General features: G+C 53.6%; 195 protein-coding genes, 6 tRNA genes, 2 other RNA genes and 5 pseudogenes (2 of these 208 running past the window's edge). 78 read left to right on the top strand and 130 right to left on the bottom strand.

The features are described 5' to 3' along the window. The 6 genes from AC534G_RS07550 to AC534G_RS07525 form a co-directional block, all read left to right on the top strand. Positions 1–479: the 3' portion of an urease accessory protein UreE gene (locus AC534G_RS07550; protein ID WP_110497273.1), read on the top strand. The gene continues 85 nt to the left of window position 1, outside the view; the window shows 479 of its 564 coding nt (coding positions 86–564); its start codon lies off the left edge, out of view; its stop codon occupies positions 477–479. A gap of 19 nt (positions 480–498) precedes the next feature. Beyond that, positions 499–1,200: an urease accessory protein UreF gene (locus tag AC534G_RS07545; RefSeq protein WP_110498801.1), complete on the top strand. Its 702-nt coding sequence runs from the start codon at positions 499–501 to the stop codon at positions 1,198–1,200. Positions 1,201–1,212: 12 nt separating this feature from the next. Next, entirely contained in the window at positions 1,213–1,872 is a 660-nt protein-coding gene (ureG, locus tag AC534G_RS07540; RefSeq protein ID WP_069325413.1) for an urease accessory protein UreG, read from the top strand. Continuing rightward, entirely contained in the window at positions 1,847–2,797 is a 951-nt protein-coding gene (locus AC534G_RS07535; RefSeq protein ID WP_110497271.1) for an urease accessory protein UreD, read from the top strand. Before ureG ends, AC534G_RS07535 begins: the two co-directional genes overlap by 26 nt. Before the next feature lie 31 nt (positions 2,798–2,828). Beyond that, complete coding sequence (gene yut / locus AC534G_RS07530; protein WP_110497269.1) at positions 2,829–3,818, top strand: urea transporter; 990 nt, start codon at positions 2,829–2,831, stop codon at positions 3,816–3,818. Between the two features lie 85 nt (positions 3,819–3,903). Beyond that, complete coding sequence (locus tag AC534G_RS07525) at positions 3,904–4,554, top strand: MgtC/SapB family protein (RefSeq protein WP_110497268.1); 651 nt, start codon at positions 3,904–3,906, stop codon at positions 4,552–4,554. A 192-nt stretch (positions 4,555–4,746) separates the two neighbouring features. On the opposite strand, the gene AC534G_RS07520 is transcribed toward AC534G_RS07525, so the two are convergent. Then, positions 4,747–5,274 carry a helix-turn-helix domain-containing protein gene (locus AC534G_RS07520; protein ID WP_069325416.1) on the bottom strand — a complete coding sequence of 176 codons (528 nt, stop codon included), beginning with the start codon at positions 5,272–5,274 and terminating at the stop codon, positions 4,747–4,749. A 112-nt stretch (positions 5,275–5,386) separates the two neighbouring features. Here AC534G_RS07520 and AC534G_RS07515 point away from each other — a divergent pair. The 3 genes and pseudogenes from AC534G_RS07515 to AC534G_RS07505 form a co-directional block, all read left to right on the top strand. Further along, positions 5,387–5,841, top strand: a pseudogene (locus AC534G_RS07515) (cupin domain-containing protein); the annotation flags it as partial. Beyond that, positions 5,827–6,276: a helix-turn-helix domain-containing protein gene (locus tag AC534G_RS07510; RefSeq protein WP_496594603.1), complete on the top strand. Its 450-nt coding sequence runs from the start codon at positions 5,827–5,829 to the stop codon at positions 6,274–6,276. The pseudogene AC534G_RS07515 and the gene AC534G_RS07510, both read left to right, overlap by 15 nt. Positions 6,277–6,387: 111 nt before the next feature. Continuing rightward, positions 6,388–6,927 (top strand): DUF2058 domain-containing protein, encoded by a 540-nt coding sequence (locus AC534G_RS07505; RefSeq protein WP_038642407.1) that lies wholly within the window; start codon positions 6,388–6,390, stop codon positions 6,925–6,927. A 100-nt stretch (positions 6,928–7,027) separates the two neighbouring features. Here the strand turns inward: AC534G_RS07505 and pgtA are convergent, their stop codons facing one another. The 3 genes from pgtA to pgtC are packed head-to-tail and all read right to left on the bottom strand — an operon-like array spanning position 7,028 to position 11,461. Then, entirely contained in the window at positions 7,028–8,275 is a 1,248-nt protein-coding gene (gene pgtA / locus AC534G_RS07500; RefSeq protein WP_038642409.1) for a two-component system response regulator PgtA, read from the bottom strand. Continuing rightward, on the bottom strand, positions 8,265–10,256 hold the full coding sequence (gene pgtB, locus AC534G_RS07495; RefSeq protein ID WP_170973253.1) for a two-component system sensor histidine kinase PgtB: 1,992 nt from the start codon (positions 10,254–10,256) through the stop codon (positions 8,265–8,267). Before pgtB ends, pgtA begins: the two co-directional genes overlap by 11 nt. Positions 10,257–10,267: 11 nt before the next feature. After that, positions 10,268–11,461, bottom strand: a complete 1,194-nt coding sequence (pgtC, locus tag AC534G_RS07490; protein ID WP_199981248.1) for a phosphoglycerate transport regulator PgtC — start codon at positions 11,459–11,461, stop codon at positions 10,268–10,270. A gap of 421 nt (positions 11,462–11,882) precedes the next feature. Between pgtC and pgtP the strand changes: the two genes are divergently transcribed. After that, a complete protein-coding gene (gene pgtP, locus AC534G_RS07485) occupies positions 11,883–13,274 on the top strand; it encodes a phosphoglycerate transporter PgtP (RefSeq protein WP_110497264.1) in 1,392 nt (463 codons plus the stop codon). A gap of 108 nt (positions 13,275–13,382) precedes the next feature. Here the strand turns inward: pgtP and AC534G_RS07480 are convergent, their stop codons facing one another. Beyond that, positions 13,383–13,625, bottom strand: coding sequence for a DUF2545 family protein (locus AC534G_RS07480; RefSeq protein ID WP_038642414.1), 243 nt, complete (start codon positions 13,623–13,625; stop codon positions 13,383–13,385). Positions 13,626–14,065: 440 nt separating this feature from the next. On the opposite strand from AC534G_RS07480, the gene lpxP reads away from it, so the two are divergent. Beyond that, positions 14,066–14,986, top strand: a complete 921-nt coding sequence (lpxP, locus tag AC534G_RS07475) for a kdo(2)-lipid IV(A) palmitoleoyltransferase (protein ID WP_038642416.1) — start codon at positions 14,066–14,068, stop codon at positions 14,984–14,986. Between the two features lie 41 nt (positions 14,987–15,027). Here the strand turns inward: lpxP and AC534G_RS07470 are convergent, their stop codons facing one another. Next, positions 15,028–15,642: a lysozyme inhibitor LprI family protein gene (locus tag AC534G_RS07470; RefSeq protein ID WP_069324515.1), complete on the bottom strand. Its 615-nt coding sequence runs from the start codon at positions 15,640–15,642 to the stop codon at positions 15,028–15,030. Between the two features lie 342 nt (positions 15,643–15,984). Between AC534G_RS07470 and ypdK the strand changes: the two genes are divergently transcribed. After that, complete coding sequence (gene ypdK, locus AC534G_RS07465; RefSeq protein WP_010723117.1) at positions 15,985–16,056, top strand: membrane protein YpdK; 72 nt, start codon at positions 15,985–15,987, stop codon at positions 16,054–16,056. 65 nt (positions 16,057–16,121) lie between these two features. Here the strand turns inward: ypdK and alaC are convergent, their stop codons facing one another. Next, on the bottom strand, positions 16,122–17,360 hold the full coding sequence (alaC, locus tag AC534G_RS07460; protein ID WP_038642420.1) for an alanine transaminase: 1,239 nt from the start codon (positions 17,358–17,360) through the stop codon (positions 16,122–16,124). A gap of 386 nt (positions 17,361–17,746) precedes the next feature. Between alaC and AC534G_RS07455 the strand changes: the two genes are divergently transcribed. The 4 genes from AC534G_RS07455 (at position 17,747) to AC534G_RS07440 (ending at position 21,362) form a co-directional block, all read left to right on the top strand. Continuing rightward, positions 17,747–19,444 carry a sensor histidine kinase gene (locus tag AC534G_RS07455; protein ID WP_071888159.1) on the top strand — a complete coding sequence of 566 codons (1,698 nt, stop codon included), beginning with the start codon at positions 17,747–17,749 and terminating at the stop codon, positions 19,442–19,444. Positions 19,445–19,458: 14 nt separating this feature from the next. Continuing rightward, entirely contained in the window at positions 19,459–20,193 is a 735-nt protein-coding gene (ypdB, locus tag AC534G_RS07450) for a two-component system response regulator YpdB (protein ID WP_038642424.1), read from the top strand. Between the two features lie 15 nt (positions 20,194–20,208). Next, a complete protein-coding gene (locus tag AC534G_RS07445; protein WP_038642425.1) occupies positions 20,209–21,072 on the top strand; it encodes an AraC family transcriptional regulator in 864 nt (287 codons plus the stop codon). Between the two features lie 101 nt (positions 21,073–21,173). Beyond that, positions 21,174–21,362 carry a hypothetical protein gene (locus AC534G_RS07440; RefSeq protein ID WP_071888160.1) on the top strand — a complete coding sequence of 63 codons (189 nt, stop codon included), beginning with the start codon at positions 21,174–21,176 and terminating at the stop codon, positions 21,360–21,362. 77 nt (positions 21,363–21,439) lie between these two features. On the opposite strand, the gene ptsP is transcribed toward AC534G_RS07440, so the two are convergent. From ptsP to glk, 6 genes are all read right to left on the bottom strand, one after another. Next, positions 21,440–23,935: a phosphoenolpyruvate--protein phosphotransferase gene (gene ptsP / locus AC534G_RS07435; protein WP_110497262.1), complete on the bottom strand. Its 2,496-nt coding sequence runs from the start codon at positions 23,933–23,935 to the stop codon at positions 21,440–21,442. Between the two features lie 23 nt (positions 23,936–23,958). Next, positions 23,959–24,999, bottom strand: a complete 1,041-nt coding sequence (ypdE, locus tag AC534G_RS07430; RefSeq protein WP_110497260.1) for an aminopeptidase — start codon at positions 24,997–24,999, stop codon at positions 23,959–23,961. Further along, positions 24,999–26,084, bottom strand: coding sequence for an aminopeptidase (ypdF, locus tag AC534G_RS07425; RefSeq protein ID WP_110497258.1), 1,086 nt, complete (start codon positions 26,082–26,084; stop codon positions 24,999–25,001). Before ypdF ends, ypdE begins: the two co-directional genes overlap by 1 nt. Before the next feature lie 17 nt (positions 26,085–26,101). Then, positions 26,102–27,349, bottom strand: a complete 1,248-nt coding sequence (locus tag AC534G_RS07420) for a PTS fructose transporter subunit IIC (protein ID WP_110497256.1) — start codon at positions 27,347–27,349, stop codon at positions 26,102–26,104. Positions 27,350–27,369: 20 nt separating this feature from the next. Beyond that, entirely contained in the window at positions 27,370–27,696 is a 327-nt protein-coding gene (locus tag AC534G_RS07415; RefSeq protein WP_003028254.1) for a PTS fructose transporter subunit IIB, read from the bottom strand. Positions 27,697–28,650: 954 nt separating this feature from the next. Further along, complete coding sequence (glk, locus tag AC534G_RS07410; protein WP_042306971.1) at positions 28,651–29,616, bottom strand: glucokinase; 966 nt, start codon at positions 29,614–29,616, stop codon at positions 28,651–28,653. Between the two features lie 204 nt (positions 29,617–29,820). On the opposite strand from glk, the gene AC534G_RS07405 reads away from it, so the two are divergent. After that, entirely contained in the window at positions 29,821–31,056 is a 1,236-nt protein-coding gene (locus AC534G_RS07405) for an ion channel protein (protein WP_069324510.1), read from the top strand. Here AC534G_RS07405 and AC534G_RS07400 read toward each other — a convergent pair. Next, positions 31,057–32,710, bottom strand: a pseudogene (locus tag AC534G_RS07400) (alpha-keto acid decarboxylase family protein). Between the two features lie 184 nt (positions 32,711–32,894). On the opposite strand from AC534G_RS07400, the gene mgrA reads away from it, so the two are divergent. Next, complete coding sequence (mgrA, locus tag AC534G_RS07395) at positions 32,895–33,884, top strand: L-glyceraldehyde 3-phosphate reductase (protein ID WP_110497254.1); 990 nt, start codon at positions 32,895–32,897, stop codon at positions 33,882–33,884. Between the two features lie 137 nt (positions 33,885–34,021). After that, on the top strand, positions 34,022–34,348 hold the full coding sequence (gene ypeC / locus AC534G_RS07390; RefSeq protein ID WP_003834889.1) for a DUF2502 domain-containing protein YpeC: 327 nt from the start codon (positions 34,022–34,024) through the stop codon (positions 34,346–34,348). A gap of 32 nt (positions 34,349–34,380) precedes the next feature. On the opposite strand, the gene AC534G_RS07385 is transcribed toward ypeC, so the two are convergent. Both AC534G_RS07385 and AC534G_RS07380 read right to left on the bottom strand, forming a co-directional pair. After that, on the bottom strand, positions 34,381–35,619 hold the full coding sequence (locus AC534G_RS07385; RefSeq protein ID WP_038642443.1) for an Nramp family divalent metal transporter: 1,239 nt from the start codon (positions 35,617–35,619) through the stop codon (positions 34,381–34,383). Beyond that, positions 35,616–35,690: a hypothetical protein gene (locus AC534G_RS07380; RefSeq protein ID WP_419866972.1), complete on the bottom strand. Its 75-nt coding sequence runs from the start codon at positions 35,688–35,690 to the stop codon at positions 35,616–35,618. Before AC534G_RS07380 ends, AC534G_RS07385 begins: the two co-directional genes overlap by 4 nt. Positions 35,691–35,963: 273 nt before the next feature. On the opposite strand from AC534G_RS07380, the gene nupC reads away from it, so the two are divergent. Then, entirely contained in the window at positions 35,964–37,166 is a 1,203-nt protein-coding gene (gene nupC, locus AC534G_RS07375; RefSeq protein WP_038642445.1) for a nucleoside permease NupC, read from the top strand. 150 nt (positions 37,167–37,316) lie between these two features. Here nupC and AC534G_RS07370 read toward each other — a convergent pair. Together AC534G_RS07370 and AC534G_RS07365 are read right to left on the bottom strand one after the other, a co-directional pair. Further along, positions 37,317–37,392, bottom strand: a tRNA-Ala gene (locus AC534G_RS07370). Between the two features lie 42 nt (positions 37,393–37,434). Beyond that, positions 37,435–37,510: transfer RNA gene (locus AC534G_RS07365), tRNA-Ala, on the bottom strand. Positions 37,511–37,731: 221 nt separating this feature from the next. Here AC534G_RS07365 and AC534G_RS07360 point away from each other — a divergent pair. After that, on the top strand, positions 37,732–38,094 hold the full coding sequence (locus AC534G_RS07360; RefSeq protein ID WP_006683575.1) for a YfeC-like transcriptional regulator: 363 nt from the start codon (positions 37,732–37,734) through the stop codon (positions 38,092–38,094). Position 38,095: 1 nt separating this feature from the next. Then, the gene (locus AC534G_RS07355) at positions 38,096–38,488 is read left to right on the top strand and encodes a MerR family transcriptional regulator (protein WP_110497252.1); all 393 of its coding nucleotides are present in this window, start codon (positions 38,096–38,098) and stop codon (positions 38,486–38,488) included. Positions 38,489–38,543: 55 nt separating this feature from the next. On the opposite strand, the gene gltX is transcribed toward AC534G_RS07355, so the two are convergent. Next, positions 38,544–39,959, bottom strand: a complete 1,416-nt coding sequence (gltX, locus tag AC534G_RS07350; RefSeq protein WP_038642458.1) for a glutamate--tRNA ligase — start codon at positions 39,957–39,959, stop codon at positions 38,544–38,546. A gap of 258 nt (positions 39,960–40,217) precedes the next feature. Here gltX and AC534G_RS07345 point away from each other — a divergent pair. The 6 genes from AC534G_RS07345 (at position 40,218) to AC534G_RS07320 (ending at position 40,929) form a co-directional block, all read left to right on the top strand. Then, a tRNA-Val gene (locus AC534G_RS07345) sits at positions 40,218–40,293 on the top strand. Positions 40,294–40,339: 46 nt separating this feature from the next. After that, positions 40,340–40,415, top strand: a tRNA-Val gene (locus AC534G_RS07340). Between the two features lie 46 nt (positions 40,416–40,461). Beyond that, positions 40,462–40,537, top strand: a tRNA-Val gene (locus tag AC534G_RS07335). Positions 40,538–40,541: 4 nt separating this feature from the next. Then, positions 40,542–40,617: transfer RNA gene (locus AC534G_RS07330), tRNA-Lys, on the top strand. A 24-nt stretch (positions 40,618–40,641) separates the two neighbouring features. After that, a non-coding RNA gene (locus AC534G_RS07325) (RtT sRNA) lies at positions 40,642–40,773 on the top strand. Positions 40,774–40,802: 29 nt separating this feature from the next. Continuing rightward, positions 40,803–40,929: non-coding RNA, RtT sRNA (locus AC534G_RS07320), on the top strand. 150 nt (positions 40,930–41,079) lie between these two features. Here the strand turns inward: AC534G_RS07320 and AC534G_RS07315 are convergent. The 4 genes from AC534G_RS07315 to AC534G_RS07300 form a co-directional block, all read right to left on the bottom strand. Further along, positions 41,080–41,964: a LysR family transcriptional regulator gene (locus AC534G_RS07315; RefSeq protein WP_110497250.1), complete on the bottom strand. Its 885-nt coding sequence runs from the start codon at positions 41,962–41,964 to the stop codon at positions 41,080–41,082. A gap of 89 nt (positions 41,965–42,053) precedes the next feature. Next, complete coding sequence (locus tag AC534G_RS07310; RefSeq protein ID WP_496594526.1) at positions 42,054–43,310, bottom strand: nucleoside permease; 1,257 nt, start codon at positions 43,308–43,310, stop codon at positions 42,054–42,056. A 57-nt stretch (positions 43,311–43,367) separates the two neighbouring features. Continuing rightward, entirely contained in the window at positions 43,368–44,201 is an 834-nt protein-coding gene (gene xapA / locus AC534G_RS07305; RefSeq protein ID WP_038642464.1) for a xanthosine phosphorylase, read from the bottom strand. Positions 44,202–44,382: 181 nt separating this feature from the next. Then, positions 44,383–45,309, bottom strand: a complete 927-nt coding sequence (locus AC534G_RS07300; RefSeq protein WP_069324504.1) for a LysR family transcriptional regulator — start codon at positions 45,307–45,309, stop codon at positions 44,383–44,385. Positions 45,310–45,398: 89 nt separating this feature from the next. Between AC534G_RS07300 and AC534G_RS07295 the strand changes: the two genes are divergently transcribed. Beyond that, entirely contained in the window at positions 45,399–46,397 is a 999-nt protein-coding gene (locus AC534G_RS07295) for a bile acid:sodium symporter family protein (RefSeq protein WP_110497246.1), read from the top strand. On the opposite strand, the gene AC534G_RS07290 is transcribed toward AC534G_RS07295, so the two are convergent. The 3 genes from AC534G_RS07290 to zipA form a co-directional block, all read right to left on the bottom strand. Next, positions 46,394–46,612: a DUF3820 family protein gene (locus tag AC534G_RS07290; RefSeq protein WP_032944144.1), complete on the bottom strand. Its 219-nt coding sequence runs from the start codon at positions 46,610–46,612 to the stop codon at positions 46,394–46,396. The two genes, AC534G_RS07295 and AC534G_RS07290, sit on opposite strands and share 4 nt — an antisense overlap. A gap of 1 nt (position 46,613) precedes the next feature. Then, on the bottom strand, positions 46,614–48,629 hold the full coding sequence (gene ligA / locus AC534G_RS07285; protein ID WP_110497244.1) for an NAD-dependent DNA ligase LigA: 2,016 nt from the start codon (positions 48,627–48,629) through the stop codon (positions 46,614–46,616). Positions 48,630–48,700: 71 nt separating this feature from the next. Then, a complete protein-coding gene (gene zipA / locus AC534G_RS07280) occupies positions 48,701–49,633 on the bottom strand; it encodes a cell division protein ZipA (RefSeq protein ID WP_496594525.1) in 933 nt (310 codons plus the stop codon). A gap of 230 nt (positions 49,634–49,863) precedes the next feature. Here zipA and cysZ point away from each other — a divergent pair, with 230 nt between their 5' ends. The 5 genes from cysZ to crr all read left to right on the top strand — a co-directional run bounded on the left by cysZ (position 49,864) and on the right by crr (position 54,724). Further along, positions 49,864–50,625 carry a sulfate transporter CysZ gene (cysZ, locus tag AC534G_RS07275; RefSeq protein WP_069324501.1) on the top strand — a complete coding sequence of 254 codons (762 nt, stop codon included), beginning with the start codon at positions 49,864–49,866 and terminating at the stop codon, positions 50,623–50,625. A 163-nt stretch (positions 50,626–50,788) separates the two neighbouring features. After that, on the top strand, positions 50,789–51,760 hold the full coding sequence (gene cysK / locus AC534G_RS07270; protein WP_038642476.1) for a cysteine synthase A: 972 nt from the start codon (positions 50,789–50,791) through the stop codon (positions 51,758–51,760). 383 nt (positions 51,761–52,143) lie between these two features. Further along, complete coding sequence (gene ptsH / locus AC534G_RS07265) at positions 52,144–52,401, top strand: phosphocarrier protein Hpr (RefSeq protein WP_002913505.1); 258 nt, start codon at positions 52,144–52,146, stop codon at positions 52,399–52,401. A 45-nt stretch (positions 52,402–52,446) separates the two neighbouring features. Further along, a complete protein-coding gene (gene ptsI, locus AC534G_RS07260) occupies positions 52,447–54,174 on the top strand; it encodes a phosphoenolpyruvate-protein phosphotransferase PtsI (protein ID WP_003038080.1) in 1,728 nt (575 codons plus the stop codon). 40 nt (positions 54,175–54,214) lie between these two features. Beyond that, positions 54,215–54,724: a PTS glucose transporter subunit IIA gene (gene crr, locus AC534G_RS07255; protein WP_000522253.1), complete on the top strand. Its 510-nt coding sequence runs from the start codon at positions 54,215–54,217 to the stop codon at positions 54,722–54,724. 62 nt (positions 54,725–54,786) lie between these two features. Here crr and AC534G_RS07250 read toward each other — a convergent pair whose 3' ends face one another. Next, positions 54,787–55,026: a hypothetical protein gene (locus AC534G_RS07250; protein WP_038642483.1), complete on the bottom strand. Its 240-nt coding sequence runs from the start codon at positions 55,024–55,026 to the stop codon at positions 54,787–54,789. Then, positions 55,023–55,889, bottom strand: coding sequence for a pyridoxine/pyridoxal/pyridoxamine kinase (pdxK, locus tag AC534G_RS07245; RefSeq protein ID WP_110497240.1), 867 nt, complete (start codon positions 55,887–55,889; stop codon positions 55,023–55,025). Before pdxK ends, AC534G_RS07250 begins: the two co-directional genes overlap by 4 nt. Positions 55,890–55,971: 82 nt before the next feature. On the opposite strand from pdxK, the gene ptsJ reads away from it, so the two are divergent. Beyond that, entirely contained in the window at positions 55,972–57,264 is a 1,293-nt protein-coding gene (gene ptsJ / locus AC534G_RS07240; RefSeq protein WP_110497238.1) for a MocR-like B6 salvage transcription factor PtsJ, read from the top strand. Positions 57,265–57,277: 13 nt separating this feature from the next. Further along, entirely contained in the window at positions 57,278–57,994 is a 717-nt protein-coding gene (locus AC534G_RS07235) for a type 1 glutamine amidotransferase (protein ID WP_110497236.1), read from the top strand. A gap of 81 nt (positions 57,995–58,075) precedes the next feature. Here the strand turns inward: AC534G_RS07235 and cysM are convergent, their stop codons facing one another. The 16 genes from cysM to AC534G_RS07155 form a co-directional block, all read right to left on the bottom strand. Continuing rightward, positions 58,076–58,987 carry a cysteine synthase CysM gene (cysM, locus tag AC534G_RS07230; RefSeq protein WP_069324496.1) on the bottom strand — a complete coding sequence of 304 codons (912 nt, stop codon included), beginning with the start codon at positions 58,985–58,987 and terminating at the stop codon, positions 58,076–58,078. A 67-nt stretch (positions 58,988–59,054) separates the two neighbouring features. Further along, on the bottom strand, positions 59,055–60,152 hold the full coding sequence (gene cysA / locus AC534G_RS07225; protein WP_085049690.1) for a sulfate/thiosulfate ABC transporter ATP-binding protein CysA: 1,098 nt from the start codon (positions 60,150–60,152) through the stop codon (positions 59,055–59,057). Further along, entirely contained in the window at positions 60,142–61,017 is an 876-nt protein-coding gene (gene cysW / locus AC534G_RS07220) for a sulfate/thiosulfate ABC transporter permease CysW (protein ID WP_069324494.1), read from the bottom strand. The genes cysA and cysW overlap by 11 nt, the downstream gene beginning before the upstream one ends. Next, complete coding sequence (cysT, locus tag AC534G_RS07215; protein ID WP_038642497.1) at positions 61,017–61,850, bottom strand: sulfate/thiosulfate ABC transporter permease CysT; 834 nt, start codon at positions 61,848–61,850, stop codon at positions 61,017–61,019. The genes cysW and cysT overlap by 1 nt, the downstream gene beginning before the upstream one ends. Beyond that, on the bottom strand, positions 61,851–62,867 hold the full coding sequence (locus tag AC534G_RS07210; RefSeq protein ID WP_069324493.1) for a sulfate ABC transporter substrate-binding protein: 1,017 nt from the start codon (positions 62,865–62,867) through the stop codon (positions 61,851–61,853). Positions 62,868–63,024: 157 nt separating this feature from the next. Continuing rightward, positions 63,025–63,816: an SDR family oxidoreductase UcpA gene (gene ucpA / locus AC534G_RS07205; protein WP_038642502.1), complete on the bottom strand. Its 792-nt coding sequence runs from the start codon at positions 63,814–63,816 to the stop codon at positions 63,025–63,027. Positions 63,817–63,933: 117 nt separating this feature from the next. Then, complete coding sequence (locus AC534G_RS07200) at positions 63,934–66,087, bottom strand: peptidase domain-containing ABC transporter (RefSeq protein WP_069324492.1); 2,154 nt, start codon at positions 66,085–66,087, stop codon at positions 63,934–63,936. 34 nt (positions 66,088–66,121) lie between these two features. Beyond that, positions 66,122–85,615: an Ig-like domain-containing protein gene (locus AC534G_RS07195; protein ID WP_496594524.1), complete on the bottom strand. Its 19,494-nt coding sequence runs from the start codon at positions 85,613–85,615 to the stop codon at positions 66,122–66,124. Positions 85,616–85,629: 14 nt separating this feature from the next. Further along, the gene (locus AC534G_RS07190) at positions 85,630–86,871 is read right to left on the bottom strand and encodes an HlyD family type I secretion periplasmic adaptor subunit (protein WP_051594533.1); all 1,242 of its coding nucleotides are present in this window, start codon (positions 86,869–86,871) and stop codon (positions 85,630–85,632) included. Between the two features lie 23 nt (positions 86,872–86,894). After that, positions 86,895–88,235: a TolC family protein gene (locus AC534G_RS07185; RefSeq protein WP_162620716.1), complete on the bottom strand. Its 1,341-nt coding sequence runs from the start codon at positions 88,233–88,235 to the stop codon at positions 86,895–86,897. Continuing rightward, complete coding sequence (locus tag AC534G_RS07180) at positions 88,228–89,679, bottom strand: MotA/TolQ/ExbB proton channel family protein (RefSeq protein ID WP_069324489.1); 1,452 nt, start codon at positions 89,677–89,679, stop codon at positions 88,228–88,230. The genes AC534G_RS07185 and AC534G_RS07180 overlap by 8 nt, the downstream gene beginning before the upstream one ends. Positions 89,680–89,685: 6 nt before the next feature. Continuing rightward, complete coding sequence (locus AC534G_RS07175) at positions 89,686–90,579, bottom strand: hypothetical protein (RefSeq protein ID WP_199981207.1); 894 nt, start codon at positions 90,577–90,579, stop codon at positions 89,686–89,688. Positions 90,580–91,002: 423 nt separating this feature from the next. Next, a complete protein-coding gene (gene yfeX / locus AC534G_RS07170; protein WP_110497230.1) occupies positions 91,003–91,902 on the bottom strand; it encodes a porphyrinogen peroxidase in 900 nt (299 codons plus the stop codon). Between the two features lie 93 nt (positions 91,903–91,995). Next, positions 91,996–92,571, bottom strand: a complete 576-nt coding sequence (locus AC534G_RS07165; RefSeq protein ID WP_038642508.1) for an RpoE-regulated lipoprotein — start codon at positions 92,569–92,571, stop codon at positions 91,996–91,998. A gap of 59 nt (positions 92,572–92,630) precedes the next feature. Then, positions 92,631–93,080, bottom strand: coding sequence for a DUF2919 domain-containing protein (locus AC534G_RS07160; RefSeq protein WP_038642510.1), 450 nt, complete (start codon positions 93,078–93,080; stop codon positions 92,631–92,633). Continuing rightward, positions 93,067–93,492, bottom strand: a complete 426-nt coding sequence (locus AC534G_RS07155; RefSeq protein ID WP_006683546.1) for a GNAT family acetyltransferase — start codon at positions 93,490–93,492, stop codon at positions 93,067–93,069. The genes AC534G_RS07160 and AC534G_RS07155 overlap by 14 nt, the downstream gene beginning before the upstream one ends. Before the next feature lie 211 nt (positions 93,493–93,703). On the opposite strand from AC534G_RS07155, the gene amiA reads away from it, so the two are divergent. Both amiA and hemF read left to right on the top strand, forming a co-directional pair. Beyond that, the gene (amiA, locus tag AC534G_RS07150) at positions 93,704–94,573 is read left to right on the top strand and encodes an N-acetylmuramoyl-L-alanine amidase AmiA (RefSeq protein WP_038642512.1); all 870 of its coding nucleotides are present in this window, start codon (positions 93,704–93,706) and stop codon (positions 94,571–94,573) included. Between the two features lie 2 nt (positions 94,574–94,575). Continuing rightward, a complete protein-coding gene (hemF, locus tag AC534G_RS07145; protein ID WP_110497228.1) occupies positions 94,576–95,475 on the top strand; it encodes an oxygen-dependent coproporphyrinogen oxidase in 900 nt (299 codons plus the stop codon). An 84-nt stretch (positions 95,476–95,559) separates the two neighbouring features. Here the strand turns inward: hemF and eutR are convergent, their stop codons facing one another. From eutR to maeB, 18 genes are all read right to left on the bottom strand, one after another. After that, on the bottom strand, positions 95,560–96,612 hold the full coding sequence (gene eutR / locus AC534G_RS07140) for an HTH-type transcriptional regulator EutR (protein ID WP_038642516.1): 1,053 nt from the start codon (positions 96,610–96,612) through the stop codon (positions 95,560–95,562). 48 nt (positions 96,613–96,660) lie between these two features. Next, positions 96,661–97,191: an ethanolamine utilization microcompartment protein EutK gene (gene eutK, locus AC534G_RS07135; RefSeq protein ID WP_110497226.1), complete on the bottom strand. Its 531-nt coding sequence runs from the start codon at positions 97,189–97,191 to the stop codon at positions 96,661–96,663. An 11-nt stretch (positions 97,192–97,202) separates the two neighbouring features. Next, a complete protein-coding gene (gene eutL / locus AC534G_RS07130; protein ID WP_003838537.1) occupies positions 97,203–97,862 on the bottom strand; it encodes an ethanolamine utilization microcompartment protein EutL in 660 nt (219 codons plus the stop codon). A gap of 9 nt (positions 97,863–97,871) precedes the next feature. Further along, positions 97,872–98,768, bottom strand: coding sequence for an ethanolamine ammonia-lyase subunit EutC (eutC, locus tag AC534G_RS07125; RefSeq protein WP_038642522.1), 897 nt, complete (start codon positions 98,766–98,768; stop codon positions 97,872–97,874). Positions 98,769–98,788: 20 nt separating this feature from the next. Next, positions 98,789–100,150 carry an ethanolamine ammonia-lyase subunit alpha gene (gene eutB, locus AC534G_RS07120; RefSeq protein WP_003038029.1) on the bottom strand — a complete coding sequence of 454 codons (1,362 nt, stop codon included), beginning with the start codon at positions 100,148–100,150 and terminating at the stop codon, positions 98,789–98,791. 11 nt (positions 100,151–100,161) lie between these two features. Further along, positions 100,162–101,565 carry an ethanolamine ammonia-lyase reactivating factor EutA gene (gene eutA / locus AC534G_RS07115; RefSeq protein ID WP_110497224.1) on the bottom strand — a complete coding sequence of 468 codons (1,404 nt, stop codon included), beginning with the start codon at positions 101,563–101,565 and terminating at the stop codon, positions 100,162–100,164. After that, the gene (eutH, locus tag AC534G_RS07110; RefSeq protein ID WP_038642526.1) at positions 101,562–102,794 is read right to left on the bottom strand and encodes an ethanolamine utilization protein EutH; all 1,233 of its coding nucleotides are present in this window, start codon (positions 102,792–102,794) and stop codon (positions 101,562–101,564) included. Before eutH ends, eutA begins: the two co-directional genes overlap by 4 nt. Before the next feature lie 119 nt (positions 102,795–102,913). Then, positions 102,914–104,101 carry an ethanolamine utilization ethanol dehydrogenase EutG gene (gene eutG / locus AC534G_RS07105; RefSeq protein ID WP_110497222.1) on the bottom strand — a complete coding sequence of 396 codons (1,188 nt, stop codon included), beginning with the start codon at positions 104,099–104,101 and terminating at the stop codon, positions 102,914–102,916. Next, positions 104,091–104,930: an ethanolamine utilization protein EutJ gene (gene eutJ, locus AC534G_RS07100; RefSeq protein ID WP_110497220.1), complete on the bottom strand. Its 840-nt coding sequence runs from the start codon at positions 104,928–104,930 to the stop codon at positions 104,091–104,093. Before eutJ ends, eutG begins: the two co-directional genes overlap by 11 nt. Before the next feature lie 12 nt (positions 104,931–104,942). Then, positions 104,943–106,346: an aldehyde dehydrogenase family protein gene (locus AC534G_RS07095; protein ID WP_110497218.1), complete on the bottom strand. Its 1,404-nt coding sequence runs from the start codon at positions 106,344–106,346 to the stop codon at positions 104,943–104,945. A gap of 11 nt (positions 106,347–106,357) precedes the next feature. After that, the gene (eutN, locus tag AC534G_RS07090) at positions 106,358–106,645 is read right to left on the bottom strand and encodes an ethanolamine utilization microcompartment protein EutN (protein WP_003038011.1); all 288 of its coding nucleotides are present in this window, start codon (positions 106,643–106,645) and stop codon (positions 106,358–106,360) included. Between the two features lie 114 nt (positions 106,646–106,759). Beyond that, entirely contained in the window at positions 106,760–107,053 is a 294-nt protein-coding gene (gene eutM, locus AC534G_RS07085) for an ethanolamine utilization microcompartment protein EutM (RefSeq protein ID WP_003835054.1), read from the bottom strand. Positions 107,054–107,093: 40 nt separating this feature from the next. Continuing rightward, entirely contained in the window at positions 107,094–108,110 is a 1,017-nt protein-coding gene (pta, locus tag AC534G_RS07080; protein ID WP_110497216.1) for a phosphate acetyltransferase, read from the bottom strand. Next, entirely contained in the window at positions 108,107–108,910 is an 804-nt protein-coding gene (eutT, locus tag AC534G_RS07075; RefSeq protein WP_110497214.1) for an ethanolamine utilization cob(I)yrinic acid a,c-diamide adenosyltransferase EutT, read from the bottom strand. The genes pta and eutT overlap by 4 nt, the downstream gene beginning before the upstream one ends. Before the next feature lie 9 nt (positions 108,911–108,919). Then, complete coding sequence (gene eutQ, locus AC534G_RS07070; RefSeq protein ID WP_110497212.1) at positions 108,920–109,621, bottom strand: ethanolamine utilization acetate kinase EutQ; 702 nt, start codon at positions 109,619–109,621, stop codon at positions 108,920–108,922. Next, complete coding sequence (gene eutP / locus AC534G_RS07065; RefSeq protein WP_003037998.1) at positions 109,599–110,078, bottom strand: ethanolamine utilization acetate kinase EutP; 480 nt, start codon at positions 110,076–110,078, stop codon at positions 109,599–109,601. Before eutP ends, eutQ begins: the two co-directional genes overlap by 23 nt. Positions 110,079–110,090: 12 nt before the next feature. Next, on the bottom strand, positions 110,091–110,426 hold the full coding sequence (gene eutS / locus AC534G_RS07060; protein WP_003037995.1) for an ethanolamine utilization microcompartment protein EutS: 336 nt from the start codon (positions 110,424–110,426) through the stop codon (positions 110,091–110,093). Positions 110,427–110,585: 159 nt separating this feature from the next. Next, a complete protein-coding gene (maeB, locus tag AC534G_RS07055) occupies positions 110,586–112,865 on the bottom strand; it encodes an NADP-dependent oxaloacetate-decarboxylating malate dehydrogenase (RefSeq protein ID WP_110497209.1) in 2,280 nt (759 codons plus the stop codon). 279 nt (positions 112,866–113,144) lie between these two features. On the opposite strand from maeB, the gene tkt reads away from it, so the two are divergent. Next, positions 113,145–115,139 carry a transketolase gene (gene tkt, locus AC534G_RS07050; protein ID WP_069324480.1) on the top strand — a complete coding sequence of 665 codons (1,995 nt, stop codon included), beginning with the start codon at positions 113,145–113,147 and terminating at the stop codon, positions 115,137–115,139. Here tkt and AC534G_RS07045 read toward each other — a convergent pair. The 3 genes from AC534G_RS07045 to aegA all read right to left on the bottom strand — a co-directional run bounded on the left by AC534G_RS07045 (position 115,129) and on the right by aegA (position 118,918). After that, entirely contained in the window at positions 115,129–116,172 is a 1,044-nt protein-coding gene (locus AC534G_RS07045) for a DUF1176 domain-containing protein (protein ID WP_069324479.1), read from the bottom strand. The genes tkt and AC534G_RS07045 overlap by 11 nt on opposite strands. A 123-nt stretch (positions 116,173–116,295) precedes the next feature. After that, entirely contained in the window at positions 116,296–116,871 is a 576-nt protein-coding gene (nudK, locus tag AC534G_RS07040; protein ID WP_110497207.1) for a GDP-mannose pyrophosphatase NudK, read from the bottom strand. 67 nt (positions 116,872–116,938) lie between these two features. After that, a complete protein-coding gene (aegA, locus tag AC534G_RS07035) occupies positions 116,939–118,918 on the bottom strand; it encodes a formate-dependent uric acid utilization protein AegA (RefSeq protein ID WP_110497206.1) in 1,980 nt (659 codons plus the stop codon). Between the two features lie 263 nt (positions 118,919–119,181). Here aegA and narQ point away from each other — a divergent pair, with 263 nt between their 5' ends. Both narQ and acrD read left to right on the top strand, forming a co-directional pair. Next, positions 119,182–120,879, top strand: coding sequence for a nitrate/nitrite two-component system sensor histidine kinase NarQ (gene narQ / locus AC534G_RS07030; RefSeq protein ID WP_087856429.1), 1,698 nt, complete (start codon positions 119,182–119,184; stop codon positions 120,877–120,879). Positions 120,880–121,063: 184 nt separating this feature from the next. Beyond that, complete coding sequence (gene acrD, locus AC534G_RS07025) at positions 121,064–124,177, top strand: multidrug efflux RND transporter permease AcrD (RefSeq protein ID WP_069324476.1); 3,114 nt, start codon at positions 121,064–121,066, stop codon at positions 124,175–124,177. Positions 124,178–124,252: 75 nt separating this feature from the next. Here acrD and ypfM read toward each other — a convergent pair whose 3' ends face one another. After that, entirely contained in the window at positions 124,253–124,312 is a 60-nt protein-coding gene (ypfM, locus tag AC534G_RS07020; protein ID WP_001386977.1) for a protein YpfM, read from the bottom strand. Positions 124,313–124,700: 388 nt separating this feature from the next. On the opposite strand from ypfM, the gene AC534G_RS07015 reads away from it, so the two are divergent. From AC534G_RS07015 to AC534G_RS07005, 3 genes are read left to right on the top strand one after another with little or no spacing between them, the layout of a single operon-like run. After that, a complete protein-coding gene (locus AC534G_RS07015) occupies positions 124,701–125,057 on the top strand; it encodes an ArsC family reductase (RefSeq protein WP_110497204.1) in 357 nt (118 codons plus the stop codon). A gap of 3 nt (positions 125,058–125,060) precedes the next feature. Next, positions 125,061–126,188 carry a succinyl-diaminopimelate desuccinylase gene (gene dapE / locus AC534G_RS07010; RefSeq protein ID WP_038642554.1) on the top strand — a complete coding sequence of 376 codons (1,128 nt, stop codon included), beginning with the start codon at positions 125,061–125,063 and terminating at the stop codon, positions 126,186–126,188. A 27-nt stretch (positions 126,189–126,215) separates the two neighbouring features. Continuing rightward, positions 126,216–126,413 carry a hypothetical protein gene (locus AC534G_RS07005; RefSeq protein ID WP_069324474.1) on the top strand — a complete coding sequence of 66 codons (198 nt, stop codon included), beginning with the start codon at positions 126,216–126,218 and terminating at the stop codon, positions 126,411–126,413. A 103-nt stretch (positions 126,414–126,516) separates the two neighbouring features. Here the strand turns inward: AC534G_RS07005 and ypfH are convergent, their stop codons facing one another. From ypfH to dapA, 6 genes are all read right to left on the bottom strand, one after another. Next, on the bottom strand, positions 126,517–127,215 hold the full coding sequence (ypfH, locus tag AC534G_RS07000; RefSeq protein WP_110497202.1) for an esterase: 699 nt from the start codon (positions 127,213–127,215) through the stop codon (positions 126,517–126,519). Positions 127,216–127,288: 73 nt separating this feature from the next. After that, positions 127,289–129,304, bottom strand: a complete 2,016-nt coding sequence (locus AC534G_RS06995) for a tRNA(Met) cytidine acetyltransferase TmcA (RefSeq protein ID WP_110497200.1) — start codon at positions 129,302–129,304, stop codon at positions 127,289–127,291. 15 nt (positions 129,305–129,319) lie between these two features. Further along, positions 129,320–130,183, bottom strand: a complete 864-nt coding sequence (ypfJ, locus tag AC534G_RS06990; RefSeq protein ID WP_085049253.1) for a KPN_02809 family neutral zinc metallopeptidase — start codon at positions 130,181–130,183, stop codon at positions 129,320–129,322. 128 nt (positions 130,184–130,311) lie between these two features. Next, a complete protein-coding gene (purC, locus tag AC534G_RS06985) occupies positions 130,312–131,025 on the bottom strand; it encodes a phosphoribosylaminoimidazolesuccinocarboxamide synthase (protein WP_003835086.1) in 714 nt (237 codons plus the stop codon). 111 nt (positions 131,026–131,136) lie between these two features. Then, positions 131,137–132,171 carry an outer membrane protein assembly factor BamC gene (gene bamC, locus AC534G_RS06980; protein WP_038642564.1) on the bottom strand — a complete coding sequence of 345 codons (1,035 nt, stop codon included), beginning with the start codon at positions 132,169–132,171 and terminating at the stop codon, positions 131,137–131,139. A gap of 16 nt (positions 132,172–132,187) precedes the next feature. Then, entirely contained in the window at positions 132,188–133,066 is an 879-nt protein-coding gene (dapA, locus tag AC534G_RS06975) for a 4-hydroxy-tetrahydrodipicolinate synthase (RefSeq protein WP_006683510.1), read from the bottom strand. A gap of 145 nt (positions 133,067–133,211) precedes the next feature. Between dapA and AC534G_RS06970 the strand changes: the two genes are divergently transcribed. From AC534G_RS06970 to AC534G_RS06960, 3 genes and pseudogenes are all read left to right on the top strand, one after another. Further along, on the top strand, positions 133,212–133,784 hold the full coding sequence (locus AC534G_RS06970) for a glycine cleavage system transcriptional repressor (protein WP_038642566.1): 573 nt from the start codon (positions 133,212–133,214) through the stop codon (positions 133,782–133,784). Continuing rightward, positions 133,784–134,254, top strand: coding sequence for a thioredoxin-dependent thiol peroxidase (gene bcp, locus AC534G_RS06965; protein WP_038642568.1), 471 nt, complete (start codon positions 133,784–133,786; stop codon positions 134,252–134,254). Before AC534G_RS06970 ends, bcp begins: the two co-directional genes overlap by 1 nt. Positions 134,255–134,275: 21 nt before the next feature. Next, positions 134,276–134,434, top strand: a pseudogene (locus AC534G_RS06960) (hypothetical protein); the annotation flags it as partial. Here AC534G_RS06960 and iadA read toward each other — a convergent pair. The 4 genes from iadA to AC534G_RS06940 form a co-directional block, all read right to left on the bottom strand. Further along, positions 134,365–135,528 carry a beta-aspartyl-peptidase gene (gene iadA / locus AC534G_RS06955; protein WP_110497198.1) on the bottom strand — a complete coding sequence of 388 codons (1,164 nt, stop codon included), beginning with the start codon at positions 135,526–135,528 and terminating at the stop codon, positions 134,365–134,367. The pseudogene AC534G_RS06960 and the gene iadA overlap by 70 nt on opposite strands. Positions 135,529–135,539: 11 nt before the next feature. After that, complete coding sequence (locus AC534G_RS06950; protein WP_003037948.1) at positions 135,540–136,001, bottom strand: YjiG family protein; 462 nt, start codon at positions 135,999–136,001, stop codon at positions 135,540–135,542. 1 nt (position 136,002) lies between these two features. After that, positions 136,003–136,662, bottom strand: coding sequence for a nucleoside recognition domain-containing protein (locus tag AC534G_RS06945; protein ID WP_038642572.1), 660 nt, complete (start codon positions 136,660–136,662; stop codon positions 136,003–136,005). 166 nt (positions 136,663–136,828) lie between these two features. Beyond that, a complete protein-coding gene (locus tag AC534G_RS06940; protein WP_006683504.1) occupies positions 136,829–137,893 on the bottom strand; it encodes an AI-2E family transporter in 1,065 nt (354 codons plus the stop codon). A 226-nt stretch (positions 137,894–138,119) separates the two neighbouring features. On the opposite strand from AC534G_RS06940, the gene bepA reads away from it, so the two are divergent. Together bepA and arsC are read left to right on the top strand one after the other, a co-directional pair. Beyond that, positions 138,120–139,583, top strand: a complete 1,464-nt coding sequence (gene bepA, locus AC534G_RS06935; RefSeq protein ID WP_038642574.1) for a beta-barrel assembly-enhancing protease — start codon at positions 138,120–138,122, stop codon at positions 139,581–139,583. 71 nt (positions 139,584–139,654) lie between these two features. Continuing rightward, on the top strand, positions 139,655–140,014 hold the full coding sequence (arsC, locus tag AC534G_RS06930; protein WP_038642576.1) for an arsenate reductase (glutaredoxin): 360 nt from the start codon (positions 139,655–139,657) through the stop codon (positions 140,012–140,014). A gap of 34 nt (positions 140,015–140,048) precedes the next feature. On the opposite strand, the gene AC534G_RS06925 is transcribed toward arsC, so the two are convergent. From AC534G_RS06925 to AC534G_RS06910, 4 genes are all read right to left on the bottom strand, one after another. Continuing rightward, complete coding sequence (locus AC534G_RS06925; RefSeq protein ID WP_211924219.1) at positions 140,049–140,750, bottom strand: DnaA inactivator Hda; 702 nt, start codon at positions 140,748–140,750, stop codon at positions 140,049–140,051. Between the two features lie 95 nt (positions 140,751–140,845). Next, positions 140,846–142,135, bottom strand: a complete 1,290-nt coding sequence (gene uraA, locus AC534G_RS06920) for a uracil permease (RefSeq protein ID WP_110497196.1) — start codon at positions 142,133–142,135, stop codon at positions 140,846–140,848. Positions 142,136–142,231: 96 nt separating this feature from the next. Continuing rightward, complete coding sequence (gene upp / locus AC534G_RS06915) at positions 142,232–142,858, bottom strand: uracil phosphoribosyltransferase (protein WP_038642580.1); 627 nt, start codon at positions 142,856–142,858, stop codon at positions 142,232–142,234. A 183-nt stretch (positions 142,859–143,041) separates the two neighbouring features. Then, positions 143,042–144,472 (bottom strand): 6-phospho-beta-glucosidase, encoded by a 1,431-nt coding sequence (locus AC534G_RS06910; RefSeq protein ID WP_110497194.1) that lies wholly within the window; start codon positions 144,470–144,472, stop codon positions 143,042–143,044. Positions 144,473–144,767: 295 nt separating this feature from the next. Between AC534G_RS06910 and purM the strand changes: the two genes are divergently transcribed. From purM to ppx, 4 genes are all read left to right on the top strand, one after another. Next, positions 144,768–145,805, top strand: a complete 1,038-nt coding sequence (gene purM / locus AC534G_RS06905; protein ID WP_069324467.1) for a phosphoribosylformylglycinamidine cyclo-ligase — start codon at positions 144,768–144,770, stop codon at positions 145,803–145,805. Then, positions 145,802–146,443: a phosphoribosylglycinamide formyltransferase gene (gene purN / locus AC534G_RS06900; RefSeq protein WP_199981204.1), complete on the top strand. Its 642-nt coding sequence runs from the start codon at positions 145,802–145,804 to the stop codon at positions 146,441–146,443. Before purM ends, purN begins: the two co-directional genes overlap by 4 nt. A gap of 179 nt (positions 146,444–146,622) precedes the next feature. After that, complete coding sequence (gene ppk1, locus AC534G_RS06895) at positions 146,623–148,689, top strand: polyphosphate kinase 1 (protein ID WP_069324466.1); 2,067 nt, start codon at positions 146,623–146,625, stop codon at positions 148,687–148,689. A 4-nt stretch (positions 148,690–148,693) separates the two neighbouring features. Next, positions 148,694–150,235: an exopolyphosphatase gene (gene ppx / locus AC534G_RS06890; protein ID WP_038642590.1), complete on the top strand. Its 1,542-nt coding sequence runs from the start codon at positions 148,694–148,696 to the stop codon at positions 150,233–150,235. On the opposite strand, the gene AC534G_RS06885 is transcribed toward ppx, so the two are convergent. Next, on the bottom strand, positions 150,215–152,485 hold the full coding sequence (locus tag AC534G_RS06885) for a bifunctional diguanylate cyclase/phosphodiesterase (protein WP_110497192.1): 2,271 nt from the start codon (positions 152,483–152,485) through the stop codon (positions 150,215–150,217). The two genes, ppx and AC534G_RS06885, sit on opposite strands and share 21 nt — an antisense overlap. 347 nt (positions 152,486–152,832) lie before the next feature. Here AC534G_RS06885 and AC534G_RS06880 point away from each other — a divergent pair, with 347 nt between their 5' ends. The 8 genes and pseudogenes from AC534G_RS06880 (at position 152,833) to AC534G_RS06845 (ending at position 159,603) form a co-directional block, all read left to right on the top strand. After that, positions 152,833–153,036 carry a YfgG family protein gene (locus tag AC534G_RS06880; RefSeq protein WP_071888163.1) on the top strand — a complete coding sequence of 68 codons (204 nt, stop codon included), beginning with the start codon at positions 152,833–152,835 and terminating at the stop codon, positions 153,034–153,036. A 434-nt stretch (positions 153,037–153,470) separates the two neighbouring features. Further along, positions 153,471–153,719, top strand: a pseudogene (locus AC534G_RS06875) (mechanosensitive ion channel domain-containing protein); the annotation flags it as partial. A gap of 215 nt (positions 153,720–153,934) precedes the next feature. Next, positions 153,935–154,624 carry a YaaW family protein gene (locus AC534G_RS06870; protein WP_227409224.1) on the top strand — a complete coding sequence of 230 codons (690 nt, stop codon included), beginning with the start codon at positions 153,935–153,937 and terminating at the stop codon, positions 154,622–154,624. A gap of 33 nt (positions 154,625–154,657) precedes the next feature. After that, entirely contained in the window at positions 154,658–155,812 is a 1,155-nt protein-coding gene (locus AC534G_RS06865) for a hypothetical protein (RefSeq protein WP_110497190.1), read from the top strand. 736 nt (positions 155,813–156,548) lie between these two features. Continuing rightward, positions 156,549–157,400, top strand: coding sequence for a sulfonamide-resistant dihydropteroate synthase Sul2 (sul2, locus tag AC534G_RS06860; RefSeq protein ID WP_011270145.1), 852 nt, complete (start codon positions 156,549–156,551; stop codon positions 157,398–157,400). Continuing rightward, complete coding sequence (gene aph(3'')-Ib, locus AC534G_RS06855) at positions 157,387–158,190, top strand: aminoglycoside O-phosphotransferase APH(3'')-Ib (RefSeq protein ID WP_001082319.1); 804 nt, start codon at positions 157,387–157,389, stop codon at positions 158,188–158,190. Before sul2 ends, aph(3'')-Ib begins: the two co-directional genes overlap by 14 nt. Positions 158,191–158,212: 22 nt before the next feature. After that, a complete protein-coding gene (gene dfrA1 / locus AC534G_RS06850; protein WP_000777554.1) occupies positions 158,213–158,686 on the top strand; it encodes a trimethoprim-resistant dihydrofolate reductase DfrA1 in 474 nt (157 codons plus the stop codon). Between the two features lie 86 nt (positions 158,687–158,772). Next, positions 158,773–159,603 carry an APH(6)-I family aminoglycoside O-phosphotransferase gene (locus tag AC534G_RS06845; protein WP_001391758.1) on the top strand — a complete coding sequence of 277 codons (831 nt, stop codon included), beginning with the start codon at positions 158,773–158,775 and terminating at the stop codon, positions 159,601–159,603. Positions 159,604–160,182: 579 nt separating this feature from the next. On the opposite strand, the gene tetR(A) is transcribed toward AC534G_RS06845, so the two are convergent. After that, the gene (tetR(A), locus tag AC534G_RS06840) at positions 160,183–160,833 is read right to left on the bottom strand and encodes a tetracycline resistance transcriptional repressor TetR(A) (RefSeq protein ID WP_000164043.1); all 651 of its coding nucleotides are present in this window, start codon (positions 160,831–160,833) and stop codon (positions 160,183–160,185) included. A gap of 105 nt (positions 160,834–160,938) precedes the next feature. On the opposite strand from tetR(A), the gene tet(A) reads away from it, so the two are divergent. Next, entirely contained in the window at positions 160,939–162,138 is a 1,200-nt protein-coding gene (gene tet(A), locus AC534G_RS06835; RefSeq protein ID WP_000804063.1) for a tetracycline efflux MFS transporter Tet(A), read from the top strand. Here tet(A) and AC534G_RS06830 read toward each other — a convergent pair. The 7 genes and pseudogenes from AC534G_RS06830 to AC534G_RS06800 all read right to left on the bottom strand — a co-directional run. Next, positions 162,084–162,293, bottom strand: a pseudogene (locus AC534G_RS06830) (IS91 family transposase); the annotation flags it as partial. The gene tet(A) and the pseudogene AC534G_RS06830 overlap by 55 nt on opposite strands. A gap of 111 nt (positions 162,294–162,404) precedes the next feature. Further along, positions 162,405–162,710: a LysR family transcriptional regulator gene (locus AC534G_RS06825; protein WP_001255015.1), complete on the bottom strand. Its 306-nt coding sequence runs from the start codon at positions 162,708–162,710 to the stop codon at positions 162,405–162,407. A gap of 27 nt (positions 162,711–162,737) precedes the next feature. Then, positions 162,738–163,952, bottom strand: a complete 1,215-nt coding sequence (floR, locus tag AC534G_RS06820) for a chloramphenicol/florfenicol efflux MFS transporter FloR (RefSeq protein WP_000214121.1) — start codon at positions 163,950–163,952, stop codon at positions 162,738–162,740. A 216-nt stretch (positions 163,953–164,168) separates the two neighbouring features. Beyond that, positions 164,169–165,053, bottom strand: coding sequence for a DUF3363 domain-containing protein (locus AC534G_RS06815; protein WP_001447541.1), 885 nt, complete (start codon positions 165,051–165,053; stop codon positions 164,169–164,171). Between the two features lie 30 nt (positions 165,054–165,083). Continuing rightward, positions 165,084–166,577 carry an IS91-like element ISCR2 family transposase gene (locus AC534G_RS06810; RefSeq protein ID WP_001120888.1) on the bottom strand — a complete coding sequence of 498 codons (1,494 nt, stop codon included), beginning with the start codon at positions 166,575–166,577 and terminating at the stop codon, positions 165,084–165,086. Positions 166,578–166,787: 210 nt separating this feature from the next. After that, positions 166,788–167,012: a hypothetical protein gene (locus AC534G_RS06805; RefSeq protein WP_000743213.1), complete on the bottom strand. Its 225-nt coding sequence runs from the start codon at positions 167,010–167,012 to the stop codon at positions 166,788–166,790. Beyond that, positions 167,009–167,746, bottom strand: a complete 738-nt coding sequence (locus AC534G_RS06800; protein WP_001366550.1) for a recombinase family protein — start codon at positions 167,744–167,746, stop codon at positions 167,009–167,011. Before AC534G_RS06800 ends, AC534G_RS06805 begins: the two co-directional genes overlap by 4 nt. 147 nt (positions 167,747–167,893) lie before the next feature. Between AC534G_RS06800 and AC534G_RS06795 the strand changes: the two genes are divergently transcribed. The 5 genes from AC534G_RS06795 (at position 167,894) to AC534G_RS06775 (ending at position 170,875) form a co-directional block, all read left to right on the top strand. Beyond that, positions 167,894–168,226 carry an ArsR/SmtB family transcription factor gene (locus tag AC534G_RS06795; protein ID WP_000447876.1) on the top strand — a complete coding sequence of 111 codons (333 nt, stop codon included), beginning with the start codon at positions 167,894–167,896 and terminating at the stop codon, positions 168,224–168,226. Then, a complete protein-coding gene (gene arsH / locus AC534G_RS06790) occupies positions 168,223–168,990 on the top strand; it encodes an arsenical resistance protein ArsH (protein WP_001239389.1) in 768 nt (255 codons plus the stop codon). The genes AC534G_RS06795 and arsH overlap by 4 nt, the downstream gene beginning before the upstream one ends. Beyond that, positions 168,987–169,493 carry an arsenate reductase ArsC gene (locus AC534G_RS06785; RefSeq protein WP_000140066.1) on the top strand — a complete coding sequence of 169 codons (507 nt, stop codon included), beginning with the start codon at positions 168,987–168,989 and terminating at the stop codon, positions 169,491–169,493. The genes arsH and AC534G_RS06785 overlap by 4 nt, the downstream gene beginning before the upstream one ends. Then, the gene (arsB, locus tag AC534G_RS06780; protein WP_001272375.1) at positions 169,490–170,557 is read left to right on the top strand and encodes an ACR3 family arsenite efflux transporter; all 1,068 of its coding nucleotides are present in this window, start codon (positions 169,490–169,492) and stop codon (positions 170,555–170,557) included. The genes AC534G_RS06785 and arsB overlap by 4 nt, the downstream gene beginning before the upstream one ends. Before the next feature lie 189 nt (positions 170,558–170,746). Further along, positions 170,747–170,875, top strand: a complete 129-nt coding sequence (locus AC534G_RS06775) for a hypothetical protein (protein ID WP_001346185.1) — start codon at positions 170,747–170,749, stop codon at positions 170,873–170,875. Between the two features lie 36 nt (positions 170,876–170,911). Here the strand turns inward: AC534G_RS06775 and AC534G_RS06770 are convergent, their stop codons facing one another. The 12 genes from AC534G_RS06770 to guaB form a co-directional block, all read right to left on the bottom strand. Then, on the bottom strand, positions 170,912–171,136 hold the full coding sequence (locus AC534G_RS06770; RefSeq protein WP_000211355.1) for a type I toxin-antitoxin system ptaRNA1 family toxin: 225 nt from the start codon (positions 171,134–171,136) through the stop codon (positions 170,912–170,914). A 63-nt stretch (positions 171,137–171,199) separates the two neighbouring features. Continuing rightward, a complete protein-coding gene (locus AC534G_RS06765) occupies positions 171,200–171,448 on the bottom strand; it encodes a hypothetical protein (RefSeq protein WP_000213809.1) in 249 nt (82 codons plus the stop codon). Between the two features lie 4 nt (positions 171,449–171,452). Next, the gene (gene trbL / locus AC534G_RS06760; protein ID WP_001405816.1) at positions 171,453–172,880 is read right to left on the bottom strand and encodes a P-type conjugative transfer protein TrbL; all 1,428 of its coding nucleotides are present in this window, start codon (positions 172,878–172,880) and stop codon (positions 171,453–171,455) included. Positions 172,881–172,890: 10 nt separating this feature from the next. Continuing rightward, a complete protein-coding gene (trbK, locus tag AC534G_RS06755) occupies positions 172,891–173,127 on the bottom strand; it encodes an entry exclusion lipoprotein TrbK (RefSeq protein ID WP_000718002.1) in 237 nt (78 codons plus the stop codon). Positions 173,128–173,139: 12 nt separating this feature from the next. Next, positions 173,140–173,919, bottom strand: coding sequence for a P-type conjugative transfer protein TrbJ (trbJ, locus tag AC534G_RS06750; protein ID WP_000836966.1), 780 nt, complete (start codon positions 173,917–173,919; stop codon positions 173,140–173,142). A gap of 140 nt (positions 173,920–174,059) precedes the next feature. Further along, positions 174,060–174,248: a FitA-like ribbon-helix-helix domain-containing protein gene (locus AC534G_RS06745; protein WP_000024442.1), complete on the bottom strand. Its 189-nt coding sequence runs from the start codon at positions 174,246–174,248 to the stop codon at positions 174,060–174,062. A gap of 1,032 nt (positions 174,249–175,280) precedes the next feature. After that, complete coding sequence (gene repC / locus AC534G_RS06740) at positions 175,281–176,162, bottom strand: replication protein C, IncQ-type (RefSeq protein WP_000743064.1); 882 nt, start codon at positions 176,160–176,162, stop codon at positions 175,281–175,283. Beyond that, positions 176,149–176,961: a helicase RepA family protein gene (locus AC534G_RS06735; protein ID WP_001346140.1), complete on the bottom strand. Its 813-nt coding sequence runs from the start codon at positions 176,959–176,961 to the stop codon at positions 176,149–176,151. The genes repC and AC534G_RS06735 overlap by 14 nt, the downstream gene beginning before the upstream one ends. A 19-nt stretch (positions 176,962–176,980) precedes the next feature. Next, positions 176,981–177,202 (bottom strand): helix-turn-helix transcriptional regulator, encoded by a 222-nt coding sequence (locus tag AC534G_RS06730; protein ID WP_001179606.1) that lies wholly within the window; start codon positions 177,200–177,202, stop codon positions 176,981–176,983. Between the two features lie 147 nt (positions 177,203–177,349). Beyond that, complete coding sequence (locus AC534G_RS06725; RefSeq protein ID WP_000954590.1) at positions 177,350–178,552, bottom strand: tyrosine-type recombinase/integrase; 1,203 nt, start codon at positions 178,550–178,552, stop codon at positions 177,350–177,352. 304 nt (positions 178,553–178,856) lie between these two features. Continuing rightward, a complete protein-coding gene (guaA, locus tag AC534G_RS06720) occupies positions 178,857–180,434 on the bottom strand; it encodes a glutamine-hydrolyzing GMP synthase (protein ID WP_038642595.1) in 1,578 nt (525 codons plus the stop codon). 69 nt (positions 180,435–180,503) lie between these two features. Next, positions 180,504–181,970, bottom strand: a complete 1,467-nt coding sequence (guaB, locus tag AC534G_RS06715; protein WP_038642597.1) for an IMP dehydrogenase — start codon at positions 181,968–181,970, stop codon at positions 180,504–180,506. A 160-nt stretch (positions 181,971–182,130) separates the two neighbouring features. Between guaB and xseA the strand changes: the two genes are divergently transcribed. Continuing rightward, complete coding sequence (gene xseA / locus AC534G_RS06710; RefSeq protein ID WP_110497185.1) at positions 182,131–183,504, top strand: exodeoxyribonuclease VII large subunit; 1,374 nt, start codon at positions 182,131–182,133, stop codon at positions 183,502–183,504. On the opposite strand, the gene AC534G_RS06705 is transcribed toward xseA, so the two are convergent. From AC534G_RS06705 to AC534G_RS06650, 12 genes are all read right to left on the bottom strand, one after another. After that, the gene (locus AC534G_RS06705; RefSeq protein ID WP_074458516.1) at positions 183,501–183,716 is read right to left on the bottom strand and encodes a zinc ribbon domain-containing protein; all 216 of its coding nucleotides are present in this window, start codon (positions 183,714–183,716) and stop codon (positions 183,501–183,503) included. The genes xseA and AC534G_RS06705 overlap by 4 nt on opposite strands. A gap of 139 nt (positions 183,717–183,855) precedes the next feature. Then, positions 183,856–185,397 carry a peptide MFS transporter gene (locus AC534G_RS06700; RefSeq protein ID WP_069324461.1) on the bottom strand — a complete coding sequence of 514 codons (1,542 nt, stop codon included), beginning with the start codon at positions 185,395–185,397 and terminating at the stop codon, positions 183,856–183,858. 299 nt (positions 185,398–185,696) lie between these two features. Further along, positions 185,697–187,169, bottom strand: coding sequence for a ribosome biogenesis GTPase Der (gene der / locus AC534G_RS06695; RefSeq protein ID WP_038642605.1), 1,473 nt, complete (start codon positions 187,167–187,169; stop codon positions 185,697–185,699). 117 nt (positions 187,170–187,286) lie between these two features. Continuing rightward, on the bottom strand, positions 187,287–188,465 hold the full coding sequence (gene bamB / locus AC534G_RS06690; protein ID WP_496594523.1) for an outer membrane protein assembly factor BamB: 1,179 nt from the start codon (positions 188,463–188,465) through the stop codon (positions 187,287–187,289). 10 nt (positions 188,466–188,475) lie between these two features. Next, positions 188,476–189,096 carry a YfgM family protein gene (locus AC534G_RS06685; RefSeq protein ID WP_038642608.1) on the bottom strand — a complete coding sequence of 207 codons (621 nt, stop codon included), beginning with the start codon at positions 189,094–189,096 and terminating at the stop codon, positions 188,476–188,478. 13 nt (positions 189,097–189,109) lie between these two features. Then, the gene (gene hisS, locus AC534G_RS06680) at positions 189,110–190,384 is read right to left on the bottom strand and encodes a histidine--tRNA ligase (protein WP_069324459.1); all 1,275 of its coding nucleotides are present in this window, start codon (positions 190,382–190,384) and stop codon (positions 189,110–189,112) included. 110 nt (positions 190,385–190,494) lie between these two features. Next, positions 190,495–191,613, bottom strand: coding sequence for a flavodoxin-dependent (E)-4-hydroxy-3-methylbut-2-enyl-diphosphate synthase (gene ispG, locus AC534G_RS06675; RefSeq protein ID WP_016154000.1), 1,119 nt, complete (start codon positions 191,611–191,613; stop codon positions 190,495–190,497). Positions 191,614–191,639: 26 nt separating this feature from the next. Then, positions 191,640–192,638, bottom strand: coding sequence for a cytoskeleton protein RodZ (gene rodZ, locus AC534G_RS06670; protein WP_110497171.1), 999 nt, complete (start codon positions 192,636–192,638; stop codon positions 191,640–191,642). A 285-nt stretch (positions 192,639–192,923) separates the two neighbouring features. Continuing rightward, the gene (rlmN, locus tag AC534G_RS06665) at positions 192,924–194,090 is read right to left on the bottom strand and encodes a dual-specificity RNA methyltransferase RlmN (protein ID WP_003037713.1); all 1,167 of its coding nucleotides are present in this window, start codon (positions 194,088–194,090) and stop codon (positions 192,924–192,926) included. Positions 194,091–194,340: 250 nt separating this feature from the next. Next, positions 194,341–194,772 (bottom strand): nucleoside-diphosphate kinase, encoded by a 432-nt coding sequence (gene ndk, locus AC534G_RS06660; RefSeq protein ID WP_003037710.1) that lies wholly within the window; start codon positions 194,770–194,772, stop codon positions 194,341–194,343. 149 nt (positions 194,773–194,921) lie between these two features. Next, entirely contained in the window at positions 194,922–197,234 is a 2,313-nt protein-coding gene (gene pbpC / locus AC534G_RS06655; protein ID WP_110497169.1) for a peptidoglycan glycosyltransferase PbpC, read from the bottom strand. After that, on the bottom strand, positions 197,235–202,169 hold the full coding sequence (locus tag AC534G_RS06650; protein ID WP_110497167.1) for an alpha-2-macroglobulin family protein: 4,935 nt from the start codon (positions 202,167–202,169) through the stop codon (positions 197,235–197,237). 206 nt (positions 202,170–202,375) lie between these two features. On the opposite strand from AC534G_RS06650, the gene sseA reads away from it, so the two are divergent. Both sseA and timP read left to right on the top strand, forming a co-directional pair. Next, the gene (gene sseA, locus AC534G_RS06645) at positions 202,376–203,227 is read left to right on the top strand and encodes a 3-mercaptopyruvate sulfurtransferase (RefSeq protein WP_038642619.1); all 852 of its coding nucleotides are present in this window, start codon (positions 202,376–202,378) and stop codon (positions 203,225–203,227) included. A gap of 339 nt (positions 203,228–203,566) precedes the next feature. After that, positions 203,567–203,695 carry a small toxic inner membrane protein TimP gene (timP, locus tag AC534G_RS06640; RefSeq protein WP_306669585.1) on the top strand — a complete coding sequence of 43 codons (129 nt, stop codon included), beginning with the start codon at positions 203,567–203,569 and terminating at the stop codon, positions 203,693–203,695. A 36-nt stretch (positions 203,696–203,731) separates the two neighbouring features. On the opposite strand, the gene sseB is transcribed toward timP, so the two are convergent. From sseB to trmJ, 11 genes are all read right to left on the bottom strand, one after another. Continuing rightward, positions 203,732–204,508 carry an enhanced serine sensitivity protein SseB gene (gene sseB, locus AC534G_RS06635; RefSeq protein WP_110497165.1) on the bottom strand — a complete coding sequence of 259 codons (777 nt, stop codon included), beginning with the start codon at positions 204,506–204,508 and terminating at the stop codon, positions 203,732–203,734. Positions 204,509–204,578: 70 nt separating this feature from the next. Then, on the bottom strand, positions 204,579–205,862 hold the full coding sequence (gene pepB / locus AC534G_RS06630) for an aminopeptidase PepB (protein ID WP_038642620.1): 1,284 nt from the start codon (positions 205,860–205,862) through the stop codon (positions 204,579–204,581). 61 nt (positions 205,863–205,923) lie between these two features. Further along, positions 205,924–206,124 carry a Fe-S cluster assembly protein IscX gene (gene iscX, locus AC534G_RS06625; protein ID WP_038642622.1) on the bottom strand — a complete coding sequence of 67 codons (201 nt, stop codon included), beginning with the start codon at positions 206,122–206,124 and terminating at the stop codon, positions 205,924–205,926. A gap of 11 nt (positions 206,125–206,135) precedes the next feature. Continuing rightward, entirely contained in the window at positions 206,136–206,471 is a 336-nt protein-coding gene (fdx, locus tag AC534G_RS06620) for an ISC system 2Fe-2S type ferredoxin (RefSeq protein ID WP_003037690.1), read from the bottom strand. A 1-nt stretch (position 206,472) separates the two neighbouring features. Further along, complete coding sequence (hscA, locus tag AC534G_RS06615; RefSeq protein WP_110497163.1) at positions 206,473–208,323, bottom strand: Fe-S protein assembly chaperone HscA; 1,851 nt, start codon at positions 208,321–208,323, stop codon at positions 206,473–206,475. A 15-nt stretch (positions 208,324–208,338) separates the two neighbouring features. Continuing rightward, the gene (gene hscB / locus AC534G_RS06610; RefSeq protein WP_038642626.1) at positions 208,339–208,854 is read right to left on the bottom strand and encodes a co-chaperone HscB; all 516 of its coding nucleotides are present in this window, start codon (positions 208,852–208,854) and stop codon (positions 208,339–208,341) included. 74 nt (positions 208,855–208,928) lie between these two features. Then, a complete protein-coding gene (gene iscA / locus AC534G_RS06605) occupies positions 208,929–209,252 on the bottom strand; it encodes an iron-sulfur cluster assembly protein IscA (RefSeq protein ID WP_110497162.1) in 324 nt (107 codons plus the stop codon). Positions 209,253–209,272: 20 nt separating this feature from the next. Then, positions 209,273–209,659: a Fe-S cluster assembly scaffold IscU gene (iscU, locus tag AC534G_RS06600; RefSeq protein ID WP_002913991.1), complete on the bottom strand. Its 387-nt coding sequence runs from the start codon at positions 209,657–209,659 to the stop codon at positions 209,273–209,275. Between the two features lie 26 nt (positions 209,660–209,685). Beyond that, positions 209,686–210,900 (bottom strand): cysteine desulfurase, encoded by a 1,215-nt coding sequence (iscS, locus tag AC534G_RS06595; protein WP_038642631.1) that lies wholly within the window; start codon positions 210,898–210,900, stop codon positions 209,686–209,688. Between the two features lie 112 nt (positions 210,901–211,012). Beyond that, the gene (gene iscR / locus AC534G_RS06590; protein ID WP_003037674.1) at positions 211,013–211,504 is read right to left on the bottom strand and encodes a Fe-S cluster assembly transcriptional regulator IscR; all 492 of its coding nucleotides are present in this window, start codon (positions 211,502–211,504) and stop codon (positions 211,013–211,015) included. Between the two features lie 173 nt (positions 211,505–211,677). Beyond that, positions 211,678–212,409: a tRNA (cytosine(32)/uridine(32)-2'-O)-methyltransferase TrmJ gene (trmJ, locus tag AC534G_RS06585; RefSeq protein ID WP_069324453.1), complete on the bottom strand. Its 732-nt coding sequence runs from the start codon at positions 212,407–212,409 to the stop codon at positions 211,678–211,680. 118 nt (positions 212,410–212,527) lie between these two features. Between trmJ and suhB the strand changes: the two genes are divergently transcribed. Further along, the gene (gene suhB, locus AC534G_RS06580; protein WP_003835237.1) at positions 212,528–213,331 is read left to right on the top strand and encodes an inositol-1-monophosphatase; all 804 of its coding nucleotides are present in this window, start codon (positions 212,528–212,530) and stop codon (positions 213,329–213,331) included. A gap of 104 nt (positions 213,332–213,435) precedes the next feature. Here suhB and AC534G_RS06575 read toward each other — a convergent pair whose 3' ends face one another. Both AC534G_RS06575 and AC534G_RS06570 read right to left on the bottom strand, forming a co-directional pair. Next, positions 213,436–214,416: a nickel/cobalt transporter gene (locus AC534G_RS06575; RefSeq protein ID WP_110497160.1), complete on the bottom strand. Its 981-nt coding sequence runs from the start codon at positions 214,414–214,416 to the stop codon at positions 213,436–213,438. Continuing rightward, positions 214,407–215,045, bottom strand: coding sequence for a DUF1007 family protein (locus AC534G_RS06570; protein WP_110498800.1), 639 nt, complete (start codon positions 215,043–215,045; stop codon positions 214,407–214,409). Before AC534G_RS06570 ends, AC534G_RS06575 begins: the two co-directional genes overlap by 10 nt. A gap of 417 nt (positions 215,046–215,462) precedes the next feature. Between AC534G_RS06570 and AC534G_RS06565 the strand changes: the two genes are divergently transcribed. The 7 genes from AC534G_RS06565 (at position 215,463) to csiE (ending at position 224,155) form a co-directional block, all read left to right on the top strand. Further along, complete coding sequence (locus AC534G_RS06565; RefSeq protein ID WP_038642638.1) at positions 215,463–216,446, top strand: autoinducer 2 ABC transporter substrate-binding protein; 984 nt, start codon at positions 215,463–215,465, stop codon at positions 216,444–216,446. A 103-nt stretch (positions 216,447–216,549) separates the two neighbouring features. Further along, positions 216,550–218,058, top strand: coding sequence for a sugar ABC transporter ATP-binding protein (locus AC534G_RS06560; protein ID WP_110497158.1), 1,509 nt, complete (start codon positions 216,550–216,552; stop codon positions 218,056–218,058). Further along, positions 218,051–219,040, top strand: coding sequence for an ABC transporter permease (locus tag AC534G_RS06555; protein WP_038642642.1), 990 nt, complete (start codon positions 218,051–218,053; stop codon positions 219,038–219,040). The genes AC534G_RS06560 and AC534G_RS06555 overlap by 8 nt, the downstream gene beginning before the upstream one ends. Position 219,041: 1 nt before the next feature. Next, the gene (locus tag AC534G_RS06550) at positions 219,042–219,995 is read left to right on the top strand and encodes an ABC transporter permease (RefSeq protein ID WP_038642644.1); all 954 of its coding nucleotides are present in this window, start codon (positions 219,042–219,044) and stop codon (positions 219,993–219,995) included. Positions 219,996–220,012: 17 nt separating this feature from the next. Beyond that, positions 220,013–221,650: an FGGY-family carbohydrate kinase gene (locus AC534G_RS06545; protein ID WP_038642646.1), complete on the top strand. Its 1,638-nt coding sequence runs from the start codon at positions 220,013–220,015 to the stop codon at positions 221,648–221,650. Continuing rightward, on the top strand, positions 221,647–222,246 hold the full coding sequence (locus AC534G_RS06540; protein WP_496594522.1) for an SIS domain-containing protein: 600 nt from the start codon (positions 221,647–221,649) through the stop codon (positions 222,244–222,246). The genes AC534G_RS06545 and AC534G_RS06540 overlap by 4 nt, the downstream gene beginning before the upstream one ends. Positions 222,247–222,877: 631 nt before the next feature. Next, positions 222,878–224,155: a stationary phase inducible protein CsiE gene (gene csiE, locus AC534G_RS06535; protein WP_110497154.1), complete on the top strand. Its 1,278-nt coding sequence runs from the start codon at positions 222,878–222,880 to the stop codon at positions 224,153–224,155. On the opposite strand, the gene AC534G_RS06530 is transcribed toward csiE, so the two are convergent. From AC534G_RS06530 to AC534G_RS06515, 4 genes are all read right to left on the bottom strand, one after another. Continuing rightward, positions 224,150–225,298 (bottom strand): 3-phenylpropionate MFS transporter, encoded by a 1,149-nt coding sequence (locus tag AC534G_RS06530; protein WP_496594521.1) that lies wholly within the window; start codon positions 225,296–225,298, stop codon positions 224,150–224,152. The genes csiE and AC534G_RS06530 overlap by 6 nt on opposite strands. Before the next feature lie 88 nt (positions 225,299–225,386). Next, positions 225,387–226,229 (bottom strand): aldose 1-epimerase, encoded by an 843-nt coding sequence (locus AC534G_RS06525; protein WP_110497152.1) that lies wholly within the window; start codon positions 226,227–226,229, stop codon positions 225,387–225,389. Beyond that, on the bottom strand, positions 226,229–227,668 hold the full coding sequence (locus AC534G_RS06520) for a sugar porter family MFS transporter (protein WP_110497150.1): 1,440 nt from the start codon (positions 227,666–227,668) through the stop codon (positions 226,229–226,231). The genes AC534G_RS06525 and AC534G_RS06520 overlap by 1 nt, the downstream gene beginning before the upstream one ends. Before the next feature lie 72 nt (positions 227,669–227,740). Beyond that, a protein-coding gene (locus AC534G_RS06515; protein WP_110497148.1) for a DUF5107 domain-containing protein crosses the window boundary here: on the bottom strand, positions 227,741–230,686 show its 3' portion. Its footprint extends 321 nt past the window's final position; only the last 2,946 of its 3,267 coding nucleotides appear in the window; its start codon lies beyond the right edge, outside the window; the stop codon is at positions 227,741–227,743.

The following is a 230,686-nucleotide window of genomic DNA, read 5'->3' as shown; positions in this document are numbered from 1 at the left end:
TGGTACTCGAACAATGGGAAGCACAAAAAAGTCGTTGCCGAAAAAAAAGTCAACTCGGCTACGATATCGGTTTATCTCTGGACCGTCATCTCCGTCTTAATGATGGCGACATTCTTTTATATGACAAAAATAACCGTTATTTACTTACTGTAAAAATACAGCTCCGACGCGTGATGATTGTCGACCTGGGATTATTTGGCGTAGAGAAAATTACCGACCTTCTCACCCGTGCTTTTGAATTAGGTCATGCTCTAGGGAATCAGCACTGGAAGGCCGTCATAAAAGGATACTGCGTTTTTATTCCTATTGTTGTTGCTGATAAAATGTTGGCTTCGGTAATGAAATCTCATGGGTATACAGAAGGTCAATATTACTTCACTGAAGGTGAAAAAGTCATTCCACTCTTAACCCCATCTGAGTCAAGACTTCTGTTTGGCGGTACTGAAGAAGCGCATACACATGTACACATTGATCACTAACGTAATAGGATTGCCGAATATGCCAGATAGTTCATACAGATTACTGAACATTGCACGAATACTGCAGTTTGGAGATTCGGTCCTTCCTGTCGGGGCATTTACTTTTTCCTGCGGGGTTGAGTCTGCAATTTCATGCGGAATTGTCTATGACGACAAGACCCTCAAACAATATGTCTGTACAGCACTTTTGCAGGCTGCAAAATGTGATGCTGTCGCGCAAATACAAAGCATGCGCGCCTGCCGCAATAACAAGTTAAGTGAGCTTATCTCTATTGATAATGATGTAATCAGTAGAAAACTATCACCTGAATCCCGATTAATGACCCAAAGAATGGGTAAAAAATTAACTGAGCTTGCAGCGGCTATTTACCATGAGCGGGTATTTGACTGGTGGCTTGAACAAATTCGTCAAGGCCGTGTTAATGGCACTTATCCTGTCTCTCATGCTTTGTTGATGCATCGTTTAGAGCTTGATGAAGAAGCTATGCTGGTCATGCATTTTTATGGTGTAGCGATGACTATTCTAAGTGCGGCGCAAAGATTGATGAGGATTACGCATCTGGATAGCCAAAAAATCCTGGCTGAGGCCACGTTACTTTTTCCTGATTATGCTGAAATGGCGCATAACACCCGTCCGGAAGAGATGTCTTCATTTTCTCCGGTAGTCGATATTCTGGCGGCTATCCACGTCGATGCCCATGTACGTTTATTTATGAATTAACTGAGGTTTGTAATGAAGAAAATTACCCGGATTGGTATTGGTGGTCCCGTAGGTTCAGGAAAAACGGCTATTATTGAAGTTATTACTCCTGTTCTTATTCATCGGGGATATAAACCCCTGATCGTAACCAATGATGTTGTTACAACAGAAGATGCAAAGCAGGTCAAAAGGACATTAAAAGGAATATTAGAAGAAGAAAAAATCATTGGTGTTGAAACAGGGGCATGCCCACATACCGCAGTACGTGAAGATCCCAGTATGAATATTGCTGCCGTTGAAGAAATGGAAGACAAATTTCCAGATAGCGATTTAATAATGATTGAAAGCGGTGGTGATAATCTCACCCTCACCTTCAGCCCTGCATTAGCAGACTTTTATATTTATGTCATTGACGTAGCAGAAGGGGAAAAAATCCCACGTAAAAATGGTCCAGGCCTGGTACAGGCGGATATTTTGGTTATCAATAAAATTGATTTAGCACCATATGTCGGTGCCAGTCTTGAGGTAATGGAATCGGATACCCGTCATGTCAGAAATAGTCGCCCTTATATTTTAACTAACTGTAAAACGGGTGAAGGTATTGAGCAGCTTGTCGACATGATTGAGCGTGATTTTTTATTTGGCCACACGATTAAAGGAAAGCTGGATGACTCACCCACAGAATTTGAATAACCTGGTGGAAAAGGCCCGGATGTGTTGGGAGAAGCAGATCCCTGTAGAATATCGTCAGCAGCCCGAGCAAATGCCCAGCGGAGCGATCGGGAAGGATGGTTTTTTATATCTCAGCTTTACCCGTTCCGGGAGAAAAAGCATTCTTCATCGTATGGAAAAACGAACACCATTGTTTGCACAAAAGGCCTTGTATCATGACGAAGCGCTGCCCGCTCTTCCCTGCGTGACCGTGATCTCAACTTCAGGCTGTGTGCTACAAGGGGATCGCATGGTGTTATCCATTAATGTGGGTGAAAATGCTTTCGCCAGCGTCAGTACCCAATCAGCCACCAAAGTGCATTCCATGGATAAAAACTATGGGGCACAGCTTCAAATTATTCAGCTGAACGAAAATGCTTATCTGGAATATCTACCCGACCCTTTAATCCTGCACCGCAACGCAAGATTTATTAACGATACCGTGATTGAATATAAAAGAAGCGCAACACTTATTTATTCAGAAATCATTATACCTGGTCGTCGTTATCACCATGAAAATGAGCTGAACGGTTTTGACTATTATTCATCAAATGTAACTGCAAAAGATGAGTCCGGACACGTTGTTTTTAAGGAGCAAATTGCGCTAAAACCCAGAGAACATCCAATGACAGAGATCGGAGTTATGGGAGATTTTCAGGTTCTCGGCACCATTTTCATATTAACCCCTACAGAAAATATATCATCCATTCTGGCAGCTTTCCCTGCGCATTATGGTAAGGATTGTTGCTATGGTATGTCAACACTACCAGCGGAATCTGGTCTTGTATTTAAGATACTCGCTAATGACAGTGCCGTTATAAAAGAACATCTTCGCAAGGTTTGGGCTATGGTAAGAAAAATCGTTCTGAATGCAGAATTACCGCCACCGTTTATCTGGAAACAATAATATCCTTTACAATCTCTACTGGTACATAATGATGACAATACACCCCATTTCGGTATTATGGAAGAATAATACGGATAAGCATTATTCTCTCAAAATTATTGATATATCATTACGTGGTTGTGCTCAGGTAATGTTCCAAAATAATCCCATCACAGGGTTACTTTTTTTTATTGCTATATTTATTGCCGCTTATAACAATAACAACCCTTTAGCAGCATGGGGGTGTATAGTCGGAACTGTCCTGGCTTCGATAACAGGGGCAATAGCCCATGATGTTAAAAGTTGGCGGGATGGTCTCTATAGCTATAATGGCTGTCTGGTCGGCATTGCTATTCCTGTATTTATAACTGCGACACCAATAATGTGGCTATGCCTGGTCGTTGGTAGTGTTGTATCGGTTATTGCTACGGTATGCATTGCGGATATACTAAAAACATGGAAAGTCGCTGCGCTAACTGCCCCATTCGTGCTGACAACCTGGGTAATTCTACTTGCCAGCTATGCTTTTCATAATATCTATGGCTCTGGTCTTCCTGCCCCTGAATTGTCACAACATTACATAGCAGCGTCTCAAAACCATTACTCAATTAGCTTTTTTATCGACGGTACACTACATGGGGTCTCACAAGTGTTTTTATTCCCTGGGATCCTTGCTAGTTTGTTCTTCATTGCTGGTCTGGCGGTAGAATCTGTCGTATGTGCCTGTTATGCCATCATTGGCTCTTTTATTGCGACACTCCTTGCTTGTTATCTGGGAGCCAATCCTCACGAGATTGAGGCAGGATTGTATGCCTTTAGCGCCGTTCTCACATCAGTTGCACTGGGCACAGTCTTTAATCACCCTGGCTGGCAAGTCTTTATTTACACCGTTTCAGGAATTATCTTTACGGTCTTTATCCAGGCAGCAATGAATGTGCTTTTAATGCCTTTTGGCCTGCCGACCTTAACCATGCCGTTTGTTATTTCATCATGGTTATTCTTAGTTCCAAATAAAGAATTAATGCCAGAACATCGTCATTAATTAAATAATACGGTTGAGGTGAGAATATTTTAATTATTTCTGCATGTGTGATTTTCGTTTTAACTGCAGCACAGAGAGAATCATTATGATTGAAGAGTTTCTTTTACGGCTCATGTTAGCCAGTTTCTTAGGTGGCGTAATTGGTCTGGAACGTCAAATACGCGCCAAAGAAGCAGGAGTACGGACTCATATATTGATTGGTATTGGCAGTGCCATGTTCATGATTGTTTCTAAGTACGGTTTCTATGATGTTATTGGGCATGAACATATTGGATTAGACCCCAGCAGAATCGCAGCTCAGGTTGTCACAGGTGTTGGTTTTCTGGGCGCGGGGAATATTTTGGTCCAAAAACAAACCATTAGAGGTTTAACGACAGCAGCGGATGTGTGGGTCACTGCAGCAATAGGTCTGGTTATCGGCAGTGGAATGTATGAAGTCGGCATCGCTGGTACGATTATGGCACTCATCGTGCTGGAGTTCTTCCGTCAGCTTACCTATCGCTTTTTAAATCATCACTTGCAACTACGCATACGTATTGCAGCCGGTGCAGCACAATCTGTTCTGGCCTGGATTACTGACCAGGGTTATCGCATACAAGTGCGTTCACTGGCTAAAGATACGGTTGAATGTTATGTACTTACGGCAAATTTAGAGTGCACAAAAGAAATCGATGTATTTCAGGTAATTTCTATGCTTAATAAAAACCCTGCTATTAAAGAGGTCTCTGTGGTGTAATGTAATAAATATTATGCCACATACAATAATAACTTGCTTAATTATTGTATGTGGTGCTTATTTTTGAGAATAGGATTAAACTATCATTTTAAAATGATACAGGCATGGTAAGCTGTGCTATACAATACTTGCCATTTCTGCACTTTAACAATTTAATCCTAATCTCGAAACACGAGATCCTGCATCTGGTTACTATAGATAACATGATATTTGATGTCGTACTAAATCACTCATTTTCCTGAGTTTCAGCAACAACATGATATTATACTTATGGCAATAGTAGGTCTTTAATGAGATATGCATTTCCTCAGCAATTGAGTAACATGATTTTTGCTGCAAAATGTAGGTAAGAATTTGATGCTGGCGACGAGAAAACGATAACTCTGGAGAGATATCAAGATTTTCATCGCAATTCAGCAAAGTAATGAAAGCATGCAGCGAAACGTTTCGATTGATAAAAACAACAGGGATATCTCCGAAACATCTTTTGATTCTAAATGGCGCAAGTATGAAAACCTTAGCTGGTTGTATCCTCTCCAGTTGATAATCTATACTGGTATAGAAAATGTTGTTGTTAAACGTATCAATTATCACTTTTACATTACGCTCTTCTATAGTGCAAAAGTCTTCAGCATGCTGAATATGGACAATAACGTCTGTTTTGATAAGGTGATAAATAGCCTGTAGCAACATAATATCTTTAGTAAATACCAGAAACACTACCCTCTCCTGCAATACATAACTTGATTAACAAATCTTATAGTTACTTAACGAAACTATCTATACAACATCGTTTCAAAATCATTTTATTACTGACAATATTGGGGAATACATGAATACTTCAGGCTGGCTACTTAAAGGAGGTGAAGCAAGTACATCCGTCTTCCACCTCGGCAGATATTGTAGCGAATGGAAAGCATCAACATACCCCTATGGAGAACCGAGCTTTCATATCGTTCTGGGCGGGGAATGCTGGCTGGATTTGTTAAACCAACAACCGCGTATCATGCTGGAACAAGGAGATATTCTGTTTTTTTTAATAACTTCCCATTTTTTCTTACCTCCTCACCAGATACAAATATTGTTGACTTACCCCGCAGAAAGATGATTAAAATTGAAGATTCATCTTCTAATTCCACCGATCTGCTGTGTGGTTTCATCCAACCTAACTCTATCGCCAGTCAATTGCTGTTTGCCTTACTACCGGATATATATCTTATTAAGAAAAAAGATGACGTCAGTAACAAAATACACTCTCTATTTGAGTTATTAATGACAGAAGTTAATGCTTCTGCCGATGAAAATAATTGCATTATTGCCCATTTAACTGACGCTATTTTGCACTATGTGGTTAGTGAATCTACTTCCTTATATGACATTGATATAAATATACTGAATGCTGCTAATGATGAACCGTTAGCAAAATTAATTATTGCTATACTAGATAATCCTGAGCATTCATGGACACTGGACGATATGGCTCGCTTCACTTATATGTCACGCTCAACATTTATTCGCCGCATATTAAAAGCGACAAGCTATACACCGAACCTGGTATTGAGCAAACTAAGAATTTATGTGTCATTAAACATGCTCAGAAGGGGTATGAAAACAGAGGATATTTACAGCCACGTCGGGTATGAGTCATTGTCTGGATTCTACCAGGCATTCAAACGCGTTATGGGAACTGCACCCGGGGATTATCTATCTTCCTTCAAATAAAACGACCAGCGGGATGAATGTCAGGGGCTCGAGAAAAGCTCCGCATTCTGGCTTCCCACCGAACCTTAAGGTTATAATCCTTACAACGATTTTATTGGATTAGAAGCGACGATGACAAAACTTACCCTACAGGAACAGATGCTTAAGGCCGGTCTGGTCAGCAGCAAAAAAATGGCAAAAGTGCAGAGAACGGCGAAAAAATCGCGCGTTCAGGCTCGTGAAGCCAGAGAGGCGGTGGAAGAGAATAAAAAAGCACAGGCCGAGCGTGATAAACAGCTCAGCGAGCAGCAAAAGCAGGCTGCGCTGTCTAAAGAGTATAAAGCGCAGATCAAACAACTTATTGAAATGAATAAAATCACCATTTCTCGTGGCGATATTGGTTACAACTTCACTGATAATAACCTAATCAAAAAAGTCTATGTTGATAAAGTGACCCAGTCGCAGTTAATCAAGGGCCGTCTGGCCATTGCGCGTCTGACGGCTGAAAGCAGCAGCGATAGCGAATATGCCATCATTCCGGCTGTCGTCGCCGATAAAATTGCCCAGCGCGATGCAAGCTATATTGTATTAAATTGCGAGCTTAGCCAGGAAGCGAAGGACGAAGACGATCCGTATGCTGATTTTGTCGTCCCTGATGATTTGATGTGGTAAGAAAAACAAACAGATAATTCAGACTTCCGTCGCGTATTTCGGTGAGCGCTCGCGCCGCCACCGAAATACTGTCAACGTCTCTTCTTCTGGAACCTCGCCACTAAAACTTATAGTGTTCTTTGCTCAGCCCGTATTTTCTCATGCGTAAATACAGTTTTTTACGCGGAATTTGTAAATACTCCGCCACTTCATTAATGCGTCCCTGATGAATATTTAACGCCTCGGTAATAATCTGCCGCTCGTACTCCTCCACCCGGCGATCGAGCGGCGTCGGTTCAGGCATATGCAGCTGCGGATTTGCGGTTTCAGCCAGCGGAAGTAGCCCAACGGCAAAAAGCTCAGCGGCGTTCGCCAGCTCCCGAACATTACTTAACCACACGCGGCGCCGCATGCCTTTCAGGAGTTCCCCGTCAACGTCAGGTACCGGATGATTCAGGCGCAGACAGGCTTTCTGCAGATAATGACGAAACAGGGGCTCAATATCATCGGGACGCTGTGATAACGGCTGACAAGCGATTTGCGTCATCGCGAAACAGTAATAGAGTTCTGCCACAATCTGGTTAGTTGCCGCCAGTTCCACCAGCGATGTGGCGCCAATGCCGATTAAGCGAAAAGGACGCCGCTCCTGGCTTTGCAGGTGCACCAGTTGGTGCTGCTGTTCGCGCGTCAGGCATTCAATATGGCTCAGGACCAGCGTACCGCCTTGCGCCTGGGCAATAAGGTCATTGAGTTGTCCCGCATTGCCTGGCGTCAATTCACCGCGGATAAACGGTTCCTCGGTGCTGCGCCCAAGCTGATGCAAATAACGGGCTCCCGTCATACGCCCCGTTCCCGCCTCGCCATAAAACCAGACGGCAATATCCGTTTCCGCCAGCTGCTGCAGACGCTGGCGGTACTGATTGACCCATTCGCTGTAACCGATCAGCTCAACCTGCAGCTTTTGCTGACAATAGTGGCGACGCGCAATCACCGATTTTCGCTGACGCAGCGCATCTTCTACCAACAACAGCAGTTTGCCGGGGTCGACCGGTTTTTGCAGAAAATCCCAGGCCCCTTTTTTCACCGCTTCCACGGCCATCGGGACGTCGCCATGGCCGGTGATCAACAGGATCGGCAGCTGATTATCATCCTGATGAAACAACGTCATGAGATCAATTCCATTGCAGCCAGGCATACACACGTCGCTCAGGACAATCCCCGGCCAGTCGGCCTGTAGCCAATTTCGGGCGTCAAAAGGGTTACTGCATGCGTATACACGATAACCCTCCTGTTCAAGCAACAGCGTGTAAGCGTCGAGAACATCGGCATCGTCATCAATCAGCAAAACAGCATATTCATCACACAACATCGTTTACATCCGTCAGATTAAATTGCAGCACGACGCAGGCATTGCGCCCCGGCGTCGAGGCCAGGCGCAGCTCGCCGTTCATTTGCGTCATTAACGATACACAAATTGATAAACCAATACCGAGCCCCACATCCTTACTGGTGGTAAACGGCTTTAATAGTGATGGCAACAACGCGCCTGGCCAGCCGGGGCCGTTATCACAGACTAAGACACACAATCGGTGGCCTTCAGCCTGCCAGTGAACCTCTATTTCCGCGGCAGCCGGACAGGCATCCAGCGCATTTGCCAGTATGTTTACCAGTACCTGCTGAATACGCACTTCATCACCTGCCACCCACACACTGTGAGCAGGAAGCGTCAGCGTACCCTGCTGCTTATGGCGCATAGCCAGCAGTTCCCAGGCAGCAGTAAACGTTTGTCGTAGATCGACCGGATGTAAAGGCGCGCCCGGCTCAGCCCGACGCGCAAACTGACGCAGCGAACGGATAATGGCATCGATGCGGGTAATCAGCCCCTCCGCTTTGGTTAACGTGCTTCTGGCCTGAGCGGATTGCCCCTGCTCAATTGCCCTTCCCGCCGTAAACAGGTACATCGACAGCGCATTCAGCGGTTGATTAATTTCGTGCGCCAGAGTGGTCATGGTCTGGCCGACCACCGCCAGTTTAGCCGTCTGGATCAGCTCATCCTGCGTTGCCCGGAGATCGGACTCAATCTCCTTACGCTCCGCCACTTCCTGCTCAAGCTGATTTTTTTGCGCATTCAACTGGCCCAGAGTATGGCGCAGCAGGCCCGCGATACGCCCCAATTCATCGCGCCCGTAAACCGGGATAGTGGCGTCCGTTCGCCCCAGACCGATTTGCACCACAGCCTGGTTGAGCGCGGTAAAACGCTTCACCAGCCGGGAACGAATGAAGTAGTGGTTAAGTCCCCAGGCGAGAAGGAGCGCCAGCAGCGTCGCCAACAGAATAAGTCCGCCGCTGACGCGAACAATTTGTTCCAGCCGCTGGTTAAACATCTGCATTTGCTGATGGCTACTTCCCAATTGCGCTTCAAGCAGTGTTCGAAAGCGCCCGAGCGTTGCCTCTCTGGCGTGGTTGGCATCAATGAGCGCTTTTTGCGCAGCGACATAATCGCGCATCGTATCGGGCATTTTATTTTTCATCATCCCGATTTCCAGCAGTTCATCAATGGTTTGCCGCAGGGTGATGGTACTGGGCCAGTCATCGAGGGTACGGATGTTTTCATCGGCGGTTTTCTTCAGATTCTCCAGGTAGCGGATATGGTTCTCCACCAGCATCCCGTCGTCGCTGCCCGATTTCAGTTCATTAAGCCTGTCGCGTAAATCATCGACGATCTGATTTTCAATTCTTGCCAGGGTGTAAACCTGCTGCTGCTCGTTTTGCACCTCTCTGGCACGTTTGAGATACAGCGCCGCATCGCCACTTTTTGCCTCGATTTGATCCAACAACGTCCCCTGCTGCCAGGTAAAATCCTGCACCAGTGAATTCAGCTCGGTGTTAAAATCATCGTGTAGCCAGTCGATGCGTGCGGAGAGTTCACTCACTTTTTCACGCACGAGGAACATGTTGTAGAGCACCCGGTCCAGTTCCGCCATCAGCGCCCGGCTGTCCTGCAAAATCACCGCCAGCTGCTGTTGTTCTGCGGGTTGTAGCCCCCGGCTCAGTGTCTCGATTTTATCCAGATGCGAAATTATCTGATTGCGCAGTTGCAGCCTCACCGTCGTGTTGGGGGCCAGCAGGAATTCATTAAGCTGATCCACAACCAGGTTAAGATTCCCTTCAATCAAAAAAGCGGAATGCACGCGCGGGAAGTAATCATCAAGCGAATAGCGTATCTGCGAGCTCTGCTCATGCCATGAGTACAAACTGACGCAGCTTACGCTCAACGTCAGTAGTGCGCCCGTCAGAAAGGCTCCCCGCAGGCTGCTGCTGATGTTGAGCTGCCGCAGGCGTTGCAGTATCGATCCACCTTTCATTTTAATTCTTCCAGTTTTGCTATCGCCTGACGTTGATTTTTAAGAAACCACAGCTGCCATTCCATCATCTGCTGTTCGGCAAAGCTTTTGTTATCGAACTGAGCAAGCCAGGCCTCATCTTCACTACGCCTGGCATCTATCGGGACGCTGGTCAGTAAGGCTCTGATTTCGGGTAACGGGCGTTTCAGGCGCGCTTCCGCACTGTATAGCGCTCGCCAGGCATCTTTCAGTTGTGCGAGACGAAAACTGATGGCGGTATCAAACATCCGTTGCACCAGCCGCTGCCGCTTAAGGATCAGCCGATAATTAAGCGCAGGCTGATTCATCAACATAGCCTGTTGAGCGGCCCGTGGGTTATCTGGCGCGAGCTGGGTAACCGGATATTTTCCCGTATTCGCATCCGCAAGGATCCGCTGTCCTTCCGGACTTAATAAGTAGCGGATAAAACGACGCGCTTCACTGGCGTGCTGGCTGTTCTTGAGAACGGCGACATAGGTTGGCGACACTGCGGAGCGAGGAAAATAGGTAAAGGCCAGATGCGGATCGTTGAGCAACAGGTTGGCATAGTTATCAATGACCGGTCCGGCAACGCCAAGACCGCTCTTAATTTTGTCGGCGACGCCAAAACTGCGTGATGAAATCGTCACCAGATTACCCGCGCTCGCTAACAGCGTCGCCCAGCCCTCTTCCCACCCTTTTTGCTGCAACAGCGACTCAACCATCAGATGATTGGTATCGGAACGTGACGGACTACTCATCAACAACGCATTCTGATATTTAGGCTGCGTTAAATCCGCCCAGTCAGCAGGAGGAGAAAGGTGTCGCGCCGCCAGCGCGGAACGGTTAATTAGCAGGCCAAAACCGGATATCGCCACCGCCACAGAGGTAGAACGAATAGACTCAGGCACCAGCCTCTGGCTTTCCGGCAGCGCATTATCAAAGGGCGCCAGCTTCTGATGCTCCTGAAGATGCTGTAACAGCATGGGCGATGAGGTCAAAATGAGATCAACATTTTCCGCATTCGCGGTATCAAGCAGTTGTTCCAGCGAGCTGCTGGTCCGGTTTAACGTGCGAATCATCACCGATCCCTGCTGCGTCTGCCAGCGCTGGATAATCCAGGCCGTGGCGCCGGGAGAAAAGGTTGTGGCCATCACCAGCTCTTTACTCAACGCCTGGCGACTCGCCAACAGCGACATGAAACAGAGCAAGATTGCCCAAAAACGCCGCCAACAGAAAAGTCTGTTTGTGATCCCGTTCATAAATACCAACATGTGCAAAAAATAATATTGAGACAAAACTTACCCGTTTATCACTACAGCTGAGAGGAATAAGGTTATTCGCAAGTTTACCAAACGGAAAGTGACTACATCAGCAAAGAATACCCGAAAATACAGTATGAATTTGTTAATATCCGCACATGCCAGCAATAAAAGTCCGCGCAAAAGAACAGAAATAAAATATCATTATTTAAAAAGAGTCAAAATCCGCCGCACTACCCGCAAAATGGGTCAATAATGACACATTTCATCGACTTGAGTTTCTCTCCTGCCTATTTCACTCTTCACCACGAAAACTCCTGATATTCACATCAATATAAATTTAGGTGATGATATGTTATCAATATTTAAGGCAGGGCCTGCGGCAAATAAAGTCCCGGCGGAGAAAGTCCAGGAAACTTATGGCCGCTATCGCATTCAGGCATTACTCAGCGTATTCCTGGGCTATCTTGCGTACTATATTGTGCGTAATAACTTCACGCTCTCAACGCCTTATCTGAAGGAGCATCTGGATCTCAGCGCCACGCAGATCGGTTTACTCAGCAGTTGTATGCTTATCGCCTATGGGATCAGTAAAGGCATTATGAGCAGCCTGGCAGACAAAGCCAGCCCCAAAGTCTTTATGGCATGCGGTTTGATTCTGTGCGCCATCGTCAACGTAGGTTTAGGATTCAGTACCGGATTCTGGATTTTTGCCGCGCTGGTTGTCTTCAACGGCTTGTTCCAGGGGATGGGCGTCGGCCCTTCATTTATTACTATCGCCAACTGGTTTCCGCGTAAAGAACGTGGACGCGTTGGCGCATTCTGGAATATCTCACACAATGTCGGTGGTGGTATTGTTGCCCCGATCGTTGGTGCCGCCTTTGCCATTTTGGGAAGTGAACACTGGCAAAGCGCCAGCTATATTGTTCCGGCCGGCGTTGCCGTCCTGTTTGCATTTATCGTGCTGATGCTGGGGAAAGGTTCACCACGCCAGGAAGGTTTACCGGCTCTGGAACAAATGATGCCGGAAGAAAAAATTGTATTAAATGCCCGACACGCTGTCCAGGCGCCAGAAAATATGAGCGCCTTCCAGATCTTCTGCACTTATGTCCTGCGTAATAAAAATGCCTGGTATGTTTCACTGGTAGATGTTTTTGTCTATATGGTACGTTTTGGCATGATTAGCTGGTTGCCAATTTATCTGTTAACCGAAAAACATTTCTCGAAAGAGGAAATGAGCGTCGCTTTTTTATTTTTCGAATGGGCGGCAATCCCTTCCACATTACTGGCGGGTTGGCTTACCGATAAACTGTTTAAAGGCCGTCGCATGCCATTGGCCATGATTTGTATGGCACTGATTTTCGTCTGTCTGATCGGCTACTGGAAAAGCGAATCGCTGTTGATGGTGACTATTTTTGCCGCCATCGTTGGCTGCCTGATTTATGTTCCTCAGTTCCTGGCATCCGTTCAGACCATGGAAATCGTACCCAGCTTCGCAGTGGGTTCCGCAGTAGGATTGCGCGGATTTATGAGCTACATTTTTGGCGCGTCATTGGGCACCAGCCTGTTTGGCGTAATGGTCGACAAAATGGGATGGCATGGCGGTTTCTATCTGCTGATGGGGGGAATTGTCTGTTGCATCCTGTTCTGCTACCTCTCTCATCGCGGGGCGCTGGAACTTGAGCAACAGCGGAAAAATGCTCAGCAAGAAGAAGCATCACTCCAGTTGGCTGACGCCCGTTAATCGAGTTCAGTCTCGCAAAAAGTGCCAGCGCAGCTGGCACTTCCCTACTCTCAGCTAAATAAAAAACAGCTAAACGTGAAAATTCATTTCCAATCGTAACACGCCGGATTATTGCCTACCGTCCCCCACCATAAAGCGAATGATCAAACCGCATGTTGGGGCAAGAAAAAGGAATAATCCGGTTACCATTTCGTTACCATTAGTCAACCGCATAGTAAAAACGTAAATTAAGGCGGTGAGTATGACCATGCCGATAAAAGCGCTTATTGACGCCGCAGCGCCCATTACCTGCCAGATGTAGCAACTGACGCTCAGAATACTCAATGCGAGAAAGGTCCAAAAATAGAGCATAGCGATACCTCCTGTTTGCCATAAAACTTTACGTAAGTCCTTACACTCCCTTGTTTTTATATTCTAAGATAATTTCCATCAGTTCGCAATTTAAGCAACATTTACGTTACAAAAATCACTCATCTGCTTACTATTTAGATATACACCTGGAGTTTATTTATTCATCATAAAAACAATGAATTATAAATAGTCTTTTTTTTGTTCTTAATCGCCCCCAAAATATTTACGAAACTTGAGTAATTATTTCTGGCTGACATTAATCTTCGGGTGTACATTGTGCGTCCGATCATTCATGCCCCTCGTGGTTTTGTCCTGACTCAGTTTTACACTCTTTGCAGGAACCAATGTCGTTTATGGCGGCCTAACGATCTGTGCAGAGTGTAACGCGCCAGACCCAGCGTCTTCGCGATACATCTATTTCGTATCAACAACAGGTGCTTATGTTTCCCCAATGTAAATTTTCACGCGCGTTTTTACATCCGCGCTATTGGCTCACGTGGTTTGGCGTCGGTGTGCTCTGGTTACTGGTACAACTTCCCTATCCCGTATTATGTTTTCTTGGTACCCGTACAGGAACACTGGCTCGTCCATTTTTAAAGCGCCGTGAATCTATTGCACGTAAAAACCTCGAACTCTGTTTCCCCAATCTGTCGCAGGAAGAGAGAGACAAACTGGTCGATGAGAACTTCCGTTCACTCGGCATGGGACTGCTTGAAACAGGTATGGCCTGGTTCTGGCCGGATCACCGCGTTCGCAAATGGTTTGATGTAGAAGGGTTGGACAACCTGAAACGCGCCCAGATGGAAGACCGTGGCGTGATGGTCGTAGGCGTACACTTTATGTCGCTCGAATTAGGTGGCCGCGTAATGGGGCTGTGCCAGCCGATGATGGCAACCTATCGCCCGCACAACAATAAGTTGATGGAGTGGATCCAAACCCGCGGTCGTATGCGTTCCAACAAAGCCATGATCGGCAGAAATAATCTGCGTGGCATTGTCGGCGCCCTGAAAAAAGGGGAAGCGGTATGGTTTGCTCCCGATCAGGACTACGGCCGTAAAGGAAGCTCGTTCGCGCCTTTCTTCGCCGTTAAAAACGTGGCAACCACCAATGGTACTTACGTGCTGTCACGCCTGTCGGGCGCAGCGATGCTGACCGTAACCATGGTGAGAAAAGCAGATAACTCAGGTTACCGCCTGTTTATCACACCACAAATGGAAGGTTACCCGGCAGATGAAAGCCAGGCTGCGGCTTATATGAATAAAATTATCGAAAAAGAGATCATGCGCGCGCCCGAGCAGTATCTCTGGATCCACCGTCGCTTCAAAACCCGCCCCATGGGTGAAGCCTCGTTATATATCTAAAATGAAAGGCCTTACGGCCTTTCTTTTTGTCTGTGGCTGAATTACTTAACGCCCCACTCGTTCTGTAGTTCAGCCATGCGCTCATTGTAGTTACGAGCAATACAGGCTGGTTTATCCTGCTCTTTCCAGCACTCGTTTCGTCCTTTAACCCAGCCGCGCTGCTCCGCTTTCAGCGTTGGGTTATTTTTCGATTTAACCAACGCCTGTTTGTAGACCCCGTTCAACTTAACATCCAGCTCGGAGAGTGATGGACTCTGGCAAATAACTTCTTCAATACTTCCCTTTGCCACCGCTGAGCAGGAGAAAGAAGGACCGCTGTGGGGCGATTTTTCCCCCGGGGCGTAGTCAATATTGTCTTCAGGCTGACAAATTCCGTGCTTACGATTTGGCCCTGACCATGAAACTTCCGGGTTGCCGTCATCTTTACGGGAGATGGAAAGCGTATTTTTGCCGCTTTTGGCTTCCCAGTAGTTTTCATTGAAGCTCTTTACGGTCGCCTTGGCACCGTCAATCCAAACGTTACCTTTACCATCACTATTCACACCACCAATACTTGCGCAGCTGAAATTAAACGCCAACGGTGAGGCCGCCATCGACGTCACTGGCGTAAGAACGAGTGCTAACATCATTAATCTGGTCATTTTTAACCTTTTCATTATTGAATTCCGCGAAAAATTAACCACATTCATACTATGGTGATATGAGAATTCTCCGACTAATCATTACGTCGCTCAATAGCAATTTATTACCGGCAGAAATTAAACTGTCGCCGAATCACGACACTTGTAAGTTATTAAAATTAAATAGAAAAATGCCTCTTGTCTCACCTCATTTTTAGGCGTACATTAGCGCCGTCTGGAGCACTAAAGCTCAGAATTCTGAGGTGATGCCGCCAGGCAAACGAGGGATATTCTCCATTTCGTTTGCGCGTGCATCAGCTCTCTGTCAGGTAAGCATATGTTCATTCAGACGTACCCAGGTACGCGGAGAGATGAAAAGTGAAATATTTCTTTATGGGCATTTCTTTTATGGTCATCGTTTGGGCCGGTACGTTCGCCCTGATGATCTAAATAAAAGACGCAGCAAAAACAGGAGCCATCAGGCTCCTGTTTGCTTTTGGAGATCTCACGATCGGTTAGTCGGTACTTTCAATAGCCGATTTCGCACTGGCAGGCAGTAAGCCATCTGCGCGGAACATCGCTTTGATGCCGCGGATCGCCTGGCGGGTACGGTCACGGTTTTCAATTAAGGCAAAACGCACGTGCGTATCGCCATAATCACCAAAGCCAATCCCCGGCGAAACACATACTTTCGCTTCGTTCAGCAGTTTCTTGGCAAACTCAAGTGACCCCATCGCGGCATATTGCTCAGGAATTTTCGCCCAAACGTACATTGAGGCCTTTGGCATCTCAACCATCCAACCGGCCTCATGCAGTCCTTTAACCAGCACATCACGACGGCGTTTATACTGCTCGGCAATATCCCGTACGCATTGCTGATCGCCTTCCAGCGCCGCGATTGCCGCAACCTGCAACGGTGTAAACGTCCCGTAATCGTGATAACTCTTGATGCGTGCCAGCGCGTTGACCAGCGTTTTATTGCCAACCATAAAACCGATACGCCAGCCCGCCATGTTGTAGCTTTTCGACAGGGTGAAAAATTCAACCGCGACATCACGAGCGCCAGGTACTTGCATAATCGATGGCGCTTTCCAGCCATCGTAAACGATATCGGCATAGGCGAGATCGTGAACCACCAGCACGTCATAGCGTTTAGCCAGCGCGACGACTTTTTCGAAAAACTCCAGCTCGACGCACTGTGCTGTCGGGTTGGACGGGAAACCTAAGATCATCATCTTCGGTTTCGGGTAGCTTTCACGGATCGCGCGCTCCAGCTCATTAAAGAAATCGACACCTTCAACCAGCGGCACTGACCGTACCTGCGCCCCGGCAATCACCGCGCCATAAATATGGATCGGATAGCTCGGGTTGGGTACGAGAACCGTATCACCATGATCGAGCGTTGCCAGCATCAGGTGCGCCAGTCCCTCCTTGGAACCAATAGTCACAATCGCTTCGGATTCGGGATCAATCTCAACGTCATAGCGTTCCTGATACCAGCGGGAAATCGCCCGACGCAGACGCGGAATGCCGCGAGACGTGGAATAGCCATGCGTGTCCGGGCGCTGCGCCACGGTACACAGTTTTTCAACAATGTGAGGAGGCGTGGCCCCATCCGGGTTCCCCATACTGAAATCGATAATATCTTCGCCGCGCCGACGCGCAGCCATCTTCAGTTCAGCGGTAATGTTAAAAACGTAAGGGGGAAGGCGATCAATACGCGTAAAGCGACGTTCAGGGCGGGTGTCAGCCATAATATCCTCAGATTAACGTTAGCGCCCGGACCGTCCGAGCGACGCTGCCACGATGGTGGCACGTTTAGAAAATAGCCTGAATAATTTCCTTCTGTCGAGAGGCAAAACAAAATATTTTTTTCGACACAAATGAGGAACAGGCAAACAAAATGAGGAAATATTCATTTTCACACACAGCTAAAAATTACCATCATTTAACATTTTATTGTTGAAAACATTACCTTGATCTTTGCGCTTAGAAGACAGGTATTGTAAATACAACAACAATGCAACAATCCCCTTTTAATATTAAGGTTTTTCCTCATTAGCCGCAGGCTGCGCGGGCGCTGGTCATCCAGACTCAGGTTGCCTATCATAGAGGTTTAACCCCTGCGCAAGAGTCACCCGTGCACGAAATATTTAATATGCTGCTGGCGGTATTTGACCGGGCAGCGCTGATGCTGTTTTGTCTGTTTTTCCTGATTCGTATCCGCCTGTTTCGCGAACTGTTGCACAAGTCAGCTCACTCCCCGAAAGAGTTGCTCGCCGTCACCGCGATTTTCTCGATGTTTGCCCTGTTCAGTACCTGGTCCGGCGTACCGGTTGAAGGCTCACTGGTAAACGTACGTATTATCGCGGTCATGTCAGGGGGAATTTTGTTCGGTCCGTGGGTCGGCATCATTACGGGACTCATCGCCGGCACCCACCGCTACCTGATTGATATTGGCGGCGTAACCGCCCTACCCTGCTTTATTACCAGTATTCTGGCAGGCTGCATTGCCGGGTGGATCAACCGTAAGATCCCCAAAGCGCAACACTGGCGCGCAGGTATTTTAGGCGGAATGCTGTGCGAATCCCTGACCATGATCCTCGTCGTTGCCTGGGCGCCTACGACCGCGCTGGGGCTGGATATCGTCTCGAAAATCGGTATCCCGATGATCCTGGGCAGCGTCTGTATTGGTTTTATCGTCATGCTGGTTCAAAGCGTGGAGGGCGAGAAAGAAGCCAGCGCCGCGAAACAGGCCAAGCTGGCACTGGATATCGCCAACAAAACCCTGCCGCTTTTCCGTCACGTCAACAGCGAGTCGCTCCGCCAGGTGTGTGAAATTATTCGCCATGACATCCATGCAGACGCCGTCGCGATTACCAATACCCAGCACGTTCTGGCCTACGTTGGCGTGGGTGAACTGAATTACCGCGATAACGATGACTTCGTCAGCCCGACCACGCGACAGGCGATCAATTACGGAAAAATCATCATCAAAAACAATGATGAAGCACATCGGACACCGGAAATACACTCCATGCTGGTGATCCCGCTTTGGGAGAAAGGCGTTGTCACCGGCACGCTGAAGATCTACTACTGTCACGCTCACCAGATCACCTCCTCGCTACAGGAAATGGCCATCGGCCTGTCGCAAATTATCTCGACTCAGCTTGAGGTTTCTCGGGCGGAACAGCTACGCGAAATGGCAAATAAGGCAGAACTGCGGGCACTGCAGAGTAAAATAAATCCCCATTTCCTGTTTAACGCCCTGAACGCTATTTCGTCGTCGGTGCGACTTAACCCGGACACCGCGCGCCAGCTCATTTTTAATTTGTCGCGTTATCTTCGCTATAATATTGAATTAAAAGATGATGAGCAGATCGACATCAAGAAAGAGCTGTACCAAATCAAGGATTACATCGCCATCGAACAGGCCCGTTTTGGCGACAAGCTGACGGTTATTTATGATATTGATGAAGAGGTAAGCTGTTATATTCCCAGCCTGCTGATTCAGCCGCTTGTCGAGAACGCCATTGTTCATGGTATTCAACCCTGCAAAGGAAAAGGCGTGGTGACCATCAGCGTTGCAGAGTGCGGAAATCGGGTACGAATTGCCGTGCGGGACACCGGTCATGGGATCGATCCGAAAGTGATTGAGCGGGTCGAATCCAATGAAATGCCGGGTAATAAAATTGGCCTGTTGAATGTCCATCATCGCGTTAAGCTGCTCTATGGCGAAGGATTACTGATCCGCCGTCTGGAGCCGGGCACAGAGATTGCCTTTTATGTGCCTAATCAGCACTCGCCCGCAGCCGCACCGGCCACATTATTGCTTTAACCAGGAGTGAAGTCGTGAAAGTCATCATTGTCGAAGATGAATTCCTGGCCCAACAGGAACTAAGCTGGCTGATAAAAGAGCACAGCCAGATGGAGATTGTCGGCACATTTGACGACGGTCTTGACGTGCTGAAATATCTCCAGCACAACCGCGTTGACGCTATTTTTCTGGATATCAATATTCCCTCGCTGGATGGTGTACTGTTGGCGCAAAACATCAGCCAGTTCGCGCATAAGCCCTTTATTGTGTTTATTACCGCGTGGAAAGAGCACGCTGTTGAAGCTTTCGAGCTGGAAGCTTTTGACTATATTCTGAAACCGTATCAGGAATCGCGCATTGTCGGCATGCTGCAAAAGCTGGAGACCGCCTGGCAACAGCAGCAAGCGGGAACCTCGCCAGCCAGCCCGGTGATCCGGGAAAACGATACGATCAACCTGATCAAAGATGAGCGGATCATCGTAACCCCGATCAACGACATCTACTACGCTGAAGCCCATGAAAAGATGACCTTCGTCTATACCCGGCGCGAGTCGTATGTGATGCCAATGAACATCACCGAATTTTGCAGCAAACTGCCTGCTTCGCATTTCTTCCGCTGCCACCGCTCATTCTGTGTCAATTTGAATAAAATTCGCGAGATCGAACCCTGGTTTAACAACACCTACATTCTGCGCTTAAAAGACCTGGAATTTGAAATCCCGGTGAGTCGGAGTAAAGTGAAAGAGTTCAGACAGTTAATGCACTTATAGCGCAGAGAAAGAGCAATGAAAGAGCCAGGCCTGCCCGCCGACCAACAGTTTTTTGCCGATCTGTTCAGCGGCCTGGTGTTAAATCCGCAGCGTCTGGGGCGCGTATGGTTCGCTACCCCGCGAACCACATTACCGACCGGCAGTTTATGTATTGACCTGCCCCGCCTGGATATCGTGCTGCGCGGAGAGTACAGCAACCAACTGGAAAAGCAGCAGCACAGTCTGGCGGAAGGCGACATGTTGTTCATCCCGGCGAAAGCGGCGAATTTACCAGGCAACGATAAACCGGTGATGCTCTTGAGCCTGGTATTTTCTCCAGCCTGGCTGGGCCTCTCTTTTTACGACAACCGAACCGCATCGCTGTTGCGTCCCGTACGTCGCATTGAGTTACCACATCCGCAGCGCGGTGAAGGCGAGGCGATGCTTACCGCATTGACCCATTTAAGCCGCTCACCTCAGGCCCAGGATATTATTCAACCGCTGGTGCTGAGTCTGCTGCACCTGTGCCGCAGCGTGGTAAACACCCGGCCTGATATAGCGCGCCCGCGCTCTGAATTTCTCTATCACAGCATATGTAATTGGGTCCAGGACAACTATGCCCAATCGCTGAGCCGGGAAAACGTAGCGCAGTTTTTTAATATCACGCCGAATCACTTATCTAAAATATTTACCCAGCATGGCACCATGGGATTTGTCGAGTACGTGCGGTGGGTGAGAATGGCGAAGGCGCGCATCATCTTACAGAAATATCATCTGTCGATTAGCGAAGTCGCACAGCGTTGCGGGTATCAGGACAGTGATTATTTTTGTCGCCTGTTCCGCCGTCAGTTTGGCCTGACGCCGGGCGAGTACGGCGCGCGTTTCCAGTCAGCACGTTGATTGAAACAACACCAACGCGTTAGTCATATCCACTTATATCGTTGTAGAATAATGCCCCTACGCACATAACGTGCAGGCTGACTCAACAAAGTGAATATTCGATGAAAAACAGACGTGCACTTTCCCTGATGTGTCTTCAGATGCTGGAATCAGGTGCGGATCGTCGGACCGTGAAAAGAGCGCTCACCGCCCGACGCGTAAAAGGTCGCCAGGCGGTAGTACTGCTCTGCAAACAAGAGATGACGTTATTAAGGGCCGGGAAACTGCCGATTCAACACACCATAAATTAATAATTTCTCTATCAGAAGCCTTTACGCAGCCTGCAAGCGCCTCGCCGCAGGCTGGAAAGCGTTCCTCTCTGTAGAATTTAAAACGTCAGTTCCGCCTCCAGCAGCGCCAGAATGCTTTCGGCATCGGTAGCGGCAAACAACGACTGGCGGAACTGCTTGTTCACCAGCTTACGCGCAAGCTGCGAGAAGACCTTCACGTGGTTAATGCCTTCATCGGCGCCCAGCGTCAGCATGATCACCAGTTCAACGTCGCCCATCTCGGACTGCCAGTCTATCGGCTGAGCAAGCCGGGCAATACTGATACTGGAATGGTTGATCCACTGGGATTTAGTATGTGGGATAGCAACCCCGAAACCTACGGCGGTAGTGACTATCTCTTCACGCTGCCAGACATCTTCCTCCAGCTCAAACGGATGTTCGGTGCGTCCATTTACCCCAAGATTGCCACATAAGAACTGGATCGCCTGCTCTTTGTTGGTAAGGGGCTCACTAACAAAAATATTCTCCAGCGCCAGTAGCGGCCGCACCTCTTTCTGTGGCGCAAACTGGTTCAGCAGATCTTCAATCTCCTGAGCGCAGCGACACTCGCAGGCCTGCATAGCGAGTTCGCGACACGCCTGGCTGTCCAGTTGACGAAGCTGGCTTTTCACTGCCGGAATCCGTGGGCTGCTCATACTTAGTTCGTCAAGCCCTAAGCCCAACAGCAGCGGCAAGTAACGTCCTTCGCCGCCCAATTCTCCGCAAATGCCCACCCATTTACCACGTTCGTGCGCCACGCGAACAATCTGCTGCAACATCCGCAAGAACGAGGGCGTAATCGGGTTGTACAGTGGCGACACGCGAGGATTATTGCGATCGACAGCGTACAGATACTGGGTCATGTCATTGGAACCAATGCTGAAGAAATCCACCTCATCGCAGAAGTGGTCGATGATGTAACACACCGAAGGTACTTCAACCATAATGCCCAATGAAATTGTCGGTGCATGACGTAAACCCTCTGCTTTCAGCTCTACCAGTGCTTTTTGCAATTCGCTTTTTACCCATAAAATCTGGTCGAGGCTGTGCACCATCGGGATCATCAACTGCGCATTACCGAAGGTTGCAGCGCGTAAAATGGCGCGCAACTGCGTGCGAAACAGCCCGGCAAACTCTGGATAAATCCGCACTGCGCGATAGCCCAGGAATGGGTTCTCTTCTTGCGGAATATTGAGATAGCGGATGTTCTTATCGCCACCAATATCCATCGTGCGAAAGATAACCGGCTTGTCGCCCGCAGCCAACAACACCTGCTGGTAGGCCTCAAACTGTTCCTGCTCGTCAGGAGCGCTGTCGCGATCCATAAACAGCATTTCTGTGCGAAACAACCCAATCCCTTCCGCGCCATTGGCAAACGCCCCCGGCGCTTCCAGCGCGGTGCCAATATTCGCTGCGACGTCAATTCGTTGATTATCTTTGGTTAACGCGGGCTGGGCGGCGTCAAGCGCTTGCCGACGCTGGCATTCGTCGGCAAGCTTCTGCGCAATCGCGTAGTAGCCGCGAACCGCCTCGTCTGGATTAATGGCCAGGACTCCACATCGGGCATCCAGGACTGCGGGTTGCCCGGCATAGCGGCTAATCGCTGCCAGCGGCAAGCCGCTAAGCACCGGAATCGCCGACGCCCGAGCGAGGATCAGCGTATGCGAGGTGCGCCCTGTTTTCTCAAGGATCATGCCTGACAGATGCTGCAAATCGAGACTCAAAAACTGACTGGGCGTCAGATCTTCAGCCACCAGAATCGTTGGTTTTTCCAGCACCAGCGCATGGCGCGGCCGCTTTTCAGGCCACGTAATATGTAGCAATTGTTCGCTGATATCACGGATGTCGCTGACGCGTTCACGCAGGTAATCGCTGCCGGAAGCCGACAGCTTGTCGCATACTTGCTCCATATTGGTAATAATCGCCGCCCCCAGCCCCAGATGCTGCTCCAGCATTAAGCGGCGAATATTCCCGGCAAACTCGTCGTCCTGAATCAGAGACAGATGCGCGCTGAGAATGGTTTTACTCTCACCATCGCGCTCACGCAGTTGCTGATTGAGCAGTTCCGCCAGCGTTGCCAGACTGTGCTCCAGCCTGGCGTTGTCTTCCGCACTCGCCGCAATCGCGCGATAGCTCTCCAGATTATCACTCTGCCACAGCGTGAGCTGACCTGCCCCCACGCCGCCTGCCAGCACAGTGCCATACAGCAAATCCGGGTTGAGCCGAATCAGCGAACGCGGCAACGGATGCGCCGCCAGTTCCGCCGCCCCTGGCTGAACGCTGTCGCTGTCGATAAACCGCTGCTGAATGTACTCCTCCAGCACCCGCCTGGCCTGCTCTTCATCCTGACCGGTGATGGTTAAGCTACAGCTGTCATTAAACAGCGTCCCGGTGCCAATCAGCGCCAGCGAGCTTTTCGCATCCGCTTTGGCGTTTTGACGATGGTTGAAAAACATCACCTCACTTTGCCACTGGCTGCACTGCTCTTTCAGCTCCCATGCTGGACGCGCATGCAGTCCATTGGGTAACGGGCAAAGAAATTGAATCGTTAGCATAACAACTCCTGATTAGCGCGAAATCAGCACCTGAAGTCCGTCAGATGAGCCACGGTTTCGCACGTAAGATGTGAAATAAGCGCCGACAACAACTGCTGCGTCTGGATGATGTCACGACAGTCGGCAATTGATGCCGCACAGTGCCCATACCGCGTAGCTGGCCCCATAACAACCGTCGGGATCCCCGTTCCGCTGACGTGTACGGCCCCGCCGTCTGTGCCGCCATTACTGAACATATCGAGCTGTAACGGGATGCCCGCATCAGTGGCTACACTTTCAATCCATGCCGTCAGCTTTGGCGGCGCAATCAGCGATTTATCGCTCAGCACCAGCATCGGGCCTTTGCCGAGCTGTCGGTGGTTGGCCGCGCCATAATCAAAATTTTTCGCCCAGCAGGCTGTATCCAGCACGATCGCCACATCGGGCGCAACCGCACGCGCTGCCGTTTGCCCTCCGCGCAGTCCCACTTCTTCACTGGAACTGGCCACCAGCCACACCTCGCAAGGAAGGATGGCGTTATGCCATTCGCGCAGCAACGCTACCAGCAAATAACATCCAAGTCGGTCATCAAAGGCTTTGCCCATGACGCGTTGGTGCGGCAAAACCTGAAAAGTCGTGTCAAAGGTAACGCGATCGCCTGGACACACGCCGGCCTGAAGTACTTCGTCATAAGACCGCGCGCCAATATCCACCCGCAGCGCATTCACCTCGTTGCCACTGCGATCTCCGTCGAGCAGCCCCGGGATTTTGCTCTCTTCGCGGGTGGTAATCCGCACTGGCTGCAACTGTCTGGCCGCCATACGCACATTTCCCACCGGCAAGACATCGATCGCCCCTTCCTTGGAAATACTGCGCACAATAAATCCCACTTCATCCATATGCGCGCAGATCATTACCTTCGGACCGGTTGATTCATTCAGGCGGATCAACACCGATCCCAACCCATCGAAGCGCACTTCTTTGTGCAGACGATCTGCTTCTTCGAGCAAGATCTGTCGCACCTCCTGTTCTGAGGAGGCGATCGCATCAGCCTCGCTCAGCGCCTTCAGTAGCGATAAGTCCATCACGCCTCTCCCGTGTGTAACAATGTTTTCGCCATGGTGTAGAGCACCTCGCCGCCGTCTGGCGTAACCAGCACCACGTCCTCGATACGCACTCCGCCCTGCCCCGGCAGATAAATACCTGGCTCAACGGTGAGCAGCATTCCCGCCGCCAGAGGCGTCCCATCGGTAGGGGAAAAACGTGGGTTCTCATGGACTTCAATGCCGATAGCGTGTCCGGTATTGTGACCAAACGCATTACCATAGCCCGCCTGTGTAATAACTTGCCTGGCTGCGGCGTCCACCTCATTGCAACGCGCGCCAGGTCGAATTGCCGCTACCGCCGCCAGTTGCGCTTCCAGGACAACCTGATAAATCGAAAATAGCGCACTGTCTTCTGCAGGTTGGTTGGCGTCAGGTATGCGAAACGTTCGCGTCATATCCGAACAATACCCCTGATACTGTGCGCCAAAATCCAGCGTAATGAATTCACCTGCTGCAACCCGTTTATCGCTGGCTTTGCCATGCGGCAAAGCCCCGCGCCAGCCGCTGGCGACAATGGTGTCAAAAGAAGCTTTGTCTGCGCCAAGCGTGCGCATAAACCACTCCAGTTCGGCGGCAATCTCGCGCTCACTCAGACCGGGTTGAATAAACCGCCGTATATGTTCAGCGCTGAGGTCGGCAATCCGGCAGGCTTCACGGATACAGGCTATTTCCTGGGCCGTTTTCACCTGCCGAAGCACGTCCGGCACGGCGCTGACCAGCCGTCCATGCAGTTTGCCTGCCCAGGCCTGTGCCGTTTCCCAGCTTACCTGCTCGCCTTCGAACCCCACCGTCTGCAGCTTCTCGTCAGCAATGATGTGATTCACCCGCGAATACAACGTCTGTGTGCCATCGAGGAGATGGATCTGGTAGCCTTGGGTACGCGTAGCGACATCGGTGTAATAACGGGCATCGACCAGGATATGCGCGCTGTCATGGCTGATAAACACATACCCTGAACTGCTGGAGATCCCCATATGCGGCTGTTTATTCTGCCGCGATGACAGCAGCATCGCATCGAGATGTTGCGCCGTTAACCAGTCACGCAGCGAGGCAAGTAAGCTCATGGTTACAATCCTTTTGATCAGAGGCTTTCAATCAGCAATTTGCCTTTGCGGTACATCAGATGGCGCAGGAACACCACCATCAGCGCCGTAATCACCGCACCTAACAGGATCCCTGCCATATAGACACCGAGATTGGTCACCAGCGGCCATGCCCAGATAGCCGACTCAGGGAACCATTGCACCGCACCCAGCCAGACGGCAGCCGTCGATCCGACAATGGCGCCAACCATGTAAGAGGGAATTGCCGTGATGGGGCTTTCCAGCGCAAACGGGATAGCCCCTTCGCTGATGCCCATAAATGCGAGGAACATTGCCGTTTTTCCCTGCGGGTAGAGCTGGGCGCTGAACAGACGTTTCCCCGTTAAGCGGCGGTCAAGCAGCGTTGCCAGCCCGAGACCAATCGGCGGAATCACAATCGCAATAGAGCGCGCGGTGACCGGCAGAACGTGATCGGTGGTAAAGCTGAAGGCGACAAATCCAGCAGCTTTATTAATCGGCCCCCCGAGGTCGATGGCCGTTGCCGCGGAAATCCCCATCGCATACATCAGCGTCCCTTTCTCTCCTGCTGCGGTCAGCAGAGTACGAATTCCACCGTTGATCCAGCCGCCAAACGGCGTGATTACGTAATACATCGCCAGCATGACGAAAATGGCGGAAAGAATGGGTAGCAAAAAGGTGGTTTTGAACGCCAGCAGGAAATCAGGGAGCTGAATTTTTTGGTTCATCCACTTCACCAGATACCCGGCAACGATCGAGATAATGAGCGCGCCAATAAAGGTGGAAGGCACGGGAGCACTGGTTACCCATTGCAGCGTCGATGGGTCAAAATTCAGCAGCTGGGTAGGCTGAGTAGACATCAGCCCACCGATGAACCCCGCCGGAAACGCCAGTTTGCCGCCAATCGAATTGGCAACGAACGCGGCAAACATCGGAATAGCAAAACCAAACAGCACGCCGCCAAAAGATTGCGACAGCCAGGCAAACTTCAGTAATGAGAGATTAAAACCGGTAAATTTTCCGCTGTTCAACGCATCCATGATGCCCGTGTCAGCAGGAATATCGAGCCAGCTATAAGCGATCAGTTGCGAGAAGGCGAGAATTACCCCGCCCATAATCAATGTCGGCACCATGCGTGAAATACCCGACATCACATGTTGCGGAAGTTCGCCCCAGAAGCTGTTGCGGGAGGCCGGTGGATTTTTTATTGCCGCTGTCGCACCAGATGCGCCTGGCACAACGGTTGCACTGCGTTTTTTAATGGCCATACGTAGTTCCCTGTCGATGATTATTGTTGTTCAGCGGCAACCATCTCTTCGATCTCTTTAATGATGCCGGCCGCATTTTTTATCGCGTCCTGTAGCGTAATTTCGTAGACGTCACGCGACTCGAAACGCTCGTTATCTTCCGGGGTAACGGCAACTGAATGGATGATTAACGTCGCCTCAGCGATATCCTGCGCCGTCAGTCGATTTTGAATTCCGTCAGCGCCCTGAGTTTCGATTTTCACTTCATAACCGGCTTCAACCGCCGCTTCTTCCAGCGCCTGCGCCGCCATAAAGGTGTGAGCCAGCCCCATTGGGCACGCACAGACAGCAATCAATTTTTTGCTCATATTCATTTCCTCGTAATAGTTAACGAGAGAAATTATGGTCCGAGGCAAGTAGCGACCGTTATCAGACAAATAATGCTTTTACTGGACATATAATCCAGTAATCAGGAAGTGTGACGAAGGTCGGAAAGCTGGGCGGCAGGCATAAAAAAACCGCGTCAGAAGCGTAATGCTTGTCAGTTAATCATTATGGAGAACATGTGATTGCGACTCAGGGTTCCGTTCACTTCAGCTTTTCACTTTTCTGAAGCACAGGTACCCGTGAACGTGCAAGGGAGGCTCACCGCCGCCTCCCTTGCAACCCAGGCTCCCGGCGGGAAAATCGTCGCTGCGCGAGTTATTCGTCTTATGCCGTCTGCCTGTCGGGTCGGGGCCGAGCCTGCGTCCCTGCAGGCCATCCCCTCTGCCCGCATCCCTGCGGGCAGACCCGATCAGCCGTCAACGACTCATCGATTTTCAGCCGGACCGGAGTCATCGCTTCAACGCTCTGACTTCCAGTTAAATCTGTTTTGCTGTTTAAACAAAAAACGCAAATGGTCAGGTGTGGGCTGGTCCGGCTGAAAATTGCCGACGTGTTTCCGTAAGGCCGGGAGAGCCAGCATGGATGCTGGCTCAGGGCGCGCTTTGCAAGGACGCTACCTCGCGCCCGGCCCGGTAGCCTGGAGGAATAAGCGGAGGGAACCACGAAGTGGCAATTTTCCCGCCGGGAGCCGGGATTGTTAAGGGTACGGCGATAGTACCCTTAAGACGTTCACTGGGAGTAATCGTTTCAGAGAAGTGAAAAACATAAGGTGAACGTAACAAATACCGGGGGCAACAAATTCATTACCTCCGGATATGCCGCTCTTAGCTATAGTTACGACGATTGCTCGTCGTTAACTGATCGTCATTACGTCAGAAGCGCGGTTTAGTGGGAATACAGGCCGGATGATTGCTAAATACCATCCGACATTGGCCTTACAAAATATGCCCCAGCGTCTGACGCAGATGTGCGCCAGAACCAAGCAGGCCCGGATTATCATGCACAATCAGATACACCGGAATATCCTGAACGTAGGCTTTAAAACGTCCTTTATCTTCAAACCCACCGCGGAAACCGGAAGCTTTAAAGAATTCAAGGAAGCGCGGCACGATCCCGCCAGCGATGTACACGCCGCCAAACGTGCCCAGCGTTAACGCCAGATCGCCGCCAAAGCGGCCCATGATCACACAGAACAGCGACAGCGCGCGGCGGCAGTCGATACAGGAATCTTCCAGCGCACGGGCGGTGATATCCTTCGGCTGCAGATTTTCCGGCAGGCGGCCGTCTGATTTGACGATGGCGCGATACAGGTTCACCAGTCCGGGTCCTGAGAGCACACGTTCAGCAGAAACATGACCGATTTCCGCACGCAGAACCTCAAGGATAATCCCCTCTTCTTCGCTGTTAGGCGCAAAATCCACATGCCCGCCTTCACCCGGCAGACTTACCCAGCGTTTATCAACGTGCACCAGATGCGCCACGCCGAGGCCAGTTCCCGCGCCATACACCGCAATCGGTTTACCTTCGACAGGTTCCGCGCCGCCAAACTGGATCAAATGATCTTTTTTCAGCATAGGGATTGCCATCGACACGGCGGTGAAATCATTAATGATTTCCAGATGGCTAAAGCCCAGATTTTTTTTCATCTCAGCAATAGAGAATGCCCAGGTATGGTTGGTCATTGCCACCCAGTCGCCGGTGATCGGACAGGCAATGGCAATGCAACCATCTTCGACGCTGACGCTATGCTCATCCAGGTACACGCGCACCACAGCCTCCAGACTGGGGTAATCCAGCCCGGAATAGGTTTTTGCCTGCGATATCTCGCCACTGGCAATGTCGCACAGAGCAAGACGTGCGTTGGTGCCGCCAACATCACCTACTAAAGCATATTTTGTCATTCTTCCACTGCTCCGCTAAAGTCAGAATAAATCTTTGCCACACTGTAAATTCATGGGGGCATAACAACAACGGCCTGAAGGCTGATGCCCGTAGAAAATCGATCCAGATCACACAATTACTTTATCGTTTCAGCACCATTTGCAGCGATGCGGTCGCGCAGGCTGTGCAAACTATATCTATGACTCTGTTTGAAGGAATTGAAAATGCTCCATCCGCGAGCCAGAACGATGCTCTTGCTATCAACTCCCGCGATAATCATTGGCATAGCGTCCAGCCTGGTGTTGATCGTTGTGATGAAAGTCGCTTCCGTTTTACAGCAATTTTTATGGGAGCGTCTGCCGATTAGCATCGGAATTGCCCAGGACTCTCCGCTGTGGATCATCGGTATGCTCACGTTAACCGGACTGATGGTCGGGCTTGTCATCCGCTACAGCCGGGGCCACGCTGGCCCGGATCCGGCTTGTGAACCGTTAATCGGAATGCCGGTGGCCGTTTCGGCGCTGCCAGGCCTGCTGGCAGCGCTAATCCTCGGTCTGGCGGGCGGCGTCAGTTTAGGGCCGGAACATCCCATCATGACCGTGAATATCGCCCTCGCAGTGGCGCTTGGCAGCCGCCTCTTTCCGCGCATTGCTAAGCTGGACTGGACCATTCTCGCCTCTGCCGGCACCATCGGGGCGTTATTTGGTACTCCCGTGGCCGCCGCGTTGGTGTTTTCGCAAACGCTGAATAGCTCAAACGATGTTCCTTTGTGGGATCGTCTGTTTGCGCCGTTAATGGCCGCCGCCGCAGGTTCACTGACCACCAGCCTGTTCTTTCATCCCCATTTTTCATTGCCCATCGCGCACTATACGCAAATGCACCTGATCGATATCCTCAGCGGTGCGGTCGTTGCTGCTATCGCCATTGCCGCGGGCATGGTGGCCGTCTGGTGCCTACCGCGCTTGCATCATTTAATACATCGGCTTAAACACCCGGTACTGATCCTTGGGGTTGGCGGTTTTATTCTCGGTATTTTGGGTGTAATTGGCGGACCGCTTACCTTATTTAAGGGACTGGATGAAATGCAGCAAATGGCGTTTAGCCAGACGCTGGGGACAACGGATTATTTGCTGCTTGCCGTGATCAAACTGGCGGCATTGGTGGTCGCAGCAGCGAGCGGTTTTCGCGGCGGGCGAATTTTTCCGGCGGTCTTCGTGGGTGTCGCGCTGGGTCTGATGCTGCACGCCCATGTTGAAGCCGTTCCGGCAGCCATCACGGTCTCCTGCGCGATTCTCGGGCTGGTGCTGGTCGTTACCCGCGACGCGTGGTTGAGCCTGTTTATGGCGGCAGTCGTGGTGCCAGACACCACTCTGCTGCCGCTGCTTTGCGTCGTTATGCTCCCCGCCTGGCTTTTATTGGCCGGAAAACCAATGATGATCGCCAGCCGTCCCGAGGAGTAGCTATCCTCCGTTGCGAGATTCCAGCGCACGGGTCACCGTGCGCAATAACTCAGGAAGATCGGCTTTCGGTAACACCACTTCAATTAATGACAATCGTTGCGGACGGGACAGCCGGGCCAGCACTTCCTCCAGTTGGACCGCCTGCTTCACTCGCCAGCATTCCGCCTGACATTCATGACTTAACGCCTGCGGCACCTGCGTCCAGTTCCATCCGGCGATGTCGTTATAACGCTGATTTGCCCCGTGAATGGCCCGCTCCACGGTATAGCCGTCATTGTTAAGCAGTAAAATCACCGGTGATTGCCCGTCCCTGAGCATAGAGCCCAGTTCCTGGATAGTGAGTTGCGCTGCACCATCGCCAATAATCAGGATCACCCGGCGGCCCGGGCAGGCCGTTTGCGCGCCAAATGCCGCCGGGAGCGCGTAGCCGATGGAACCCCACAGCGGTTGGACCAGGACTTCCGCACCGCTGGGTAGCGAGAGCGCTGCCGCACCAAATGCCGCCGTTCCCTGGTCGACGAGGATGATGTCATCGGACGCGAGATAGTGTTGCACCGTTTGCCAGAAATTTTCCTGGGTCAGCAGCCCCTTCTCAACCTGGATACGCCCAACTGGCGGGCGTTCGGGCGGCAGTGAAAACGACATCTCCAGACACAACTCGCGTAACGTAGTGACGGCCTGTTCCATCGGAACGTTAAACCATTGGGTACCAACACGTGACGCATGGGGCTGAACGTCAATCGTGCGCTCCGGTGGTAACCGTTGCGTAAACCCAGCGGTCAGGGTGTCGACAAATTGTGTACCGACACAAATAATCGTATCGGCATCTTCAATGGCCTGGCGCACATAGTCGCTACTGGCTCCGGCGCTGTACGTACCGACAAACGCCGGGTGACGCTCATCAAATAACCCTTTCCCCATCAACAGCGTGGCGTGAGCCATCGGCGTTTCCGCCATCCAACGCTGCAATACAGGCTGTAAGCCAAAACGCTGCGCGAGAAAGTCGGCCAGCAGCGCTACGCGCGGACTGTCCAATAGCCGCTCGCGGGCATAATAGCGAAACGCTTCCGCCACGCTGCTTTCCGGTTCACTCAGAGGAATAATCAGGGCGTCATTCGGCGGCGTGGCGGGCTGTTTTGCCACATCAGCAGGCAACATCAGGTAGCCCGGCCTGCGCTCAGTTAACATCGCCCGCAGCACGCGATCAATTTCATAGCAGGCGTTTTGTTCATCCAGCACTGCGCTGGCCGTCGTTACAGCCTGCTGCATACGGTAAAAATGCTGAAAGTCACCGTCGCCAAGGGTGTGATGCATCAGTTCCCCACGACGCTGCGCACCGCGACAGGGCGCGCCGACAATATGCAAAACAGGAACATATTCCGCATAGCTTCCCGCGATACCGTTGATCGCACTTAACTCCCCCCACGCCAAACGTGGTGAGCAAAGCTCCCGCCCCTGCCACCCGGGCATAGCCATCCGCAGCATAAGCCGCATTTAATTCGTTCGCACACCCGACCCAACGTACGCTGGGATGTTCAATCACGTGGTCAAGAAACTGCAAATTATAATCGCCAGGCACACCAAAGAGGTGGCCGACGCCACAGTCTGCCAGCCTGTCCAGCAGATAATCAGCAACGGAATATTGGGTTTGCATGACAGCTATCCTTCTGACGGTAACCTCAATGTTGAGTATCGAAGAACTGTGATGACTGTCCAGGGGAGTTGTTGTGAAGGGGGTGGAAAGCAAGATGTACAGTTTTGACGATTAAAAATTCATTACAGTCTGCTTTGTGTAAACGTATACACTCAATGACACACGTTATCCAACAGGAGGCTACATGGTTTATCAGGCTGATGAAAATCGCTATCAAACAATGGAGTATCGCCGCTGCGGCCAGAGTGGCCTCAGGTTGCCGATTGTCTCTTTGGGTTTGTGGCATAATTTTGGTGATGCCACGCAGGTAGAGAACAGTCGGGCGCTGTTACAGCGCGCATTCGATCTGGGAATTACTCATTTTGACCTGGCGAATAACTATGGCCCGCCGCCGGGTTCAGCGGAGCGAAATTTTGGCCGCATTCTGCAGGAAGATTTTTTACCGTGGCGTGATGAGCTGATCATCTCCACCAAAGCGGGCTACACCATGTGGGAGGGGCCCTACGGCGACTGGGGATCGCGCAAGTACCTGATTGCCAGCCTCAATCAAAGCCTGAAGCGTCTGGGGCTGGAGTATGTTGATATCTTCTATCATCACCGGCCCGATCCAGAAACGCCGCTCAGAGAAACCATGCGCGCGCTGGATCATATTGTCCGTCAGGGGAAAGCGCTGTACGTCGGGCTGTCTAACTATCCGGCTGAGCTTGCCAGGCAGGCGATTGAAATACTCGACGATTTAGGCACCCCCTGCCTTATCCACCAGCCTAAATATTCCCTGTTTGAACGTTGGGTCGAAAGTAGCCTGCTGTCGCTGTTACAGGAAAAGGGGGTTGGCAGTATCGCCTTCTCACCGCTGGCGGGTGGGCAATTAACCGACCGCTACCTGAACGGTATTCCTGCGGACTCGCGCGCGGCAAGCTCCAGCCGTTTTCTTAACCCGGACCAGTTAACGCCACAAAAACTGGAAAAGGTCCGTGCGCTGAACGCGCTCGCAGAACGCCGGGGACAAAAACTTTCTCAAATGGCGCTCGCGTGGGTATTACGGGAAGACAAGGTCACCTCCGTGCTGATAGGCGCCAGTAAACCCGCACAAATTGAAGACGCCGTTGGCATGCTGGCAAACCGGCATTTCTCTGCCGAAGAGTGCGCTGAGATTGATGCCATTCTGAGCTGATTGAAATAAAGACACATTTATTAACAAAAAGTGCTCTCGCTCGCGATTTAAGAGTTAAGGCGATGAAACGGGGCTTTACTGCCCCGTAATATTACGTTAACAGGCCGGCTACGGCTCGATCGTGAAGGAGAGTAAACATGTTCAGGTCACTGATTCTGGCGGCAGTCTTATTGGCTTTTACCCCGCTGGCCGCGAACGCTGGCGAAATCACCCTGCTGCCATCAATAAAATTGCAAATTGGCGATCGCGATAATTACGGTAACTACTGGGATGGCGGCCGCTGGCGCGACCGGGATTACTGGCATCATAACTATGAGTGGCGCAAAAATCGTTGGTGGCGTCATGACAACGGCTATCATCGTGGCTGGGATAAACGTAAAGCTTATGAGCGCGGCTATCGCGAAGGCTGGAATGACCGTGACGACCATCGCGGTCGCGGGCGCGGTCACAAACATCATCATTAATGTAACAAAAGAGCCTGCGGGCTCTTTTGTTTTTACAAACCCAGCGCGGTTCCCACCAGTAACCAGATATTGAGCGCGACCACTAACACCACAATCATCCAGCCAATGTATTTGACCCAGGCGGTGTTAACCAAATCCCCCATCAATGTGCCGTTGCTGGTAAAGATCAGTAGCGGCACCAGCGCAAGGGCAATCCCGAAACTGAGCAACACCTGGCTCATCACCAGAATACGGGTCGGATCCAGCCCCATCAGAATCACAATAAATGATGGCATCATAGTGACGGTGCGACGTACCCATAATGGGATATGAAAGCGGATGAATCCCTGCATCACCACCTGCCCCGCCAGCGTGCCGACCACAGTAGAAGACAGTCCCGCTGCCACCAGGCTTAAACCAAACACCGTCGCCGCCGCATGGCTCAACAGCGGTTCAAGGGTCAGGTACGCTTGATCGAGATCGGCGATACCGGTATGCCCGCTAAAATGAAATGCGGCGGCAGCTGTCGCCATCATCGCCAGATTGACAAATCCGGCAATCGTCATGGCGATAGCCACATCCCATTTGGTGGCCGTATAGCGCTGTTGGCGCGTTCCGCCGTGCAGATGCTGGGTTAAGGAAGAGTGCAGATAAATGACGTGCGGCATGATGGTCGCGCCAAGTACGCCTGCGGCCAGGAACACAGCCTCCGAATTGGGCAGGCTGGGAATAATCATCCCCTTGCTAAGCTGCGCAAAGTTCGGTTGGGAAAAGATCAGTTCCACAATGTAAGCCGCGGCCACAAACAGCAGCAGGCCGCCAATGACTTTTTCCAGCGGCTTTTGCCCGCGGCGCTGCAGCATCAAAATTAAAAATGTCGCGATGCCGGTAAGCACGGCCCCCTGCAATAACGAAACGCCCAGGATCAGTTTGAAACCAATCGCAGCGCCAATAAACTCAGCAAGGTCGGTCGCCATGGCGATAATTTCAGCCTGCACCCAGTAAAACCACACCACCGGGCGAGGATAATGATCGCGAATTTGCTCCGCCAGGTTTTTACCGGTGGCAATACCCAGTTTTGCCGACAGCACCTGAATCAGCATCGCCATCAGGTTTGCCCAGACCACCACCCACAGCAATTTATAACCAAAGCTGGCCCCTGCCTGGATATTGGTGGCAAAGTTACCTGGATCGATATAACCGATCGCCGCGATGAACGCAGGTCCCATTAATGCGAGCTTCAACTTGCGCGCTGCCCGTCCACTGCTACTCTCAACGCGATCGTTCGTCATTTTAGTGCCCCAGAAACATAGCCTTTGCTATGTTTCAAGCTACGCCCATTGAGAATGATTATCAAATTCATTTTAATGGGTGAAGTTGATTTCTCTGATAGCGATTGTCTATGGATCGATAAAGATTCTGGAAATACCGGTGAGATGTTTAATTATTGTTATTAGATTAGCACAATGACATAACTTTTCACTTCCCTACTCAACATAACAGAAGTGTATCGCCGATCACTAATTTTGAATCTCGTCACAGGTCCTTATTATAGTGTGTGTTTGATCTCGTTTTCTTTATGGTTGTTACATAGAATGTGCACGAAAACTAAACCTGCCTCATATTTGGAGCAAATATGGACCGCGTTCTTCATTTTGTCCTGGCCCTTGCCGTGGTTGCGGTACTCGCACTGCTGGTAAGCAGTGACCGTAAAAAAATCCGCATTCGTTATGTTATTCAACTGCTTGTTATTGAAGTGTTACTGGCATGGTTCTTCCTGAACTCTGATGTCGGTCTGGGCTTCGTGAGAGGCTTCTCCGAGATGTTTGAGAAACTGCTCGGATTCGCTAATGAAGGGACAAACTTTGTCTTCGGCAGCATGAACGACAAAGGCCTGGCATTCTTCTTCCTGAAAGTGCTTTGCCCGATCGTCTTCATTTCCGCGCTGATTGGTATTTTGCAGCATATCCGCGTTCTGCCAATTGTCATCCGCGCGATTGGTTTCCTGTTATCTAAAGTCAACGGTATGGGTAAGCTGGAATCCTTTAACGCCGTCAGCTCCCTGATCCTGGGTCAGTCCGAGAACTTTATCGCCTATAAAGATATTCTCGGCAAAATGTCCCGCAACCGTATGTACACCATGGCTGCAACAGCGATGTCGACGGTTTCCATGTCTATCGTCGGCGCATATATGACCATGCTGGAGCCGAAGTACGTGGTTGCTGCGCTGGTTCTGAACATGTTCAGCACCTTTATCGTATTGTCGCTGATCAACCCCTACACCGTTGATGCCAGCGAAGAAAACATTCAGATGTCTAACCTGCACGAAGGCCAGAGTTTCTTCGAAATGCTGGGTGAATACATCCTGGCAGGTTTCAAAGTGGCAATTATCGTTGCAGCCATGCTGATTGGTTTCATCGCGCTGATCGCCGCCCTGAACGCCCTGTTCGCTACCGTGACCGGTTGGTTTGGCTACAGCATCTCCTTCCAGGGCATCCTGGGCTACATCTTCTACCCGGTTGCATGGGTAATGGGTGTACCGTCCAGCGAAGCGTTGCAGGTGGGCAGTATCATGGCAACCAAACTGGTTTCTAACGAATTCGTCGCGATGATGGATCTGCAGAAAATCGCCTCTACGCTCTCTCCACGCGCTGAAGGCATCATCTCTGTGTTCCTGGTCTCCTTCGCTAACTTCTCTTCCATCGGGATTATCGCCGGCGCGATTAAAGGCCTGAACGAAGAACAAGGTAACGTGGTTTCCCGCTTTGGTCTGAAGCTGGTGTACGGCTCTACGCTGGTGAGCGTACTGTCTGCATCCATCGCAGCACTGGTGCTGTAAGCCTAAGACAACATTGTCGTGTTAAGACCGGGGAGGTTTTTCTCCCCGGTTTTTTTATGCGTGTTATTCAGCAAACCAAAGAAATATAAGGTGAGAACTGACAGGATGTAAAAACAAAAAACCCCCGCTTTTCAGCGAGGGTTTAAATTTTGGTGGAGCTAAGCGGGATCGAACCGCTGACCTCTTGCATGCCATGCAAGCGCTCTCCCAGCTGAGCTATAGCCCCACGATGCTTTTACGTACAGACCAAATTTATTGGGATTAAATTTGGTGGAGCTAAGCGGGATCGAACCGCTGACCTCTTGCATGCCATGCAAGCGCTCTCCCAGCTGAGCTATAGCCCCGTCACGTAAAGCTTGTCGAGTTGACGGGCGGCATCATATGAATTCCCTTCGCGTGTGTCAACGGCAAAATTAACTCATAGAATTCAATCGCTGAAAAAGCAGTCAAATGAAGAACATTGCGTAACAACTCGCATTCAGTAGTTAAACGCGTCACGGTTTCTACTAAAATGGTGCTATAAAATGAGCCACTAATTAACCCCACGACTACTCAGGGAATCGTTATGTTCAAGGAACGGATGACGCCAGAAGAGCTTGCTAATCTGACCGGATACAGCCGACAGACCATCAATAAATGGGTGCGCAAGGAAGGTTGGGCTACATCACCAAAACCAGGCGTTCAGGGCGGTAAAGCCCGTCTGGTTCACGTCACCGAACAAGTTCGTGAATACATTCGCAGCGCTGAACGTTCAGCCGAAGGTTTATCAGATAACTTATCGTTATCCGGTGATACTTCGATTGAGGCGCTGCTGATTAGACTCGCCAAAGAGATGACGCCATCAGAACAGAAAATGTTTACGTCATTGATCCTGCGTGAAGGCATTACGGGTTTATTACAACGCTTAGGGATCCGCGAAAACAAATAATATGAAAAAATTACGCAGCAAAATGACGACCGAAGAGCTGGCGGAATGTCTCGGGGTAGCCAAACAAACCGTCAATCGTTGGATCAGAGAGCAAAACTGGACCACCGAAAAATTTCCCGGCGTTAAAGGCGGTCGTGCAAGACTTATTCATATTGACTCCGGTGTCCGCACGTTTCTGCTCAACGTTCCCGCTTTTCGCAAAGCTCCTGAGTTTTATCAGGCTGAAGAACCGCTGGCAGAATACACCCATGTAGTGCGCAGCCATGCCTGTCGCCAGATAATCAGCGCACTGGACAATATGTCGCCAACGGAACAAGAAAAGCTGGCGATGTATCTCTCGCGCGAAGGGATTCGTAATTTCCTTATTCGTCTGGGCATTGATGAGTCTGAATAACAGGTAAAAAAACGGCAGGAGCGCATCCTGCCGTTGTGTCATTAATCAGCCAGAATTACTGCTGACTTTCACGCTCTGCAATAAACGCCAGTGCTTTGTTAATACGCTCAACGCTGCGGGATTTTCCAATCGCATGCACCGTGACGTCTAACGCCGGGGACTGACCCGCGCCGGTTACCGCGACGCGCAGCGGCATCCCAACTTTACCCATGCCCACTTCCAGCTCATCAGCGGTTGCCTGAATCGCGTGGTGGACGTTTTCTGCCGTCCATTCGGTAATGGCGGCCAGTTTGTCGCGAACCACTTCCAGCGGCTGACGCGCAACCGGACGCAGGTGTTTCTTCGCCGCGTCAGCGTCGAACTCAGCAAAGTCTTCATAGAAGTAGCGGCAGCTCTGCGCCATCTCTTTCAGCGTCTTGCAACGCTCGCCCAGCAGTTTCACCAGCTCAGAAAGTTGAGGCCCAACGCGAGTATCGATATTTTCCTGCTCAATGTGCCACTGCAGATGCGTTGCCACATATTCCGGTGCCAGCGCATTAATGTAGTGATGGTTCAGCCACTGCAATTTTTCAGTGTTGAACGCGCTCGCAGACTTGCTCACCGCACCGAGGGAGAACAGTTTAATCATCTCTTCACGGGTGAAGATTTCCTGATCGCCGCTGGACCAGCCCAGGCGCACCAGATAGTTCAGCAGCGCTTCCGGCAGATAGCCGTCATCGCGGTATTGCATCACGCTGACCGCACCGTGACGTTTAGAGAGTTTTTTACCGTCGTCGCCGTTGATCATCGACACGTGCGCGTAAACCGGCACCGGCGCATTCAGCGCTTTCAGGATATTGATCTGACGCGGGGTGTTGTTGATATGGTCTTCGCCACGAATAACGTGAGTGATTTCCATATCCCAGTCATCGACAACCACGCAGAAGTTGTAGGTTGGGGAGCCGTCGGTACGGCGGATGATCAGATCGTCCAGCTCCTGGTTGCTGAATTCGATCGGCCCACGGATCTGATCGTCAAAAATAACGGAACCGTCCTGCGGGTTGGCAAAACGCACCACGCACGGTTCATCGGCGGCATGGTGCTCATGACCGTGGCGGCAGCGGCCGTCGTAACGCGGCTTCTCACCGTTCGCCATCTGCTCTTCGCGCAGCGCATCCAGACGCTCTTTGGAGCAGTAGCACTTATATGCGGTGCCTGCTTCCAGCATTTCATCAATAACAGCGTTGTAGCGATCAAAACGTTTGGTCTGGAAGTACGGGCCTTCATCCCATTCCAGATTCAGCCAGTTCATACCATCCATAATGGCTTCAATAGCTTCCGGCGTGGAGCGTTCGAGATCGGTGTCTTCAATACGCAGCACAAACTCACCGCCATGGTTACGTGCAAAAAGCCAGGAATAAAGAGCAGTACGCGCACCGCCGACGTGCAGGTAACCTGTCGGGCTTGGCGCGAAGCGAGTTTTGATTTTCATGAAATGGCCTTACGTTTATAAAGATGCCGACAACCGGCAAATCCAGGGAAGATTATCAGGCTCGTATTCTATCACTGTGGTCTGATTCCTCAATGTTGATCGGGTTGGAACATCACGCTTTGCCATTTTCGTATACAAATCATGCTGAATGGATTGTTTTGCGATCGTTTTGTTTAAATTTACGACGAACGAACAATTTCTTTAGAAAATGCGTTGACTCATTTTCAACTCTCCCTATAATGCGACTCCACACAGCGGGGGTGATTAGCTCAGCTGGGAGAGCACCTCCCTTACAAGGAGGGGGTCGGCGGTTCGAACCCGTCATCACCCACCAACTACTTTATGTAGTCTCCGCCGTGTAAAACAAGAAATTGAGAAGTGGGTGATTAGCTCAGCTGGGAGAGCACCTCCCTTACAAGGAGGGGGTCGGCGGTTCGATCCCGTCATCACCCACCACTTTCTCGCCAGCTGGATTTCTTGTTAAAATATGAAGTACCGAAGTGGGTGATTAGCTCAGCTGGGAGAGCACCTCCCTTACAAGGAGGGGGTCGGCGGTTCGATCCCGTCATCACCCACCACTTCGGGTCGTTAGCTCAGTTGGTAGAGCAGTTGACTTTTAATCAATTGGTCGCAGGTTCGAATCCTGCACGACCCACCAATGTAAAAAGGCGCCCTAAAGGCGCCTTTTTGCTATGCGCAAAATTCAACGATTCGAACCTGCAGCAGGTTCGGGTCGAACGTAGTGAGACAACGGAGCCGTTTACGGCGACGACCCGAAGGGCGAGCGAAGCGAGTCATCCTGCACGACCCACCAATGTAAAAAGGCGCCCTAAAGGCGCCTTTTTGCTATGCACAAAATTCAACGATTCGAACCTGCAGCAGGTTCGGGTCGAACGTAGTGAGACAACGGAGCCGTTTACGGCGACGGCCCGAAGGGCGAGCGAAACGAGTCATCCTGCACGACCCACCAATGTAAAAGAGTGCGCTGGCGGCGTCTTTTTGCTATCTGCGATATGGAAGATTCGAATCTGCTTGCCTGATGCGCTGCGCTTATCAGGCCTACAGGCAATACCGCACGCGTAGGCCGGATAAGACGTTTAGTCGCCATCCGGCGCAGACATCATACCATCAACGCCGCCACCAGTTTCTCCAGCGCGGACGTTGCCTGCTGCTGGTCATACACAATATACAAATCCGCCGGAATACGTTCCTCTAACGGACGGAACACCACACCCGGCCAGCTCATTTGCGCATAACTGTCTGCAATCAACGTAATTCCAACTCCCATACTGATCATCGCCAACACCGTTTGCGGCTCCTTCACCTCGCGAATAATCATTGGTGAAAATCCGGCGCTTAGGCAAACGCGCTGTAAAAATGCCCAGTCGGTATGAATGGACGGCATTGTGACAAAATATTCGTTCCGCAACGCTTCCAATGGTATCGCGGCAAGTTCTGCCAGGGGGTGCTCTTCTGGCATCGCCACCAGAAAAGAGGATTCGTGCAAACGCAGGCTGGTGAATCCAGGCGAAGGTTCTGTCGCCATCCGCCAAATTCCTGCATCCAGCTCACGTCGCTCCAGCATCGTCATCTGCATGGCAGGCATATTCTCGCGAAACAGCACCTCAACGTTAGGGTTATCTTTTAAGAAACGCCGCATCACTGGACGCATTTTTCCCCACATCGCCGTACCGATAACACCCAGCTCAATCCGCCCTGCGTCGCCGCGACCAATTTGCTCTACCCTCGCCAGCGCCTGATTCGCACTGGATAGCAATCGGCGCGACTCTTCCATCAAAATTTTTCCGGCATGTGTTAAGGCTACACTGCGGGAATGTCGGATAAACAGCAAAGTGCCGAGTTGTTGTTCCAGCTCTTTAATATGCGTACTGAGCGGCGGTTGCGACATATTCAGGCGAGCAGCAGCGCGTCCAAAATGCAGTTCTTCTGCGACAGCAAGAAAATAACGCAGTAACTTCAGATCGATACGGTGCGTGCGTTCCATGGATAATGCGCTCCTGAGGACAAAAGATAATGCGCAAAGTTACCACATCGCAGCACAGAACATGAAACAGCGGGTAGCAGGCCCCGCCGTTAATGTGCCAGTGATTTCTGCACCCGTCGTTCAGGGTCATGTTTATATTTGAAGAACAACGCAAAGATAACCGCAAGCGCTAACGCATACGCGGCAAAGACTAACCAGATAGTCTGCCAGTCCTTAACGCCATCGACAGAGAAGTAATCTACCGCCATCCCGCTGAGGATTGAGCCAACCCAAGCGCCCACGCCATTGACCATCGTCATAAACAGCCCCTGCGCACTGGCGCGAATGTTAGAACTCACTTCCTGCTCTACAAACACCGATCCTGAAATATTGAAGAAATCAAACGCGCAACCATAGACAATCATCGACATCAGCAGCATCACAAAGCCGACCGGGGACGGATCGCCAAAGGCAAAAAAACCAAAGCGCAGCGTCCACGCCAGCATGCTCATCAGCATTACCGTTTTAATACCAAAGCGTTTGAGGAAGAACGGGATAGTCAGGATAAAGCCCACTTCCGCCATCTGTGAAATTGAAAACAAGATAGAGGGATACTTCACCACAAAACTGTCGGCAAACTCAGGATTACGGGCAAAATCATGCAGGAACGGATTGCCAAAGACATTAGTAATTTGCAGTACCGCCCCCAACATCATCGCAAACAAAAAGAAGATTGCCATACGTGGATTTTTAAACAAGACAAAAGCATCCAGCCCAAGCTTGCTGGCAAGCGTTGTGTTCGCTTTCTTCTCGGCAACCGGAATTTTCGGCAACGTCAGCGCATACAGAGCCAGCAGCAACGATGCGCCAGAAGCGATATACAGTTGCGCACTGCTCAGTTCCAGTCCCATCAGACTCACCGTCCACATGGCCACGATAAAGCCGATAGTGCCAAACACGCGAATGGGTGGAAAAGCGGTGACCGGGTCCTGACCCGATTGCGCCAGACACGAGTAGGAAACACTGTTCGATAACGCAATCGTCGGCATATATGCCATCGCGTTAACCAACATCACCCAGAACATGGTCTGCGGATCGGTAACGGTAGTGGCATATAGCAACACACCCGCGCAGACAAGATGGCAAAGCATGTAGGCGCGTTCGGCGCGTAGCCATTTATCGGCAATGATCCCCATTATGCCCGGCATGATAATCGCTGCCAGCCCTTTCGAACTGTAGACCATACCCACATTCGCGCCGGTAAAATCCAGGGTATTAATCATGTAAGAACCCAGGGTAACCAGCCAGCTCCCCCAGATGAAATATTGCAAAAACGACATGAGCTTTAAGCGAGATGCGATACCCATTTTTCCGTTCCTTGCCAAAAAAGTAAGACCCCGCAAGCGGGGTCAATTTTTAATTATTCAGGCCAGTTTGCGCAAAAAGCCGCAGATCAGATTGATAAAGTTCTGCCGGGAGAGTTCCGCTGCCGCCAGCGTCTGCGCGTGAGATAATTTCACATCGCCCAAACCTTCCGCCAGGTTAGTGATAGCTGCGACCGCAACCACTTTCAGACCGCAATGGCGGGCAGAGATAACTTCAGGCACCACCGACATCCCCACGACATCGCCACCAATGATTTGCATCATGCGAATTTCTGCCGCGGTTTCAAAGTTTGGTCCCGGATAAGAGACAAATACGCCTTCGCTCAGCGGGAAACCTTCTTCTGCGGCAACGGTTTGCAGGATTGCACGATAGTCAGCATCATAGGCATTCGCCAGCGAAAAGAATCGCTCGCCAAAACGCTCATCGTTAAGTCCCACCATCGGTGTACCTGGCATCGTATTGATGTGATCGCTAAGCGCAACCAGACTACCCGGCCCAACTTCAGGGCGGAGGGAGCCTGCGGCGTTGGTACAAAATAACAGTTCACAGCCCAGCAGCTTCAGTGTGCGAATGGCATCGGTCATCACCGTCATACCGCGCCCTTCATAGAAATGTCCACGCCCTTTCATACAGGCCACCGGAATACCTGCCAGATTTCCCAACACCAGTTCACCAGCATGACCGTGAACGGTGCTCACCGGGAACCCGGGAAGTTTCTCGTAAGAAATGGCCACCGCATCCTCAATTTGATCCGCCAACGCGCCCAGGCCTGAGCCAAGAATAAAAGCGACGCGTGGAGTGAAATCCGGCTTATAGCCACGAATAATATCGGCGCTGTACCAGGGATTTTGCGAGAAAAGAGAGTGGCTCATGAGATATCCTTAATACTGAGTAATCGAAAATAACGTCGCGTACCACACTGTTATAGCGGGACTACGCAATCGATTACCAATACCGTTTATCCCGACAAGCGATAGTAAATCGGTATCGATGAGGTACGCTAAACTGGTTTGAATTCACATTATTTTTCTGCCAGAAATGGCATGGGGCGGTTTATATCTTATACAGCGGATCGCTTGCGCGACCAGCAGTTAACTCACTGGCCTGCATGCGCACCACGTCCCACAACGCCTGAGCCGCGGTAGATAAAGAACGGTTTTTACGTCGCGCCAGCATCAATTGTCGTTCAACCACCGGCGTCAGACGCTTAACCTGTAAATGGCTACCCTGCGGTAAGGGGAGCGCCAGCGCGGGCAGTACGCTGATACCAATGCCCGCCTCTACCATCGGAAACAACGTGGCCGGGTGACCAATCTCCTGAACAATATTGGCATCAATCGAAAAGTGGGCCAGCGCCGCATCGATCAGCGGTCGACTGCCGGAAGCGTAATCCTGTAGCACCAGACGCTCATGATAGAGATCCTGCCAGTTGACCCATTCCCGCTGGGCTAACGGATGATCCTGCCGACACAACAACAGAAAAGGTTCGGACAGTACGGCTTCACACTGCAGATCGGTCACAGCACCAGGATCAATCACAATGCCAAAATCGACTTCTCCCTGGCGAATGCTTTCCAGCACCCACTGCTGTGGCCTGTCATGCAGCACAAAATCGATCGCAGGATAAAGCTGATTACTCTGGGCAATACACTGTGGAATCAGGTGTGCGGAGATCGTCTGGCTGGCGGCAACGCGCACCGTTCCGGTTAACTGCGTCCCCACCTGGCCTGCTTCACGCAGGGTGCTGTGCAGTTCATCCAGAATACGCTCCAGTCGCGCCGCCAACTGATGCCCGGCTTCTGTCAGTACCACTTCTCGTGTTGTTCTATCTAATAACCGGACGCCCGTCTGCCCTTCCAGCTCTTTAACGCTATGGCTGACCGCCGACTGGCTTAAGCCAATGATATCCCCTGCCCGGCTAAAACTTTTAGCCTGAGCGACGGTAACAAAGATACGGAGCTGACGCAGAGAGTAATTCATCTATTCGATTCATATATGGATGCAATAAATCAATTTTATTTCTCAAACGGAAAAACGCAAAATGTTCCTACCGAATTTCAGGAGCTTTTATGAAACTATTTCGTATTCTTGATCCGTTCACGATAACGCTAATTACCGTCGTTTTACTGGCTTCCTTTTTCCCGGCCGAGGGCGGTTTTGTCCCTTTTTTTGAAGGCTTAACCACCGCCGCCATTGCCCTGCTGTTTTTTATGCACGGGGCAAAGCTGTCGCGTGAGGCCATTATTGCCGGCGGTAGCCATTGGTGTTTGCATCTGTGGGTCATGTGCAGCACTTTCGTCGTCTTCCCGGTATTGGGTGTTCTGTTCGCATGGTGGGCACCGGTTAATGTTGACCCGATGCTGTATACCGGTTTCCTGTATCTGTGTATTTTGCCGGCCACGGTGCAGTCGGCCATCGCCTTTACATCGCTGGCGGGAGGTAACGTCGCCGCCGCCGTGTGCTCCGCTTCGGCCTCCAGCCTGCTGGGTATTTTCCTTTCACCGCTGCTGGTAGGCCTGGTGATGAATATGCACGGCGCGGAAGGCAGCCTGGAGCAGGTGGGGAAAATTATGCTGCAACTGCTGCTGCCATTCGTGTTGGGACATCTTTCACGTCCATGGATTGGTAACTGGGTATCACGACATAAAAAGTGGATCGCCAAAACGGACCAATCCTCCATTTTACTGGTGGTGTACTCTGCCTTTAGCGAAGCCGTGGTTAACGGGATCTGGCACAAAGTGGGAATCGGCTCACTGCTGTTTATCTGCGTGGTCAGCATCGTTCTGCTGGCCATTGTGATTGGCATAAACGTCTTTGTTGCCCGGAAATGCGGCTTCAATAAAGCCGATGAAATCACCATTGTCTTCTGCGGTTCGAAAAAGAGCCTGGCGAATGGGATCCCAATGGCAAATATTCTGTTTCCGACTTCGGTGATTGGCATGATGGTGCTGCCTTTGATGATCTTCCATCAAATTCAGCTGATGGTCTGCGCCGTGCTGGCCCGTCGCTACAAGCAACAGACGGACGCATTGCAGGCGCAACAGAAAAGCCGCGCCGCAAAGGCTTAAAGCGGGCGTTTCAGGGGCTGCACCAGTTGCGTCAGCCCCTCAGTTTTAATCAGCAGCGTGATTTGCATCAGCTCGCCAAGTTTACCCGCCGGGAATTCATCCTTACGGGCAAACCACAGCAGATACTCTTCCGGGACATCAATCAGCCGACGCCCCTTATATTTACCGAAGGGCATCACGGTGTTGGCGATTTCAACCAGCTGCTCTTTTTCCATCTCAGGCACCCAGTAAGCGGATCATTTCAGCTTCATCAATCACGGTAATACCCAGTTCCTGCGCTTTTGCCAGTTTCGAACCCGCCGCTTCGCCGGCAATCACCAGATCGGTTTTCTTCGACACGCTACCGGCCACTTTTGCGCCCAGTTCGGTTAATCGTGCTTTGGCGTCATCACGCGACATTAGGCTCAGGCTTCCGGTCAGCACCACCGTTTTGCCAGCAAACGGGCTGTCGATTTCCTCAGCGTTGATAACCATCGGCGCGGGCCAGCGAATGCCCTGCGCCAGCAACTGGCCTATCACCTCGCGGTTGCTCTCTTCGGCAAAGAAATTAAACACGTGCGTCGCCACCACAATGCCAACATCCGGCACTTTTTGCAGCTCTTCAACAGAGGCCGCTTCCAGCGCATCCAGAGTGCCGAAATACGCCGCCAGACCTGCGGCAGTGGCCTCGCCGACTTCACGAATGCCCAGCGCGTAGAGGAAACGGGCAAACGTCGTTTCTTTCGCTTTTTCCAGCGCATTCACCACGTTTTGCGCCGACTTTGGCCCCATTCGATCGAGTCCGGTGAGCTTGCCTGCCGTCAGGGTGAAGAGATCTGCTGGCGTATGGACATACTCTTTCTCCACCAGTTGATCGATAATTTTGTCGCCCATACCGGCAACATCGAGCGCGCGGCGGGAAACAAAGTGTTTCAACGATTCCTTACGCTGGGCGCCGCAAATCAGGCCGCCGGTACAGCGAGCGACCGCTTCGCCTTCCACACGTTCAACATCAGACCCACACACCGGACAGTGCTGTGGAAACACGATTTCACGCGTCTCTTCCGGACGCTCGGAAAGCACCACGTTGACCACCTGCGGGATTACATCGCCCGCCCGGCGAATAACGACTTTATCGCCAATACGCAACCCCAGACGATCGATTTCATCGGCATTATGCAGAGTGGCGTTACTGACCAGAACCCCGGCAACCTGAACCGGTTCAAGGCGAGCAACGGGCGTAATCGCCCCGGTACGTCCGACCTGAAACTCAACATCGCGAACAAAGGTCATCTGCTCCTGCGCCGGAAACTTAAAGGCCACCGCCCAGCGCGGCGCGCGAGCGACAAAGCCCAGTTGCTCCTGCAACGCCATAGAGTTGACTTTAATCACCACGCCGTCGATATCGAAGCCCAACGTCGGTCGGTCTTCTTCAACCTTATGATAGTAAGCGAGTACTTCCTCCGGCGAGTCACACAGCGCTACCCTGTCGCTTACCGGCAGTCCCCACTCTTTAAATTGCAGCAAACGGCCGAGGTGAGTATCAGGCAGCGCGCCGCCTTCCAGCACACCAACGCCATAGCAGAAGAAAGTAAGCGGTCGCTTCGCCGTGATACGGGGATCAAGCTGGCGTAATGACCCGGCGGCGGCGTTGCGCGGATTAGCAAATACTTTATTGCCGGTGCGGCGGGCTTCTTCATTAATTTTTTCAAATCCGGCCTGTGGCAGGAACACTTCCCCGCGCACTTCCAGACGCGTGGGAATATTATCGCCATGCAGTTTTAACGGGATCGCGCGGATAGTGCGCACGTTAGAGGTAATATCCTCCCCCGTGGTGCCATCACCGCGCGTTGCGGCGCTGACCAGCACGCCGTTTTCATACAGGATACTGACCGCCAGGCCGTCCAGTTTCAGTTCACAGCACCAGGTCAGCTTATCGGTGCTCTTCAGTCGGTCCTGCACGCGCTTGTTGAAGGCGAGAAAACTCTCCTCATCAAACACGTTATCCAGCGATAGCATCGGCACTTCATGGCGAATCTGGCTGAACGCCGACAACGGCGCGGCGCCAACGCGTTGGGTTGGCGAGTCGGGGGTAACAAGGTCCGGATGCTGCGCTTCCAGCTCGCGCAGTTCTCGCATCAGGCGATCATATTCCGCATCGGGAATTTCCGGCGCGTCCATCACATGGTAGAGATACTCATGATGGCGAAGCGTGGTTCGCAGTTCTGTCAGTTGTTGTTCGATTGATTCCATATCGCACCATCAATGATAAAAAACCCCCGACAGGCGGGGGTTTAGCAAGGAAATGTCACGCCAGAAGAAAATCAGGCGTGAGATTCTTTAACTTCGCGGATGCGGTCCTGATATTCGCGCAGTTTCTGCGGCGTCATCATACGACGTTGATCGTCGAGCACCACACCGCCAACTTCATCAGCAATGTGCTGCGCGGACTGCAGCATCAGCTTAAAGTTTTGCAGCTCGTCCCCATAGGACGGAACCTGCATAAAAATAGTCACGCCAGGCGTACTGAAGTCGCCCGTCATCTCCGGGTCAAAGGTACCAGGATTAACCATGTTGGCAAGACTGAACAGCGACGGACCGCTGCCATCCGGGCTCAGATGACGATGGAAAATATTCATATCGCCAAATTTAAAACCGGCTTGCTGAATGCTGTTGAGCAGCACATCACCGTTGAGCTCGCTGCCATGGTGAGCCGCGACGTTCATAATAATGACCGCTTCTTTACGCTGCGGTTTTTCGGCAACAGGCGCTTCTTCAACGACCGGCTCAGGCTGCGGTTGGTGTTCAACGACAGGCTCTGCTGGCTGGAAGGTCTGCGGCGCAGGCTGCGGTGCCTGCTGCACGGGCTGCTGAACCTGCGGAGCAACGGGCTGATGCTGTACCGGCTGTTGCACCGGTTGCGGCTGAACAGGCTGATGTTGCACAGGCGGCTGCGGTTGAACAGGCTGAGGCGGCTGGTACTGGTGTTGCGGCGACTGAGGAGGAACACCATGTTCCTGCGCGTTACCGGGAGCATGATTCACACGATGAACGCGAACTTCGCCCACGCCTTCGTCTTCCTCGACGTTGTCGTCGAACGAATCCTCGTCTTCACGTTTAGACTTCATGCGTTTCAGTGGGCGATCGCGGAATATAGAAGACCGCTCTTTACGGCTAGTCCAAAAACCATGTACCAGTAAAGCGATTATGGCGATCGCGCCAACAATGATTAATATCAGACGCAAATCCTGCATCATTATATTCTCTGTTGTTCTAACACCTTGCCACCACGGCAAACATTTACTCACTAAGAGTATTTGTCGATTACGCCAAGTGCAAGTGCACTCTTGGCTTTCACGGCATAAAGATGAACAAAATTGTGCTTTTTGCTGTTTTTTCGAACATTTCCGAACAGCTTAACGCTCAACAACCCGGTAAGATACGCCAGGTTTACCAGAGCTTATATAACAAGGAGTATGTCCTGACCATGGTTTCATCATCTGCAGTTGTACCTCGCAGCGGCCTTTATTACTTTTCTCAGGGATGGAAGCTCATCTCCCAACCGGGCATTCGTCGTTTTGTTATTCTGCCTTTACTGGTGAATATCCTGTTGATGGGCGGCGCATTCTGGTGGTTATTTAGCCAACTCGATAGCTGGATCCCTGCGCTGATGAGCCACGTACCTGACTGGCTTCAATGGCTCAGCTATTTGCTGTGGCCGATCGTTACCATTTCCGTACTGTTAGTGTTCGGCTACCTGTTCTCCACCGTCGCCAACTGGATTGCTGCACCGTTTAACGGTTTGTTGGCGGAGCAACTTGAAGCGCGCTTAACGGGCGCAACGCCACCCGACACTGGCGTTCTCGGCATCATGAAAGACGTTCCTCGCATTATGAAACGTGAATGGCAAAAGCTGGCGTGGTATCTCCCGCGCGCCTTCGTGTTGCTGATCCTCTATTTTATTCCGGGCATTGGACAGACCGTGGCCCCGGTGCTGTGGTTCCTGTTCAGCGCGTGGATGTTGGCCATTCAGTACTGTGATTATCCGTTTGATAACCACAAGGTGCCTTTTAAGGAGATGCGCGTCGCGCTGCGCACGCGTAAGGTGACCAATATGCAGTTTGGCGCGTTGACCAGTCTGTTCACCATGATCCCGGTACTCAATCTGTTCATTATGCCGGTTGCGGTTTGTGGCGCCACGGCGATGTGGGTAGACTGCTATCGTGCTAAGCATGCGTTATGGAAGTAATGCAAAAATGTGTAAAAGCGGGCTGGCTTATGTCCGCTCTTATTCCATACTGCAAGGCATTATTTCCCATCAGCATATAGATATGCGATTTCCTTACTTCCCCATACTTTCTCAACAGGTATGCTGAAGCGGTATCCCAATTTCATACAGTTAAGGACAGGCCATGAGTAAGATTTTTGAAGACAACTCGCTGACTATCGGTCATACGCCGCTGGTTCGACTGAACCGTATCGGTAACGGACGCATTCTGGCGAAGGTGGAATCACGTAACCCGAGCTTTAGCGTCAAATGCCGTATCGGTGCCAATATGATTTGGGATGCCGAAAAACGTGGGGTACTGAAACCGGGCGTTGAGCTGGTAGAACCGACCAGTGGCAATACCGGCATCGCGCTGGCCTACGTTGCCGCCGCTCGTGGTTACAAACTGACGTTAACCATGCCGGAAACCATGAGCATTGAGCGCCGCAAGCTGTTAAAAGCGCTGGGCGCGAATCTGGTGCTGACCGAAGGCGCAAAAGGGATGAAAGGCGCGATCCAAAAAGCGGAAGAAATTGTGGCCAGCGATCCGGAAAAATTCCTGCTGCTGCAGCAGTTCAGCAACCCGGCCAACCCGGAAATCCACGAAAAAACCACCGGGCCGGAAATCTGGGAAGATACCGATGGCCAGGTTGATGTCTTTATTTCCGGCGTCGGCACCGGCGGTACGCTGACTGGCGTGACCCGTTACATTAAAGGCACCAAAGGTAAAACGGACCTGATCACCGTCGCGGTAGAACCGACCGACTCCCCTGTCATCACCCAAGCCCTGGCGGGTGAAGAACTCAAACCGGGTCCGCATAAAATTCAGGGTATCGGGGCAGGCTTCATTCCAGGTAACCTTGATCTGAAGCTTATCGATAAAGTCGTTACCATCACCAATGATGAAGCTATCTCTACCGCACGTCGCCTGATGGAAGAAGAAGGTATTCTGGCGGGTATCTCTTCCGGTGCTGCGGTTGCTGCCGCGCTCAAGCTCCAGGAAGATGAAACCTTTACCAATAAGAATATAGTGGTTATTCTACCGTCATCGGGTGAGCGTTATCTGAGCACTGCACTGTTTGCCGATCTCTTCACTGAGAAAGAACTGCAACAGTAATGCCAGCATGTTAAAAACGCGTAAAAAAGCACCCTTTTGGGTGCTTTTTTGTGGCCTGCTTCAAAGTTTCAACTCTCCTGGCATTGATTCAACCCGCCGGAACTGGTATTTAACCAAGCTAATTATTTTGATGCGCGAAATTAATCGTTACAGGAAAAGCGCTAGCTGAATCGATTTTATGATTTGGTTCAACTCTTCCTTTCGCTGCATAATGTTTAATGACGAACGAAACGTCAGCGGCAAGAAGTTGCCAACAACGGATTGTACCGAACTCCTTTTGTGTCGCGTCCAGTTTACGCCGATGCTAACAATACAGGCTAAAGTTGAACCGCCAGGCTAGACTTTAGTTCCACAACACTAAACCTATAAGTTGGGGAAATATAATGTTCCAGCAAGAAGTTACCATTACCGCTCCGAACGGTCTGCATACTCGCCCTGCTGCTCAGTTTGTTAAAGAAGCAAAAGGTTTTACTTCTGAAATTACTGTGACTTCCAACGGCAAAAGCGCTAGCGCCAAAAGCCTGTTTAAACTGCAGACTCTGGGCCTGACTCAGGGTACCGTTGTCACCCTGTCCGCAGAAGGTGAAGACGAGCAGAAAGCAGTTGAGCATCTGGTAAAACTGATGGCTGAACTCGAGTAAGTTCAACGAGTTCTTTTAAATATCAGTCACAAGTAAGGTAGGGTTATGATTTCAGGCATTTTAGCATCCCCGGGTATCGCTTTCGGCAAAGCATTGCTGCTGAAAGAAGACGAAATCGTCATTGACCGGAAAAAAATTTCTGCCGACAAGGTTGATCAGGAAGTTGAACGTTTTCTGAGCGGTCGTGCCAAGGCATCTGCGCAACTGGAAGCGATCAAAACCAAAGCTGGTGAAACGTTCGGTGAAGAAAAAGAAGCCATCTTTGAAGGGCATATCATGCTGCTCGAAGATGAGGAGCTGGAGCAGGAAATCATAGCCCTGATTAAAGATAAGCACATGACGGCTGATGCAGCTGCGCATGAAGTTATCGAAGGTCAGGCCACAGCCCTGGAAGAGCTGGATGATGAATACCTGAAAGAACGTGCGGCTGACGTACGTGACATCGGTAAACGCCTGCTGCGTAACATTCTGGGTCTGGCGATCATCGACCTGAGCGCGATTCAGGAAGAAGTTATCCTGGTTGCCGCAGACCTGACCCCGTCAGAAACCGCACAGCTGAACCTGAACAAGGTGCTGGGTTTCATCACTGACGCGGGGGGACGTACTTCCCACACCTCCATCATGGCGCGTTCTCTGGAACTGCCTGCCATCGTCGGTACGGGTAGCGTCACCTCTCAGGTGAAAAACGACGATTATCTGATTCTGGATGCCGTAAACAACCAGGTTTACGTCAATCCGACCAACGACGTTATCGAGCAACTGCGTGCCGTTCAGGAGCAGGTAGCGACCGAGAAAGCGGAACTCGCAAAACTGAAAGATCTGCCGGCGATCACGCTGGACGGACATCAGGTTGAAGTTTGCGCCAACATCGGTACCGTGCGTGACGTTGAAGGCGCTGAGCGTAACGGCGCTGAAGGTGTTGGTCTGTACCGCACCGAATTCCTGTTCATGGACCGTGAATCGCTGCCGACTGAAGAAGAACAGTTCGCTGCGTATAAAGCCGTGGCTGAAGCCTGTGGCTCTCAGGCGGTCATCGTCCGTACCATGGACATCGGCGGCGATAAAGAGCTGCCGTACATGAACTTCCCGAAAGAAGAGAACCCGTTCCTGGGCTGGCGCGCCGTACGTATCGCCATGGATCGTAAAGAGATCCTGCGTGACCAGGTTCGCGCTATCCTGCGTGCCTCTGCTTTCGGCAAACTGCGCATCATGTTCCCGATGATCATCTCTGTTGAAGAAGTGCGTGCGCTGCGCAAAGAGATTGAAATCTACAAACAGGAACTGCGCGACGAAGGTAAAGCTTTTGACGAAAGCATTGAGATTGGCGTGATGGTGGAAACACCGGCTGCGGCAACGATTGCGCGTCATTTAGCCAAAGAAGTTGATTTCTTTAGTATCGGCACCAATGATTTAACGCAGTACACCCTGGCAGTTGACCGTGGTAATGATATGATTTCACACCTTTACCAACCGATGTCGCCATCTGTGCTGACGCTGATCAAGCAAGTTATTGATGCTTCTCATGCTGAAGGCAAATGGACTGGCATGTGTGGTGAGCTTGCAGGCGACGAACGTGCTACACTTCTGTTGCTGGGGATGGGTCTGGACGAATTCTCTATGAGCGCCATTTCTATCCCGCGCATTAAGAAGATTATCCGTAACACGAACTTCGAAGATGCGAAGGTGTTAGCAGAGCAGGCTCTTGCTCAACCGACAACGGACGAGTTAATGACGCTGGTTAACAAGTTCATTGAAGAAAAAACAATCTGCTAATCCACGAGATGCGGCCCAATTTACTGCTTAGGAGAAGATCATGGGTTTGTTCGATAAACTGAAATCTCTGGTTTCTGATGATAAGAAAGACACCGGAACTATTGAGATTGTTGCTCCGCTCTCTGGCGAGATCGTCAACATCGAAGACGTGCCGGATGTAGTTTTTGCTGAAAAAATCGTTGGTGATGGCATCGCTATCAAACCAACCGGTAATAAAATGGTCGCCCCTGTTGATGGCACCATCGGCAAAATCTTTGAAACCAACCACGCTTTCTCTATCGAATCCGACAGCGGCATTGAGCTGTTTGTTCACTTCGGTATTGATACCGTTGAACTGAAAGGCGAAGGCTTCAAGCGTATCGCTGAAGAAGGTCAGCGCGTTAAAGTGGGCGACCCGGTTATTGAATTCGATCTGCCGCTGCTGGAAGAAAAAGCCAAGTCGACCCTGACTCCGGTTGTTATCTCCAACATGGACGAAATCAAAGAGCTGATCAAACTGTCCGGTAGCGTGACCGTGGGTGAAACTCCGGTTATCCGCATCAAGAAGTAATTCTTGCCGCAGAGAAGAATGGCGCCAGATGGCGCCATTTTTTTATCTCACGGATGGCGGCGTTAAATTTGTGAGGTCATCGGCCGGTAACACGCCTCGCGCATCAGGATTTTCATCCCTTCCGGTCCGCTTTCCAGCATCCGCCTTTCGGAATCAGACACCAGCAGTTCACAATCATACCCACCCGCAATACCAAACATCGCCCGCGCTACACAAATGTCTTCCAGCGCCTCTGTGCCGCTGGTATCAAAATGCCCGACTAAACGTCCATGCTGACGAACCACCAGCCGATAACTTTTCATCGCGCCTCCCCTGCCGGTGGCAGAATTAATTCATCACAACCGCACTGATGCGTCCAGCTCATGACGTCCAGCACGCGCTGCGCGGCATCGTATGCTGCCGTAGTCAGCGCTTTCCCCAGCACAATGCCGCTCACCAGTTCAGCACAGAACAGATCGCCGGTGCCTTTTAAATCCGTCTTCACCCGCGGGTGAGCGAACACCTCAACCGTTTCAGCCGTCACTACCGCCACATTAATATTCTCTTCGCTATCGCCCGGCGCGCTGGTGATCACCACCCATTTCAGCGTGTCGCTAAGCAGAGATTTAGCCGCTGCGATTGCTTCATCAAGCGTACGACACGGCTTTCCGCTCAGCATTTGCAGCTCGAATACGTTCGGCGTCAGCCCCTGCGCCAGCGGCAGCAGGTGCTGACGATAAGCCTCCGGGATTTCGGCTTTAACATACATACCGCTATCCGTATCGCCAATCACGGGGTCAACCAAAATGCACAGGTCCGGATGCGAGGCCAGAACGGTTTCCAGCCATTGTGCCAGCAAGGCGATTTGCTCCGCGCTGCCCATGTACCCTGTCGTCACCGCCTTTAGCTCGCGTAAGGCATCACGTTCGCTTAAGGCGCGCAGATAGCCGCTAAACCAGTCGGGCGGAATAACGCCGCCGTAAAAAGTTTCATAATGCGGGGTGTTACTGAACAGTACCGTGGGTACTGCCGTCACGCGTAATCCCTGCGCTTTAATGGCCGGCACAGCGATACTGTTGCCTACGCTGCCATATACCACCTGTGACTGGACGGCGACGATATCGGTCTGTAATGCCCGATGTTTGTCGTCGAAGAGCACTGACTGAATATCACTCTCCTGCTCCATAAATTTCTCCTCTCGCTGGACAGCGCGCTTACGCCTCATTATTATCGTCATATGCTAAAATTCATTTTGTCATAGGTCAATAATGATCGACGGAAAAACCGCTAACGAAATTTTTGACAGTATCCGTCAACATGTCGCTACAGGCACGCTGGTAGCGGGAGAAACGTTGCCGCCAGTGCGGGAACTGGCAACGGAATTAAACGTGAACCGCAATACTGTCGCGGCGGCTTACAAACGTCTTGTCACCTCCGGGTTGGCACAGAGTCTGGGACGCAACGGCACGGTGATTAAGGGGATTACTGCCCCCGTTGCGCTGGAAGGTGGGAACCCTGATACCCCACTAATCGATCTTTCCGGCGGTAACCCAGCCCCCTCACGACTTCCTGACCTGAGTAGTTATTTCGCGAAGATAAATAAGAATCCACGCTTGTACGGCGATGCCGCTGTATCACCTGGACTTAAGGTATGGGCATCACAATGGATGCAAAATGCCATGCCCGGCGAAGGTGAAATTGATATCACCAGCGGCGCCATTGACGCTATCGAGCGGCTGCTGTGCGCCCATTTGCTGCCCGGCGATAGCGTGGTTGTAGAAGACCCGTGCTTTTTAAGCAGCATCAACATGCTGCGTTATGCCGGATTCTCTGCCAGTCCAGCCAACGTTGATCGCGAAGGCATGCTGCCGGACCAACTGGAACTCGCACTACAGAAAGGCGCGCGGGCGGTGATTCTGACGCCGCGCGCGCATAACCCCACAGGATGCAGTCTGAGCGCATCCCGCGCGGCGCAATTGCAGGAAATCCTGGCCCGCTATCCGCAGACGCTGGTGATTGTCGACGACCACTTTGCGCTGCTGTCCGCTTGCCGCTGGTATCCGGTGATTGCGCAGGAAACCACGCACTGGGCCATAGTCCGTTCGATGTCGAAAACTTTAGGCCCGGATTTACGCCTGGCTATCGTCGCCAGCGATCCCGTCACTTCCGGGAAACTGCGTTTACGGCTCAACTCCGGCAGTCAGTGGGTCAGCCATCTGCTGCAGGATTTAGCCTGCGCCTGCCTGAGTGACGAGACATATCAACACACGCTGGCGCAAACGCAGCAGTTTTACGCCATCCAGCAGCAAAAGCTGAATTCCGCTCTGCGCCAATATGGTATTGAACTGCCCGTCGGGGATGGTCTGAATCTGTGGTTACCGCTGGCAGATCACAGTCAGGCTATCGCATTTGCGCTGGCAAAGTCCGGCTGGCTGGTACGCGAAGGCGAAGTGTTCGGCGTCAATACGCCTGCACATGGTTTACGCATTACGCTGTCAACATTAGAAGACAGCGACATTGATAAGCTGGCGGCTGATATTCATCAGGCGCTCAAGCGCTAACAGGAGAGAAAAAGTGCGAGTTCATTTTGTTATTCATGAGTCTTTTGAATCTGCTGGCGCGTACCTGCCATGGGCCGAATCGCGCGGCTATACCATCACCTGGTCACGCGTATACGCTGGAGAAGCGGTTCCCGCCAATGCCGATGGTTTCGATATGCTCGTCGTCTTTGGCGGCCCGCAGTCGCCCCGCACCACGCAGGCAGAGTGCCCATACTTTGACGCTCAGGCCGAGCAGCATCTGATCAACCAGGCGATTACGGCACGAAAAATCGTGGTGGGGATCTGTTTGGGCTCGCAGTTAATTGGCGAAGCGCTGGGCGCGAAGGTGTGTCAAAGCCCGGAAAAAGAGATTGGCCACTATCCAATCACCCTTACCGAATCAGGCCAACAGCACCCGTTATTCAGCCATTTCGGCTCACCGCTTATCGTCGGTCACTGGCACAACGACATGCCAGGGTTAACCGACCAGGCGATAATTCTGGCCGCAAGCGAGGGCTGCCCGCGACAAATCGTGCAATACGGTAATTTCGTCTATGGTTTCCAGTGCCATATGGAGTTCACAGATGATGCGATTGAAGGATTAATTCAGCACTCAGAGCAAGAGCTGGCCGAAGCTGAAGGGAAACGCTTCATCCGCCCGGTTGAAGAGATGCGCGCCTGGGACTACCAGCAAATGAATGAGAAGCTGTGGCAATTCCTGGATAAGCTGGTGCAAAAACGTAACGATTAATCATCCCTGGCCGGATAAAACATTATCCGGCCATCGTGCCAGGCAGTTACCTGATGGCGCTGCGCTTATCAGGCCAACAAGTTAAATTCCCAGCCCCTGATTAAAGTGCTCTTCACCAAAGACGCCGGTCGAAAGGTAGCGATCGCCGCGATCGCAGATGATCGCCACAACTACCGCGCCGGGCGAGGCACGTGCGACGCGTAACGCGCCCGCGACCGCGCCGCCAGAGCTGACACCGCAGAAAATTCCTTCACGCACGGCCAGTTCACGCATGGTGTTTTCGGCATCATTCTGATGAATATCCAGCACCTCATCCACCAGCGAGGCGTTAAAAATGCCCGGCATATATTCCGCAGGCCAGCGGCGAATTCCCGGAATACTGCTGCCCTCTTCCGGCTGCAGGCCAACGATAGTGACCGCTTTTTCCTGCTCACGCAGAAAACGCGACACGCCGGTAATGGTACCGGTCGTCCCCATACTGGAGACAAAATGCGTGATGCGACCTGACGTCTGCTGCCAGATTTCGGGTCCGGTGGTGGTGTAGTGCGCATACGGGTTATCGGGATTATTAAACTGATCGAGCAGTTTACCTTCTCCGCGCTCAGACATAGCGAGGGCTAAATCGCGCGCTCCCTCCATCCCCTGCTCTTTAGTGACCAGAATCAGCTCCGCGCCATAGGCACGCATTGCCGCCCGGCGTTCCTGGCTCATGTTGTCCGGCATCAGCAGCTTCATGCGGTAGCCCTTCAGCGCGGCGATCATCGCCAGCGCGATGCCAGTATTGCCGCTGGTGGCCTCAATCAATACGTCACCCGGCTTAATTTCCCCACGCTTTTCCGCTTCAACAATCATCGACAGCGCCGCCCGGTCTTTCACCGAACCCGCAGGATTATTCCCTTCCAGCTTGACCCAAATTTCGCTGCCGTTATCCGGCGCCAGGCGTTGTAATTTCACCAGAGGCGTATTGCCAATTGTTTGTTCTAATGTGTTCACGTTTTCAGCTCGTAAAAAAGCCCGGTAAGCGTAGCGCCACCGGGCGATAACTATGCAAATTAACCTATCAGGCTGATTGCGCCAGGGCAAGTTCCTCTTCACGCGTTTCAATACGCTGGTCGCCGTTATACAAACGTGCATTTTGCAGTCCAACAAACAGCCGTTCACCGCGGTTCGGGGAATCATCGCCCTGCATGATGACCGTCAGCGGTTCGTTGTACCACCCGAGGGGTTGTACAACTAATTGGGTGTAGTGCCCTTTCGGACTGGCTTCCAGCACCTGAACCGGCAGCGGCGAATCCAGGCTGGTACGGCGGCTCACATCCACTTCCCATGGACGCAGGAACAGATCGACCGGTCCCTGATAGCCAGGCGTATAGCCCAACGGCCAACGGTGTGCGCCCACGTGGAATTGCCCACCGCGAATCGTCCCCTGCAGGCGGTTAACCTCGCCCATAAACTCCAACACAAAACGGGTAGCCGGTTCACGCCAGACCTGATCCGGCGCGTCGGCCTGTTCGATATGACCCTGGCTCATCACCACCACCCGGTCTGCAACTTCCGTCGCTTCTTCCTGATCGTGGGTAACAAACACGCTGGTAAACTTCAGCTCCTCATGCAGTTGACGCAGCCAACGGCGCAGTTCTTTACGCACCTGAGCATCGAGCGCGCCAAACGGCTCGTCGAGTAGCAGGATCTGCGGCTCTACCGCCAGGGCACGCGCTAACGCCACACGCTGCTTTTGTCCACCGGAAAGCTGCGCCGGGAAACGATCCGCCAGATGCGCCAATTGCACCATCTCCAGCAGTTTGGTCACTTTGGCTTTGATCGCCGCCGCGTTCGGACGCTCACGCCGTGGCAGAACTGTCAGACCAAAGGCGATATTGTCGAATACCGTCATATGACGAAATAGCGCATAGTGCTGGAACACAAACCCCACTTTGCGATCGCGCGCATGCAGACGGCTGACGTCGGTGCCGTGAAAACGAATATGCCCGCTGGACTGATGCTCCAGCCCGGCAATGATACGCAGCAGCGTAGTTTTGCCCGAACCGGATGGCCCCAGCAGAGCCACCATTTGACCTGAAGGAATATCCAGCGAGATATCGTTCAGCACCTGGGTGCGACCAAAAGACTTCTTAATATTGGCAATCTCAATGCTCATGATTTTCCTCCTGCTGCACGCGTTTCTCCTGATTCTCCAGACGCCATTGCAACATGCTCTTCAAAAACAGGGTAATAATCGCCATCAGCGTCAACAGCGCTGCGGCGGTAAAGGAGCCAACGGCGTTATAGTCCTGCTCCAGTAATTCAATCTGTAGTGGTAAAGATAAGGTTTCGCCGCGAATCGAGCCGGAAACCACCGACACCGCGCCGAATTCGCCTATCGCACGGGCATTAGTCAGCACCACGCCATACAGCAACGCCCAACGGATATTCGGCAGCGTGACGCGGCGGAACATCTGCCAGCCGGAGGCACCAAGCAAAATCGCCGCTTCGTCTTCATTGCTGCCCTGACTTAGCATCACCGGCACCAGTTCGCGCACCACAAACGGACAGGTCACGAACACCGTCACCAGTACCATTCCCGGCCAGGAGAACATAATTTGCAGGTTGTGCTCATCCAGCCAACCACCCAGCGGGCCGTTAGAACCGTAAAACAACAGATAGATCAGACCAGCGACCACTGGCGAGACGGCAAAGGGAATATCCAACAGCGTCAGCAACAGCTGGCGTCCAGGGAAGTTGAAGCGAGTCACCAGCCAGGCCAGCAATACGCCGAACACCAGATTCACCGGCACCGCAATCAGCGCAATTAGCACCGTCAGCCAAATGGCATGCAGCATATCCGGGTCAGCCAGGTTCTGTAGCACCGGCATTAATCCCTTGCTGAACGCCTGCACGAAGATATAAATCATCGGCACCAGCAAAATAAAGGCCGATACCAACATGCCCGTGCCGATCAGAAACCATTTACCCCAGTTAATGCGGGGTGCGTCATAGCGTTTCAATTGGGTAATGTCTGCCATTAGTGACCTACCACGCGTCGACCAAAGCGACTTTGCAGGGTGTTAATTGAAAACAGTAGCAGCAACGACGCCCCGAGGATCACAGAAGCAATCGCGCTGGCAGCCGGGTAGTCAAACTCCTGCAAGCGAACAAAAATCATCAGCGAGGTCACTTCTGTTTTCCATGCGATGTTCCCGGCGATAAAAATAACCGCGCCAAACTCACCGAGGCTTCGGGTAAACGAGAGCGCTACGCCCGCCACCAGCGCAGGAGACAGCTCTGGCAACACCACTTTACGAAAACTCTGCCAGCGCGTGGCGCCAAGCGTTTCCGCCGCTTCTTCATACTCCGGGCCTAACTCTTCCAGCACCGGCTGTACGGTGCGCACGACAAACGGAATGCTGGTAAAGGCCATCGCCACCGCGATGCCCAGCCAGGTGTAGGTCACCTTAATATCCAGCTTCGCCAGCCATTCGCCGTAGAAGCCATTGACTGAAAACAGCGACGCCAGCGTCAGGCCAGCTACCGCCGTAGGCAGCGCAAATGGCAGATCCATCAGCGCATCCAACAGCGTACGGCCCGGAAAGCGATAGCGGGTTAAGATCCACGCCATCAGCAGACCGAACACACCGTTAAAAATCGATGCCACAAACGCCGACAGCAGCGTCACTTTATAAGCCGCTACCACCTGCGGATTGGTAATCACTTCCCAATACTGCGCCCAGCTCATTTGCGCCAGTTGCATGACCAGCGCGCTAAGCGGCAGCAGCAATATCAGGCAAACGAACAATAAGCTGGTGCCCAGGCTTAAGGTAAAGCCGGGCAGCACGCGTCGGGAGGAAACAGCAAACATTTACTTACGCCCCGCCGCCAACAGTTTGTCCAGCTCGCCGCCGCTGACAAAGTGCGTTTTCATCACCTCAGGCCACGTGCCAAATTTGTCTTCCACGCGGAACAGTTCGGTTTGCGGGAATTTATCTTTCAGTTTGTCCATCACCTGCGGGTTGTTCACGCGGTAGTAGAAATCGGTAATGATGGTTTGCGCCTGTGGACTGTACAGCCAGTTCAGGTACGCTTTCGCCGCTTTTTCAGTACCGTTGGCCTGCACATTTTTATCGACCCAGGCTACCGGGAATTCCGCCAGAATGTTGACCTTCGGCACCACCACTTCGAAGCCCTGATCTTCATACTGTTTACGGATGTTGTTCACTTCCGATTCAAATGTGATTAGCACATCACCCAGACCGCGTTCAACAAAGGTGGTCGTTGCACCGCGACCGCCGGTATCAAACACTTCGACATTTTTCAGGAATTGGGTCATAAATTGTTCGGTTTTGGCTTTATCGCCGCCGTCAGCTTTGTCCGCCGCGCCCCATGCCGCTAAATAGGTGTAACGCGCATTTCCGGAGGTTTTCGGGTTCGGGAAAATCAGCTTCACGTCCGGGCGAACCAGATCGTTCCATTCGTGGATATTCTTCGGGTTACCCTTACGCACTAAAAACGCCATGGTGGAATAGAATGGCGAGCTGTTATTCGGCAGGCGGCTTTGCCAATCGGCGGAGATCAGTTTGCCTTTATCGTGCAGGATCTGCACATCGGTGACCTGGTTATAGGTCACAACGTCAGCTTTCAGTCCCTGCAAAATCGCCAGCGCCTGTTTTGATGACCCGGCATGAGATTGTTTAATCGTCAGTTTATCGCCACCGTTATCTTTCGCCCATTGCTGTTCAAACGACGGGTTAAGGGCGGCAAACAGCTCGCGGGAGACATCGTATGAACTGTTCAGCAGTTCCGTTGCCTGCGCCTGCCCCACCAGCAACAGCATTGCTGCCAGCGTCAAGGTTCTTTTTTTCAGTAAGTTAACGGCCATTGCGCACCCTTATAAATTTAATGACTTTCTTATGGTCATCATATTTATAACCAGTGCTAAAGGAGTAACGGTTTTATATACCGTTTGATGATTTGAAAGTTGAAAAGAGAATAAGGGGTACCTCCTCCCCATCGCGCGGGGAGGAGACCGGCATCAATCAGACGCCAACGCTTACGCTTTCAGGCAAAGTGCTGCCGCCATCAATGACGTTTTGCGTGCCAGTTAAATAACTGGACTCATCCGAGGCGAGAAACGCGGCCAGTTCGCCGACTTCAAGCGGGCAGGCCAGACGACGCATTGGAATCGCTTTCGCCATTTCAGTTAATACAGATTCCGGATCGTCCGGATTGGACTGACGCGCAATATTTTCCGCCATCGGCGTACGAACATAGCCAGGGCAAATGGCGTTCACGCGAATGCCGGACTGCGCATATTCCACCGCCAGCGATTTGGTTAAGCCGATAATCGCCGCTTTTGACATTGCATAGGCCGTTTCGCCCGGATCGGCCACCATATCGCCAGTGACTGAGGACATCATCACGATGCGCCCGTCTTTGCGATCAATCATCTCCGGCAGTACGGCTTTCGTTACGTTCCAGACGCCTTTGATATTGATATCAATATGGAAGTCGCGATCGTCATCGCTCATCTCAAGGAAGTTACCGAGGCGACATACGCCGGCGTTGTTAACCAGAATATCGATTTTGCCTTCAACCTTCTTCGCGCGTTTCACCGCTTCCGTGACTGAAGCAAAATCTCTGACATCCGCGTGAACCGCCGTGCAGCGGTGACCGCGTCCAGCCAGCTCATCCGCCAGTTTTTCAATCTCATCGGAGATATCCAGCAGGATTAAGTTCGCGCCATGGCGGGCAAACGTTCTGGCGATCCCTTCGCCAATACCCTGAGATGCGCCCGTAATCAATGCTGTTTTGCCCGTGAGTTTTCCCATTTCAATATTCTCCTTTTGAATATGAAGCCTTCGCTTCATTCACGCAGAAGATACAGCAATAACAAATTGGTGCTGCGAAACGGCTCACTAATCAGTCCGGTCAATGAAAAAATATCGTCAACGCGCTTGTTTTTCGTTCGCTGACGCAACCGTTATGCGAACAGGCTGCTTTGTCTGATCAACTTTTGCTGGCCCTAATAGTTTATCCGGCGTGCAGTCACGAATGATTTTGCCCCCTTTCATGACCAGCACACGATCGAAATACTTCAGCAAATAACGACGGTGCGTCACCATGATCAGTGTCTTACCGCTGATAAAGTGATCGAGATGATCGAAGATTCGCTGTTCGGTCATTTCATCCATATTCGAGGTTGGCTCATCCCATAAGTAAATCTGAGCATCGCTACTCAAACTACGCGCTAATAACAGCTGCTGGTTTTGCCCTGAGGATAAGTTACGCGCCATAAACATCACCGGGTAACGCAGCCCCATGGGATGCTGGAGCACAAAGGTACAGTTCGCCAGATTAAGCGCCTCGATCACCTTCTTGCGGTTGTCGCAATCTTTAAGGGCAAAGTTACTTTCAATGCTGCCGGTAAACAACGTGTCATTATTGGTCACCATACTGATAAAGCGGCTGAAAAAGTTCTGCGCCAGATGTCGGGTATTGTAGCCATCGTACATAATACTGCCCTCAGTAGGTGGACAGTAGCCAGAGAGCAGGGAAACCAGCGAGCTTTTCCCGGAACCACATTCGCCAATAATTGCCACCCGCTGCCCATGAGGAATATCCAGCGTCAGCGTATCCAGCGCTTTTGGTAATTGCGGATCGTACTGATAGCTCAGGGCGCGTAGAGAGATATCACCGCGCACGTTAACAATCGATTGCAGCAATTTTTGCTCATGTTCCTGCCCTGCCGGCATAAACATTTTCATTAAATCCGTAATGGTTTTATTGGTCGTAAAAATAGTAGAGAGCGTTGATGATAACCCCGAGATGATCCCCGACATCCGCCCGGAGACAATAACGGAAGAGACAATCGCCCCCGTGGTGATTTCACCTTTGATGACCAGGAAAAAAGCGAAAACCATCAGCAGGATCTGGTTCAGGTTCGACATCGCGCTAAGCGCAGACTGATAATAGACCCCAGCCTTACGCAACTTTAAGCTAAGCCATGACTGATTGTTACTGCTATTAACCCAATCAAGCATCAGGTTTTTGTTGTTTAAGGTATGGATGGTACGTAAGGAATAGAGTAATTCAGTAATGAAAACGTTACGGTTTGACTGGCTCTCCTTCATTTTATCCATCAGCACTTCCGTATACTTGAAGTATCCCCAGGCCAACAGTAGCGACACCACCATCATCATCACGGGCACTAACACCAGGGCGCCGAGATTAATGTAAATAATTACACAAAAAATAATAAATACAGGAATATCCGACACGCGCTGGAAAACGGAATTTAACAGCACGGGCTTTATTTTTTGAAATTCTGTCCACAGAACAAACACGGAGGACATAGAGCTGCTTTTGGTGGTGTTGTAGATCAATGCCTCCACAAAAGAGACATCAATATTGACATCCTCCTGGCGCGAGACAATCGACTGATAGATATCTTTCGAGGAGCGCAGTAAAAATTCAAAGACGATAAATACCAGTACAATACCCACCACCCCAAACAGAGAGGCGGTCGATGACCCCGGTACAAGCTTATCGTAGTAAATGTTACTGAAAACCGGGATAGTCAGGGCAAACAAGGCCATAAACAGCGAGGTAAAAAAATACTTACTGTAAAAAACTTTATTATTTTGCAGTCCGGATTTTAATATCGAGCTGATTTTTATCGATTCAGTCATCCCGCTTAAAGGCTGGATCAAAAAAGCCGAAATCGTCTGGATATTTTCTCTGGCGCACGCAACGACACCCAACTCGTTGTTACGCTTGACAAGCTGTAGCCCCCCTTCCTGGCACCCGACACACACCATCCATTGCATGTCGGAGGTTAATATAATCAGCGGCATATTTTCATTCAGCAGATCGTCGGGCCGTGAGAATTTCACCTCGTGGATCATCAGACCTAATGATAGAAAATAGTTTTTAATCTGCGCTTCATGGTTCGGATCGTTTTTATCATATTGCGACAGCGTGACCGGTATTTTTGCTTCATCTATTTCGATACGTGAGTCGTGGTTTTTGGCGATGTATTGCATAACGCCAGCCAGGCCTAAATCATATAGCGTAAAATCATTCATAGAATTTGCACTCATTCCCCCGCACGTCCTGTACGGGGGAAACGGTTATTTATTGATGGTGATGTTGCTGATCGTCCTGATTATCTTCGACACTCTGGCTAATGCTCATCACTTGTGCCGCGAAGCTGGCTGCTTCATGCGAAGAGGATTGATCCGCTGCAGAATGCGGCGCGTCACTCTCATCGCTGCGGGCGTCGTCCATGCCTGCAACGACGCTGCGGCTACTGGTATCCACCGTAAAGGCGATATCCTGACGTTCGCTATTCCCGGCACTGTCTTGCGTGCGCAACACCAGAGAATGTGGGCCATCCTCCAGCGCCACAGGCACGTCGAACTGCGTAGGGCCAGACGGCGAAGGCACCAGCGGATGCGTGACACCGTCCAGTTCAACGCTGGCATGGGTAATGCTGGCGTCCAGGTTGAACTCAAAGACCGGATGCGACGACTCCACTTCTATGGTGTCCCTGGTGTCCTGCTCGCTACTGTACAGACTGCTGCGTAGCGACACCGGGTCATCGGTTCCAACATCCACATCGTGCGTTACGGTGCTGGTGTTACCCGCCACGTCGGTAATGGTGAAGGTAAGCTGATGCTCGCCCTGCGCCACATCCTCAAGCTGGAGATTCCAGTTACCGTCTTTATCCACGTTTGCCGTCAGCACATCGCCATTATCCAGTGAGACGCTAACCACGGCTCCCGCTTCGCCATGCCCGCTAAACGATAAGGTTGACTCATCGGTCTGCCAGGTTTGCTCCTGGCTACTCGTACCATCGAAAGTCACATCAAAATTATCAACATGGGTATCGACCGTGAACTCAACCGACTGGCTGGCGGTATTACCTGCCGCATCGCTGACATTCACCACCAACGTCCAGGTGCCTTCAGCCAGCGCCTCTTCAGGTGTCCAGGTCCAGTGGCCTGATTCATCCTGCGTGGCGCTGTGGGTTTCGCCGTTTATGGTCACCGTTACGGTAGTTGCATCAGGATCGATGTTACTCAGGATAAACGTTGGGGTGTCGTCCTTAGTAATGTTGTCCCCTGAGGCACCGCTATCGCTGCCCGCATCCAGGGAAACTGTCGGCGTGCTGACCGTGGTGTCGATGGTGTAATCCAGGGACGCATCCGCGCTATTGCCCGCCGCATCGGTCACGGTCACCACCAACGTTCCGCTGCCGTCCGCCAGCGGGGTGTCCGGCGTATACGTCCAGTTACCCTGCTCATCCTTGGTTGCGCTGTGCGTTTCACCGTTCAGCGTCACCATCACCGACGTGACGTCCGGGTCGATATTACTCAGGATAAAGGTTGGCGTCGTATCCCTGGTGATATTATCCCCTGCCGTTGCGGTGTCACTGTCCGTATCCATCATTACTGTTGGTGTGCTTAGCGTACTGTCAATGGTGAAATCCAGTGAAGATTCCGCAGTGTTACCTGCGCCATCCGTGACTTTCACCTTCAGGGTCCAACTACCGTCTGACAGCGCGGTTTCCGGCGTATACGTCCAGTTACCCTGCTCATCTTTGGTTGCGCTGTGCGTTTCGCCGTTCAGTGTCACCATCACCGAAGTGACATCCGGGTCAATATTGCTCAGGATAAAGGTTGGCGTCGTCTCATTCGTCAGGTTGTCACCGACATCACCGGTATCGCTGCTGGCATCAAGAGCCACCGTCGGCGTACTGATACTAGTGTCGACGGTGAAATCCAGACTGGACTGCTTAGTATTCCCTGCCGCATCGGTTACTTTCACCTCAACGGTCCAGTTACCGTCTGCCAGCGGGGTTTCCGGCGTATAGATCCAGTTACCCGAAGCGTCTTTGGTCAGGGTTTGCGTATTGCCGTTTAAGGTCACCTCTACCTTCGTCACATCAGCGTCAACGTTAGTCACGACAAACGTCGGTTTAACGGTTTGCGTGATGTTATCGCCCACCGTGCTAGTATCGCTTGCCGCATCCATGGCGATGACCGGCGCGCTGAGCACCGTATCAATAGTAAAGCTAAAGGATTGCGTTGCGGTATTTCCTGCCGCATCCGTTGCGCTCACCTGAACGTCACATTCGCCGTCACTTAGCGGAGTTCCCCATGTTACGGTCCAGACGCCATCGCTGATCTTCGTTGCCTGCACCGTCGTTCCATCAATCGTTACGCTCACCGCAACGACATCCTTCTCGATGTTACTCAAAACCAGCGTCGGGGTTGAGTCATTGGTCAGGTTGTCGCCCAGCGCACCACCGTCTGAGGTTACATCCAGCGCCACGGCTGGCGTCGTGAACATCACATCAAGGTCGACAGGCACGCTGATATTGGTGGCAGAATCCTCTGCCTGAATACTGATTTTACCGCCATCAGGATAGTTAATCGCGGTACTCCAACTGCCGGAGCTGTTGACATTAACCGTGGTGATAACGTTGCCGGACTCATCCTTGATAACAATGGTCGTTCCCGCTTCCGCCTTGCCTGAGAGGATCCACAGGTTCCCCTCTTCGTTCCAGGAAGAGATCTCTACTGTTGGCGTATTTGGCGCAACGCTATCGACCAGAATGTCATGGTTAATGGTTTGGGTATTGCCGGCAGTATCTTTAATGGTGAAGGTTAAATTGCTGGTCCCTTCAGGCAACGCGCTGGCCTTGATGCTCCAGGTGCCATCGGCGGCAACTGTGGTGGTAGCCACCACCATCCCTGCCACCATCAAGGTGACAGTAGCCCCCGCCTCACCGACGCCATTAAAGACAGGCGTGCGGTTGTTAACTACCCATTTATCGGCCGAACTGTCTTTGTCGTCCTGCACGTTGGCGGTGAACTGGCTGATGGAGGTATCAACCACAATGGTAAAGGTTGACGAGTTGGTATTCCCGGCTCTGTCTTTAGAGGTTACGGTGACGTTCCAGGTGCCATCAGAGAGCAGCAGTTGGTTAATATTAACACTCCATATCCCCTTGCCGTTTGCCCAGGTCTCGCCAATGTTCATCCCGTTGATCGTGACATCAACCAGGCTATTTGCTTCCACCGTCCCGCTAAGTTTTACCCCACCGGAAATATCGTTGATATAGATAGTGCCGTCTACAGTATGGTCAGCGACGCTGTCATCGTTAATGCTATCAAGCGTAACAGGGGTATTATTGACTGTATCTATCGTGAAACTCTGATCGCCGGTAGAGGCGGTATTCCCCGCCGCATCAGCGATATCAAAACGGATAGTATGGCTACCGTCAGTAAGTGCTTCTGGAATAGTATATTGATAGTCTCGCCCGCTGATGGTAATGGTTTCAACATATTTACCATCAATATAAACCTTGACCGGCTGGCCCGTTTCACCGTTGATCTGGAACGTCGGCGTCGTTCGGGAAGTAACATAGTCGTTACTGTAAATTCCACCATCCGGATTCATTTTATCCAGTTGGATCCAGGTACTGGTATCGACGGTCACCAGGATACGCGCAGATTCTGCGGTATTGCCCGCCGCATCTTCCGCCACTACGCGGATGGAATATTCACCGTCAGCCAACGTAGTCGGGTATTGCCACGTCCAGTTACCTTCGGCATCCGCCGTTACCGTTGCGACCGTTTTTTCATCCACCAGAATAGAAATCGTCGCCCCCGGCTCTCCCGTACCATGGAAGGCTGGCGTATTGTCGCTGGTTATGTTGTCATCCAGCGAGCCTGAGTTAGACGCGTCATCCAGGTTGATGGTCGGGTAATCGGTATGGCTATCCAGCGTGAAGACAAATGGATCGCTGGTCTGGCTGTTTCCGGCCACATCCGTGATCTGTACCGTCAGGCTGTACTCGCCATCCTCTTTGAGGATCAGCGGTACCGTCCAACTGCCATCAGCCGCTACGGTAACCTGGCCTGCCGCGACACCATTTAAATAGACGGTAATCGTGGCGCCGCTTTCACCGGTACCTGTGACACTCAGCGCTTTACTATTGGTCAGGTCCGGCAGCGTATCGACGCTAAAAGTATCAACCGCGGTATCAATAACAACGGTAGTCGTTGCACTGGTTGCTGTATTGCCTGCCGCATCCGTCGACACCATTTTAATATCATAAGAACCGTCGTCACTTTCCGGCATCGTCCAGCTCACTGTCCCTGCCGCATCAGCGGTTACCGTGGCAACTTTTTCGCCATTGACATAAACATCAACCGTCGCATTAGGATCGGTGACTGCCGTCAGGGTTGGCGTCGTCACTTTGGTGATGGCATCCAGCGTGTCCGCACTGTTGGAATCCCGGCTCAGGACAACGTCAGTGATGCTATTTTGCGTATCGCGGGTAATATCGATATTTTTGGAGACGGTATTGCCAGCAGCATCGGTGGAAGTCACCACAAAGGTTTGCATCCCCTCCTGCAGCGTAATTTGCGAACTCCATGCACCATCGCTATCCACGGTAATGGTAGCCAGAATCTTGCCCTGCGTATTGGCGATCGTAACGGTTGAGCCCGCTTCTGCGGTACCGTCAAGGTGAACGCTGGTTTTTTGGGTGATGTTGTCGGTATCGCTGGCGCCGGTATCATCCGTATCGCGTAAATCAACGGTCAGTGGCGCAATATAGGTATCGAGAACAAAACTCTCCGGGCCGAAGGTTTCTGTGTTACCCGCCACATCTGTTACCGAGAAGCTAATCTCATGCTCTCCGTCAGCGCCAATGTTTGTAACCGATGCCAGCCATTTACCATCACTGGCGGCGACCGTTTCCACCACTACACGACCGTCAATCATCACTTTGATATGCGCGCCGGGTTCAGAGATTCCGCTCACTACCGGGGTATTGGTGTTCAGATACCCTTCATCGTTTAATCCGTTAATATCCCAGTCAAGAGGAACCACATGCGTGTCAATGACCAGACTTGCAGGGTCAGATTTTACCTCCTCCCCGTTGTTCGGGTTAATGACGCTCACCTCAATGCTGTAGGTCCCTTCAGCCATTTCTGGCAGGTTAAAGTTGTAGCGTCCGGTTGAGTCCGTTGCCGCGGTACCAACCACCTCACCGTTAACATAAATCGTCACGGTGCTGCCCGGCAGCGATGTCCCGGTAATTGATGGCGTCGTATCATTAGTGACAAAGTCACCAATGGAGCCGCTATCCGATGCGGTTTGTAGCTGCAGTGTCGGTGGATCGACGTCGATCAGCGGAATGATAAAGGCGAAGTTAGTGGCATCAGAGACGTTACCCGCTTTGTCGGTCGCGACAACGCTAATAATATGATCGCCAGAGTTAATGGCGCTCGGCGGCGTCCATGACCATGTTCCGTTGCTGTCCGCCACAACACTGGCGACAGTAACGCCATCAATACTTATCACCAGCGTCGATCCTGCTTCCGCAGTACCACTGAATTCTGGCGCCAGACTTAAGGCTTCATGGTTATTCCCGGGATCGGACTCGCTCAATGCAACACCCGGCGCGTTAACTACTGTATCGATAACAAAATCAATGTTGCTTGCCTGGGTGTTTCCGGCCTTATCGGTCGCGGTAACCGAGATGGTATAGTTGCCATCAGTCAAATCACCCAGCGTAATAGACCAGGTCCCGTCCGAGGCAGGAGCGATCGTTTGGGTCTGAATCGCATTACCGCTCTCATCCAGCACGGTCACCACCAGCGTTGCGTCTTTGTCCGTCAGACCGCCGAACGTAGGTGACGTATCTTTGGTAATTTTATCCGTCTGCGAAGAGCCTGTATCAGAAGAGGCCAGCAACTCCACCGACAGCGCAACGTGTGTGTCGATGGTAAAATTCATGCTGCTTTCAGCGGTATTACCGGCTTTATCCGTAACGGTCACTTCTGCGGTGTAGTTACCATCCGCCAGATTGGCTGAGGTAACCGTCCATTCCCCAGCTTCATTTTGTGTCGCCGTATATTTCGCACCGTTTATAACAACAAACACGGTATCAACATCGTCCGGCACGCCGGAAACTATGAACGTCGGCTGCGTATCATTGGTTAACGAATCACTTGAGCTATCGCCAGAATCACTGGCGCTATCCATCGAAATGGTTGGCTGCGGGATCTGAGTGTCAATCGTAAAAGTCAGGGTCTCTGTCTGGTGGTTGCCCGCGACATCGACCATCTCCACGGTTGCGGTGTAAGTGCCATCCGCTAGCATGTCAGCGGTATAAATCCACTCGCCCTGGGCGTTTTTCTCCAGCGTCTGCGTGCGCCCATTGAGCGTGACGGTGACGGAGGTGAGTTCCTCCGCCGCGCTAATCTGGATACGCGGCACTGAGACGTTAGTCAGGTTATCGGTGGTATTCTGCCCGGTATCATCCAGCAGCAGCACGGCAGGAGAATCAACCACCGTATCAACGGTAAAGTTATAGGTTGTCGATGCGCTGTTACCCGCATTATCCGTAAAGGTCACGACCACGCTATATGCGCCATCCGCCAGGCTTTGCGGTACCTGCCAGCTCGTTGTCGACGGATCCAGTGACAGCGTCGTGTCACCAAGAGTTACCGTTATACTGGCGATATCGGCAGGTACGCCGCTGATATTGATAACCGGTTTCGTCACGTTGGTGATGTTATCATCAGTGCTGCCGCTGTTGCTGCCATTATCCAGCGCCAGAACCGGTGCCGAGCAAATGGTATCAACGGTAAAGCTCATTGAGGATGATTTGGTATTGCCTGCATCATCTTCAACCTTAACAGTTGCGGTATAAGTTCCATCCGGGAGGGCATCAGCATCGGGTAACTGCAAGCCCCATACTCCATTCTTTTCCGTCGCGTTATAGGTTTTATTGTTGATAGTGACAGTGACGCTATAAGCATCGCTATCGATATTATCGAGCGTGAAATATGGCGTCGTATCGTTGGTTAGGTGATCGTTTGACAAGGTCCCCGTATCACTTGCAGCCGCTAAATCGATTGTTGGCGTGCTAAGGGTGGTATCCACGACAAATTTGAGTTCAGTGCTGGCGGTGTTACCCGCTTTATCCACTACTGAAACGTCGAGAGTGTAGTTGCCATCTGCCAGTGCCGGAGCCGAGTAGATCCAGCGGCCGGACTCATCCTTCGTCAACGAAGTCACCGTGCCGTTGAGGGTAACGCTCACCGACTCCACATCCGCCGGAACGCTGATTTCAAATTCAGGGGCATTGCTCTTCGTTATGTTATCGCTGTCGGAATAGCCCGTGTCGTCACCGACGACAAAGTCCACCGATACCGACGTTTGCGTATCAATGGTGAAGGTCAGCGGAGTTTCTTTGGTATTTCCGGCGTTATCCGTCACCGTGGCAATTAAGGTGTAAGTGCCGTCTGCCAGCGCTTCATCCGGCGTAAAACTCACCGGCTGACTGGTCAAATCCACAGGAATATCTTTGCCGTTCAGGTTCACCGTCAGACTATAAACATCTTTATCCAGCGAACCAAACTCAAACGTCGGCTGGGTATTGTTAGTGTAATTATCGGCGGAGCTGCTGCCGCTGTCGTCCTCGTCTTTAAGATCCACCGTCACAGGTGTAAGCGTTGTATCGATAGTAAAGGTGAAAGTTTCCTGGGTTGTGTTGCCCGCTTTATCCATCACGTTGACGACAATCGAATGCTCACCATCGGTCAACGCCGAGCTGGCGGTGTAGGTCCACTTGCCATTGGTTTTCGTCAGCGTCTGGGCATCACCGCCGTCCAGTGCCACCGAGACATGCGTAACATCTGCGGCAACCCTAATATCAAAGCTTGGGATGGTATCGTTCGTTAAATGATCATCCGAAGAGAAACCGGTATCATCAGACATGGTAATCTGATCGATTGCCACCGTGGTATCAATGGTAAAATCGAGATCGGACGTCCGTTCGTTCCCCGCTTTATCGGTTGCCGTGACCGTTATCGTATAGTCCCCATCGGCCAGTTTAGGAGCCTGGAATACCCACTCCCCTTCGGCGTTTTTCGTCGCGATATAGTCGTTATTATTTAGCGTGACAACCACGGAATATATATCGCTGTCGACATTGCTGATAATAAATTCAGGCTGCGTCTTCGACGTCAGATTATCTTCACTGCTGTCACCCGTATCAGATGCGCTGACAAGATCAATCGTCGGCGTGTTTAGCGAGGTATCAACGGTGAAGGAGAAGGTCTGCGTTGAAGTATTTCCCGCCCGATCCTGCACTTCCAGGATCATTTTATGATTGCCATCCGAAAGTGCCGATGGCGGCGTAAAGCTCCAGTTACCGCTGCCATCCTGCGTCAGCGTAATCGGCACCCCATCAAGCGTAATGACGGCATGCGTCACGTCGCTGTCCATGTTGCTTATCAGGAACGTGGGCTTATTGTTACTCGTCAAATGATCGGTAGCGTCATAACCCGTGTCATCACCCGCGTCGAACGCAATAGTCGGTACGGAAAGCTGGTTATCAAAGGTGATCGTTTTCGTGTCGCTGGTAGTGTTCCCTGCAGCATCTTCAACGGTAACGGTCAGCGTGTAATCTCCAGCGACAGAGAGTATCGGCGAGGTGACGGTCCAGTCACCGTTGGCATTTTTCACCACGGTACAGGCAAGACCGTTAATCGTTGCCGTCAGGCTGACAACATCATCAGAGGTGGTGACGTTAAATATCGGTTGGGCAGCATTCGTGATGCCATCGGAGGACGAATCCCCGGTATCTGTCGTCAGAGTGATGGAATTAATATCCACCGAGGTATCCACGGTGAAATCATATGTCGACGTTCTTTGGTTTCCTGCTTCATCAGTAACGCGTACATCCAGCGTATATTTCCCTTCAACAAGGGCGGTTTCTGGAGTATAGGTCCAACTGCCGTCCGCTTGTTTCTTAACGGTTGTCGTCGCGCCGTTCAACGTCACTTCGATGCTGTAAACATCTGCCGGCACATTGCCTAGTTCAAACGTAGGTTTTGTGTCGTTGGTAACATTGTCGCCTACCACACCACTGTCATCCGCCGCCATCATCTTGACGGTGAGCGGCTCCAGGGTGGTGTCAATGGTGAATGTTTGCGCGCGATTCGCCGTATTGCCTGCGTCATCCGTAACGGTCACCGTAAGCGTATATTCACCGTCCGCAAGGGCAGATGGCAGAGTCACCACCCACTTCCCTTCCTGGAAAATGGCATCCTGAGTCAGTGAGCCTATGCTGACAGTGACAGCATGCGCATCAGCAGGCGCGGTGATGGCAAACGTTGGGGTGGAATCGTTGGTCATCCAGTCGTTTTGCACGCCGGTATCACTTTGCAGAGTAATACCGTCCACGCTGGTGGAGGTGTCAATGGTCACGGAGAGTGAGGTCGTCTTTTCATTACCAGCATCATCAACAACCGTCAATTGGGCCTGCCAAATCCCATCCGGCAGATCGGCGGGAACGGTAAAGGTAGCACTGCCATTTTCAACCGTAATAGGCCATGTCTGACCGTTAATCGTCAGTGAAACGCTGACAACGTCGCTATCAATATTGCCGATCACAAACGTTGGGCGCACATCCTGAGTGACATTATCTGAATCACTGTGCCCCGTATCGCTATCGCTTGAAAGCTGCAGCGTCGGCACAGAAAGGGTCGTATCAACCGTAAAATTGAGATCTTTATTACTGGTATTACCCGCTTCATCTGTTACGGTAACCGACACAGTATGTGCTCCATCGGCGAGCACCGCGGTGGAAAAATGCCACTTTCCATCAGTCTGCTTAGAAGCTTCACCAGCCGCTTTACCATCAATCATTATGCTGACATGCGTGACATCATCCGGCACGCCGATCGCAAACTCAGGTGTATTCACATTGGTTTGGTTATCGGTGGTGCTTGAACCGGTATCATCCAGAAGCACGATAGAGTCGATGTGAGTGACAGTATCTATTTCAAACCTGGCAGCGTCAGAGGTGCTCTGATTACCCGCCATGTCTTCAACCGTGACAGTTATCGTATATTGCCCATCGTCCAGCGCAACCGGACAAGCCCATGCTCCGCTTTCGTAGGTTTCACTGTCCAGTGTCCAACTATCTTTGTAGCTGCCATCGCTACTCACAATCGCTATCGTAATCGTATTGACGTCATCAGTATCCACGCCACTAATCTGGAATTGCGGCTTCGTCTCATTAGTCAGCCCATCGGTCTGGCTGTCACCCGAATCAGATACCGTCGCGAGTTCGACTGTCGGTTTCTCGACAATGGTATCGATAGTAAAGCTAATCTTACTGTCAGCACTGTTACCTGCCACGTCAGTCACCGTCACAGTTGCAGTGTAACTGCCATCTTGCAACTCATCAGGTAGGGTGAAAGAAGTACTCTTGCTCAGATCTATTGTGTAGTGCTGCCCGGTGCTCAACGTCAGGGTAATAGTGGCGACATCGTCCGGAATATTGCTGAACTTAAACGTCGGTGTTGTGTCCGCAGTATAATTATCTGTCGAGCTCTCTCCCGTGTCAGACGTCTTATCCAGCACAATATTGACTGGCAGAACCTCTGTATCCACCGTGATAGCCAGCGCCGCCGAGGTTGCGGTGTTGCCGGCGTCATCGGTCACCTGCACGCTGATGCTGTAGTCGCCGTCCGCCAGCTCCGGGGCGGTAAAGGTCCACTTGCCCTCAGCCTTCACGGCGTCATAGGCGGTGCCGTTGATAAGAACCTGCACCTTCGTCACATCCGCATCGATATTCCCCAGCGTGAAGGCCGGCGTGGTGTCGCTGGTAATGTTGTCGCTGTTGCTGCTGCCGCTGTCTGACGCATCCGCCAGATCGATGGTCGGCACCGACAGCGTGGTGTCCACCGTAAAGGTCAGGATGGCCGAGTCCGCGGTGTTGCCGGCCAGGTCGGTGACCGTCGCCACAATGGTGTGCCCACCGTCGGTCAGCGCGCTACTGTCAATATGCCACTGCCCGTCCGCGGCCTTCGTCGCCGCCACCGGCTTACCGCCGTCAATGCTCACCATCACGCTGACGGCGTCGTTATCCGTGGTGATGGCAAAGCCCGGCGTGGCGTCGTTAGTCTGGTTATCCCCCGCCGTGCCGGTGTCGTCGCTCAGGGCGATCACCGGCGCCGCCACGCTGGTGTCCACCGTCACCGCCAGCGCCGTGGAGGTCTGCACGTTCCCCGCGTCGTCGGTCACCTGCACGCTGATGCTGTAGTCGCCGTCCGCCAGTTCCGGGGCGGTAAAGGTCCACGTCCCGTCCGTCAGTGTCGCCGGGTAAGCGGTGCCGTTGATAATGACCTGCACCTTCGTCACGTCGGCGTCGATACTGCCCAGCGTGAACGCCGGGGTGGTGTCCCGGGTGATGTTGTCGCTGTTGCTGCTGCCGCTGTCTGACGCATCCGCCAGATCGATGGTCGGCACCGACAGCGTGGTGTCCACCGTAAAGGCCAGTGAGGACGTTGCGGTGTTGCCCGCCAGGTCGGTGACGGTGGCCACGATGGAGTGGTCGCCGTCGGCCAGCGCGGTACTGTCAATATGCCACTGCCCGTCCGCGGCCTTCGTCGCCGCCACCGGCTTACCGCCGTCAATGCTCACCATCACGCTGAACGCGTCGTTATCCGTGGTGATGGCAAAGCCCGGCGTGGCGTCGTTAGTCTGGTTATCCCCCGCCGTGCCGGTGTCGTCGCTCAGGGCGATCACCGGCGCCGCCACGCTGGTGTCCACCGTCACCGCCAGCGCCGTGGAGGTCTGCACGTTCCCCGCGTCGTCGGTCACCTGCACGCTGATGCTGTAGTCGCCGTCCGCCAGCTCCGGGGCGGTAAAGGTCCACTTGCCCTCTGACTGCATGGCGTCATAGGCGGTGCCGTTGATAATGACCTGCACCTTCGTCACATCCGCATCGATATTCCCCAGCGTGAAGGCCGGGGTGGTGTCGCTGGTGATGTTGTCGCTGTTGCTGCTGCCGCTGTCTGACGCATCCGCCAGATCGATGGTCGGCACCGACAGCGTGGTGTCCACCGTAAAGGTCAGGGTGGCCGAGTCCGCGGTGTTGCCGGCGAGGTCGGTGACGGTGGCCACGATGGAGTGGTCGCCGTCGGCCAGCGCGGTACTGTCAATATGCCACTGCCCGTCCGCGGCCTTCGTCGCCGCCACCGGCTTACCGCCGTCAATGCTCACCATCACGCTGAACGCGTCCGGATCGGTGCTGACAGTGAAGCCCGGCGTGGCGTCGCGGGTCTGGTTATCCCCTGCCGTACCGGTGTCGTCGCTCAGCGTGATCACCGGCGCCGCCACGCTGGTGTCCACCGTCACAGTCAGCGCCGTGGAGGTCTGCACGTTCCCCGCGTCGTCGGTCACCTGCACGCTGACGCTGTAGTCGCCGTCCGCCAGTTCCGGGGCGGTAAAGGTCCACGTCCCGTCCGTCAGTGTCGCCGGGTAAGCCGTCCCGTTGATAATAACCTGCACGCTGGTCACATCGGCATCAATACTGCCCAGCGTGAACGCCGGGGTGGTGTCCCGGGTGATGTTGTCGCTGTTGCTGCTGCCGCTGTCTGACGCATCCGCCAGGTCGATGGTCGGCGCCGACAGCGTGGTGTCCACCGTAAAGACCAGTGAGGACGTCGCGGTGTTGCCGGCCAGGTCGGTGACGGTGGCCACGATGGAGTGGTCGCCGTCGGCCAGCGCGGCGCTGTCAATATGCCACTGCCCGTCCGCGTCCTTCGTCGCCGCCACCGGCTTACCGCCGTCGATGGAGACCATCACGCTGAACGCGTCGTTATCCGTGGCAATGGCAAAGCCCGGCGTGGTGTCGTTAGTCTGGTTGTCGCCGGGGGTGCCGGTGTCGTCGCTCAGGGCGATCACCGGCGCCGCCACGGTGGTGTCCACCGTCACCGCCAGCGCCGTGGAGGTCTGCACGTTCCCCGCGTCGTCGGTGACCTGCACCGTGATGCTGTAGTCGCCGTCCGCCAGCTCCGGGGCGGTAAAGGTCCACTTGCCCTCAGCCTTCACGGCGTCATAGGCGGTGCCGTTGATAATGACCTGCACCTTCGTCACGTCGGCGTCGATATTCCCCAGCGTGAACGCCGGGGTGGTGTCGTTCGTGATGTTGTCGCTGTTAAGGCTGCCGCTGTCTGACGCATCCGCCAGATCGATGGTCGGCACCGACAGCGTGGTGTCGACGGTGAAGGTCAGTGAGGACGTCGCGGTGTTGCCGGCGAGGTCAGTGACCGTCGCCACGATGGTGTGGTCGCCGTCGGTCAGCGCGCTACTGTCAATATGCCACTGCCCGTCCGCGGCCTTTGTCGCCGCCACCGGCTTACCGCCGTCAATGCTCACCATCACGCTGACGGCGTCGTTATCCGTGGCAATGGCAAAGCCCGGCGTGGTGTCGTTAGTCTGGTTATCGCCGGTAATACCGGTGTCGTCGCTCAGGGCGATCACCGGCGCCGCCACGCTGGTGTCCACCGTCACAGCCAGCGTGGTGGAGGTCTGCACGTTCCCCGCGTCGTCGGTCACCTGCACCGTGACGCTGTAGTCGCCGTCCGCCAGCACCGGGGCGGTAAAGGTCCACGTCCCGTCCGTCAGTGTCGCCGGGTAAGCGGTGCCGTTGATAATGACCTGCACCTTCGTCACGTCGGCGTCGATACTGCCCAGCGTGAACGCCGGGGTGGTGTCGTTCGTGATGTTGTCGCTGTTGCTGCTGCCGCTGTCTGACGCATCCGCCAGATCGATGGTCGGCACCGACAGCATGGTGTCCACCGTAAAGGCCAGTGAGGACGTTGCGGTGTTGCCGGCGAGGTCAGTGACCGTCGCCACAATGGAGTGATCGCCGTCGGCCAGCGCGCTGCTGTCAATATGCCACTGCCCGTCGGCGACCTTCGTCGCCGCCACCGGGGTGCCGCCGTCGATGCTCACCATCACGCTGAACACGTCCGGATCGGTGCTGACAGTGAAGCCCGGGGTGGCGTCGCGGGTCTGGTTATCCCCCGCCGTGCCGGTGTCGTCGCTCAGGGCGATCACCGGCGCCGCCACGGTGGTGTCCACCGTCACAGCCAGCGCCGTGGAGGTCTGCACGTTCCCCGCGTCGTCGGTCACCTGCACCGTGACGCTGTAGTCGCCGTCCGCCAGCTCCGGGGCGGTAAAGGTCCACGTCCCGTCCGTCAGTGTCGCCGGGTAAGCCGTCCCGTTGATCAGCACCTGCACGCTGGTCACATCGGCGTCGATATTCCCCAGCGTGAACGTTGGGGTGGTGTCGTTCGTGATGTTGTCGCTGTTGCTGCTGCCGGTGTCTGACGCATCCGCCAGATCGATGGTCGGCACCGACAGCGTGGTGTCCACCGTAAAGGCCAGTGAGGACGTTGCGGTGTTGCCCGCCAGGTCAGTGACCGTCGCCACAATGGTGTGGTCGCCGTCGGCCAGCGCGCTGCTGTCAATATGCCACTGCCCGTCCGCGGCCTTTGTCGCCGCCACCGGCTTACCGCCGTCAATGCTCACCATCACGCTGACGGCGTCGTTATCCGTGGCAATGGCAAAGCCCGGCGTGGCGTCGCGGGTCTGGTTATCCCCTGCTGTGCCGGTGTCGTCGCTCAGCGTGATCACCGGCGCCGCCACGCTGGTGTCCACCGTGATGGCCAGCGCCGTGGAGGTCTGCACGTTCCCCGCGTCGTCGGTCACCTGCACCGTGACGCTGTAGTCGCCGTCCGCCAGCTCCGGGGCGGTAAAGGTCCACGTCCCGTCCGTCAGTGTCGCCGGGTAAGCCGTCCCGTTGATCAGCACCTGCACGCTGGTCACGTCGGCGTCGATACTGCCCAGCGTGAACGCCGGCGTGGTGTCGTTCGTGATGTTGTCGCTGTTGCTGCTGCCGCTGTCTGACGCATCCGTCAGATCGATGGTCGGCACCGACAGCGTGGTGTCGACGGTGAAAGCCAGTGAGGACGTTGCGGTGTTGCCGGCGAGGTCAGTGACCGTCGCCACGATGGTGTGGTCGCCGTCGGCCAGCACGGCGCTGTCAATATGCCACTGCCCGTCCGCGGCCTTTGTCGCCGCCAGCGGCTTACCGCCGTCGATGCTCACCATCACGCTGACGGCGTCGTTATCCGTGGCAATGGCAAAGCCCGGGGTGGTGTCGTTAGTCTGGTTGTCGCCGGGGGTGCCGGTGTCGTCGCTCAGGGCGATCACCGGCGCCGCCACGCTGGTGTCCACCGTCACAGCCAGCGTGGTGGAGGTCTGCACGTTCCCCGCGTCGTCGGTCACCTGCACGCTGACGCTGTAGTCGCCGTCCGCCAGTTCCGGGGCGGTAAAGGTCCACGTCCCGTCCGTCAGTGTCGCCGGGTAAGCCGTCCCGTTGATCAGCACCTGCACGCTGGTCACATCGGCATCAATATTCCCCAGCGTGAACGCCGGGGTGGTGTCGTTCGTGATGTTGTCGCTGTTGCTGCTGCCGCTGTCTGACGTATCCGTCAGATCGATGGTCGGCACCGACAGCGTGGTGTCCACCGTAAAGACCAGTGAGGACGTCGCGGTGTTGCCCGCCAGGTCGGTGACCGTCGCCACGATGGAGTGGTCGCCGTCGGCCAGCGCGGCGCTGTCAATATGCCACTGCCCGTCCGCGTCCTTCGTCGCCGCCACCGGCTTACCGCCGTCGATGGAGACCATCACGCTGAACGCGTCGTTATCCGTGGCAATGGCAAAGCCCGGCGTGGTGTCGTTAGTCTGGTTGTCGCCGGTAATACCGGTGTCGTCGCTCAGGGCGATCACCGGCGCCGCCACGCTGGTGTCCACCGTGATGGCCAGCGCCGTGGAGGTCTGCACGTTCCCCGCGTCGTCGGTCACCTGCACCGTGACGCTGTAGTCGCCGTCCGCCAGCTCCGGGGCGGTAAAGGTCCACTTGCCCTCTGACTGCACAGCGTCATAGGCGGTGCCGTTGATAATGACCTGCACCTTCGTCACGTCGGCGTCGATATTCCCCAGCGTGAACGCCGGGGTGGTGTCCCGGGTGATGTTGTCGCTGTTGCTGCTGCCGCTGTCTGACGCATCCGTCAGATCGATGGTCGGCACCGACAGCGTGGTGTCCACCGTAAAGACCAGTGAGGACGTCGCGGTGTTGCCCGCCAGGTCGGTGACCGTCGCCACGATGGAGTGGTCGCCGTCGGCCAGCGCGGCGCTGTCAATATGCCACTGCCCGTCCGCGTCCTTCGTCGCCGCCACCGGGGTGCCGCCGTCGATGCTCACCATCACGCTGACGGCGTCGTTATCCGTGGCAATGGCAAAGCCCGGGGTGGTGTCGTTAGTCTGGTTGTCGCCGGTAATACCGGTGTCGTCGCTCAGGGCGATCACCGGCGCCGCCACGCTGGTGTCCACCGTGATGGCCAGTGTGGTCGAGTTAGCGGTATTACCCGCATTGTCAGTGACGATAACACTGATGCTATAGTCGCCATCCGCCAGTTCCGGGGCGGTAAAGGTCCACTTGCCCTCTGACTGCACGGCGTCATAGGCGGTGCCGTTGATAATGACCTGCACGCTGATCACGTCAGCATCGATATTGCCCAGCGAGAATGTTGGCGTGGTGTCGCTGGTGATGTTGTCGCTGTTGAGGTTGCCGGTGTCTGACGCATCCGCCAGATCCAGCGTAGGGATAGAAACCTGGGTATCAATGGTGACCTGAATTTTTTCTGAAGTCGCTGAGTTGCCGGCGACATCTGTTGCCGTGATATAAAAAATGTAGCTTCCATCGGTCAACGCCTGCGATCCCGTGAAGCTATAAGACCAATTTCCGTTAGCATCCGCGCTGACTTTCCCGATGGCCTTCCCGTCCTGATAAATAGTGATGCTGGAATAAGCCTCGGCTGAACCAGAGAAAATCGGGGAAGCGTTATTGGTAATGCGATCGGCATCACTTATGCCGCTATCGCTATCAAGATGGATTGTGGGTGTTTCCATCGTACTATCGACCACAATATCCAGCGTGGTCGAGTTTGCGCTGTTGCCGGCGGCATCTGTTGCACGTACAACGACGGCATGCTCGCCATCAGCTAAGCTCGCCTCTTCCGGGATACGATAGTTCCAGACGCCATTTTTATCAGAGACAACCTGACCGACTACGGTACCATCAATAAAGATCTCGATCGTCGCGTTGGCTTCAGCCGTTCCGGTTAACAACGGCTGCGTTTCCTTGGTAATACCATCATCATTCGACGATCCCGTATCTGAACCCGTGTCTAATTTAAGCGACGGCGTGACGGTAATGGTATCAATGACCAGATCGTAACTACTGCTCGATGTGTTCCCCACCTCATCCTGAGCCTGAATAGTCAGCGTATAATCGCCATCGGAAAGAGCCGGATTAGGGTCATATTCGAACTGCCAGTTGCCATTAGCATCAGCCTGGGTAGTGCCCACGGCTTTACCGTCAACCATCACTGTAATGGTGGCGTATTTTTCAGCAGTCCCGTCAATTGTTAAATTATCATTTTGCCGGGTGATCCAGTCAGTCTGGCTTATCCCCGTATCATCTTCAGCCTGCAACGTGGCAACCGGTGACGTTGTGCTGGTATCGACAGTGAAAGTACAATCGGCAGATGATGGAGAAACGTTTCCCGCAAGGTCAGTCGCATAAGCCACTGCAGTATAGCTACCATCAGCCAGATCGCTTGGCAAAGTAAACGACCAGATACCATCGTGGTTTGCCGTCACCGTGCCACAGGCCTTGCCATCAATATAAATCGTCACCGTACTGCCCGCTTCTGCTGTACCGGTAAAGACTGGCGTGGCGTCGTTTGTCAGAATATCGCCTGATTTTGAAACGGTGTATTTATCCAGTTCAATATCGGGCGATACGGGAGCAACCGTATCAATAGTATATTCGTAGCTGAAGGTTTGCTGGTTGCCCGCATAATCAGTTACGGTGATTGAGAGTTCGTTCAGCCCTTCTGCAGAGGCCTGCGCCAGGTTAAAGCTGAAATTACCACTCTGTGAAGCATCAATTTCAATTTTTTCCCCGGTCGTCAGGTTAGTGATCACAATATGACTATTTGGGTCAGTTTTACCGGTAAACGCTGGATAAATATCGTTGGTATAATTGTCCCCGGCAACTCCGCTGTCTGACTGGCTAGTCATTGCCAGTGTGAATGCATCAATATCGGTATCGACAGTCACATCTATTTGTGCGGTTGAGGTATTACCCGCACGATCGGAAGAGACCACTTCAAAAGTATAAATACCATCAGCGGTGATTTTATTTTCCGGCAGTGTATATTGCCAGTTCCCCATGGAATCCACGCTGATATCGGCCACTTTGTAGCCATTCAGATATAACTCGAGCGTTGAGTTCGGTTCAGCATTACCATGCAGAGAAGGCGTTTTATCATTAGTCAGGCTATCGTTCGAGGACATCCCCGTATCACTGGATTCATCAAGAATAATAACGGGTGTTTCTGGGGGAATCGTATCCAGCGTAATAACGCCGGTTGTTGATGCCGTGTTTCCCGCTTTATCCGTCGCATCAATCTCAATATTATTAATGCCTTCATTTAATTCTGAACCACTAAACTGATACGACCAGGCGCCATCAGAATCTACGGTGACTGTGGTAAGCAGAACGCCATTGGCATAGATAGCAACCTGCGATCCTGCTTCGGCTTCACCAATTATTTTCGCATCGGTAAAACGGGTAAGATTTTCACCCTCAATGCGATCGGCTGCAGGAATAGCGTACTGATCGTCGAGTTCGAAAGTGGGAACTGCGATGACGGTATCAATGGTTACGATAATTTTCGCGCTACCGCTTCCCCCCTGCCCGTCCGTCACATCGACCTGGACGTTGTGTTGTCCGTCAGCCAGCACCGTGCCGCTATTGAATGAAAAGTTGCCCATCGCATCGGAGGTCGTGACGGCGACAACCACACCATCAATGCGCAGTGAAACTGTCAATCCGGGATCGGTAGAACCAACAAACTGCGGTGTGGTGACGTTGGTAATATTATCGTTTTTTACCCCAGAATCACTGCCGTCATCAAGCTTAAGAGCCACATCAATAGGTTTTACGTCGATGGGCGTTTCATCAGATTCTGATGAACTTGAAGAACTGGACGAACTGGATGAGTAATCAGAGAAAACGAGTCGACTGGCCTCAGCCACAGAGTCATCGTCATATTTCTTATGGTAAAGGCTGGCATCCAGCTGCTCTTCTCCCTGGTTCTGAGAGGCTGCGCCATTTTGGCCATTGCTCTGCGCTTTATCATTTAGGAACTCCTCAAGCTGCTTTTGAACTTCTGCAGAAGCTTTTTGCGCCTCTTCAGCTTCAGCACGCATTTTTTCTGCTTCATGCTTCAGATCAGCAGCCTCTTTTTTAGCTTCCTCAAGGTCTTTCGCATTAATCTCGCTGATTTTATTAATATTATCTTTCAGCACGCGATCCTGACGCTGATCTGATAGTGCAGAGTCAAGCCGTTCAAGTTGAAGATTGCTTAAGTCGATCGTTTTCAGCAGTTGCTGGCCTGAAACATCCTGCCCCTGGAATTTGAAGTGAACGTGGTTATTTTCAAGGCTTGAATAAAGAGCGCCGTTAATAACGTTAACCACCACATTACCCGGAAAAATAAATTTAAAGTCGGTCCCACTAATGACGACTTTGGCACTATCCATAGCACCATACTGCTGTAAGTCGACAATTGAATCGTTGCTTGCGAAAATAGTATTACTCATATTATCACCCTGAATTAATGAGTTGATTTACTGTCAGTGATGACCGGCTCACTGAAAACTTGTTGAAGGCCACGCAGCAATGGCGAGGCAAGGTATTTTAATATGCTGTGGTTACCTGTAATAATGAAAGCATCTACCGTCATCCCAGGTTTGATAACATCACGTTCTTTTGTACCGATAGTGAACTCTACGATAGCTTTGTAATACCTCACCGTATTTCCATTAACCGTATCTTCGTAGGAGTCAGGACTGATTTGCTCTACTACACCGGTATAAGGTTTTGAGCCCGAGAGAATAAATGAGAGAATTTTCACGTTAACCGAACCACCAACATAAATTTGATCGCGATCTTTAGGCTGAATTTTTACTTCCGCGAGCATTTTGGTTGACATTGGTTTAATCTCAAACAGCGAGTCAGCAGCCTGTATCACACCGCCTTTGGTGAAGGCATTTTTGTTAATTTGATAAATCACGCCATCAATGGGCGATCGGACGCGAGATTCTTTCATCTGCTTTTGTAATACACTCATGGCAGAGTCATTAAGCGCAGCTTCATGTTGAGCATCGACCAGGTTTTTCGACAAAGTATTACGAAAAGTAAAGATATCATCATTAATTTCGCTATGGATCACCTTTATCTCTTCTGATTTCGCTACTACCTGGCTTTCAAGATCGATAAGCTCAGACTTGAGACGCTCTACTGCCTGTTTTTTTGCCAACAGAGTGGTATAAGAACTGATACCCTTTTTAACCAAAGGAGAAAGAAGATTAACCTCTTCCTGAACAAGCATTAGCTCGCTGTTCTTGCTGATTTTAGAAATACCTAAACGCTCAATTTCGGAATTGAGGCTGTTGATTTTATTATCCTTCGTTTTGGTCTGGCTAATTAACAATTGTATATTACCAATCAAATCCTGATTCGTGATATTGCTAATATCAAAGAGAGTATAATCTTGCCTCCAGGCCAAAATAGACATCATTTCTTTGATATATAAGGCAAGATAGCGGTGCTGAGCTTGGGTACGTTCGTTTTCTTTCTGAATATCAAAGTTTGATGTTTCGGCAAGGACCTGGCCTTTGGTAACAAAATCCCCTTCCGCGACATGAATCGCATCAATCGTTCCACCTTTAGAGAGAGAAACGACCTGAGTATTATCCTTGGTGATAATGACACCGCTGCCATGTACGACCGAATTTATCTTTATCAGGCTAAAAAGTAGGAGTATGACGAGGGTCATCACGACGATGACCATCATCAGATGGTCACACTGTTTCCTGTTCATTGCGACATAGAACCGCTTTTAGGCTGTATCTGGCCAGGTTCCAGATACAGTTCATGTAACAGATCGGCGAGTTGAGCCATCTGTTCAAGCTTCGCCTGATAGATAGAGAATTGTGACTCAATCATTGTCAGGTTAGCTTGATAATGTTCATTCCTGCTGGAAATAAAGTCGAGTAGCGATTTTTGACCTAATTTGAACTCCTCTTTATAGAGTTCAATGAGTTTCCCGGCATTTTCATAGGAGCGTTTAGATATTGCTAATGAATCTTTTCCCGTCATATATTTAGAGACAGAAGCATCAACACTATTGCGAGTTTTAAAAATAAAATCATCAAGACCCAGTTTTGCCTGGGTATATTTTGCGCTAAATTTGGCAACTTCAGATTGGTTCTTAAAGCCATTAAAAATGTTAAAGCCTACTTTAACGCCAACCTGGAGTTCATCCTCATAATCATCCTGCTGCGCATCTTTGGAAGGATTATTGTCCGTGTAGTGGGCGTTGAAATCTACAACCGGATAATTAGCTGATTTTGCCGCCGAATATTCAGCATTTGCTGCAGATATCGCCTTCGTCAAAGAAAGATACGTCGGATTATCCTGCATGATTTTTTTATAAACGGCATCTTTATCAGTATTAAAAAGGTATTTATTGAAAAAATCAGGCAGCTTACCCAGGTTTTCAGCGGTGACATTGTCTCCCGTAAGATTACGCAGCATCATTAACTGCGTATCCAGTTGCGCGCGGAAATTCAACTCCTGAGTGCTTAAAGAGTCGATAGATACCTGAACTTTACGAATATCCGATTGCATTGCTGCGCCTGCGGCGATGAGTTCGGAAAAATCATTCAGCATCTGCTTGTAAAAGATTTTCTCGTCATCGATCACCGCAAGTATCTGCCGGGTTTTTTCCACTGACAAATAGGCATCGGCCGTTTTTTGTGCGGTTGTAAGCAACTCTTGTTGGAAATCGTACTTACTGGCCTCTTCCTGCTGCTCAGACTTAGAAATATTGCTGCTTCTGACGCCAAAATCCGCAATACGGTAAGCGAGGGTTAATTTATTCTCTACGTTCTGCTCATTATCATGTTCGTCCGTTTTTTTATGGATGGCTTCTGACGAAACGTCCAACGTCGGATAGAGAGAAGCTTTGCTCATGTTTGTCTCCTGGTGACGCATTTCGGTCTCCCAGGAGGCAATGGCCACAGAAGGTTGCGTGTTTAACGCATCCACAATTAACGTCCGCAGCGGCAACGTATGGTCTCCCGTTTCTGCATGAGCGCAGATGGTCAACGGCAGCGAACTCCCGAGGATAAGCAAAGCGATGACGGATTTATTCATGGCTTTTTTTCTCCTTAAGGACATTAATTTCTTTTTGCAGATTGCGGTGCATTCCGGCAATTTGTCCAAGCAAGGGTTCAAACGTCTGTGACTGGCTATCCAGCGTGGCGACGGTTTCATGGTGGCGATCGAGGTTGACGCGTTCGGCGGTTTCTACAGCGTTGGAGATGCCATCCAGAAGTGAAGCCTGCTCGCTAAAGTGGCGCTCAGCAACGGTATGTAGTTCCCCCACGTTTGCATCAAGATGTCCAATACCATCATTGACCTCCAGGACGGCATGATGGGTCTGCGCTTGCGAGGCCAGTAGTTCGTCCAACGTACCGCGCTGAGATTCAACCGTAGACATCAGTTGTAACTGACTGGTCTGCAGCAAAGATTGACTTTCGGTTAGCGCTGCAAGGTGTGTTTCCTGGTTGACCAGAGCTTGCGTAGATGCGCCGATCTCTTTCTCAATCCCGAGTAAAGCGGAATGATTCGACGTGATGCCCTGGTCTATATGCTGTAACTGTTCAACCTGTCGATGAACCGCGGCAATAAGGGCATCATTAAACATCTCCGTTTTGCTGGCCCCCTCTACAGTGCAGTTAAGAAGTGAATTCAGCATGTTGTTGCTGGTGTCAAATGCGTTAGTCAGGCGTTCCTGAAAGCCAAACATGCCCGCTTTGAACTCTTTGATCACATCGTCAAGATCGGTTATCAGACGCAGGGTTTTCGTTTTTCCGAGCGCAGAATTTTTACTGCGCTCATGACATTCTCTAACGAAATCAAGGCGCGCATTGCGTAAATCGATGGCTAAACGGGTGAACTCCCCACGCAGGAAAGAACACATCACATTAAGTAAAATAGCGCTCACTACCCCATAGATTGATGAAACGAATGCGGTATTCATTCCTTTCAGTGGTTCAGCAAGCGAGGAGACCACACTGACGATAATCCCTAAGGTATCCGCCTCGTTACCGCCGGTGATTTGCGATTTTTCCAGTAATGTGATGACCGAGGCAATCGTCATTGATAAACCCGCGAAGGTACCCAACAGGCCAATCATGGTAGACAGGTTTGCGCAGGTCATAACCCCTGCCAGACTCTGGTTCTGCTTACGATTCACGCTGTTATCCATGCTTTCGTACAGCGTGGCAACAGTATCATCATCAAGGCCATGACTTGCTGAGAAAACAATCTTGTTGGCATCACCAAGCAAATAAGAGTGTTTCTGCGCGTTCTTATTACGTAATACGCTTACACACTTACTTATTTCAATAAATGAGAAAATAACAATAAATGTACCGGTCAGATACATAATAATAATGATGGAACTGTAGAATGCCGCGACATGCCATGTTTCAAAAACATAGGCGCGTAAGCCGGGAATACACAGCAAAATAACAGGCAGAAATGCGAACACTAATGCAATAATAAATGCATGATACCGCTTTAAGTTATTCATTATTTATCATTCACTCTTGGTAATGACGGCACTATTCGTCAACGTTGTTGCATCATTAACGACTGAGATAGAAACTTCCGTGTTAGGATATTTGCTTTTGACGACCTTTAGCAGGATCACACCGCGCTCGTAGGCCAGACGCATCGCATCTGAAATAGCGATGGAGGGACTGACATAGGCATAAACCACAATGCTGACCGGTTTATCTGTGCCAAACCATTTAGCCATCTCATCAATGATTTCTTGCGGATAGCCTTGCTCCATTGATTTGAAATGAACAATGAACTGATTGCCCTGAGTCTCCCAGGATGGGTTCGCTTTCGAGGTATCGAATTGACCGGAAGTTTGCCCTTTAATCGAGGTGGCCGTTTGGTTGTCGGCCAGTCTAATCACGTCACTTTTTTTATCTTCACGGCCCGCTTGCTCTGACTCGTCTGCAGGAGATGCTGCTGAAGCGGCAGTAGAATCAGAGGCGGTGGTGAAATCTGCACCGGTAGCAGCGCCAGCATCAGTTGAAGTTGAAGTTGAAGTTGAAGTTGAAGTTGAAGTTGAAGTTGAAGTTGAAGCAGAAGAAGCGGCCAACATATCAGCCTCAGCATCCTGGCTACGATTTTTATTATCGCCTGCCGCAGTTGCTTCAACTGGCTGTGTTTGATCGACCGTACGGGTTTGATTGGGTGTTGTGCTGACAGCACCACTGCTGGCTCCGCTACCACTTACCGAGGAGGCTACTGGCTGAACAGTTTGTTCAGCCAGTAAAGGGGCTTCATAACGTTTTTTAGAGCTTTCATACATGATTAACATACTGTTAAGTACGAAAACTAACATCAGAAATATAAAAATACATAAAACCGTTGAAAATGCATCAACGAATGTTGGCCATGGGTTACTCTCTTCCATAAAAGCACCATATAAAATAAATTAATCATTCCTCAGCGGACATTATATTCATCAAAAAAAAGAAAAAATACTCACTCATTGTGTTTTAAGAAAAAACCAATACAACAAACAATATAAATAAATTCATTTTCATTCACCAAAATAATATCAGTCACAAAAACAACACTCCCCCCTGAGCGAAGCCTTTAGTTTATCCGTTTGAATTCTAAATAATATAAAACATGCCGCACGCTTGCTTTTTAGATGAAAGAAAATTCATTCATGTAAAAGCAATTCCAAGAATCATTGATATTATTTATGTAAGAAAACGCAGTTTATGGGGTGTAAAAAAAACGGCTCCTTATTACAGAAGCCGTTGTGGTATCACCGTTTTAATCTGTTCAGCATTGCCCGCGGGCAATGCTGCTTAATAATAGTGCGACATTACAGTGCCACCAGTCGGTCCAGCGACGGAGCAAAGTAATAGCCGCCGGTTACCGGCTTGGTGAAACGCAGCATGGCGTCACGCTTACCGTCAGTGTCACCGAACATGCTTAGCAGTTGCTGCTCAATATTATGCAGACGTGCGCAGTAAGCGCAGAAATAGAGACCGTGCGTGCCGCTGGCCGTGCCGTATGGCAGACTCTGGCGCACAATTTTCAGCCCTTTACCATCTTCTTTGAGATCGACGCGGCTCAGGTGAGAGGTAACCGGACGGTCATCACCGTCGATCTCTTCGTTGGCTTCCTTGGTACGACCAATCATCATTTCCTGGTCGTGAATGCTCATGCGGTTAAGCTGCTGCAGGTTATGTTCCCAACGCTGCACAAACACATAGCTGCCGCCAGCATCCACGCCATCTTTGATCACCGCGACTTCACGGCGCGTTTCTTCACCAGCCGGGTTTTCCGTACCGTCAACAAAGCCGCTGAGATCGCGTTCTTCAACCCAACGGAAACCGTGGATCTCTTCTTTAACGTCAATGCAGTCACCAAATGCTTCCATTGCCGCCTGCGCGACGGAGAAATTCACGTCATGACGCAGAGAGAGTATATGGATCAGCACATCATACTGGGTGGCCGGCGCCAGGCCTTTACCGTAAGGGATAAAGTCTTTTAACTCTTCCGCCCCAACGCCGCCGCTTAATGCACGCCAGGTGTTGTTGCCGAAAGCCACAACCGCGCCCAAATGCGCATCCGGGAACTTCGCTTCAAAGGTCGCCAGTTTATCGGCAAAGATTTTGCTGGCCGCACGCAGGGCCTCAACGTCGCCTTTAACATTGGCTTCAATCCAAATCGCCGCACGGCAATGTTCTGGCAAAATGCCACTCTGAACCTGAGACATTGTTCCTCCTGAAAAAAAGATGCCACGACCTCGTGGCATTGATTGGCGCTATTCTACCTGTTTTTTTAGCAAGTCGATTTGTTCAGACGCAAATTAACGCCGCCAGATGATTTTGCTGACTTTCCACGTTTTCAGCGTATCGTCCGATGGCATTAAGCCCTCAGGCCCGCTCCATTCGCCGGAAAAAATATAGCTAATATGCTGACTTCCTTCAGCTTTACATTCAATGTTCGCGCTGTCATCGCCGGTTGCTTTCTGGCAATTACCAAAGGCTTTGGTGTAAAGGTCGCTAAACGGTGTACCGATTTCGACACCCGCGTCTGATGAAATATCGCTGTCCAGGACATCAATACGGCTGATGGTTCCCTGACTGCCATTGATGACCATTGCCAGCTTGTCATCTTTCATCGCTTCATAGAAGCGCACCACATTACCGTCATCAGTCTTCATCCCGCTGCGCAGGCGGTAATCACCGTCCAGGGCATCAGCAATAGCTTTTTCATCCAGCGGCGTAGCGCCAGTTAACGCGCCGACGCCCTGCTCAGTGACCTGCGTTGAAGAACCGAACCAGTTCCACGGATTGGCGGCAGACCAGTTCACCGACGACAGCGTGGAACATCCGGTCAATAGCAGCGGCATCGCGCATAAAGTCAAACGCAGTGATTTCATTTCACTTCCTTCCTTATTTATCAACGTTGCTTGGAGTCCGGTTTCGCCAAAAAGTGCCGTTATTCTTTCTCAAGGGAAAAACAGGCGCGCAGACGTTGATTGGTTAACAGCCAGACCAGCGCGACGATATCCGCAACCAGCAGCGCCAGTCCGATGCCGTTGACAGGATCGCCTGCCAGCCACATCGCCGGTTGCCAGCAAAGCAGCACCAGTTGCGCGAGAATCAGCAATCCGCGCAGCCAGCGCCACAAAACAGGAAACGCAAAACGCCGCCCGCTGAGTAAAAAAGCCACCACCGCGGGAACGCCGGGGAGCAACCCCAGCCAGAACGCGTTATGGTCGGGATAAAACAGATTCAGTAGCGTATTGCCCTGCTCCCGGGAAGAGCCGGCAATCACAAACAGTACCCAGGTGCGTGCCTGCAGCAGCAATACGCACCAGAACAGAAAAGGCAGGCGCAGACGCCCGTGACCGTCATAGTCGGCGGGGTGAAATTCAGTACTCTTCATCTTCGATCAAGCGCTTACCGAGATTGAGTACATCCGCATGTTCATAGCCCAGGCGTTCATACATCCCCAACACCAGATCATTATCCTCACGCACCATGATTTGAATCTTCGGACACCCGCGGGCGATGAGTTTTTTCTCCAGTCGGTTAAGCAGCGCATTGGCGATGCCGCGACCGCGAAACTCAGGATGCACGCCCAGGTAATAGGCCGAGCCGCGATGACCGTCGTATCCGCCCATCACTGTACCGACTACCTCGCCGTTCACTTCAGCGACCAGGAACAAGCTGACGTCATGATTTACTTTACGCTCAATGTCCATTTCCGGGTCATTCCATGGACGCAGTAAATCACAGCGCTCCCAGAGGGTGATCACCTCTTCGAAATCTTCCTGGCGAAAAACGCGTATTTCCATGGTATTGGTTACCTTTTCAGGACGTTAAAAAGCGATTATGGCGCGAACGGCTGATTTAGCCAATATCTGACGCGAAGCGGCGGAAAAAATGGCATAATACGGAATTGTCACGTATTGAAATGAAAAGTAAAACAATTCTTATCCCGATCCGTCGCAACGGACTACGCGATACGATATAACGTCTGGAACCTTTTTTTACAACTCAGGCCGTATGAGCACTTTTAAGCCACTAAAAACACTCACATCGCGCCGCCAGGTGCTGAAAGCCGGGCTGGCCGCCCTGACGCTGTCAGGCATGTCGCAAGCCATCGCTAAAGAAGAAGCGCTAAAAACCAGTAATGGACACAGCAAACCGAAAGCGAAAAAATCAGGCGCTAAACGCGTGGTTGTCCTTGATCCGGGTCACGGAGGGATAGATACCGGCGCAATTGGACGCAACGGTTCGAAAGAAAAGCACGTGGTACTGGCGATTGCCAAAAACGTACGCTCTATTCTGCGCAATCAGGGGATTGATGCGCGCCTGACCCGCTCCGGCGATACATTTATTCCGCTTTACGATCGCGTCGAGATCGCCCACAAACATGGGGCCGATCTGTTTATGTCGATTCACGCCGACGGTTTTACCAATCCTAGCGCCGCGGGCGCATCGGTCTTCGCGCTGTCAAATCGCGGCGCCAGTAGCGCTATGGCGAAGTATCTGTCTGATCGCGAAAACCGCGCCGATGAAGTCGCTGGGAAAAAAACCACCGATAAAGATCACTTGTTGCAGCAGGTGCTGTTCGATCTGGTGCAAACCGATACCATTAAAAACAGCCTGACGTTAGGCTCGCATATTCTTAAAAAGATCAAACCAGTACACCGTCTGCACAGTCGCAGCACGGAACAGGCCGCCTTCGTGGTGCTAAAATCACCCTCAATTCCTTCGGTACTGGTCGAAACCTCGTTCATTACTAATCCGGAAGAAGAACGTCTGCTGGGTACGGCGGCATTTCGTCAAAAAATTGCTACCGCTATCGCCAATGGCATCATCAGCTATTTCCACTGGTTTGATAACCAGAAAGCACACTCGAAGAAACGTTAATCATGAAGCCCGATGCACAGCGCGTAAAACAGTTCCTGCTTAGCCTGCAGGACGATATTTGCCAGCAATTATCCGCCGTAGACGGCGCCGAGTTTGTTGAAGATAGCTGGCAGCGTGAAGCAGGCGGCGGCGGGCGCAGTCGGGTGCTGCGTAACGGCGGTATTTTCGAGCAAGCGGGCGTCAATTTCTCTCACGTCCACGGCGACGCGATGCCGGCCTCGGCCACCGCCCATCGACCTGAGCTTGCCGGACGCAGCTTTGAAGCCATGGGCGTCTCGCTGGTGGTGCATCCACTCAATCCCTACATTCCGACCAGTCATGCCAACGTGCGGTTTTTTATCGCGGAAAAACCGGGCGCCGACCCAGTCTGGTGGTTTGGCGGCGGCTTTGACTTAACGCCCTACTACGGCTTTGAAGAGGATGCGGTACACTGGCACCGTACGGCGCGGGATCTGTGTCAGCCGTTCGGTGATGACGTTTATCCCCGTTACAAAAAGTGGTGCGATGACTACTTCTTCCTTAAACACCGCAACGAGCAGCGCGGCATTGGCGGGTTGTTTTTCGATGATTTGAATACGCCGGGTTTCGACCACTGCTTCGCCTTTATGCAGGCGGTGGGGCAAGGTTACACCGAGGCGTATCTGCCCATTGTTGAGCGACGTAAAGCGATGAACTGGGGCGAGCGCGAGCGTGATTTCCAGCTTTATCGTCGCGGGCGCTATGTCGAATTTAACCTGGTGTGGGATCGCGGCACATTGTTCGGTCTGCAAACCGGTGGGCGCACGGAATCAATTCTGATGTCAATGCCGCCGCTGGTGCGCTGGGAGTATGACTGGCAGCCGGAAGCGAACAGCCCGGAAGCTGCCCTTAGCGAGTTTATTCAGGTCCGCGACTGGGTGTAATTGCCTGATGGCGCGACGCTTATCCGGTCTACAATCCGTAGGCCGGATAAGACACAAAGCGTCGCATCCGGCACCATAATCTTATCACGCCCACTGCCGCATACGCTGATGCAGCGTCAACGACGGTTTTTCCGCAAACAACTGCTGGTAGTCGGTAGCAAACTGCCCTAAATGCCAGAATCCCCACTGCATGGCGGCATCTTTCACCGTCGTACTCTGCGACCACGGGCTTATCAGCTCGCGACGCACGGCGTTCAGGCGAATACGTTTTAACCAGGCATTCGGACCAATACCCAGGATCGCGTGAAAGGCGTTTTGCAACGTCCGGCGACTAACGTGCAGTTGGTTACACAAATCGAGCACGGTCAGCGGCTCAGACATGTTTTCCAGCACATATTCGCGCGCACGTGACAACAGACGACGATAGCTCTGATGGCTGATGCTCTCAGCGGTTATTATCGGCTGCGCTTCTTCCAGCATAGTCCCCATCGCCAGCAACAGGTTATCGCCCAATACCTTGCGTACCGCAGGTTGACGCAGGTTTTCCGGATTCTCGCTAAACGTCGCCAGCGCCTGCTGCACAAAGCCCCATAGCGCGGCTTTGTGCTGTTCTTTGACTTCCAGTGCCGACTGGTTACGCAGCATATGCAGCACCCTTTCCGGGTTATGCAGGAAGTTGGCCTGACGGGCAATCGCCTCTTCCGAAATGACAACCCCCAGAATGGTGTAATCATCCGGCGTACTCAGTTCAAACTCCGTCCCGCCTGGACGGGTGGCAATTTCAGCACTGCCCAGACATTGGGCGCCAATAAATCCCTGTTCGCCGCGCGTGGCCGGAATACCAAACCAGAACGAGTTCGGCCAGACAAGGCATGACTGGCGCAGCGCGAGTCCGGTGTATTCACGGAAAACCTGAATATCGTCGAGCAGGATTTCCGTGAACTCGCCATGAAATTTTCCCGGATGCAGCTGGTCGTAAATCTGCTGCCAGGCGGTAATCGTCAGCGCGTGTTCATATACATCCGTTGTTCGCCGCTGGTGAACGTTGTCCACCTCTACTTTCGGCGTAAGTTTAACGTCTTCGGGTAGTGCTTCATGATAAAGATGGTGCAAGTTTGCAGTACGGTTCTTTTTCATGATCTTTTAAGCCGGAAGCTTCAGGGAAGCCCCCGGCCCTCCGACAGGTTAATTTTTTAAGCGATAGCGACTACTACGTTTACGCAACGCTCCGTCAGAAAAGAGCTGTTCCAGCGCCTTTCTGGCTTCATCAAGTGACCAGCCAAAGTGGGCAGCCACTTCCCCTGCCGTCATTCCTTGACGGACCGATGCCAACAGCGTCAGAAGTTGTGCAGAGGATTCAGACGTCAACGGGGCGTCCTGCGTCTCCTCTGCTTTTACGTCTGTTTTTACATCTGGCTTCTGTTCTGGTTTTTTCGGCTGGCGCTTAAAACCGCCGATCAGCCACTGGGTGTCATCGTCCGGTCGGCCTATCTCTTTACGGCTGATAACACGGCCTGTACGCGCTGCGGCGGCGCTGCCGGCATCAAGCGCTGCGCGGCACGCCGCCAGATCGCCTTCCACCACCAGCGTCAGCCTGCCAGGATCGAGCACTTCGTGGCTCAGCAGACGTACGTTCGCGGCTTTCAGCATGGCATCCGCCGCGTCTACGGCAGCCACCATGCCATCCACTTCCAGTAATCCCAGTGCATTGATCATCACAACCTCTCTTACGCGCGCTGGATTGGATTACGGGCAATATCCAGAACGGCATCGGCAAAGGCGTTACATGCGGCTTTACAAGCGGCCTGGCTACCGGTCAAAAACGCTGCTGAATAGTTGGTTTCTGACGGCGGTGGCACGTAGGTCACCAGTTGTACATCGGCAGATTTCAGCGCCGCATCAATACCAAATGTTGCTTCCAGCGGCGGCGCCACCAGATACGCCATCGGATCGCCAAGTCGGCATCCCGCCGTCGCGGAAAGATACGAACCGGTACGCGAAACCACGTGCGCCAGGAAAGCGGTATCTTCTGCGTCATTCGCCCACTGAAACGCTGCGCCGCTTTCAATGTTGGCCACCATCGCGTCCAGACCCGCGCGAACTTCAGCCGGGTTGGGTCCACCGAGCATAATCAGTACTTCGCCCGAGGTTGGAGAGGGACTATGCGCCGCCCCGGCATACAGCGAGCGGCCATAAACCACTTCCACCATCGCCTGTTTTGTCGCTTCGTCTGCGGCAATATACGCCACGTCATCAGAGTCTGCTGTGATGAGTCCGAGGCTACGGATATGTGGCGGTAACTTAAGCTCACGGGCAAAACCGTCATTTACCGAGGCAATCACGCGCATTGCGGTGACTGAAGGTCTAATCAAATCTAATGCTGGCATGATGCCTCCTTAACGGGTCATATTGATGCCGGAGGCTTTTTGCTCCAGCATGCGCTTGGCCAAATCCACAATTACCGCCGCTGCTTCAACCGGTGGCGTACCGCCCTGGTGAATGTTCGAGATACAGGTACGGTCAGCTTCTACGGTCGTCGCAACGCGCGGCGAATAGACGGCGTAGCAGGAGAGACTTTCCGACTGACCGAGACCCGGACGTTCCCCCACCAGCAGGATCACCGCTTTCGCGCCCAGCAGCTCGCCGATCTGATCTTCGATTTTCACGCGACCATAGCGAACGAAGAACGGGGTCCCAACCTTCAGTCCGGCCTGTTTTAAGCCCGACAACAATGGCGGCAGAATCTCTTCGTAGTTAGCGGTGATAGCGTCGGTAGACAGGCCATCAGAGATAATCACCTGCACATCCGGGTTCATCACACACTGCGATTTCAGCGCATCAATGGCTTCCGCGCTCAGACGACGACCAAGATCCGGGCGCGTCAGATACAGGTTTTTGTCGCTGATTTCCGAGCGTACTTCCAGCAGTCCCTGCGCTTTTACCCACTCTTCCGGCACTTCTTTTAATACCGTATCTTTTGAACGCGAGTGGTCGGCCAGGAAGCGCAGTAACGCCTGGGTGCGCGGACGAGGACCGGCGCGACCGGTACATACACGCGCCGCGGTACTGCGCCGCAGTTCAGTCAACACCTCTGCGCGGTGCGGATTCTCAACGCCTATCCACGCTTTGGCTTCGGCTGAACCTAAGTCCATCGCACAACTTTCACCAGTCGGCGCGGCGCACTGCGTAGTGCTGCATTTTGCTGGTGCTGACGGTTCTTGAGCCTGCGGTTGAGACTCACCCATTGACGCCATTACGCTGCGTACAATTTCTTCAATCTGTTTTTGATCCATCGTGTTTCATCCCCGCATCATCAAAAGAACAGTGACGGATCGCCCGCCCGTTTGGTCAGGCGACCGTTTGCCATAATGCCCATGGTTTCCAGCCAGCGTTCAAATTCCGGCGACGGGCGCAGGTTCAGCAACTGGCGGACGGTCGCGGTATCGTGGAATGCGGTGGTCTGATAGTTGAGCATGATGTCGTCGCCGAGCGGCATGCCCATGATGTAGTTGCAGCCAGCGGTGGCGAGCAGAATCATCAGGTTTTCGTTAAGGTTCTGGTCAGCATCAGCATGGTTGGTGTAGCAGCAGTCGCAGCCCATTGAGATGCCGCTCAGCTTGCCCATAAAGTGATCTTCCAGACCGGCGCGAATGATCTGACGGTCGTTGTAGAGATACTCCGGCCCGATAAAGCCCACGACGGTATTCACCAGGAACGGATCGTAGTGGCGCGCCAGCCCGTAGTTACGCGCTTCCATTGTTACCTGATCGGCGCCGAAGTTTGCGCCAGCGGAGAGCGCCGACCCTTGTCCGGTTTCGAAGTAAAGGCAGTTTTCCCCGGCGATACGGTTGAATTCAGCGCCAACTGCGCGCGCTTCATCGAGCATTGCCAGCTCAACACCGAACTCTTTTAAGCCTTTCTCGCTGCCGCAGATACTCTGGAAGATCAATCCACCCGGCGCACCGCGACGAATCGCTTCAATCTGGGTGGTAACGTGCGCCAGTACGCAGCCCTGGGTCGGAATGTTGAATTTATCGATAACGCCGTACACGGTATCGAGCACGCGGCTTAAGTTTTCCACGTCATCCGTTACCGGGTTTACGCCGATCACCGCATCGCCCGCCCCGAAAGACAGCCCTTCATAGATTTGCGCCGCAATACTCTGCACGTCGTCACGGGTGTCGTTCGGCTGCAAACGGCAGCTAAAGGTGCCCGGCAGACCGATGGTGGTGTTAGCCTTTTTGATCACCGGCATTTTCTTGCCGCCGTAGATCAGGTCCGCGTTGGAGCAGATTTTTGCTACCGCAGCGACCACCTCCGACGTTAACCCTTTGCGCGTAAACGCGATGTCATCAACGGAGGTTTCATCGCTCAGCACGTACTCGCGCAGCTCGCTGATACTCCAGTTTTTGATGCGGTTATAGGCCGTTTCATTGACGTCATCCTGAATCAGACGCGTCACGCAGTCCTCTTCATAGGAAATCACCGGGTTATTGCGGATATCCGCTACCGTCATTTCCGACAATACCTGCTTGGCCGCCACGCGTTCCTGTGAACTGGTTGCAGCTACCCCTGCCAGCACATCCCCCGAACGCAGTTCGTTGGCTTTAGCCAGCACCTCTTTAACATCCTTAAACTGATAAACATTGCCGAACAATGTGGTCTTTAGTTTCATAAGTCGTTCCCTCAGGAAGGAAATGCGAGTGATTTCACCGTCACCGGCACAACCGATCCGCCAAAAAGAGGCGTACCAATGTCGATATAGTCCCCCGCCCGGACAACCACCTCATCGATGACCGCCAGCGGGTGTTGCTGTAACTGTGGGCGTAACAGCATGCCCAGGGCTTTACCAAAATCCTGCTCGGCTACCACCAGCAGGGGATGCGGATTTGGATAGCGCGCGACAAAAGCCAGCAGCGCATCAATTACCGTTAACAGCGCGGCGTAGCGCACCGGCAGAGAACCGGGCAACGCCAGCACGTAGGCGTCCGTTTGCGGATCCAGATCGAGCTGCATTAACGCCTGTTGCCAGGCGGCCACCAAATCAGCCTCATCAACCGGAATCGCCACCGGCAGATTGCGCAGCGGAAGTGCCACGCCTTCCAGCCAGATGGTGCTGCCCGAAAGCGACAGCGTATGCGCCCCGGCACCAATCACCGTGGCACGCACGGTTTGCGCCGGGAACTGCACGTTCATCTCACGCAGGCGCGGATGTTCATGCAGCGCCGTGGCGAGCAGCGGTCCAATGTCGGAAAAACAGAACGGATCGGCAGGTTGGTTGCGGTAGCACTCGCCTACCCCGCCGGACAACGTAATCACTTCCGGCTTCACGCCCGCAGGCAGCAGACCGGTTTGCATCAGCGCCTGCGCCAGCGGTGAAAGCGTGCCGTCAATCACCTCCACAATCAGCGCCGCCATACGTCGCGCCACCGCAACCAGTTGCGCCGCATTGAGGGTTCGGGCGTCAAAGCCTGGACCAAATACGTCATCAACAATCATCTGTCCCGGCTGATGCGCGTGCACCACGTGCCCCTGACCGTCGGTTTCCAGCAGTCGCCCGCCGACGTTCAGACAGGCCGAACCACTGACTTTTCCGGCGTCGAACAGCGCATAGTTCGACGTCCCGCCACCGATGTCGATATTCAGTACACGGCACAACTTCTGCTCAGACAGCGTTTGCGCCCCCGCGCCGTGACCGGCGATCACCGACTCCAGATGCGGACCGGCGCTGGCAACCACGAAGTCCCCCAGCGACTGGGAGAGCGTCATTACCGCCGGGCGGGCGTTGCGGGTTTTGGCGCTTTCGCCGGTGATGATGATCGCGCCGGAATCAACAGCTTCAGGCTTGATGCCCGCCGCCTGATACTGGGCAAGGATCAGTGCCTTAAGTTCAGCCTCTTTCAACCCGCCCTGCTTATCAACAGGGGTAAAGAACACCGGGCTTTGCCAGCTAATTTCGCGTTTAATGAATTCATAGCGCGGCACCTGCGACACAGCCGCACGGTTAACCAGCTCAAGGCGCGAGAAGATCACCTGAGTCGTGGTGGTGCCGATATCAATACCGACGCTCAGTAGCTGGCGAGTGTTCACGATTGCGCCTCCGGGTTGGTTTCTACTTCTGCTGGCACGTTTTCATCTTTCGGTACCAACAGCATAGCCACGCCAATCGCCGTTACGCCGCCAATCAGCTTGCCGACAATCATCGGGAAGATCATGGCGTTCATGTTGGCGGCGGCGAAACCTAAGTGGTCACCCAGGGCGAAGGCCGCGGAGACCGCAAAGGCGCAGTTGATCACTTTCCCGCGGGTATCCATATTCTTCATCATGCCGAACATCGGGATGTTGTTGGCCAGCGTCGCCACCATGCCAGCAGCCGCAATATTATTAACTTTTAACAGGTTACCGACGCTCATCAGCGGCTTTTCAAACCAGCGGGTCAGCAGCAGCACCATCGGGTACGCCCCCAGCAGCACGCAGGAGATAGAACCGATAACTTCGATGGCGCGCATTACTTCACCCGGCTTGTCGCCCGGCGCCATGAAGATAGGGTCCAGACCCGGGATCAGCTCCCAACCAAGCAGGAATTTGATGACTGCCGCCGCCAGACCGAGGGTGATCAGCGCCACCAGAAATTTCGCGAAGATCTGGAAACCGTTGATCATTTTTTCCGGGATAAATTTCAGCCCCAGCGCCACCAGCACAGCAACGATGATCACCGGGATCATGTTCATCAGGATCAGCGCGAAGGTAAACTCCACCGGCTGCCCGTTGATTTCGACGCCGGAGTACATCGCGACCAATCCCCCCGCGATACAGCCAATCGGAATGGTGACGATACCGGCCAGCACGCCCAGCGCCAGATAACGACGGTCAGACGGTTCAATAATCCCCAGCGCAACCGGAATAGAGAACACCAGAGTCGGCCCCATCATCGCCCCAAGGATCAGGCCAGAGTACAGCCACGCCGCAACGTCGCCGCCCGCCAGTTCTTTCGCCAGGAAGAAGCCGCCCATGTCGCACGCCAGCAGCGTTCCGGCAAACATCGACGGGTTCGCGCCCAGCATTTCGTACAGCGGAATAATCACCGGTCCGAGCAAATGCGCCAGTACCGGCGCCAGTGCGGTCATACCGACCATCGCCAGGCCCAACGCGCCCATCGCCATAAAACCTTCTTCAAACTGACCGCCCGATCCCTCAATACTCTTACCGAATTTACCGAGGAAGCGCGCTGAACCGCCGAACTGCGACAGGATCCTGTCCACGGCGGCAATCAGCATAAAGAACATCATGATGTACATGATGATTTCGTTAATTCCCATAGCCCCTACTCCCTGTCATTTGTGATTTGTAGGCCGGATAAGACGTTTCCGTCGCCTCCGGCATTAACGCCGTGTTATTGCCGGATGGCGGTGCGAGCACCTTATCCGGCCTACAGGCATTACCCGGCAACCGCGTACAGGTCGATAATCTGCGCCTGCGTGGCGGTGCGAGGGTTACTGCGAATACAAATATCCTCCAGCGCGGCGTCAGCCCATGCGCTGTAATGCTCGGGCTTTGCCCCAACGTCAGAGAGCCGTTTGGTCTGGCCCACTTCGCTAATCAGCTCGCTGACGGCATTGATGGCATCGCGATCGTCCGCCTTCTTGTTGGTCAACGCCCGTCCGATATGGCTGAAACGCTCGCGACACACCATGCGGTTGAACCCCATTACCGTGGGCAGCAACATGGCGTTAGCCTGTCCGTGCGGGATATGCAGCGTAGCGCCCGGCTGGTGCGCCATCGCATGACACAGGCCCAGCCCCGCGCTGGAAAACGCCATCCCGGCCATACAGGAGGCCAGCAACATGCTCTCCCGCGCCGCCAGATCCTGCCCATAGCCGACGGCCTTCGGCAGCGATTTACCGATCATCGCAATCGCGCCAATCGCCAGGCTGTCGGTAAACGGCGTCGCGTTCAGGGCGCTGTACGCTTCAACGGCGTGCGTCAGCGCATCGATACCCGTCATCGCCGTAACGTGCGCGGGTACACCTTCCGTTAGCGCTGCATCAAGAATCGCCACGTCCGGCATCAGAGACGCATGCGCCAGCACTTTTTTAAGTCCGGTCGCGGCGTCGATAATCACCGTGACATTAGTGGTTTCTGAGCCCGTTCCGGCGGTAGTTGGTACGGCAATCAGCGGCAAACGCGGGCGTAACGCGCTGTGCTCGGTCATGTCAGCCAGGGTCTGCGTGGGATTAGTCACCAGCAACGCCACTGCCTTAGCGGCATCCAGTACGGAACCTCCGCCAAAGGCCACCACGCCGTCGCACTTCGATTCACGCAGTTGCGCGACCGCGGCGCAGACATCCGTAATGCACGGTTCGCCCACCGGGCACGGCCACAGCGTCATCGCCACACCTTTCATCGCCAGGCTGCGTTCCAGCGCGGCGGTCATTCCCGACTGATGCAGGAAGCTGTCGACCATGACAAACATGTGCGTCAGTCCGCGCGTTTGTGCTTCCTGTCCGCAGGTACTGAGCGCTCCCAGCCCACAAAGGGTGACCGGTGGAACGCTAAACGTTTTTACGCGTTGCAGATTCAGGGTATCGAATGCCTGAAAGAGCGCGGTCTGCAATTCAGCTTGCATAGATTCCTTCCGCTTTTTCTTTTCCGCTGTTGGCAATCGCCAGCGGGGTCATAAACAGGCTGTGCTGAGGTAAATGCACCTGCAGTTCCGGGAAGCGCTTACGGAACAGCTCATCCACGCCCGGCTGCATGCAGGAACCGCCGGCCAGCCATAAATCGGTGACACCATGCCCGGCAATATGGTGAGCCACGATTTCCGCCATTTTTTCGTAGACTGGCTTCACCACCGGCCAGATCTCCTGACCGTTGCTGCGTTTGTACTGTTCGGCTTCTTCCAGTTGGATACGGCGGTTCCCGGCCAGCGTCAGAGAAATGTGGTGCCCGCCGGTCGCTTCATCGGCGGAATACGTCACTTTGCCCTGCTTAACAATGGCTATCCCGGTGGTGCCGCCACCGATATCCACCACGCCAGCATTATCGAGTTGCAACAGATCCGCCACGGCGGTCGGCTCGTCGAGCACATGACTCACTTCAAGTCCGGCTGACTCCAGTACGTTGATGGAGATACGTGGGTCCGTGCCCGGTGGAAATGAGGTTGCCGCATGGGTAAATCGACAACCCAGTTGTTGCTCAAGCGTATCGAGATGGCGACGAACAATGGTTACTGCGCCGAAGAAATCCCAGACGATGCCATCGCGCACGACATCGGCCCAGTCGAGGCAAACCGCTACCGGCTGCCCGTCACCGTCGACGACCATCGACACCACATCACACGTCCCCAAATCAACGCCCAGCCATAGCGGTGATTCGCTCTCAGCAGGCGTCTGGTTGCATAGCGTGGCTGCTTTTTGCAGTCTGGGTGTCAGCCAACGTTGTTCGTCGTGCGCCATCTCTTTTACTCCTTATACAATTCTGAAGGCGTCCACCAACACACAGCGACGCAGACGCACAAACGTACGCGCGCTGGTCACCCCTTCCCCGGTTGGCGTGGTAATGGTCATCGTGGTCCAGCCTTCGCCGCCAAGTCCCAGACCGGCAATACACGGCCCGTTCTTAACGAAAATGCTGGTATCAATGGCGTTCGCCATGCGGTTCATGTTGTCGATGTTGCGTGAGTGCATCGCCGCCGTATGGTGACAACCGCCTTCAAGCCTGACCGCCAGTTCAATGGCGTCATCGACGTTAGCGACTCGCACGACCGGTAGAACCGGCATCATCAGTTCGGTGACGGCAAACGGATGCGTCGCGGAGGTTTCGACGAATAACAGCCGGGTTTGCTCCGGTACGTTCAGACCAATCGCCGCAGCGATTTTTCCTGCGTCGCGCCCTACCCAGTCACGACTGACCGTGCCTTTACCGCGCTCATCGATATTTTTCAGCAGCACTGGTTGCAGCTGTTCAGCCTGGCCCGCGGTCAATTTCACCGCATGCTGGCTTTCCATCAGACGCATCAGCTCATCGGCGACGCTGTCGACCACAATCAGCACTTTTTCGTCGGCGCAGATGATGTTGTTGTCAAACGACGCGCCTTTGACAATCGACTGCGCCGCGCGGGCCAGGTCGGCCGTTTCATCCACCACCACCGGCGGGTTACCCGCACCGGCGGCAATCAGACGTTTGTTGGTGTGTTTACGCGCGGCATCTACTACGGCTTCGCCACCGGTGACGACCAGCAGGCCGATACCTGGGTACTTGAACAACCGCTGGGCGGTTTCGATGTCCGGGTTAGCAACGGTCACCAGCAGGTTTGCCGGACCGCCTGCAGCGACCACCGCCTGGTTAAGCAGGGTGATGGCGCGCTGAGAAACTTTTTTCGCCGCCGGATGCGGCGCGAAGACCACGCTGTTGCCAGCGGCGATCAGGCTAATGGCGTTGTTAATAACGGTTGCGGCCGGGTTGGTGGACGGTGTCACCGAGGCCACCACGCCCCACGGCGCATTTTCAATCAGCGTCAGGCCGTTATCGCCGGTCAGGACCTGTGGAGACAGACATTCCACTCCCGGCGTGCCGCGCGCCTGCGCCACGTTTTTGGCAAATTTATCTTCTACGCGTCCCATGCCGGTTTCTGTAACGGCAAGCTCCGCTAATTCTCTGGCGTGCTTTTCGCCCGCCTCACGTAGCGCCGCGATAGCCAGTTGGCGCATGGCGACGCTTTTCAGCCCTTGCTGGGCCAGTTTTGCTGCCGCCACTGCGTCATCCAGGGAGGCAAAAACGCCCATTTCTTGAACGGCACTGACGGGTTGGCTGCTGTCTTTCATTTTCAGCAGTACCGCTTTCACGACCTGTTCAATATCCTGTTGATTCATGATTTTCTGCCTTATTTATGGAAGATCACCTGACCACCTGCCACCACTTCATCGACAATGCCAATCACGCACAGATCGACAGGTGATGATTCGTTACGGTGCGCCTGACGGGCTGAGCTTCCGCTGACCAGCAGCACCCACTCTCCGGTTCCCGCCCCGATGCTGTCGATAGCAACAGCACATTGCCCGTCGGGATTACCCTGGGCATCAATCATTTCCACCATCAGCAACTTGTCGTGCGCGAGCCCCTGATGGCGTACGGTACAAACAATTTGTCCTGTGACGATTGCCAGTTTCATACGCGCCTCCGTGGCATATTTCAGGTAAAACCTCCCCCTACCCTCCGCAGAAGGTAATGTGAAAAGGAGAGAGGGTGACGCCAGCAATGCAGTCTGTGGCGTCACATGGACGACTTACATGTCGTTGCTGTCGCCTTTAAAGCTGATCGGGAATACTTCTTCCAGATCGCCATGCGGACGCGGGATCACATGTACGGAAACCAGCTCGCCAATACGCTGTGCAGCCGCAGCACCTGCGTCCGTTGCGGCTTTGCATGCCGCTACGTCACCACGGACCATGGCAGTGACCAGACCGCCACCGATCTGCTTCACGCCAACCAGTTTCACGCGTGCCGCTTTAACCATTGCGTCAGAAGCCTCAATCAGTGCAACCAGGCCCCGGGTTTCAATCATTCCTAATGCTTCCATTATGCTTTCCTCTTAAGTCAAAGGGGTCCAGAACGGGACCTTATACAACCAGTGTGTGCGAGGCGTTTTCACGACTCACGTCAGTCTGGCGCGGCACTGCTGCCACCAACGCCAGTTCGATAATTTCCTGTACGCTACAGCCGCGAGAGAGGTCATGAAGCGGTGCGGCAAGCCCCTGGATCAGCGGCCCGACAGCACGATAACCTCCCAAACGCTGGGCGATTTTGTAACCAATATTGCCTGCTTCAAGCGACGGGAAGACCATCACATTGGCATTGCCCTTTAACGGGCTTGCAGGCGCTTTTTGCGCGGCGACATCCGGAACAAAGGCGGCATCAAATTGCAGTTCGCCATCCACCATAAGCTGCGGCGCACGTTCACGAACGATCTCCGTGGCCTGCTGCACGTTAGCGACGTTCGGGTGGCGGGCACTGCCATTACTTGAAAATGACAGCATGGCCACGCGCGGTTCTTCCCCCGTAATTGCCTGCCAGGTCTGCGCGCTGGCAATCGCAATATCCGCCAGCTGTGCGGCGGTGGGCTGGGGTACGACGCTGCAATCGGCAAAGCCTAATGACGGTCCGAGATACTGCGGCAGCATCAGGAAAATTGACGACAGCGTTTTACAGCCAGGCTGTAGCCCAATAATGCGTAACCCGGCGCGCAGCACGTTTGCCGTCGACGAAAGATTGCCGGCAATACAGACATCCGCTTTCCCCGCGCTAACCATTGCGGCGGCGAACATTAATGGGTCATTGAGTTTTTCCAGCGCATCGGCTGGCGTTTTATCTCCCGCGCGGGCCTGCCAGCGCAGCGCAAACTCTTCACGCATTGCCAGATTGCTTTGCGGATCGATAACCTGGATACCATCCATCGCCACCCGATGGCTGAGAGCAAACTGGCGCAAGGCAAATGGACTGGCGACGAGAATGGGGCGCGCCAGACCGTGCTGATGCAGATAATTCGCCGCTTTCAGCACCCGGACATCCAGCGCATCCGGGAACACCACCCGGGCAGGTGAGCGTTGGGCGAGTTGACGAGCACGTTCAATGATCATGGCTTCTCCCCCAGTCGCTGTTGAATTTGGCTAACCGTCAGCGGATGCTTCGCCACGCTCAGAATCATCATCACGTAGACTGTACTGGAAAGGCGGTTGAGCGCCTGCATGATGTCCGGTCGCATAACGTCAAAACTGCGGGTGATGAAGACCTGCGCCGCCACCGTCTCCGTTTCACGGACTTTGGTACGCAGCAGATTCAGCAACGCGCAATCACGTCCGTGGCTGGCCTCAGGTACCAGATGATCGTGATCCAGATAGCGCAGCGGATGATGTGAAAGCCGGTGTAAATCTTCGTCGCTCAAACCGACGATAGCTTGTGCGGTCAGCGACTCGTCCATAGCATCGGCGCGCATAATATTGCCCAGGCGTGAGCGAATATCCGCCAGCCACGGCTGCCACGGTTCCGCCAGCTCGATCTGCAACCACACGGCCAGGGCGATGGTGCTGTCCAGCGCGGCGCGAAATCCCAGACGCGGATCGCTTTTGGCTACCATCTTGTCTGCCGTCAGATGCGTCAGCGTGTCTGGTTTCTTCGCCACCGGTTGATGACACAGTTCGCAGCTGGCCTGGGGATGGGTAGCGCTGCTGGTTAAACCATGCACCGGCTGCGGCTGCTGTTCTTCGTCATCAATAAACAGGCTGCCCTGCTCATCGATAAACTTAATGCGCAGATGTCGGCTTTCCAGTAATTCCCGGGCAGACGGCGTCAGGCGAGCATCAGCGGGGAGATGAATTTCAGCCCCTTCGCTGAGCGTATGATTCGCTCTGAGCCATGCTTCGGTAATGAAATCCTTCATACATCCGCCTTAGCAGGACTGCCAGTTCGCAGGCCAGGCCACATACAGAAACTTCACCGTCGATGGCGTACCAAATTCAATGCTGGAGCCTTTCGGGATAAACATGACGTCCCCGGCTTTAGCAATCATGGTTTCGCCTTCGTGACGAACGTGCAGCTCGCCTTCCAGAATCATGTCAATTTCGTCGTAGTTCAGCGTCCATGGGAAAAAGGCGTTATCCCACTGCATGAACCCGGCGGCCATGCTGCTACCGTCCTGGTCAGTCACCAGGTCGGTTAAGCCAACGCAGTGCGGTTGCGCGCCGTCAAAACGCCCAAACTTCACGCTGCTACCGTCGATGACTTTGACGCCGCCTTTGCCGGTGACCGATTTAAAGCTCGGCTGCATTCCGCCCTGCTCCAGCGACTGTTTCTCCTTCATGACTTTGTCCATCAGCTGCGCGACCAGGCTTTCGGTAAATTGCCCTTCGGGCAATTGTGCAATGATGGTTTCACGAATGCGCTGGCTCTCCGTTTTGCCATCAATCGCCGCTGGCGCAGCAGCGGCGGCAGTTGGCGCGGATTCGTCGCATTCACGGATAGTGACGCCCAGCAGCTCCGCCACTTCGCGTGCCTCCGGGGTGATGATGCTGGCGCGCAGAACAACCGACATTTCCTGTTCACCGCGTGCGTGGGCCGCACGAATATCGTTAGCTGTGATGAGTTTTTTCACCTGCCCTTTCCTCCTTTTGGCTGAGCTCAGTCAGATAATCCACCAGGTGCTGCACGCTGCGCGGGTCATGGCTATTGAGCTCGAAAATCGGCTCCTGAAACCCCATCCCGCGAAGTAGTTGTCGCGTTGCGGCGACGTCGGCATCCGGCATGTCCGTTTTGCTGATAACGGCGATTTGTCGTTTACTGGCGCCGATATCCAACAGCCCGGCAGGTAAGCGACTTTCTTTATCATTTGCCGCGTGTATATAAATCAACGTATCGACATCCTGCAGCGTGGTAATTAAGGCGTGGTACCAGCGCGGATGGCTAAAATATTCTCCCGGCGTATCGATATCGCCATTTTCATTAAACTCAACGGCCTGTGTTTTTCTGGCGAGGGAATAATTCCCCTGTAGCGCATTAAAGAGCGTTGTTTTCCCCGCGCCCACCGTACCGACAAACGCAATACGTTTCATCGCCGCCTCTGATTAACTTTTTGTCAGGTTGCACAACGTGAAATTTAATAACCGACCCAGACCGCTCACCGTCTGTAATAGCGCTTCTTCTACCGCGCCTACCGAGCCATAAATCACCAGTGCCCCGCTGAATCTATCGAGAAAGCCGATATGTACATCCGCCGCCTTCATGGCTAAGTCACCGGCAATCATCGCGGTTTCGCCTGGCGTCAGCGTCATAATGCCGATGGCGCCCGCCTCGGGAACGCCGATCTTTTTCGCCAGTTCTTCGCCAGGGTGCGCAATGAGATGCGCCAGCGTGACCTGTTTCCCCGGCACAAATTCCTGAATGATGCGTTCTTTTTCCATTGCTCACCGCCTCCGCTGAAACTGCTCTCATCGTGGCAATTTTTTGTCAGAGTAAATAACAAAATTCGGCAACCAGGTTTAAAAGGTGAAGTGGATCACTAAGAAAAGGAAAATAAAAAGGCGCGGGAGATACCCGCGCCAGAAATAATTAAAGTGAAATTACAGCGGCTGTGTTTGAGCTTCTACAACGGCCAGCGCCACCATATTAACGATACGACGAACAGAGGCGATCTGCGTTAATACGTGCACCGGTTTCGCTACCCCCATCAACACTGGGCCGACCGTTACGCCTTCGGAGCTGGAAACACGTAGTAAGTTGTAACTAATACGAGCAGCCTCCATATTCGGCATCACCAGAATATTGGCTGAGCCTTTCAGTGGGCTATCCGGCATACGGTCGTTACGGATACTTTCCACCAGCGCGGCATCACCGTGCATTTCACCGTCAATCATCAATTCTGGCGCACGCGCCTTAATCAGCGCCAGTGCTTCACGCATTTTGCTGGCAGACGGACAATTTGATGAGCCAAAGTTGGAATGTGACAGTAATGCCACCTTCGGTTCGATACCAAAGCGACGCACGGTTTCTGCCGCCATCACGGCGATTTCAGCCAGTTGCTCCGGCGTTGGGTCATCGTTGACGTAGGTGTCGGCGATAAAGGTGTTACCGCTTGGCAGCAGCAGTGCGTTCATCGCCCCGGCTGTATGCACGCCATCACGGTGACCAAACACCTCTTTCACCACGCTGAAGTGCTCATGATAGTCACCAATCGTACCGCAGATCATCGCATCGGCTTCACCGCGCTGCACCATGATCGCGCCGATAACCGTAGTGTTGGCAATCACCGCACGCTGCGCCTGCTCCTGGGTAATACCACGGCGCTTCATGATCTGGTAGTACTCGTTCCAGTACTCTTTAAAGCGCGGATCGGACTCATTGTTAACGATTTCAAAATCGACGCCGGCTTTGATCTGCAGTCCCAGTTTCTGGATACGCATTTCGATCACACTCGGACGACCAATCAGGATCGGCTTCGCCAGACCTAAGGTGATCAGCTCCTGAGTCGCATGCAGCACACGCGCCTCTTCCCCTTCCGTCAGCACCACACGCTTCGGCGCTTTACGTGCCAGGGAGAAAATCGGCTTCATGAACAGGTTGGTTTTGTAGACAAATTCGGTCAGCTTATCGATATAAGCGTCAAAGTCAGCAATCGGACGCGTTGCCACACCGGAGTCCATCGCCGCTTTTGCTACCGCTGGGGCGATTTTAACAATCAGACGCGGGTCGAACGGTTTAGGGATGATATATTCCGGGCCAAAGCTCAGGTCCTGGTCGCCATAGGCGGAGGCCACCACTTCGCTCTGCTCGGCGTGCGCCAGCTCAGCAATGGCGTGTACCGCGGCCAGTTTCATCTCTTCGTTGATGGCGGTAGCGCCGACGTCCAGCGCGCCACGGAAGATGAACGGGAAGCAGAGAACGTTGTTAACCTGGTTCGGATAGTCGGAACGACCGGTACAAATGATAGCGTCCGAGCGCACCTCTTTTGCCAGCGGCGGCAGGATTTCCGGTTCCGGGTTGGCAAGTGCCAGGATCATCGGCGCACGCGCCATCTTCTTGACCATTTCCTGGGTCAGCACTTTGGGACCGGAGCAGCCGAGGAAAATGTCTGCACCGTCAATCACGTCATCCAGCGTACGTTTACCGTCATCCACTACCGCGTAAGCCGCTTTGGTTTCCGCCATGTTCGGTTCGCGGTCTTTGTAAATCACGCCTTTGGAGTCGCAGACCACAATATTGTGTTTCTGCATCCCCAGCGCCACCAGCAGGTTCATACAGGCAATCGCCGCCGCACCTGCGCCAGACACCACCATGCGTACGTCAGAGATATTTTTCTCTACCACCCGCAGACCGTTAAGAATTGCGGCGGTGCTGATGATCGCCGTGCCGTGCTGATCATCATGGAATACCGGTATATTCATACGCTCGCGCAGTTTTTGCTCAATGTAGAAGCATTCCGGCGCTTTGATGTCTTCGAGGTTGATGCCGCCAAACGTTGGCTCCAGGGCCGCCACGACATTGATAAATTTATCCGGATCAAGCTCATCCACTTCGATGTCGAACACGTCAATCCCGGCGAATTTCTTAAACAGAACGCCTTTTCCTTCCATCACCGGTTTGCCAGCCAGTGCGCCGATATTGCCAAGGCCCAGCACCGCTGTACCGTTGGAGATAACCGCAACCAGGTTGCCGCGCGCGGTATATTTGTAGGCCGCCAGCGGGTCCTTTTCAATTTCCAGACACGGCGCTGCAACGCCTGGCGAGTAGGCCAGAGCAAGATCGCGCTGTGTTGCAAGAGGCTTGGTCGGAGAAACCTGAATTTTACCTGGTACTGGAAATTCGTGGAAATCGAGGGCGCTTTGTTTTAACTGGTCATCCATCTTGTTGTTCCTTTCACGTGTCGATCAAAAAAGTGGCGCGGGTAACCATGCTACGAGCCGCACATTATCACCTCAGTCAGCGGCCCAAACTTTGAAGGTCCCCAAACTCTCGCCATTCAAAGAAAGAATTTGTTATCAACTTATAACAGCCATGTTACCTGCTTAATCCAGCAATGCCATGCTTGTCTGCTATGCTTTTTGCGTGTGCAGCCCGCAATTTTCCCAAAAGTGTGAATTAACACACGCATCTAACGCTTTACTTTTCAAGGAGTATTTCCTATGACCCGTAAAGAGCTTGCCAATGCCATTCGTGCGCTAAGTATGGATGCCGTACAAAAAGCTAACTCAGGCCACCCCGGCGCACCAATGGGAATGGCCGATATCGCCGAAGTACTGTGGAATGATTTCCTCCGCCATAACCCGACCGATCCCACCTGGTACGATCGTGACCGGTTTATTCTGTCCAATGGTCACGCTTCAATGCTGCTTTACAGTCTGCTGCATCTTTCCGGCTACGATTTGCCGTTAGAGGAGTTGAAGAACTTCCGCCAACTGCATTCGAAGACGCCAGGGCACCCGGAAATCGGCTACACGCCGGGCGTGGAAACCACCACCGGCCCGCTGGGTCAGGGTTTAGCCAACGCGGTTGGCCTGGCGATTGCCGAACGCACGCTGGCGGCGCAATTTAACCAGCCGAATCATGAGATTGTTAACCACTATACCTGGGTGTTTATGGGCGACGGCTGCCTGATGGAAGGGATTTCCCACGAGGTTTGTTCCCTGGCGGGAACCCTGGGACTGGGCAAACTGATCGGCTTCTACGATCACAACGGCATCTCGATCGATGGCGAAACCGACGGCTGGTTTACCGACGATACCGCAAAACGCTTTGAGGCCTATCACTGGCATGTGGTGCATGAGATTGATGGTCATGATCCTGAGGCGGTGAAAAAAGCGATTCAGGAAGCGCAGGCTGTTACCGATAAGCCATCGCTGATTATCTGCCGCACGGTGATTGGTTTTGGCTCACCGAATAAAGCCGGGAAAGAAGAAGCGCACGGCGCCGCGCTGGGTGAAGAAGAAGTGGCGCTAACCCGACAGAAGCTGGGGTGGCACCATCCTGCTTTTGAGATCCCCAAAGAGATTTACCGGGCGTGGGATGCACGGGAAAAAGGTGAGAAAGCGCAACAGGCCTGGAACGAGAAATTCGCGGCGTATCAACAAGCACACCCGCAGCTGGCGGCTGAATTTACCCGTCGAATGAGCGGCGGGCTACCGGAACAGTGGGAAGAAACGACCCAGAAGTACATTACCGACTTACAGGCTAATCCGGCCAAAATCGCCACCCGTAAGGCCTCGCAAAATACCCTGAACGCCTACGGGCCGATACTGCCTGAACTGCTTGGCGGCTCAGCAGATCTGGCACCGAGCAACCTGACCATTTGGAAAGGATCTACGTCGCTTAAAGAGGATCCCGCCGGAAATTACATCCACTATGGCGTGCGGGAGTTTGGCATGACCGCGATTGCCAACGGTATCGCCCATCACGGTGGCTTTGTGCCGTACACCGCCACGTTCCTGATGTTTGTCGAATATGCCCGTAATGCCGCGCGCATGGCGGCGTTGATGAAGGCCAGACAAATCATGGTTTATACCCACGACTCGATTGGTCTGGGGGAGGATGGTCCTACGCACCAGGCCGTTGAACAGCTCGCCAGCCTGCGTCTGACGCCTAATTTCAGCACCTGGCGACCGTGCGATCAGGTTGAGGCGGCAGTAGGCTGGAAGCTGGCGGTCGAACGCCATGACGGGCCAACGGCGCTAATCCTCTCCAGACAAAATCTGGCGCAGGTTGAGCGTACACCTGAACAGGTGCAGCAGATTGCCCGCGGGGGATATGTGCTGAAGGACAGCGGCGGTAAACCGGATGTTATTTTGATTGCTACCGGTTCAGAAATGGAAATCACGCTGCTGGCGGCGGAAAAACTGACCGGTGAGGGTCGTAACGTGCGTGTGGTTTCTCTGCCCTCGACCGATATTTTTGACGCTCAGGATGAGGCGTACCGGGAATCGGTCTTACCGGCAAACGTCAGCGCCCGGGTGGCGGTGGAAGCAGGCATTGCCGATTACTGGTACAAATATGTCGGTCTAAAGGGGGCAATTGTCGGCATGACCGGTTATGGAGAATCAGCTCCGGCAGATAAATTGTTCCCGTTCTTCGGCTTTACGGTAGATAACATCGTCGCCAAAGCGCATAAAGTGCTTAACGCGTGATCCACAATGTGGGCCAGGCATCTGGCCCATGCCAGTTATCGCAACTTGGTTCCTGAGCATAACGCGCCAGGCGAAACCGCTGTCCGTCGTAGCGCCAGCGCGTCTGGATACCGCAATCAGCCAACCCTCGTCCTTTGGCGAGGGTGACCAGTTCCCGCGACTTCTCGTCAAACGTGGCGTTGGTCAGTTCCATATCCCGACTTTCGGCATCCGTTTTAAATGGCAGACTCAAACGGACGGCACTGGAGGTTAACGGTTTTGCGCGTGAAACAATCCACGCCAGATCGATGGTGTTATACGCCCCGGCTTCACAGCCGATCATCAGTAGCGCTTTGTCATCTGTCAGGGCCGTGACGCGCATCTCGCGACGCAGTGGATCGATCGAGCAGCGAATACCATTGATGCGCCAGTTACCATAATCCAGCAGCTCACTGCGCTCTTGCTGCGTTAAGGGCGTTGGCGTTGGGTTAATGACAGCCACACCTTTCAGGGCCGGGGCTGGCGGTACGCTGAGCGGCGGCTCATCACCTTTTTCGATCCAGGCGGTTTCGCTCCCCACGCGTTTTTGCTGGGCGTCGATAAACAGCAATGCGGCTTTTAATCCGATCAGTGAAAGATTCTGCGCGCCTTTTTGCAGGGTTATTGCCTTCGCGTCCTGTACGGTTTGTAAAAATGCGCTAATAGTGACCGGATCATCGGTCATCAGTTGCCAGGGGGTAATACGCCAGTGCTCACCGCTAAGCACAAGCGGTGCGCCATCCAGTAACAGGCGCGGCGCAATTTCGCTCTCTTTAGCATGGGAAGGCTCCAGCCCTCCCAGTTCAATACGCAACACCGCATCGGTGTGCGCCCCGGCGCTGCGGCTGAGGGTCATGACCAGGCCGTGATGTTCTCCGGTATTGCGCGCCACGCAAAAATTCTGGTTATTACACGTCACCTGCCAGTCAGAAAACGCCTGCTGCGCGGGCGCGGCCCACAGCAAACGGACGGGAATCAGCCCGAGCAGAAAAATGAAAATGACGCGATAGCGCATGGACGGTACAACCCCGGAATTAAAACACACAGCCTAAGCGGTATCTTCCTTGCGCGACTGATGTGGCTCAATAAGAATCGTCGGATTGGCCGTCTATTTGTAAAGAAATATTAATACTCAGGGTTAATCCATAAGGTGCGACGACTGCAGGTAGTTCAACAACAGCACCGTTTTGCCGTCACGGATCTCACCCGTTTTAATCATTTCCAGCGCCTGCGTGAACGGCAACTCCAGAACCTCAATATCTTCATCTTCAACACCGCCGCCTGCATTTGCCCGCTGACTGTCGCTGTATTGCGCGATAAAGAAATGGATCAGCTCCGTCACGCCGCCCGGCGACATGTAGAGTTCGAACAGTTTACGCACTTCCCCCACTTCATAGCCGGTCTCTTCAATCGCCTCTTTACGAATACACGCTTCTGGTTCGTCGTTATCCAGTAGTCCGGCGCAGGTTTCAATCAGTTGGCCGTCTTCGTTACCGTTGACCCAGGTCGCGACGCGGAACTGACGGATGAGCACCACGGTTTTCTTCTCCGCGTTATACAGCAGAATTGTGGCGCCGTTGCCGCGATCGTAAACCTCGCGCTTGTGACGAATCACCTCACCGTTACTTCGGGCCAGATCATAGGTAATATTGCGCAGGATGAAGTAGTTATCAGAAAGGACTTTATCTTTGATGAGGGTAATTTTTTGCGACATACCGGCTCCACGGCGAGAAGTGAGAAATAATACTACGCCGTGAAACCGGGTTTGTCTTGACCTTCGGCTAGTGAGATTTGACTGATTTTACGCCCAGCCAGTCGACGATCCCTTGGGCAGCATGCCGCCCTTCAGCCATCGCCGTGACCACCAGGTCCGCACCGCGTACCGCATCTCCGCCGGCAAAGATTTTCGGGTTACTGGTTTGATAACGGTACGCGCTCTCAACGTTGGCGGCAATGCGTCCCCAGTTATCGACCTTAACGCCATGCGCCTCCAGCCACGGCATACCGTGCGGGTGGAAACCAAACGCCATGATCACCGCGTCTGCGGGCATAACAAACTCACTCCCGGCGATCGGCACCGGGCGTCGACGCCCATTCGCGTCCGGCTCGCCAAGCTGGGTACGTAAGAAACGCACGCCACTGACTCGTCCATCGGCATTCAACACCAGCTCAACCGGCTGGACGTTAAACTCAAAGTTCGCCCCCTCTTCGCGCGCGTTTTTCACCTCTTTTTTCGAACCCGGCATGTTGGCTTCATCACGACGATAGGCGCAGGTAACCTGGCTTGCCCCGTGACGCAGCGCGGTACGCACGCAGTCCATCGCCGTATCGCCTCCGCCCAGCACCACAACGTTCAGCCCGGCGGTATCGATAAACGGTTCTTCAGGCAGTTCATCCAACCCCATCACCTGTTTGGTGTTGGCAATCAGGAACGGCAGCGCATCATAAACGCCCGGCGCGTCTTCATTCGGCAGGTCCGCCTTCATAGAACGATAGGTCCCCACGCCCACAAATACGGCATCGTACTCTTCCAGCAGCGTCGCCAGCGCCACATCCCTACCCACTTCACAGTTAAGTTCGAAATGAATGCCCATGGCGCTGAAGATTTCACGGCGACGCGCCAGCAGCGTTTTGTCCAGCTTGAAGGCCGGTATGCCAAACGTCAGCAAACCGCCGATTTCAGGATGGCGATCGTATACGGTGGCGCTAACGCCGTTTCGCGCTAACACATCCGCACAGGCCAGGCCTGCCGGACCCGCGCCGATAATCGCGACGCGCCTATCCACTTTCTGTACGTGGCTTAAGTCCGGTCGCCAACCTTTGCTCAGCGCCCGGTCAGAAATATAACGCTCAATATTACCGATAGTCACCGCGCCATGCTCGTTACGCACCGTGCATGCCCCTTCGCAGAGCCGGTCCTGGGGACACACGCGCCCGGTCACTTCCGGCAGGCAGTTGGTCTGATGAGAAAGCTCAACCGCCGCGTCGATGTTCCCGGCTTTGACCAGTTCTATCCACTGCGGAATATGGTTATGCAGTGGGCAGGTCCATTCGCAAATACTGTGGTCGCCGCATTTCAGACAGCGGGATGCTTCCCGCTCCGCCTGCGCCGTGCGAAACGGCAGATAGATCTCTTCAAAGCTGGTTTTTCGGGCTTCAATCGCCAGCTTATCTGGCTCACCACGCGCAGGCGTCGCCTGCATTTGCTCACGTTTGGTGATGGCATCCTGAACAAAATCGGTAGCGCTACTGTGCCAGGGCTGACTCTCCAGACTGGCTGTACGCAGTCTGCGCGCTTTTGACAGGCCGGTAAGCGCGTTTTCCGTCACCAGCTGTAACGCCTGTGCCGGACAGTTTTTCACGCAGGCGGGGCCTTCTTCACGCCCCTGGCACAAATCGCATTTATGCGCTGTCGCTTTCACCTTTCCTTTAGCCACGGGAGTGAGTACGATCTGCATCGTGCCAAAGGGACAGGCCACGACGCACGATTTGCAGCCAATACACTTTTGCGGGTTCACCTGCACGCTGTCGTTATCATGGCTGATTGCCCCGTTTGGGCAACTTCTGGCGCAGGGGGCGTCTTCACAGTGGTGGCAGGTCACCGCACTGCGCTGTTGCTGATGCTTGATGACGGTAATTCGGGGCTGAAAATGCCGCGGGCTCAGGACATGCTGCTCGCCATTGTGGGCCATGACGCAAGCGACCTCACAGGCATGGCAACCCAGGCACTGCTGGCTATTGACCATAATAAAACGATTCATGGCTTCCTTCTTTTTTGGTTGCAAAAACCTTATTCTTTATATGACTGTTGTTATTAACCGACACGGAAGGAAGCGGCAATGTTCATTTGCCCAGGAAGCACAACTATTTATCCAGAACCTGTGGCAGATCAATTTATTTCATCGCATATGAAATTGTGTTTCAGTTACCATCCAGTTTCATGGCGTTTTATTAACATTTATCAAATACACCGTATCGTTCGGGCTGTATCAAGGCGCGACGTGTATTGTGTGAGGATGCACAAGTGACGGTAAAGCGTCCGGTCTCGGCCAGCCTGGCCAAGGCTTTTTTCTACATCGTGCTGTTGTCGATTCTCTCAACGGGTATTGCGTTGCTCACGCTGACCAGCAGCTTGCGGGATGCTGAAGCCATCAACGTTGCTGGCTCATTGCGCATGCAAAGCTACCGTCTGGGTTACGATCTGCAAAGCCAAAGCCCGCAGCTTAATGCCCACCGCCAACTTTTCCAGCAGGCGCTAAACTCGTCGGCATTACAAAATCTGAATGCGTGGTATGTACCGCAAGCGGTGAAAAGTCGCTATGGACGACTGCATGCAAACTGGCTGGAAATGAACGCCCGTCTGATCGATGGCGATTTAAAATGGTACCAGGCCAATATCAATAACTATGTCGATCAAATCGATCTCTTCGTGCTGGCGTTGCAACATTACGCCGAACGCAAAGTGATGCTGGTTTTTGGTATTTCGCTGGCAGGCGGGATTGGCATATTCACGCTCGTCTTCTTTACCCTGCGGCGCATTCGCCAGCAGGTGGTGCGGCCGCTAAATAAGCTGGTAATGGCCAGCCAGCATATTGAGCACGGTCAGTTTGATATCCCACCGCTGGATACCGGTTTACCCAACGAACTGGGGCTGCTGGGCAAGACCTTTAGCCAGATGTCGAGTGAATTACACAAGCTGTACCGTTCACTGGAAGCCTCGGTCGCAGAGAAAACCCACGATCTCCACGAAGCCAATCGCCGTCTGGAGGTGCTGTATCAGTGCTCTCAGGCGCTCAATACCAGTCAGATTGATGTGTACTGCTTCCGCCATATTTTACAGATTGTCCGCGAACATGACGCCGCATATTTCCTGGAGCTTACCGTCGGTGATAACTGGCGGATTAGTGAAGGGAGCAAAAGCCCCGAGCTGCCAATGCAAATCCTGCCGGTCACGATGCAGGAAACCGTCTACGGCGAACTGCACTGGCAAAGTCCAAACGTCAATGCCTCGACCCCGCTGCTCAACAGCGTATCTTCTATGCTGGGACGCGGGTTGTACTTCAACCAGGCGCAAAAACATTTTCAGCAGCTGTTGTTAATGGAAGAGCGCGCGACCATTGCACGCGAACTGCACGACTCGCTGGCGCAGGTGCTCTCTTATCTACGCATTCAGCTCACGCTGCTGAAGCGCTCGATTCCAGAGGATAACGCTCCGGCGCAAAGTATTATGGCGGATTTCTCTCAGGCGCTGAATGATGCCTATCGTCAACTGCGCGAGCTGCTGACCACCTTCCGTCTGACCTTACAGCAGGCCGATTTACCCTCCGCCCTGCATGAAATGCTGGAAACGCTGCAAAATCAGACCTCAGCTAAACTGGTGCTCGATTGCCGGTTGCCTACGCTGGCGCTGGATGCGCAAATGCAGGTGCATCTGCTGCAGATTGTTCGTGAAGCGGTGCTGAACGCAATTAAGCATGCTAACGCAACCGAAATTGCCGTCAGTTGCGTCACCGCGCCGGATGGCAATCATACGGTTTATATTCGCGATAACGGCATCGGCATTGGCGAACCGCATGAGCCTACCGGGCACTATGGATTAAATATTATGCGTGAGCGAGCGGAAAGACTGAGCGGCACGTTGACCTTCTCGCAGCCCTCCGGTGGGGGAACGCTGGTAAGCATCAGTTTTCGTTCGGCTGAATCCGACAGTAAGCTAACGTAAAGAACCGCAAAGCGCCGTCGGGTCTGGATCCAGATCTGACGGCGCTGGCACAAAAGGTATGCTGTAAACGGGCATGATAATTTACATTATCTTCTTTTTTTCTCCACGTTTGCCCCGTACCTTGCCGCTAAAGTGAAGCAAGTCATACCCATAACGATACGCAGAAACACGAGGTCCCCTTTTAATGGCGAATTTTTTCATCGATCGCCCCATTTTTGCCTGGGTGTTAGCTATCCTGTTGTGTCTGACAGGAGCCCTGGCTATTTTTTCGCTACCCGTTGAGCAATATCCCGATCTGGCCCCGCCCAACGTGCGGGTAACCGCCAACTATCCTGGTGCATCTGCACAAACGCTGGAAAACACCGTGACCCAGGTCATCGAGCAGAATATGACCGGTCTCGATAATCTGATGTATATGTCATCACAGAGCAGCGGGACAGGCCAGGCGACGGTTACGCTGAGTTTTGTCGCCGGGACCGATCCTGATGAAGCTGTACAGCAGGTGCAAAACCAACTGCAATCGGCAATGCGTAAGCTGCCGCAGGCGGTACAGGATCAAGGGGTCACGGTACGCAAAACCGGGGATACCAATATTCTGACCATCGCCTTCGTCTCTACCGATGGCTCCATGGATAAGCAGGACATCGCCGATTATGTGGCGAGTAATATTCAGGACCCGCTCAGTCGTATAAACGGCGTGGGGGATATCGACGCCTACGGTTCACAATACTCCATGCGTATCTGGCTCGACCCGGCCAAACTTAACAGCTTCCAGATGACCGCCAAAGATGTGACCGACGCTATCGAGTCACAGAATGCGCAGATTGCCGTCGGCCAACTTGGCGGCACGCCTTCAGTGGACAAACAGGCGCTGAATGCGACGATTAATGCCCAGTCGCTGCTGCAGACTCCGGATCAATTCCGCGATATTACTCTGCGCGTTAACCAGGATGGTTCGGAAGTTAAACTGGGCGACGTGGCGACGGTCGAAATGGGGGCTGAAAAGTATGATTATCTCAGCCGCTTTAACGGTAATCCCGCCTCCGGTCTGGGCGTGAAGCTGGCCTCCGGCGCCAATGAAATGGCAACGGCAACGCTGGTTATTAACCGCCTGAACGAGCTGTCGCAATATTTTCCGCACGGGCTGGAATATAAGGTGGCGTATGAAACCACCTCCTTCGTAAAAGCCTCAATTATCGACGTGGTAAAAACGCTGCTGGAAGCGATCGCGCTGGTATTTTTGGTCATGTACCTGTTCCTGCAAAATTTCCGCGCCACGCTGATTCCCACCATCGCCGTTCCCGTCGTGCTGATGGGTACCTTCTCCGTGCTCTACGCCTTTGGCTATAGCGTGAACACGTTAACCATGTTTGCGATGGTGCTGGCGATCGGCCTGCTGGTGGATGACGCCATTGTGGTAGTGGAAAACGTCGAGCGTATTATGAGTGAGGAGGGCCTCTCACCGCGTGAAGCCACGCGAAAATCGATGGGACAAATCCAGGGCGCGCTGGTCGGTATCGCCATGGTACTGTCGGCGGTGTTTATCCCAATGGCCTTCTTCGGCGGCACTACCGGGGCTATTTATCGCCAGTTCTCGATTACCATTGTTTCCGCGATGGTGCTATCCGTTCTGGTGGCGATGATCCTCACCCCTGCGCTGTGCGCCACGCTGCTTAAACCGCTGCATAAAGGCGAACAACACGGGCAGACCGGTTTCTTCGGTTGGTTTAACCGCATGTTTAACCGCAATGCCGAACGCTACGAAAAAGGCGTTGCCCGGATCCTGCATCGCAGCCTGCGCTGGATCCTGATCTACGTTCTGCTGCTCGGCGGTATGGTCTTTCTGTTCCTGCGTCTGCCGACTTCCTTCCTGCCGCTGGAAGACCGCGGAATGTTTACCACCTCGATACAGCTCCCCAGCGGCTCCACCCAACAACAAACGTTGAAAGTGGTAGAGGAAGTAGAGAAGTATTACTTCACCCACGAAAAAGACAACATCATGTCGGTCTTTTCCACGGTAGGATCCGGCCCCGGCGGGAACGGACAAAACGTGGCGCGTATGTTCGTGCGTTTAAAAGACTGGGATGAGCGTGACACCACCACCGGGACCTCCTTCGCCATCATCGAACGCGCGACCAAAGCGTTTAATAAGATTAAAGAGGCTCGCGTCTTCGCCAGCAGCCCTCCAGCCATTAGCGGCCTCGGAAGTTCGGCTGGTTTTGATATGGAACTGCAGGATCACGCCGGCGCGGGCCATGACGCGTTAATGGCCGCACGCGACAAGCTGATTGAGCTGGCCGGGAAAGACGCGTCCCTCACCCGCGTTCGTCATAACGGACTCGACGACAGTCCACAATTGCAAATTGATATCGATCAGCGCAAAGCCCAGGCGCTGGGCGTGTCCATTGACGACATCAACGACACATTGCAAACGGCCTGGGGCTCCAGCTACGTTAACGACTTTATGGACCGCGGCCGCGTGAAGAAAGTCTACGTCCAGGCGGCAGCAAAATACCGCATGCTCCCGGACGATATCAACCTGTGGTACGTTCGCAATAATAGCGGCGGCATGGTGCCTTTCTCGGCCTTTGCCACCTCGCGCTGGGAAACCGGCTCACCGCGCCTGGAGCGTTATAACGGCTATTCTGCCGTCGAGATTGTCGGTGAAGCCGCGCCCGGCGTCAGTACCGGTACGGCGATGGACGTGATGGAGTCGCTGGTCCGCCAATTGCCGACCGGATTTGGCCTGGAATGGACGGCGATGTCTTATCAGGAACGACTGTCGGGTTCTCAGGCCCCTGCCCTGTACGCCATCTCTCTGCTGGTCGTGTTCCTGTGTCTGGCGGCGCTGTACGAGAGCTGGTCGGTGCCCTTCTCCGTCATGCTGGTCGTGCCGCTGGGGGTTATTGGCGCGCTGCTGGCCACCTGGATGCGCGGTCTGGAAAACGATGTGTATTTCCAGGTCGGGTTATTAACCGTTATCGGACTCTCAGCGAAGAACGCGATATTGATTGTTGAATTCGCCAATGAGATGAACGAGAAAGGACACGATCTGCTTGATGCCACGCTGCATGCCTGTCGCCAGCGCTTACGCCCGATTCTGATGACGTCGCTGGCGTTCATCTTTGGGGTGTTGCCGATGGCCATCAGCAATGGCGCAGGTTCCGGCGGTCAACATGCGGTGGGGACCGGCGTAATGGGCGGGATGATTTCAGCCACAATCCTGGCAATTTACTTCGTTCCCCTGTTCTTTGTGCTGGTCCGTCGACGCTTCCCATTGAAGCCACGCCCAGAATAATCGGACACAAAAAAGGCGACTTACGTTGAGTCGCCTTTTTTTATCCTTTGCAGGATATGAATTTCTTCCAGAAAATTATTTACGAAGCATGACTTCGATAAAGTCTTTCCAGTTCCCCAGTTCACGTTCAATCATAACAACCTCTCTTATTATTATGAGCATTCTACGAAATCATCATCATCAAAAGAAGATCATTTAACCGATGGTTGTGATTACATCCTCCCGTGTTTGGGGTATATGTGATCACTATGCGCTAAACCCATAAATTTTATGTGACTTACTGCAACATTTTGAAATATTCATACATCATCTACTACTTTGACAATTCTGATGGAAAAACAGGCTGATGCAAACAGGCAAATTCTGATTTTCATTTATACGATAGTTTTGGAACTTTCAGGAATCATTATTCACCCTTGTTCAACAATGTTATATTTCTCTATAACGCCTGAATGACAATATGTATTATTCATGTTCACAAAACATAGGCATAAATATTCAAATTCCATCAATAAGGATTCAGATGATTACTCTCTACGGCATTAAGAATTGCGATACGATTAAAAAAGCCAGACGCTGGTTAGAAGAACAAGGGATCGACTACCGCTTCCATGATTATCGCGTCGACGGCCTGGACAACACGCTATTACAGTCCTTTATCAGCGAATTAGGTTGGGAGCCGCTGCTCAATACGCGTGGAACCACCTGGCGAAAACTGGATGAAGCCACGCGTAGCCAAATCACTACTGCGGACGCAGCCGCCGCGTTGATGATTGAAATGCCTGCAATTATCAAACGCCCATTGCTCTGCAAGCCGGGTAAGCCTATGCTGCTTGGTTTCAGTGATTCCAGTTATACGCAGTTTTTTAATGAGGTGTAATCTATGTCGTGCCCGGTTATTGAGCTGACTCAGCAGCTTATTCGCCGTCCTTCTCTGAGCCCGGATGATGCCGGGTGCCAGGCGTTAATGATTGAACGCCTGCGCGCGGTAGGTTTTACCGTTGAGCGAATGGATTTTGGTGACACACAGAATTTTTGGGCATGGCGCGGTAAAGGTGAGACTCTGGCGTTTGCCGGTCACACTGACGTAGTGCCTGCCGGCGATGTCGATCGCTGGATTAATCCGCCGTTTGAACCGACCATTCGCGATGGCATGTTGTTTGGGCGTGGCGCTGCCGATATGAAAGGTTCGCTGGCGGCGATGGTCGTGGCCGCAGAACGCTTTGTCGCCCAACATCCTAATCATCAGGGCCGCCTGGCATTCCTGATAACCTCTGACGAAGAGGCCAGCGCCAAAAATGGCACCGTGAAGGTGGTTGAAGCGCTCATGGCGCGGAACGAACGCCTCGATTATTGTCTGGTTGGCGAGCCGTCCAGCACGGAAATCGTTGGCGACGTGGTGAAAAATGGTCGTCGTGGTTCACTGACCTGCAACCTGACCATTCACGGCGTGCAGGGGCACGTAGCCTACCCGCATCTGGCTGATAACCCGGTACACCGCGCAGCACCTATGCTCAATGAACTGGTGGCGATCGAGTGGGATCAGGGTAACGAGTTCTTCCCGGCGACCAGCATGCAGATTGCCAATATTCAGGCAGGAACCGGCAGCAACAATGTTATCCCGGGTGAGCTCTTTATTCAGTTCAACTTCCGTTTCAGCACCGAATTAACCGATGAAATGATTAAAGCCAGGGTGCTGGAACTGCTGGATAAACACCAACTGCGTTATACCGTCGACTGGTGGCTCTCCGGTCAGCCGTTCCTGACCGCACGCGGTAAACTGGTGGATGCAGTAGTGAACGCCATTGAGCACTATAATGAAATTAAACCGCAGTTACTGACTACAGGCGGGACATCCGACGGGCGTTTTATTGCCCGCATGGGGGCACAGGTAGTAGAGCTTGGGCCGGTCAATGCGACCATTCATAAAATTAATGAATGCGTTAATGCCGCCGACCTGCAACTGCTGGCCCGTATGTATCAACGTATCATGGAGCAACTCGTCGCCTGATGAGTGTTCCTGTAAGAGGAAATGAGCATGGACTGGCTGGCAAAATACTGGTGGATTTTAGTGTTGGTGTTTCTGGTAGGCGTATTGCTGAACGTGATTAAAGATCTCAAGCGTGTCGACCCTAAGAAATATCTCGCCAATAAGCCGGAGCTTCCCCCGCATCGTGACTTTAACGATAAGTGGGACGACGACGATTGGCCAAACAAGGATCAACCGAAGAAATAATTTCCAGGCCGATAAGTTCCGTAGGCCCGGTAAGCATTAGCGCTACCGGGTATTAAGTGCCGGATGGCAACGCTTCGCGTTTTATCCGGCCTACTGTGATCAATCAGATCATCTCAATCACATCATCATCGTGAGGCTTACCACCGCTCAGCGCTTCATCAAAGTAGTGTTTCGGTACGGTAAAACGCAGATGATCGAGCGCAAACTGCATGCTGTGTTCATCAATGGCGTGCCCCAGATTTTCGACGATATCCAGCGTCACATCTCCACCGGCGCGAATTAACGCTTCCTGCGCAGCAACGGCGTGAGATAACTCAATCACCCGGTCTTCACCGCCGTGAATCAAATGTACCGTCGTAGCCGTGGTTGCAACCTCTGGTAAGGTGGCGTAGCGACCATTGAAGGCGATGACCCGCGATGCCAGCCCCGGCTCGGCTTTAATACTCTCAAGCGACATAATCGCCCCCTGAGAAAAACCAATCAGCGCGGTAGCCTGCGGTGAAACGCCGCTGTGTTTTTGCCAGTAGCGCACGGTTTCAATAAAGACCGGCATAATGGCGTCAACACGCGCCTGCCGGTTCTCCTCCGTTACGCCCTGAACCGAAAACCACTGACGTCCGGAAGCAGAACCATAAGGCTCAGCCCCGCCAATGCTGACGATGAGCGCATCCGGAAACAGCGGTGCAAACCAGGAGCCGATTTCGCCCATGGCAACCGGGTTATCGCCGACGCCATGAAACAGCAGCAGTAGCTGTTGAGCGGGTTTATCAGGACTTTGAACAACAAAATGGTCATGTTTCATGGCGATCTCCTTAACTGATGAGAATCATTCTACGCCGCTTAACCGCAATGACCATGTCAGTAAATTGAAGAAGTTAGTGAAAATTTTGCCATTGCATAATGCGATTTTGTAGCCGCTGTATACGTTCAGCATCCAGCTGCTTTAACGCCTGCACCGCCTCGGCCCGCTGAACGACCAGCAGTGCTTTACGCCCGGGGATCTTCAACTGCTGGCACAATTCGGCATCGCTGCGTTTAGCCTGTAAGCGGCCCCGCAAGGCCGGGAGAGGTAACTCGCTGTGCTGAAGCAGACGAGTCAGACAGCCAAGCGACGTCAGTAATGGCCGATGGGCGAAGGCAAATCCGGCCAGATCATTCCAGTCATCCTCATTAAGCGTAGACTCTTTCAACGGGGCCAGCGGAATGCCCTCACCGTTCCACTGCGTAAGGATCTCCGCATCACGCCGCAGACGCAGGTGTTCGCGCCCGGCGAGGCGTTTTCCCGCTTCGCTAATGGGCAGTAACGCCATGGCGGTATAGCACCCGCTGCTGGCTTCGCGGTGATTGCCCATTCGCACCAGAACAAAACCACAGCGCTGCCAGAAACGCCAGAGTTCGACCGTATACCCAAAACTGACTGACAGATAGTCACATTGCGTGGAGTAATGCCGGGCCTGCATAATCAACTGCTGCCCGATACCTTCTCGCTGGCGAGCAGGATGAACCGCAATTCGGCTTACCCGCCGTCCAATGAGCGTTGCCGCCAACGGATCACCGCCGTGCGCCGCCAGTGACTGTGCAACCAGATTTCCTCGTGGTCGGCGATATCCTGCCCAAACGGCCTGGCTTAATTCCGCAGACAGTCCCCCTTCATCCACCAACCAGACGGCGCCCGCCACCGAGTCTGCACACGATGCCTGGAGAAAATGCTGGCCAGGCGCGTCCATCATTCGCCGCAGATCCAGTGGCGAAGTGCGATAGTGCGCCCCGGAAAGCAGTTGATATACCGCTACCGGCAGCGCCGGGTTGTCATGCCAGGACTGTTGTCCAAATGCACTGAAATGGAGATCGCCCGACGGGGCATGCGTAAACGTTTCGTCGTCAAACAGCAGCGCATCGCTGACGATTTTCTCCAGCGGACATCCCAGCGCCCAGCGTACGGGCTGTTGTAACTCAAAACGTCGAAGATGGGGAAAGCGGGCGCAGAATTTCAACAAGAAGCCTCTGCCGGTTCCCTCATAGCCCTGAACGGTGGTGGTTAATAGCGTGCGGGGAAAACGCGCGACTAACTGATGCAGTAGCGGCGCGGGGATTGCGGCGGCTTCATCAACGATAAGCCAGTCTGCGGTTGCAGAACTGCTTAACAACGCGTCCGGAGCCATAAAACGGTAACGTTCTGCGGCAAATTGCGCCAGCACATCGGTTGCCGCTTTGGCTGGCGCGGTAACAATAGCAGTCCCGTTGATACGTGCAATCAGTTGCCCCGCCAGCGCGGATTTTCCCCGACCACGCGCGGCCGTCACGGCAACCACGCCAGAAGGCATAGTCAGTAACTGCGATAAAATCAGCGCCTGTTCAGGCTGAGGTTCACCGGTTGCCGCGTGCCAGTCGGCGCGAGCAGCAAAGTGGGGATATGTAGCAGGCTGATGCTGCTGCCAGTGCAAAGCCTGTCCATCACGGGAAATGACCCGTTTGACGTGTTCAACAAAATACGGCGTTGGAATCGGGTCAGCGCAGTCACTCCAGCGCAGTGAATCCGCGTCAGGATGCGTGTGCCAGCTATGCCAGGGGGGAGTCAGCAACACCAGCCAGCTGCCGGCGATCAGCGTGCCGCTTAAGGCGGCAAACGCCGCAGCGTCAAATCCCTGCCCGGCGTCAAAAACTGCATGATGGAATTCACGCCCTAGTAATGTTTGCAGCGCCTGCGGCGTACAGTTCGGCTCAGCAGGGGCTTGCGCCCCTACCCATAGCCAGTCACCGGGTAACGCGTTGCGTAGCGCTAATGCTTGCGCCTGACGCCAGCTATCCTCGCCGCTGATAACCAGCAGACGGCGGATGCCTTCGCGGGTCATCTGTTCAGTTAACGCCCTCAGCGCCGTGTTATCAGACATCCCTGCCTCTGTCTCTTAAATGCCTTTTCCAAAAGTATTGCACTGCCCCGGATCGCCACTGTCAAAGCCGCGTTTGAACCAGGTAAAGCGCTGTTCAGAAGTTCCGTGGGTAAAACTGTCCGGTACAACGCGGCCTTGTCCTTGCTGCTGCAGGCGATCGTCACCGATAGCTTGCGCGGCGTTCAGCGCCTCTTCCAGATCGCCGGACTCCAGCACGCCCTGCTGCTGCATACTATGGCCCCAGACGCCGGCAAAGCAATCCGCCTGCAGTTCCATACGCACGGAAAGACGGTTCACTTCAGCCTGTGAGGCATTCTGTTGCATCTGACGAACTTTCGGTTCAATACCCAGCAGTTTCTGCACGTGGTGGCCCACTTCATGGGCGATAACATAGCCCTGAGCAAAATCACCATCGGCGCCCAGCTTGTTTTTCATATCGTCGTAGAAGGAGAGGTCGATGTACACGGTGCCATCCGCCGGGCAGTAAAACGGGCCCATCACGGACTGGCCTGCGCCGCATCCGGTACGCGTAGCGCCTCGATACATCACCAGCTTCGGCTGTTGATAGGTCCGGCCCATTTTTTCAAACTGCTGTCCCCAGGTATCCTCCGTGGTGGCCAGAATCACCGAGGTAAATTTTGCCGCTTCATCATCATTTGGGCTGATGGAGTGTGATGATTGCTGTTGGGAAACGGGTTGACCGGTCATTAATCCGGTGAGATCCACGCCATAATAACCTGCGACCAGCACCACTATCAGCAGGATGATGCCGCCTTTACCACTGGGCAAACGAAAACCAGGCCCGCCCATAGAAGGGCCGCCGGAGCTGTTTCGTCTGTCTTCTACATTGTCACTTTCACGACGCCCTTGCCAGCGCATAATCACCTCAACTTTTTATTCATTATGATGATGATCGTAGGCGGTTCGGAACAGGATTACCATAAGAAACAGTAATCAAAATCGGCGAGATTGATGAGCCGGTGAGCGATCGCCGGCTCAAAGGGGAATTAGTCTAACTTGACACCCAGGCGATGCGCGACGGCTTCATAGGCTTCGATCAGACCGCCCAGGCTCTGGCGGAAGCGATCTTTGTCCATTTTATCCAGTGTTTCTTTGTCCCACAGACGGCTACCGTCCGGTGAGAATTCATCGCCCAGCACCACTTCACCTTTATACAAGCCAAACTCAAGTTTGAAATCGACCAGAATCAGGCCCGCATCATCAAACATCTTTTTCAGCACGTCGTTCGCTTTGTAGGTCAGCTCTTTCATACGCGCCAGATTCTCTTTGCTCACCCAACCAAAAGTTTCGCAATAGGAATCGTTAATCATTGGATCGTGCATAGCATCGTTTTTCAGGAACAGATCAAACAGCGGCGGATTCAGTTCAATACCTTCCTCAACGCCTAAACGCTTAACCAGTGAGCCCGCCGCGCGGTTACGCACCACACATTCAACCGGTACCATCTCCAGTTTTTTCACCAGACATTCGGTATCGGAAAGCAGTCGCTCCATCTGGGTAGGAATGCCCGCTTCTTGCAGTTTAGTCATAATGAAATGGTTGAACTTATTATTCACCATGCCTTTACGGTCAAACTGTTCAATGCGCGCGCCATCCCCTGCTGACGTATCATTGCGGAATTCGAGCACCAACAGGTCCGGGTTTTCCGTGCTGTATACGGTCTTCGCTTTACCACGATACAACTCAGCTTGCTTTTGCATCTTTATTACTCCTGGGTGTGAATTAACGATAAATATTGCGTTTTTCTGCCGACGCACACGTTTGCGTATCATATCAGAAAAAAAGGGCTGGAGTTATCCAGCCCTTCATTTTTACTTACTGAACGCTGCCTGGAAGACGGCGACCAGCGCGTCGTTCTGGCTTTGCGTCAGGGTATGCCCCTTCGGATCGATAAACTGCATACTACTGCGGTTATCTAAATCACCGACCTGCAGTTTATAGTCGCCAGACACTAAACCTGGATCGCTTGCGCCCAGTTCCTGCCAGCTGCTATCAGACAGTGGTTTGTAGGTCACGGCGATGCTGCCCTGAGAACGGGTGCTGTCGGTCACTTTCATGCCCACTTTCTCAAGCGCTGCCGGCAGACGCTGCCACACCACGTTGAACGGTCCACGCACCACCAGCATTGGTAAACCAGTGTCGTCGGCGGCGCTCTGAACATCCATGGTTGCTGCAGAGCGGTTCTGCGCGGCATTCGCAGCATCTGTGGCGTTCTTATCCAGACCAGCAGAGATAACGTTCATCATCTCAGCGCTGTAACGCTGCATAGATGCCGCATCGGCTACAGGTTTACCCGCCTGCTCGAGGTTAGTCAGTTTCACCGTTACCGCTTGCTGATAGCCCTGCGGTTTAACCGAGATTTGATAACGTCCACGGTACTGCTCGTCTTCATCCAGACGGTTCCAGTCAACCCAGTCGGTGGTCAACGTCTGGCTGGCATCATCACGTTTCGCGATCGTGTAGTTTTTAGACTGAATGACGCTAACGACCTGTGGCCACAGCGTGTTGCCACGACCATTTTCCACCAGTAATGTCGACGTATCACCTGCGATCTGGGTACGAGCGCCAGTGACTAACGCTAACGGCTGAGCTGGTGGGCGAATGTCCAGCGCTTTACCCACGGCACCGCTACCGTTGGTTACCGGGATATTATAATCACCTGACATAACCGGCAGAATCATCCCAGCTGGCGCATGAAGCTCAGCAAGCGGTGCGGCCTCCAGATAGGATTCATCACCGCTCACCTGGCGCTTATAGCGCGAGTCAGAACTACAGGCCGCGAGCAACATAACAAGCGAAACACCCGCAACCTTGGCCAGGCGCGACTTTTGTACTGAGTAAGCCATCAAATCTCCCTAAACTTTACAGCAAACCGGCATGCTTAAGCGCCGCCTTGACGATTTCACGAGCATTGTCCGTGATTGGCGTCATCGGCAGACGCAGCGTATCGGTCGCCACAAGTCCCAACTCCTTACATGCCCATTTCACTGGGATAGGATTGGGTTCGACAAAAAGTTTGTTGTGTAACGGCATCAAACGCTGGTTAATTACCCGCGCCTCGGCAAAATGCCCTGCAGCCGCCAGTTTGCACATTTCAGCCATGTCACGCGCCGCAACGTTAGACGTTACGGAAATCACGCCATGACCACCGAGCTGCATAAAATCCAGTCCGGTCGCGTCATCACCGCTGAGCAGAATGAAGTCGTCTGAAACCAGCTCTTTGATCTGATGAACGCGACTTAAGTTCCCCGTGGCCTCTTTAATAGCGATAATATTTTTTACTTTCGCCAGACGGCCAACGGTTTCTGGCAGCATATCGCAGCCAGTACGGGACGGCACATTATACAGAATTTGCGGCAGGTCAGTATGTTCAGCGATGGCTTTGAAATGCTGGAACAAACCTTCCTGGGTTGGGCGGTTGTAATACGGCGTCACCGTCAGGCAGCCGACAACACCGCTATCGTTGAAACGCTGCGTCAGACTAATGGCTTCTGCGGTCGCATTGGCGCCCGTTCCGGCAATTACCGGAATACGCCCGTCGGCCAGCTCCAGCGTCATCATCACCACATCGCCATGTTCATCATGACTCAGGGTGGCAGACTCACCGGTGGTGCCAACCGAAACGATCGCCGAGGTGCCGCTGGCGACATGATAATCAATCAGTTTTTTCAGGCTCGACCGGCAGACTTTACCTTTCTCATCCATCGGCGTAACAAGCGCGACAATACTTCCCGTGAACATGGGCCATCCTCTGTGCAAACAAGTGTCTCAATGGTACGTTTGGTACGACAATAAAAGCAAGCGACCAGAGCCGTTCTGATTGTTGTATGCATGTTTTTTTTATGCTTTCCTTATGATTACCTCACCGCTCAAAGGAAGAACAGGTTTGACATCGTCATCGCAACACTATCTGGTCATTACTGCGCTGGGTGCCGACCGCCCAGGAATTGTGAACACCATCACGCGTCATGTCAGCAGTTGCGGCTGTAATATCGAAGACAGCCGACTGGCGATGCTGGGTGACGAATTCACATTTATCATGCTGCTGTCAGGCACCTGGAATGCCATCACCCTGATTGAATCAACCTTGCCGTTGAAAGGCGCTGAGCTGGATTTATTGATTGTCATGAAGCGCACGACTGCGCGTCCCCGCCCAGCAATGCCCGCCACGGTATGGGTGCAGGTCGATGTCCCCGATTCTCCACATTTGATTGAACGCTTTACCGCCCTGTTTGATAGCCACCAAATGAATATTGCGGAACTGGTTTCACGCACGCAACCGGCTGAGAATGGAAAGACGGCGCAGTTGTTTATTCAAATTACCGCACATAGTCCTGCGTCACATGACGCGGCAAATATTGAAGATGCGTTTAAAGCACTCTGTACAGAACTCAATGCGCAAGGCAGTATTAACGTCGTCAATTACTCACAGCATGATGAACAGGATGGAGTTAAGTAATGAACCCACTGAAAGCCGGTGATATCGCACCGAAATTTAGCTTGCCGGATCAAGACGGAGAACAAGTAAATTTAACCGACTTCCAGGGACAGCGTGTTCTGGTTTATTTTTACCCGAAAGCCATGACACCCGGCTGTACCGTACAGGCCTGCGGCCTGCGCGATAACATGGATGAGTTAAAAAAAGCAGGTGTTGAAGTGCTGGGAATCAGCACCGATAAACCGGAAAAACTTTCCCGATTCGCGGAGAAAGAAGTTCTTAACTTCACGCTCTTGTCCGACGAAGATCATCAGGTTTGCGAGCAGTTCGGCGTCTGGGGTGAGAAGTCATTTATGGGCAAAACCTACGATGGCATCCACCGCATCAGCTTCCTGATTGATGCTGAAGGGAAAATTGAGCATGTGTTTGATAACTTCAAAACCAGCAATCACCACGACGTGGTAATGAACTGGCTGAAAGAGAACGCCTGATTCACGTTTTTCTGAAAAAAGCCTGATGGCGCTTCGCTTATCAGGCCTACAGTTTGCACACTTTGTAGGCCTGATAAGGCGTTTACGCCGCCATCCGGCATCAACCTCGGTTATTCAAACGTCCCTTTGACGCAGGCTTTTTTCTGTCTGACTACCACTTTTCCCTTCGCCCACAGGTGATTCACCTCCAGCGCGTCGTTCAGCACCAGAATATCCGCATCGCATCCCACAGCCAGACGCCCTTTATGCTCCAGCCCTAAAAACTCTGCCACCGTACGCGTCAGCGGACACAGCGCCTGTTCCAGCGGTATAGCATGAACCTTCACCAACTGGCGCACCGTTTCCGCCAGTGATTCAAACCCCGCGACGCCAATCCCGGTGAGATTACCTGACTCATCAAATTCCGGTTGGCTGCCGTTGCCGTCCGAGCTCAGGGTAATGCGCGACAGCGGCACATTTTGGCGCAGCGCCGTGGCAATAGCCGTGGCCGGATCAACAGGCTCATCAATGCTGCTGGTAATATCGATAAAACCGCCTTTGCGGGCATACTCCAGTGCCGCCTGGAACAGGGGTTCCGCACGATTAACATGAGTCGGCAACAGTTTAGTTATCGGCACGTCGCAGTTTTCAAGGATCTGATACAACGGTTCCAGCATGCGCGGACTGTCGCCCATATGGAAAACGCTGATCCCCGGTTTACGCCCTAACAATCCACCGACGCGCGACTGCGCCGCCATGTTCGCCAGTGCCTGGGTATCTGGAGCTGAAGAACGATGGTCCGAAATCGCACACTTCACGCCAATCACTTTATCGATCAGCGCCACGTCGCGATCGATGCTGCCGGTGATAGTCGGGGAAGGCAGAGAATACGCACCGGTCAGCATCCAGGCGCTGATACCTTCAAACTCCAGCGCGCGGGTTTTCGCCAGCAGCGACTCCGGATGACGGGTAATACCATCTGTACCCAGTAATCCCACCACCGAAGTGACGCCAGCTTCAACCAGCGGTGACAAACGCACTTCCGGCGTGCGGGTGTGCGGACCCGCTTCACCGCCACCGCCAATCAAATGGACGTGCTGATCGATAAACCCCGGGCACACAATCGCGCCGTCCAGATTGACGCACTCGCAGCCGGGAAAGTCTTCAGGAGAAATCGACGGCGCGATGGCAACAATTTTGCTGCCGGATACCAGTATATCCTGTCGCCCTAAATCTGCCGGCGCGTACACATGTCCCTGCTGGAACAATGTCAAATTAAGAATTGAACAGTTCATAACCTTCCTTGTCAGGCAATAACCTGCATGACCCAAATAGAGAGCAGTGCATTAATGACGCACACCGCAATAATAAGCGGATAGTAACGAGGATGGACCCCCGCAGTCCCCAAACAACGTCCCACATTTTGCACCGGATTACCCATCAGGTAGATAGCGGGTAATAATACCGTGGCATCATGTCCCGAAAGCGTACCGGCAACAACCAGGCTGGCGCAAACACCGACGCCGCCTCCCATACTCATGACCGCCGCCAGCAGGACGGTGGCAGATTCGCCCGGCAGCCCCCATAACGCCATCACGGGCTCACATACCCGCCCGACAATCTCGAGCAGCCCCGTTACTTTCAGCGCCTGGATAATCACAAACGCCATCACCACGTTCGGTAACAGGCTGGTTGTTGCTATGGTAAACCCGCGCCGTGCGCCATCGATAAACATATCCATGACGTTTTTACGTACCTGCGTTGTCATCTCAGTCCTCCTGCTGCGTACGGCGATTTTCCAACTGCGCAATCCATAAGCGCAGCAGGTTAGCCCCCACAAATTTGAACACAAGGATCACCGCCAGCGGCGTAATCACCGGAACGGTAACCATCGTAAACAGTGCGGCCCCTGAGGAAAAATAGTTGGTAATACAGGCGCTGCCGCTGGTTTGCCAGCAGGCAAAAACGGCACGTTCCTGTTCAGTGATAATGCGCTCTTCAGCCATTTCTTTCGTCATCCCGGCTGCGGCATCGGTATTTTGCAAATTCGCGATCAGCGCCAGCGAACAAACACCTGGAATTCCGAGCAACGGGCGCAGGACTGGCGTCATTAACTGTTGTGCGGCGCGCAATCCACCTAACCCTTCGGTGACGGAGATAATCCCCAGAGAAAGAATGACGGAAGGCGCCAGCTCCAGTGCGAATAAAAAGCCATCTTTAGCGCCCATGCCACCCGTGCCGCGAAAAGAGATCGCCGTATCGCCTGCCGCATTAACCTTCCCAAACGCACCGTTAAGGACGGTGAAGTCAAATACCCGCCACCATTCGGTACTTTTCGCAAACATGCCGGAAAAAAGAATAATTGTAATAAAAAAAGCGAGATAACCGCCCCATCCCACCTTTTGCTGCGTGTGTGTGTTGTGACCCATGTTGTTCTCCTGTTGGTCTTATTCCTTGCGTGACGAAAAGACATCACGCGGGTCAAGTTAAAGACAAACGCGGAGAAAAACGACACCAGAGGAGATTATTCAGAAAGTGTGGATAGAGGTCAGACAAGTTCAGCTCCGGCGACATTGCATCGCCGGAGTTTGCAGATTAAGGTTCGTCAACGGCCTGACCATCAGGCCAGGCATGCATGACGGCTTTGATAAGCGTCGCCAGAGGAATCGCAAAGAATACGCCCCAGAATCCCCACAGCCCGCCAAAAATAACGACCGACAGAATAATCACCAGCGGGTGCAGGTTAACGGCCTCGGAGAACAGTACCGGGACCAGCAGATTACCGTCCAGCGCCTGGATTATCAGGTACACGGCAAAGCAGCTCCAGAACTCGGTGCCAAGACCGAACTGGAACAACGCCACTCCGACGACCGGAATCGTCACCACAAAAGCGCCGATATACGGGATCAAAACCGAGAACCCCACCAGCACCGCCAATAGCAGAGAATAGTTGAGGCCAAACAGCAGGAAGCCGAGCCAGGTCGCCACGCCGACCACCACCATTTCCAGCACCTTTCCGCGGATATAGTTGGTGATTTGCTGATTCATCTCTTTCCATACCTGTCCCGCCAGTCCGCGATTACGCGGCAGTACCCGACGCACGGCGTTCAGCATCTGACCTTTATCTTTGATCAGGAAGAATACCATCAACGGGACAAGCACCAGATAGACCGCCAGCGTCAGCAATCCGACCAGAGAGGCTAACGAATATTTCACCACCGAATCGCCCATGGTGAGCATCCGCGAGCGCATATTCTCCGCCATCGCATCAATAATGCCCGCATCCATCAGCGCCGGATAACGTCGTGGTAAAGTGGCGGCAAAATCAGATAATTTATTGAGCATACCGGGCATATCGCGGATCAGGTAAATCCCCTGCTGCCACGCGACGGGCATCACGACAAACGCCATCAGCAACAAAATACCGACAAACACCACCAGCACGATTGATGTCGCCCAGCGCCGTGAACAGCCGATATGTTCCAGCCGTACAGTCGGCCATTCGAGCAGGTACGCCAGCACAATGGCGACCAACAGCGGCGCCAAAAGACCGCTAAAGAAGAACAGGATGCCAAAACCGGCAACCAGAATAATTAGCAGGGCGATGGCCTCGGGGTCGCTAAAGCGGCGGCGATACCATTGCATCAACATTTCGAGCATAAAACCCTTCCATGAATCCAATAGCGGGATTGCGATCCCGAATTGTATCGAAATGTCACAAAAAAGACTTCGCTTTTTATGGCTGATTACGCAAAGTGAAAAGACATTTTTCCTGGGTGTTCATCGTCAGGTTTCACAGTTACACTCCCTAAGCTTGCGGAGTGTGAACGATACTTCACGGCATTGGTCAAATGGCTATCTCAAAAAAGAATACAGGACAGAGGTTATGTTCAGGCAGTTGAAAAAAAACCTGGTTGCTACCCTCATTGCCGCACTGACCATCGGTCAGGTTGCGCCCGCATTTGCTGACCCCGCGGACACCCTGCCTGATATGGGAACCTCGGCAGGGAGTACCCTTTCCATAGGACAGGAAATGCAGATGGGCGATTTTTATGTACGCCAGCTGCGGGGCAGCGCGCCGTTAATTAACGATCCGTTGCTGACCCAATATATTAATAGTCTGGGGATGCGTTTAGTTGCACACGCCGACTCGGTAAAAACGCCCTTCACCTTCTTTTTAATCAACAACGATGAAATTAACGCCTTTGCCTTCTTTGGCGGCAACGTTGTTTTGCACTCCGCACTGTTCCGCTATTCCGATAACGAAAGCCAACTGGCATCGGTTATGGCGCACGAAATTTCCCACGTCACGCAGCGTCACCTGGCGCGAGCGATGGAAGATCAGAAACGCAGCGCCCCACTAACGTGGGTCGGTGCGTTAGGATCCATTTTATTGGCGATGGCCAGTCCCCAGGCGGGTATGGCGGCGCTGACCGGTACGCTGGCGGGTACGCGCCAGGGAATGATCAGCTTTACGCAGCAAAACGAACAGGAAGCGGACCGCATCGGTATTCAGGTACTGCAACGTTCGGGATTCGATCCCCAGGCCATGCCGACGTTCCTGGAAAAACTGCTCGATCAGGCCCGTTACTCTTCGCGTCCACCGGAAATTTTGCTGACCCACCCCCTGCCAGAAAGCCGTCTGGCAGATGCGCGTAACCGCGCCAACCAGATGCGCCCGGTCGTCGTCCAGTCTTCAGAAGATTTTTATCTGGCCAAGGCGCGAACCTTAGGCATGTATAACTCTGGTCGCAACCAGTTGACCGATGACTTGCTGAGTAGCTGGTCGAAAGGCAACGTACGCGAGCAACGTGCAGCGCAGTATGGCCGGGCGTTGCAGGCAATGGAGGCCAGTAAATACGACGAGGCGCGTAAAGCGCTGCAACCATTGCTGACGGCCGAACCAAACAATGCCTGGTATCTTGACCTGGCAACGGATATCGATCTCGGCCAGAAGAAAACCGGCGACGCGATTAATCGCCTTAAAAATGCTCGAGACCTGCGAGTCAACCCGGTACTGCAGCTCAATCTGGCAAATGCGTATTTACAGGGCGGACAAGCCAAAGAAGCAGCCAATATCCTGAATCGTTATACGTTTAACCATAAGGATGACCCTAACGGCTGGGATTTGTTAGCGCAAACGGAGGCTGCTCTCGGTAACCGCGATCAGGAACTGGCTGCGCGTGCGGAAGGGTATGCCCTTGCAGGGCGTCTTGACCAGGCGATTTCGATGCTCAGCAGCGCAAGTTCGCAGGTCAAACTGGGAAGCCAGCAGCAGGCCAGATACGATGCCCGTATCGACCAGTTGCGCCAGTTGCAAGAACGTTTTAAACCGTATACGAAGATGTAATTATCGAACTCTCACCGGATGGCGATGCTGTAGCGTCGCCATCCGGCAGTATTGTTATGCAAGGAGAAGTCATGTCAGACGCGATTAAAATCTACCATAACCCACGCTGCTCCAAGAGCCGAGAAACGCTGGAATTGCTGAAATCCAACGGCGTGGAGCCGGAAGTAGTACTGTATCTGGAAACGCCAGCAGACGCCGCAACCTTGCGTGAACTGCTGCAGATGCTGGGTATGTCCAGCGCGCGCGAACTGATGCGCCAGAAAGAAGATCTCTACAAGTCGCTTAACCTGGCGGACAAGAATTTGAGTGAAGATGCGCTGATTCAGGCGATGGTTGAAAATCCGAAGCTGATGGAGCGCCCCATTGTGGTTGCCAAAGGCCAGGCGCGGATCGGACGTCCGCCGGAGCAGGTACTGGAAATCGTCGGTTAACCTGAAATCGCCGCACTCTTTTCGGCTGCGGCGTTTACAGTTTCAAAATCTCTTTTACGAACGGAATGGTCAGCTTACGCTGGGCGGTGATCGATGCGTGATCAAGCTGATCCAACGTCATAAACAGCGTACGCATTTCCCGATCCAGACGTTTAAGCAGGAAACGTCCCACATCTTCCGGCAGTTCAAACCCACGAAGTCTGGCGCGTAATTGCAGCGCCTGCAGCTTATCTTCATCGGAAAGCGGCTGCAGCTTGTAGATCTGTCCCCAGTCAAGGCGCGAGGCGAGATCCGGTAACCCCAGATTGAGCTGCCTTGGCGGGCGATCGCCGGTGATCAGCAGACGCGTTTTCCCCGACTCCAGAATACGGTTGTAGAGATCAAAGATCGCCATTTCCCACAGCGAATCACCGGCCACACATTCGATGTTATCGATGCATACCAGTGATAAATGCTCCATACCGTCGAGCACCTCGGGAACAAACCAGGTGCGCTTATCGAGCGGCACGTAGCCTACCGCATCGCCGCGCGCAGACAGTTCCGCACAGGCTGCATGCAGCAAATGACTACGGCCAGCGCCTTCACGCGACCAGAGATAAATATACCCGCTATGTTCCTGACGCAGCACGTTTTGCAGTGCAGCCAGTAAAGAGGAGTTATCCCCCGGCCAGAAACTTGCAAACGTTTCGTCGTCAGGAAGATAAAGTGGCAAAGAGAGCTGTGCCGGTGTGTTCAGAGATACCTCAACCCAGGATTTCATAAAATCGCGTTGAGTTTAACACAGAAATGCGTCGCGATAGAACCGGGCAGCGATGCCGCCCGGTCAGAGACTTACTGTTGCGGGCTGTCTGCATCTTTTGCGTCGAGCACCACTTCTTCCGGACGCAGCAGGCTGATGACTTTAAAAATCAGGCTCAGGCAGACACCGACGATGGTCGCCAGCGCCATGCCTTTCAGCTCTGCGGCGCCAATGTGAACTTTCGCGCCACTCACGCCAATGATCAAAATGACCGAGGTCAGGATCAGGTTCTGAGCTTTGTTGTAGTCAACTTTTGATTCGATCAGTACGCGAATACCGGAAGCACCAATCACGCCATACAGTAACAACGATACGCCGCCCATGACCGGCAGCGGGATGATCTGGATCGCCGCCGCCAGCTTGCCTACACAGGAGAGCAGGATGGCAAAAATCGCGGCGCCGCCAATAACCCAGGTACTGTAAACGCGGGTAATCGCCATTACGCCGATGTTTTCGCCATACGTGGTGTTCGGCGTAGAGCCGAAGAAACCGGAGATGACCGTAGACAGGCCGTTGGCGAACATAGAACGATGCAAACCAGGATCGCGAATCAAATCTTTTTTCACGATATTTGCCGTCACTACCAGGTGTCCGACGTGTTCAGCGATAACCACCAGCGCAGCAGGCAAGATGGTCAGAATGGCAACCCATTCAAAACGCGGCGTGTAGAGAGTCGGCAGCGCAAACCAGTGCGCCTGGGTAATCGGCGTGGTGTCCACAACGCCCATCACGAAAGAGAGCGCATAACCGGCCAGCACCCCAATCAGAATCGGGATAATCGCCATAAAACCGCGGAACAGTACGGAGCCAAATACCGTCACCGCCAGCGTCACCATCGAGATGATGATGGTTTTCGAATCCGGTAATTGCCCTTCAGCAGGCAGTAATCCCGCCATGCCCGCAGCAACGCCTGCCAGCTCCAGGCCGATGACGGCAACGATTGCGCCCATCGCCGCCGGAGGGAACATCACATCCAGCCAGCCGGTGCCTGCTTTCTTAACGATGAAAGAAACCAGGCAGAACAGGACGCCGCACATAATGAAACCGCCCAGCGCCACTTCATAACCTAACGGCAGCAGCAGCAGCACCGGAGAAATAAACGCAAAGCTGGAACCGAGATACGCGGGAATTTTACCCTTACAGATAAAGAGATACAGCAACGTACCAATGCCGTTAAACAGCAAAACGGTAGCCGGGTTGATGTGGAACAGAACTGGCACCAGTACCGTAGCGCCAAACATGGCGAACAGGTGCTGCAAACTAAGCGGGATTGTCTGTAAAAGCGGCGGTCTTTCACTTACCCCGATAGCACGGCGCGTCATAGTGTTTTCCTCTGAGTGTTATTTGTTATTAGCGATTAGGTTGTTGTATTCAAAAAAAAGCCGACTCTTAAAGTCGGCTTCTTTTCACTTATTCGTTTACTTGGTACCAAAAATCTTATCGCCGGCATCGCCAAGCCCCGGAATAATGTATCCGTGCTCGTTCAGTCCCTGATCGATGGAGGCCGTGTACAGCTCAACATCCGGGTGCGCTTTTTCCAGCGCCGCGATACCTTCCGGCGCCGCAACCAGCACCAGCACTTTAATGCTGGTGCAGCCTGCATTTTTCAGCAGGTCGATGGTGGCGATAACGGAACCGCCGGTCGCCAGCATCGGGTCTACGATCAGCGCCATACGCTCATCGATGTTAGAAACCAGCTTCTGGAAATACGGAACCGGCTCCAGCGTTTCTTCGTTACGGTACATACCGACAACGCTGATACGCGCGCTCGGAACGTTTTCCAGTACGCCTTCCATCATGCCCAGACCGGCACGCAGGATTGGCACAACGGTGATTTTTTTACCTTTGATTTGGTCTACTTCAACCGGACCGTTCCAGCCCTCAATGGTCACCTTTTCGGTTTCCAGATCAGCGGTTGCTTCATAAGTCAGCAGGCTGCCAACTTCCGAGGCGAGTTCACGAAAGCGTTTAGTGCTGATATCGTTTTCACGCATCAGTCCCAGCTTGTGTTTGACGAGTGGGTGTTTGACTTCCACGATCTTCATACTCTTCTCCTTTCCTCAGACGAGTGGCAACCACAAAAAAAATCGCCGGATTATACCGCTTTTCGTCTCTGGCGCAACACTGCATCCGCTTGATATGGATCAACCAAAGTCGTTTGCGTCTGGATGATGAGTATAAAACAAGCCCCGTACTCATGGCGGAGCTTGTTATCAATGCTATGAATTTTAAAGATATTCAGCATTAGTCTGGATGACGTTTTGATACCATGAAAAAGATTTCTTAGGCGAGCGTGCTAATGTCCCACTACCGTCATTATTTTTATCGACGTAGATAAACCCGTAGCGTTTTTTCATCTCCCCCGTCCCGGCCGAGACTAAATCAATACACCCCCACGGGGTATATCCCATCAGCTCCACGCCATCTTCCACCACCGCTTTTTTCATCTCACGTATGTGGGCGGCAAGGTAGTCGATACGGTACTGGTCGTTGACTGTACCATCGCTCTCGCGCACGTCGATGGCGCCAAATCCATTTTCGACAATAAATAGCGGCAGTTGATAATGATCCCAGAACCAGTTCAGCGAATAGCGCAGACCGACCGGATCAATCTGCCAGCCCCAGTCCGATTTTTGCACATACGGGTTAGGTACCAGGCTTTTCGACTCATCGTAATCCAACTGGGGGTTATCCGCCGTAGCCTGCGTCGCGAAAGACATATAGTAGCTAAAACCGATGTAATCAACGCAGCCCAGGGCCAGCGCCTGACGGTCTTCGTTGGTGATATCGAGTTCAAAGCCACGGCGAGCAAAGTAGTTGAGAAGATGCTGCGGGTATCTACCACGCACATGTACGTCGGTAAACCAGTAACGACGGTGCATGGCGTTCATCGCCATCATCATATCGTCTGGCGCGCAGGTCAGCGGGTAGATTGGACACATGGCAATCATGCACCCTACCTGCAACGCGGGGTTAATTTCACGCGCGGTCTTCACCGCCAGCGCGCTTGCCACCAGTTCATAGTGCGCCGCCTGGTACATGACCGGCTCGCGATCTTCACCAGGCTGGTACTTCAGACCAGAATTAGTAAAAGGGGCGAAGTCTTCGTGATAATTCGCCTGGTTGTTAATCTCATTAAACGTCATCCAGTACTTCACTTTGTGCTGATAACGCGTGAAAACCACCCCGGCAAAACGGACAAAGAAATCGATAAGTTTACGATTGCGCCAGCCGCCGTATTCCGTCACCAGATGGTAAGGCATCTCAAAATGCGACAGCGTAATTACCGGCTCAATGCCATGTTTCAGACATTCGTCGAACAGATCATCATAAAACTGCAGGCCGGCTTCATTGGGTTGCGCTTCATCGCCTAATGGGAAAATACGCGTCCACGCAATGGAAGTACGAAAACATTTAAAGCCCATTTCAGCAAACAGCTTTATGTCCTCTTTATAGCGGTGATAAAAATCAATCGCCTCATGGTTAGGGTAATTTTTACCGGCGATCACACCGTCAGTAATTTCACGCGCCACACCATGCGCCCCCGCCGTCATCACATCAGCAACGCTAATTCCCTTTCCACCTTCCCGCCAGCCACCTTCCAGTTGGTGAGCGGCTACAGCGCCCCCCCACATGAAATCTGCTTTAAATCCAGACATACCTTCCCCCTATCATGATTACCCTGTTCAAAACACTCTCGGTGAGGTCCGTAACAGAAAACAGAAACCGGTTTCAGTACGATACTGCGCATTTGGCTGGCTGGTTTCAAGAACAAGAATGTACCCGGTTTCATTTTCGTGGCGCGATTCAAACAAATAGATAAATGACTGTAAAATGCTGAAAAAATCAGCAGATAAAACTTGATGCAGAGCAGGCTCGCAAACGTTTGCTTTCCCTGTTAGAATTGCGCCGAATTTAACTTTTACTGCAAGTAAACATGTGGGGAAGCAGGCAGTGACCGATAAAACCTCTCTTAGCTACAAAGATGCCGGTGTTGATATTGATGCAGGTAATGCTCTGGTTGATCGAATCAAAGGCGTAGTAAAGAAAACGCGTCGCCCGGAAGTGATGGGTGGTCTGGGTGGCTTCGGTGCGCTGTGCGCATTGCCGCAAAAATATCGTGAACCGGTACTGGTTTCCGGCACCGATGGCGTAGGCACAAAACTGCGTCTGGCGATGGACCTGAAACGCCACGACACCATTGGCATCGACCTGGTCGCGATGTGCGTCAACGACCTCGTGGTTCAGGGCGCTGAGCCGCTGTTTTTCCTCGACTACTATGCGACTGGCAAACTGGATGTGGATACCGCAGCCAGCGTCATTAATGGTATTGCCGAAGGCTGTCTGCAGTCAGGCTGTGCGCTGGTGGGCGGTGAAACGGCTGAAATGCCGGGCATGTACCACGGCGAAGATTACGACGTGGCTGGCTTCTGCGTTGGCGTCGTCGAAAAATCCGAGATTATCGACGGTTCAAAAGTGGCTGATGGCGACGTGCTGATTGCGCTCGGCTCCAGCGGCCCGCACTCCAACGGCTACTCCCTGGTACGTAAAATCGTTGAAGTCAGCGGTTGTGACCCTGAAACCACCGAGCTTGAAGGCAAGTCGCTGGCCGATCACTTACTGGCCCCGACCCGTATTTACGTAAAATCCATTCTGGAGCTGATCGAGAAGGTTGATGTGCATGCCATCGCCCACCTGACCGGCGGCGGCTTCTGGGAAAATATTCCGCGCGTCCTGCCAGACAACACGCAGGCAGTGATCGACGAATCCTCATGGCAGTGGCCAGCCGTCTTCACCTGGCTGCAAACGGCGGGTAACGTCAGCCAGCACGAGATGTACCGTACCTTCAACTGCGGCGTAGGCATGGTCATCGCCCTGCCAGCTTCGGAAGTGGACAACGCCCTCGCTTTGCTCAATGAGAAAGGTGAAAACGCATGGAAAATCGGTATCATCAAAGCCTCTGATTCCGAACAGCGTGTGGTCATTGAATGAAAAACATTGTGGTGCTCATTTCCGGTAACGGAAGCAATTTGCAGGCAATCATTGACGCCTGCGAACAGAAAAAAATCAATGGCACCATACGGGCAGTATTCAGTAACAAGGCCGATGCGTTCGGCCTTGAACGTGCACGAGAAGCGAATATTCCGGCACATTCGCTGGAGACCGCTCAGTTTGCCAGCCGCGACGCATTTGACCGCCAACTGATACAAGAGATTGACGCCTACGGCCCCGATGTCGTGGTGCTGGCCGGTTATATGCGCATCCTCAGCCCGGCGTTTGTTGCTCACTATTCTGAACGGTTGCTGAATATCCACCCGTCTTTATTGCCGAAGTATCCCGGTTTGCACACGCACCGTCAGGTACTGGATAACGGCGATGAAGAGCATGGAACCTCCGTCCATTTTGTTACTGATGAACTGGACGGTGGACCGGTTATTCTCCAGGCCAAGGTTCCGGTATTTGAAGGCGACAGCGAAGATGACGTCACTGCCCGGGTTCAGGCCCAGGAACATGCGATTTACCCGCTGGTGGTAAGCTGGTTTATCGATGGTCGCCTGAAGATGCGCGATAACGCAGCATGGCTGGACGGCGTTCGCCTGCCGCCGCAAGGCTACGCCGCCGACGAATAATCACATCTTCCGGTAGGCCTGATGGCGCTTCGCTTATCCGGCCTACTATTCTTCCCCCCTTTCTCTTTGCTATCAGACAGTTTATTGTCATATTTTTCTGGCACAGTTGGACATCTGAGAGCAATGCTCGCCATAATAAATCGGTAGTGTCCCGTGAATGAAACGGAGTAAAAGTGGTAATGGGTCAGGAAAAGCTATATATCGAGAAAGAACTCAGCTGGTTAGCGTTTAACGAACGTGTACTCCAGGAAGCTGCTGATAAATCAAACCCGTTGATCGAACGGATGCGTTTTTTAGGCATCTATTCCAATAACCTCGACGAGTTTTACAAGGTTCGTTTTGCCGAACTGAAGCGCCGAATCATCATTAGCGAAGAACAGGGTTCAAACTCTCACTCCCGCCATCTGCTCGGCAAAATCCAGGCCCGCGTATTAAAAGCCGATCAGGAATTTGACGGCCTGTATAACGAATTACTGCTGGAGATGGCGCGTAACCAGATTTTCTTAATCAACGAACGCCAATTGTCGGTGAATCAGCAGAGCTGGTTACGCCATTACTTCAAGCAATATCTTCGCCAGCACATTACGCCGATTCTGATTAACCGTGAGACGGATTTAGTCCAGTTTCTGAAAGATGACTATACCTATCTGGCGGTGGAGATTATCCGTGGTGATACGATCCGCTACGCGCTACTGGAAATCCCTTCTGACAAGGTTCCCCGTTTTGTGAATTTGCCGCCGGAGACCCCGCGTCGTCGTAAACCGATGATCCTGTTGGACAACATTTTACGTTATTGCCTTGACGATATTTTCAAAGGGTTCTTTGATTACGATGCGCTGAACGCCTATTCGATGAAAATGACCCGCGACGCGGAATACGATTTAGTGCACGAGATGGAATCCAGCCTGATGGAGCTGATGTCATCCAGCCTGAAACAGCGTCTGACCGCCGAGCCTGTGCGCTTTGTTTATCAGCGAGATATGCCTAATGCGCTGGTCGAGGTGCTGCGTGAAAAACTGACCATTTCTCGCTACGACTCCATCGTTCCCGGCGGGCGTTACCATAACTTCAAAGACTTTATTAACTTCCCCAATGTTGGCAAAGCTAACCTGGTGAATAAACCACTGCCCCGTCTGCGTCACATCTGGTTCGATAACGAGAAATTCCGTAACGGATTTGATGCAATCCGCGAGCGTGATGTACTGCTTTATTATCCGTATCACACCTTTGAACATGTGCTGGAACTGCTGCGTCAGGCCTCCTTCGACCCAAGCGTACTGGCGATAAAAATCAACATCTACCGTGTGGCAAAAGACTCGCGCATTATCGACGCGATGATCCATGCCGCGCATAACGGTAAGAAAGTCACTGTCGTCGTGGAACTGCAGGCACGCTTCGATGAAGAAGCCAACATTCACTGGGCCAAACGTCTTACCGAAGCGGGCGTGCATGTCATCTTCTCCGCCCCAGGCCTGAAAATTCACGCCAAGCTGTTTCTTATCTCACGTAAAGAAGGCGATGACGTCGTGCGCTATGCGCATATCGGGACCGGTAACTTCAACGAAAAAACGGCGCGCCTCTATACCGATTACTCATTGCTTACCGCCGATTCACGCATTACTAACGAAGTTCGCCGGGTGTTCAACTTCATTGAAAACCCATACCGTCCGGTAACATTTGATTATCTGTTGGTTTCTCCGCAGAACTCACGTCGCCTGCTGTACGCCATGATCGACAAAGAGATCGCTAACGCACAGCAAGGGTTACCTTCAGGTATTACGTTAAAACTGAATAACCTGGTCGACAAAGGTCTGGTGGATCGTCTCTATGCAGCCTCAGGCTCAGGCGTGCCGGTCAATTTATTGATTCGCGGTATGTGTTCTCTGATCCCGAACCTTGAAGGCATCAGCGATAATATTCGCGTTATCAGCATTGTTGACCGCTACCTCGAACATGACCGGGTTTATATCTTTGAGAACGGCGGCGATAAGCAGGTGTATCTCTCCTCGGCTGACTGGATGACAAGAAATATCGACTATCGTATCGAAGTCGCTACCCCGCTACTTGATCCACGCCTCAAGCAACGCGTGCTGGATATCATTGATATTCTGTTTAGCGATACGGTGAAGGCTCGCTTCATCGATAAAGAACTGAGTAATCGCTACGTGCCACGTGGAAACCGCCGTAAGGTTCAGTCACAATTGGCGATTTACGACTACATCAAATCACTCGAGCAACCTGACTAACGATATGCCAATACACGACAAGTCACCACGACCGCAGGAATTTGCTGCGGTCGACCTGGGTTCAAACAGTTTTCATATGGTCATTGCCCGCGTGGTTGATGGTGCAATGCAAATCATCGGACGACTGAAACAACGCGTACATCTGGCGGATGGGCTCGGCGCAGACAACAAGCTGAGCGAAGAAGCAATGGAGCGCGGATTAAGCTGTTTGTCGCTTTTCGCCGAACGACTGCAAGGTTTTCCCCCGTCGAGCGTATGTATCGTGGGAACCCATACTCTACGTCAGGCGCTGAACGCGACCGATTTTCTCAAGCGCGCAGAAAAAGTCATCCCCTACCCGATTGAGATTATTTCTGGCAATGAAGAAGCACGTCTGATTTTTATGGGCGTTGAACACACCCAGCCGGAAAAAGGCCGCAAGCTGGTTATCGATATCGGCGGCGGCTCAACGGAACTGGTGATCGGCGAAGATTTCGAACCCAAACTGGTCGAAAGCCGCCGTATGGGCTGCGTTAGTTTTGCTCAGATGTATTTCCCGGGCGGCGCTATCAGTCGGGAAAACTTCCAGCGCGCCCGCATGGCGGCAGCGCAAAAACTTGAAACACTAACCTGGCAGTTTCGCATTCAGGGCTGGAACGTTGCGCTGGGCGCGTCGGGTACCATTAAAGCGGCACACGAAGTGCTGCTGGAGATGGGGGAGAAAGATGGTTTTATCACCCCCGAACGTCTGGAAAAACTGACCGCTGAAGTGCTGAAGCACGCGTCATTCGATGCGCTCAGTTTGCCGGGACTGTCAGAAGAACGAAAAGCGGTATTTGTACCTGGGCTTGCTATTTTGTGCGGCGTTTTTGATGCGCTGGCGATTCGCGAGCTTCGGCTGTCCGATGGCGCGCTACGTGAAGGCGTGCTGTATGAAATGGAAGGCCGTTTTCGCCATCAGGATGTACGTAGCCGCACCGCCAGCAGCCTGGCGAATCAGTACAACATTGACAGTGAGCAAGCCCGGCGAGTGCTGGAAACCACCATGCAGATGTATGACCAGTGGCATATTCAGCAGCCAAAACTGGCCAATCCCCAGTTGGAAGCGTTACTGCGCTGGGCTGCGATGCTGCATGAGGTTGGGCTGAATATTAACCATAGCGGCCTGCATCGCCATTCTGCTTACATTCTACAAAATAGCGACTTACCGGGATTCAATCAGGAACAGCAACTGATGATGGCAACATTAGTTCGTTACCATCGTAAGGCGGTGAAACTTGATGATTTACCCCGCTTTACGCTGTTTAAGAAAAAACAGTTTCTGCCGTTAATCCAGCTATTGCGTCTGGGGGTGTTACTGAATAATCAGCGTCAGGCGACAACCACGCCGCCGACCCTGACCCTGCTAACCGAAGACAACCACTGGACCTTACGCTTCCCACATGACTGGTTCAGCCAAAATGCGCTGGTACTGCTCGATCTGGAAAAAGAGCAGCAATACTGGGAAGCGGTAACCGGCTGGCGTCTCAAAATTGAAGAAGAAAGCTCACCCGATATCGCAGCATAAGCTCTCAACAGGTGCCGGCTCGTCTGGCACCTGCTCTTCCAGCGTTTCGCGCAGCGGCAACGGTTTGCCAATCAAATACCCCTGCAGGTAATCAATTCCCAGCGAAATCACCGCGCTGCGTATTTCTTCGCTTTCGACATACTCCGCAACCACCAGCATTCTTTTCATCCGCGCCAGATGACAAATGGAGGCCACGATTTGATAATCGAGGCTGTTCGAAACGATATTACGAATAAAACTGCCGTCAATTTTCAGGATATCGGCATTCACATTTTTCAGTCGCGCATAGCTGGCATATCCGGTGCCAAAATCATCTATCGCAATCTGACAGCCCAAAGATTGCAGCTGTAGTAACGTCGCCTGTGCCTGTTCCGCATTGGTTAAGGCATTGCTTTCCGTCACCTCAAAGATGAGTTGCCAGGCTTCAACTTTGTATTTCGTCAGTAATTGATTGATGTCATGCGGAAGCCGGGCACGGCATACCGATGTAGGTGATAAGTTAATGGCAAACCGACGGGCAGGCATTTGTTCCCGATTCCGCGCCATAAATTTCAGCGTGTTTTCAATCACCCACATGTCGATGCTGGATGACAAACCAAACTCGTGCGCTACCGGCAAGAAATTATCCGGAGCGATAGTTTCACCATCATCCCCATGAAGTCGCAGCAGAATTTCATGATAGACATCACCACGCACGCCAGCGATCGGCTGCGCCATCAGGAAAAAGCGATTGTGCTCCAGCGCCTGCTGCAGACGGTTCATCATCGCAACCTTATCTTTCAGGTCACGTTGCAAGTGCATCACGCCGCGTCGCTGCATATTTTCTGGAGAATTGGTCGCCAGAGATATTTCGGCAATGGTGCTTAACTCACCGAGCAATAAATAAATGTGGTTAACCGGAGCGCGAACATAGCAAAAGCTGATGCCAACCTGTGGCTGTAAAGGCATGCCATCCCAGATAAAGCGGAATTGCTTAATATGCCTGTCCAGGGCTTCAATGCGCTCCTGATGAGCCTCTGTGTTAAAACGCAAAACGAGATCATTACCCGATAATTGATAGACATGCTCATCCGGCTCTAACAGAGGTGTTATCCACTGGGCAAGCTTTTGCTTGTACTGGATACGCAGCATAATGCCGTAATTTTTCACCAGCAGTTCCATGCCGGGCACGCGCAAAAAGCAGAGCACTGACCAGGGCGCTTTTTTCAAATCCCGATTCAACGCACGCAAGTTTGGAATATGTACCATTGGATCGAAGAATGCCAGACGATGGTTCCGTCGGGTAACAAACCGCTGGCGCGTTGCCAGTACGGCAATGAAATTCACTATAAAGGAGAAAACCAGATAGCTCGATGAGGTAATGGCAAGCTGGGTATCATAGCCCGAATACCAGGGCATATAGCGCTGATAATAATGAATTGCAGTAATAAGTACGACTGACCATATCACCGAAATAAATCTATAACCGTAACGCATTGCGCCCCATAGCATAACGGGCAGTAACAGTGACAAGGTATAATTCGTGCTAAATATTGAGCTTTGTTCATTTAGCGGCATACACAACATTGACATAAATGCGGCCAATATAATCGACCAGACTGCAAGCTCTGTTTTGGTAACTTTGCTGTCAACCTGCTGCTTTAACTGAGAAAAATAGCCTCTCAGGTGCAATGGATTGCGAATCGTTCGAATAATGAGATAGCACAGTGGTACCCCAACCAGATTCCCCGCCAGCATAGCCTGATAATTGATTAACGTGCCGGTGTTAAAGGGCATTACGCCCACCATGCCTGATTTGCTCTCATAGACGCCCACAAAGGCGGCAAACTGGAAGAGAATCAGAAACAGCGTTGCCGGGCAGAACACCTGCCAGAACATTCGCTGAAACATCAGGTGAGAATCGCCGTGGGAAACATTGTTTCGCCGGGGAACGAATACCTTATACCCGCCCCAACTAAGCACTAGCGTAACTATAAAGTGAGAAATTATTGAGAGTGTTTCAAATAGTCCAACCTGCGGATATTTATACCAGATTATGGAAATGATAATTCCTGGCAATGCCGCCCAGCCAAAAAAGAGCATCAGACTAATCATCAGCGCCAATGGCAGATAGAAAAGTATTACGGTCCCCGTACTAATATGGGCATAGGTGTTGGCAGTGCTCAATATAGGCAACAGCAAAGAAGGCAAGATGAGAGGTAACGCCCACCATCTATCTCTAATACCAATATATTTTTTATTGAGTTTCATAGATGCTCAGTAGAATCCCACACATCCTGTAGGGGGTATTCAGACAGGCATCCCACCTGACTTTAAATCGTTAAAGTAATACATCATATTGATTCATCAATTCTAGTTGTCAGCAAAGGCCGACGTTTGATACATATCAAAAAAAATGCCCCTCATTAATCAATTATTACTCTTTTCATTATTTTTTATCGTTAATTCATTATTCGCGCAAATAATCATATTAATTTCCATAACATAAGGGGATAAAACAACTGAAGCAATTTTACATAACGAAGAATTGACCATTCCCTCACAGTATGCCTTAATGTGAGTATCGCCCATGTCGGGTACACTACAAGGAACCTTTTGTGAGCCAGGTTACCAGCCTACGCAAACGACACCGATTTAACAGTCGCATGATCCGGATCGTACTGCTTATCAGCTTCCTCTTCTTCTTCGGACGCTTCGTCTACTCCGCCATTGGTGCGTGGCATCACCACCAGGACAAAAAAGAATCTCAGCAGCTAACCCTGCCGCAACAGACCTCCCCAGCACAAACAGCCCCACGTTAATCGCTCGCAGACCGCGTTGATGTCCTGACCCTCAAGATTCCTTACCGGATGGCTAATCGTCTGACAGTTAACCATCCGGTAAGGGATTTGTGTTCCCTCCCGTCACTACTTTTATAATGCCACATACTCCCCCAGCAAATCATTTTTTGATTTCCGCACAATTGCACAATATTTTCGCTCCTCGTCACCACACTATTGGCACTGAGTTACTATGTTTCTGTGTATTGGAGATAATAAACGTAAACACAGTTCAAATAGTCACTCGCCGATAGCATTAGTTAATATAAATAACGCACACATTAATATTTAAAATGTAATCACATATTTATATAAGATTTTGGTCTTTTATATTCAACAAGGTAATACGATGCAGGGCTTTACATTATTTCCGAAAATACGAAGCGGTATTGAATGACTCCCTGGGCACAGCGATGCTATCCAACATCGCCGCTGGTGTATTGTTGGTTTCCCTGCGACCTTTCCGCGCCGAAGAAATCGTGCAGATTGGCACTGTTACCGGGACAGTTGAAAAAGTGCATCTTTTCTCACCCCCCCTACTCACCGCTGATAGTAAAGAGGTGGTGATCCCTAACGGCAAAATCATCTCTGACAATATTGTTAACTACTCTCGCCCCCCGTTTCGCCGCACCGACCAGGTCGATTGTCGATTAAAATACGCTGACAGGGGGTTTTCCCTCTGCTGGGCCGCATTAGCATTGACTAATAGCTTAAAAACCCACCCTTAAATAAAATTTGAAAATTAAATACTAACAAAGAGGCCGTAAATATCATCATCGTTACATATTTCCATGTCTCACATTACAGGCTACAAAAAACAACCTCCCCCCCTCCCCAACATATCTGTACAATACTCTCTATCGTTTTCTATGCGTTATTCATGATGAAGGAATCCATAAAAATGGAACAACCGGTCAAATGTGACCCACATATCCTGTCGTTACTGAAAAAAACCTCCCTCAATCACATTGACTATCTGGTCGACGTTCTGACAGACAACGGCAAGGGCCGGGTAGCATTATCATCGTCCGTTAAGGACTTACTACTCGAAGAGAAGGCAGAACGGGACTACAGCGAGCATGGACTGCGGCATCTGCTACATGAATTGCAGGAATATGGCGGACACTCGCTCGTTAATATTTTCCGCAGTGAGCCGTTGCCTTATTCTGAGTTATTAACCGATGTTCATAAAAAGCTCAATGGCAAAGACAGCAAGAAAAAAAATAACGCCACAAAAGAGCGGGAAATCGTCCTAAGTTTGTTTGGTGATGACTGGCAGTCATTAGCCGATCATGAACGTTGGGAGCGCTGCACAGAAACGAAAGTTGTCTCCGGTTTTTTCAAGATGCAGGATAATCTGCGCATCAACGATAAAGGTGTTGTTATCGGCCTGTCAACGGCGGCAAGCGTAGCGGCATTTGCCGCACTCCGCTTACATCCCGTCACTGCTATCGTCAGTACGATTGGCCTTGCTAACCAAACGCTTGGGGAGGCATACCGGGTGACAATTCCGTTCATTGCCCATATCGCGATGCTCAACATGCTTTACTCGCCCAAAATAGCGCAGTAAAAATACCGTAACTAACCCAGCAGAATTCACCCTATGTCAACTTTAGCGAACAACAATCAGATAGCTGAGCAAGAAGCGGCCTTCGAGGTGGACATCGTCGACGCGCAAAATAATCCCCTGGTGAAAATACACAGCCAGCCTGGATGCTGGCAAGATATTGCGCAACAGGACTCGCAGACGGAACTTGATCCCAGCAGCATTTCACTCTTTAACCACTGGCTCAGTAGCGTACCCACCGTCGCCACTGCCGTTGCAGGTAACGCGACACAATTAATGACCTGTTCTTTCGAATACAGCCAACTGGTACAGGCGAAAGATGGCAGCGGAGCAATCGGCGCGGTACTTAATCCAGACACCAACAAAATTGGCACACAAGCCCGATTTCACGAAGCTGAAAATCTGAAGTCGCTGGTCAATGCCAGCCTGGTTTTTAATATCGCGTCACAACTTCTGGCCCAAAAACATCTTGCCGATATTAATGAGAGGCTGCGGATCATCGAACAAAAGATCGATTCGATTAAAAGCCATCTTGAACAATCGCGCCTCGCGAAGATCCAGGCTTTCCATGAACATCTCAATATTATCGGTTTATTACTGAGCCGTAATGACATTATCACCAAAGAGTCGCTACTCAACCTGGCCAAAAGCGCGCAGGAAGTACGCTCGCAGGTTAAGCATCTTGAAAAGGATATCACTCAGGCATATCGAGAAATTGAACAATTTGAACCAACCAGTTGGTTTGGATCTGACGATCTCCGGGAAGCGCTCAAACTGAAAATCAGTAATGTTGAACGGTTGCAGCGTGAGTATCTGACGGGTATGCAATGTTTGTTGGTGGCTAATCTCATCCTGTTCATCAAGCATGACGGCAACCAAGAATTTGTCCTGACAAGCGAGGTCTATTTAAAAGAACTGAATGCCAGCAACGGCATATTTCAGCAATGGGAAAAAATAAAACGTAAAGTCGCCCATCATCTCAGCAAGATGAAGCCGTTATTTGAACGAGCAAGCAGCACTCAGGCAAATGCCTTACAGGTAGAACGCAAGCTAAATCAAACGGATAGCCTGCTTAATACTGATAACGTTTTACTTACCCAACTCGGCGAACGCATCCAGGCAGCCCAATCACCGCAGGTATTGTTAGAGATTGTGGATAATAAGGTGCTGAGAGGTCGCTTTTTGCGTTAGCGCACCGGCGCTAACTAACCGTCCAGAATTGGCTATACAATACGAGATGTCGCGGCTGGAAGCAGCGGCATCTCGCCAACCAAGCGGGTGAAGGCGTGCTGGCTGAGATTTCCACAAATTATTGATATTTGGCAATCTCATTCTAATGGCGATCAACTTGAAATATACGCTGTAAATTCCGCAAAGAATATATCCAGTTTTAGTAATAAGCAGGACATGGAGTCCCGGAAGTAATCAATATGGATATTCATTATTATTAAATAACTTTCTTTATGACTCGACCTGGTTCGACGATTACGTCAATTTTACCGTCAGGAACTGTGCGCCGCATAGAAAATTCATGAATACACATAAATAAAAACCCCCTGTAAAAACAGAGGGTTGATTGCAGTTTTACCTGTTCATGAAAACTCAGGAAGGGTTATCAGCTTATTCCCACTCTATTGTAAACAAGACATTTTTATCTTTTATATTCAATGGCTTATTTTCCTGCTAATTGGTAATACCATGAAAAATACCATGCTCAGAAAAGGCTTAACAATATTTTGAAAAATTGCCTACTGAGCGCTGCCGCACAGCTCCATAGGCCGCTTTCCTGGCTTTGCTTCCAGATGTATGCTATTCTGCTCCTGCAGCTAATGGATCACCGCAAACAGGTTACTCGCCTGGGGATTCCCTTTCGACCCGAGCATCCGTATGAGACTCATGCTCGATTATTATTATTATAGAAGCCCCCATGAATAAATCGCTCATCATTTTCGGCATCGTCAACATAACCTCGGACAGTTTCTCCGATGGAGGCCGGTATCTGGCGCCAGACGCAGCCATTGCGCAGGCGCGTAAGCTGATGGCCGAGGGGGCAGATGTGATCGACCTCGGTCCGGCATCCAGCAATCCCGACGCCGCGCCTGTTTCGTCCGACACAGAAATCGCGCGTATCGCGCCGGTGCTGGACGCGCTCAAGGCAGATGGCATTCCCGTCTCGCTCGACAGTTATCAACCCGCGACGCAAGCCTATGCCTTGTCGCGTGGTGTGGCCTATCTCAATGATATTCGCGGTTTTCCAGACGCTGCGTTCTATCCGCAATTGGCGAAATCATCTGCCAAACTCGTCGTTATGCATTCGGTGCAAGACGGGCAGGCAGATCGGCGCGAGGCACCCGCTGGCGACATCATGGATCACATTGCGGCGTTCTTTGACGCGCGCATCGCGGCGCTGACGGGTGCCGGTATCAAACGCAACCGCCTTGTCCTTGATCCCGGCATGGGGTTTTTTCTGGGGGCTGCTCCCGAAACCTCGCTCTCGGTGCTGGCGCGGTTCGATGAATTGCGGCTGCGCTTCGATTTGCCGGTGCTTCTGTCTGTTTCGCGCAAATCCTTTCTGCGCGCGCTCACAGGCCGTGGTCCGGGGGATGTCGGGGCCGCGACACTCGCTGCAGAGCTTGCCGCCGCCGCAGGTGGAGCTGACTTCATCCGCACACACGAGCCGCGCCCCTTGCGCGACGGGCTGGCGGTATTGGCGGCGCTGAAAGAAACCGCAAGAATTCGTTATCAGAAAACTGAAGGAACCTCCATTGAATCGAACTAATATTTTTTTTGGTGAATCGCATTCTGACTGGTTGCCTGTCAGAGGCGGAGAATCCGGTGATTTTGTTTTTCGACGTGGTGACGGGCATGCCTTCGCGAAAATCGCACCTGCTTCCCGCCGCGGTGAGCTCGCTGGAGAGCGTGACCGCCTCATTTGGCTCAAAGGTCGAGGTGTGGCTTGCCCCGAGGTCATCAACTGGCAGGAGGAACAGGAGGGTGCATGCTTGGTGATAACGGCAATTCCGGGAGTACCGGCGGCTGATCTGTCTGGAGCGGATTTGCTCAAAGCGTGGCCGTCAATGGGGCAGCAACTTGGCGCTGTTCACAGCCTATCGGTTGATCAATGTCCGTTTGAGCGCAGGCTGTCGCGAATGTTCGGACGCGCCGTTGATGTGGTGTCCCGCAATGCCGTCAATCCCGACTTCTTACCGGACGAGGACAAGAGTACGCCGCAGCTCGATCTTTTGGCTCGTGTCGAACGAGAGCTACCGGTGCGGCTCGACCAAGAGCGCACCGATATGGTTGTTTGCCATGGTGATCCCTGCATGCCGAACTTCATGGTGGACCCTAAAACTCTTCAATGCACGGGTCTGATCGACCTTGGGCGGCTCGGAACAGCAGATCGCTATGCCGATTTGGCACTCATGATTGCTAACGCCGAAGAGAACTGGGCAGCGCCAGATGAAGCAGAGCGCGCCTTCGCTGTCCTATTCAATGTATTGGGGATCGAAGCCCCCGACCGCGAACGCCTTGCCTTCTATCTGCGATTGGACCCTCTGACTTGGGGTTGATGTTAACCTCTGAGGAAGAATTGTGAAACTATCACTAATGGTAGCTATATCGAAGAATGGAGTTATCGGGAATGGCCCTGATATTCCATGGAGTGCCAAAGGTGAACAGCTCCTGTTTAAAGCTATTACCTATAACCAATGGCTGTTGGTTGGACGCAAGACTTTTGAATCAATGGGAGCATTACCCAACCGAAAGTATGCGGTCGTAACACGTTCAAGTTTTACATCTGACAATGAGAACGTATTGATCTTTCCATCAATTAAAGATGCTTTAACCAACCTAAAGAAAATAACGGATCATGTCATTGTTTCAGGTGGTGGGGAGATATACAAAAGCCTGATCGATCAAGTAGATACACTACATATATCTACAATAGACATCGAGCCGGAAGGTGATGTTTACTTTCCTGAAATCCCCAGCAATTTTAGGCCAGTTTTTACCCAAGACTTCGCCTCTAACATAAATTATAGTTACCAAATCTGGCAAAAGGGTTAACAAGTGGCAGCAACGGATTCGCAAACCTGTCATGCCTTTTGTACCAAAAGCCGCGCCAGGTTTGCGATCCGCTGTGCCAGGCGTTCATGCCGCCTGTTTTTCCTGCTCATTGGCACGTTTCGCAACCTGTTCTCATTGCGGACACCTTTTCCAGCCTCGTTTGGAAAGTTTCATTGCCAGACGGGACTCCTGCAATCGTCAAGGGATTGAAACCTATAGAAGACATTGCTGATGAACTGCGCGGGGCCGACTATCTGGTATGGCGCAATGGGAGGGGAGCAGTCCGGTTGCTCGGTCGTGAGAACAATCTGATGTTGCTCGAATATGCCGGGGAGCGAATGCTCTCTCACATCGTTGCCGAGCACGGCGACTACCAGGCGACCGAAATTGCAGCGGAACTAATGGCGAAGCTGTATGCCGCATCTGAGGAACCCCTGCCTTCTGCCCTTCTCCCGATCCGGGATCGCTTTGCAGCTTTGTTTCAGCGGGCGCGCGATGATCAAAACGCAGGTTGTCAAACTGACTACGTCCACGCGGCGATTATAGCCGATCAAATGATGAGCAATGCCTCGGAACTGCGTGGGCTACATGGCGATCTGCATCATGAAAACATCATGTTCTCCAGTCGCGGCTGGCTGGTGATAGATCCCGTCGGTCTGGTCGGTGAAGTGGGCTTTGGCGCCGCCAATATGTTCTACGATCCGGCTGACAGAGACGACCTTTGTCTCGATCCTAGACGCATTGCACAGATGGCGGACGCATTCTCTCGTGCGCTGGACGTCGATCCGCGTCGCCTGCTCGACCAGGCGTACGCTTATGGGTGCCTTTCCGCAGCTTGGAACGCGGATGGAGAAGAGGAGCAACGCGATCTAGCTATCGCGGCCGCGATCAAGCAGGTGCGACAGACGTCATACTAGATATCAAGCGACTTCTCCTATCCCCTGGGAACACATCAATCTCACCGGAGAATATCGCTGGCCAAAGCCTTAGCGTAGGATTCCGCCCCTTCCCGCAAACGACCCCTGGAAGCCCCGTAGCGACGCGGAGAGGGGCGAGACAAGCCAAGGGCGCAGGCTCGATGCGCAGCACGACATAGCCGGTTCTCGCAAGGACGAGAATTTCCCTGCGGTGCCCCTCAAGTGTCAATGAAAGTTTCCAACGCGAGCCATTCGCGAGAGCCTTGAGTCCACGCTAGATCTATCTCATCTGCGCAAGGCAGAACGTGAAGACGGCCGCCCTGGACCTCGCCCGCGAGCGCCAGGCGCACGAGGCCGGCGCGCGGACCCGCGCCACGGCCCACGAGCGGACGCCGCAGCAGGAGCGCCAGAAGGCCGCCAGAGAGGCCGAGCGCGGCCGTGAGGCTTGGACGCTAGGGCAGGGCATGAAAAAGCCCGTAGCGGGCTGCTACGGGCGTCTGACGCGGTGGAAAGGGGGAGGGGATGTTGTCTACATGGCTCTGCTGTAGTGAGTGGGTTGCGCTCCGGCAGCGGTCCTGATCAATCGTCACCCTTTCTCGGTCCTTCAACGTTCCTGACAACGAGCCTCCTTTTCGCCAATCCATCGACAATCACCGCGAGTCCCTGCTCGAACGCTGCGTCCGGACCGGCTTCGTCGAAGGCGTCTATCGCGGCCCGCAACAGCGGCGAGAGCGGAGCCTGTTCAACGGTGCCGCCGCGCTCGCCGGCATCGCTGTCGCCGGCCTGCTCCTCAAGCACGGCCCCAACAGTGAAGTAGCTGATTGTCATCAGCGCATTGACGGCGTCCCCGGCCGAAAAACCCGCCTCGCAGAGGAAGCGAAGCTGCGCGTCGGCCGTTTCCATCTGCGGTGCGCCCGGTCGCGTGCCGGCATGGATGCGCGCGCCATCGCGGTAGGCGAGCAGCGCCTGCCTGAAGCTGCGGGCATTCCCGATCAGAAATGAGCGCCAGTCGTCGTCGGCTCTCGGCACCGAATGCGTATGATTCTCCGCCAGCATGGCTTCGGCCAGTGCGTCGAGCAGCGCCCGCTTGTTCCTGAAGTGCCAGTAAAGCGCCGGCTGCTGAACCCCCAACCGTTCCGCCAGTTTGCGTGTCGTCAGACCGTCTACGCCGACCTCGTTCAACAGGTCCAGGGCGGCACGGATCACTGTATTCGGCTGCAACTTTGTCATGCTTGACACTTTATCACTGATAAACATAATATGTCCACCAACTTATCAGTGATAAAGAATCCGCGCGTTCAATCGGACCAGCGGAGGCTGGTCCGGAGGCCAGACGTGAAACCCAACAGACCCCTGATCGTAATTCTGAGCACTGTCGCGCTCGACGCTGTCGGCATCGGCCTGATTATGCCGGTGCTGCCGGGCCTCCTGCGCGATCTGGTTCACTCGAACGACGTCACCGCCCACTATGGCATTCTGCTGGCGCTGTATGCGTTGATGCAATTTGCCTGCGCACCTGTGCTGGGCGCGCTGTCGGATCGTTTCGGGCGGCGGCCGGTCTTGCTCGTCTCGCTGGCCGGCGCTGCTGTCGACTACGCCATCATGGCGACGGCGCCTTTCCTTTGGGTTCTCTATATCGGGCGGATCGTGGCCGGCATCACCGGGGCGACTGGGGCGGTAGCCGGCGCTTATATTGCCGATATCACTGATGGCGATGAGCGCGCGCGGCACTTCGGCTTCATGAGCGCCTGTTTCGGGTTCGGGATGGTCGCGGGACCTGTGCTCGGTGGGCTGATGGGCGGTTTCTCCCCCCACGCTCCGTTCTTCGCCGCGGCAGCCTTGAACGGCCTCAATTTCCTGACGGGCTGTTTCCTTTTGCCGGAGTCGCACAAAGGCGAACGCCGGCCGTTACGCCGGGAGGCTCTCAACCCGCTCGCTTCGTTCCGGTGGGCCCGGGGCATGACCGTCGTCGCCGCCCTGATGGCGGTCTTCTTCATCATGCAACTTGTCGGACAGGTGCCGGCCGCGCTTTGGGTCATTTTCGGCGAGGATCGCTTTCACTGGGACGCGACCACGATCGGCATTTCGCTTGCCGCATTTGGCATTCTGCATTCACTCGCCCAGGCAATGATCACCGGCCCTGTAGCCGCCCGGCTCGGCGAAAGGCGGGCACTCATGCTCGGAATGATTGCCGACGGCACAGGCTACATCCTGCTTGCCTTCGCGACACGGGGATGGATGGCGTTCCCGATCATGGTCCTGCTTGCTTCGGGTGGCATCGGAATGCCGGCGCTGCAAGCAATGTTGTCCAGGCAGGTGGATGAGGAACGTCAGGGGCAGCTGCAAGGCTCACTGGCGGCGCTCACCAGCCTGACCTCGATCGTCGGACCCCTCCTCTTCACGGCGATCTATGCGGCTTCTATAACAACGTGGAACGGGTGGGCATGGATTGCAGGCGCTGCCCTCTACTTGCTCTGCCTGCCGGCGCTGCGTCGCGGGCTTTGGAGAAATTCTTCAAATTCCCGTTGCACATAGCCCGGCAATTCCTTTCCCTGCTCTGCCATAAGCGCAGCGAATGCCGGGTAATACTCGTCAACGATCTGATAGAGAAGGGTTTGCTCGGGTCGGTGGCTCTGGTAACGACCAGTATCCCGATCCCGGCTGGCCGTCCTGGCCGCCACATGAGGCATGTTCCGCGTCCTTGCAATACTGTGTTTACATACAGTCTATCGCTTAGCGGAAAGTTCTTTTACCCTCAGCCGAAATGCCTGCCGTTGCTAGACATTGCCAGCCAGTGCCCGTCACTCCGCGGTCTTCACTGCGTGATCGAGTTGATCGACACCCGCCGTGACACGCTCCATGAAGTGCCTGCCTGCGTCTGTTAGCCGAACGCCCCGCGCATGGCGCTCAAATAGCAGGACACCAAGGTTATCCTCCAGCGCTTTCACACGCGCGCTGACGCTCGACTGGCTGATACCAAGTGCCTTGGCCGCATGCCGAAAATTCAGATGCTCGGCGACGGCGATGAACTGAACAAGGGAAATGAGCGGTATCCTGCCAGACAGGATACCGACATTCACGAGGTTTCGATGGTTAGTGCGCCGCATCGGAGCGGGCCTGCTACCAGTCGTCGGTTAGACGACTGGCGACTTCTCGGTGGCAGCCCCACGGAGCCGAAGGAGCACCAGCCCCAACGAAACCAGTACCGCCATCGCCGTGGCGTAACAGATCACGGGCCACGCTGTGTCACCGTTTAAAAGTGCCACCGCCAATGTCCCGACAATGCTGACTATCAGGCTTTGAACGCAGAAGTAGAACGCGACCGCTGATCCCGCGATGTCGTCGAACTCTGCCAAAGCGCCGTTCGCGGTAACGGACACCGTGAAGACAATACCGACCGCGACAACCCACATCGGTAGGATGAAGGTGAGGAATGACGGCGAGCCGTAAAGTTCGCCGATCCCCAACAGGACCGCTCCGCAAACAAGCAACGCCATCCCACGCGCCACGCATCCTGCGATGCCCCATCTGGCGACAAAGGACTTCGCGAAACGGGTTGTCACGATCATTACAAGCGCGACAGTGGCGAAGGCAAAGCTGAATCCGATCTCGGAATATTCCGCTTGGCCTATGAGCACACGGGTAGCCGTCGAGAAGAAGACGAAGTAGGTGCCCATACCGGCGCTAAAGCCGACAGTGTAAACCCAAAAAGCCGGACTCGCGAAGATCGGCAAGACAGATCGGCGCGTCTTGACTTGATCCAGAGGGCGGGTTTCGTGCCACCTGAAACCCGCATTTAGGAGTGCGAGCATCGCCAGTATAGCCAAAGTAATGAATATCGCCTGCCATCCCAAGAACTCGCCGATCAATGCTCCGGCGATAGGGCCGAGCGCAGGCACGAACGCCAGCATCGAACTGAAAAGGCCGTAGATGACGACACCCTCAGGACGGTTGGCATAAACGTCGCGAACCGTCGCGAACGTCGCCACCAGCATGGCCGACGCGCCCACTGCTTGAAGTAGACGGAAAGCGACAAAGGCCGGTGCAGTTGAAGACCAAGCTGCTCCCAGAGACGCAATGACGAAAGCCGTTGCGCCCGCAAGTAGAATTGGCCGTCGCCCGATTCTGTCTGAGAGCGGACCAAAAATCACCTGGCCCACGCCGAGCATCACCATATAGAGGCTCAACGTGAGTTGGATCATAGCGGGCGTCGTGTTCAGGATGCCGGGCATCGCTGGAACGACAGGGAGATAAATATCCATCGCCAGTGAAGCGAGGATGTCGAAAGGAGCCATCAGCAGCAGTGCTGCCGGCAGCGTATAGGCCCACGCGGGGCGTGTGGTGGTCATGACGAATCAACCCTCGATTAAGGAATACCGGGCGACGTCTGCTCGTCAGCAATCAGATGAGACTAGCCTTACAGAGCGCCGCAACAACAATACTGGTTGTTGCGGCTTACTTGTCTGCTGACTTGGAATTTCCCATCTGATTACTCCACGCTTACGAATATGAATTGCTACATTTTATCCGATTATCTTTTGCTTCGCAATGCGGCATGGGCGCACTCAGCGTTCCAGCCCCCTCTGCCGCCCTAACTGCCACGACACCGACCCGCCCTGCACGATGCCCATAACCTCGCGGCCGAGTTGGCGGTCGATGATCGGCCGCCACGGGACAAGGGTGAACTCATGGGATTTCTCGACCACGGCGAACTTGCCGCTCGATAGATGCACGGTTCCGGTAAACTTGCCGCTGACGCTCTCGCCGTCCGTGGCGGCGCGGAACGGCAGGCCCTTACTCAAAGCCATATCCGATCCGACGCCGGCTACCTCGCGCTCCCGCAGGATGGCGAGAAGGTTGCGCCGGTAGAAGACGCGGCTGTCCCGGCTGCGGGTGGCGTCGCCCTGTTCGATATGGTGCTCGCGGCGCTGGTCCATGGCTTCGCGGACTTGTTGCCCGAAGCCGGTTGGCGCAAGGTCGGCCGTCTCGCCGTGGATCAGCCGCCGGTCCAGCCAGGTCGCGCCGTCCGATCCGATCTGTTTGTTCAGATCGACCGGGGAAAGGACGCGAACGCTGGCCTGACTGTCTCGGCCGGCGTCATGGGCGGCGGCACGGCTGACCAGATCATCGGGGATGCGCCATTGGTCGGCGTCGATCCGCTCGACGATACCGGCCCGGCGTAGCGCCTCCAGCCGGCGCACATGGGCATCGACATAGCCCTCATAGTCGCCGCCTGGAACGCGGCACGTATAGGAAGAATAAACGCCCTTTTCACCCAAGTCCAACAGCTTTGGACCGCAGTTGACTCTTTCGACACCCCTGCGATGCAACCCAATCCGGCTGACGGGGAGCCAGCAACGCTGAAAATTTACCCTCCTCTTTCCCACTAGCGGCTCCTTTTCCGACAACCAGCACGGCGGATCCCTGCCGCGGCGCTGTGAACGCAGCATTTTGATTGGTATCGTTGGCCTTCAGGCTCGTCAGTCAAACAGACCCAGGAGCAGCTCAGCCGGTGGCGCCCGGCTTTCGGGTAACGCCCTGGTCCCGCTGGTTTCGGCTTTGTGCTTCAGGTGATCAAGGATCTGCTTGATCACTATAGGGTCTTCAATGCAGGCGATGACTTTCATGGCGCCGCCGCAGCCGCTGCAGGTCTCGATGTCGATATTGAAAACACGCTTGAGCCGTTGCGCCCATGTCATCGACGCTCGCCGTTGTGCTGGTGTTGCCGGTTCATCAGCCACCCTGACCTTGTTGCCCCTGCCCCGTTTTGCCGGCGTGACCAACGCCCGGTGCCGACTGTTGGGTGCGAACACCCCGTGGAAGCGGGTTAGGTTGACTCTGGGCTTCGGTACCAGGGCGGCCAGCCTTGCAATGAAATCCAATGGTTCGAAAATGACGTGCGTGGTGCCGTCCCGGTACGGCGTCTTGAGCTGGTAGCGCACGTTGCCGCCTCGTGTTAACGACAGCCGCTTCTCGGATACCGCCGGGCGGCTGATGTACCGGCACAGCCGTTCGAGCTTCTTGCGTTCATCGGCCCTGGCCGCCACGCCGGCGTGCAGGCTGGACCCGGCTACCTTGCCAATCCCGTCACCGAACGGATCACCACTGGTCGGCAGAGTTTGCAAAGTGAACACCTTTCGCCCCGCCTGTGAACCGACAGCGATACGGTAAGTGATCGAGTGCCCCAGCAGGGGTGTCATCGGGTCGTCATCCACCGCATCCGAGGCCAGATAGCTGTTTTCGACATCCCGTTCCAGCAGGCCTTGCCGTTCCAGATAGCGACCCACCCGGTGGGCGATGGTGTGCGTCAGCTGGGTGAGCTCTGGGCTGGTCGGCGCCTTGACCCAGCGGAAACGCGCTGAGCCGTGGGATTGCTCGACATACACACCGTCGAGAAACAGCATGTGGAAGTGAACATTCAGATTGAGCGCCGATCCAAAACGCTGGATCAGGGTGACCGCGCCCGTCTTGGCCACTTGGTGGGTATGGCCCGCTTTCTTGACCAGGTGCGTGGCAATGACGCGGTAAACGATGCCCAGCACCCACCCCATGATCTCGGGCCGGCTGGCAAACAGGAAACGCAGCTGAAACGGGAAGCTCAACACCCACTGACGCATGGGTTGTTCAGGCAGTACTTCATCAACCAGCAAGGCGGCACTTTCGGCCATCCGCCGCGCCCCACAGCTCGGGCAGAAACCGCGACGCTTACAGCTGAAAGCGACCAGGTGCTCGGCGTGGCAAGACTCGCAGCGAACCCGTAGAAAGCCATGCTCCAGCCGCCCGCATTGGAGAAATTCTTCAAATTCCCGTTGCACATAGCCCGGCAATTCCTTTCCCTGCTCTGCCATAAGCGCAGCGAATGCCGGGTAATACTCGTCAACGATCTGATAGAGAAGGGTTTGCTCGGGTCGGTGGCTCTGGTAACGACCAGTATCCCGATCCCGGCTGGCCGTCCTGGCCGCCACATGAGGCATGTTCCGCGTCCTTGCAATACTGTGTTTACATACAGTCTATCGCTTAGCGGAAAGTTCTTTTACCCTCAGCCGAAATGCCTGCCGTTGCTAGACATTGCCAGCCAGTGCCCGTCACTCCCACTCGATTGTAAACAAGCACACAAAACCCTTTAGTGACAACAATTTGCAAGAACTATCAGGCTCAGTGCCATGAAAAATACCATGACCAGATCATGAGGTTGAACACGGCTTGCGCCGGCAGCGTTCACGCTCCTGGTCGGCGATCTCGCCCGGCTGCAATGCTAGCTCAGCATCGGTCATGCGCTCCAGCACGTCGCGTAGGCGGATGGTGCAAGGAATGGGCGGCAGCTCGAACTCATAGCCGCCGGCGATCATTTCGGCCGCAATCTCCTCGGTGATGAAAAACGGCTCGTCGTCTTGGTTCGGCTTCTTCATGCCCTTTCCTCCTGGCGCTCATCCTGGCCGACAGCGGCCAGGGCATCGGCTTCCGTCAATGCGTCCTCCACGAACGCGCCGTGCTGCTTCGCTTCGGCCTGGCTGACCTCGGCCCATATCCGTTTCACCTGGGCCGCACTGTACCCGGCCAGCTCGGCGGTCTTGTTGATGCTGTAGCCGGACTTGCGCAGCGCGACAACTTGGGCGCGGCGCTTCGGATCAGCACGGCGGCCCTTGTACCGCCCGGCCTGGCGGGCCAACTCAATGCCTTGGCGCTGGCGTTCGCGCCTGTCCTCGTAGTCGTCGCGGGCCATCTGCAAGGCCAGGCGAAAAAGCATGATCTGCACGGCTTCCAGCACGATCTTGGCGACGCCCTGGGCCTCGGCCGCCAGGTCGGATAGATCGACCACGCCAGGGACGGCCAGGCGTGCGCCTTTGGCCTGTATCGAGGCCACCAGGCGCTCGGCCTCGGGCAAAGGTAGGCGGCTGATGCGGTCGATCTTCTCGGCAATGACCACCTCGCCGGGCTGTAGGTCGCCGATCATGCGCAGCAGCTCAGGCCGGTCGGCGCGTGCGCCGGATGCCTTCTCACGGTAGATGCCGGCGACGTAGTAGCCGGCGGCCTTCGCGGCCGTAGTGATCGCCTCTTGGCGTTCCAAGTCCTGCGCGTCGGTGCTGACGCGCAGATAGACCCGCGCCACCATCGGCGCGGCTACTGGCTTCGTCCTGCGCATACTTGCGGGCTCCTTTGGGCATACTCAAATGCACCCATCTTAAACTGGCAGGCCAATTTATCACATATCGATCTAAATGCGCCTAGCTCATTTTTACAGCTTAAATGAGCTATTGAGCACACTCCATATTTCGACTATTATTGAAACATGGAAACGATAAATGCTGTAGCCGCCCTGGCGGCCATCGCTCAAGAATCGCGCCTCGCGGTGTTCCGGCTTCTCGTCCAGGCCGGCCCCGCCGGCATGGCCGCCGGAAAAATCAGCGAAGCGGCCGGCATCCCGCCGTCTTCGCTATCCTTCCACCTGAAAGAGCTGGCACACGCCGGCATGGTCACGTCGCGGCAAGAAGGCCGATTTGTGATCTACGAGGCGAACTTTTCGACGGCCACTAACCTGGTGGCCTTTCTCACGGAAAACTGCTGCGGCGGCCAGGTGTGCAACCTGTCTTGCACCACGGAAGCCGGGAAGGTGTTGGCATGAGACTTCGCCATCTTTCCGACCCCGATTCTTTGCCCGCTTTGGACAAATCCTTTGCCATCGAGCGCCCGGCGCTCGGGCTGGCACCCGACGCCCCGCCGGTGCGTATCCTGCTGCTGTATGGCTCGCTGCGCGCCCGCTCGTTCTCACGGCTGGCCGTCGAGGAAGCGGCCCGGCTGCTGCAATTCTTTGGCGCAGAAACACGCATCTTCGACCCGTCCGATTTGCCGTTGCCCGATCAAGTGCAAAGCGACGATCACCCGGCCGTCAAGGAGCTGCGCGCCCTGTCCGAGTGGTCAGAGGGACAAGTCTGGTGCAGCCCGGAACGCCACGGTCAGATTACCAGTGTCATGAAGGCGCAGATTGACCATCTGCCGCTTGAAATGGCCGGCATCCGGCCGACCCAAGGCCGCACCCTGGCCGTGATGCAGGTATCCGGCGGCTCGCAGAGCTTCAACGCCGTGAACACCTTGCGTCTGCTCGGCCGCTGGATGCGAATGTTCACCATTCCGAACCAGTCGAGTATCGCCAAAGCGTTCCAAGAGTTCGACGCGGCGGGCCGCATGAAGCCCTCGCCGTACTACGACCGAATAGCCGATGTGATGGAAGAACTGGTGCGCTTCACGGCGCTGGTACGGCCGCACCGTGAAGCACTGACAGACCGCTATTCCGAACGGAAAGCGGCCGGCCACGTCATCGACGAGGCCACCGATCTTTCATCCATCGCCATTGCTCCCCAGCCACTACCAGAAAGCGAAACATCATGACCGAAAGAATCTATAACGTCCTCATCCTCTGCACCGGCAATTCGGCGCGCAGCATCATGGCCGAAGCTCTCATCAACACGATGGGGCAAGGGCGCTTCCGCGCCTACAGCGCCGGCAGTCACCCAACCGGCAAGGTCAATCCCTTCGCCGTCGAAAAGGTGGAGTCGGTGAATTACCCGACCGAGAATCTGCGCAGCAAGAGCTGGGACGAGTACGCCACGCCCGACGCACCGAAGATGGACTTCATCATCACCGTCTGCGACAACGCCGCCGGCGAAATGTGTCCGGTGTGGCCTGGTCAGCCGATCTCGGCGCATTGGGGATTTGAAGACCCGGCCGCCGTCGAAGGCACTGACGCCGAGAAGCGCCGGGCCTTCGAACAAACCTTCCGGCACATGATGAACCGCGTCCGCCTGTTCGTGAATCTGCCTCTCAAAATGCTTGACCAGACGGCCATCAAGCGCGAGCTGGCGAACATCGGCAAGACCGAGCAGGAAGCATGAGCGCCGGCGCACAGGCCATCGCCGCGAAGCCGCGCCAGGCCCCGATGAGCGGCTTCGAGCGTTACCTGACGCTGTGGGTGGCCCTGTGCATCGTCGCCGGTGTTGCGCTCGGCCAGGGCCTTCCTGACGTGTTCCAGGCCATAGGCCGCATGGAAGTGGCCCAGGTCAATTTGCCGGTGGGCCTGCTGATTTGGGTAATGATCGTCCCGATGCTGGTCAAGATCGACTTCGGGGCGCTGCACCAGGTCAAAGAGCATTGGCGCGGCATCGGCGTCACGCTGTTCGTGAATTGGGCCGTCAAGCCATTCTCGATGGCCCTGCTGGGGTGGCTGTTCATCCGACAAGTGTTCGCTCCGTTCCTGCCGGCCGATCAACTGGACAGCTACATCGCGGGCTTGATCTTGCTGGCCGCCGCGCCCTGCACGGCAATGGTGTTCGTGTGGAGCCGCCTTACCAACGGCGACCCGCTTTTCACGCTCTCGCAAGTGGCTCTGAACGACGCCATCATGATCGTGGCCTTCGCGCCCATCGTCGGCCTGCTGCTGGGCATGTCCTCGATCTCGGTGCCTTGGGACACGCTGCTGATTTCGGTCGTGCTCTACATCATCGTGCCGGTGATCCTGGCGCAGCTCTTGCGGCGGCATCTGCTCAAGCAAGGACAGGCCGCCTTTGAACGGGCCATGCAGAAGATCGGGCCGTGGTCGATGGCCGCGCTGCTGCTGACGTTGGTTCTACTGTTCGCCTTCCAGGGCGAGGCCATCATCCGGCAGCCGTTAGTGATCGCCATGCTAGCCGTGCCGATCTTGATTCAAGTGTTCTTCAATTCCGGGTTAGCCTACTGGCTGAACAAGCGGGCGGGGGAAAAGCACTCTGTCGCCTGTCCTTCGGCCCTGATCGGTGCCAGCAACTTCTTCGAGCTGGCCGTGGCGGCCGCCATCAGCTTGTTCGGTCTGCACTCCGGCGCTGCATTGGCAACCGTGGTCGGCGTCCTGGTCGAAGTGCCGGTGATGCTGCTGGTCGTGCGCGTGGTGAATCGCTCGAAGAGCTGGTACGAACGAGGTTGAACATGCGTAGGAAAAAACTGAGGAAATGATTGCAGATTGCCGCGCCGGCCGCTTCCTGGCGCATTCGATCACTGACCTGGAACACCTAGTATCCATGCTTGCTGAGGTCGCCCGATGACAGACCCAAAGAACCTAGAGAACAGGCTGCATGAGAAGGCCGACCCGGCCCGCGCCGTTTCCACTGGTCGGGTGCGCTACACACTGGCCGAACTACTGGCCGACGCGGAAGCATCCGGGGCTTACCCGCTGCCGCCGGAGGAACGCGAATGGATGGATGCGCCGTCTGTGGGTCGGGAATGGCCAAACAGTGAAGATTGAAAAAGGCGGCCAGTTCGAGTGGCCGCCCTTTCGTCATTAGCTGCACGCTTGGCGCAAGGCGTTCATTGCTTCTTGAAAATCAGCCTGTGTCGCCCGGCCCGTTTCAGCTTGGTAGTACACCACCATAAAAGCATTAGCGACGGCTTCGGCCAATGGCCCAAGGCTCCGCGCTTCCGCTTGGTTGATGTACTCCAAAGAAGAAAGAATAGCCGCTGCTTGATGCACTGCTTGCCCTGGTTCGATAATATGTTGTGTTGTCATAATTCACCTCTCCAGTAGGTGTTGATTGAAAGTGCCGGGCTGGTTGTGGCCAGCCCGGTGCGCCTACAGGTACAGCCCCGCCGCCTCCGCGAATGCTGACCGCTCATTCCTGCCGCCATTAACCTCAATACTTATCGGCTTAGTTTCGCTCTCTCTCATAGGGTCTGGCCGTGATACAAAAGCGGCTGTTTCTGTCTCTGCATCGACCTCGGTCGATTGATCACCCAGCGGCGAAATAAATACCTGGCTGACTTCTTCCCTTGGCGCTTCATCCAGGGCCGCCAATGCGGCCATGTATGTTGATGTCGTCATCGTGCTAACTCCTGACTTCGTTACTATCTGGGCCAGAATCGGCGCCCAAGCTATTGCCCTCGAACTGGCCAGATTGGCTTGCTTCTTTCGGCTCCATGCTTTCGCGTATCGAAGCAGCCAGTTTTCCGCCTGTGGTTTCGCTCACTCGCTCCTGGAATCCCTGCTTCACTTGAGAGCCGACACCCTTGGCTAACTCGGAGGCCGTGCCTGTGGCCAGCTTCGCGGCCTTGGCAAAGCCGCCACCGCTTGAGCTACTGCCGCTGTCACCAAAGCCAGCCGCTTGGGCGAATGGGCTACTGCCAGCAGTACCCGCTTCACCACCACCGTTTCCGCCACTGCTGACAACTGACCCCATGCTGGACATGTCACCGCCGGTTTCCATACTCGCTGATGCTTTCTGAAAAGCCGCTTGGAGTGCACTTGCACCTCCGGCTGCACCGGCTGCGGCACCCATAACCGCTTTACCTGCCAGGGCAGCGCCGCCAGTTGCCATACTGGCCGCCGTCACCGCCGCCCCAACTGCCGCACCCGCACCGAAGTTTCCAATTCCACCGGCTGCGCCAATACCACCACCAGACACAAGACCAGAAATCATCGGCGGAACTTTGTTGACCAAGAAAAGCAAGATGACCGATATAACCAACATCACGGCCAGTTCCTGGGATGCCATGTTCTCGCTGATTTGCGTGTAGTAGTGATTGATGAACTCTTTGCCAATCGCAACCAGAAGCACCATTGCCATAAGCTGTGCGGCCAGGCCCAGCACGGTCTTGTAGTAATTGATCGCCATGTCGGAAGTCCAACGACTTCCACCAAAGCCAAGGAAGAACACACCGGCATACAACAGAATCCAGGCTGATGCGAGCAACAGCAACAGGTTGACCGCAATCAACGCCAGGACAAACAAAACAGCCAGGGCCATTAGCTCCATGACCAGAGCAGTTGCCATCTGCCGCCATCCCAGCTCCGAGGTGGCCTGTACTGTGCGGTTGTATAACTCGAAACCAAGATCAAGGATGCTGGAGGGCCCAAGATTGCTATTGGAAAGTCCCCCCGCCTGCGCGCCCAGAGTTTGCAATGACTGAACAATCGTACCGGCGATATTCATGCCCTGGTTCGCATTCGTCAGCAACCACCAGAAAAAGCCGGTGAAGATCGTGAAGCGAACGAACTCCGCGAAGAACTCGCCAATGTCGGCCTTGCGCAAAGCCATCATGCCGAATGTCCAGACCATCGAAATCACAACCAGCGTCCAGAACAAACGCGATGCAGCGGACTCAATAGCTGGCCCCCATGTTGCGGCAGCATCATGAAAACGCTTGAGCACATCATTCATAACACCGCTGCTACTTAGCTCCTGCGCCATTGCAGGTTCAGCCAGCACCATTGTGGCGACCATCATCAAGCCACCTAGAGCAATTTTCTTTCTCATGGCGACCACCTCAATAATCATCTTTAGGGCTGGGCTTGAACTCCCACTGACGCATCTGCTTGGCCTTCTGGAATGCTCTGCATTCCTCGGTAAAGGCCTCTCGGTTCGCTTCGCTGCGCATTTCATTCAGTGCTGCCTGGAACGCATCGGGGGCACACGTCGCCGCATTTGGTTCGGGCATCCTTTCCTGTTCACATCCAGCCAACAACAGCAACGTAGCCGCGGTAGTAAAAAAGATTTTTTTCATCTCACCGCCTCCCTAGTAGTTGTCTGCCGGACTCGGGCGAAACGTCCAGGTACGCATTTGCTCGGCCCTGGCATCACCTCGCGCCTCGGCATCGAGTTCTGCTGCAATCCGGGCTGCCTCCGCGTTGTGTTGGGCGGTCAACATGGTGCGAATCTGCAAGAGCTGATTGGCCTGCTGGCTGGCGAGCTGGTTGGCGTAGCCGATGGCCTGTAGCTGGCCAGTTGCACCCTGGGCCGCGCCTTGCAGCCGCTCCAGGGTACGGGCGTCATCCTTCAAAGCCTTTTGCTGGTCGGCAACGGTCTGGAACAGGGCATCGTTGGCCTTCTTTTGCGACTCTGACGCCAGGCGGCGGTTCTCTTCCATCGCTGCCTTTTCGGCCGGCGTGCATCCGCCGCTGCCGTTGAAGCATGGCGAGCTGCGGTAATAGGCCACGTCCTGAAACTTGGCCAGGTAACGATCCAGGCTGCCTAGCTGGTTCTCGTAATAGGCCAGCGTGTTTTGCGCGGCAATCAGCCGGTTGATCGTAGTCTGCGCCTGATCCCAGATATACGCGGCTGGGGCCATCGTGTTCTGGAGCTGATTTTCGTACTGCTGCAACTGGGTCTGGTACTGCTCAATCTGCTTGAGCGTCTGCGCCACCGACTCGATGGCCGTCATGATGTTCTGGGCCAGGTTGCCGCCGTCGATGACGGGGATACCAGCTTGCACAGGGGCGGTGGTAGTGGTGATAAAGCCGGTTGCGAGTGCAACGGCTAGAGCGGTTTTTTTAGCCGCTAAAATTTTGGACTTCATGGTCGTACTCCGTCGATGAAAAGAAGGCATTGCCTTGACCAAGCGTTGTGCTTGTTCTCGGCAACGTTTCATCGAAGAGCTACGCCACTAGCTGATCGGTATTGCCCTTGGCGCTGAGGCCCGGACTTACAAACGTAAAACTACTCTGTTTTTTTATCGCTTTCGGACAAGCCAACTTCCCGGCCAATCTCTTCAAGCTCTAGCGGCTGTACTGCCGCCGTCAGTATTTCGCGTATTTCCGCGTCGGTGCTCCTATCGTTGAGCGCTGCTCGAACTTTCAACGCACGGTGCACCTCGGCGGGTAAATTCCTGATAAGCACATTTGCCATATCAATACCCTTTTGGTGTACCCGACAACCATGCTATCAAAGATATTAAAAATAGCAAGACCTATACTCTTGCAACCGGCGGTAGCCGATCAGCCCCGCAGGGCAGGATTCCCGTTGAGTGCCCCCGGCGCGAATAAGGGACAGTGAAGATAGATAACCGGCTTGCCGGTTAGCTAACTTCACCCATCCTGCCCGCATTTCACCCACTATTGAAAATCTAGCGCATATCGAACGTAAAGCGTTTTATCGTCAAACAAACACCGATTCTTGGCAACATAACCGTAATCGTCACCAAATCGGCCTGCAATCGACATAGTCGCTTCAAAATCGCTGCTCAATCGGCTTTAAATCGGAACCTAAAATGCCAACAATCGACACAAACCATTCGCCCCGATGGGGCGAGTTGGACGCCAAAAAAGAAGGGCATAACCCGCCCCTCAAGTGTCAATGAACACAAGAAATTTGCCTCCCCTCCCGTCATACCACTAAGGCGACGTATTGATACTTGAGGGGCAACCTTTCCTGATGTTGACACCTTCACGCAGGTTACTGGTTATGGGCGTCCAACACACACGGCTCATTCCTGCTTGGTAATAATAAGAATAATAATCTTCTTATTATTCTTACCGAACGAATGGGCACTGCTTAGCCATTTCACGTTTCGAGCCAAGGTTTCAGTACAGATAACTACAAGTGCACACAGCGGCCCTCCAGCACCGTTAGACGCAGATTCTGCTTCAGCTCATGGAATAAGGGACTCCGGGTTGTTTTCCCCTCTCACAAGGCGTTTCAGCGGCCACTGAAGCCGCCTTCTCTTCTTGGCGTTAAACCATCGGCCTATGGCCGATTGATAAAGCCCGCCAGGGCTTTATTGGCAAGGTCAGAACGCGCCCTCAAGGCGCGAGCTGCACCGCGCATGATGGATTATCTTTAGATAATCTTGGATGGATTTCCCAAACTGCCCGCAAAGCAGCGCACCGTCTGGGTTTTCCAAATTGGGACGGGGAACGTTACGACGGCAGAAGGGGAGCGTTACGACGGTAACAAGGGAACGTTACGACGGTAAACGGGTGCAGTTGCCGTGGGGCCAGGCCTCTTGATCTCCCATTTTCCCTTGGCGTATTCGTTCACTACCCAACCCACGGCGGCAAGTTCGGCCAGTGCCTTCCGGGCAGTCTGACGGCGTTTTTTCATAGCTTCGGCATTGGCTTCATCTGGCCAGACATAGCCGCAAAGCGTGTCCAGTTCCACGCGCCCGGATTTGCCGGGGTCGATCCAGCCGCATAGCCGTTGGTGCATCAGCCGTGCCGGATCAGTCTGTAGCACCCGCACTTCCGCCATGTCGATACGGGCATATGGACGATGCCCCAGGATCGCTTCGGCAATACGCGGATTCAGGGCAACCCATAGCCTGCCGTCCGTCTCGTCAAAAGCATGACTCATCAGGTGGAACGCGGCTTGCCGCCGTCCCTTCGTCACAAGGATGGTGACGTTCGACATGCGCAGCAGGCTGGCTTTGAGCGCCTTGATGTTGTCGCCGCTATCCGTCATGCCCGTTTCTGAGAGCAGTTTGGTCAGGCTCTCACGAACCACCAAGCCGTCTTGCTCAATGGCTTCGAAACGGGGTTCAAGGAATAGCCGTAGCTGTCGCCCCGTCTCACTGGTCGGTTCCGGGGTTAGCAAGATGCCGTTCGGGCCGCCAAGGGCCACGATGCCTTGCAAAAGACGCATATCATCGGCCCCGAGAGGTTCGAATCCGACGAAACGCATGGATTCGTCCTCGCCAAAGGTGTAGGTCACGTCCAGCTTGCAGCGTTTGCGATCGCCACGCTTGAGGCTGCGGAACAGGCCAGGTGCCAAACAGTGCGCGGGATCATGTCGGACGTGGGTCAGGTCATGCTTAGGCTTCTTCACGCTGTCTCCTTTTCACCTTGCACTGCCGCTCCAGTACAGCAGGCTTCAACACGCCGCCGTCGTGCCGTCTAAACCAGAGTTCTTGAAAAGGTGCGCCATAGTTGGCCTTGCTGACGCCAAAGCGGACAAAATACCCACGCTGACAATCATCGACCCCCAGTATCTCGGCCTCGCCTTGCGTCATGCCGGATAGGTACGATTGCCAACGGATGTTATCAACCAGTACGGACGATCCACGACTGGCCTGCTGTTGATCGCCCGACCCCATCATGGCTGCGCTTTTACTCGCGTGGTGCAGAAACACAATGGAGCAGCCTGTATCAGCGGCTATGGCCTCCATGTGCCCAACAACCTGCGCCATCGGCCCGCTAGCGTTCTCCTCCTCAATGTGGAAGCGCCGCAAAGTGTCCAAGATCATCAAGCGACGACCTTCAGCGGCTCGTTTGAGAGCATCGAACCAGCTAGCAGCCATGATGTTTGGGCATTTACCGATCAAGGGTTCAATGAGCAAACCATCAGCCACGGCTTGCCGTTCCGCTGCGCTGAGGTGTGCCCCAAGGGCGTGCAGACGATGGTGAATAGCGGCCGGTGGATCTTCAGCAGGCAGATAGACCACTTGCCCGGTGGGAAACTCGCCTATTTCAAGTAAATCAGGCCCGCCTGCAATCTGTGCAGCCAATTGAAGGGCCAACATGGATTTACCAGCCCCACCAGGCGACACAAGAGCACCAACAGTGCCAGCAACCATATTAGGCAGAACATAATCAATGGGTGGCGGCAATTCCGTGAAAGCCGCCATAAGATCAAGAGCCATATAACTAGCCCTCTATAGGGCCAGGTCGCGCAGCTTGATCACCCGATGATTTACGTGCCTCAATCCACTCTTCGACCTCTGACAAATCCCAGGCGACATTTCTACTGGTTAACGCGATACGGCGTGGAAAATCCCCTCGCTGCTCCAGGTTATAAATTGTTCGTGTCGAAAGCGGGATCATCTCCAGGAGCTTCTTCCTGTTGATGAGGGTCTTTATATTTTGCATGGGTCAATACCTCTCAAATGAATAGTTGCTATTCATCGAGTAGCTGCGCGAAGCAGCTAATCGGTAATTGACCTGCCCGATGCCAATGGCGGCCTTATTTATAAATTCACGGCATCAACTTCAATGCTATCAAAGATAGCAAAAACATCAACCCTTACTGCCTCCCGAAGTCCACTCATCAATCATATCGGCCCAATCCTGCAACATCGCCGCCCGCTGCTCGCGGTACTCAGCCTTGTTGTAGACAGCCCTCACGCCCTTCTGCTCGTGCGCCAGGCACTTCTCGATCCAGTCGGTGTTGTAGCCGGCCTCATGCAACAGCGTGCTGGCTGTGCGCCGCAAATCATGCGGTCCGAACTTGGTAAGTGACTTCCCATCTTTCTGCGCCGCCTTGTAAGTCAGCGTCAGCACCTGGTTAAGTGTGGCAGCGCTCATCGGCGCATCCGAGTCGTACCGTGATGGCAAAACGAAGTCGGAACCACCGGCAAAGGTTTTCATGGCAATGAAAATATCCAGAGCCTGCTGGGACAGAAATACCAGGTGCGGGTTACGGCGTTTCATCCGCTCCTTTGGAATCGTCCACAACGCTTCGCTGAAATTGATCTCGCTCCAGGTCGCATTGGTCAGCTCGCTCTTGCGCACCATCGTCAGCAATAACAGCTTGGCCGCCGCACGGTTTGTTGGGCTTGTGCCCACTCGCTCCATGTACTGGTACATCAGCCCAATTTCTTCTGGCGTCAACGCTCGGTCACGTGGCTCGAATCGAGCGATGCTTGTTGGGCGCACCAGTTCTGCCGGGTTTTCGACCTTCTGCCCACGCTCGATGGCCCAGCGAAATACCTGCAACACGATTTCACGCACATGAACGGCGGTGGCCGGTGCGCCTCGCTCAACAATGGCATCAGCCAGCGCCCGCAAGTCTTCGTGGGTGATCTCCACCAGCTTCTGATTGCTGAATTTCGGCTTCAGCTCACGCTCATAAACCGAGCGGCGCATATCGCGGGTGGAGTCGGCCATCTGGTAGCCACGCAGCCACTTCTCCGCCCAGGCACCGAACGTCTCTGCATCTTTCACCCGCGCCTTGTCTCGGGCTTTCTCCTTGGCCGGCGACTTGCCCGCCGCAACCATCTTCTTGGCGTCACCCAACAGCTCGCGGGCTTCGGCCAGGGTGATGCCACCGACACCATAACGCCCAAAGGTGATGGTCTCCTGCCGACCGTTGATTGAGTAGTTGTAACGGAACGAGATGGAGCCGGCTGGAGTCACTGCCACATAGAGACCTTCCCGGTCATTCACTTTGTAGAGTTTGTCCCTGGGCTTGAGATTGCGCAGCTTGGTATCGGTCAGCATGTACCTTGTCCTTCTTCGTCTCCGATACCATGCTGAAAAAATCTCGAATTTATCGTACTTTTTCTTACGAAACAGTAACTTATAGAATATTAATACCATGAACACACAAAAGAACGCAGCATGGTATCGGCATCAATCATGGCATCGCCAAACCATAATACCAGCTTTAATGCCATGCTCAAACGGTGCTTGGCGCTTCCTCCCGTTGCCAGATCGTGCCAAACACAAACAAAAAAAAGCCCGCAATTACGCGGGCTTAGCGGCATTTCATGCCATCAGGTGCCTGGCTGTGCCAGACGCGGAATCATTCCCACTCAATGGTAGCTGGCGGCTTACCGCTAATGTCATACACCACGCGAGAAATGCCGTTCACTTCGTTGATGATGCGGTTAGAGACGCGGCCTAAGAAGTCATACGGCAGGTGCGCCCAGTGTGCGGTCATAAAGTCGATAGTTTCGACCGCGCGCAGAGAGACAACCCAGTCATATTTACGGCCATCGCCCATCACGCCAACGGAACGTACCGGCAGGAACACGGTAAACGCCTGGCTGACTTTGTTGTACAGGTCAGCTTTGTGCAGCTCTTCAATGAAGATAGCGTCCGCACGACGCAGCAGGTCGCAGTACTCTTTCTTCACTTCACCCAGCACACGAACACCGAGACCCGGGCCCGGGAACGGGTGACGGTAGAGCATGTCGTACGGCAGGCCCAATTCCAGACCGATTTTGCGCACTTCGTCTTTGAACAGCTCACGCAGCGGCTCAACCAGCCCCATCTTCATCTCTTTCGGCAGACCGCCCACGTTGTGGTGAGATTTGATGACGTGTGCTTTACCGGTCGCGGAAGCGGCAGATTCGATTACGTCAGGATAGATAGTCCCCTGCGCCAGCCACTTCACATCTTCCAGCTTCAGCGCTTCTTCGTCGAACACTTCAACGAACACACGGCCGATGATCTTACGTTTGGCTTCCGGATCGTTCTCGCCTTTCAGCGCTTCCAGGAAGCGCGATTCGCCTTCCACGTGAACAATGTTCAGACCAAAGTGGTCGCCGAACATGTCCATTACCTGCTGGGCTTCGTTCAGACGCAGCAGACCGTTGTCCACGAACACGCAGGTCAGGTTTTTACCGATTGCGCGGTGCAGCAGCATGGCGGTTACGGAAGAATCCACGCCGCCGGAAAGGCCGAGGATCACTTTGTCGTCGCCAACCTGCTCGCGAATACGGACAACGGCATCGTCGATGATTTTCGCCGGAGTCCACAGCGCTTCACACTGGCAGATATCGCGTACGAAGCGCTCCAGCATGCGCATACCCTGACGGGTGTGGGTTACTTCCGGGTGGAACTGCACGCCGTAGAAGCGTTTTTCTTCGTGCGCCATAATGGCGAACGGGCAGGTCTCGGTGCTGGCAACGGTGACGAAACCTTCCGGGATCGCGGTTACTTTGTCGCCGTGACTCATCCATACGTCGAGCAGCGGTTTGCCGTCGGCGGTCAGAGAATCTTCGATACCGCGAATCAGCGCGCTGTCGGTCTGTACCTCAACCTGGGCGTAGCCGAATTCACGCTCGTTAGAACCTTCAACGTGGCCGCCCAGCTGCATTGCCATGGTCTGCATACCGTAGCAGACGCCGAAGACCGGCACACCGGCGTTGAAGACGTACTCAGGCGCACGCGGGCTGTTTGCTTCGGTGGTGCTTTCCGGGCCACCGGAGAGGATGATGCCGCTCGGGTTGAACTCACGGATTTGTGCTTCAGTAACATCCCATGCCCACAGTTCACAGTAGACGCCCAGTTCACGTACGCGACGTGCAACCAGTTGGGTGTACTGCGATCCGAAATCGAGGATGAGAATGCGATGCTTATGAATATTGTCTGTCATTTGACGATAATTCCGAGGCAAGTGAAACAATAACAAAACGCCCGGTTTAAAACCGGGCGCGGAAACTTATCAGGAGCCCAAGCGGTAGTTCGGGGACTCTTTGGTAATGGTCACGTCGTGAACGTGGCTTTCCTGGATACCCGCACCGCTGATACGCACGAATTCAGCCTTCGTACGCAGCAGGTCGATGGTACCACAACCGGTCAGACCCATACAGGAGCGCAGGCCGCCCATCTGCTGGTGAATGATCTCTTTCAGGCGGCCTTTATACGCTACGCGGCCTTCGATACCTTCCGGCACCAGTTTGTCAGCGGCGTTGTCGCTCTGGAAGTAACGGTCGGAGGAACCTTTGGACATCGCGCCCAGGGAGCCCATACCGCGGTAGGATTTGTAAGAACGGCCCTGATACAGTTCGATTTCGCCCGGAGACTCTTCGGTACCCGCCAGCATAGAGCCAACCATGACGGCAGCGGCGCCAGCGGCAATCGCTTTAGCGATGTCGCCGGAGAAACGGATACCGCCGTCGGCGATAACTGGAATACCGGTACCTTCCAGCGCTTCAACCGCGTCTGAAACGGCAGTGATCTGCGGAACGCCCACGCCAGTGACGATACGGGTAGTACAGATGGAGCCAGGGCCAATACCGACTTTCACCGCGCTGCAACCAGCTTCGGCGAGTGCGCGAGCGCCAGCGCCAGTGGCGACGTTACCGCCGATGATTTGCAGGTCAGGATATTTAGCACGGGTTTCACGGATACGTTGCAGCACGCCTTCAGAGTGACCGTGAGAGGAATCGATCAACAGTACGTCAACGCCGGCAGCAACCAGCGCGTCAACACGTTCTTCGTTACCTGCACCTGCGCCTACAGCCGCGCCGACACGCAGACGACCATGCTCGTCTTTACATGAGTTCGGTTTACGTTCTGCTTTCTGGAAATCTTTAACGGTGATCATGCCGAGCAGGTGGAAGCTGTCATCAACAACCAGCGCTTTCTCAACGCGCTTCTCGTGCATTTTGGCCAGCACGACATCACGCGCTTCACCTTCACGAACGGTCACCAGGCGCTCTTTCGGCGTCATGTATACGCTAACCGGCTGGTTCAGGTCAGTCACAAAGCGCACGTCACGACCGGTGATGATGCCAACCAGTTCGTTGTCTTCAGTCACTACCGGGTAACCTGCAAAACCGTTACGTTCAGTCAGTTCTTTCACTTCACGCAGGGTGGTGGTTGGCAGCACTGTCTGCGGGTCGGTTACCACGCCAGATTCGTGTTTTTTCACGCGGCGGACTTCTTCCGCCTGGCGCTCGATAGACATATTCTTGTGGATAAAACCGATGCCGCCTTCCTGTGCCAGGGCAATCGCCAGGCGCGCTTCCGTCACGGTATCCATTGCTGCGGAGAGCATAGGAATGTTCAGGCGAATCGTTTTGGTCAGCTGAGTGCTAAGGTCAGCCGTGTTCGGCAGAACGGTAGAATGAGCGGGAACGAGGAGGACGTCGTCAAACGTCAGGGCTTCTTTTGCGATACGTAGCATGGGCAATATCTCACCTGGGAGGTTATTAAATATTGCCGCGGCATTATACAGAGCGTAACCGATTGCATCCACACTTTTTTGCAAAAAAACCTTGCGCTCCTCTGTGAGCATGTTACTTTCGACTGAATAACCTGCTGATTTAGAATTTGATCCCGCTCACATGTTATCCTCTCAGACCTCCTCAATTTTTACCGTAAGCCGCCTGAATCAGACGGTTCGTCTGCTGCTTGAGCAGGAGATGGGACAAGTGTGGATCAGCGGCGAAATATCGAATTTCACCCAGCCCTCTTCCGGCCACTGGTACTTCACCTTAAAAGACGATAACGCCCAGGTGCGCTGCGCGATGTTCCGCAACAGCAACCGCCGGGTGACGTTCCGTCCGCAGCACGGTCAGCAGGTACTGGTACGCGCCAACATCACGCTGTACGAACCGCGCGGCGATTACCAGATAATTGTTGAGAGCATGCAGCCCGCGGGCGAAGGGCTATTACAGCAGAAGTATGAACAGCTGAAAGCCAAACTGCAGGCGGAAGGGTTGTTCGATCAGCAATATAAGCAACCGCTGCCCTCCCCGGCCCACTGTGTCGGAGTGATTACCTCGAAAACCGGCGCGGCGCTGCACGATATTCTCCACGTTCTTAAACGCCGCGATCCGTCGCTGCCGGTAGTTATCTACCCTACCGCGGTACAGGGCGACGACGCGCCGGGGCAAATCGTTCGCGCCATTGAACTGGCAAACGCGCGTGGCGAGTGCGACGTGTTAATCGTCGGGCGCGGCGGCGGCTCGCTGGAAGATTTATGGAGTTTTAACGACGAACGCGTGGCGCGCGCAATATTTGCCAGCCGCATTCCGGTGGTTAGCGCCGTCGGCCACGAAACCGACGTCACTATCGCCGATTTTGTCGGCGACCTGCGGGCGCCGACGCCGTCGGCGGCGGCGGAAATCGTCAGCCGTAACCAGCAAGAGCTACTGCGTCAGGTGCAGTCTGCCCAGCAGCGTCTGGGCATGGCGATGGATTACTACCTCGCCAACCGCACCCGTCGTTTCACGCAGCTTTTCCACCGCCTCCAGCAGCAGCACCCGCAGTTGCGTCTGGCGCGCCAGCAAACTTCTCTGGAACGGCTGCGTCAGCGCATGAGCAGCGCGCTGGAAAACCAAATAAAGCAGGCGAATCAGCGCCAGCAACGTATGCTGCAGCGACTGAATCAACAAAATCCACAGCCCCGCATTTATCGCGCGCAAGCCCGTATTCAGCAGTTGGAATATCGTCTGACGGAGAATGTACGCACACGTATAAGCGAACAGCGCGAGCGTTTCGGCAACGCGGTTACCCATCTCGAAGCGGTCAGTCCGCTGGCGACGCTGGCGCGCGGCTACAGCGTTTCTACCACCACGGGCGGCGGCGTACTGAAACAGATCAAACAGGTCAGCGCAGGCGATGTCATCACCACCCGACTAGCAGATGGTTGGGTGGAAAGCGAAGTGAGGGGCGTAACGGCGGCGAAAAAAACGCGGAAGAAAAAGCCGGTTTAAACCGGCACATACTCCACGCGTTTTTTCGAAATCAGCCCATGGCCATGCTGACAGAAATAATCCACCGCGCCACAAGCCTTGAGTACTTCGAGTGGTTGATGGCACTCTGGGCAACGTGCTTCCAGTTGAAAATCTTTTTGGCAACTCTCACAGCGCGCCGCACCGTTTTGTGGCTCCAGTTCAGCGTGGCAATCCGGACAAATGATAGACATTGCAACTCCAGTACAGGGATCGATTCTTGCGTTGAGTTTAACACGCTGCGCTGAATGTCGCCCAGGTCCAACAAAACGTCATACCTCATCAATTGAATGACCGGGGCATAGTTTCTGCCCCGGCATAATCGAGGTGTTATCAGGCGCTGGTTGCCGGTTTAGTTTGCGTATTTTCCAGCATGCGACGAATGGGAACAATAAGGACAATCAGGACCGCGGCGCAGATCAGCAGCGCAATCGAGCAGCGAGCGAAGAGATCCGGCAGCATATCCAGTTGGTCAGCCTTCACATGACCGCCAATCAGACCTGCGGCCAGGTTACCCAGCGCACTGGCACAGAACCACAGGCCCATCATTTGCCCACGCATTCTTTCCGGCGCCAGCAGCGTCATGGTCGCCAGACCGATCGGGCTCAGACACAGCTCGCCAAGCGTCAGCATCAGGATACTGCCTACCAGCCAGAATGGAGAAACGCCTGCCCCGCCGTTGCTGAGAACGTTTTGCGCCGCCAGCATCATCAGGCCAAAGCCTGCCGCCGCACACAAAATACCGATAACGAACTTAGTGATGCTGCTCGGGCGAATGTTCATACTCGCCAGCTTCGGCCACGCCCAACTAAATACCGGCGCCAGCAGGATGATAAACAGGGCGTTTATCGACTGGAACCAAACCGCCGGAATTTCAAAATCACCGATCATACGGTTAGTGTAGTCGTTGGCGAACAGGTTGAACGAGGTGGGTTTTTGCTCAAACGCCGACCAGAAGAATGCGGCGGAAACCAGCAGGATAAAGCAAACCAGCAGTCTGGCGCGCTCTTTGCGATTCAGGCCGGCAAAGATGAACAGGTAGATAAAGTAGAGCGCAACAGAGGCGGCAATCACGTACACCAGTATGCTGGCAACCGCGACCGGATTAATCACAATCACGCCCTGCGCAATCAGCGTAACGATAATCGCCACACCGACAGCCAGCGCGAGTAGCCATGCGCCCACACCGTTACGCTTCACTACCGGGCTGTTCCAGGTCGAGTCCAGTCCCACTTCGCTGTCGTAGCGTTTCATCGACGGAACGGCAAACACACGGAAGATGATTAACGCCACCAGCATGCCGATACCACCGATACCAAAGCCCCAATGCCAGCCATGGGTTTTAATCAACCAACCGGAGATCAAGGGGGCGATGAATGACCCCATATTGATGCCCATGTAAAACAGCGAGAAACCGCCGTCACGACGCGCATCGCCTTTTTTATACAATGTGCCAACCATGACCGAAATACAGGTCTTAAACAGACCGGAACCGAGCACGATAAACATCAGGCCGATAAAAAACAGGTTATTACCCATAATGGCCGAAAGCGCAATCGACAGATGACCAAGCGCAATCAGGATGGAACCGTACCATACGGCTTTCTGTTGGCCGAGCCAGTTATCCGCCAGCCAACCACCAGGCAGCGCAGCGAGATACATCGTACCGGCAAAAATACCCACAATCGCCGAGGCGTTTTCACGCGCCAGCCCCATGCCGCCGTCATAGACGGTAGCCGCCATAAACAGGATCAGTAATGGGCGAATGCCATAAAACGAGAAACGCTCCCACATCTCTGTGAAGAACAGCGAGCCGAGCGGATAAGGATGACCGAAGAAAGTTCGGCTTTCTTTTTGATTAACAGAGGATTGCATAATTCTCCCGAAAGTTATGTCGTCGTGCGTGTATACACCGCATGTACGCCAGCCAGTTACGTATCTGACCGATTTTTTACATGCGGCGAAAAGTTATTTAACCATTTGATAACCTAAGGCTAGTTTTGTCTAGTACCAACCCCCGGACTTTAAGATGAAAACTCGACAAATGTCTACTTTCTTAGATTTAAACTTGGTAAAAAACGAATAGTGATTGACATTGCACGGGCTGAAGCTGGCGATGGAATACCGAAAAAAAACCCGCGACAAGCGCGGGTTTTTATCAACATCAGCAACGATTATTTGCTTTTTTTAATGTGCTTAATCAAACGTTTACGTTTACGCATCTGGGTCGGCGTCAGCGTATTACGTTTATTCGCAAACGGGTTTTCCCCTTCTTTGAACTGAATGCGGATCGGAGTCCCCATCACGTCCAGAGTTTTGCGGAAGTAGTTCATCAGATAGCGCTTATATGAATCCGGCAGATCTTTCACCTGATTGCCATGAATCACCACGATCGGCGGGTTATAACCACCGGCATGGGCATATTTCAGCTTCACGCGACGACCACGTACCAGCGGCGGCTGATGATCTTCTACCGCCATGGTCATGATACGCGTCAGCATCGCGGTACTAACGCGACGGGTGGAGCTGTCGTACGCTTCGCGGACCGATTCAAACAGATTACCGACACCGCTACCGTGCAGCGCAGAGATAAAGTGTACGCGCGCAAAATCAATAAAGCCCAGACGGAAGTCCAGCGTTTCCTTGACCTGCTCTTTCACTTCCTGCGTCAGGCCGTCCCATTTGTTGACGACAATAACAAGTGAGCGCCCACTATTGAGGATAAAGCCCAGCAGCGACAGGTCCTGATCGGAAATACCTTCCCGCGCATCAATCACCAGCATAACCACGTTGGCATCTTCAATCGCCTGCAGCGTTTTGATGACTGAGAATTTTTCTACCGCTTCGGTAATTTTCCCGCGCTTACGCACGCCAGCGGTGTCGATCAGCACATATTCACGTTCGTCGCGTTGCATCGGAATATAAATGCTGTCACGCGTGGTCCCTGGCATGTCGTAAACCACCACGCGGTCTTCGCCGAGAATACGGTTAGTCAGTGTGGACTTACCTACGTTCGGACGCCCGACAATCGCCAGCTTGATCGGCAGATCCTGCGGGTTGAAGTCGTCTTCAGGCTCTTCTTCACCGTTTTCTTTGGCTTCCAGTTGCGCCCAATATTCCGCATCTTCATCGACTTCTTCCTGCGGTGCAACGTCATCCATCCACGGCAGCAGAACATGCTCCAGCAGACTGAGAACGCCGCGACCATGGGAGGCAGCAATCGGATAAATTTCACCCAGACCCAGCGAGTAGAAATCAACAACCGCCTGATCGGGATCCAGTCCGTCCGTTTTGTTGGCCACCAGGAACGTCGGTTTCTGGCGTGAACGCAGATGTTTAGCAATGGCTTCATCCGCTGGCATCAGGCCAGCACGCGCATCCACCATAAACAGTACAACGTCCGCTTCTTCGATAGCCAACAGAGACTGTTCAGCCATGCGGGTTTCAACACCGTCTTCCGTACCATCAATACCGCCGGTATCAATACAGATAAACTCGCGGCCTTCAATTTCCGCACGACCGTACTTACGGTCACGAGTCAGACCCGGGAAATCCGCAACCAGCGCATCTCGGGTGCGAGTTAGACGGTTAAATAACGTGGATTTGCCAACGTTAGGGCGCCCGACAAGCGCGACCACAGGTACCATGTTTAAAGCCTCATTTAAAAAATCATCAGACAACGCGCACATTTTTGCGCCGTTGTTAAAAACAGTAAAACGGCCCCTGCACCAGGAGCCGTTTTTCAAAGCGAGCGGCCAGGACGATTAACGCGTAATGGAGTACAGCGTACCGTCTTTCGCCTGGATCAGCAGTTTACCATCCGCAGAGACTGGCTCGGTCAGGAAACCGGAGCTGTCGACTTTCTGCTGGGCAACAAAGCGACCATCTTCAACGTTAATCCAGTGCAGGTAGCCTTCGCTATCGCCCACAACCAAATTGCCGTTATACAATGCCGGAGACGTCAGCAGACGGTGCAACAGATCGCTTTGCGTCCACAGCGTCACGCCGCCGTCGGTGGTCAGCGCCAGTATGCGGTCGTTCTGATCGACCAGGTAGATACGGTTTCCATCGACGATGAAATCATTCACCGAGCCCAGTTCACGTTTCCACATAATCTGACCACTGCGCAGATCCAGCGCGGTCAGGTTACCATTATAAGCCAGCGCGTAAACAACGCCATTGACGATAACCGGCGTGGTATCAACGTCACTCAGACGATCGATTTCCGTTGGGCCTGTCGCCTGAGAAATACGTTGCTGCCAAATCATCTGGCCCTGCTGCATCAGCACGGCGCTTACGCGACCGTTATCACCACCAACAATTGCTGCGCCAAAGGCCGTCGCAGGGGCAGATTCGCCACGCAGAGACAGGGATGGCATGTCGAGGTTAACGGTCCACTTGATGGCGCCGTCAGCTTCGTTCAACGCCTGCAATTGACCGTTGCTGGTGTGGATTAATACCATGCCATCGCTCACAACCGGACGGGACAGCGCTTCACCGGCAACTTTCGTCTGCCATGCGGTGGTACCGTCGCTGGTATTCAACGCATAAACCTGCGCTTTTTCACTGCCAATGTAAACATGACCACCGGACACGGTTACGCCGCCAGAAAGCTGTGCAGATGCACGGGAGAACCAACCGTCTTTCTCACCCAGATTAACAGACCACACTTCTTTGCCGTCGTCTGCGTTCAACGCTTTCACGACACCTGCGCGATCGGCTGCATAGACAACGTTATCCGCCAGCGCAGGATGAAGATTGGAATAGAAATCACCAATACCGTTGCCCACGGAAGTGCTCCAGTCCGTAGACGGAGTAAACTGGTTTTCAACCACCGGTAATGGGGACATCTTAACGACATCTTCTTCGCCACTAAACAGTGAACAGCCGCTCAATAGGGTAACGGAAAGCAGCCCTGGCAGAACTAATTTACGCAATTGCATCGGGTCCCTCTCAGATGGACAAATTATTGATTTTCATCTGCATCATTTCGCTCAGAGCAGGAGAGGCATCGCTTTTCACACCCGCTTCCCATGCGCTACGCGCACCTTGTTTGTCGCCCTTGCTCAGCAACGCTTCACCGCGCAGATCGGCAACAATGGCTGTCCACCCTTCACCTTTAATGGTGTCGAGTGTTTTCAGCGCGGTATCAGCCTGTTTAAGCTGAACCTGAACACGAGCCAGACGCAGGTTAATCACCGCTTTGAGATTCTCATCGCTGGTTGCAGCCAGGCCTTGTTGCAGCTGGCTTGCGGCTTTCTCAAGTTCATTTTGGTCAACAAACTGCTGCGCAAGTTCCAGTGAAGCTAACGCGCCGTAGGTATTTTTATTCTCTGCTGCAAATTTCTCTGCCGCAGGAATGCTATCCGCTTTACCCGCGCTAACCGCGGTCACCGTATTTTGGTATGCCAGAGAAGCAGAGCGTGCGGACTCCGTCTGATGGCTGGTCCAGTAACGCCAGCCAACCAGTGCGCCAACCCCTAAAATTATCCCAACCGCCAGCGCTTTGCCGTTTTCGGCAAAGAAGCGTTTTACCGCATCAACCTGGTCGTGTTCGTTCTCGTAAATTTCCACGCTGTCCTTCTCCTTAGCCCAGTAGAGTGCGCAAATGCGCGGCAACGCCATCCTGCGCTACTGCCGTTTGCTCACCAGAGCGCAAATCCTTCACTACAACAGTACCGTCAGCCACTTCGGACTCACCCAGTACCAGTGCAACGCGGGCGCCCCACTTATCGGCACGGGCAAACTGTTTCTTAAAGTTGCCGCCGCCGTGGTTGGTCATCAGTTTCACACCAGGAACTTCATCACGCAGACGTTCCGCAAGCCGCATTGCTGCCGACTGTGTGTCTGTGCCTGAAGCAACCAGGTATATATCGACAACAGGGGAGGCAATAAATTCCGGATTCACTGCCTGAACTAACAAAACAAGGCGTTCCAGGCCCATGGCGAAGCCCACAGCAGGCGTTGCGCGACCGCCCAGTTGCTCTACCAGACCGTCGTAACGACCACCGGCACACACGGTACCCTGCGAGCCCAGACTGCTGGTAACCCACTCAAATACGGTGCGGTTGTAGTAATCAAGACCACGAACCAGACGCTGATTAACGGTGTAGGCAATCCCTGCGGATTCCAGTAGTTTGCACAGACCCGCGAAATGCTCGCGAGAGTCGTCATCGAGATAATCACCCAGCGCAGGTGCGTCGTTGAGCAGCGCCTGCACTTCTGGGTTTTTGGAGTCAAGCACGCGCAGCGGGTTGGTGTACATGCGACGCTTGCAGTCTTCGTCCAGTTTCTCTTTATGCTGTTCCAGATAGGCGACCAGCGCATCACGGTAGTTAGCACGGGCTTCAAGCGAACCAATTGAGTTCAACTCCAGGCTAACATGTTGAGAAATACCCAGCGCGCGCCACCAGCGAGCGGTCAGCATAATCAGTTCAGCATCGATGTCCGGGCCCTGCAGGCCAAACACTTCGACACCCAACTGATGGAACTGACGATAGCGTCCTTTCTGCGGACGTTCGTGGCGGAACATCGGCCCGATATACCACAGACGCTGTTCCTGATTGTACAGGAGACCATGTTCAATGCCGGCGCGTACGCAGCCCGCAGTCCCTTCAGGACGCAGAGTCAGGCTGTCGCCATTTCTGTCCTCAAAGGTATACATCTCTTTTTCAACCACGTCGGTAACTTCACCGATCGCGCGTTTGAATAACGGGGTCTGCTCTACAATCGGCAAGCGGATTTCACTGTAACCGTAGCTACCGAGCACGTTTTTGAGTGTGCCTTCAATGCGCTGCCAGATGGCGGTTTCGCCAGGCAGATAATCGTTCATGCCGCGAATGGCTTGAATGTTTTTTGCCACGTTTATTCTCTTTATGAATATAAAAATGAACCCTCAGCGCTAACCCGAACAATGCGGGCGCCATGCGGGTTCAATCATACACGGGAAGCACGCCGCTTCCCATCACGTTGTTATTTTTCAAGCTGCTGCACGTCGATACGGCGCGCTTCGTCCAGGATACTCGCTTTAGCGCGAATACGGGCTTCAAGCTGCGTGATCATATCGTCGTTGTCGAGTCGGTCCTTACGCACACCGTCTTCGTACAGGCCGCTTTTCTTGTTACCGCCCGTCACGCCCAACGTAGAAACCAGCGCTTCGCCAGGACCATTTACCACACAGCCGATGATCGAAACATCCATTGGCGTAATGATGTCTTCCAGGCGTTGCTCCAACGCGTTAACCGTACCGATAACGTCGAATTCCTGACGTGAGCAGGTTGGACAAGCGATGAAATTGATCCCGCGCGCGCGAATGCGCAGCGATTTCAAAATATCGAAGCCCACTTTGATCTCTTCCACCGGATCGGCAGCCAGAGAAACACGCAGCGTATCGCCGATCCCTTCTGATAGCAGCAATCCTAAACCGATCGCGGATTTCACCGCCCCGCTACGTGCGCCACCGGCTTCGGTGATCCCCAGATGCAGCGGTTGATCGATCTGTTTCGCCAGCAGGCGATAGGATTCTACGGCGAGGAAAACGTCAGAGGCTTTAACGCTGACTTTGAATTGATCGAAGTTCAAACGATCGAGGTGATCCACATGACGCATAGCGGATTCCAGCAGCGCCTGCGGCGTCGGTTCACCGTATTTTTCCTGCAGATCTTTTTCCAGCGATCCGGCGTTTACGCCGATGCGGATAGGAATATTTTTATCACGAGCGCAGTCTACTACCATGCGGATGCGTTCTTCATTACCGATATTGCCTGGGTTGATACGCAGACAGTCAACGCCGTATTCCGCCACTTTCAGCGCGATACGGTAGTCGAAGTGAATATCGGCAACCAGCGGGACATTAACCTGCTGTTTGATAAGCTTGAACGCTTCTGCAGCATCCATTGTCGGTACAGAGACACGAACAATATCTGCGCCTACGCGTTCCAGCGCTTTGATCTGATTAACCGTCGCTTCCACGTCAGTGGTGCGCGTATTGGTCATAGACTGTACGGCGATGGGCGCACCATCGCCGATCGGCACGTTCCCAACGTAAATGCGTGTCGATTTTCTACGTTGAATTGGAGCCTGGTTATGCATTAAAAAATCTCCCGCATTGCCGTCTGTTACTGAGCCGGTGATTGTTCGGCATTAACGGTCAGACGTGCAACCTGGTTAGTTCTGATAAAACGACTCAGATCGACAGGTTTACCCTGGAACTGAATCTGCACTGCCGCCGGAGCGCCAATTTTCAGTTTGTACGGCGCCTGACCGGTCAAATTCAGATTACCGTCTTTACGCTGCATACCGCTGAACAATTTTTTACCGGTCGCATCGGTTACTTCCAACCAGCAATCGGCGGTAAAGTTCATTACCAGTGCATTAGGATCGGCTGCCGGGGTACTTACACCCGCCTGGTCAGTCGGCAGCGGGGCCGCATTTGTTGGCGCTGTTGGCGCTGCGGTTGCGGTATCCACATTGGCCTGAGAAGGCGCTACAACAGCATTCTGTTGCGCATCCGCGGCTGGCACCGGGGTTGACGGAGCATCCGTCGATGGCGCGGCGTCCGCTACTGCGCCATCGCCCGCAGCCGGCGTTGTCTCCTGACCTGCTGCGGCGCTGCTATCTAACGGTACATTCTGCGCAGTGTCTTTACCGGCATTCAGCTCAGCAGAAGATTGATCGGCCATGGTGCTGATCTCTTCCTGCTGCGCTTTATGGTTCTGCCACCACCAGGCGCCTGTCAGTCCGACAACAACAAACAGCACCAGCCAGGTGAAGGTCATTAACCAGCCATCGCGCTTTTTACGACGCTTACCGAGCGAGAAGCTCTGCATCGGCGCGACTTTAGCAGGGCGAACTGGAGCCTGTTTTTCCAGCCCTGGCAACAGTTCTTCTTCAGGAATATGCACCAGACGCGCATAAGAACGGATGTACCCACGCAGGAATGTTGAAGCGAGATCGGCTGGTGCCTTATCTTCTTCAATATCGCGTACCGTGGAGACCTTCAGGCACAGTCGTTCCGCGACTGCCTGTTGGCTGAATCCGAGTTGTTCACGGGCATTGCGCAGACGAACGCCGGTGGAGAGTGCTTCATTTTTGTCGTGCGTGGCTTCAGTATTCATTCGCTACAGCTGCGTAAATTTGGGTTCTGGCGCCGGCGAGTCACAATGCTCACCCACACCGCGAAACATCTGGTCAGTTAACCTTCGTCAGACAGTATAAAACGGTCAGACTACCAATGACAAAAAAGCGTAAACCTGAGGGCTAAACTCTTGTTGCGCCGTTACATACTGCCTTAAAGTCGACAAAAACGCACCGTTATTATTGACCTGACGACAACAACCAAAGAACCTCACCTGGCTTACATTGCACTACGGTACAAGAATTATACCGTAGTGCGCTCGACATCAAACGGTTTTGATGTCGATAGCATCACCCTGCATACGCTTGCGCAGAGTACGCTTGGTACGGTCGATAACGTCGCCTGCCAATTGGCCGCAGGCTGCATCGATGTCATCGCCACGTGTTTTACGCACGATGGTGGTGAAACCATAGCTCATCAACACTTTGGAGAAACGATCGATACGGCTGTTAGAGCTACGACCATACGGTGCGCCAGGGAACGGGTTCCACGGGATCAGGTTGATCTTACACGGCGTATCTTTCAGCAGTTCAGCCAGTTGATGCGCGTGTTCGGTACCGTCATTAATGTGATCCAACATGACATACTCAATGGTCACACGACCCTGGTTGGCGTTGGATTTTTCCAGATAACGACGCACTGCCCCGAGGAACGTTTCGATATTGTACTTTTTGTTGATAGGCACAATTTCGTCACGAATTTCATCGTTCGGCGCATGCAGAGAGATCGCCAGCGCAACGTCAATCATATCGCCCAGCTTATCCAACGCAGGTACAACCCCTGAGGTGGAAAGCGTAACGCGACGCTTGGACAGCCCGAAACCGAAGTCATCCAGCATGATTTCCATCGCCGGCACCACGTTAGTCAGGTTGAGCAACGGCTCGCCCATCCCCATCATCACCACGTTGGTGATAGGACGAACACCCGTTGCTTTTACCGCGCCGACGATTTTCGCCGCACGCCAAACCTGACCAATGATTTCCGACACTCGCAGGTTACGGTTAAATCCCTGTTGCGCCGTAGAGCAGAATTTACACTCTAATGCACAACCAACCTGTGAAGAAACACACAGGGTCGCGCGATCGTCTTCCGGGATATAAACGGTTTCAACGCGCTGATCGCCAACCGCGATAGCCCATTTGATCGTGCCGTCAGAGGAACGCTGCTCTTCCACCACTTCCGGGGCGCGAATTTCAGCGACTTCTTTCAGCTTGTTACGCAGCACCTTATTGATGTCAGTCATGTCATCAAAGTTGTCGCTGCAATAGTGGTACATCCACTTCATGACCTGATCGGCACGAAACGGCTTTTCGCCCATTTCTTTGAAGAATTCGCGCATTTGCTGACGGTTCAGATCCAGCAGGTTAATTTTTCCATTTTTATTTGGAACCGCAGGAATGACGACTTCAGAGGTGTTAACTAATTCAGACATAATTTTTTCCGGCCTCGTTGTTACACGTTGTGGCCCGTGGAGGGTTAAAAAGAAACGCCCCGGCAAGCGGTCTGCTCTTCCGGGGCGTTGCATTGTACAAAGTCTGGCGCAGGGATGCCACGTTTGCACGAAGCATTAGCGAAAATAATATGTAAAGAAAGAACGTAGGCCTGATAAGACGCCTCGCGTCGCCATCAGGCAAAGCAGAGCCGGATGCGCAAACGCTTATCCGGCCCACAGGACGAGCTTATTAGCGCGTACGCGGGCAAACTTCGCCCTCACCGAAGAAATAGGCGATTTCGCGAGCGGCAGATTCAACGGAATCAGAACCGTGAGTCCCGTTTTCGGTGAAGCTGTCAGCGTAGTCGGCACGCAGGGTACCGGCCAGCGCGTTCGCCGGGTTGGTAGCGCCCAGCAGATCGCGATGACGCTGTACGGCGTTTTCGCTTTCCAGAACGGAAACAACGATCGGACCGGAGGTCATGAATTCAACCAGACCGTCAAAGAACGGCTTGCCGTCGTGCTCAGCATAAAAGCCACGCGCCTGCTCAACGGTCAGGTGCAGCATTTTAGTCCCTACAATCTTGAACCCTGCAGCTTCAAAGCGCGCAAAGATGCTCCCAATAACGTTTTTTGCCACCGCGTTTGGTTTAATGATGGAAAAAGTACGTTCAATAGCCATTGATAACCTCTGTAATATGTTCTGTTGTTGTCTATATAGATGTACGACCTGGCGCGGATTATAAAGAGCATCCCGGCAATTGACTATTGATGAAGGTAACATTTCTTTAAAATAAGATGAGTTTTAGCAACAAATACTCACCAACTGGTCTATTGCACCGAAAATCTCACCGTCGCCACCTGTCCGGCGTCATCCATCACCAGCAGTTGGTAATCCCCTTTGGCCGTCAGACGTAGCGTCAGGTGACGCCCGCGCTCGTCCAGACGTTGTCCGTTAAGAAACCACCAGCGATCACCTGTTCCACCGCTGGTTTGCACCGGCAATGAAGCCTCTGGAGAACCAGGTAAACGCTTCACAATCGCGCCATCGCGCAGACCTGTCAACTGCAACGGTAACCCGGGATCCTGCCCCAACGGCGGACATGTGGCAGAAACAGGCGGTAATCTCGCCCCACGGCGCTCTGATTCCGGCAGCCATGGTTCAAGCGGCAAGGGCCAGACGATAAGCGTCTGTTCGCGCGCCTGCGGGCAATCCGCCGCCACGCGTTTGCCCTCTCCGTCCAGCCAGACAGGGAAACGAATGCCGTTAACACCTTCCTGCTCAGGTAATAACAGTGTTGGCGGCTGACTGCCATCCAGTAGCCAGGTTGCCAGCCGGCGGCGACAGTTACTGTCTCCAGCCGCAAGAGATTGCCCGCCCGGCCAACATACCACGCCGCGGCTAACGGATTCAGGACGGGGGTCTTCCGGCTGATTCGTCCCGCGAGAGAGCAGCAGATTGTTGACCTGATTGAGCAGCGGTACGGCGCTGGCAAAGCCAAACTGCCCCACCACCGGCGTACCGTCGGGCCTGCCGGTCCAGATGCCAATCACATAACGGGCGTTAATCCCAATCGCCCACGCATCGCGATAGCCATAGCTGGTACCCGTTTTCCACGCCAGAGGAACCACTCTGCTCAGTGCGTTATCCGGTAGCGGTTGTGCTTCGTCAGCCATAATCCGGCGAATAATCCACGCCGCGCCTGCCGACATCAACGGGCGCTCCAGTAGCGGGTCTGCCGGCTGCAGACGCAATTTACCCGCCTTCCCGTGGCGGGCAAAGGCGCTATACGCCGCCACCATATCATCAAGCCTTGCCCCCGCCCCGCCTAAAATCAGCGACAGATTCGGCGCAGCCCCTGCGGGCAGATATAACGGTAAACCGACGTTACGTAACGATGCGGCAAAACGCTTCGGGCCATAGGCTTCCAGTACCTGAACCGCGGGTAAATTCAGCGAACGTACCAGCGCCTCGCTCATACTTACCGGTCCGTGAAAACCACTGTCAAAATTCCCCGGTCGATAATCACCAGTTCGCCGTGGTACATCCTGCAACAACGAAGCGGGATGAATTAATCCGTCATCCAGCGCCAGACCATAGATAAACGGCTTCAGCACCGATCCCGGCGAGCGGATCGCATTCACCATATCCACATGACCAAAGCGGGAGTCATCATTCATATCCACTGACCCCACCCAGCCACGCACGCTCATATCGGTGTGATCGACCACAATCATCGCCAGCGAACTGCGCGCCGGCAATCGCCCTTTCCAGTTTTGCGCCAGCTCTTCGAGTTGCCGCTGCAACCCGGCGTCAAGGGTAGTCACGATTTTATCGCTGCGGCTTTTTCCCAGCATCATGCGCGAAAATAACGGCGCTAACTGCGGCATCTGCCTGGGGGCCAGCCAGACCGGCTCTTCGCGTGACTCCTGCACCTGTTTTGCGGACCAAATGCCCCGAATTGCCATACGTTCGAGCACTTTATTACGCGCCGCTTCAGCGCGCTCCGGCCAACGGTCCGGACGCAGACGGCTCGGCGCCTGTGGCAGCACAGCCAGCAATGCTGCATCGGAGTAGCTCAGTTGTGCAGGCGATTTGCCAAGATAGGCCCAGCTCGCTGCGCCCACGCCTTGCAGCGTGCCGCCAAACGGCGCACGGTTAAGATACAGCGTCAGGATGTCGCGCTTGGACAGATGCCATTCCAGCTGCAACGCGCGCCAGAGCTGGCGAAACTTGCCGCCAAAGGTGCGCGGGTGGGGATCGAGTAAACGAGCCACCTGCATGGTGAGCGTACTGCCGCCCGAGACGACACGCCCGGATGAGAGGTCCTGCCATGCGGCGCGCAGCACTGAAAACGGATTGACCCCGGGGTGTTTCCAGAACCAGCGGTCTTCGTAATTGATTAAGGCCTGAAGGTAGCGGGGGGATACCTCATCAATCGTCACCGGATAACGCCAGATACCGTCCGTGTCGGCGAAGCGCCAGAGAGGCGTACCATCGTGCGCCACCACGACACGCGCGGGATCCACCTCATGAAGCGGCAGCGGCCAGATTTTGTCTGCCGCCCAAATCGCCATCACAAACACTAGCGCAACGACTGCCAGCCAGAGCCAGCAGCCGCGTTTACCCAACCCGCGCATCATTTATGGTCTGACAATCAAAAGCCCCTCTGCCGCACCGGTTGCCCGCCACTGCGGAACATACATTGATTCCACCTGCGGGACGGGAACCTGATACGTTCCCGGTGTTACTGCTCTCGCCAGATAGACCAGCGTAACCGGCTGTCCTTCATTGACCGCCACCGCAGCGACAAAGCGATCGTCACGGAACTCAATATGCTGGATATCCGCCTGCTGCATCTGATTGAGCAGGTTCGCCACTTCGCTACCGCTATCCTGCAGACTGGCGCTGCCGTTAGCCAGATTCTGGTTTTCCAGCTCCAGTCCGGCAGGCAGTAAGTCGACGACCAGAGCATCCGGCACGTTCTGGCTAGCTTTAACGTCCAGCCAGACCAGCACCAGTTCGCCGCTGCGCAGAGAATCCAGTGATTTGCTGCTCCCGTCGAGTCCCAGGATCTGACGTTCAATATGCAGGACGTTGCTGGCAGGCGTCGGTGCGGTTTGCGGATAACCACTGACATCCAGACGCAGCCACAGCGGCAGATTACCGGTATTCGTGACGCTCAGCGTGGACAGCTCGTCGGCATCCAGATTCCGGGTTTGCGATTTATCACCTGCTAACGGCTGTTCAGAGAGTGATGTTTGCGCCTGCCACGTGCCAGGTAAATCCTGTAACGTACGCGCGGCAAGGAACAACGCATTATTTTCCTGAGTAGAGAGCCAGCGCTGACCAAAGGCCTGTTCTGACAATGTGTTCAGCAACATATTCTGCTCTTCAGGTTTGAGCTTGTTCTCTTCCAGCAATGCCAGCATCAGCGCGTTGTCGCGTAGCTGGCTGCCGTAATCCGCCATCCACTGTTGTGCATCGCGACGCGGTGTATTCAGCGCTAACGTAAGCGCCTGTTCACTGCGATTAGCATCGCCCATGTTTTTCAGCGCGATCCCCAGTTGCAACAGCGGCAAACCAGAAGCCGCCTGAGCGCGGCGCTCCCAGATTTCACGCAGTGCGCCAAGCGGGGCTTTTTGCTGACGAGCCAACACCAGCGCGGCGTAGGCCTGTACAGCAAACCGGCTTGCAGACGAGTCATCGGTATAACGAATCGACATCATCCCCGGATCCTGCAAATAACGCAGCAGCCGCTCGTTCCCCCGGTTAATCACCTCAACCGGGACGCTGTAGCCTTGTTCGTTCGCGCGGACGAGGAAATCCATTACGTACGCGGTCAGCCAGTACTCTTCCGGCCCGTTCTTATCCCACAGCGCAAAACCGCCGTTATCGCGCTGCATTTGCAGTAAACGGGAAATGCCAATCTCTACTGCCGCACGGCGTTTTTCATCACTGTCGCCCGCGATACCTAATGCCTTCAGTTGCGCGGCATTGGTGTATAAAGAGGGGAACAACCCGCTCGCCGTTTGCTCAAGACAACCGTAAGGGTAAGCTTTCAGTTCACGGATGTAGCGCGCCAGATTCAGCGGCGGTTTACCGCTGAACAGCAATTGCCCCTGCATCGTCACAGGAGAGAAATTAGCCAACTCTTCGCCTGGCAGCTGCCAGGTTGCCCCCGGCTGGAGCGCAAGGCCATTATTGACAGTTTGCGCGGGAAACGCCGGGCGCACGCCAATCTTCCACTGTTTGTGCTGCACAGGCAGCGTTTCCCCTGGCAGAGACAGACCGCTAATCTGCGCCTGAATTTCACCCTCGCCAAAGCCTTCCCGCGCGCGCACCGGAATAAACAGCGTAGTCCGTACGCCTGGCGCCAGATTCACAGGCGCAAGATCTTGCCCTATCAGTTCCAGTAAACCACTGGCCGCGAGGTTAATATTCAGCGTCTGTGGTTTATCGGTCAGGTTGGTCACGTCCAGCGTCAGGCGCGAAGTATCTCCCCCCGCCAGAAAGCGCGGCATGTTCAGTTCAGCAATCACCGGCGCGGCGACAATCACTTTGCTTTCGCTGCTGCCAAAGTCATCCGCCGTCCAGGCCTGCGCCATGACCCGCAGCTCGCCGTTGAAATCACCAATCGGTAACGTCACCGTACCTTCGCCCTGCTCGTTAAGCGTGACCGGTAACGCCTGTTGCGCCACGATATTGACGTGATTAACCGGAGGCTTACCGCCACGCTTTAACTCATCGCCATCGCCACCAAAGCGTAGCGCCGCCAGACGACCTTGCCCTTCAATTACCTGACCATAGATATCATAAATATCCGCGCCATAGCGTTTTTGTCCGAAAAACGCCTGCCATGGGTCGGGCGTAACGTAATCAGTGATGTTCAACACCCCGCTATCAACGGCAGAGACCAGTACGTTAACCTGTTTTGGCACGTCGCCATTTTTAACGCTGGCTTTAATCTTGACGGTTAACGGCTGATTTGGGCGTATTTTCGCCGGACTTTCCAGCACCAGTCCCAGACGACGATTTTCATCGCCCAGCGGTAAATGCAGCAACCCAACCGCCCGTTTTGGCGTCGCCGAACGGGATTTGTCGCCAGGACGAACCACCAGCGCACTGAGATACAAATCGTGGCGATTCCAGGTTTTATCGACTGGAATAGTGAGGTCCAGGCCATTCGCAGGCACGTCTATTTCTTGCCACCACAACGGTCCTTCGCTGGATTCTACCATCGCATAACCTTTGCCAGCCGCGGGGGCGGCAATATGCAGCTTCATGGTATCGCCAGGACGATAGCCGGGTTTATCCAGTTTCAGGGTCACACGATCGGGGCGAACAGAGCCGCTGCCGTCGCTATTATCCTGCCAGCTATAACCCGCCCAGAAGCGCACGCTGCTCACCGCATCATTCGGCGCTTTTACTTCCAGACGATAGGCGCCCCACTCAACCGGAAAGCTCACTTTACCGGTTTCATCAGCCTTAAGATCCAGAGTCTGCTCACCTTCGATCAGATCTTTTTGATCAAACTGCGATTGCCAGCCCTCGCCTTCAGTCCAGTTCCAGTAATAATCACGACGTTCGCGGATCAAACGCACCTGCAAGCCGGACACCGCTTTTTTATCACCTTGCGCATCGGCATACACAATATCGAAAGCGGCATTGCTGTCTTCATCGACGATAGGCTGATTCACCGTGGTGTCAGTGCGATAATCATAAACAGATTTCGCCGCAAACTGCGGTCGAATCCCCGGCAGCGTATCCGCAGGCCAGATGGCTTGTTCAACCCGACGCGTCACCGGGCGGCCACCCGACTCCAGCAGGCTGGCTTGCAACACCACCTGTAACGGGGAATGCGTCTCCTGCCACTGGCTGTTGGCGGTCACTTCGCCGCGACCGTGATCGTCCAGCGTGAGCTGAACTTCATCAAGACTGCGGGAAAGGTTTTCTTCGGCAATATTACCAAACTGAAACCCCGGTAGTGTCTGCACCGCTTCGCGTAACGGGCGCAGGAAAAGCTGCCCTTGCAGAGCGTTGCCGTTGGCGGGCGCGCCGTACAGGTAGTAACCCACCACCGAGAATTTCACTTCATCAGTTGGCGCTACCGGCATTTTGCTGGCGGTGAGATTGAGCGCCATCCGCTCTGGCATAAAATCTTCAACGTGGAAATCCCACATCCGCGACGGGTTGTCGCCAGTATTGGCGCGAATATGCCACATACCGGTCGGCGCGCTGCTATCCAGCGGCCAGCTAAAGCGGTACAGACCGTTCTCCGGCTGGCTGACAACCGAGCGTAAAACCTGTCCGTCGGGCTTGACCACTTCCAGCTTCACCGGCTGGTCGGGCAACGTTTTACCGTCGCTGTCACGTAGTAATCCATTGAGGATCACCGTTTCACCGGGGCGATAGAGATCGCGCGGACCAAACATAAAGAACTGTTTGCTGTATCCCGGCGCGCCGGCAATATCAAACTCAGCCAGATCCAATGCCGGAAGTTTCAGGTCAAGCAGCGTAGTCTGCCCGTCTTTGCGGGCCAGCAATAAGGCAGCTTCTTTATCAGTCTTGAGCTGTACATGCCCCTGCGCGTCACTGGTGGCTTGCGCCAGAGTCTGCCCTTTTTCATTGAGTAATGTGACGTCAATGCCCTGCTGCGCAGCGCCGTTTTCCAGACTCTGCGTAAAGATATCCAGTTGATTATGGTAACGATGCGCTGACACACCAATATCGCTGAGCGTAAACAGCGTCGCGGCATTACTGTAGTTGTATTTTCCGGCCTGATTCATCACCGCGATGTAAACGCCGGCCTGCTGCAACGGTTTGATTTCGCTCAACGGCAGCAACAGCTTTTCGCGAGTGTTGCGCGCAGGGTTGAGGTCAAAGCGTCCGGTATAGACCAGTTCCGCCATTTTCAGCAGATTATCGGATTCCCAGTTCGACAACGAATTGCGGTATTCCCACTGGCTGACAAACGCGCCGAGCGACTCTGGCTTCACGCGATAAAAATTCACATCCACACTGTTAACGTTGAGCGCCATCACCGGCAGCCCTTCAATCACTTTTCCCGGCAGTAGCGAACCGCGACTGGCGAACCCTACGCTCGGCTGGACGTCACGTGTGGTGATATTTTTTTCATAATCGATACCAAACGTCGCTTTATTCAGCGCCAGTAAATCACGCTCAATGGTAACCACCAGTTCCCGGTTAGGTTCGAGGTGCCGCAAGCGTAGCTCTTTCAGGTTTGGCGCCAGCTCCCAGGCACCATCGACTTTGCCGCTTTTTTTATCGACAACGTGCACTACGCGGGAAAAATCCTGTTCCGGATCGAGGGGAATGGAGAAGGTCAACACGAACGTTGCCGCGCCGTCGAGCTGGACCTCTGAGGCATCTAACAGCGTCAGCGACTTGCCCTGACTTTGTTGCATCAGCTTTTCTAACTGGGCCTTGTCTTTTGCGGGCGCAGTCTGCGGAGCAGGTGCATCCGGCTTCGCAGCCGTCGTCGATTTTTCGTTATTATTATCACACCCGACAAGTGCCAGCATCAGCATGCAGGCCGCTACGCGTAAATGTTTCATTTTTCATCCCTGGCCATAGTGGCCCGTTAGCTACGTAGAACAACTATTATGCGTTAGTTTTCAGGCTGTGGAAGCCAGTAAATGAACAACGTTGTCCTAATTTTCGTGATTAATGTGGATTCACCTGACAAATCAGCCTCTTTTACTTGTCGCTTTGCACTAAACGTCCGACAATTTGCCAAAACCTGGTAAAAATGGAGATGCCTATGACCACCGCCTTCTTTGTCGCTGCCGACTGGCTTGCCGAACACATTGACGACCCGGAAATACAAATCCTTGATGCCCGGATGGCACCTCCAGGTCAGGAAGATCGCGATGTTGGCGAGGAGTATCGCGCAGGTCATATTCCTGGCGCCGTTTTTTTTGATATTGAAGCGCTTTCCGACCATACCTCGCCGTTGCCGCACATGATGCCGCGCCCGGAAGCCTTCGCTGTCGCGATGCGCGAATTGGGTATTCATCAGGATAAACATCTGGTTGTCTACGATGACGGCAATCTGTTTTCGGCGCCGCGCGCATGGTGGATGCTGCGGACTTTTGGCGTCGAGAATGTCTCCATTCTGGCGGGCGGTCTTGCTGGCTGGCAGCGCGATGAGCTCATGCTGCAGGAAGGAAACGAGGAGTTACCCGAAGGCGAATTTAACGTCGCATTTACGCCTGAAGCCGTGGTGCGCGTCACCGATGTGCTGCTGGCCAGTCATGAAAAAACGGCGCAGATCGTCGATGCCCGCCCGGCTGCGCGTTTTAATGCCGAAGTTGACGAGCCGCGTCCAGGCCTGAAGCGTGGTCATGTACCCGGTGCGCTTAACGTACCGTGGACAGAGCTGGTTCGTGACGGCGAACTCAAAACTACCGATGAGCTGGATGCTATTTTCTTCAGCCACGGCGTGAGCTTTGACCGCCCCATTATCGCCAGCTGCGGCTCCGGCGTAACGGCTGCCGTGGTGGTACTGGCGCTTGCCACGCTGGATGTTTCGAACGTCGCACTGTATGACGGGGCGTGGAGCGAATGGGGAGCGCGCAACGATTTACCGGTAGAACCATCTGAGGCTAAATAAAATCTGATTTACTCATCTTTTTCGCCCACAAAAAAACCGCCCAAATGAGCGGTTTTTTTGTGCCAGTCCGGTTCGCGGCCTTTCCAGCAGGCTATGTCACCATAGCAATGCAAGCGCGTCTCAGCAAACAAATACTCCCTTTTAAGGGAGCGAAAGTCAAGTTGATTAGCAGGGAAACTATTCAATATTTAGCGTATTATCTTCCCCGGCCCTTTCCGCCGTCTCGCAAACGGGCGCTGGCTTCAGGAAAGGATGTCCCATGGCCGTTTATGCAAGCGCGTCTCAGCGCTTGCTATCGCGGCATTATCGCCAGTGGTGCTGTCGTGATGCAGTCTTCGCATGGACCGCGCAATGAAGATACGATACTTCTGTATCGTGCTTGTTGTTTCTGGCGCGTTGTGTCTTCACGGGGATCGGGATTACCCAGGTAATTCCATACGCGTGACGCTAAGCACCCAGGGCAAGTAAGCCTGGTAGCCGCCCTTCGGGGCGGCTTTCCTTCACTCAGATAATCCGGTTTTGTTTAAAGTCGCGCAGGAAGCCGCCCCAGCGGCGTTCGTAGAACGGCGCGATATGCTCGGTAATAAAGTGGCTGACGCCCTTCTCGCCTTTCTTCACCTGGCAAATATCAATCGGTTCATCGCCCGGCAATGTATCGGTCGCGACGCTGCCTGCGGCATGAATGATCTCTTCAATATCACCTTCGGCTTCAATACCAATCAGCAGGTTCGGCTGAGCTTCCGCACTTTCTTTGATTGAGCAGAGAAACGCGCGTTTTACCGGCTTGATGGTTTTAAACAGCGTGGTCAGCGAGTCGATCATCTGCGCTGGCGGTTCAGCGACTTCAGAGAGGATCAGCGATTCGCCGCCTTCCAGTACCTCCTGGGTGCTTAGCGGACTCCCCTCTTCACCGATCAGCAGACTGATTTCACGCGGCATAAACTCTTTGCCGGTCGGCAGTTTCGCGTTGAGAAACAGCGTTTCGCCAAGCGTCATTTCAAACAACGTACGCACCGGCATGACGACAAATGCTTGTTCATCTTCAACTGCCTGCTGCAGAGCCTCAAGAGAGGTAAAGAACGGGATCACGGTTGTGCCGTCTTCTTTTTCCCAGTGTTGTAGATCGAGAGCGCTGTCTTCAACCACCGCCTCGCCTTCTGCAGCAGTACCCGGCACCCAGACGGTGGATTCAAGTAAAGTACGGAAAAATGCCGGTCGATGCGCAGGCTCTGTCGCCGCTTGTTCCAGCAACGTTTCTAATTCATTTTTTGTTTCGGACATAAGGATCACAAATTGGATGAATACATGTAGGCCGGATAAGCGTAGCGCCATCCGGCAATACAGTCATGAATTATGCGGTCAGCAGATTCGCGATGGTGCGCACACCCAGACCGGTTGCGCCCGCAGACCACTGCTCAACTGGCGCTTTGCGATAAGTTGCAGAGCAGTCGATGTGCAGCCAGCCTTGCTGGTAGTTTTCCACAAAATGAGACAGGAAGCCTGCTGCAGTGCTCGCACCCGCCGGATAGGCCGCACTGCCGGTGTTATTCAGCTCGGCAAAGTTAGACGGCAGCTGACTACGGTGGAACTCAGCCAACGGCAGACGCCAGAACGGCTCGTTTTCTTGTGCCGCGCTTGCCAGCAGACGGGCAGCCAGCTTGTCGTCAAAGCTGAACAACGCGTGATAATCGTTACCCAGGGCGGTTTTCGCGGCGCCGGTCAGCGTAGCTGCATCAATAATCAGCTCCGGTTTTTGCGCGCTGGCGTCGATCAGACCATCCGCCAGCACCAGGCGTCCTTCCGCATCGGTATTCATCACTTCCACTTTTTTGCCGTTGCGATAGTGAATAATATCGCCCAGCTTAAAGGCGTTGCCGCTGATCAGGTTATCCGCGCAGCACAGGTACAGCTTCACACGCTTGTTCAGACCACGGGTGATGGCAAACGCCAGCGCGCCGGTGACCGTTGCCGCACCACCCATATCGGACTTCATTGAGTCCATAAATGCGCTTTGCTTGATGCTGTAACCGCCGGAGTCAAAAGTAATGCCTTTACCAACCAAACAAGCGTAAACCGGGGCTTCTTTGTCGCCAGTCGGGTTGTAGTCCAGCGCCAGCAGCACCGGAGGACGCTCGGAACCGCGCCCCACGGTATGCAGTCCCATGTAGTTCTGCTCACGCAGATCTTCACCTTTGGTGATGCGGTAAGAGACGTTATCGCAGGCAACAGAGCACAGCAGGTCGACCGCGCGCTGCGCCAGTTGTTCCGGGCCCAGTTCTTCCGCCGGGGCGTTAATGGTATCGCGCACCCAGTCAATAATCTTCAGACGGTTATCCAGCTCTTTGCGCTGTGCTTCGTCCAGGGCAGCCCACTCAACTTTTCGGCTGCCTTTTGGTCCTTTATAGCCCTGCCAGAATGCCCAGCTGCGTTCGGTATCCCAGCCTTCACCGTCCAGTTGCACGTGTTTAATACCCAGGCCGTCGATTTTACGCGCGGCGCGCTGGATAAGTCCGAGGTCATCTTTTCCGTTCAGGTGCAGGGTAATGCCTTCATTATTAATGCTGTATGTTGCCTTTTCACCCCAGCGGGCATCGGCAGGTTGCGTGGAAAGCGTAATTTTCATGGCTTCTGTCATTTTATTTATCCTTATTTTCGCGCATACAGGAAAACGGGCCACCCGTGGGCAGCCCGTTGACTTATTCGGCTTCGTCCAGCCAGACCAGTAAAATGGCCTCAAGGATTTTTTCGTTCGATGCCTGTGGGTCATCATCGAACTCTTCCAGGTCACAGATCCATTGGTGCAGATCGGTGAAACGAACGGTCTTGGGATCACGGTCGGGGAAGGCGTCGTACAGCGCTTCACCGATTTCACGGCTATCGGTCCACTTCAGTCCCATACTACCCTCTGTTAATGCTCACGTGCATGATTGATTGTGTAACGTGGGATTTCGACCACTAAATCGTCCTCGGTTACCCGCGCCTGGCAGCTTAAACGGCTTTCCGGCTCCAGACCCCAGGCTTTATCCAGCATGTCATCTTCTTCTTCCGTGCTTTCCGGCAAAGAATCGAAACCTTCACGTACAATGCAGTGACAGGTCGTACAGGCACAGGATTTTTCACAGGCATGTTCAATCTCGATACCGTTACGCAGGGCAACGTCGAGAATGGTTTCGCCAGTCTCAGCTTCCAGAACTGCGCCATCGGGACAGAGATCCTGATGAGGCAAAATAACAATCTTTGGCATATTAAACCTCGTCCACGGAATGGCCTTTCAGCGCGCTACGGACGGATTTGTCCATGCGGCGAGCGGCGAATTCCTGGGTTTGTTTGTCTACGTTTTTAATGGCTTGTTCTATCGCGTCAACATCGTCACCCTGCGCAACCTCGCTCAAGTGCGCGGCGGCGGTGTCGATAGCCTGACGCTCTGCGGCGCTTAACAGCGCGGCATCAGCGTTCAGCGCACCGGATAAGCTTTCCAGTACACGTGCCGCTTCGACTTTCTGTTCTGCCAGCATACGGGCTTTGACGTCCTGCTCGGCAAAACTCATCGAATCCTGAATCATGGAGGCGATTTCACCGTCGGTCAGACCGTAGGACGGTTTGACCTGAATGGAGGACTCAACGCCGGTGGATTTCTCCATAGCGGTGACGCTCAGCAGCCCATCGGCATCCACCTGAAAGGTCACACGGATATGCGCGCCGCCTGCTGGCAGCGCAGGAATACCGCGCAGCGCAAAGCGCGCCAGTGAACGACAGTCCTGCACCAACTCACGCTCGCCTTGCATCACGTGGATGGACATCGCGGTCTGGCCGTCTTTAAAGGTGGTAAAGTCCTGCGCACGCGCCACCGGGATAGTGGTGTTACGCGGAATCACTTTCTCCACCAGGCCGCCCATGGTTTCAAGGCCCAGGGACAGCGGAATGACGTCCAGCAGCAGCATTTCGCTGTCTGGTTTATTCCCGACCAGAATATCCGCCTGGATTGCCGCGCCGATAGCGACCACTTTATCCGGGTCGATAGAGGTCAGCGGCGTACGGCCAAAAAACTCACCCACGCGTTCACGTACCAGCGGCACGCGGGTTGAACCACCGACCATCACCACTTCCAACACATCCTGCGGCTCAACGCCCGCATCTTTCAGCGCGCGACGGCAGGCCAGCAGCGTACGCTTAACCAGTGCGGAAATCAGTTCATTGAAGGTTTCACGGGTGATTTCACCCTGCCATCCCGCCACGTTAACCGTTACAGAATCGGCGTCGCTGAGTGCAATTTTCGCCGCAATGGCGGCATCCAACAGTTCACGCTGTACGCGGTTGTCGCTGCGATCGGCAACCTCCGCCTGCTCGCGAATGTAATCAGCGAGCAGATGGTCAAAATCATCGCCGCCGAGCGCGGAATCACCGCCGGTCGCCAGCACTTCGAACACGCCGCGGCTCAGGCGCAGAATAGAAATATCAAAGGTACCGCCGCCAAGGTCATAGACTGCGATCACGCCTTCCTGACCGGAGTCCAGCCCATAAGCGATCGCCGCAGCGGTCGGCTCATTCAGCAGACGTAATACGTGCAGACCAGCCAGGCGCGCGGCGTCTTTGGTTCCCTGACGCTGTGCATCGTCAAAATATGCCGGAACGGTGATCACGACGCCGTCCAGTTCACCGGACAGCGATTCGGTTGCCCGCGCGGCCAGCGCTTTCAGAATGTCAGCGGATACGCGCACCGGATTAAGTAAACCAGCAGCGGTTTCAATCATCGGCAGGCCGTTTTCACTGGCCTGAAACGTATAAGGCTGATGCGGATAGCGCGCCTGGATATCCGCCAGAGAGCGGCCCATCATGCGTTTTACCGAACTAACGGTATTGGCCGGGTCAAGGGCGGCATTTGCGCGGGCATCGTAACCGACAGAGTAGCCCTGCGGCTGATAGTGAACCACTGACGGCAACAGGTGGCGACCTTCGTGGTCTGCCAGCGTTTCGGCCTGGCCGCTGCGTACGGTTGCAACCAGGGAGTTGGTAGTGCCTAAATCGATACCTACCGCCAGACGACGCTGGTGCGGCGCGGCGCTCAGACCAGGCTCACTAATTTGTAATAAGGCCATTTTCGCTTCCGGAAATTAAAAATCGAGCAGTTTTTCTTCGAGTTGTTCTGCACTGCTTCGCAGTTTATCGAGAAAACGCAGCTTACGCACGGTATCCGCCGCCGCGTCCCACATCTCGTTATCCAGCTGTTCAACCATCAGTTGATGGCGACTTTCAAACATCTTTTTCACGCGCTGGATAAAACTTTCCAGTCGCGATTCGTCTTTCGTCTGCTCGATCTCGTCAAGCTCTTCCCGCAGTTCCAGTTGCTCCATCAGGAACGCGGTATCACGCACCGTGTGCTGCTCATTGCGAATATCAAAACCGTGTAAAGACAATAAGTATTCGGCGCGCATCAAGGGATGACGCAGCGTTTGCCAGGCCTGGTTAATGGTGGCGGACTGCGAAACCGCAGCAAGTTGTTCCGCCTGAGAACCGCTGGCGAATTTATCAGGATGATACTGACGTTGTAGATCCTGAAAACGGATCGTCAGGGCCTGGAGATCAATAGGATATTGAGCGGGTAATCCGAAGAGAGTGAAGTAATCCATAACTATCTCAGGGGTAGCCTGTTAGAACAAACCCCACACGTAAAATCATGCGTGTGGGGTTATCGGTGAGCGCGTTATACGTGGAAACTTTCGCCGCATCCACATTCGTCTTTCACGTTCGGGTTAGTGAACTTAAACCCTTCGTTCAGACCTTCTTTGACGAAGTCTAACTGCGTACCGTCGAGAAATTGCAGGCTCTTACCGTCGACCACAACTTTAACGCCTTTGTCTTCAAACACGGTATCTTCAGCCGCCGGCTCGTCAACAAATTCCAGTACATAGGCCATACCTGAGCAGCCGGAGGTTCTCACGCCCAGACGCAGGCCAAACCCCTTACCGCGGTTAGTCAGGAAGGTATTTACACGCGCTGCTGCACTGTCGCTTAAGGTAATCGACATAATAAAACCTCAACTCTTAATTATTTTGCTTCACGTTTGCTTTTGTAATCCGCAATCGCGGCTTTAATCGCGTCTTCAGCCAGGATAGAGCAGTGAATTTTCACCGGTGGCAGTTCAAGCTCGTCGGCGATATCGGTGTTTTTAATCGCCTGTGCTTCGTCCAGCGATTTCCCTTTTACCCATTCGGTAACCAGAGAACTGGAGGCAATAGCGGAACCGCAGCCGTAAGTCTTGAAACGCGCGTCTTCAATGATACCCTCATTGTTGACTTTGATCTGCAACTTCATCACGTCGCCACAGGCCGGTGCGCCGACCATGCCGCTACCCACGTTCTCGTCGCTGTTGTCAAAAGAGCCCACGTTACGTGGATTCTCGTAGTGATCGATAACTTTTTCGCTGTAAGCCATGTTGAATTCTCCTTATTGGTGCCGAATTAGTGATGTGACCATTCAATACTGTTCAAATCCACGCCCTGTTTGAACATTTCCCACAGCGGAGAAAGGTCGCGCAGACGGCCAATGGAGTTGCGAACCAGATTGATGGCATAGTCAATCTCTTCTTCGGTAGTGAAACGACCTAAAGAGAAACGAATTGAGCTGTGTGCCAGCTCGTCGGTCATACCCAGCGCGCGCAGCACATAGGATGGCTCCAGGCTTGCTGAAGTACATGCAGAACCGGAGGATACCGCCAGGTCTTTCAGCGCCATAATCAGCGACTCGCCTTCAACAAAGTTGAAGCTGACGTTGAGAATGTTCGGTGCGCCCTGTTCGAGATCGCCGTTCAGGTACACTTCTTCCATGTCCTTCACGCCGTTCCACAGACGGTTACGCAGACTGCGCAGACGCGCCATCTCGGTTTCCATCTCTTCTTTCGCGATACGGTACGCTTCACCCATGCCAACGATCTGGTGGACAGGCAAAGTACCGGAACGCATGCCGCGCTCGTGACCGCCGCCGTGCATCTGCGCTTCGATACGAATACGCGGTTTACGACGCACGTACAGCGCGCCGATACCTTTCGGACCATAGATTTTGTGGCCGGAGAAGGACATCAGGTCAACTTTCAGTTGGCTCAGGTCGATAGGCAGTTTGCCCACGCTCTGAGTGGCGTCAACGTGATAGATGATGCCGCGCGCACGGCACATTTCACCGATAGTCGCGATATCCTGCACCACGCCAATTTCGTTGTTCACGTGCATGATGGACACGAGGATAGTGTCGTCACGCATTGCCGCTTCAAGTTCTTTCAGGTCGATAATACCGTTACGCTGTGGGGCGAGGTAAGTGACTTCAAACCCTTCGCGCTCCAACTGACGGCAGGTATCCAGCACGGCTTTGTGTTCGGTTTTGCTGGTGATGATGTGCTTGCCTTTTTTCTGATAAAAGTTGGCTGCACCTTTAATCGCCAGGTTATCGGATTCCGTCGCACCGGAGGTAAAGACGATTTCACGCGGATCGGCACCGACCAGATCAGCGATCTGATTACGGGCGATATCTACCGCCTCTTCAGCATGCCAGCCAAAACGGTGTGAACGGGAAGCTGGGTTACCAAAGTTTCCGTCCAGGGTCAGACACTGCATCATTTTCTCGGCAACACGCGGGTCCACCGGCGTGGTTGCGGAGTAATCGAGATAGATCGGTAATTTCATTGCTCTATAAACTCCGTACATCGCTTCAATGCAAGGAACCAGGCAACCGGCTGGATGTACGACCGAGTTAACGGGGCGTTTAACACCCCGGCCTGATTCTAAAATACTTTTATTATGCGCGTAACTTAACGTCGATCGCGTCTTGAGCACGATTAGTGCGTGGAGCGTCATGCGTGTGCTGGCGACCAGACACATCCAGGACTTCCTGATTATTCACCAGTTCGCCCAACGTAATGTTGTTGAGGAACCCGGTCAGACGATCGCTCAGATCGCGCCACAGCGCATGGGTCAGGCATTTATCGCCGCCCTGACAACCGCCTTTGCCCTGGCAACGGGTCGCATCTACAGACTCGTCGACAGCGCTAATGACTTCACCTACTGCGATGCTGCCGGCATCTTTACCCAGCAGATACCCGCCGCCTGGTCCACGTACGCTTGAAACCAGACCGTTTTTACGCAAACGGGAAAACAGCTGCTCCAGATATGACAGGGAAATTCCCTGACGTTCAGAAATATCAGCCAACGGTACCGGGCCCGTTTCTGAGTTGAGCGCAACGTCCAACATTGCGGTCACGGCATAACGCCCTTTTGATGTCAGTCTCATGTCTTACTTAGCCTCAAACTCGCCCCTGCCCGGGGTTTTTTATTGTAAAATGGGGGTATTGCATAGCAGGGGCAAGTCTGACATTCCCGACTAAATCAGTCAACTATTTACTTGACTAATTTAGTCAGGTATTTAACCTTCAGTGCCGTTTTCACTTGCAGAAGGCGTTTCGCTTACTTGCCTTTATTCTGCTGTTCGATAGATGCCAGAATCCCGCGCAGGATATTCAGCTCCTGACTCTCAGGACGCGCGCGCGTAAACAGACGGCGCAGCTTGTTCATCACTTGTCCCGGATGGCCTTCGCGAATAAACCCGGTCGACAGCAGCGTTTGTTCCAGATGACCGTAAAAACGCTCTAAATCATCCACCAGCGGATACTCAGCTTCTTCGTATTCGACGCTCTTATCACCTTCCTGCGTCGCCAGCCAGGCCATGCGGACTTCATAAGAGATAACCTGCACCGCCATCGCCAGGTTGAGCGAACTGTATTCCGGGTTCGCGGCAATGGCGACGTGATAATGGCATTTTTGCAGTTCTTCGTTGGTCAGGCCAACGCGTTCACGACCAAATACCAGCGCCACCGGCGTATTCGCCGCTTCAGAGACGCTTTTTAAGCCGCATTCGCGCGGGTCCAGCATCGGCCACGGCAACGTACGGGAACGCGCGCTGGTGCCTACTACCAGACTACAACCCGCCAGCGCTTCATCGAGGGTATCGACGATCTGCGCGCTGCCGATCACATCGCTGGCGCCTGCCGCCAGGGCGATGGCCTGCGAGTCCGGTTTGACCAGTGGATTAACCAGCCACAGATTGGTTAAACCCATGGTTTTCATTGCGCGGGCCACAGAGCCCATGTTGCCAGTGTGAGAGGTTTCCACCAGCACAATTCGAATATTTTGCAGCATTGTATTTCTTCGGCTAAAGATTATTCGGGCATATTATCATAAAACGAAGACATATTCCGAACTCGCTGCTATACTCTGCGCCGTTTTCCCGTTCTTTAACATCCAGTGAGAGAGACCGATGCATCCGATGCTGACCATCGCCGTGCGCGCAGCGCGCAAGGCGGGTAATGTAATTGCCAAACACTACGAAACTCCAGACTCTGTAGAAACCAGCCAGAAAGGCAGCAATGATTTCGTGACTAACGTCGATAAAGCCGCCGAAGCGATTATTATCGAAACGATTCGCAAATCTTACCCACAGCACACCATCATCACCGAAGAAAGCGGTGAACATGTTGGTGAAGATTTGGATGTTCAATGGGTTATCGATCCACTGGATGGCACCACCAACTTCGTAAAACGCCTGCCGCACTTCGCGGTATCTATCGCAGTACGCATTAAAGGCCGTACTGAAGTTGCCGTTGTTTACGATCCAATGCGTAATGAACTGTTCACCGCAACCCGCGGTCAGGGCGCGCAGCTTAACGGTTACCGTCTGCGTGGCAGCACGGCTCGCGATCTGGACGGCACCATCATTGCCACCGGCTTCCCGTTCAAAGCGAAACAGCACGCCGCTTCTTACATGAAAATCCTTGGCAACATGTTTACCGAATGCGCTGACTTCCGCCGTACCGGCTCTGCCGCGCTGGATCTGGCCTACGTTGCCGCAGCCCGCGTTGACGGTTATTTCGAAATTGGTCTGCGCCCGTGGGATTTCGCCGCAGGCGAGCTGATTGCGCGTGAAGCTGGCGCCCTGGTGTGCGACTTCACCGGCGGTCATAACTACATGGCGACCGGCAACATCGTTGCAGGTAACCCGCGCGTAGTGAAAGCCATGCTGGCTAACATGCGTGACGAACTGAGCGACGCGCTGAAGCGCTAATCGTTTGATGCCGGATGGCGGCTAGCGCCTGATCCGGCCTACCAGGGAAGTTCCCCGTAGGCCTGATAAGCGAAGCGCCATCAGGCATTCATCCTACAACAGTGCTAAAACGGTCTTATCCCTCGCCCCACCGGCACCGCGCTCATCCACATCACCACCGCTGCCGCAATTAATACCGTGCCCCCGGCTAACGCCAGCGTCGTCCAGCCAATCTGTCGCCACAGCACCGGCGCTTTATGCCCGCTAAGTCTCACCGCCAGCGTGCGGAAACTGTGTACCAATAAAGCCAGTGACGTAATCGTCAAAGAGGTGCCCGCCGCCATCGCCAGCGCCGACGCCATACCCCAGTAAAAGACGCCAATCACTTTGCTGAACAGCAGCACCATGATGGCCCCGGAGCATGGACGCATCCCCATAGACAGAATAATCATCAGCCGGGCGCGCCAGTCATCACCGCTTTGCACCTGTTCAGGGTTCGGCAGATGCTGATGCCCGCAGCCACAGCCGTCGTGATGCACATGGCGCGGCGTGAAGGCGGTAAACGTTGGCCGCTTTAGCAATAAGCGCAGTTTTTTCAGCGCCCGCCAGCACAGCAGCAGGCCTAACACGCCCACCAGCACATAGCTCCCTCTCTCCAGCCAGAAGCTGCTCATATGCAACTGCCGCGCAGGCAACTGCAAGACGGTGAGCACGATAACGACCAGACCAATCGCGACCAGTCCTTGTAATAAAGACGACGCCAGCGTCAGGCCGATACTGGATTTGAGTTTTGACGGGTGCGTCGCAAGCCAGGTAGTAATCACCACTTTTCCATGTCCCGGCCCCAGCGCATGCAGAACGCCGTAGAGAAAACTAAACAGCAGCAGCGATCCCCCTGCCTGGGTCGGACTGGCAGCAACCGCTTTCAGCAATCCGCTCATCTGTTGGTTTACTTCGCGCTGCCAGACGATGCTTTTCATCATCACCTGCGGCCAGGCCAGCCATAGCCACAGTATGCCGCCTGCCGCCAGCAGCAAAAATAGCGCCAGCGGCCACAGCGTGAGCCAGCGACGTCCGGTGGGTCGTGGTTGATAAACTACTGACATTGCAGCGTTACCGTTTGTGCGAACTGTTTACCCAACTCCATATCCTCCGGCGGGGCGTCTTCTTTATCCAGCGACTGCGCAAAGATCAGCGTTTGTTCATTCGGCGTCGGGGTGTGTACTGAAATACGGCATTGCTGGCTGATCGCCTGCGACAGCCGGGCATCGCTATTCTGGTCATAGCTCATATCCACGTAGTAGGTCGGATCGAAGGTTGAAATGGTATATTTTTGACCACTCAGCGGCTGTGGTTCAGCTAAGGGTAGAACGAACGTCAGCACCGCCTGATGTTCCTCACGTTCCATGCCGTATTCCGTCGGCCTGTTTTTAAACTTTACCTTTTGCCCTTCATGCCACACTTCAGTGAAATAATGCTGCCCAAGCACATTCGCCATCACTTCCGCCGCCAGTTTTTTCCAGATCTCCGAGCCAGGTTTAGCATTCCCCGCATCGTAAAGCAGATCTGCCGAGGTGATTTCATCCATCGTCCAGCGCATTTTCAGCGCCACGAACTGATTATTCTCGCTCACTATCTCGGTTTTCAAATGGATAAAGCTGTGGGGATGCGCGCCTGCGCCAAAGGACAGGACAGCAAGAAACAACGTTACAATGATGTGCTTAACACGCTGCATGACTTCTCCACGATAAAAATCCAGGCCGCCAGAAATAATGGTGTGTTTGGCGAAAGAGTGCTGAGGATAACATTGAACGAAAAAATGTTGAGCCTCCTTTTCCGGTATCGATTCAGTTCTCAATTTCGACAATTCTTTCTCCAGCAACACCCGTCTGAATCCCTTTTCGCCGCCACAATTTATGCAAAATGATAATAAATTGTTAATTAAAAGTTTTATTTTAATTATTTATTAACAATGATTTTGCTGGTATGGATATAAAACCCCACGAATTTAACCAATATTTAACCATTATTTTTCTTTAAATTTACAATAACGGACATGGATCACATTCATGGAACTTATGATTCATTCCCTCTTCCATTCGTAGTTAACTTCACCCCGTGACATGTCCTGCCCCCTACGAAAGGTACAACTATGAAATTCAAACTCGCATTACTCAGTGCAACCCTGGTTTCTGCATGCATGTTGTCCGGCACGTCCTTTGCGGCGGAAAAATATGAAATTGCTGTGGTTGCCAAAGTCACCGGGATTCCGTGGTTTAACCGGATGGAAACCGGCGTTAATGAAGCAGCAAAAAAACTGGATGTGAATGCTTACCAGACCGGGCCTTCCACGCCGGATCCGGCTCAGCAGGTGAAAGTCATTGAGGATCTGATCGCCAAAAACGTTAACGCGATCATCGTGGTGCCGAATGATGCCAAGGTCCTTGAGCCGGTGCTGAAAAAAGCGCGCGATAAAGGCATCGTGGTGCTGACGCACGAATCCCCGGACGAGCAGATTGGTCAATGGGATATTGAAACCATCGACAGTGAAAAATATGCGCAGGCTAACGTCGATGAATTAGCGAAAAGCATGGGCGGTAAAGGGGGTTATGCCATCTATGTCGGTTCGCTGACGGTACCGTTGCATAACGCGTGGGCCGATTTTGCGATTAAGTACCAAAAAGAAAAATATCCCGAAATGTTCGAGGTCACTTCACGTCTGCCGGTCGCGGAAAGCATCGATAAATCCTACGCCACCACGCTGGACCTGATGAAAACCTATCCGCAGATGAAGGGCATTATCGGCTTCGGCTCGCTGGGTCCAATCGGTGCGGGTCAGGCGGTGCAGAAAAAACGCGCCAAAGATAAAATCGCCGTCGTCGGGATCGCCATGCCTGCACAGGCTGCGCCGTACCTGATGCGCGGCGATATCAAAAAAGCGCTGCTGTGGGATCCAAAAGACGCGGGATACGCGCTGGTAACGGTGGCCGATCAGTTGTTGCAGGGTAAAGAAGTGAACGCCGATTTGAGTATCGATGGTTTAGGGAAAGCCGATATCGACACGGAGAAGAAAGTGATCCGCTTTAACAAGATCCTCGAAGTCACCAAAGACAACGCACAATCACTCGGTTTCTAAGGCTTTAGCCGACACCAGGGAACCTTAACGCCGACCGTCTGGTCGGCGCTATCAACCAAACTAACACTTAGCGTCCATGCGGACGTGCGCAGGGGTATTGTCCATGACAGACACCACCGCATTTATCACTCTTGAGAATATCAGCAAACAATTCCCGGGCGTGCTGGCGCTGGATAACGTGAATCTGACGCTGAGAAAAGGCGAAGTTCACTGTCTGGCGGGTCAAAACGGCTGTGGTAAAAGCACCATTATTAAAGTGATCTCTGGGGTATATCATCCGGAAAAAGGCGCGCAGATTTTACTCGATGGCAAATTATTCCATCACCTGACGCCGCAGCTTTCTTCCCATTATGGTATTCAGGTTATTTATCAGGACCTGTCGTTATTCCCTAACTTTAGCGTCGCTGAAAATATCGCGGTCAACCGCTATCTGCCCGGTGGCGATATCTGGGTACGCCGTGGCGCGATGAGACAGCAGGCGCTGGCCGCCATGAAACGCATCGGCGTGAACATCGATCCCGATAAAAAAGTCGAAAAACTGTCGATTGCCGATCGGCAACTGGTCGCCATTTGCCGCGCTATTGCCGCCGATGCGCGTCTGGTGATTATGGACGAACCCACCGCGTCGTTAACCCGCCAGGAGGTCAATGGCCTGCTGCGGGTCGTCAACGAACTGAAAGCGGCCGGGATTTGCGTGGTGTTTGTCAGCCACCGTCTGGATGAAGTGATGGAAGTGGCGGACCGTATCAGCGTGATGCGCGACGGCAAACTGGTGGGGACATACCCGGCCAGCGAACTCGACAGTCACGAACTGGCCTTCCTGATGACCGGACAACGCTTCCACTACAGCCCGCTGCCGGAAAGACCCGCTATTGAGCAAGAGCCGCTGCTCGAGCTACGCAACCTCAGCCGCCGGGGGAAATACCAGAACATCAATTTATCGCTACATAGCGGTGAGATTGTCTCCATTGTCGGTCTGCTGGGTGCCGGTCGCACCGAGCTTTGCCTCAGTTTGTTCGGCATGACCCATCCGGAAAGCGGCGAAATGCGCATTAACGGCCAGCCGGTTACTCTGCGCAATAACCATGACGCCATCAAACACGGGATCGGCTATGTCTCTGAAGATCGCCTGACGCAGGGGCTGATCATGGAGCAGTCGATCTATGACAACACCATCGTCACGGTGTTTGACCAACTGCATACCAGCAGCGGTCTGCTCGATCATCGTAAAGCGCAAAAGCTGGTCGCCGATTTGATCCGTGAGTTGAACATTAAAGTCTCCGATCCGCATCTGCCGGTCAAAACGCTCTCCGGCGGTAACGCCCAACGCATTGCCATTGCCAAATGGGTGGCAACCCATCCGCGCATCCTGATCCTCGACTCCCCTACCGTCGGCGTGGATATCGCCAACAAAGAGGGGATTTACCAGATAGCCCGCGATCTGGCGGAACAGGGAATGGCGGTACTAATGATTTGCGATGAAATCCCGGAAGCGTATTACAACAGTCATCGTGTGCTGGTGATGCGCCGCGGCAAACTGGTGGCGGAATTTAATCCTCATCACTGCCGTGAAGAGGAGATTGCTGAAGTGGTCGAGGTAATCAATGAATAGTCTGCGTCTCTCCCGTTTAATCGGGCAACATGAATTCTGGCTGGGCCTGCTGGTCGTGGCGCTCGCCGTCGGGCTGAGCGTCAGTACCGATGAGTTCCTGTCGCTGGGCAATCTCACAGATGTCGCCACCAGTTACGCGATTCTCGGCATTCTCGCCTGCGGGCTGTTTGTGGTGCTGATTTCCGGCGGGATCGACATCTCATTTCCGGCGATGACCGCGATTGCCCAGTATGCGATGGCCAGTTGGGTGATCGCTCACGGCGGCAACTTCATACTGGCTTTAACCATCGCAATGGCGGTAGGTCTGCTGCTTGGGCTGATTAATGGCTTCCTGGTGTACTGGCTGCGCGTTCCGGCGATCATCATTACCATCGCCACGCTGAACGTCTACTACGGCCTGCTGGTTTATGCCACCAAGGGAACCTGGCTGTACGGCTTCCCGGACTGGTTTATGAACGGTATCAACTGGTTGTCGTTCACCGCGACAGACGGCTACGACTACGGTTTAACCCTGCCCCTGCTGTGCCTGGCGGCGGTGATCATCTTTACCGCCGTGCTGATGAACTATACCCGTCTTGGCCGTCAGGTTTACGCCATGGGCGGCAACCGCGACGCGGCCTCGCGCCTGGGGCTGAATTTGCTGAAGCTGCATTTCTACGTCTATGGCTATATGGGCATTCTGGCAGGCGTTGCCGCCGTGGTTCAGGCGCAAATCACCCAGTCTGTTGCCCCCAATTCCCTGCTCGGCTTTGAGTTAACGGTGCTGGCGGCGGTCGTGCTCGGCGGCACCAGCATGAGCGGCGGGCGCGGTACGTTAACCGGAACGCTACTGGGTGTTGTGCTGCTGGCGTTCTTGCAAAATGGTCTGACGCTGCTGAGCGTCTCCTCTTACTGGCACACCGTGTTCAGCGGCGCCATTATCCTGGTCAGCATTAGCGCCACGGCCTGGAACGAAAAACGTAAACTGGCAAGGGAGCTTTGAGATGAAAACAATCGCCAGATTTTTACCCGGTGATGCCATCATTCGTCTGCAATGCGTCATTATTGTGGTCGTCGCCCTGGTCTTCTCGGCCCTGCTCGGCAGCCGTTTTTTCAGCGTCGCTAACTTCCAGTCGATCGGCTCGCAGTTGCCAATCCTCGGCATGCTGGCCCTCGGGATGGGCATGACCATGCTGACCGGCGGCATTAACCTGTCGATTATTGCCGGTGCGAACGCCTGCTCGCTGGTGATGGCGGCGATTATCGTCACCCACCCGGATAACCCGCTGTTTCTGGCGCTGGCGTTGATTGCAGGCGCAGCGGTGGCAGTGGCTATCGGCACGCTCAACGGCGCTTTAATTGCCTGGGTCGGCGTCTCGCCTATTCTCGCCACCCTCGGCACGATGACGCTTATCTCCGGGCTGAATATTTTGCTCTCCAACGGGACGGTGATTTCCGGCTTCCCGACCGCCATTCAATACCTTGGTAACGCGACGATTGCCGGTATTCCGGTGGCACTGCTGCTCTTTTTCCTCGTGGCAATCCTGCTGTGGGTGCTGCTGGAGCACACCACGCTTGGGCGCAGCCTGTATCTCGTCGGTTCCAATGAGCAGGCTACCCGCTACAGCGGTGTGAATACCGTACGGGTACAAATTTCGGTGTACGTTATTTCTGCCCTGCTCGGCTGGGTCGCCGCCATTCTGATGATGGCGAAATTCAACTCGGCAAAAGCCGGATACGGTGAATCCTACCTGCTGGTCACCATCCTTGCCTCCGTGCTCGGCGGTATCAATCCGGACGGCGGCTTCGGACGCATTATCGGCCTGGTACTGGCGCTGATTGTGCTGCAAATGCTGGAAAGCGGCCTTAACTTGCTGGGGGTCAGCAGCTATCTGACGATGGCGCTGTGGGGCGCGGTGCTGATCCTCTTTATCGCATTACAGAATCGTAAAGCCTGATTTCAGGAGAAAAAATTATGGCAAGTTACTTTATTGGTGTGGATGTCGGAACCGGAAGCGCCCGCGCTGGCGTGTTTGATCTCAACGGCAGAATGGTCGGTCAGGCCAGTCGGGCCATCGAGATTTACCGTCCGCAGGCCGATTTTGTTGAGCAGTCTTCCGATAACATCTGGCAGGCTGTGTGTAACGCGGTACGCGATGCGATTAACCAGTCGGATATCAATCCTATCCAGGTGAAAGGTCTGGGCTTCGACGCCACCTGTTCACTGGTGGTGCTGGATAAAGAAGGCAATCCGCTGACCATCAGCCCTTCCGGACGTAGTGAACAGAACATTATTGTGTGGATGGACCACCGCGCCATTACCCAGGCCGATCGCATTAACGCCCTGCATCATCGGGTGCTGGACTATGTGGGCGGTATTATCTCCCCGGAAATGCAAACGCCAAAACTGCTGTGGCTGAAGCAGCATATGCCCAATACCTGGGCTAACGCCGGTTACTACTTTGACCTGCCTGATTTCCTCACCTGGCGGGCAACGGGCGATGACACGCGCTCATTGTGCTCGACGGTGTGTAAATGGACCTATATGGGTCATGAAGATAAATGGGATGCCAGCTATTTCCGCCAGATTGGGCTGGAAGATTTGCTGGAGCACGATGCCGCCAAAATTGGCCGTTACGTGAAGACCATGGGCGAACCGCTCGGCCATGGGCTGTCAGCGCGCGCCGCCAGCGAAATGGGACTCATCCCCGGCACCGCGGTCAGCGTATCAATTATTGATGCCCACGCCGGTACGCTCGGCACGCTCGGCGCCAGCGGCGTTTCTGGCGAGGTGCCGGATTTCGACCGTCGTATCGCACTTATTGGCGGCACCTCCACCGGACACATGGCGATTTCCAAAGAGCCGCGTTTTATCGGCGGCGTCTGGGGGCCTTACTACTCTGCCGTACTGCCGGAATACTGGCTCAACGAAGGCGGGCAGTCGGCTACGGGGGCGTTAATCGACCACGTAATTCAGTCGCATCCGTGCTACGACACCCTACTGGCGCAGGCTAAGTCCCAAGGGCAGACCATTTATGAAGTGCTGAATGCGTTGCTGCGTAAAATGGCCGGTGAGCCGGAAGATATCGCCTTCCTGACCCGCGATATGCATATCCTGCCCTATTTCCACGGCAACCGCTCGCCGCGCGCCAACCCAACGCTTACGGGTGCAATCACCGGACTTAAGCTGTCGCGCACGCCGGAAGATATGGCGCGACAGTATCTGGCGACCATCCAGGCCATTGCCCTCGGTACCCGGCATATTATTGAAACGATGAATCAAAGCGGCTACACCATCGATACGATTATGGCCAGCGGCGGCGGCACGAAAAACCCGATCTTCGTTCAGGAGCATGCCAACGCCACCGGCTGCGCGATGCTGCTGCCGGAAGAGAGTGAAGCCATGCTGCTGGGCGGCGCCATGATGGGAACCATCGCCGCAGGCGTTTTTGACTCCTTCCCGGAAGCGATGTCGGCGATGAGCCGGATTGGTAAAACGGTCACCCCGCAAACCAACCGTATTAAGCAGTACTACGATCGCAAATATCGGGTATTCCACGAGATGTATCAGGATCATATGAAATATCGCCAGTTGATGCAGGAGGAGGCATGAGTGACTCATGGTCTCAAGCCACCGGCGTATTCCAGATCTACAGCGATGCCCTTGCGGGACTGGGACAGCATCTGACTGAGTCGGTCTGGCAGTCGCTGATGGCGGAACTGCGCGGATGCCAGGGGAAAATCGTCGTTACCGGCGTCGGCACCTCCGGCATTGCGGCGCGTAAAGTCGCGCATATGCTCGCCTGCGTGGAGCGCCCGGCGATTTATCTCAATGCCACCGATGCGGCGCACGGCGATCTGGGTTTTTTGCGCGCCGACGACCTGGTTATTATGCTGTCGCGCGGTGGCAATTCGGATGAACTTACCCGGCTGCTGCCTGGGCTGACGGCGAGAAATGTGCCGATCCTGAGCGTGACGGAAAACGCCAATTCGGCCATCACTAAAGCCTCGAGGCTGGTGATTTCCACCGGCGTACAGCGTGAGGCCGACCCGCTGAACATGCTGGCGACGACCTCAATTCTGCTGGTACTGGCTATCTTTGACGCCGCCTGCGCCTGTCTGATGAGTGAAAGCGGCTACTCAAAGGAGACGCTGCTGGCGGTGCATCCCGGCGGCGATGTGGGATTAACGCTGAGCCGTGGGCAGTAACGCCAGACAGCGTTCTTTAACCTGCCCCAACCATCCGCTGGTGTAATGGCAGTCAGTTAAACATGTTCAAATAAAAATACAGATGGTCAGGCGTGGCTGGTCCGGCTGAAAATTGCCGACGTGTTTCCGTAAGGCCGGGAGAGCCAGCATGGATGCTGGCTCAGGGCGCGCTTTACAGGGACGTTACATCGCGCCCGGCCCGGTAGCCTGGAGGAATAAGCGGAGGGAACCGCGGAGCGGCAATTTTCCCGCCGGGAGCCGGGATTGTTAAGGGTGCGGCGATAGCACCCTTAACACGTTCACTGGCGTTCAGTGTACAGAGAAGCGATGAACATGAGGTGAACGGAACCTTTCTCTAAAAAAGCATATTCATTATACTCCGCCAACCTATGTTGATGCTGAAGCGTTAACATAACGTCATTGCGCAAAATGCCGATTTTTTTATATCTCAACAAAAGATAAAACCGTGAAAAAGTGGATTAACGCGCTGCGTTTCACTACCGCTATCTGTTCCGCACGTTAAAAATTCTGTGACGCTCCCCAGCATTCCTGGCGTAAAGCTTTCCATTCCGCAAATCTATGCGCAAACTTTAACTATTCTTATCAAACATACTCACGGGAGATTCTACAGATGATGTCAACGCTCGCCCCGCCATCTGTACTTTCCGCTCCCCAACGCCGTTGCCAGGTACTGCTGACGCTTTTTCTGCCGGGGCAGATTGCTACCGCGCAGACCTTCAGCAGTCTCAATGGCGTCGATGATGCCACCGTTCAGGAGGATATCATTGGCGCGGGGCTCGAAATCCAGCGCTATCATCGGCTCGCCATTACTTCCGCCCAGAATGGCGGCTATACGATCGAAGGCGCCCCGCTGAACCAGCGGCTGTGCCTGTTGCATTGGCTGCGCCGTGGCCTGCGGCTCTGCCCGACGTTTATCACGCAACATTTCACACCCACATTGAAAATGGCGCTTAAACAGCAGGGCATAGCGCGCACGTTGTATGATGACACCAATCTGCATGCGCTGATTAACCTCTGCTCCCGACGCTTGCAAAAACCCTTTGAGTGCCGTGATATCCAGTTCCTGCGGCTGTTTTTACAATACTGCCTGCTGCAACATCACGCGGGGATCACCCCGGAGTTTAATCCGCTCCAGCAGCGCTGGGCGCAATCCTGCGCGGAGTACGCTCTGGCTGAGGAGATTGCCCGCCACTGGCAACGTCACGTCATGCAAAGTGCGCCGCCGGGCGAATCGCTGTTTATGGCATTGCTGTTCTCAATGATTCGCATCCCCGATCCCATCCGCGATAACCACCAGCAGGATCGCCGTTTGCGTCTGGCTATCGCGCGGCTGGTGCTGCGTTTTCGCGAGTATGGCAACGTTCGCTTCAGCGATGAACAAGGGCTGAACGACCAGTTGTATATCCACCTTGCCCAGGCCCTGAACCGCAGTTTGTTTGCCATTGGTATTGATAACACGCTGCCGGAGGAGTTCAGCCGACTTTATCCCCGGCTGGTTCGCACCACCCGCGAGGCGATACACGGATTCGAAGCGGAATACGAAGTGCAATTTTCAGAAGAAGAGATCGGTCTGGTGGCGGTGATTTTCGGTGCCTGGCTGATGCAGGAGAAGGATTTGCACGAAAAGCAGATTATCCTGCTGACCGGCAGTAATGAACAACTCGAAGCGCATATAGAACAGCAGCTACGCGAACTGACGCTACTGCCGCTCAACGTAAAACATATGCCAATGCAGGACTTTCAAAAAGAGGGTGCGCCGCGCGGCGTAACGCTGATCGTCACACCGTACACTACGCCGCTGCCGCTGTTTTCACCGCCGTTGATTCATGCGGATCTGGCACTGACGTCTCACCAGCAGCAGCAGATCCGCAAAATCCTCGAATCATAACGTCGCAGGCTGCGCCACTACTTTCGGGCGCAGCACGATAGCCGGTAGCGCCACCAGCGCCATCACCCAGAATACGCCGCTGCCCAGGTTTTGGTACAGGTAGCCAGCGAAAACGGTCATAATGGCGATACTGCCGCCCATCGCTATCGCGGAGTAGACCGCTTGTAAACGAATCACTTCGCTGCCCTGTCGCACCGCGATATAGCGCATTGCCGCCAGGTGGCAGACGGTGAAGGTACCGCAGTGCAGGATCTGCACCACAATCAGCCACGGTAGTTCGGTGCTCCAGCCCATCAGCCCCCAACGCGCCACGCCGCAAACGGCGGAAAGCAACAGCAGATCGCGGGCGCTAAAGCGGCGGAACAGCTTGTGGCTGAGCGCGAAGATAATGACTTCCGCCACCACGCCCAATGACCATAAATAGCCCACCGCCGAAGCGGAATAACCAGCAGACTGCCAGTAAATGGCGCTAAAACCGTAATAGGCGGCATGCGCACCCTGCAGCAGACTCACGCAGGCAAGAAAACGCCAGCTTTGCGTTATTAACGCGCGCCATGCGGGCCATCCCGCACTCTCCTGCTGACGGTTTTCACCAGCTGGCTGCACGCTCGGACGAATCATCATGCCCAGCAGCATCGAGGCGACGCCAAGCGACAGCAGAATAAGGATCACCCGATAGTCAAACAGGCTCACCAGCTTACCGGTCAGCGCAGAGCCAATCACAAAGGCCACGGACCCCCACAGTCGAACCCGCCCGTAATCCATGGTTATCTGTTTTTGCCAGGTGTTAGCCAGCGCGTCAGTCAGCGGCACCAACGGTGAGAAAAACAGGTTAAATCCGACCATCACCACCATCAGCCACGCCACGTTGGTCCCCGCCCAGAAGGCCAGCGCAAACACCAACGTCAACAGAGCCAGAATACGTAAAGCGGTAATCAGACGAGAGGGATCGCTCACGCGCGGCGCAATCAGCAAGCTACCGAGAAAACGGGCAATCAGCCCCGCGCCCAGCAGTAAACCAATGGTTTCCGGCGTCAGCCCCAACCCTTCGAGCCAGACGCTCCAGAAAGGCAGAAAAATACCGTAGCTAAAGAAATAGGTGAAATAACCGAGCGCCAGCCAGCGCGTGGAATGCAAAGCCATGAATCCCTCCCGTTTGGAGACGGTAGTCTGGCGATAAACTCTGGCTGGCGCAAGAGACCATTAACAGGCAGATAACATGATTTTCGCCCTATTCGACGCAAATTTGCATCGCAAAATGACAGCGTTCTCCCTGCGCTAAAACCTGCAATCCCGGCTGCCCCTGCATGTGGTGGGCATTCACCGGATGCGTCTGCGGCTCCAGGCACAAGAATGGTTCACCCGACATTCTGAACAGCATCAGCCACGGAGTTTGCGCTAAAATCGTGACTTTCATCACATCGCGCTGAATAACGGCCCGCCCGCTCCAGCCAGAATAACCCACATTCAACCAGGCATCTTCACCGTATTGCGCATGCATAAAATCCGCTGCGGGTGGAATATCTCTTTGCCAGTCCAGTGGCAGATGCTGTTCTCCCTCCGGCCAGTAGCCGCTGGCGGTGAACTGGGCCGTACTGTACGAATCAAAGGCGAAAAACGGATGGAACCCGCAGCCATAGATCATCGGTCGTTCCCCGCAATGGGTGAGCGTCAATGAAGCATGCAGGCTCGACGCTTCCAGTTGGTAGCAAATCTGCGCCGTATAGTCGTAGCCACAGGGATGCCAACTGCGCAACTGTAGCAAACAACCGCCTGGTGTCGCGGTGATAACCCGCCAGCGCTGCAGCCAGCCGTCACCGTGCAGGAAGAAGTGTTCATCCGCCTCATGGTGCGGTAGCACAACCTCTCCCCCACGTAGCATAAAACGGTTGCCCGCCACCCGGTTTGCCACCGGCAGCATCGGGAACAGGCCGCAATCACCGGGCTGCTGACCATGACCTTCACGTAATATTGCCCGTTGATGTTGTAACGAAACCAGACTCAATAGCGAACCGCCCTGCGGATCTACGCACATCCGTAGATGTGCGTTTTGTAGCATCAGCAGAGGATTCATTAGCGGGTGCTTCGTTGTTGGCTTGATGCGCCAACTTTCGTATGCAGCGCCGCCAGCTGTTCCTCCAGCGCTTCCAGCGTCACGCCTTTGGTTTCCGGCACATTACGCAGAATATAGATAAAGCCCATCGCGCAAATCACACCGTAGAGCAGGAAGCTTCCCGATGCGCCCAGACTCGCATTCAGCAGTGGGAAGGTATAGGTCAGCAGGAAGCAGGCAATCCACAACGCCAGCGTGCCGAGCGACATCGCTAACCCGCGAACACGGTTGGGGAAAATTTCGGACAGCAGCACCCAGGTTACCGGGGCCAGCGTCAGGGCGTAAATGGCGATCGCCGCCAGCACCAGTACCAAAACCGGCCAGCCCAGAATGCCCAACCCGTATGCCCCGGCAATGAGTACGTAGATAACCGTCAGCCCTGATGCACCAAACAGCATCAGTTTACGACGCCCAATTTTGTCCACCAGCGGCAGAGCGGCAAGGGTAAAGACCAGATTGATGATCCCGGTCGCTACGATCGATTTTAACGTGCCGTTGATGTCGAATCCGGCAGAAGCAAATATCTCCTGCGCATAGTTGAAAATAACGTTGATCCCACACCACTGCTGGAACACTGCCAGCACCATGCCAATAATCACTATCGGTTTGATCTGCGGTTGTAACAGTGATGACCACGCGACCTTGTGGTTATCTTTTTGTAGCGTATGTTCAATCTCTTTCAGCGTTTGCCCGGCATATTCCGCCGAACCCATGCGCTGCAGCATGGTGCGCGCACGTTCGGCTTTTCCTGCCTTCACCAACCAGCGCGGCGATTCAGGGACAAAGAACATCAGCACCAGGAAAATTACCGCGGGCACTAATTCAGCGCCAAACATCCAGCGCCAGCCCGTCTGACCGTTCCAGCTTTCCACAATCGCCTGCTGCGTAGCGCCTGTGGCGACAGGTTCGGCAATCATCAGGTTGATAAGCTGCGCCGCCAGAACGCCAATGACGATGGTGAGCTGGTTAACGGCAACAAAGCGACCACGCTTTTCCGCCGGGCTGACCTCAGCGATATACAGCGGGCTTAGCGCGGATGCCAGACCAATCCCCACGCCGCCAACGATGCGATAGACAACAAACATGTCAAAATTGCTGGCAACTGCTGTTCCCCAGGCTGAAGCGCTAAAAAGGATTGCCGAGAGAATCAGCGGCATCTTTCGGCCAAACTTATCGGCGCACCAGCCAGAAATCAGCGCACCAAAGATACAACCAACCAGCGCCGAGCTCATCGCCCAGCCAGATTGCGCCGGATCGGTAATCGAAAAATAAGCTTCATAGAAGGGCTTTGCCCCGCCGATCACCACCCAGTCATAGCCAAACAGTAAACCACCGCAGGCGGCAACCAGGCAGATAGTCCAGACATAACCAATCTTTAAATGTGTCTGCGCGTTATTCATTATGATTCCTCTTTCAGGGAAACGCAGGGGACAGAAGGTTTCGGGTGAGGTCTCCCCCACCCGTTTCGGGTATTACTGGAACAGCCTTACGTTAATGGCGTGACGCAGCAGTAACGCCTTGTCATGCGCCGGATTGAGTTGCAGAAGCTCATCAAGATCGCGCTGGCAAGCAGAACTATTTCCCAGCCCCAGATGCCCAAGCGCATTGATGAACAGGCAGTGTTGCTGGTGTTTTGCTTGTGCTGAGGTATCCAGCACCACCAGATCGGGCAGCGATACGGCAAAGAAATCGACATCCGGGACGTTGTCGCGATGCGACTCAACCCATTGCAGGAAGCTGTTGAACAGAGCGTCCGCCTGTGCATCATCGCCGAGTTTTCTCTGCGCCATACCCTGCCAGAAGAGATAGTCCACCGGCTGGTCGTTGTAGTAACGTCCGGCATCCAGTGAGCTACCGCCACGCGTGGCACGGGAGAAATAGCGCCGGGACTCCTCGAAATGCCCCTGCTGCTGGGCGCAATAACCCAGCAAATACCAGATGTCATTATCCGTTTGCCCAGGCAGGCGCCCCTCTCCAAGGTTTTGCGGGTAGTGCAGCGCCTGTTGCAGTTGCGTGATGGCGGTTTGCGGGTCGCCCGACTGAACGGCCTCCAGTGCGCGATGCATCTGATTCAGCAAATATTGCCCAGTGGCTTTGCCTTCTCCCCCCTCCCACGGATGAAATACACGCTCACGTAATATTGCCGCGGCCTCGTCGTAGCGCCCCAATCCATTCCACAGACTAAGCAGTTCCACAGTCAGATCGTCACGATGGAAGACAATATCTTTGCTGGCTTCCAGTCGTTGCAAACGCTGTTCAGCCGGTTGCGCCATCAGCTTTTTGAGATAGTCGAGTTCGAACAGGAAACGGGCATTTTGCGGCTCCAGTGCTACGGCCTGCGACAGATACTGCATCGCCTGCTGTGCATCGTGCTGTTTGTTCCAGGCATAGATACCCAATAAGCGATGCACTGGGGCAAAATCCGGCTCCTGCGCAAGGGTAAATTGCCAGCAGGAGACCGCCTCGTCATAGCAGCGTTTGCTGTACCAGAAACAGCCGAGCAAATAGCGGGCAAAAGCGCTCTGCTCGAGGGTTTGCAGCATCTGTACTTCATCCAGCGTATTAGGAAAACGGACGCGATTTTGCAGACACTTACGCGCTCGTTCGATGAAAGGTTGCGGATTGTCGCTCAACGAAGCGCGCCACAGCATCGGTAGCGTTTCCTGGCTGTCGAGCAGTTCCAGCACGCCACGGGCAGCATCTTTTTGCCCCAATGCGATCAACCAGCCAGCCAGTTCACACGCGTTGGTACCGCGCCGCCCGGTAATCGAGATTAGCGCCTGTGCAGTCGCTTCATCCTGACAAATAGCCCAGCGCGCATAGTGCAGGGTGTAACTCAGCGGATAATCAACCAACTGTTGGCGAATGTATTCCAGCGCTTGCGCATTGCGATCAAGCTTAGCCAGCGCCAGCGCTTTCAGTCCCATCGCCAGGTTATTACTGCCGTTAAAACGCAGGCTCTGCTCGACTTTTTCCAACGCGCCGGCATAGTCCTGACGTTTCATCGCCAGGCGCGCTAACGACCAGAAAGCCGCGTCCCGGCAGTTGCCGCTCCAGCTCGCCTTATAATAATTATCCCAGGCGCTTTCATCGTCGCCCTGGCGTTCCTGCGCGGCGGCCAGCAGCATACTCGCCTCGCCATCACGTGGATTCTTATTGAGCTTGTGCGCCCGTTCCAGCGCCTTACCCGCGCAATGGGCTGCAAATGCCCAGTCCGCGCGGTTTAGCGCCAGCGTCCCCAAAGCCACATTATTGCGATAATCAAGCGGGTCGACCTCCAACGCGCGGCGATAATAGTCTTCGGCATAGCGGCTGGCGTGGTTGTACTGCTCCAGATGCTGACCAATAAAATAGAGTTCATCGGTATTAGCAAGCGCTTCTGGCTGAGCTGGCGCGCTGGCCGCCGAGGGGAGTGGTAATTCTTGCGCCAGGTGCTCTTCGTACTGCAACAGCACAGTGCCATCGGCGCGAGTAACGGTCATCGTTACCCGGGCATGGCCATTGTCAGACACATCGGCTAACCAGCTCTGCCCCGGCTCAAGGGTGAGTGTATTCTCAAAGAACGGCTCCCCTTGTGCCGCAAGCGTAACCTGAACATCGCGTAGCGGCGCTATCGCATAAACGCCCACTGAAAGTTGGCTTCCCTCACGCATCAGCCGAAGCGCCAGTTGCGTGCTGGCGTTTTGCACCATGCCAAGTTCGCTGTAGGGCAGGAAGTTTTGCACAAAAACTTTCTCTTCGTACGGCGCAAGCCAGGTGAAATCCGGTTGGTTATCGGTAAAGACCCCGGTCATCAGTTCGATATACGGACCGTTGTCATCGGTGAGATTACGATCCCAGGCAACGCCAAAGTCGCCATATCCCCAGGTCCACTGTTTTTTCCCCGGCGAAACATGGTGGTCCGCCACGTGCAGTAATCCACCGCGTTCGCCGTGGTGCCAGGCACCGACAAAGTCATAATCCGATTTTTCCGCCATATAAGAGGTCGGAACGGGTACGTTTTTGTAGCGAGAGATATCCACACCCGCCGAGTAATCCACTTTGTAGTAGGTGCCAGTAGCGACAGGAAACGCTGAAACATCGCGCTTGCCGTGGTCGAATACCGCGGTTACATCCGGCGGAAACACGCTCTGATGATCGTCGCCGCCTTTCACCGCCGGATTCGCCCACCACAGGAAGTGGCGCGGCGTGGCGTTACCGTTAAACACCTTCCCGGTTATTTCGATCAGCGCGCGATCTGGATACAGTGTGAATCCGGTCATCACCTGTAAACCACGCATGGGTTCAACCTCTCCCATCCACACGGTATATTCGCCCTGCTCGCCCTGCTGTTGCGTAAAATCAACCGGCATAAAGGTGGTTGGACGATGATGCTGCGGCCAGTTGAACTCAATGCCGCCAGAGATCCATGGCCCAAG

The sequence above is a fragment of the Citrobacter sp. CRE-46 genome (genome assembly GCF_059615875.1).
This window is presented reverse-complemented; position numbering and strand designations above follow the sequence as displayed.

What these genes read in the sequence shown, in the direction of transcription:
- AC534G_RS06730 (WP_001179606.1), bottom strand. Translation starts at nt 177,202, where the DNA reads ATGCAAAATATAAAGACCCTCATCAACAGGAAGAAGCTCCTGGAGATG.
- cysZ (WP_069324501.1), top strand. Translation starts at nt 49,864, where the DNA reads ATGGTTTCATCATCTGCAGTTGTACCTCGCAGCGGCCTTTATTACTTT.
- sseB (WP_110497165.1), bottom strand. Translation starts at nt 204,508, where the DNA reads ATGTCCGAAACAAAAAATGAATTAGAAACGTTGCTGGAACAAGCGGCG.
- AC534G_RS07445 (WP_038642425.1), top strand. Translation starts at nt 20,209, where the DNA reads ATGAAAGAGCCAGGCCTGCCCGCCGACCAACAGTTTTTTGCCGATCTG.
- ptsH (WP_002913505.1), top strand. Translation starts at nt 52,144, where the DNA reads ATGTTCCAGCAAGAAGTTACCATTACCGCTCCGAACGGTCTGCATACT.
- iadA (WP_110497198.1), bottom strand. Translation starts at nt 135,528, where the DNA reads ATGAACTGTTCAATTCTTAATTTGACATTGTTCCAGCAGGGACATGTG.
- aegA (WP_110497206.1), bottom strand. Translation starts at nt 118,918, where the DNA reads ATGAATCGTTTTATTATGGTCAATAGCCAGCAGTGCCTGGGTTGCCAT.
- xseA (WP_110497185.1), top strand. Translation starts at nt 182,131, where the DNA reads ATGTTATCCTCTCAGACCTCCTCAATTTTTACCGTAAGCCGCCTGAAT.
- AC534G_RS07505 (WP_038642407.1), top strand. Translation starts at nt 6,388, where the DNA reads ATGACAAAACTTACCCTACAGGAACAGATGCTTAAGGCCGGTCTGGTC.
- bamB (WP_496594523.1), bottom strand. Translation starts at nt 188,465, where the DNA reads ATGCAATTGCGTAAATTAGTTCTGCCAGGGCTGCTTTCCGTTACCCTA.
- dapE (WP_038642554.1), top strand. Translation starts at nt 125,061, where the DNA reads ATGTCGTGCCCGGTTATTGAGCTGACTCAGCAGCTTATTCGCCGTCCT.
- AC534G_RS07440 (WP_071888160.1), top strand. Translation starts at nt 21,174, where the DNA reads ATGAAAAACAGACGTGCACTTTCCCTGATGTGTCTTCAGATGCTGGAA.
- trbJ (WP_000836966.1), bottom strand. Translation starts at nt 173,919, where the DNA reads ATGAAGTCCAAAATTTTAGCGGCTAAAAAAACCGCTCTAGCCGTTGCA.
- trbL (WP_001405816.1), bottom strand. Translation starts at nt 172,880, where the DNA reads ATGAGAAAGAAAATTGCTCTAGGTGGCTTGATGATGGTCGCCACAATG.
- ptsI (WP_003038080.1), top strand. Translation starts at nt 52,447, where the DNA reads ATGATTTCAGGCATTTTAGCATCCCCGGGTATCGCTTTCGGCAAAGCA.
- AC534G_RS07295 (WP_110497246.1), top strand. Translation starts at nt 45,399, where the DNA reads ATGAAACTATTTCGTATTCTTGATCCGTTCACGATAACGCTAATTACC.
- alaC (WP_038642420.1), bottom strand. Translation starts at nt 17,360, where the DNA reads ATGGCTGACACCCGCCCTGAACGTCGCTTTACGCGTATTGATCGCCTT.
- sseA (WP_038642619.1), top strand. Translation starts at nt 202,376, where the DNA reads ATGACCACCGCCTTCTTTGTCGCTGCCGACTGGCTTGCCGAACACATT.
- AC534G_RS06725 (WP_000954590.1), bottom strand. Translation starts at nt 178,552, where the DNA reads ATGCTGACCGATACCAAGCTGCGCAATCTCAAGCCCAGGGACAAACTC.
- AC534G_RS07420 (WP_110497256.1), bottom strand. Translation starts at nt 27,349, where the DNA reads ATGGCCATTAAAAAACGCAGTGCAACCGTTGTGCCAGGCGCATCTGGT.
- pepB (WP_038642620.1), bottom strand. Translation starts at nt 205,862, where the DNA reads ATGACAGAAGCCATGAAAATTACGCTTTCCACGCAACCTGCCGATGCC.
- AC534G_RS07470 (WP_069324515.1), bottom strand. Translation starts at nt 15,642, where the DNA reads ATGAAAAGGTTAAAAATGACCAGATTAATGATGTTAGCACTCGTTCTT.
- AC534G_RS07290 (WP_032944144.1), bottom strand. Translation starts at nt 46,612, where the DNA reads ATGGAAAAAGAGCAGCTGGTTGAAATCGCCAACACCGTGATGCCCTTC.
- eutB (WP_003038029.1), bottom strand. Translation starts at nt 100,150, where the DNA reads ATGAAACTAAAGACCACATTGTTCGGCAATGTTTATCAGTTTAAGGAT.
- eutL (WP_003838537.1), bottom strand. Translation starts at nt 97,862, where the DNA reads ATGCCAGCATTAGATTTGATTAGACCTTCAGTCACCGCAATGCGCGTG.
- der (WP_038642605.1), bottom strand. Translation starts at nt 187,169, where the DNA reads ATGGTACCTGTGGTCGCGCTTGTCGGGCGCCCTAACGTTGGCAAATCC.
- AC534G_RS06770 (WP_000211355.1), bottom strand. Translation starts at nt 171,136, where the DNA reads ATGACAACACAACATATTATCGAACCAGGGCAAGCAGTGCATCAAGCA.
- rlmN (WP_003037713.1), bottom strand. Translation starts at nt 194,090, where the DNA reads ATGTCTGAATTAGTTAACACCTCTGAAGTCGTCATTCCTGCGGTTCCA.
- ypfJ (WP_085049253.1), bottom strand. Translation starts at nt 130,183, where the DNA reads ATGCGCTGGCAAGGGCGTCGTGAAAGTGACAATGTAGAAGACAGACGA.
- AC534G_RS06825 (WP_001255015.1), bottom strand. Translation starts at nt 162,710, where the DNA reads ATGCGGCGCACTAACCATCGAAACCTCGTGAATGTCGGTATCCTGTCT.
- cysW (WP_069324494.1), bottom strand. Translation starts at nt 61,017, where the DNA reads ATGGCAGACATTACCCAATTGAAACGCTATGACGCACCCCGCATTAAC.
- ucpA (WP_038642502.1), bottom strand. Translation starts at nt 63,816, where the DNA reads ATGGGAAAACTCACGGGCAAAACAGCATTGATTACGGGCGCATCTCAG.
- AC534G_RS06520 (WP_110497150.1), bottom strand. Translation starts at nt 227,668, where the DNA reads ATGAATAACGCGCAGACACATTTAAAGATTGGTTATGTCTGGACTATC.
- pgtA (WP_038642409.1), bottom strand. Translation starts at nt 8,275, where the DNA reads ATGTTGTGTGATGAATATGCTGTTTTGCTGATTGATGACGATGCCGAT.
- arsH (WP_001239389.1), top strand. Translation starts at nt 168,223, where the DNA reads ATGAGACTTCGCCATCTTTCCGACCCCGATTCTTTGCCCGCTTTGGAC.
- trmJ (WP_069324453.1), bottom strand. Translation starts at nt 212,409, where the DNA reads ATGCTGCAAAATATTCGAATTGTGCTGGTGGAAACCTCTCACACTGGC.
- suhB (WP_003835237.1), top strand. Translation starts at nt 212,528, where the DNA reads ATGCATCCGATGCTGACCATCGCCGTGCGCGCAGCGCGCAAGGCGGGT.
- AC534G_RS06885 (WP_110497192.1), bottom strand. Translation starts at nt 152,485, where the DNA reads ATGAAACTCAATAAAAAATATATTGGTATTAGAGATAGATGGTGGGCG.
- AC534G_RS06525 (WP_110497152.1), bottom strand. Translation starts at nt 226,229, where the DNA reads ATGAATCCTCTGCTGATGCTACAAAACGCACATCTACGGATGTGCGTA.
- AC534G_RS06540 (WP_496594522.1), top strand. Translation starts at nt 221,647, where the DNA reads ATGAGTGACTCATGGTCTCAAGCCACCGGCGTATTCCAGATCTACAGC.
- AC534G_RS07165 (WP_038642508.1), bottom strand. Translation starts at nt 92,571, where the DNA reads ATGAAATCACTGCGTTTGACTTTATGCGCGATGCCGCTGCTATTGACC.
- AC534G_RS06910 (WP_110497194.1), bottom strand. Translation starts at nt 144,472, where the DNA reads ATGTCTGGATTTAAAGCAGATTTCATGTGGGGGGGCGCTGTAGCCGCT.
- AC534G_RS07545 (WP_110498801.1), top strand. Translation starts at nt 499, where the DNA reads ATGCCAGATAGTTCATACAGATTACTGAACATTGCACGAATACTGCAG.
- purN (WP_199981204.1), top strand. Translation starts at nt 145,802, where the DNA reads ATGAAAAACATTGTGGTGCTCATTTCCGGTAACGGAAGCAATTTGCAG.
- dapA (WP_006683510.1), bottom strand. Translation starts at nt 133,066, where the DNA reads ATGTTCACGGGAAGTATTGTCGCGCTTGTTACGCCGATGGATGAGAAA.
- AC534G_RS06700 (WP_069324461.1), bottom strand. Translation starts at nt 185,397, where the DNA reads ATGCAATCCTCTGTTAATCAAAAAGAAAGCCGAACTTTCTTCGGTCAT.
- AC534G_RS07185 (WP_162620716.1), bottom strand. Translation starts at nt 88,235, where the DNA reads ATGAATAAATCCGTCATCGCTTTGCTTATCCTCGGGAGTTCGCTGCCG.
- AC534G_RS07095 (WP_110497218.1), bottom strand. Translation starts at nt 106,346, where the DNA reads ATGAATCAACAGGATATTGAACAGGTCGTGAAAGCGGTACTGCTGAAA.
- eutN (WP_003038011.1), bottom strand. Translation starts at nt 106,645, where the DNA reads ATGAAACTGGCAATCGTCACAGGACAAATTGTTTGTACCGTACGCCAT.
- nudK (WP_110497207.1), bottom strand. Translation starts at nt 116,871, where the DNA reads ATGTCGCAAAAAATTACCCTCATCAAAGATAAAGTCCTTTCTGATAAC.
- hscB (WP_038642626.1), bottom strand. Translation starts at nt 208,854, where the DNA reads ATGGATTACTTCACTCTCTTCGGATTACCCGCTCAATATCCTATTGAT.
- eutC (WP_038642522.1), bottom strand. Translation starts at nt 98,768, where the DNA reads ATGGATCAAAAACAGATTGAAGAAATTGTACGCAGCGTAATGGCGTCA.
- AC534G_RS06995 (WP_110497200.1), bottom strand. Translation starts at nt 129,304, where the DNA reads ATGTCTGATAACACGGCGCTGAGGGCGTTAACTGAACAGATGACCCGC.
- ndk (WP_003037710.1), bottom strand. Translation starts at nt 194,772, where the DNA reads ATGGCTATTGAACGTACTTTTTCCATCATTAAACCAAACGCGGTGGCA.
- uraA (WP_110497196.1), bottom strand. Translation starts at nt 142,135, where the DNA reads ATGACGCGCCGTGCTATCGGGGTAAGTGAAAGACCGCCGCTTTTACAG.
- AC534G_RS07480 (WP_038642414.1), bottom strand. Translation starts at nt 13,625, where the DNA reads ATGCTCTATTTTTGGACCTTTCTCGCATTGAGTATTCTGAGCGTCAGT.
- AC534G_RS07355 (WP_110497252.1), top strand. Translation starts at nt 38,096, where the DNA reads ATGAAAAAATTACGCAGCAAAATGACGACCGAAGAGCTGGCGGAATGT.
- pbpC (WP_110497169.1), bottom strand. Translation starts at nt 197,234, where the DNA reads ATGATGCGCGGGTTGGGTAAACGCGGCTGCTGGCTCTGGCTGGCAGTC.
- AC534G_RS06950 (WP_003037948.1), bottom strand. Translation starts at nt 136,001, where the DNA reads ATGACAACGCAGGTACGTAAAAACGTCATGGATATGTTTATCGATGGC.
- AC534G_RS06795 (WP_000447876.1), top strand. Translation starts at nt 167,894, where the DNA reads ATGGAAACGATAAATGCTGTAGCCGCCCTGGCGGCCATCGCTCAAGAA.
- AC534G_RS06785 (WP_000140066.1), top strand. Translation starts at nt 168,987, where the DNA reads ATGACCGAAAGAATCTATAACGTCCTCATCCTCTGCACCGGCAATTCG.
- AC534G_RS07155 (WP_006683546.1), bottom strand. Translation starts at nt 93,492, where the DNA reads ATGGAAATACGCGTTTTTCGCCAGGAAGATTTCGAAGAGGTGATCACC.
- bepA (WP_038642574.1), top strand. Translation starts at nt 138,120, where the DNA reads ATGTTCAGGCAGTTGAAAAAAAACCTGGTTGCTACCCTCATTGCCGCA.
- mgrA (WP_110497254.1), top strand. Translation starts at nt 32,895, where the DNA reads ATGGTTTATCAGGCTGATGAAAATCGCTATCAAACAATGGAGTATCGC.
- ypeC (WP_003834889.1), top strand. Translation starts at nt 34,022, where the DNA reads ATGTTCAGGTCACTGATTCTGGCGGCAGTCTTATTGGCTTTTACCCCG.
- eutG (WP_110497222.1), bottom strand. Translation starts at nt 104,101, where the DNA reads ATGCAAGCTGAATTGCAGACCGCGCTCTTTCAGGCATTCGATACCCTG.
- AC534G_RS06570 (WP_110498800.1), bottom strand. Translation starts at nt 215,045, where the DNA reads ATGCAGCGTGTTAAGCACATCATTGTAACGTTGTTTCTTGCTGTCCTG.
- AC534G_RS06845 (WP_001391758.1), top strand. Translation starts at nt 158,773, where the DNA reads ATGCCGCCTGTTTTTCCTGCTCATTGGCACGTTTCGCAACCTGTTCTC.
- xapA (WP_038642464.1), bottom strand. Translation starts at nt 44,201, where the DNA reads ATGAGCCACTCTCTTTTCTCGCAAAATCCCTGGTACAGCGCCGATATT.
- AC534G_RS06530 (WP_496594521.1), bottom strand. Translation starts at nt 225,298, where the DNA reads ATGGCTTTGCATTCCACGCGCTGGCTGGCGCTCGGTTATTTCACCTAT.
- ypdE (WP_110497260.1), bottom strand. Translation starts at nt 24,999, where the DNA reads ATGGACTTATCGCTACTGAAGGCGCTGAGCGAGGCTGATGCGATCGCC.
- iscX (WP_038642622.1), bottom strand. Translation starts at nt 206,124, where the DNA reads ATGGGACTGAAGTGGACCGATAGCCGTGAAATCGGTGAAGCGCTGTAC.
- pgtP (WP_110497264.1), top strand. Translation starts at nt 11,883, where the DNA reads ATGTTATCAATATTTAAGGCAGGGCCTGCGGCAAATAAAGTCCCGGCG.
- maeB (WP_110497209.1), bottom strand. Translation starts at nt 112,865, where the DNA reads ATGGATGACCAGTTAAAACAAAGCGCCCTCGATTTCCACGAATTTCCA.
- AC534G_RS07300 (WP_069324504.1), bottom strand. Translation starts at nt 45,309, where the DNA reads ATGAATTACTCTCTGCGTCAGCTCCGTATCTTTGTTACCGTCGCTCAG.
- csiE (WP_110497154.1), top strand. Translation starts at nt 222,878, where the DNA reads ATGATGTCAACGCTCGCCCCGCCATCTGTACTTTCCGCTCCCCAACGC.
- AC534G_RS06555 (WP_038642642.1), top strand. Translation starts at nt 218,051, where the DNA reads ATGAATAGTCTGCGTCTCTCCCGTTTAATCGGGCAACATGAATTCTGG.
- pta (WP_110497216.1), bottom strand. Translation starts at nt 108,110, where the DNA reads ATGATCATTGAACGTGCTCGTCAACTCGCCCAACGCTCACCTGCCCGG.
- nupC (WP_038642445.1), top strand. Translation starts at nt 35,964, where the DNA reads ATGGACCGCGTTCTTCATTTTGTCCTGGCCCTTGCCGTGGTTGCGGTA.
- eutH (WP_038642526.1), bottom strand. Translation starts at nt 102,794, where the DNA reads ATGGGAATTAACGAAATCATCATGTACATCATGATGTTCTTTATGCTG.
- AC534G_RS06800 (WP_001366550.1), bottom strand. Translation starts at nt 167,746, where the DNA reads ATGCGCAGGACGAAGCCAGTAGCCGCGCCGATGGTGGCGCGGGTCTAT.
- zipA (WP_496594525.1), bottom strand. Translation starts at nt 49,633, where the DNA reads ATGATGCAGGATTTGCGTCTGATATTAATCATTGTTGGCGCGATCGCC.
- ptsJ (WP_110497238.1), top strand. Translation starts at nt 55,972, where the DNA reads ATGATCGACGGAAAAACCGCTAACGAAATTTTTGACAGTATCCGTCAA.
- AC534G_RS06765 (WP_000213809.1), bottom strand. Translation starts at nt 171,448, where the DNA reads ATGACGACATCAACATACATGGCCGCATTGGCGGCCCTGGATGAAGCG.
- AC534G_RS07315 (WP_110497250.1), bottom strand. Translation starts at nt 41,964, where the DNA reads ATGGAACGCACGCACCGTATCGATCTGAAGTTACTGCGTTATTTTCTT.
- AC534G_RS06650 (WP_110497167.1), bottom strand. Translation starts at nt 202,169, where the DNA reads ATGAAACATTTACGCGTAGCGGCCTGCATGCTGATGCTGGCACTTGTC.
- eutJ (WP_110497220.1), bottom strand. Translation starts at nt 104,930, where the DNA reads ATGGCGCACGACGAACAACGTTGGCTGACACCCAGACTGCAAAAAGCA.
- eutP (WP_003037998.1), bottom strand. Translation starts at nt 110,078, where the DNA reads ATGAAACGTATTGCGTTTGTCGGTACGGTGGGCGCGGGGAAAACAACG.
- sul2 (WP_011270145.1), top strand. Translation starts at nt 156,549, where the DNA reads ATGAATAAATCGCTCATCATTTTCGGCATCGTCAACATAACCTCGGAC.
- ypdF (WP_110497258.1), bottom strand. Translation starts at nt 26,084, where the DNA reads ATGAGCTTACTTGCCTCGCTGCGTGACTGGTTAACGGCGCAACATCTC.
- AC534G_RS07160 (WP_038642510.1), bottom strand. Translation starts at nt 93,080, where the DNA reads ATGAAGAGTACTGAATTTCACCCCGCCGACTATGACGGTCACGGGCGT.
- eutK (WP_110497226.1), bottom strand. Translation starts at nt 97,191, where the DNA reads ATGATCAATGCACTGGGATTACTGGAAGTGGATGGCATGGTGGCTGCC.
- AC534G_RS06870 (WP_227409224.1), top strand. Translation starts at nt 153,935, where the DNA reads ATGATGAAGGAATCCATAAAAATGGAACAACCGGTCAAATGTGACCCA.
- AC534G_RS07535 (WP_110497271.1), top strand. Translation starts at nt 1,847, where the DNA reads ATGACTCACCCACAGAATTTGAATAACCTGGTGGAAAAGGCCCGGATG.
- AC534G_RS06815 (WP_001447541.1), bottom strand. Translation starts at nt 165,053, where the DNA reads ATGCTGCGTTCACAGCGCCGCGGCAGGGATCCGCCGTGCTGGTTGTCG.
- ypfH (WP_110497202.1), bottom strand. Translation starts at nt 127,215, where the DNA reads ATGAAACATGACCATTTTGTTGTTCAAAGTCCTGATAAACCCGCTCAA.
- AC534G_RS07360 (WP_006683575.1), top strand. Translation starts at nt 37,732, where the DNA reads ATGTTCAAGGAACGGATGACGCCAGAAGAGCTTGCTAATCTGACCGGA.
- ptsP (WP_110497262.1), bottom strand. Translation starts at nt 23,935, where the DNA reads ATGCTAACGATTCAATTTCTTTGCCCGTTACCCAATGGACTGCATGCG.
- AC534G_RS07525 (WP_110497268.1), top strand. Translation starts at nt 3,904, where the DNA reads ATGATTGAAGAGTTTCTTTTACGGCTCATGTTAGCCAGTTTCTTAGGT.
- AC534G_RS06550 (WP_038642644.1), top strand. Translation starts at nt 219,042, where the DNA reads ATGAAAACAATCGCCAGATTTTTACCCGGTGATGCCATCATTCGTCTG.
- AC534G_RS06560 (WP_110497158.1), top strand. Translation starts at nt 216,550, where the DNA reads ATGACAGACACCACCGCATTTATCACTCTTGAGAATATCAGCAAACAA.
- iscU (WP_002913991.1), bottom strand. Translation starts at nt 209,659, where the DNA reads ATGGCTTACAGCGAAAAAGTTATCGATCACTACGAGAATCCACGTAAC.
- cysT (WP_038642497.1), bottom strand. Translation starts at nt 61,850, where the DNA reads ATGTTTGCTGTTTCCTCCCGACGCGTGCTGCCCGGCTTTACCTTAAGC.
- AC534G_RS07005 (WP_069324474.1), top strand. Translation starts at nt 126,216, where the DNA reads ATGGACTGGCTGGCAAAATACTGGTGGATTTTAGTGTTGGTGTTTCTG.
- acrD (WP_069324476.1), top strand. Translation starts at nt 121,064, where the DNA reads ATGGCGAATTTTTTCATCGATCGCCCCATTTTTGCCTGGGTGTTAGCT.
- hemF (WP_110497228.1), top strand. Translation starts at nt 94,576, where the DNA reads ATGAAGCCCGATGCACAGCGCGTAAAACAGTTCCTGCTTAGCCTGCAG.
- crr (WP_000522253.1), top strand. Translation starts at nt 54,215, where the DNA reads ATGGGTTTGTTCGATAAACTGAAATCTCTGGTTTCTGATGATAAGAAA.
- purC (WP_003835086.1), bottom strand. Translation starts at nt 131,025, where the DNA reads ATGCAAAAGCAAGCTGAGTTGTATCGTGGTAAAGCGAAGACCGTATAC.
- fdx (WP_003037690.1), bottom strand. Translation starts at nt 206,471, where the DNA reads ATGCCAAAGATTGTTATTTTGCCTCATCAGGATCTCTGTCCCGATGGC.
- AC534G_RS06565 (WP_038642638.1), top strand. Translation starts at nt 215,463, where the DNA reads ATGAAATTCAAACTCGCATTACTCAGTGCAACCCTGGTTTCTGCATGC.
- cysK (WP_038642476.1), top strand. Translation starts at nt 50,789, where the DNA reads ATGAGTAAGATTTTTGAAGACAACTCGCTGACTATCGGTCATACGCCG.
- AC534G_RS07180 (WP_069324489.1), bottom strand. Translation starts at nt 89,679, where the DNA reads ATGAATAACTTAAAGCGGTATCATGCATTTATTATTGCATTAGTGTTC.
- AC534G_RS07310 (WP_496594526.1), bottom strand. Translation starts at nt 43,310, where the DNA reads ATGGGTATCGCATCTCGCTTAAAGCTCATGTCGTTTTTGCAATATTTC.
- AC534G_RS07175 (WP_199981207.1), bottom strand. Translation starts at nt 90,579, where the DNA reads ATGGAAGAGAGTAACCCATGGCCAACATTCGTTGATGCATTTTCAACG.
- cysA (WP_085049690.1), bottom strand. Translation starts at nt 60,152, where the DNA reads ATGAGCATTGAGATTGCCAATATTAAGAAGTCTTTTGGTCGCACCCAG.
- rodZ (WP_110497171.1), bottom strand. Translation starts at nt 192,638, where the DNA reads ATGAATACTGAAGCCACGCACGACAAAAATGAAGCACTCTCCACCGGC.
- guaA (WP_038642595.1), bottom strand. Translation starts at nt 180,434, where the DNA reads ATGACAGACAATATTCATAAGCATCGCATTCTCATCCTCGATTTCGGA.
- AC534G_RS07190 (WP_051594533.1), bottom strand. Translation starts at nt 86,871, where the DNA reads ATGATGGTCATCGTCGTGATGACCCTCGTCATACTCCTACTTTTTAGC.
- pdxK (WP_110497240.1), bottom strand. Translation starts at nt 55,889, where the DNA reads ATGGAGCAGGAGAGTGATATTCAGTCAGTGCTCTTCGACGACAAACAT.
- hscA (WP_110497163.1), bottom strand. Translation starts at nt 208,323, where the DNA reads ATGGCCTTATTACAAATTAGTGAGCCTGGTCTGAGCGCCGCGCCGCAC.
- lpxP (WP_038642416.1), top strand. Translation starts at nt 14,066, where the DNA reads ATGTTTCCCCAATGTAAATTTTCACGCGCGTTTTTACATCCGCGCTAT.
- AC534G_RS06735 (WP_001346140.1), bottom strand. Translation starts at nt 176,961, where the DNA reads ATGGCGGCTTTCACGGAATTGCCGCCACCCATTGATTATGTTCTGCCT.
- ligA (WP_110497244.1), bottom strand. Translation starts at nt 48,629, where the DNA reads ATGGAATCAATCGAACAACAACTGACAGAACTGCGAACCACGCTTCGC.
- timP (WP_306669585.1), top strand. Translation starts at nt 203,567, where the DNA reads ATGGACCGCGCAATGAAGATACGATACTTCTGTATCGTGCTTGTTGTT.
- AC534G_RS07195 (WP_496594524.1), bottom strand. Translation starts at nt 85,615, where the DNA reads ATGAGTAATACTATTTTCGCAAGCAACGATTCAATTGTCGACTTACAG.
- AC534G_RS07200 (WP_069324492.1), bottom strand. Translation starts at nt 66,087, where the DNA reads ATGAGTGCAAATTCTATGAATGATTTTACGCTATATGATTTAGGCCTG.
- iscA (WP_110497162.1), bottom strand. Translation starts at nt 209,252, where the DNA reads ATGTCGATTACCTTAAGCGACAGTGCAGCAGCGCGTGTAAATACCTTC.
- ureG (WP_069325413.1), top strand. Translation starts at nt 1,213, where the DNA reads ATGAAGAAAATTACCCGGATTGGTATTGGTGGTCCCGTAGGTTCAGGA.
- AC534G_RS07510 (WP_496594603.1), top strand. Translation starts at nt 5,827, where the DNA reads ATGACAGAAGTTAATGCTTCTGCCGATGAAAATAATTGCATTATTGCC.
- glk (WP_042306971.1), bottom strand. Translation starts at nt 29,616, where the DNA reads ATGACAAAATATGCTTTAGTAGGTGATGTTGGCGGCACCAACGCACGT.
- trbK (WP_000718002.1), bottom strand. Translation starts at nt 173,127, where the DNA reads ATGAAAAAAATCTTTTTTACTACCGCGGCTACGTTGCTGTTGTTGGCT.
- bcp (WP_038642568.1), top strand. Translation starts at nt 133,784, where the DNA reads ATGAACCCACTGAAAGCCGGTGATATCGCACCGAAATTTAGCTTGCCG.
- iscS (WP_038642631.1), bottom strand. Translation starts at nt 210,900, where the DNA reads ATGAAATTACCGATCTATCTCGATTACTCCGCAACCACGCCGGTGGAC.
- yfeX (WP_110497230.1), bottom strand. Translation starts at nt 91,902, where the DNA reads ATGTCTCAGGTTCAGAGTGGCATTTTGCCAGAACATTGCCGTGCGGCG.
- AC534G_RS06745 (WP_000024442.1), bottom strand. Translation starts at nt 174,248, where the DNA reads ATGGCAAATGTGCTTATCAGGAATTTACCCGCCGAGGTGCACCGTGCG.
- upp (WP_038642580.1), bottom strand. Translation starts at nt 142,858, where the DNA reads ATGAAGATCGTGGAAGTCAAACACCCACTCGTCAAACACAAGCTGGGA.
- eutT (WP_110497214.1), bottom strand. Translation starts at nt 108,910, where the DNA reads ATGAAGGATTTCATTACCGAAGCATGGCTCAGAGCGAATCATACGCTC.
- AC534G_RS06940 (WP_006683504.1), bottom strand. Translation starts at nt 137,893, where the DNA reads ATGCTCGAAATGTTGATGCAATGGTATCGCCGCCGCTTTAGCGACCCC.
- AC534G_RS07405 (WP_069324510.1), top strand. Translation starts at nt 29,821, where the DNA reads ATGCTCCATCCGCGAGCCAGAACGATGCTCTTGCTATCAACTCCCGCG.
- AC534G_RS07015 (WP_110497204.1), top strand. Translation starts at nt 124,701, where the DNA reads ATGATTACTCTCTACGGCATTAAGAATTGCGATACGATTAAAAAAGCC.
- AC534G_RS07045 (WP_069324479.1), bottom strand. Translation starts at nt 116,172, where the DNA reads ATGCGCTATCGCGTCATTTTCATTTTTCTGCTCGGGCTGATTCCCGTC.
- yut (WP_110497269.1), top strand. Translation starts at nt 2,829, where the DNA reads ATGACAATACACCCCATTTCGGTATTATGGAAGAATAATACGGATAAG.
- AC534G_RS06865 (WP_110497190.1), top strand. Translation starts at nt 154,658, where the DNA reads ATGTCAACTTTAGCGAACAACAATCAGATAGCTGAGCAAGAAGCGGCC.
- AC534G_RS06575 (WP_110497160.1), bottom strand. Translation starts at nt 214,416, where the DNA reads ATGTCAGTAGTTTATCAACCACGACCCACCGGACGTCGCTGGCTCACG.
- AC534G_RS06945 (WP_038642572.1), bottom strand. Translation starts at nt 136,662, where the DNA reads ATGGGTCACAACACACACACGCAGCAAAAGGTGGGATGGGGCGGTTAT.
- guaB (WP_038642597.1), bottom strand. Translation starts at nt 181,970, where the DNA reads ATGCTACGTATCGCAAAAGAAGCCCTGACGTTTGACGACGTCCTCCTC.
- AC534G_RS07415 (WP_003028254.1), bottom strand. Translation starts at nt 27,696, where the DNA reads ATGAGCAAAAAATTGATTGCTGTCTGTGCGTGCCCAATGGGGCTGGCT.
- amiA (WP_038642512.1), top strand. Translation starts at nt 93,704, where the DNA reads ATGAGCACTTTTAAGCCACTAAAAACACTCACATCGCGCCGCCAGGTG.
- AC534G_RS06810 (WP_001120888.1), bottom strand. Translation starts at nt 166,577, where the DNA reads ATGCCTCATGTGGCGGCCAGGACGGCCAGCCGGGATCGGGATACTGGT.
- ppx (WP_038642590.1), top strand. Translation starts at nt 148,694, where the DNA reads ATGCCAATACACGACAAGTCACCACGACCGCAGGAATTTGCTGCGGTC.
- AC534G_RS07210 (WP_069324493.1), bottom strand. Translation starts at nt 62,867, where the DNA reads ATGGCCGTTAACTTACTGAAAAAAAGAACCTTGACGCTGGCAGCAATG.
- AC534G_RS06805 (WP_000743213.1), bottom strand. Translation starts at nt 167,012, where the DNA reads ATGAAGAAGCCGAACCAAGACGACGAGCCGTTTTTCATCACCGAGGAG.
- eutR (WP_038642516.1), bottom strand. Translation starts at nt 96,612, where the DNA reads ATGAAAAAGAACCGTACTGCAAACTTGCACCATCTTTATCATGAAGCA.
- ispG (WP_016154000.1), bottom strand. Translation starts at nt 191,613, where the DNA reads ATGCATAACCAGGCTCCAATTCAACGTAGAAAATCGACACGCATTTAC.
- ppk1 (WP_069324466.1), top strand. Translation starts at nt 146,623, where the DNA reads ATGGGTCAGGAAAAGCTATATATCGAGAAAGAACTCAGCTGGTTAGCG.
- tkt (WP_069324480.1), top strand. Translation starts at nt 113,145, where the DNA reads ATGACCCGTAAAGAGCTTGCCAATGCCATTCGTGCGCTAAGTATGGAT.
- AC534G_RS07385 (WP_038642443.1), bottom strand. Translation starts at nt 35,619, where the DNA reads ATGACGAACGATCGCGTTGAGAGTAGCAGTGGACGGGCAGCGCGCAAG.
- arsB (WP_001272375.1), top strand. Translation starts at nt 169,490, where the DNA reads ATGAGCGCCGGCGCACAGGCCATCGCCGCGAAGCCGCGCCAGGCCCCG.
- eutM (WP_003835054.1), bottom strand. Translation starts at nt 107,053, where the DNA reads ATGGAAGCATTAGGAATGATTGAAACCCGGGGCCTGGTTGCACTGATT.
- bamC (WP_038642564.1), bottom strand. Translation starts at nt 132,171, where the DNA reads ATGGCTTACTCAGTACAAAAGTCGCGCCTGGCCAAGGTTGCGGGTGTT.
- arsC (WP_038642576.1), top strand. Translation starts at nt 139,655, where the DNA reads ATGTCAGACGCGATTAAAATCTACCATAACCCACGCTGCTCCAAGAGC.
- eutS (WP_003037995.1), bottom strand. Translation starts at nt 110,426, where the DNA reads ATGGAAAAAGAACGCATCATTCAGGAATTTGTGCCGGGGAAACAGGTC.
- iscR (WP_003037674.1), bottom strand. Translation starts at nt 211,504, where the DNA reads ATGAGACTGACATCAAAAGGGCGTTATGCCGTGACCGCAATGTTGGAC.
- AC534G_RS07250 (WP_038642483.1), bottom strand. Translation starts at nt 55,026, where the DNA reads ATGAAAAGTTATCGGCTGGTGGTTCGTCAGCATGGACGTTTAGTCGGG.
- AC534G_RS06545 (WP_038642646.1), top strand. Translation starts at nt 220,013, where the DNA reads ATGGCAAGTTACTTTATTGGTGTGGATGTCGGAACCGGAAGCGCCCGC.
- AC534G_RS06705 (WP_074458516.1), bottom strand. Translation starts at nt 183,716, where the DNA reads ATGTCTATCATTTGTCCGGATTGCCACGCTGAACTGGAGCCACAAAAC.
- floR (WP_000214121.1), bottom strand. Translation starts at nt 163,952, where the DNA reads ATGACCACCACACGCCCCGCGTGGGCCTATACGCTGCCGGCAGCACTG.
- gltX (WP_038642458.1), bottom strand. Translation starts at nt 39,959, where the DNA reads ATGAAAATCAAAACTCGCTTCGCGCCAAGCCCGACAGGTTACCTGCAC.